The 198,901-nt window shown below is 44.2% G+C and carries 164 protein-coding genes, 1 tRNA gene and 2 pseudogenes; 72 read left to right on the forward strand and 95 right to left on the reverse strand.

Features of this window, described 5'->3' with window-relative positions; genetic code table 11:
- A pseudogene (locus tag ACTXGL_RS09205) lies at positions 1–570 on the forward strand (DNA polymerase III subunit gamma/tau); the annotation flags it as partial.
- A 229-nt stretch (positions 571–799) separates the two neighbouring features.
- A complete protein-coding gene (locus ACTXGL_RS09210; RefSeq protein ID WP_443526411.1) occupies positions 800–1,699 on the forward strand; it encodes a LysR family transcriptional regulator in 900 nt (299 codons plus the stop codon).
- 104 nt (positions 1,700–1,803) lie between these two features.
- Here ACTXGL_RS09210 and ACTXGL_RS09215 read toward each other — a convergent pair whose 3' ends face one another.
- Positions 1,804–2,985 carry an aspartate aminotransferase family protein gene (locus ACTXGL_RS09215; RefSeq protein ID WP_443526413.1) on the reverse strand — a complete coding sequence of 394 codons (1,182 nt, stop codon included), beginning with the start codon at positions 2,983–2,985 and terminating at the stop codon, positions 1,804–1,806.
- Between the two features lie 41 nt (positions 2,986–3,026).
- On the reverse strand, positions 3,027–3,218 hold the full coding sequence (locus ACTXGL_RS09220) for a DNA gyrase inhibitor YacG (protein WP_443526415.1): 192 nt from the start codon (positions 3,216–3,218) through the stop codon (positions 3,027–3,029).
- Positions 3,219–3,400: 182 nt separating this feature from the next.
- Between ACTXGL_RS09220 and ACTXGL_RS09225 the strand changes: the two genes are divergently transcribed.
- Positions 3,401–4,078, forward strand: a complete 678-nt coding sequence (locus tag ACTXGL_RS09225) for a DUF938 domain-containing protein (protein ID WP_319051720.1) — start codon at positions 3,401–3,403, stop codon at positions 4,076–4,078.
- Between the two features lie 127 nt (positions 4,079–4,205).
- On the opposite strand, the gene ACTXGL_RS09230 is transcribed toward ACTXGL_RS09225, so the two are convergent.
- Both ACTXGL_RS09230 and purD read right to left on the reverse strand, forming a co-directional pair.
- Complete coding sequence (locus ACTXGL_RS09230) at positions 4,206–5,597, reverse strand: ABC1 kinase family protein (RefSeq protein WP_443526416.1); 1,392 nt, start codon at positions 5,595–5,597, stop codon at positions 4,206–4,208.
- 306 nt (positions 5,598–5,903) lie between these two features.
- A complete protein-coding gene (gene purD, locus ACTXGL_RS09235; RefSeq protein WP_443526637.1) occupies positions 5,904–7,220 on the reverse strand; it encodes a phosphoribosylamine--glycine ligase in 1,317 nt (438 codons plus the stop codon).
- A gap of 470 nt (positions 7,221–7,690) precedes the next feature.
- Here purD and ACTXGL_RS09240 point away from each other — a divergent pair, with 470 nt between their 5' ends.
- Positions 7,691–12,535: an NAD-glutamate dehydrogenase gene (locus tag ACTXGL_RS09240; protein WP_443526418.1), complete on the forward strand. Its 4,845-nt coding sequence runs from the start codon at positions 7,691–7,693 to the stop codon at positions 12,533–12,535.
- Positions 12,536–12,710: 175 nt separating this feature from the next.
- On the opposite strand, the gene ACTXGL_RS09245 is transcribed toward ACTXGL_RS09240, so the two are convergent.
- The 6 genes from ACTXGL_RS09245 to ACTXGL_RS09270 all read right to left on the reverse strand — a co-directional run bounded on the left by ACTXGL_RS09245 (position 12,711) and on the right by ACTXGL_RS09270 (position 23,335).
- Positions 12,711–16,574 (reverse strand): AAA family ATPase, encoded by a 3,864-nt coding sequence (locus tag ACTXGL_RS09245; protein ID WP_443526420.1) that lies wholly within the window; start codon positions 16,572–16,574, stop codon positions 12,711–12,713.
- Between the two features lie 87 nt (positions 16,575–16,661).
- Complete coding sequence (locus ACTXGL_RS09250) at positions 16,662–18,239, reverse strand: exonuclease SbcCD subunit D C-terminal domain-containing protein (protein WP_443526421.1); 1,578 nt, start codon at positions 18,237–18,239, stop codon at positions 16,662–16,664.
- 175 nt (positions 18,240–18,414) lie between these two features.
- Positions 18,415–20,034: a siroheme synthase CysG gene (cysG, locus tag ACTXGL_RS09255; protein WP_443526422.1), complete on the reverse strand. Its 1,620-nt coding sequence runs from the start codon at positions 20,032–20,034 to the stop codon at positions 18,415–18,417.
- A 288-nt stretch (positions 20,035–20,322) separates the two neighbouring features.
- Positions 20,323–20,961, reverse strand: a complete 639-nt coding sequence (locus ACTXGL_RS09260) for a phosphoadenosine phosphosulfate reductase domain-containing protein (protein ID WP_443526424.1) — start codon at positions 20,959–20,961, stop codon at positions 20,323–20,325.
- A gap of 72 nt (positions 20,962–21,033) precedes the next feature.
- Positions 21,034–21,651, reverse strand: coding sequence for a DUF934 domain-containing protein (locus ACTXGL_RS09265; protein WP_443526426.1), 618 nt, complete (start codon positions 21,649–21,651; stop codon positions 21,034–21,036).
- A complete protein-coding gene (locus tag ACTXGL_RS09270) occupies positions 21,644–23,335 on the reverse strand; it encodes a nitrite/sulfite reductase (RefSeq protein ID WP_443526427.1) in 1,692 nt (563 codons plus the stop codon). Before ACTXGL_RS09270 ends, ACTXGL_RS09265 begins: the two co-directional genes overlap by 8 nt.
- Before the next feature lie 344 nt (positions 23,336–23,679).
- Here ACTXGL_RS09270 and sat point away from each other — a divergent pair, with 344 nt between their 5' ends.
- Positions 23,680–24,930, forward strand: coding sequence for a sulfate adenylyltransferase (sat, locus tag ACTXGL_RS09275; RefSeq protein WP_443526428.1), 1,251 nt, complete (start codon positions 23,680–23,682; stop codon positions 24,928–24,930).
- Between the two features lie 109 nt (positions 24,931–25,039).
- On the opposite strand, the gene ACTXGL_RS09280 is transcribed toward sat, so the two are convergent.
- Positions 25,040–25,561, reverse strand: a complete 522-nt coding sequence (locus ACTXGL_RS09280) for a hypothetical protein (RefSeq protein ID WP_443526430.1) — start codon at positions 25,559–25,561, stop codon at positions 25,040–25,042.
- A 440-nt stretch (positions 25,562–26,001) separates the two neighbouring features.
- Between ACTXGL_RS09280 and ACTXGL_RS09285 the strand changes: the two genes are divergently transcribed.
- From ACTXGL_RS09285 to ACTXGL_RS09305, 5 genes are all read left to right on the forward strand, one after another.
- Entirely contained in the window at positions 26,002–27,030 is a 1,029-nt protein-coding gene (locus tag ACTXGL_RS09285; protein WP_443526638.1) for a sulfate ABC transporter substrate-binding protein, read from the forward strand.
- A gap of 283 nt (positions 27,031–27,313) precedes the next feature.
- Entirely contained in the window at positions 27,314–28,408 is a 1,095-nt protein-coding gene (locus tag ACTXGL_RS09290) for a sulfate ABC transporter substrate-binding protein (protein ID WP_443526432.1), read from the forward strand.
- Positions 28,409–28,616: 208 nt separating this feature from the next.
- On the forward strand, positions 28,617–29,501 hold the full coding sequence (cysT, locus tag ACTXGL_RS09295) for a sulfate ABC transporter permease subunit CysT (protein WP_443526434.1): 885 nt from the start codon (positions 28,617–28,619) through the stop codon (positions 29,499–29,501).
- A gap of 1 nt (position 29,502) precedes the next feature.
- Positions 29,503–30,438, forward strand: a complete 936-nt coding sequence (cysW, locus tag ACTXGL_RS09300; RefSeq protein ID WP_443526436.1) for a sulfate ABC transporter permease subunit CysW — start codon at positions 29,503–29,505, stop codon at positions 30,436–30,438.
- A 110-nt stretch (positions 30,439–30,548) separates the two neighbouring features.
- On the forward strand, positions 30,549–31,271 hold the full coding sequence (locus ACTXGL_RS09305; protein WP_319051705.1) for a sulfate/molybdate ABC transporter ATP-binding protein: 723 nt from the start codon (positions 30,549–30,551) through the stop codon (positions 31,269–31,271).
- Positions 31,272–31,372: 101 nt separating this feature from the next.
- Here the strand turns inward: ACTXGL_RS09305 and ACTXGL_RS09310 are convergent, their stop codons facing one another.
- Positions 31,373–31,702 carry an ArsR/SmtB family transcription factor gene (locus ACTXGL_RS09310; protein WP_443526439.1) on the reverse strand — a complete coding sequence of 110 codons (330 nt, stop codon included), beginning with the start codon at positions 31,700–31,702 and terminating at the stop codon, positions 31,373–31,375.
- A 290-nt stretch (positions 31,703–31,992) separates the two neighbouring features.
- Between ACTXGL_RS09310 and ACTXGL_RS09315 the strand changes: the two genes are divergently transcribed.
- From ACTXGL_RS09315 to bfr (ACTXGL_RS09325), 3 genes are all read left to right on the forward strand, one after another.
- Entirely contained in the window at positions 31,993–32,184 is a 192-nt protein-coding gene (locus tag ACTXGL_RS09315; protein WP_319051702.1) for a (2Fe-2S)-binding protein, read from the forward strand.
- 377 nt (positions 32,185–32,561) lie between these two features.
- On the forward strand, positions 32,562–33,050 hold the full coding sequence (bfr, locus tag ACTXGL_RS09320; RefSeq protein ID WP_319051701.1) for a bacterioferritin: 489 nt from the start codon (positions 32,562–32,564) through the stop codon (positions 33,048–33,050).
- A 63-nt stretch (positions 33,051–33,113) separates the two neighbouring features.
- Entirely contained in the window at positions 33,114–33,596 is a 483-nt protein-coding gene (bfr, locus tag ACTXGL_RS09325) for a bacterioferritin (protein ID WP_443526441.1), read from the forward strand.
- A gap of 193 nt (positions 33,597–33,789) precedes the next feature.
- Here the strand turns inward: bfr (ACTXGL_RS09325) and ACTXGL_RS09330 are convergent, their stop codons facing one another.
- Positions 33,790–35,166, reverse strand: a complete 1,377-nt coding sequence (locus tag ACTXGL_RS09330; protein ID WP_443526443.1) for a DHA2 family efflux MFS transporter permease subunit — start codon at positions 35,164–35,166, stop codon at positions 33,790–33,792.
- Positions 35,167–35,550: 384 nt separating this feature from the next.
- Here ACTXGL_RS09330 and yghU point away from each other — a divergent pair, with 384 nt between their 5' ends.
- From yghU to uvrA, 5 genes are all read left to right on the forward strand, one after another.
- Positions 35,551–36,390 carry a glutathione-dependent disulfide-bond oxidoreductase gene (gene yghU, locus ACTXGL_RS09335; RefSeq protein WP_443526445.1) on the forward strand — a complete coding sequence of 280 codons (840 nt, stop codon included), beginning with the start codon at positions 35,551–35,553 and terminating at the stop codon, positions 36,388–36,390.
- 230 nt (positions 36,391–36,620) lie between these two features.
- The gene (locus ACTXGL_RS09340) at positions 36,621–37,898 is read left to right on the forward strand and encodes a DUF1176 domain-containing protein (protein ID WP_443526447.1); all 1,278 of its coding nucleotides are present in this window, start codon (positions 36,621–36,623) and stop codon (positions 37,896–37,898) included.
- A gap of 569 nt (positions 37,899–38,467) precedes the next feature.
- Positions 38,468–40,138, forward strand: coding sequence for a DEAD/DEAH box helicase (locus tag ACTXGL_RS09345; protein WP_443526449.1), 1,671 nt, complete (start codon positions 38,468–38,470; stop codon positions 40,136–40,138).
- A gap of 269 nt (positions 40,139–40,407) precedes the next feature.
- Positions 40,408–41,652, forward strand: coding sequence for a DUF819 family protein (locus ACTXGL_RS09350; RefSeq protein ID WP_443526450.1), 1,245 nt, complete (start codon positions 40,408–40,410; stop codon positions 41,650–41,652).
- Between the two features lie 245 nt (positions 41,653–41,897).
- Positions 41,898–44,465, forward strand: coding sequence for an excinuclease ABC subunit UvrA (gene uvrA, locus ACTXGL_RS09355; RefSeq protein WP_443526452.1), 2,568 nt, complete (start codon positions 41,898–41,900; stop codon positions 44,463–44,465).
- A 61-nt stretch (positions 44,466–44,526) separates the two neighbouring features.
- On the opposite strand, the gene ACTXGL_RS09360 is transcribed toward uvrA, so the two are convergent.
- The 4 genes and pseudogenes from ACTXGL_RS09360 to ACTXGL_RS09375 form a co-directional block, all read right to left on the reverse strand.
- On the reverse strand, positions 44,527–45,267 hold the full coding sequence (locus ACTXGL_RS09360; RefSeq protein ID WP_319051692.1) for a peptidase: 741 nt from the start codon (positions 45,265–45,267) through the stop codon (positions 44,527–44,529).
- Between the two features lie 41 nt (positions 45,268–45,308).
- Positions 45,309–46,094: a transglutaminase family protein gene (locus ACTXGL_RS09365; protein ID WP_443526454.1), complete on the reverse strand. Its 786-nt coding sequence runs from the start codon at positions 46,092–46,094 to the stop codon at positions 45,309–45,311.
- Between the two features lie 87 nt (positions 46,095–46,181).
- Complete coding sequence (locus tag ACTXGL_RS09370; protein WP_443526639.1) at positions 46,182–46,814, reverse strand: alpha-E domain-containing protein; 633 nt, start codon at positions 46,812–46,814, stop codon at positions 46,182–46,184.
- Positions 46,815–46,952: 138 nt separating this feature from the next.
- A pseudogene (locus ACTXGL_RS09375) lies at positions 46,953–48,449 on the reverse strand (circularly permuted type 2 ATP-grasp protein); the annotation flags it as partial.
- Positions 48,450–48,797: 348 nt separating this feature from the next.
- On the opposite strand from ACTXGL_RS09375, the gene ACTXGL_RS09380 reads away from it, so the two are divergent.
- The gene (locus tag ACTXGL_RS09380) at positions 48,798–49,394 is read left to right on the forward strand and encodes a GDSL-type esterase/lipase family protein (protein WP_443526455.1); all 597 of its coding nucleotides are present in this window, start codon (positions 48,798–48,800) and stop codon (positions 49,392–49,394) included.
- A gap of 176 nt (positions 49,395–49,570) precedes the next feature.
- On the opposite strand, the gene ACTXGL_RS09385 is transcribed toward ACTXGL_RS09380, so the two are convergent.
- Positions 49,571–50,665 carry a DUF2855 family protein gene (locus ACTXGL_RS09385; protein ID WP_443526457.1) on the reverse strand — a complete coding sequence of 365 codons (1,095 nt, stop codon included), beginning with the start codon at positions 50,663–50,665 and terminating at the stop codon, positions 49,571–49,573.
- A gap of 25 nt (positions 50,666–50,690) precedes the next feature.
- Positions 50,691–52,130 (reverse strand): NAD(P)-binding protein, encoded by a 1,440-nt coding sequence (locus ACTXGL_RS09390; RefSeq protein ID WP_443526459.1) that lies wholly within the window; start codon positions 52,128–52,130, stop codon positions 50,691–50,693.
- Positions 52,131–52,249: 119 nt separating this feature from the next.
- On the opposite strand from ACTXGL_RS09390, the gene ACTXGL_RS09395 reads away from it, so the two are divergent.
- From ACTXGL_RS09395 to ACTXGL_RS09410, 4 genes are all read left to right on the forward strand, one after another.
- Positions 52,250–52,819 (forward strand): TetR/AcrR family transcriptional regulator, encoded by a 570-nt coding sequence (locus ACTXGL_RS09395; RefSeq protein WP_319051687.1) that lies wholly within the window; start codon positions 52,250–52,252, stop codon positions 52,817–52,819.
- A gap of 151 nt (positions 52,820–52,970) precedes the next feature.
- Positions 52,971–54,368: a type II toxin-antitoxin system HipA family toxin gene (locus tag ACTXGL_RS09400; protein WP_443526460.1), complete on the forward strand. Its 1,398-nt coding sequence runs from the start codon at positions 52,971–52,973 to the stop codon at positions 54,366–54,368.
- 99 nt (positions 54,369–54,467) lie between these two features.
- Positions 54,468–54,821, forward strand: coding sequence for a helix-turn-helix transcriptional regulator (locus tag ACTXGL_RS09405; RefSeq protein WP_443526462.1), 354 nt, complete (start codon positions 54,468–54,470; stop codon positions 54,819–54,821).
- Between the two features lie 29 nt (positions 54,822–54,850).
- Complete coding sequence (locus ACTXGL_RS09410) at positions 54,851–55,603, forward strand: M90 family metallopeptidase (protein ID WP_443526463.1); 753 nt, start codon at positions 54,851–54,853, stop codon at positions 55,601–55,603.
- Between the two features lie 99 nt (positions 55,604–55,702).
- Here ACTXGL_RS09410 and ACTXGL_RS09415 read toward each other — a convergent pair whose 3' ends face one another.
- Positions 55,703–56,371 (reverse strand): hypothetical protein, encoded by a 669-nt coding sequence (locus tag ACTXGL_RS09415; RefSeq protein ID WP_443526464.1) that lies wholly within the window; start codon positions 56,369–56,371, stop codon positions 55,703–55,705.
- A gap of 195 nt (positions 56,372–56,566) precedes the next feature.
- Here ACTXGL_RS09415 and ACTXGL_RS09420 point away from each other — a divergent pair, with 195 nt between their 5' ends.
- Positions 56,567–57,049 carry a hypothetical protein gene (locus ACTXGL_RS09420; RefSeq protein WP_443526466.1) on the forward strand — a complete coding sequence of 161 codons (483 nt, stop codon included), beginning with the start codon at positions 56,567–56,569 and terminating at the stop codon, positions 57,047–57,049.
- Positions 57,050–57,492: 443 nt separating this feature from the next.
- On the opposite strand, the gene ACTXGL_RS09425 is transcribed toward ACTXGL_RS09420, so the two are convergent.
- A complete protein-coding gene (locus tag ACTXGL_RS09425) occupies positions 57,493–58,206 on the reverse strand; it encodes a DarT1-associated NADAR antitoxin family protein (protein WP_443526468.1) in 714 nt (237 codons plus the stop codon).
- Between the two features lie 768 nt (positions 58,207–58,974).
- Between ACTXGL_RS09425 and ACTXGL_RS09430 the strand changes: the two genes are divergently transcribed.
- The 3 genes from ACTXGL_RS09430 to ACTXGL_RS09440 all read left to right on the forward strand — a co-directional run bounded on the left by ACTXGL_RS09430 (position 58,975) and on the right by ACTXGL_RS09440 (position 63,580).
- Positions 58,975–60,240 (forward strand): tyrosine-type recombinase/integrase, encoded by a 1,266-nt coding sequence (locus tag ACTXGL_RS09430; protein ID WP_443526469.1) that lies wholly within the window; start codon positions 58,975–58,977, stop codon positions 60,238–60,240.
- A 246-nt stretch (positions 60,241–60,486) separates the two neighbouring features.
- Positions 60,487–63,267, forward strand: coding sequence for a phosphoenolpyruvate carboxylase (gene ppc / locus ACTXGL_RS09435; protein WP_443526471.1), 2,781 nt, complete (start codon positions 60,487–60,489; stop codon positions 63,265–63,267).
- 112 nt (positions 63,268–63,379) lie between these two features.
- Complete coding sequence (locus tag ACTXGL_RS09440; RefSeq protein ID WP_443526472.1) at positions 63,380–63,580, forward strand: spore coat protein U domain-containing protein; 201 nt, start codon at positions 63,380–63,382, stop codon at positions 63,578–63,580.
- 3 nt (positions 63,581–63,583) lie between these two features.
- Here the strand turns inward: ACTXGL_RS09440 and ACTXGL_RS09445 are convergent, their stop codons facing one another.
- Entirely contained in the window at positions 63,584–63,856 is a 273-nt protein-coding gene (locus tag ACTXGL_RS09445) for a hypothetical protein (protein WP_443526474.1), read from the reverse strand.
- A gap of 445 nt (positions 63,857–64,301) precedes the next feature.
- Positions 64,302–65,327: a hypothetical protein gene (locus tag ACTXGL_RS09450; protein WP_443526475.1), complete on the reverse strand. Its 1,026-nt coding sequence runs from the start codon at positions 65,325–65,327 to the stop codon at positions 64,302–64,304.
- Positions 65,328–65,564: 237 nt separating this feature from the next.
- Between ACTXGL_RS09450 and ACTXGL_RS09455 the strand changes: the two genes are divergently transcribed.
- The 13 genes from ACTXGL_RS09455 (at position 65,565) to ACTXGL_RS09515 (ending at position 81,329) form a co-directional block, all read left to right on the forward strand.
- Positions 65,565–66,596, forward strand: a complete 1,032-nt coding sequence (locus tag ACTXGL_RS09455) for a LysR family transcriptional regulator (protein ID WP_443526476.1) — start codon at positions 65,565–65,567, stop codon at positions 66,594–66,596.
- A 298-nt stretch (positions 66,597–66,894) separates the two neighbouring features.
- The gene (locus ACTXGL_RS09460; protein ID WP_443526477.1) at positions 66,895–68,181 is read left to right on the forward strand and encodes an NRAMP family divalent metal transporter; all 1,287 of its coding nucleotides are present in this window, start codon (positions 66,895–66,897) and stop codon (positions 68,179–68,181) included.
- A gap of 346 nt (positions 68,182–68,527) precedes the next feature.
- Positions 68,528–69,421: a methylisocitrate lyase gene (gene prpB / locus ACTXGL_RS09465; protein ID WP_319051673.1), complete on the forward strand. Its 894-nt coding sequence runs from the start codon at positions 68,528–68,530 to the stop codon at positions 69,419–69,421.
- Between the two features lie 107 nt (positions 69,422–69,528).
- On the forward strand, positions 69,529–70,173 hold the full coding sequence (locus tag ACTXGL_RS09470; protein ID WP_443526478.1) for a DUF2059 domain-containing protein: 645 nt from the start codon (positions 69,529–69,531) through the stop codon (positions 70,171–70,173).
- 108 nt (positions 70,174–70,281) lie between these two features.
- Positions 70,282–71,409, forward strand: coding sequence for a bifunctional 2-methylcitrate synthase/citrate synthase (gene prpC, locus ACTXGL_RS09475; protein ID WP_443526479.1), 1,128 nt, complete (start codon positions 70,282–70,284; stop codon positions 71,407–71,409).
- Positions 71,410–71,485: 76 nt separating this feature from the next.
- Positions 71,486–72,211, forward strand: a complete 726-nt coding sequence (locus tag ACTXGL_RS09480) for a hypothetical protein (protein ID WP_443526481.1) — start codon at positions 71,486–71,488, stop codon at positions 72,209–72,211.
- 29 nt (positions 72,212–72,240) lie between these two features.
- On the forward strand, positions 72,241–74,874 hold the full coding sequence (gene acnD, locus ACTXGL_RS09485) for a Fe/S-dependent 2-methylisocitrate dehydratase AcnD (protein ID WP_443526641.1): 2,634 nt from the start codon (positions 72,241–72,243) through the stop codon (positions 74,872–74,874).
- Between the two features lie 231 nt (positions 74,875–75,105).
- Positions 75,106–75,411, forward strand: a complete 306-nt coding sequence (locus ACTXGL_RS09490) for a type II toxin-antitoxin system Phd/YefM family antitoxin (protein WP_443526482.1) — start codon at positions 75,106–75,108, stop codon at positions 75,409–75,411.
- A gap of 35 nt (positions 75,412–75,446) precedes the next feature.
- The gene (locus ACTXGL_RS09495) at positions 75,447–75,707 is read left to right on the forward strand and encodes a Txe/YoeB family addiction module toxin (protein WP_443526484.1); all 261 of its coding nucleotides are present in this window, start codon (positions 75,447–75,449) and stop codon (positions 75,705–75,707) included.
- A gap of 80 nt (positions 75,708–75,787) precedes the next feature.
- Entirely contained in the window at positions 75,788–77,053 is a 1,266-nt protein-coding gene (prpF, locus tag ACTXGL_RS09500) for a 2-methylaconitate cis-trans isomerase PrpF (protein WP_443526486.1), read from the forward strand.
- Positions 77,054–77,091: 38 nt separating this feature from the next.
- Complete coding sequence (locus ACTXGL_RS09505; protein WP_443526488.1) at positions 77,092–78,945, forward strand: ABC transporter ATP-binding protein; 1,854 nt, start codon at positions 77,092–77,094, stop codon at positions 78,943–78,945.
- Between the two features lie 71 nt (positions 78,946–79,016).
- Positions 79,017–79,643, forward strand: coding sequence for a GNAT family N-acetyltransferase (locus tag ACTXGL_RS09510; RefSeq protein ID WP_443526489.1), 627 nt, complete (start codon positions 79,017–79,019; stop codon positions 79,641–79,643).
- A 144-nt stretch (positions 79,644–79,787) separates the two neighbouring features.
- Positions 79,788–81,329 carry a bifunctional 2-methylcitrate dehydratase/aconitate hydratase gene (locus tag ACTXGL_RS09515; protein ID WP_443526491.1) on the forward strand — a complete coding sequence of 514 codons (1,542 nt, stop codon included), beginning with the start codon at positions 79,788–79,790 and terminating at the stop codon, positions 81,327–81,329.
- 53 nt (positions 81,330–81,382) lie between these two features.
- Here the strand turns inward: ACTXGL_RS09515 and ACTXGL_RS09520 are convergent, their stop codons facing one another.
- Complete coding sequence (locus ACTXGL_RS09520; RefSeq protein ID WP_443526493.1) at positions 81,383–82,132, reverse strand: SDR family oxidoreductase; 750 nt, start codon at positions 82,130–82,132, stop codon at positions 81,383–81,385.
- A 158-nt stretch (positions 82,133–82,290) separates the two neighbouring features.
- Here ACTXGL_RS09520 and ACTXGL_RS09525 point away from each other — a divergent pair, with 158 nt between their 5' ends.
- The 3 genes from ACTXGL_RS09525 to ACTXGL_RS09535 all read left to right on the forward strand — a co-directional run bounded on the left by ACTXGL_RS09525 (position 82,291) and on the right by ACTXGL_RS09535 (position 86,614).
- Positions 82,291–83,667: a DUF2868 domain-containing protein gene (locus ACTXGL_RS09525; RefSeq protein ID WP_443526495.1), complete on the forward strand. Its 1,377-nt coding sequence runs from the start codon at positions 82,291–82,293 to the stop codon at positions 83,665–83,667.
- Between the two features lie 181 nt (positions 83,668–83,848).
- On the forward strand, positions 83,849–84,823 hold the full coding sequence (locus ACTXGL_RS09530; protein WP_443526496.1) for a sterol desaturase family protein: 975 nt from the start codon (positions 83,849–83,851) through the stop codon (positions 84,821–84,823).
- A gap of 114 nt (positions 84,824–84,937) precedes the next feature.
- On the forward strand, positions 84,938–86,614 hold the full coding sequence (locus ACTXGL_RS09535; RefSeq protein WP_443526497.1) for a DUF3482 domain-containing protein: 1,677 nt from the start codon (positions 84,938–84,940) through the stop codon (positions 86,612–86,614).
- A 48-nt stretch (positions 86,615–86,662) separates the two neighbouring features.
- Here the strand turns inward: ACTXGL_RS09535 and ACTXGL_RS09540 are convergent, their stop codons facing one another.
- From ACTXGL_RS09540 to ACTXGL_RS09550, 3 genes are all read right to left on the reverse strand, one after another.
- Positions 86,663–87,706, reverse strand: coding sequence for an ArsA family ATPase (locus ACTXGL_RS09540; RefSeq protein ID WP_319051659.1), 1,044 nt, complete (start codon positions 87,704–87,706; stop codon positions 86,663–86,665).
- A 52-nt stretch (positions 87,707–87,758) separates the two neighbouring features.
- A complete protein-coding gene (locus ACTXGL_RS09545; RefSeq protein WP_319051658.1) occupies positions 87,759–88,052 on the reverse strand; it encodes a cory-CC-star protein in 294 nt (97 codons plus the stop codon).
- A gap of 115 nt (positions 88,053–88,167) precedes the next feature.
- The gene (locus ACTXGL_RS09550) at positions 88,168–89,850 is read right to left on the reverse strand and encodes a carbon starvation CstA family protein (RefSeq protein WP_443526499.1); all 1,683 of its coding nucleotides are present in this window, start codon (positions 89,848–89,850) and stop codon (positions 88,168–88,170) included.
- Between the two features lie 298 nt (positions 89,851–90,148).
- Here ACTXGL_RS09550 and ACTXGL_RS09555 point away from each other — a divergent pair, with 298 nt between their 5' ends.
- Together ACTXGL_RS09555 and ACTXGL_RS09560 are read left to right on the forward strand one after the other, a co-directional pair.
- The gene (locus ACTXGL_RS09555) at positions 90,149–90,817 is read left to right on the forward strand and encodes a hypothetical protein (RefSeq protein WP_443526501.1); all 669 of its coding nucleotides are present in this window, start codon (positions 90,149–90,151) and stop codon (positions 90,815–90,817) included.
- Positions 90,818–90,919: 102 nt separating this feature from the next.
- A complete protein-coding gene (locus ACTXGL_RS09560; protein WP_319051655.1) occupies positions 90,920–91,483 on the forward strand; it encodes a hypoxanthine-guanine phosphoribosyltransferase in 564 nt (187 codons plus the stop codon).
- Positions 91,484–91,575: 92 nt separating this feature from the next.
- Here ACTXGL_RS09560 and recD read toward each other — a convergent pair whose 3' ends face one another.
- The 3 genes from recD to ACTXGL_RS09575 form a co-directional block, all read right to left on the reverse strand.
- The gene (gene recD, locus ACTXGL_RS09565; protein ID WP_443526503.1) at positions 91,576–93,768 is read right to left on the reverse strand and encodes an exodeoxyribonuclease V subunit alpha; all 2,193 of its coding nucleotides are present in this window, start codon (positions 93,766–93,768) and stop codon (positions 91,576–91,578) included.
- Positions 93,769–93,838: 70 nt separating this feature from the next.
- Positions 93,839–98,335: a UvrD-helicase domain-containing protein gene (locus tag ACTXGL_RS09570; RefSeq protein ID WP_443526504.1), complete on the reverse strand. Its 4,497-nt coding sequence runs from the start codon at positions 98,333–98,335 to the stop codon at positions 93,839–93,841.
- A 60-nt stretch (positions 98,336–98,395) separates the two neighbouring features.
- Complete coding sequence (locus tag ACTXGL_RS09575) at positions 98,396–102,922, reverse strand: exodeoxyribonuclease V subunit gamma (protein ID WP_443526505.1); 4,527 nt, start codon at positions 102,920–102,922, stop codon at positions 98,396–98,398.
- Positions 102,923–103,411: 489 nt separating this feature from the next.
- On the opposite strand from ACTXGL_RS09575, the gene ACTXGL_RS09580 reads away from it, so the two are divergent.
- The 5 genes from ACTXGL_RS09580 to ACTXGL_RS09600 all read left to right on the forward strand — a co-directional run bounded on the left by ACTXGL_RS09580 (position 103,412) and on the right by ACTXGL_RS09600 (position 107,201).
- Complete coding sequence (locus tag ACTXGL_RS09580; protein WP_443526507.1) at positions 103,412–103,939, forward strand: hypothetical protein; 528 nt, start codon at positions 103,412–103,414, stop codon at positions 103,937–103,939.
- A gap of 75 nt (positions 103,940–104,014) precedes the next feature.
- Positions 104,015–104,815, forward strand: a complete 801-nt coding sequence (locus ACTXGL_RS09585; protein WP_443526509.1) for a hypothetical protein — start codon at positions 104,015–104,017, stop codon at positions 104,813–104,815.
- Between the two features lie 68 nt (positions 104,816–104,883).
- Positions 104,884–104,959 (forward strand) — tRNA-Arg (locus ACTXGL_RS09590).
- Positions 104,960–105,125: 166 nt separating this feature from the next.
- The gene (locus ACTXGL_RS09595) at positions 105,126–106,337 is read left to right on the forward strand and encodes a tyrosine-type recombinase/integrase (RefSeq protein ID WP_443526511.1); all 1,212 of its coding nucleotides are present in this window, start codon (positions 105,126–105,128) and stop codon (positions 106,335–106,337) included.
- Between the two features lie 336 nt (positions 106,338–106,673).
- On the forward strand, positions 106,674–107,201 hold the full coding sequence (locus ACTXGL_RS09600; RefSeq protein WP_443526513.1) for a hypothetical protein: 528 nt from the start codon (positions 106,674–106,676) through the stop codon (positions 107,199–107,201).
- 279 nt (positions 107,202–107,480) lie between these two features.
- On the opposite strand, the gene ACTXGL_RS09605 is transcribed toward ACTXGL_RS09600, so the two are convergent.
- The 58 genes from ACTXGL_RS09605 to ACTXGL_RS09890 all read right to left on the reverse strand — a co-directional run bounded on the left by ACTXGL_RS09605 (position 107,481) and on the right by ACTXGL_RS09890 (position 168,810).
- Positions 107,481–108,059, reverse strand: coding sequence for a hypothetical protein (locus tag ACTXGL_RS09605; protein WP_443526514.1), 579 nt, complete (start codon positions 108,057–108,059; stop codon positions 107,481–107,483).
- Positions 108,059–114,916 carry a two-partner secretion domain-containing protein gene (locus ACTXGL_RS09610; protein ID WP_443526515.1) on the reverse strand — a complete coding sequence of 2,286 codons (6,858 nt, stop codon included), beginning with the start codon at positions 114,914–114,916 and terminating at the stop codon, positions 108,059–108,061. The genes ACTXGL_RS09605 and ACTXGL_RS09610 overlap by 1 nt, the downstream gene beginning before the upstream one ends.
- Before the next feature lie 271 nt (positions 114,917–115,187).
- Complete coding sequence (locus ACTXGL_RS09615) at positions 115,188–116,948, reverse strand: ShlB/FhaC/HecB family hemolysin secretion/activation protein (RefSeq protein WP_443526516.1); 1,761 nt, start codon at positions 116,946–116,948, stop codon at positions 115,188–115,190.
- 121 nt (positions 116,949–117,069) lie between these two features.
- Complete coding sequence (locus tag ACTXGL_RS09620) at positions 117,070–119,577, reverse strand: LPD1 domain-containing protein (protein WP_443526518.1); 2,508 nt, start codon at positions 119,575–119,577, stop codon at positions 117,070–117,072.
- Between the two features lie 210 nt (positions 119,578–119,787).
- Positions 119,788–121,098: a RelA/SpoT domain-containing protein gene (locus ACTXGL_RS09625; protein ID WP_443526520.1), complete on the reverse strand. Its 1,311-nt coding sequence runs from the start codon at positions 121,096–121,098 to the stop codon at positions 119,788–119,790.
- A gap of 218 nt (positions 121,099–121,316) precedes the next feature.
- A complete protein-coding gene (locus ACTXGL_RS09630) occupies positions 121,317–122,183 on the reverse strand; it encodes a glycoside hydrolase family 19 protein (RefSeq protein WP_443526521.1) in 867 nt (288 codons plus the stop codon).
- Positions 122,184–122,189: 6 nt separating this feature from the next.
- Positions 122,190–122,579: a hypothetical protein gene (locus ACTXGL_RS09635; RefSeq protein ID WP_443526523.1), complete on the reverse strand. Its 390-nt coding sequence runs from the start codon at positions 122,577–122,579 to the stop codon at positions 122,190–122,192.
- Positions 122,576–123,112, reverse strand: coding sequence for a hypothetical protein (locus ACTXGL_RS09640; RefSeq protein WP_443526525.1), 537 nt, complete (start codon positions 123,110–123,112; stop codon positions 122,576–122,578). The genes ACTXGL_RS09635 and ACTXGL_RS09640 overlap by 4 nt, the downstream gene beginning before the upstream one ends.
- A 38-nt stretch (positions 123,113–123,150) precedes the next feature.
- Positions 123,151–123,423 carry a hypothetical protein gene (locus tag ACTXGL_RS09645; RefSeq protein WP_443526526.1) on the reverse strand — a complete coding sequence of 91 codons (273 nt, stop codon included), beginning with the start codon at positions 123,421–123,423 and terminating at the stop codon, positions 123,151–123,153.
- Positions 123,350–124,087: a hypothetical protein gene (locus tag ACTXGL_RS09650; protein WP_443526527.1), complete on the reverse strand. Its 738-nt coding sequence runs from the start codon at positions 124,085–124,087 to the stop codon at positions 123,350–123,352. The genes ACTXGL_RS09645 and ACTXGL_RS09650 overlap by 74 nt, the downstream gene beginning before the upstream one ends.
- 2 nt (positions 124,088–124,089) lie before the next feature.
- Complete coding sequence (locus ACTXGL_RS09655) at positions 124,090–124,953, reverse strand: hypothetical protein (RefSeq protein ID WP_443526528.1); 864 nt, start codon at positions 124,951–124,953, stop codon at positions 124,090–124,092.
- Complete coding sequence (locus ACTXGL_RS09660; protein WP_443526530.1) at positions 124,953–129,176, reverse strand: defense against restriction DarA-related protein; 4,224 nt, start codon at positions 129,174–129,176, stop codon at positions 124,953–124,955. The genes ACTXGL_RS09655 and ACTXGL_RS09660 overlap by 1 nt, the downstream gene beginning before the upstream one ends.
- A gap of 81 nt (positions 129,177–129,257) precedes the next feature.
- On the reverse strand, positions 129,258–129,893 hold the full coding sequence (locus tag ACTXGL_RS09665) for a hypothetical protein (RefSeq protein ID WP_443526531.1): 636 nt from the start codon (positions 129,891–129,893) through the stop codon (positions 129,258–129,260).
- On the reverse strand, positions 129,880–131,481 hold the full coding sequence (locus ACTXGL_RS09670) for a hypothetical protein (protein WP_443526532.1): 1,602 nt from the start codon (positions 131,479–131,481) through the stop codon (positions 129,880–129,882). The genes ACTXGL_RS09665 and ACTXGL_RS09670 overlap by 14 nt, the downstream gene beginning before the upstream one ends.
- 16 nt (positions 131,482–131,497) lie before the next feature.
- On the reverse strand, positions 131,498–132,151 hold the full coding sequence (locus ACTXGL_RS09675; RefSeq protein ID WP_443526533.1) for a hypothetical protein: 654 nt from the start codon (positions 132,149–132,151) through the stop codon (positions 131,498–131,500).
- A complete protein-coding gene (locus ACTXGL_RS09680; protein WP_443526535.1) occupies positions 132,148–133,041 on the reverse strand; it encodes a hypothetical protein in 894 nt (297 codons plus the stop codon). Before ACTXGL_RS09680 ends, ACTXGL_RS09675 begins: the two co-directional genes overlap by 4 nt.
- A 24-nt stretch (positions 133,042–133,065) precedes the next feature.
- Entirely contained in the window at positions 133,066–133,230 is a 165-nt protein-coding gene (locus ACTXGL_RS09685; RefSeq protein WP_443526537.1) for a hypothetical protein, read from the reverse strand.
- An 18-nt stretch (positions 133,231–133,248) separates the two neighbouring features.
- Positions 133,249–133,740, reverse strand: coding sequence for a hypothetical protein (locus ACTXGL_RS09690; protein WP_443526538.1), 492 nt, complete (start codon positions 133,738–133,740; stop codon positions 133,249–133,251).
- Positions 133,741–133,749: 9 nt separating this feature from the next.
- The gene (locus tag ACTXGL_RS09695) at positions 133,750–134,370 is read right to left on the reverse strand and encodes a hypothetical protein (protein ID WP_443526540.1); all 621 of its coding nucleotides are present in this window, start codon (positions 134,368–134,370) and stop codon (positions 133,750–133,752) included.
- A 100-nt stretch (positions 134,371–134,470) separates the two neighbouring features.
- Positions 134,471–135,100 carry a hypothetical protein gene (locus tag ACTXGL_RS09700; protein ID WP_443526541.1) on the reverse strand — a complete coding sequence of 210 codons (630 nt, stop codon included), beginning with the start codon at positions 135,098–135,100 and terminating at the stop codon, positions 134,471–134,473.
- Positions 135,088–136,551, reverse strand: a complete 1,464-nt coding sequence (locus ACTXGL_RS09705) for a hypothetical protein (protein WP_443526543.1) — start codon at positions 136,549–136,551, stop codon at positions 135,088–135,090. Before ACTXGL_RS09705 ends, ACTXGL_RS09700 begins: the two co-directional genes overlap by 13 nt.
- The gene (locus tag ACTXGL_RS09710; protein ID WP_443526544.1) at positions 136,535–136,864 is read right to left on the reverse strand and encodes a hypothetical protein; all 330 of its coding nucleotides are present in this window, start codon (positions 136,862–136,864) and stop codon (positions 136,535–136,537) included. The genes ACTXGL_RS09705 and ACTXGL_RS09710 overlap by 17 nt, the downstream gene beginning before the upstream one ends.
- On the reverse strand, positions 136,861–137,280 hold the full coding sequence (locus ACTXGL_RS09715) for a hypothetical protein (RefSeq protein WP_443526545.1): 420 nt from the start codon (positions 137,278–137,280) through the stop codon (positions 136,861–136,863). The genes ACTXGL_RS09710 and ACTXGL_RS09715 overlap by 4 nt, the downstream gene beginning before the upstream one ends.
- A gap of 11 nt (positions 137,281–137,291) precedes the next feature.
- Positions 137,292–137,837 carry a defense against restriction DarA-related protein gene (locus tag ACTXGL_RS09720; RefSeq protein WP_443526546.1) on the reverse strand — a complete coding sequence of 182 codons (546 nt, stop codon included), beginning with the start codon at positions 137,835–137,837 and terminating at the stop codon, positions 137,292–137,294.
- 134 nt (positions 137,838–137,971) lie between these two features.
- On the reverse strand, positions 137,972–138,871 hold the full coding sequence (locus tag ACTXGL_RS09725; protein ID WP_443526547.1) for a hypothetical protein: 900 nt from the start codon (positions 138,869–138,871) through the stop codon (positions 137,972–137,974).
- A gap of 82 nt (positions 138,872–138,953) precedes the next feature.
- Entirely contained in the window at positions 138,954–140,342 is a 1,389-nt protein-coding gene (locus tag ACTXGL_RS09730) for a hypothetical protein (protein WP_443526549.1), read from the reverse strand.
- A gap of 83 nt (positions 140,343–140,425) precedes the next feature.
- Positions 140,426–141,154: a hypothetical protein gene (locus tag ACTXGL_RS09735; protein ID WP_443526550.1), complete on the reverse strand. Its 729-nt coding sequence runs from the start codon at positions 141,152–141,154 to the stop codon at positions 140,426–140,428.
- Positions 141,155–141,192: 38 nt separating this feature from the next.
- Entirely contained in the window at positions 141,193–141,549 is a 357-nt protein-coding gene (locus tag ACTXGL_RS09740) for a hypothetical protein (RefSeq protein WP_443526551.1), read from the reverse strand.
- A gap of 79 nt (positions 141,550–141,628) precedes the next feature.
- Positions 141,629–142,324, reverse strand: a complete 696-nt coding sequence (locus tag ACTXGL_RS09745; protein WP_443526553.1) for a hypothetical protein — start codon at positions 142,322–142,324, stop codon at positions 141,629–141,631.
- Positions 142,312–143,403 (reverse strand): BspA family leucine-rich repeat surface protein, encoded by a 1,092-nt coding sequence (locus ACTXGL_RS09750; protein ID WP_443526555.1) that lies wholly within the window; start codon positions 143,401–143,403, stop codon positions 142,312–142,314. Before ACTXGL_RS09750 ends, ACTXGL_RS09745 begins: the two co-directional genes overlap by 13 nt.
- Before the next feature lie 70 nt (positions 143,404–143,473).
- Positions 143,474–144,115 carry a hypothetical protein gene (locus ACTXGL_RS09755; RefSeq protein WP_443526557.1) on the reverse strand — a complete coding sequence of 214 codons (642 nt, stop codon included), beginning with the start codon at positions 144,113–144,115 and terminating at the stop codon, positions 143,474–143,476.
- A gap of 99 nt (positions 144,116–144,214) precedes the next feature.
- On the reverse strand, positions 144,215–146,029 hold the full coding sequence (locus ACTXGL_RS09760) for a hypothetical protein (protein ID WP_443526558.1): 1,815 nt from the start codon (positions 146,027–146,029) through the stop codon (positions 144,215–144,217).
- A 203-nt stretch (positions 146,030–146,232) separates the two neighbouring features.
- Entirely contained in the window at positions 146,233–146,451 is a 219-nt protein-coding gene (locus ACTXGL_RS09765) for a hypothetical protein (protein WP_443526559.1), read from the reverse strand.
- A gap of 12 nt (positions 146,452–146,463) precedes the next feature.
- Positions 146,464–146,883 carry a hypothetical protein gene (locus ACTXGL_RS09770; RefSeq protein WP_443526561.1) on the reverse strand — a complete coding sequence of 140 codons (420 nt, stop codon included), beginning with the start codon at positions 146,881–146,883 and terminating at the stop codon, positions 146,464–146,466.
- A 49-nt stretch (positions 146,884–146,932) separates the two neighbouring features.
- Positions 146,933–147,499, reverse strand: coding sequence for a hypothetical protein (locus ACTXGL_RS09775; protein ID WP_443526562.1), 567 nt, complete (start codon positions 147,497–147,499; stop codon positions 146,933–146,935).
- Positions 147,496–148,689: a hypothetical protein gene (locus ACTXGL_RS09780; RefSeq protein ID WP_443526564.1), complete on the reverse strand. Its 1,194-nt coding sequence runs from the start codon at positions 148,687–148,689 to the stop codon at positions 147,496–147,498. Before ACTXGL_RS09780 ends, ACTXGL_RS09775 begins: the two co-directional genes overlap by 4 nt.
- On the reverse strand, positions 148,682–148,975 hold the full coding sequence (locus ACTXGL_RS09785) for a hypothetical protein (protein ID WP_443526565.1): 294 nt from the start codon (positions 148,973–148,975) through the stop codon (positions 148,682–148,684). The genes ACTXGL_RS09780 and ACTXGL_RS09785 overlap by 8 nt, the downstream gene beginning before the upstream one ends.
- Before the next feature lie 14 nt (positions 148,976–148,989).
- Positions 148,990–149,562, reverse strand: coding sequence for a phage baseplate protein (locus ACTXGL_RS09790; protein ID WP_443526567.1), 573 nt, complete (start codon positions 149,560–149,562; stop codon positions 148,990–148,992).
- 24 nt (positions 149,563–149,586) lie between these two features.
- A complete protein-coding gene (locus tag ACTXGL_RS09795; protein ID WP_443526568.1) occupies positions 149,587–150,393 on the reverse strand; it encodes a hypothetical protein in 807 nt (268 codons plus the stop codon).
- A gap of 2 nt (positions 150,394–150,395) precedes the next feature.
- Positions 150,396–153,029 (reverse strand): phage tail protein, encoded by a 2,634-nt coding sequence (locus ACTXGL_RS09800; RefSeq protein ID WP_443526570.1) that lies wholly within the window; start codon positions 153,027–153,029, stop codon positions 150,396–150,398.
- A gap of 270 nt (positions 153,030–153,299) precedes the next feature.
- A complete protein-coding gene (locus ACTXGL_RS09805; protein WP_443526571.1) occupies positions 153,300–154,853 on the reverse strand; it encodes a hypothetical protein in 1,554 nt (517 codons plus the stop codon).
- Positions 154,854–154,864: 11 nt separating this feature from the next.
- Complete coding sequence (locus ACTXGL_RS09810) at positions 154,865–155,395, reverse strand: hypothetical protein (RefSeq protein ID WP_443526572.1); 531 nt, start codon at positions 155,393–155,395, stop codon at positions 154,865–154,867.
- Positions 155,392–156,294, reverse strand: coding sequence for a hypothetical protein (locus ACTXGL_RS09815; RefSeq protein ID WP_443526574.1), 903 nt, complete (start codon positions 156,292–156,294; stop codon positions 155,392–155,394). The genes ACTXGL_RS09810 and ACTXGL_RS09815 overlap by 4 nt, the downstream gene beginning before the upstream one ends.
- A gap of 9 nt (positions 156,295–156,303) precedes the next feature.
- Positions 156,304–156,723: an HIT family protein gene (locus ACTXGL_RS09820; RefSeq protein WP_443526575.1), complete on the reverse strand. Its 420-nt coding sequence runs from the start codon at positions 156,721–156,723 to the stop codon at positions 156,304–156,306.
- Positions 156,724–156,735: 12 nt separating this feature from the next.
- Positions 156,736–157,668, reverse strand: coding sequence for a hypothetical protein (locus tag ACTXGL_RS09825; protein ID WP_443526576.1), 933 nt, complete (start codon positions 157,666–157,668; stop codon positions 156,736–156,738).
- A gap of 83 nt (positions 157,669–157,751) precedes the next feature.
- On the reverse strand, positions 157,752–158,501 hold the full coding sequence (locus tag ACTXGL_RS09830) for a DNA-directed RNA polymerase subunit alpha C-terminal domain-containing protein (RefSeq protein ID WP_443526578.1): 750 nt from the start codon (positions 158,499–158,501) through the stop codon (positions 157,752–157,754).
- A gap of 50 nt (positions 158,502–158,551) precedes the next feature.
- Positions 158,552–159,253, reverse strand: coding sequence for a hypothetical protein (locus tag ACTXGL_RS09835; RefSeq protein WP_443526579.1), 702 nt, complete (start codon positions 159,251–159,253; stop codon positions 158,552–158,554).
- A 273-nt stretch (positions 159,254–159,526) separates the two neighbouring features.
- On the reverse strand, positions 159,527–160,030 hold the full coding sequence (locus ACTXGL_RS09840) for a hypothetical protein (RefSeq protein ID WP_443526580.1): 504 nt from the start codon (positions 160,028–160,030) through the stop codon (positions 159,527–159,529).
- 54 nt (positions 160,031–160,084) lie between these two features.
- Entirely contained in the window at positions 160,085–162,454 is a 2,370-nt protein-coding gene (locus ACTXGL_RS09845; protein WP_443526582.1) for a VgrG-related protein, read from the reverse strand.
- 299 nt (positions 162,455–162,753) lie between these two features.
- Positions 162,754–163,698, reverse strand: a complete 945-nt coding sequence (locus ACTXGL_RS09850; RefSeq protein ID WP_443526584.1) for a hypothetical protein — start codon at positions 163,696–163,698, stop codon at positions 162,754–162,756.
- Entirely contained in the window at positions 163,695–164,297 is a 603-nt protein-coding gene (locus ACTXGL_RS09855; protein ID WP_443526586.1) for a helix-turn-helix domain-containing protein, read from the reverse strand. The genes ACTXGL_RS09850 and ACTXGL_RS09855 overlap by 4 nt, the downstream gene beginning before the upstream one ends.
- Before the next feature lie 277 nt (positions 164,298–164,574).
- A complete protein-coding gene (locus ACTXGL_RS09860; RefSeq protein WP_443526588.1) occupies positions 164,575–165,051 on the reverse strand; it encodes a DUF1064 domain-containing protein in 477 nt (158 codons plus the stop codon).
- A gap of 40 nt (positions 165,052–165,091) precedes the next feature.
- A complete protein-coding gene (locus ACTXGL_RS09865) occupies positions 165,092–165,493 on the reverse strand; it encodes a hypothetical protein (RefSeq protein WP_443526590.1) in 402 nt (133 codons plus the stop codon).
- Positions 165,490–167,037, reverse strand: coding sequence for a YdaU family protein (locus tag ACTXGL_RS09870; RefSeq protein WP_443526591.1), 1,548 nt, complete (start codon positions 167,035–167,037; stop codon positions 165,490–165,492). The genes ACTXGL_RS09865 and ACTXGL_RS09870 overlap by 4 nt, the downstream gene beginning before the upstream one ends.
- Positions 167,037–167,765 (reverse strand): antA/AntB antirepressor family protein, encoded by a 729-nt coding sequence (locus ACTXGL_RS09875; protein WP_443526592.1) that lies wholly within the window; start codon positions 167,763–167,765, stop codon positions 167,037–167,039. Before ACTXGL_RS09875 ends, ACTXGL_RS09870 begins: the two co-directional genes overlap by 1 nt.
- Positions 167,766–167,837: 72 nt before the next feature.
- A complete protein-coding gene (locus ACTXGL_RS09880; RefSeq protein ID WP_443526594.1) occupies positions 167,838–168,074 on the reverse strand; it encodes a hypothetical protein in 237 nt (78 codons plus the stop codon).
- Positions 168,071–168,568, reverse strand: a complete 498-nt coding sequence (locus ACTXGL_RS09885; RefSeq protein ID WP_443526595.1) for a phage regulatory CII family protein — start codon at positions 168,566–168,568, stop codon at positions 168,071–168,073. The genes ACTXGL_RS09880 and ACTXGL_RS09885 overlap by 4 nt, the downstream gene beginning before the upstream one ends.
- 65 nt (positions 168,569–168,633) lie before the next feature.
- Entirely contained in the window at positions 168,634–168,810 is a 177-nt protein-coding gene (locus tag ACTXGL_RS09890; RefSeq protein WP_443526597.1) for a Cro/CI family transcriptional regulator, read from the reverse strand.
- A gap of 106 nt (positions 168,811–168,916) precedes the next feature.
- Here ACTXGL_RS09890 and ACTXGL_RS09895 point away from each other — a divergent pair, with 106 nt between their 5' ends.
- The 6 genes from ACTXGL_RS09895 (at position 168,917) to ACTXGL_RS09920 (ending at position 172,525) form a co-directional block, all read left to right on the forward strand.
- The gene (locus tag ACTXGL_RS09895; protein WP_443526599.1) at positions 168,917–169,561 is read left to right on the forward strand and encodes a LexA family protein; all 645 of its coding nucleotides are present in this window, start codon (positions 168,917–168,919) and stop codon (positions 169,559–169,561) included.
- Positions 169,562–169,661: 100 nt separating this feature from the next.
- Positions 169,662–170,009: a hypothetical protein gene (locus ACTXGL_RS09900; RefSeq protein ID WP_443526601.1), complete on the forward strand. Its 348-nt coding sequence runs from the start codon at positions 169,662–169,664 to the stop codon at positions 170,007–170,009.
- A 52-nt stretch (positions 170,010–170,061) separates the two neighbouring features.
- Complete coding sequence (locus tag ACTXGL_RS09905) at positions 170,062–170,346, forward strand: excalibur calcium-binding domain-containing protein (protein WP_443526602.1); 285 nt, start codon at positions 170,062–170,064, stop codon at positions 170,344–170,346.
- Positions 170,319–170,720 (forward strand): hypothetical protein, encoded by a 402-nt coding sequence (locus ACTXGL_RS09910; RefSeq protein ID WP_443526603.1) that lies wholly within the window; start codon positions 170,319–170,321, stop codon positions 170,718–170,720. Before ACTXGL_RS09905 ends, ACTXGL_RS09910 begins: the two co-directional genes overlap by 28 nt.
- A 75-nt stretch (positions 170,721–170,795) precedes the next feature.
- Positions 170,796–171,614, forward strand: coding sequence for a sensor histidine kinase (locus tag ACTXGL_RS09915; RefSeq protein WP_443526604.1), 819 nt, complete (start codon positions 170,796–170,798; stop codon positions 171,612–171,614).
- Positions 171,614–172,525: a response regulator gene (locus ACTXGL_RS09920; RefSeq protein ID WP_443526605.1), complete on the forward strand. Its 912-nt coding sequence runs from the start codon at positions 171,614–171,616 to the stop codon at positions 172,523–172,525. The genes ACTXGL_RS09915 and ACTXGL_RS09920 overlap by 1 nt, the downstream gene beginning before the upstream one ends.
- A 67-nt stretch (positions 172,526–172,592) precedes the next feature.
- Here ACTXGL_RS09920 and ACTXGL_RS09925 read toward each other — a convergent pair whose 3' ends face one another.
- Positions 172,593–172,766 (reverse strand): YdcA family protein, encoded by a 174-nt coding sequence (locus ACTXGL_RS09925; RefSeq protein WP_443526607.1) that lies wholly within the window; start codon positions 172,764–172,766, stop codon positions 172,593–172,595.
- A 333-nt stretch (positions 172,767–173,099) separates the two neighbouring features.
- Here ACTXGL_RS09925 and ACTXGL_RS09930 point away from each other — a divergent pair, with 333 nt between their 5' ends.
- From ACTXGL_RS09930 to ACTXGL_RS09945, 4 genes are all read left to right on the forward strand, one after another.
- Positions 173,100–173,378 (forward strand): hypothetical protein, encoded by a 279-nt coding sequence (locus ACTXGL_RS09930; protein WP_443526609.1) that lies wholly within the window; start codon positions 173,100–173,102, stop codon positions 173,376–173,378.
- Positions 173,375–174,043, forward strand: a complete 669-nt coding sequence (locus ACTXGL_RS09935) for a hypothetical protein (protein ID WP_443526610.1) — start codon at positions 173,375–173,377, stop codon at positions 174,041–174,043. The genes ACTXGL_RS09930 and ACTXGL_RS09935 overlap by 4 nt, the downstream gene beginning before the upstream one ends.
- Positions 174,044–174,188: 145 nt before the next feature.
- Positions 174,189–174,602 (forward strand): hypothetical protein, encoded by a 414-nt coding sequence (locus ACTXGL_RS09940; protein WP_443526612.1) that lies wholly within the window; start codon positions 174,189–174,191, stop codon positions 174,600–174,602.
- A gap of 104 nt (positions 174,603–174,706) precedes the next feature.
- Positions 174,707–174,898 (forward strand): hypothetical protein, encoded by a 192-nt coding sequence (locus ACTXGL_RS09945; RefSeq protein ID WP_394213772.1) that lies wholly within the window; start codon positions 174,707–174,709, stop codon positions 174,896–174,898.
- Positions 174,899–174,920: 22 nt separating this feature from the next.
- Here ACTXGL_RS09945 and ACTXGL_RS09950 read toward each other — a convergent pair whose 3' ends face one another.
- Complete coding sequence (locus tag ACTXGL_RS09950; RefSeq protein ID WP_443526613.1) at positions 174,921–177,437, reverse strand: S8 family peptidase; 2,517 nt, start codon at positions 177,435–177,437, stop codon at positions 174,921–174,923.
- Between the two features lie 11 nt (positions 177,438–177,448).
- On the reverse strand, positions 177,449–178,414 hold the full coding sequence (locus ACTXGL_RS09955; protein WP_443526615.1) for an AAA family ATPase: 966 nt from the start codon (positions 178,412–178,414) through the stop codon (positions 177,449–177,451).
- A gap of 856 nt (positions 178,415–179,270) precedes the next feature.
- Between ACTXGL_RS09955 and ACTXGL_RS09960 the strand changes: the two genes are divergently transcribed.
- Positions 179,271–180,167: a 3-hydroxyacyl-CoA dehydrogenase gene (locus ACTXGL_RS09960; protein WP_443526617.1), complete on the forward strand. Its 897-nt coding sequence runs from the start codon at positions 179,271–179,273 to the stop codon at positions 180,165–180,167.
- Between the two features lie 249 nt (positions 180,168–180,416).
- Here the strand turns inward: ACTXGL_RS09960 and ACTXGL_RS09965 are convergent, their stop codons facing one another.
- Complete coding sequence (locus ACTXGL_RS09965; protein WP_443526619.1) at positions 180,417–181,190, reverse strand: IclR family transcriptional regulator; 774 nt, start codon at positions 181,188–181,190, stop codon at positions 180,417–180,419.
- A gap of 241 nt (positions 181,191–181,431) precedes the next feature.
- On the opposite strand from ACTXGL_RS09965, the gene ACTXGL_RS09970 reads away from it, so the two are divergent.
- The 5 genes from ACTXGL_RS09970 (at position 181,432) to ACTXGL_RS09990 (ending at position 189,866) form a co-directional block, all read left to right on the forward strand.
- Positions 181,432–182,613, forward strand: a complete 1,182-nt coding sequence (locus ACTXGL_RS09970; RefSeq protein ID WP_443526621.1) for an iron-containing alcohol dehydrogenase — start codon at positions 181,432–181,434, stop codon at positions 182,611–182,613.
- 74 nt (positions 182,614–182,687) lie between these two features.
- Complete coding sequence (locus ACTXGL_RS09975) at positions 182,688–184,178, forward strand: CoA-acylating methylmalonate-semialdehyde dehydrogenase (protein ID WP_443526622.1); 1,491 nt, start codon at positions 182,688–182,690, stop codon at positions 184,176–184,178.
- A 216-nt stretch (positions 184,179–184,394) separates the two neighbouring features.
- The gene (locus ACTXGL_RS09980) at positions 184,395–186,902 is read left to right on the forward strand and encodes a CoA transferase (RefSeq protein ID WP_443526624.1); all 2,508 of its coding nucleotides are present in this window, start codon (positions 184,395–184,397) and stop codon (positions 186,900–186,902) included.
- Positions 186,903–186,998: 96 nt separating this feature from the next.
- Positions 186,999–188,642 (forward strand): BCCT family transporter, encoded by a 1,644-nt coding sequence (locus ACTXGL_RS09985; RefSeq protein WP_443526625.1) that lies wholly within the window; start codon positions 186,999–187,001, stop codon positions 188,640–188,642.
- A 402-nt stretch (positions 188,643–189,044) separates the two neighbouring features.
- On the forward strand, positions 189,045–189,866 hold the full coding sequence (locus ACTXGL_RS09990) for an alpha/beta fold hydrolase (protein ID WP_443526627.1): 822 nt from the start codon (positions 189,045–189,047) through the stop codon (positions 189,864–189,866).
- A gap of 202 nt (positions 189,867–190,068) precedes the next feature.
- On the opposite strand, the gene ACTXGL_RS09995 is transcribed toward ACTXGL_RS09990, so the two are convergent.
- Entirely contained in the window at positions 190,069–191,493 is a 1,425-nt protein-coding gene (locus ACTXGL_RS09995) for an aspartate ammonia-lyase (protein ID WP_443526628.1), read from the reverse strand.
- A 577-nt stretch (positions 191,494–192,070) separates the two neighbouring features.
- Positions 192,071–192,934, reverse strand: coding sequence for a LysR substrate-binding domain-containing protein (locus tag ACTXGL_RS10000; RefSeq protein ID WP_443526629.1), 864 nt, complete (start codon positions 192,932–192,934; stop codon positions 192,071–192,073).
- Between the two features lie 245 nt (positions 192,935–193,179).
- Between ACTXGL_RS10000 and pqqA the strand changes: the two genes are divergently transcribed.
- The 6 genes from pqqA (at position 193,180) to ACTXGL_RS10030 (ending at position 197,602) form a co-directional block, all read left to right on the forward strand.
- Complete coding sequence (gene pqqA, locus ACTXGL_RS10005; protein WP_075107140.1) at positions 193,180–193,254, forward strand: pyrroloquinoline quinone precursor peptide PqqA; 75 nt, start codon at positions 193,180–193,182, stop codon at positions 193,252–193,254.
- A gap of 79 nt (positions 193,255–193,333) precedes the next feature.
- Positions 193,334–194,245 (forward strand): pyrroloquinoline quinone biosynthesis protein PqqB, encoded by a 912-nt coding sequence (gene pqqB / locus ACTXGL_RS10010; RefSeq protein WP_443526630.1) that lies wholly within the window; start codon positions 193,334–193,336, stop codon positions 194,243–194,245.
- 42 nt (positions 194,246–194,287) lie between these two features.
- Entirely contained in the window at positions 194,288–195,046 is a 759-nt protein-coding gene (gene pqqC, locus ACTXGL_RS10015) for a pyrroloquinoline-quinone synthase PqqC (protein ID WP_443526631.1), read from the forward strand.
- The gene (pqqD, locus tag ACTXGL_RS10020; RefSeq protein ID WP_443526632.1) at positions 195,043–195,339 is read left to right on the forward strand and encodes a pyrroloquinoline quinone biosynthesis peptide chaperone PqqD; all 297 of its coding nucleotides are present in this window, start codon (positions 195,043–195,045) and stop codon (positions 195,337–195,339) included. Before pqqC ends, pqqD begins: the two co-directional genes overlap by 4 nt.
- Positions 195,336–196,547, forward strand: a complete 1,212-nt coding sequence (pqqE, locus tag ACTXGL_RS10025; protein ID WP_443526634.1) for a pyrroloquinoline quinone biosynthesis protein PqqE — start codon at positions 195,336–195,338, stop codon at positions 196,545–196,547. Before pqqD ends, pqqE begins: the two co-directional genes overlap by 4 nt.
- A 2-nt stretch (positions 196,548–196,549) precedes the next feature.
- Entirely contained in the window at positions 196,550–197,602 is a 1,053-nt protein-coding gene (locus tag ACTXGL_RS10030; protein WP_443526635.1) for a dipeptidase, read from the forward strand.
- A gap of 408 nt (positions 197,603–198,010) precedes the next feature.
- Here ACTXGL_RS10030 and ACTXGL_RS10035 read toward each other — a convergent pair.
- On the reverse strand, positions 198,011–198,901 hold an 891-nt coding region (locus tag ACTXGL_RS10035), incomplete at its 5' end, for a YadA-like family protein (protein WP_443526636.1).

Genomic DNA, 198,901 nt, shown 5'->3' on the forward strand with positions numbered 1-198,901 from the left:
CCTGAACCTGTTGTTGAGCCTGAACCTGTTGTTGAGCCTGAACCTGTTGTTGAGCCTGAACCTGTTGTTGAGCCTGAACCTGTTGTTGAGCCTGATGCAAATAATTCTCAGTTACTATTACCATCTGATGAAGACCCGCGCACTTTGTTACGCTGTGCGTCCCAAGAGCTGACAGGGGAGTGGAACTCGGAAAAATGGGATTACTGGCTGCAGACTGCTCGTGAAGCAGAAGTATTAGCTCAAGATGAGTTGGCACTTGCTCGTCAAGGCACAATGACAGGTCAATGTAATGGCAATGCAACGTTCTTGACTAGTGTGGACAGCAAGCATTTACAAGCGACTTTTCAGCAACTGGCTGCAAAGTTGCAACAGCAATTCACACAGGCACAGATTGATTTAAAAATCGATAATAGCATCATGCAAAGTGATGATAAAACACCAGAGCGTCGTCAACAAAAACGCTTAGAGCAAGCAAAAACGGTTGCTGAGACAAAATTGCTGAACACACCAGTGATGCAGTATTTGACGGAGCGGGGCGAGGGCAAAATGGGCAAGGTCCAACTGTATTAAGTTCTAAAAAACGGTTATTAAAACCATTTCAAATATGAATATGTTTTAAATACGGTTTTATATAAGATATCAAGGTGATGATACGCTATCGCCTTGATATTTTTGTTTTTACCGCAGCACAAATGGGCGCTCTTATATAAGAGAAAATATTTAGTAACGATAAGATAAATCAAAAGTCGTTATAATGATTAAGTTATATTAAAAACTGAAATGAAGTTTAGGTGAGAATATGTTGGATAATTTACGCGGTATGGCTGTGTTCGCCAGTGTGGTCGGACATGGTTCTTTTAGTGGCTCAGCTCGTGAGCTTGGTATTACCACCAGTGCAGTCAGTCAGCAGATTCGTTCACTAGAGAATGAGCTAGGTGTTGTTCTATTACACCGCTCAACTCGTAAGCTAAGCTTAACAGAAGCTGGTGAGAGCTTTTATGAGTCTGCAAAAGATGTGGTCAGTGCTGCTGAACAAGGTCGAATTAAAGTTAATCAGTTGCGTGATGAGCTCGCAGGCAGTTTACGTATATCGACGACGCCTGAGCTTGGTGTAAACCATATATTACCAGCGCTATCCACATGGATGGCGGCGCATGATGATCTTAGTGTCACCTATCTGGCAGACAATCACTATATCGATATGATTGATGAGCGTATCGATATTGCGATTCGTATGAGTCCATCGATCAATGATGCAAGCCTAAGTAGTCATCCGCTCACCGATGTACGTCAGTTGCTCGTGGCGTCGCCTCAATATCTACGTCACCACCCTAAGCTCAATACACCAAAAGAATTGGCCGACCATCAACTGATATCTATTGAAATCATGAAAGAGGCCAATCAGGTTGATATGATTCAAACAGAGACTGGTAAAAAAACACGTATCAAAATGAACTCGCGTATTTATACCAATAACGTCTTTATGGCCACGACTCTGGCAAAAGAAGGTCATGGCTTGATTAGAATGATGGAAATGGACATCAAAAAAGAGCTTGAGAGTGGAGAGCTAGTAGAAGTGTTAACTGGCTATCAACTGCCAAGCTTTGTTCTCTATGCGGTCACTCTAAACCGTGACCAACAACCTGCCAAAATCACTCGTTGTCTAGAAGTGTTAAAAAAATATTTCCATGCACATTAGAGCGGTTTGTTTTAGACAGTCGTATCATCAAATAAATAGCTAGAAAAAAGCCTATAGATAATGATATCTATAGGCTTTTTTGATTATATATATTCAAGCATTCCTTAGAATGAGGGTCTTAGTAGGTCAATCAAGCGCTCAGCAACTTGTGTGCTCTCATCGCGGCTCATATTAAGTGGTGGTAGCAAACGGACGACATGACCCCCCGTTACATTGAGGATTAGGTTTTGCTCATCACGCGCACGATCTACCAACTGGCTACAGTCCATATCTTCTGGTAGCGCAATACCGATCATCATACCAGCGCCGCGGCTACTCACACCATGTTGTCCTAATGCATTAACGAGGCTTTCACGAATGAACAAACCTTCAGTCACTGCATTTTCCATAATGTCACTATTGCTGAGTACATCGTACACGCTATGTACCACGCGACTGGCTAAAGGTGTGCCACCGTAAGTAGAGCCATGGCTGCCTGCACCAAACAAACCATTAGCACGGCCTCGTACCATACAAGCGCCGACTGGAAAGCCATTACCTAAGCCTTTAGCAGTCGTCAATACATCAGGACGAGCACTGCTATGCTGATAAGCAAAATATTTACCAGTACGGCCATTACCTGTTTGTACTTCATCGAGCATAAATAGCCAGTTGTGAGCATCACACTCTGCCTGTAACTCTTCTAAATAAGTGAAACCATTTGCCGCAGTATTTAGACCACCTTCACCTTGGATTGGCTCTACAAAAATGGCGCAAATATCCTGATGATCCAAAGCTGCCTGCTTAACTGCAGCAATATCACCAAATGGCGCACGGATAAAGTCTTCATCTAGCGTATAAAACCCTTCACGAGCCTTTGGGTTGGCAGTAGCTGATAGCGATAGTAATGTACGACCATGGAATGACTGCTCCATCACGATCACTTTTGGACGCGTAAAGCCTTGCTGATGCGCATACAGGCGTGCAATTTTTAGTGCAGCTTCGTTCGCTTCAGCACCGCTATTGGCAAAAAACACACTGTCCATTTGGGCGGCCGTACATAACGCCTCTCCCGCACGCTCTTGCCAGTCAATACCGAACAAGTTACTGGTATGAATCAAAGTAGACGCCTGCTGCTCAATCGCCTCTGTCACTTGTGGATGGCAGTGCCCGAGTCCGCATACCGCGATACCAGTTAGAGCATCTAGGTATGGCGTATCATCTTTGGTATAGAGCCAACTACCTGCACCACGTGTAAAACTAATAGGTTGACGGTTGTAAGTAGGCATGAGGTAGGTAGCAGACATGTAAGACATCCTTGATATAGTAAATTGAGTAAAATAGGGGGTTATAATTCGTCAGAGAAGGGCGTGGTTTCTGCAGGTAGCGTATAGTCTTCATTTGCCCAAGCCCCTAAATCGATGAGCTTACAGCGACTACTACAAAACGGCTTGTATTTATTGTCTTGCCAAGCAGTCTGAGTACTGCAGCGTGGGCAAGGGTAGGTTTTGGGCGTAGCATTGGAATTAGAGTCAGTCATAATAAAAGTGGGAGCATCCTTAATGTTATTAGTATCATTTACGCGCAGCCTTCTTCTATCATCATCTAAATTAGCATGCATTTTGAAGGACTGGTCATCACTATATTACTATTAAATTAGATTGGCTATATAATAGCATGGGGCCGAATAATGACAAAAGACAAATGCTTTAAGGATAATAAATGACAGACAATACTGAGCTCACTCATCAGCAAGCGCGAGCGTTTCAACCACAGAGACTCTCAGCACCGCGTGACTTTGTGATACCTAAAATCATCAACGAAAATTTGAGTGAAAAACCGCTGATACTAGAGATCGGAGCAGGGAAGGGCAAGCACGCGCTAAGCTTTGCAGCGCAGAATCCTGACAAGCATTTAATAGCGATTGAGCGCACCCGTAATAAATTTGAAGCTTTCTCAAAACAGACTACGCTACAGGCCTTATCAAACCTAGATGCGATTCATGCGGATGCTATTGCTTGGACCGTACATGCTATAAAGCCCAATAGCCTGTGCAAGATTTTTATTCTTTATCCTAACCCCGAACAGCAGAACCCCAATCAACAATGGCTAAATATGCCTTTTTTTGAATTTCTATTGTCTCGCTTGCAGGTAAATGGTGAGGTAGTAGTGGTCACCAATATTGAAGCATATATGGACAACGCAGAGTTTCAGGCAACTAAGGTATGGTGTCTTCCAAATTCTCGTTATCAAGTCCCCGCAGATAGTCAGCGTACTCACTTTGAAGTGAAGTATTTGGCACGGCAAGAAGTATGCTGGGAGTTGAATATCCGTAAGCCTAAATGGTATAAAACCAGATTTGATGATTGGCAAGCGACATCATTGTATGAAGGAAAATGACCTAAGTAACAGAAGAATGCTAGACACTAGATCGAATAAAAAATAGCCTAAGTAAATAAAAAAAGATAATAAACTGCTCCTAGAGAGCAGTCCAAAAAATCTCGAACTTAAAGACTAGAATTAACGACTATAGGTAGGGTTTAACCAAATTATTAGAATTGGTATAAGCGTCAAGAACTGTCAAAAGAGTATATGCGCCAATGAATTTGCGACTAATGAACATAAACTCTTTTGGCGGGAGATTGAATTCGAAGGATTGCATTGCGCGAGTGGCTTTGGTGGATAAGCGTGAGTGCAGTTTACTGTTAGCCCAAATATAACACTTTTCCCCATCCAAACATTCGCTAGGGATATCTTTGTTATTTTCAGGATCACTGAAAGGCTCTGTCGCCAGTAAAAATAACGATGCAATATCAGAGCGTACTTTGTCACTCATACTGTCGAAAAAGTCGTATCCTGTCATTGCAAGCATCATTGATTGATGATCGTGACGGTATCCTGCTCGTAGCAGTCCGCGGGCTATAGTTAATAAATGATTGTCGAACTGACGGATAGCGCCAAAATCTAGCAAAACAAGTTTATCGATGTCATCGCCTTCGCTGACGCGCACTAAATAATTGCCAAAGTTAGGGTCTGTCTGCATCTCGCCCCATACAAAAATCTCTTGCATCATGATTTCGATAGCAGCTTGACCGATTGCACTGCGGCGCTCATGAGGTAGTAACTGTAATTCATCAGAGACCACGGTAATACCTGGCTCATAAGACATACAAAGCAGGCGCTTTTTAGAGTAGGTACGGTTTATCTTCGGAACGATATAGCGCGGATCGTCACTTAAACGATCATAAAAGCGCTCTGTCGTTGCCGCCTCTGCCTCGTAATCAACCTCATGGTGGAGTAGGTCACGTATCTCCTCAAACCAAGCATCAAGTGCGCGTGTTTGAGGAACGATATTACTTACTTTTAGCAACTGCTTGAATAAAGCAAGGTCGGAGTTGATGGCATCAGCCACGCCTGGATATTGAATCTTTAGTACCACTTGTTCGCCTGTCGCCAGTACGGTAGCGCGATGAACTTGAGCAAGAGACGCTGTTCCAATAGGAATAGGGTCGACATCAAGCTCGCTTAGTTTTTCACCCAATAACTTATGCAATGTTTTTTCAATCGTAGGCCACGTCAACGTTGCGGTATCATCATTGAGCGTTTGTAAGGCACGTGTAATCTCTGGCGGCAGTATGTGCTCGCCATAGATTGCTAGCATTTGACCGATTTTGACGACTGAACCTTTTAGCTTGCCAAGCTCTGATGCCAGATAATTTGCCTGAGCTTCCATAAACGCTTGGTTACGTGCTGTACGTGCTTCTTTATTTAAAAACATGCCAGACACGCTATTGCCCGCCCAACGACGACCAATATTCAAGGAGGTTTTGGCAATCGACATTCGGCGATCAAACCCTGAGGTTTTTAGACTATCAATTGATTGCTTGTTGCTAGAAGGTTTAGACGTATCATTTGCCATAAATATAATCATTCATCCAGTTGCTATTGATTTGCGGGTTCGATACCCACAATACAAGGGAGATGTGATGCACGGGTATAAAATTGTACCATATAAAGCACATTGGGTTTATGAGCGTAGGCTGGCTGTTGATAGTTACTTTGTAAGCCGTGAGATGGTACGAGTATTATTACTGAGCGTTATACGGCGTACCAAAAATAAGACCTAGCATAAAGCTAGGTCGAATAATGCTGTAAAGTATACGCACCAATTTTGAAACGACAACGCAAGATGAGCGTTTAATGGCTCTTGATGGGTATAAGCTCGTTACGCATTTTCACGAGTGATGGCATGATGACCAATATCACGGCGATATTGTGCACCGTCAAAGCTAATGGCAGCAGTGACTGCTAGTGCTGCTTGCTGGGCTTCAGAGATATTGCTTGCTAAGGCAGTAATACATAATACACGACCACCATTAGTGACGATCTCATTTTCATTATTATCAGAAAACGCTGTACCTGCATGGAATACTTTGACAGCATTGTTGTTTGTCGAATCTAGTTCTGGCAAGCCTGCGATGACATCGCCCTTCGATGAGGTTTCAGGATAACCTTTTGAGGCAACAACGATACCCAAAGCAGGACGCTCATCCCATTTTGCTTCGCTAGGTAGTTGACCTGATAAACCTTGCGCGACCAAATCTACCATCGATGATTGCAGACGCATCAAGATAGGCTGCGTCTCTGGATCACCAAAACGGCAGTTGAATTCGATCACATATGGGTCGCCTGCTTGGTCAATCATAAGACCTGCATATAAAAATCCAGTATAGGGATGTCCTGCGTCTTTCATTGCATCAACAACTGGCTGAATGACGCGCTCAATAACTTTATTATGCACATCTGCGGTCACGACAGGCGCAGGGGAATACGCACCCATCCCGCCTGTATTCGGACCTGTGTCACCTTCAAAAGCACGCTTGTGATCTTGGCTGGTTGCCATGGGTAAGATATTTTCTCCATCGACCATACAAATAAAGCTGGCTTCTTCGCCTTGCAAGAACTGCTCGATCACCACACGGCTACCAGCATCCCCAAATTTGTTGTCCGCGAGCATATCATCGATTGCTTCGTGCGCTTGCTCGATGGTCTCAGCCACGATGACGCCTTTACCAGCGGCAAGTCCATCCGCTTTGATCACGATGGGTGCGCCTTGCTCATCGACATAGGCTTTAGCCGCAGTAGCCTCTGTAAACCCTTGATAAGCGGCTGTTGGGATATGGTTCTGCTCCATAAACTCTTTGGCAAAGGTTTTAGAACCTTCTAGTTGCGCGCAGTAAGCAGTAGGGCCCCATGCCTTAATACCAGCCTCGCGGCAGGCATCAACGATACCTGTAACCAAAGGTGCTTCTGGTCCAACAATAACCATATCAATACTATTATTTTGACAAAATTCGATGACAGCGGCATGCTCACTCGCATCAGCGTTCGCAGACGCTAAGACGACGTTTTGGCATTTAGGTTCAAGTGCACTGCCTGCATTGCCTGGAGCGACATAGACATTTTCGACATTGTCATCTTTTGCACACTGCCATGCCAGTGCGTGTTCGCGACCACCTGAGCCAATCACCAAAATATTCATCATACCGTTTGCCCTTAGCATTAAGTTAATAATGAGCTAGTCGTACGCTCGTAAATATGTCGACATATTCTAACAAAAAAACAGTCTTGATTACTATGAGTATCCACGTGCCAGCATTTAATCTTGAATATTACTGGCTGCGTCATCATTGTCTCATTAGCAAAGGTTATCGACATATCACTGATTCATGAAATGATGTTGTACGCTTTAGCTAACGCCGCAGGTGCGTTAAACTTCACTGTAATAGTAGGATTACATCCTGATTGCTACATATTTATAAAAATAAGAACGAAAAAGGAGAAAATCTGTAGAAGTTATAAAATAATAAGTCACGTGACTGGACACACTGCCATTATATTGCAATTTTTGACAACGATTCTGTGAAAAGAAATGTGCAATAAAAGCAGTTGATACGGATTGATAAACATAAATAAAGAGACAAACCAAATCTATAAAAAGGACGAAGGACAATGCCAAACTCCCTCAGTATCGCAAAAGAGCGCATTAGCCAGATAAGCGATATTGCTACCGGCTATGTACAAAAAGACAAATCACTATTTGATCATTTTATTCATAGCTACTATCAGCCGCTGCATCAAGAGACTGCAGAGGCGATTAGCAATGCTGACTTGGCGGGCATGGCGCTACATCATTTTACGTTGCTCAAAGCCTATGATTGCAGCAAGCCGCAGCTAGCCGTATTTAACCCATTGGCGGAAGAGCAACACTTTCATAGCTCACACACGGTGATTCAAATCGTCGCATATGATAGACCGTTCTTAGTCGATACCATCTTGATGAGCCTTGAGGCTGAAGGCATCGATGTGCACCGCACGTACAACATCATCGTTAGTGTTAAGCGTGATGATGACGGTCAGATTACCTATGTTGAAGGCGCACATGAAAGTGCAACCTCTCATTTATCATTGATTCACTGTGAAATCGCTTATCAAGATAATGAAGACTTGGATGCTCTACAGCAAATGCTGCTGTCTAAAATCGATACGCTTGATACGGTCGTTGGTGACTGGAAACAAATGCGTGCTCAGCTCAATGACATCAAAGCTGAGTTGTCTAACAAACCATTACCAGAAGTGTTTTATTCACAGCAAGAAATTCAAGCGTTCTTGGATTGGATATTAGATGACCACTTTATATTCTTAGGTTATCGCGAATATCGCTTAGAAGGTGGTCACGAAATCGAAGTAAGCGAACCGACCAATTTAGATCTGTTTGCCATTGGCAATAGTGGACTTGGTCTGTTACGCGGCTCTGAACAAGACAAGTTGTCAGAGAGCTTTAGTCAACTACCTAAAGGGCTAAAGCAGTTATTGACTGAACCGCGCGTATTGATGCTGTCCAAATCAAGTCGTGTATCACCGATCCATCGCTCGGTATATATGGACTTTTTGGGTATCCATAAATTTGATGATAATGGTAAGTTGGTTGGTGAGTATCGCTTTATCGGTCTGCTAACGTCACAAGCGTATCAGCTGACAGTTCAGCAAATTCCGCTATTGCGTGAAAAAGCTAATAAGATTATGGCTATGGCAGACTTGCCACGTGATGGTCATGCTCATCATAAGATGATGCATGTGATCAATACCTTGCCACGTGATGACTTGTTCCAGGCCAGCGTCGAAGAGCTGTACCCAATTGTCTCAGGTATTAGCCAATTACAAGATAAGAAAAGCCTACGTCTATTTAGCCGTATCGATCATTACCAGCGCTTTGTGTCGTGCCTAGTCTATATCCCGCGTGATAAGTTCAACACGGAGCTACGCATTAAGGTACAGAACGTCCTAAAAGATGCCTACAACGGCATGTCATCAGGGTTTACGACTGAATTTAATGAATCTGCGCATGCCCGCGTACATGTCCATGTGCGTACTGTGCCCGGTCAAGTGAATGACGTTAACATCGCGACACTTGAAGCCAAATTGTCAGCACTCATGCAGTCATGGGATGATAACTACCAAAAAATGCTACTCGACAATGTCGGTGAGCAACAAGCCAATGCATTAAGTCGTCGCTTTTTAGATTATATTCCCGCGGCATACCAAGAGCGTTTTGATGCGCGTACTGCCGTCGAGGATACCAAGCGTTTGGCTGGATTGACTACAGAGAACCCGATGCTTTGGCATTTATACCAGTCGACGGGCGATGCACGTAACCAACTTCACCTAAAGCTATACGGTCGCGAGCAGCCTGTTATCTTGTCTAAAGTATTACCAATACTTGAAAATTTTGGTGTGTCAGTTATCTCAGCACAAACTTATGAGTTTGATTTACCAGAGCAGCCTATCTGGATGCAAGAATACGAGCTGACGCTAGAGCATGTCGATACGGTCAATATGCAAGTCGTGCGTGGTCAGTTCGAAGACAGCCTCAAGCAAATCTGGGCGGGACGTGTTGAGAGCGATTCGTTCAATGAATTGGTCCTAACGACCAAGCTCGACACTTACGATGTCGTCGTATTACGTGCATTGTCTCGTTACATGCTACAAGCTCGTGCGCCATTCTCTAGTGCTTATATTCAGCAAACTGTCGTTAAAAACAGTGATATCAGTGTGGCATTGGGCAGCTTGTTTGATGCGCGCATGAATCCTGAATATAGTGATGAGACGCGCCAAGAAAAAACAGCGAAAATTCAAGAGCAAATTACTGCTGCACTAGCAGATGTCGATAGCCTAGACGAAGATCGTATCTTGCGCTGGTACTTGGATTTGATCAATGCGATGGTGCGTACTAACTTCTATCAAGTGGATAGCGATGGTCAGCGCAAAGATCGTTTGTCGTTTAAGTTCTTGGCCGCAGATATTCCAAACTTGCCAAAACCGAAGCCAATGTTTGAGATATTTGTCTACTCTCCGCGTGTCGAAGCCGTGCATTTGCGTGGCGGAAAAGTCGCCCGTGGTGGTCTGCGCTGGTCAGATCGTATGGAAGATTTCCGTACCGAAGTACTGGGTCTGGTCAAAGCACAAATGGTCAAAAACGCAGTGATTGTGCCTGTTGGTTCTAAAGGTGGCTTTATCGTCAAAACCAAAAGCATGGCCGATGGTCGTGAGGCGTTCCAAGCCGAAGGTATCGCCTGTTATCAGACATTCTTGCGTGGTATGCTTGATGTCACAGACAATATCGTTGATGGTACGATTGTCCCGCCAGCCAACACGGTACGCCATGATGAGGACGATCCATACTTAGTTGTTGCTGCGGACAAAGGCACTGCGACATTCTCTGATATCGCCAACGCGCTAGCAGCAGAGTACAACTTCTGGCTCGATGATGCCTTTGCATCAGGTGGGTCAGTAGGGTATGACCACAAAGCGATGGGTATCACGGCGCGTGGTGGTTGGGAGTCAGTCAAACGCCATTTCCGTATGCAAGGCAAAGATATTCAAAACCGTGATGATTTCACTGTGGTCGGTATTGGTGATATGAGCGGGGATGTATTTGGCAATGGCATGCTGCTATCAACGCATACTAAGCTGGTTGCTGCCTTTAACCATCTGCATATTTTTATTGATCCCAATCCAGATACTGCAGCCTCATATGCTGAGCGCGCACGCTTGTTTGAGTTGCCACGCTCATCATGGGAAGATTATGAAGCCTCATTGATCAGCCAAGGCGGCGGTATCTTCTCTCGCCAAGACAAAACCATCGTGATCAGTCCTGAGATGAAGTCTCTCTTTGAAATCAGTGCTGATACGTTAACCCCCAATGAGCTGATCAGTGCTTTACTCAAAGCGCCAGTGGACTTGCTATGGAATGGCGGTATTGGAACGTATGCAAAAAGCGTGAATGAGACACATGCAGATGTTGGTGATCGTGCCAATGATGTGCTGCGTGTGAATGGTAGTGAGCTTGGCGCCGCAGTCATTGGCGAAGGCGGCAACCTAGGCTTTACTCAGCAAGCCCGCATTGAATATGCCCAAAATGGTGGTCGTGTCTATACCGATGCGATTGATAACTCAGGCGGCGTTAACTGCTCGGATCATGAAGTTAATATCAAAATCCTACTGGGTAAAGTAGTTGAACAAGGTGATATGACGCTCAAACAGCGTAATGAGTTACTTGAGAGTATGACGGATACCGTAGCAGAACTGGTGTTACGTCAGAACTACTTGCAGCCACAAGCGATTGAGCTAAGTCATATCAGAGCCGCTGCTAATTTAAGTGATCATCAGCGCTTTATTCAGATGCTAGAGGGTGAAGGGCGTCTTGATCGTGCGATTGAGTATCTACCATCAGACGAAGAAATTACAAAACGTCAAAAAACAGATAGTGGACTGACCAATCCTGAGCTGGCAGTTGTCTTGGCATATGGCAAAATGTGGGTGTATGACAGCCTGTTATTGTCCGATCTTCCAGATGATCCATACTTCATTAATGAGCTACGTAAGTACTTCCCAGATGAGCTTGCCTCGCGTTTCTTTGATGAGATGACGGAACACCGCTTGCATCGTGAGATCATCAGTACTTACTTGACCAATAGCGTGGTCAACCGCTTAGGTATTGAGGCGCTATTCCGTCTATTTGAAGAAACTGATCAATCGTTGGCAGCCATCGTCCGAGGTTATGTGATCAGCCGCGATGTATTTAATGTATCGCGCGCTTGGAAGGCACTAGAAGCGCTAGATAATCAGGTAGATGCAACACTGCTGTTGAACCTTGAGCTGCGTTTACGTGATTCATTAGAGCGCGGTGTGGTCTGGTTTATCAATGCCTTTGGGCAAAATCTGCAAGTCGCTGATATGATTAGCCGCTTTAGTGACAGTGTTGAAAAACTGACCAAACCAAGTGGCTTTATCGAGCAGCAATTTGCTCAATATCTGCAAGAAGATACCAAGCATTTAATGCAAAAAGAGCTGTCTGATAACGATGCTACGCTATTTGCAATGCTACCGTATCATGTCGATGCGCTTGATGCTGCGTTGCTTGCTGAGCAATATGAGCGTCCTGTCGATGAGATCGCAACTTTGTATTTCGAAGCTTATCAAGTGTTGCAGTTAGATTGGATGATGGACAATATTGCCAATTTACCACAGCAAGACTACTGGGATCGCCGTGCACGTCATGCACTAGTCAATGAGCTGTCACGCAGCTTGCGCCTACTGATGGATGCAATACTATCAAAACCAGATGCCAAGCAAGCCTTTAGTGAGTGGAGAGCACAACACGTTGACCAACTGGCAGCGGTCACTACAGAAATGCAGAAGCTTGACGATATGTATAGTGACGATGCAGACGCTCAAATTGGTCTCTCAACACTATCCGTACTGATGAGTGAGCTGAGTGGCCTAGTAACTAAATAAGTAGTCACTAAGTAGTCACTAAGTAACTAGTCGCCAAATAATCAGCTACTAAGTAACGAGTAGCTGAATGATTAGCCACTAAACACAAAATAGCCGTATGTTCAAAAAAACCACCGAGCGCAATGTTCGGTGGTTTTTTATTTTTGCCTTATGAGACGCGTGCAATAACAAAACGTTAGCTCGCGATTCGCTGACAGCCTTGTCCTGTTATCTGACTGAATCCACCTGAGAGCTTTTCTACTTTGATTTGGGTCAAAATACGATCTTTTAATGCCTGCACATGGGATATCACGCCAATTAATTTCCCTTCTTGCTGCAAATTAGTCAGCGTATCCAGCGCAATATCTAAAGACTCTTCATCCAATGTCCCAAAGCCTTCATCCAAAAATAGCGAGTCCACGCGAATGTTTTGACTGGCCATCTGTGATAGTCCGAGTGCTAGAGCAAGACTAATAATAAAGCCTTCACCGCCTGATAGGTTTTTGGTGCTACGAATCTCGCCGCCTTGATAGTTGTCAATGACATTGAGCTCAAGTGGGCTGTCATCATCACGCGCTAGCAGATAGCGGTCACTCATTTTTTGCAGCTGAGTATTGGCATGATTAACCATGAGGTCAAAGGTCAAACCCTGTGCAAAGGTGCGATACTTTTTGCCATCGGATGAGCCAATCAATTTGTGTAGTTGTTGCCACACTTGCAGCTTATCCTTTTGAGCATTGATGGCCTCTATCTGTGCCTGTTGGGTGCTTTTCTTGTCCTCATTGTCTTTTAGTCGCTGACTAATAGCGCCAATTGCTTCAATGCGTTTATTAGACGCTTCTTGTGCTTGAGTATGCTGTTGAGTGAGTGTCTCTTTGTCATCTGTTGTCAGCGGGTTAGCTTGCTTATCTTCCAATGCTTTCTGTGTTTCTTTTAATAAAGACTGCGCTTGCTTTAGCGCATAATCAATACGTTCTTGCTGCTGCTTGAGCGTATTACGTTCATCAATGGGCAGGCGCGCATTCGCAAAATCCGTTTCATTGATGAAATTGGAGGCGGCAAGTATTGATTTAAAAGCGTCCTCTTGAGTATTGAGCGCACCTATTACGGTAGTCACTTGCTCAGTCACGTGAGATTGTTTGTTAAGCAATTGTTTAAGCTCAAGCTCAGAGTTATCGAGCTGCCGCTGTGCAGAGGTTTGCTCAATTTGCGCTTGTTCTAACGACTCACGCAAACGCTTTTCTTCTGCTTCAGGGTCTTTATCAGCAAAAACATCTTCTCTGTTCGTTTTTAGCTGTTCAAGCGTCTCTGTCTTTTCAGTCACGAGCTTAACCAGCTTATCAAGCTCCTGTTGGTTGTTATCCAACTGGGTTTGTTTGGTATCGATCTGTATGTCTAGACGACCTAGTGCTGTCGTCAGCGTGTGCTGCGTTTCTTTAGATTGATTGAATTCATCTCTTATACTGAGTAATGCTGCACGCTGCTGACGAAATGTATTGATATGCGTATGGCAATCCGCCTCACTTAGTATGAGCTGGTTATCAATACTATCCATCAGAGGGGATAAAGTGAGCTGCGAAGTACGTATCTGTGCTAGCGACTCTGACTGAAATCTGCCCGCAGTATATTTGGTTAACAACTGTACGATATCATTCTTGAGAATTACCAATTTGGAGAAGTTATCGTGAACCTCTTTGTTAATATTATCTATACTCGCGGACTTAATTTTGATATCCGTCTCAATCTCACTAATGTCGCTTGCCAGCTTATGCTGTTGTTGCGCTAGCACGCTTATGTCATCGCGTATGGTAGCAAGCTTCTCTCCAAGCGTTTCATAGTTGAGCAGAGTCTCTTTTAGGGACGCTCTACGTGCTACAAGTTGATGCTGAATACGCTCTAATAGAGGTAGTATATTTACCTGTGGCTCACGTTGCTGCAATGGCGGTATCGTTGCCGCGATAAATGGCGAGTAGCTTCCATCAAGCACCAAACGGATTGACTGATTGGTATCAGCCGCTAGTTTTTGTGCTTGATCTTGTAGCGATTTTTTCTGATCTTGCTGCTGCTCAAGCTGCTGCTGTTTGGTCGCCTGACTGATACGATGCGCAGATAATCGGTTTTCCAAATTGGATATGGTGGTGTCTAAATCTGTTATATGCTGCTGAATCTGCTCCGCTTCGGTATCTGACACAACGTGGGGATGATTTGTGCGATAAGGATGCTCAAGCGATCCACATAGGGGGCAGGGTTGACCGTCTTTTAAATCGGCAATGTGACTTTCTAGCGTGGCTACTTTTTGTAGTAGATACAGCTGTGTTTGTTTGTCTTGCCGCTTATCTTTAGCAGCGTGGATAGCAGACACTGTATCATCAATGATGTTAATCAATTCTACTAGCTCGTTTTTTATCACTGGTAGCGTGATATCTATGTTTTTGGTATGTGTACTAATCTCATTAAGCTGCTCCGCTTTCAGCCCCATTTGTTCAAGTTGACGACTGAGGTTATCGATCTGCTCTTGTTCATTCCGCATCTCAGATAAAGATTGTACTTCAGTTAAAGCGGTTTGTTCTTGTTGCAATGCTGTGGTCTTGGTTTGCAGCGATTGTTCTTCGATTACTTGCCTCTCTTGCTGTTCATGCAAGGTCTTAAGACGGCTTTGATACTGCTCTATATCGCTTTGCTGGCTAGTTTTGTTGATGTTTAGGTCAACATTGTCTTGTAGCAATGACTTTAGATGTTTGCAATAACTCTCAAAATTAGCAATATCGCTGTCAATGTCGCTAAGCTCGTTATTATTTGTGAGATAACCTTCTACCTCTACTAACTGAGTTTGATTATGTTCAGCTGACTTTTTATGATCGTTTATTTCTTGACGCAAATGCTGAGTGCTCATAGATAAAGCGTGTTGTCTTTGTTTAGTCTCTTCTAAAGCGTACCTATTCTGCGCAATGTCTGTATCCAATTTACGCGCCTTTGCAATATCGGGCAGAGTATCCCGTAATACGTTGCTAGCCGTTTGCACTCGGACTTGTACGGACTCTAGACGAGTGGTGGCTTGTTTTTGATGGTCTTTTTGCTGAGGTAATGTCTGATTTATCTGCTGCTGCTCATCTTGCAAGCGTTTTAGGTTGTCGCGGCTATGAGTCAGCTGGCTAAACTGACTATCAAGCTCCAACGCCATATTGGCGGCAGTTAAACGCTTGGCATTAGGGATGAAATCTTGCTGCGCTTGCTGGGCACTATCAAGATTGCGTTGATAGCTACTCAGTTTTTCTTTTGCTTCTGCAACACTATCTAGCCATTTAATTTTTTCTGCCAAATTTTGAATGTCTTGCTGCTGCGTATTTTGAACACTTTGAGATGACTGCAATTCGGCTCTTAATTGACTTTCTTCTACAGTATCTAAAAGTGCTAAGCCATCTAAACCGTATTGTAGCTTGTTGAGGATTTCTTCCTCAGTGCGTTTCTTATCATGGACATGTGCTGAGATAGTGGCATAAATATCAGTACCTGTAATTTTTTCTAAAATATCGGCGCGTTCATCGGCTTTTGCCTTCAAAAATGCTGAAAAACTGCCTTGAGCGAGCAATATGGAGCGAGTGAACTGCTGAAAATCCATCCGAGTCAGTTCAATGATTTTGTTTTTGGTATGTTTTAAGGTGCTTTCTAGCAGCTCGTCCTCTTTTGAGGGATCATCAACGTGTATCTGAGCGATTTCATGAGTTGCGTCTTGCAGATTGCCGTCCGCTTTATTGTAAGCACGGCGCTGTCCCCAGCGGCAACGGTACTGCTCGCCATTCAAATCAATCACGACTTCAGCGAAGCATTCCGCTGTTTGCCGCGTCATGACTTCATTACTACTTTTGCTAAAACTATTAATTCTTGGTGTCTCACCATATAGCGCCAAACAAATCGCATCCAATATGGTGGTCTTGCCAGCGCCAGTCTGTCCTGTGATAGCAAAGATACCTTCATTGATAAATGCTGTATCAGCAAAATCAATATGCCATTCACCTTTGAGAGAGTTGAGGTTTTTGAGTCTGAGTTCGATTAGGCGCATGGAGGTGTCTTATTATTAGTGATAGCAGCAGCTGCGAAAATTTAGAAAGATAGAAAATAGAAGTACGCTTATGATTTATCCCTTATATCATTCCGCCTGTTTGTCCTCATGACGTAGATTATAGAGTATCTGACCATAGGCATCGCGCAACGAGTCTTTTTGTGACTCAACCACATCATTTATCGTCAAGCAGCGCTCAAACACATCCATCTCATTTAAGTCTTGCAAGTTTTCAGAGGTTTGCTGTTGGTTAAGCACTTTATTATAAGTGCGGGTGTTTTTAATTTTTAGCACCTCACATGGCAAGCCATCTACCATCGCTTGTACTTGCTCACGTAAGTCACTCACAATCTCGTCACCCGTATAAACTACCTCTAACCAAACAGATTCAGCTGGAGTGAGCGATTTTATCGTTTGTGAGATTATAGGCAGGTCACCAGATATCTGCGCCAGCTGTTGGAATTTTGGAATGGGTAGGGAAACTACTTGCATCTGATTGCCCTCATTATGGTGCAGCATTTTATTGGCAGTGGTAGTCTTAGCAGGTATTGTTTGACTGCTTTGATCTTGCTGAGTAGAAGTGCCATTGGGAATCACTATTTTTTCTGCTTCTGTATCTTCTATTGGCTCGTCAAAACCAAACAAATCGTCCATGAACAGCTCTACTTGGCTAACTACTTTTTTAGCTGTTTTCTCTATTGGCTTTTCAATTTTTGCGGTTTGGACAGGAGCGTCTGTGCTGGCAAGCTGAGGGATAACGTTTAGACTTAAGCTGTCATTATCAAAAGATTCAGAATTTCCAAATTGTATAAGTAGCACTTGTTTTTGTTGCTTGGCCTCTCCAAAACCCATGGCGATAGGTGAACCTGAGTAACGAATACTCTCACGGCCACCAACGCGCTGCGGCACGTGCAAATGCCCAAGGGCGACATAATCAAAACCTTCATCAAACATATCAGCAGAGATTTTGCCAAGTGAGCCAACATAGAGATCACGCACGCCATCGTCGCCGGTTGTTTTGCCGCCTGCTGCAAATAGATGACCTGTGGCAATGATAGGGATATGCCGTTGATGAGTTTTTATTAATTCTGCCTGCTGTCCTTTTGCAATACTTGCTACTGCATCATAGTGGGCGCGAATACCTTTGATAACATTGGCATCTTTGCTATCTGCAGACTCGCCAGCGCTACTGCTACGTACATCACGATCACGCAGGTAGGGTACAGCGGCGATGATGCAATGAGGATTGTTATCATCATCACCTAAGACCAGTACTTCATCTTCTAAATCATCACAAGCTGTGCCTATCACATGGACGTTCAAAAATTTGAGTACATTGCTTGGCGCATCCAAAAACGTCGGTGAGTCATGATTGCCTGCGACAATGACCACATGCTGACAGCACGAGCGCGAGACCCTACCCAAAAACTCATAATATAGCGCTTGGGCTTTATTGCTGGGTGTCATGGTATCAAAGATGTCACCTGCGACAATCAATATATCTACTTGCTGTGTGCTAATGGTAACCTCTAGCCACTGTAAAAACGTCTCGAACTCTTCATAACGCAGACGACCATATAGACGTCGACCCAAGTGCCAATCAGACGTGTGCAATATTTTTAAAGGTTTAGTAGAGGTATATTTAGGAGCAATAGATGGAGGCATAGTTCGGCTTATTATTAAACGTCAGAATAGGGGTTAGGTAGCTTTCATTCTAGCAAGAATCGTTGGGATTTTCTCTGTTGCCAAAATAAAACCCTGCCAATAGATGATTGGCAGGGTTTTTTATAGTTATAAAGAAAAATCTTTTTGCTGATAAGCTTTACATAGTAAGGAAAGGCTAATCAATAATCAGTTGCTCGGGTCCATCCTCTTGCTGCATCGCGAGGTTTGCTACCATCGATAGTGCATGTGCTTGCTGGTCTATAGGCTGTTTAGTAGCTTCGCCTGTGACTCCTCCGCGCAGCCAATTCTTAGCCAAAGCATCACTATGTTGCTGATTTTGCAAGTTATACCAAGCCAAATCATGATGCAGACTAACCACATCTCCCATGATCAATAGGGCAGGCGTGGGCAGCTGAGCGTCCTCTTGTTTGGCAACAATCGTTGCAAGCGTACCTGTCAGTACTTGCTGATTGGGCATGCTGGCATTAGAGACGATGGCAATGGGAGTATCACTACTACGGCCAGCGTCAACTAAGCCTTCAGTCAAACGTGCCAGCGAATGCAAACCCATATAAAACACGACGGTTTCATCCGTATTCAAGAAATTTTTGAAGTTGCTGTTGGGTGCGCCAGCCTTCAAGAACCCTGTCACAAAACGCACGGATTGTGAATGATCACGGTGAGTTAAGGGAATACCAGCATAGCTAGCAGCGGCATTAGCTGCAGTAATACCCGGTACAACTTGATAGGGTATATTATGTGCTCGCAAGCTTTCGATCTCTTCGCCGCCACGTCCAAAGATAAAGGGGTCACCACCTTTTAAACGAACCACACGGCGACCTTCTTTGGCGCTATTGACCAACAACTCATTGATGCCAAGCTGAGCGACCGTATGGTTACTGCGTTTTTTACCGACAAATACTTTATCAGAATCACGGCGGCAAAGATCCAGCACTTGTGGCGATACCAAGGCATCATAATAGACAATATCTGCTTGCTGCATCAAACGCAGCGCTTTAAACGTCAATAGCTCCGGATCACCAGGACCTGCACCAACGATATAGACTTCACCCACGGGAGGTGTTTTTTTGTCTGAATCATCCGATAGCGTAGGCGTTGTATTTACTGGGGTATCAGAGTGGTTTTTATGATGAATAGCAGCGGCAGCACTGTCTAAATCAGCTTGTAATTGGGCAATAGCTTCCGTCTCGTTACCTGCAAACATGAGCTGACTGACCTGACCTTCAAACGCGCGCTCCCAAAACTGACGACGGCCAGTGAGCGTCGGTATTTTGGCTTTTACTTCACTGCGAAAATCACCAGCCAGCTTAGCCAATTTGCCATAACCTTGAGGGATTAAGGTTTCAAGGCGTGCTCGTAATAGCCGTGCCAATACCGGCGCTTTACCATTTGATGAAATCCCAATCACAATGGGGTTACGATCAATGATGGCTGGAAAGATAAAATCGCACAATGGCGGCGTATCGACCACATTGACTGGGATATTTAGCTCAGTTGCATCTGCGTGAATCTCATGGTTCAGCGTTTCATCGTCAGTCGCGGCAATAATCACGCGTGCACCTAACATATAGTGCTTATTATAGTTCTCGTAGATAAACTGGTGTTTATCATCCGTTAGCAAAGCTTGTAACTCATGGCTGATATCTGGCGCAAGAATCGTAATGCACGCGCCAGCGCGGCTGAGCAAGTCCGCTTTACGCAGTGCCACTTCGCCGCCGCCCACGATGAGCACTTTACGGCCTTCTAATTTAAAAAATAGCGGGAAGGTGTTCATAGCGTCACCATATATTTAATTGTTTATTATAAAGGGTGGAGAAGGTATAAGGAATGCCGTCATTATGAGGTATCACAGGCATACTCTCACCTAGTGAATTGGCATTAATATATTCGTTTTTGGGATATAAATTCATATTTTATCTAAAAACAGGAATAGCTGACAGTATAAGTAACTGATAAATTAAGGCAAAAAAACCCCGCTTGGTTCTCATAGAGCCAAGCGGGATTTTTTATTGATATAGCTGTAGCCATTGTTCAACAAACAATCGCTACAGCAAGCAGCTTACTATAGCTGAGTATGCAAACCACACTCACGGCTTTCTTCTACTTTCGTTGGGTCAAAGTAGTCATGCTCGTTTGGTAGGTTGTTATCTTCTAAGTAGACATCTAAGTCAGCATCTGTTTTTTCAAACAATGGGGCTACTTTTAATACACCGTCTTTTGACAAACTAAGCACGTCGAGACCTTGACGGAACTCAGTTTGGTCTTTACGAATCGCGTTAAACCAGACATCAGGCTTTAGCTCATCTAGTGCACGGCGGAATGGCTCAAGTTTAACTTGCTCAGTGAACTCGTCATGCTGAGGGTTATCGATACCTGGGATACCGTTCATGGTCGCGTCACGGTGGGCAGCCGTTTGTTTTGGGATATAGGTCACAACATTCAAATCAAGGTCACGGATCAATTTGTTAGCAAATTGATAGGTTGCATCTGTGTTGTAGCCTGAGTCTACCCACAATACTGTGATATCAGGACGCTGCTTAGCAACCAAATGCAAAATCGCTGACTCGTATGGACGGAAGTTGGTGGTGATAATTGGATTTTTTGCTTGAGTCAGTGCCCACTCAACGATTTGCTCAGGTGATTTACCTTGCAAGTCTTGGTTGGCTTGGTCAATATCTAGGTTTGGGTGTAGTTGGCTCATAATACGTTCCTTAATGGTTATTAATATAAAATTATCAGTGATGAATATAAAGTTTTGTAGTTAATACGACAACTATGCGACCGATGGCTCTGATGATGCAAACATCGGTAAATCCGAAGCACTTCGACCATCATAGCTGCTAGCAAGCGCTGTAAAGGCTTGCTCAATGCCAAATTTAGAATCAGCTTCTAGGTCATGCTCACTCAATACAAAGCTATCAACGCCCACACGTAACATATAAGCAATTTGATCACGGCCAAACGCACCAGCAACACGAATCTCACCTGTATAGCCGATTTGGCGCAGGGTGCGTGCAAAACTAAAGTGACGACCATCAGCGAACTTAGGCACATCAATAACAATCAATGCCTGCGCTGATAGTAATTCACTAATGCCTTCTAGTGCATCAGCATCTGTATCGGCGGTAACCCATAATCCAAGTCGGCTACTGTGCTGTACGATCAGCTCATAAACCTCTTTAATCAGACCACCAGCCTGCGCGCCTGACTCGTCTAATAGGTCAGTAAGCGGTACGATCACATCAGGCTTTTCTTGCTTTTGTAGTAGCTCAAGCAACGTGATATTAGTCGATACGATACTCTCAGGCAGATCATTCGTAGTGAGTACATGCCAGGTGTCTTGGCTACTAATGTCTACGCCATGATTGTCCAAAATATGATGATTAGCCATAGACCTTCTCCTTAAATGGATCAATACCAACGCGCTCAACCAATTGACCGAAACTCTCGACGTCATTGTCTGTGCTGGCACGTAAGTCCACGTACACATCAACGATCTGCTGTATGGTGCTGGCGACCTCAAGAGCAGGGACGGATTTGCCTAAGATTTTGCCAAGTTTGGCATCATCGCTAGAGTTACCGCCAAGACTGATCTGGTACCAATGTTCACCTTTTTTATCAACACCCAAGATACCGATATCGCCTGTATGATGATGCGCACAGGCATTGATACAGCCAGACATGTTCAGACGAATCTCACCTAAATCATACAGATAATCAAGATCATCGAATTGCTTTTCGATTTGCTCAGCGATGTTATGCGTCGTTGCATTGGCAAGCGAGCAATAATCCCAACCTGGGCAGACAATCATATCTGTTAGGGTATTGATGTTTGCGCGTGCTAAATGTAGGTCAGATAGCTGCTGCCATAACTCATAAAGATGGTTGGTCTGTACGTCAGCGAATACTAAGTTCTGTTGATACGTACCACGCAGCTCACCAAAGCTGTATTTATCAGACAAATCAGCTAGTGCATCCATTTGCGAGTCACTGACATCACCAGATGGTACGTATTTACCATCAACCAAGCCCGCTTTAAGCGAGATTACGACTGCACGATAACCTGCTACTTTATGCGCTACGGTGTTTTGGTTATACCAATTGGCAAAGTCTTTATCAGCGTTTAGTTGCTGTTGTAGCTCAGACTGTACTTGTAGTGCGTCGAACGATGCATAGTCAGGCTCACTAAAGAAACCAGTCGCTGTTGCAAAGTTCTCATCAGTCAAGGTAAGTGGGCCATCTTTGGTGTGGGCTTCCCATTCAGCATTGACCAATTTGGCAAACGCTGGACCGCCCATGCTTTCGACCAAAATTTTGATACGTGATCTGTATTTGCTGCCTTTGTCACGGCGGCCATGCAAGTTATAGACACGCAAGATAGCATCTAAATAGCTCAGCAAATGCTGACGTGGCAAGAATTTATTGATAACTTTACCAAGGACAGGAATACGTCCAAGACCGCCACCAACCAATACTTCAAAACCAATCTCACCGTCATCATTGGTTTTTACGTGTAAACCGACATCGTGTACTTGCGTTGCTGCGCGGTCATCATTGGTACCGATCACAGCAATCTTAAATTTACGCGGCAAAAAAGCAAACTCAGGGTGGAAGGTTGACCACTGACGAATAATCTCACAGTAAGGACGTGGGTCAGCAATCTCTTCTTTATGAATACCAGCGTACGGATCCGTTGTGGTATTACGGATACAGTTGCCTGAAGTTTGGATGGCATGCATCTGTACCGATGCCAATTCAGCTAGGATATCTGGCACGTCTTCTAGTTTTGGCCAGTTCAACTGAATATTGGTACGGGTCGTGAAGTGCCCATAGCCTTTGTCATACTTGCGAGTAATCTCAGCCAATTTTCGCAATTGATAGCTGGCAAGTAAGCCATAAGGAATGGCAATACGCAACATTGGCGCATAACGCTGGATGTAAAGGCCGTTTTGCAGTCGCAGTGGCAAAAACTGCTCTTCTGGCAGCTCACCTGCCAAAAATCGCTCAGTTTGGTCGCGAAACTGGGCAACTCGTTCCTCTACCAAAGTCTGGTCAGCGTAATTATATTGATACATGACGTAATCTCAGTTTTGTTTTTAATTTTAAAATCAGCGACGAAAATGATTTGCGTGTGTAATAGGTTTTATTGCCGGGTGCAATGCGCATAATTCAGCTATACATGATATAAGCTTGCACTCAGAATCATAAATTCCTTTCAGACATATCCATATCCAAACACAGCATAAATTTTCATAACGAAAGTTAGGTAGCCTATGCGTATCAAATTCAATGCCTGATGGTTATTACTCCTCTAACGACTATTACACTATTTTTTGCTAGCAGCTACCTATATAAGCGACACTTTACAGCAACTTATTTTCTTCGACCATTCTTTTATTTAAGAGGTTTTAAAAATTATATGACTCAAACTCAAGCTCCGACCCAGTCAAAACTCGTTCCGCCACATGGTAGTGACGTACTTAAACCTTTACTATTAAATGATGATGCACGTGCTCAAGCGTTAGAGCTTGCCAGCACATTGCCATCTATTACCCTCAGCTCACGTGAGCGCGGTGATTTGATCATGTTCGGTATCGGCGGCTTCACGCCACTAAATGGTTTTATGAATCAAGCGGACTGGCAGGGCGTGGTAGACAACATGCGCTTGCAAAGCGGCGAAAACGCAGGCTTGTTTTGGCCAATTCCTATCACGCTATCTGCGCCAACAGAGACTGCGGACAGTTTGAGTCAAGGTGACAAAGTAGCCTTAGTTGCTCAAGATGGCGAAGTCATGGGTATTTTGACAGTAGAAGAAACCTACACTATCGATAAAGAGCACGAGTGCCAGCAAGTATTTACAACTACCGATTCAGAGCATCCAGGTGTTCAGCAAGTACTGAATCAAGAAGCTGTCAATATTGCCGGTAGCGTTGAAGTATTGAGTGAAGGCGAGTTCCCAACACTATATCCAGAGATCTACAAAACGCCCGCAGAGACACGCGAAATTTTAGATGCTAAAGGCTGGAAGACAGTGGCGGCATTTCAAACGCGTAACCCAATGCACCGTTCACACGAATATCTGGCCAAGATTGCAATTGAGATCTGTGATGGTGTATTGATTCATTCATTACTAGGCGCGCTAAAGCCGGGCGATATCCCAGCAGAAGTCCGTCAAGAAGCCATCAAAACGCTAATCGATAATTACTTTAGACAAGATACTGTTATCCAAGCGGGTTATCCGTTAGACATGCGCTATGCCGGTCCACGCGAGGCGCTACTGCATGCGCTATTCCGTCAAAACTATGGCTGTAGCCACCTGATTGTCGGCCGTGACCATGCGGGTGTGGGTGATTACTATGGTGCGTTTGATGCACAAACGATTTTTGAACATGTTGGTAAAGATGACCTTATCACCCAACCACTAAAAATTGGCTGGACGTTCTGGTGTAATGCTTGTAATGCGATGGCCTCTGACAAGACTTGTCCGCACGATGCCTCTGAGCACGTTAAAGTCTCAGGTACTAAACTGCGTAAAGCACTATCAGAAGACATGGATGTGCCAGATAACTTTAGTCGTCCAGAAGTATTACAGATTTTGCGTGATTACTACGCCGGTATCGCTCGCGAAGAACGTGCTGAAGTTAAATTAACAGGGGCGTCTGCGGTATAACGACTGATCATCAGTATAAATAACGCGTACGAAACCAGTTATAAAAAAGGTGTCAGACTTATGGTCTGGCACCTTTTTTTCTACTATTTCCAAACACCAGCGCTGACTATTAGATCTCTAGACCTGCTGCCAACTTTTTATATTCTCCAGCAAGCGAGCCACCACCTGAGCAAAAATAGTTCAGTGCATACTTGTCTGTACTGTCGATGGTGAGAGTGTCATCTTTAAATTGAAAAAAGGCGGTGCTGTCATTTACCTGTGCCTGAAAAATCGTACCGTGAGCGGCATCTTGCCCCATGAGTATCGCCTTGCCATCGAAGTGACAAGTAGGTTTTTTGATATCGCTGCGTGAACGAACTTTAATATCAATCTGCTGATCACTCTCTGCTCGTACCTTTACGCCAACCCAGTCATAGCCTTGAGCACGTTTATCGTAGTCTGCAGAAGCATAATCCGCTGAAAGTTTGTCTGCAAAAACTTCATCTACTGAACTAATTACTGATTTGATAGTGCTTTGATTAGCGCTATTCATAGTAGGCGACATGTTGTTACAGCCTATTAAAGCCATAAGGGCAGAGGTGATCATCATGAGCCTACCAGCAGAATAAAAGCGACGGTACGAAAGAGTCATATAAATGCCTTTGGTCGAGTAAAAAGGTAAAGATTCAAATTACTAGGGTCTGAAAACCTTATCGTATACAAACAATGGTACCGATTACCCAAATTATAGTCTACTGAATAAACCTGCCAGCAGTGATGTACCTTTTTTTACTCCTCATGCTGTCAAACAAAGACTGACAGCACTTATGCCAACATCACTATTCGATAAGCGAATTCGTCACTAAGCGTTTGCTATTTATGCTGATAGCATAGCTTTCATCCTCCCCAAGACCCAAAAATAAAAACGTCCTCCAAAATAGTCATTCATAGTGAAAATTATTTTGGCACAAACGTTCTATTACCTTTACTGAGAATCTCATGCAAAAAACAACAAACATTCAGTTCGTGAGTGACCGTCGCCTATCCGCCAAGACTCTTGGTATCAGCAGTATCATTACTGCAGCGGCCATAATGACTGGGTGTAGCCCAACTGAAGCCACACAGAATGATGCCGTCGCAGCTGGCAATAACGACTCACAAGACGTTAGCCTGCTCAATGTCTCTTATGACGTATCTCGCGATTTTTATAGAGACTACAATGAGCTATTTCGTACTGATTATCTCAAATCCCATCCAGACAGCGAGGTAAAGGTCAACCAATCACATGGTGGCTCAAGTAAGCAAGCACTGTCCGTGGCCAATGGTTTGCAGGCTGATGTGGTGACTTTTAATCAAGAAACCGATATGAACTTATTGGTCGAGAGAGGCTTAGTCAGCACTGACTGGCAGCAAGCGTTACCCAATGGCGCTGTCCCTTATACCAGTACGATGGTGCTACTGGTTCGTACGGGCAATCCAAAAAACATTAAAGACTGGTCAGATTTGGCACGTAATGATGTCGAAGTCGTTATCCCTAACCCCAAGACCAGTGGCACGGCACGCTATGCGTTCTTAGGTGCTTATGGCTATGGGCTGCATCAATTTAAAGAAAAGAGCAGCGAAAACCCTACTAAAACTGATGGCTTTATCAAAAAGCTGCTAGCAAACGTAGTCACTTATGACAATGGCGCGCGTGCAGCAACTACCAGCTTCACTCAGCGCGGCCTAGGGGATGTGCTGATTACGACTGAAAACGAAGCGCATTTGACAGCCAAGCAGTTTGCCAAAGGTCAGGTCGATATCGTCTATCCAAGCTACTCTATTACCATCGCCAACCCAGTAGCAGTGGTCACGGCAGTGACTGAAAAATCAGGTAAGACGGCAGCGGCAAATGCTTATCTGAAAGGTTTATGGGACAAGCCTGCACAAGAGCTCATGGCAGAGATGTACATGCGCCCAAGTAACGAGCAAGTCCTAGCCACTCACAAGGATACATTACCTGATATCGAGACGTTTGATCCTGTGACGGTCTTTGGCTCATGGAACCAAATTATGGATGGATTTTTTGTCGATGGCGGCCGTTTTGATCAGCTGGCGAGCACCAAGACGAGCAGCAAGTAGCCGCTGATTATCTAATTTGTAGAACTGTCTATCTTGCCTATCATTACTAAGGTACATACAAGAAGGCATATGTAAGGCAGATCGCATTTGTGCCAGTAGCAACACTGTCCATTGCTAAACCAACAGTTATACATAACTCGTAGTGTGATAAATTATTGATATGTTTAGAATTGTCCGCTTGTTATTCCCTTTTGGCAATAACATACGCATATTCATCATTAAACATAATAAGATGGCACTGTTAGCATACTTGCATCACACAACAGACATCTTTGAGGTATTTATGACAGACGTAGCCGGTTATCAACAAAAAAGTAAAACTCTTAGTGCCTTAAGTATTGCTGGCGTTGCCTTGACACTTGGTCTGGCTGGCTGTAGCAATAGCGAGACGACTGATGCGGCTGCTAACGCTGATGGTACGGCAGCAGAAGGGCAGAGCATTGAGCTACTGAATGTCTCATACGATGTGGCACGTGACTTTTATAAAGACTACAACCCATTGTTTGTTGAGCACTATAAAGCTGAGAACCCAGACAGCGATATCTTAATTAAGCAATCGCATGGCGGCTCAAGCAAGCAAGCGTTGTCTGTTGCTAACGGCCTACAAGCAGATGTTGCTACTATGAACCAAGGCTCTGATATTGAGTTACTTGAGAAAAAAGGCTTGGTTGAGTCAGATTGGGAAAGCAAATTCCCAGACAATGCGGTTCCGTTCACCAGTACAATCGTATTTTTGGTACGTAAAGACAATCCAAAAAATATTCAAGACTGGGAAGACTTGACCCAAGACGGTATTGAGATCGTCATGGCCAATCCGAAGGTCACAGGTAACGGTCGTTATGCGTTCTTAGGTGCATATGGTTATGGTCTACATGCTTTTAATGAAGATGAAACAAAAGCTAAAGGCTACGTCAAAGACATGCTAAAAAATGTCAAAGTTTATGAGAATGGCGGACGTGCAGCAACGACGACTTTCGTACAGCGCGGTATCGGTGATGTTTTGGTCACTTTTGAAAACGAAGCAAACCTAGCAGCGACTGATTTCGGTGCTGGTCAAGTCGATATCGTGTATCCAAAATACTCAATCAAATCAGAGAGCCCTGTGGCTGTCGTGAAGACCGTAACAGATAAAAAGGGCACTACAGACGCTGCCAAAGCGTATCTTGATTACTTGTGGAGTGAGCCTGCTCAGCAGCTAGCAGCTGACCTATACTTGCGCCCTAGTGTCCAAAGCGTTCTTGAAAAAAATGGCGATAAACTGCCGCCAGTTGAAACTTTCCGTCCGAACGATGCCTTTGGCACATGGGACGAGATCATGAGCACGTACTTCAGCGATGGTGGTGTGTTTGACCAGCTAGCGATTAATGCACCGCAGTAATTGTTAGTCAATGATTTAGAGCCGCTACTGCGCTAGACATTGATTAGCTCGACAGTTAGTTATGAAGCACCCCATAAAGGACATGGTCGTACGCACTATGTCCTTTATATCATAAGCCGACCAATAATAATTTTTATAACAATAGTAATAATGGTCTTACGGTGAGCACCCTCGCTAAGTACCACCAGTTAGGCAATAGGACATCACTATGAGTGCAACATCTTCTTCTGCCAGTAAACCCGCCAATAAAAAGGGTTGGCTAACCCGTTTGCGTCAGCGCAATGTGCTACCTGGGTTTGGTCTGAGCATGGGTATAACTGTCTTTAGCTTGTCGTTATTGGTAGTCCTACCGTTTGCCATGATGGCCTATACCACAACCCAGATGGGGTGGACTGGGTTTTGGGATACCATTACTCAGCCGCAGGTCACTGCTGCTATCAAACTGAGCTTATGGATGTCGTTTTTGGCGATGCTGACCAACATGGTGTTTGGTACATTGGTCGCTTGGGTGCTGGTTCGCTATGAGTTTTGGGGAAAGTCACTCATCAATGCTTTGGTCGATCTTCCATTTGCGTTGCCAACGGCAGTAACAGGTATCTCACTGGCGACTCTATATGCGCCTAATGGCTTAATTGGTCAATGGTTTGCCAAGTTTGATATTCAGGTGGCCTTTACGCCAATAGGTATTTGGTTGGCACTGGTCGTCGTGAGCTTTCCCTTTATCGTTCGTGCCGTGCAGCCAGTACTCGCTGAGCTATCAGTCGAGTTTGAAGAAGCATCTGCGGTTTTGGGTGCCAATCGTCTCACGACATTTCGTAAAGTGATCTTGCCAGAGTTATTGCCTGCCTTGCTGATGGGTGCAGGTATGATGTTTGCTCGTGCGACTGGTGAGTATGGCTCGGTTATCTTTATCGCTGGCAACATACCGATGCAGTCTGAAATTTTGCCACTCATTATCATCAGTAAGCTTGAGCAGTTTGACATTCAAGGCGCCTCTGCGGTCGCACTATTTATGCTGCTCATATCGTTTATTATCTTGTTGACCATTAATATCATGCAGTGGAAACTGTCGCGCCGTGTAGGAGCTCGCTAATATGCAAATATCCAATAGCTACGACTACCAAAAAAACGCAGCGACTAAAGATTCCCCATGGATACGCCGCACCTTTATTGTTATTGCCGTGCTGTTTATGGTCTTGATGCTTGTGGTGCCATTATTGGCTGTGTTTTATGAAGCATTCAAAAATGGCTGGCAGTTATATCTTGCCTCATTGGTTGATCCTGAAGCATTGCAAGCCATCAAGCTTACGTTGATTACTGCCGCCATTGTGTTGCCGATCAATATGGTGATGGGTATTGCGATTGCATGGTTGGTCACACGCTACCAGTTCAAAGGCAAGCAGCTGGTGACCACACTGCTTGATTTACCGTTCTCAGTATCACCAGTTGTTGCCGGTTTGATGTTTGTGCTGCTATTCGGTCTGAACTCTACAATCGGTGGCTGGCTTGAGAGTATGGGCTTTCAGGTGATCTATGCCGTACCTGGTATCATTTTGGCGACACTATTTGTGACCTTTCCTTTTGTCGCACGGGAGTTGATACCGCTGATGCAAACCCAAGGCGACTCTGAGGAGCAAGCAGCGTTAACCTTAGGTGCGAGTGGTTGGCAGACTTTTTGGCATGTGACACTGCCTAATATCAAATGGGCACTGCTGTATGGTTTGATTTTGACCAATGCGCGTGCGATGGGTGAGTTTGGTGCTGTCAGCGTTGTATCTGGTCATATTCGCGGTGAGACCAACACCATGCCGCTATTGGTTGAGATTGCCTACAACGATTATAACTTTACTGCTGCGTTTGCTTTATCGAGCTTACTGGCCGCACTTGCCTTGATAACGCTATTGATTCAGCAAGTCATGACCAAAATGCAAGAACGTAAGTTTGCAAAGTCTGAGCGTTTAGCGAGTGCACCTGAGCTACCAGTAAGTGCCAATGCAACGACTGCAACAGCTGAGAGTGTTGATAAGTGATAAGTAACGCGATTCAACGATATCCAACTTGGCAGTGTTAATAGGACTGACATAGTAGCTACCCAGTACCTTGCTACGATACGACAAAAGACATAATAAGAGATACGATTATGAGCATTGAGATTCGCAACGTTAATAAAAAATTCGGTAACTTTACGGCTTTAGATAATATCAATATCACTGTACCGACTGGCAAGTTGACGACGCTATTAGGTCCTTCAGGCTGCGGTAAGACCACGTTGCTACGTATTATCGCAGGCTTAGAATATGCTGACTCTGGGCAGGTATTGTTTGATGAGTTAGATGTCACCAATACCCCTGTACAAAAGCGCCATATTGGTTTTATGTTTCAGCACTATGCGCTATTTCGCCATAAGAACATCGCAGACAATGTCGCCTTTGGTCTAACACTACTACCAAAAAATGAGCGACCTAGTAAAGCGGATATCAATAAGCGTGTGGCAGAGCTACTAGATCTGGTACAGCTCCCACAAGTGGCCAATGCTTATCCACATCAGTTATCAGGTGGTCAACGTCAGCGTATTGCACTAGCGCGCGCACTCGCTGTAAAGCCAAAGCTATTACTGCTTGATGAGCCATTTGGCGCGCTAGATGCCAAAGTACGTAAAGAGCTACGTACGTGGCTAAAAAACATCCATCATGAGCTCGGTATCACAAGCATCATGGTGACTCACGATCAGGAAGAAGCTCGCGCCGTATCAGATGAGATTGTGGTGATGAACCAAGGGCGAGTAGAGCAGGTAGGGACGTCAGAGGAGCTGATACATCAGCCAGCCAATGCGTTTATCAGTGACTTCTTAGATCTGACATAAGCAGCTGACGAGCCAATAAAAAAGCCTACTTATGTAGGCTTTTTTATTGGCTGCTCTCATCATCTTAGCTACAGTGAACTGAACCGTCGCCTTTATGATACTTAAGCAGGTTTTGACTCGTCTTTGTCGATATCACTTGGGGCAAGTTGATCATAAGTGATGTCTAAGATCTCTTGACACCACTCTGGTAAATCATCAGCGACCTCATACCACATCCATGTACCGTCACGTACACAGCTTAAGATACCTAATTTTTTCAAATGGTTCAAATGCCGCGATATCGTGGGCTGCGGCTGATCAAGCATGTCTACTAGATCGCCCACGCAACGTGTTTCTTTTTTGAAAAGAATTTGAAATATTTTTAGGCGTGTCGGATCAGATAAGACTTTAAACAAATCAATAGGTCGTATCGTAAAATTATTATCAGACATAGGAAAATTCCAATGGGCTTCGTTTATAGGGGTTCAATATAACAGCAGTCATCTACAAAATCGATTAAAAAATAAGCAAAATTACAGTTCATCGTTAATTCACTACCTTCGACAATATTCGGTTACATGCACGCTTATATCCACTTACATAAATAGATGAAAAAAGACATAGTAATACTGCTGCGACTAAAAAAAGATGTTAAATGTTATTGAAAATGATAATAGTTATCGTTATTATACTGCATATCGTGATTCATCGAATAAGTAGTGGTATTCAGAGGAGCCCGTTCATGTACGTATGTATCTGCAACAACGTAAAAGAAAAGCAAATCAAGGCAGCTATTGCATCTGGTGTCGATACCCTTGATGGTCTAAAAGACACTCTAGATGTGGCAACGTGCTGTGGATGCTGCGAGCCTATGGTTAATGACTACTTGGACGAGCATCATGCCAGTCTCGATGTTTTAGCATATGCGGTTTAAGTATATTTAGCGTAAGCTATTGTATTTCCAACATAAAAATATATATTCAATATATTGCATTTACTCTTTCATTATACATAAGGGGTAGGTTGCAAGCGTCCATATAACCTCTTTGATACACCGACCTACTTGCTACAGACTTGTATCAAGTATCCTGATTAGCAATTGTAGACAATTATAATTCTCAATTAGCATCTTATTCTTAGTTCACAACATTACATGCTATATAGCGCCTGTATGCTACTATATCTGTCTAAGATTGTAAGATGTTTTGTTGACTTTGCTCTTTACTGACCAGTTTACCAATCATGCTGTCCTTATATATTTAATTGTGAATATAAGGTGAAGTGCAAAAAATAAATAGAGGAGTACGCATTATGATAGGTAGCCAAAAAGTTATTGATTATTTGAATTTTTTGCTAGGCGGCGAGCTTGCCGCTCGTGACCAATATTTTATCCACTCAGAGATGTATGCTGAATGGCACTACGGCAAATTATATGATCGTATCCATCACGAAATGGATGATGAGACGCTGCACGCACAGGCGATTGTCCGCCGTATTTTGATGCTGAGCGGCACCCCTAAGATGACAGTCGATAAAATCAATATCGGTAGCACTGTTCCTGAGATGTTGCAGCTTGATTTAGATTTAGAGTACCAAGTACAGCAGCATTTAAAAGATGGCATCGCGCTTTGTGAAGCAGAGCATGACTATGTCACGCGTGAGATGTTGGTTGAGCAGCTAAAAGATACGGAAGAGGATCATGCACACTGGTTAGAGCAGCAGCTACGTTTGATTGATATGATTGGTCTGCCCAATTACCTACAAAGCCAAATGGCTGAGGTGACTCCTAATCTTGTCTGATATCATAATAGACATGAATAAAACACCATAGCATTTAGTATAAATATGAAAGGGAGAGAGGTAATGAGAGGGGATAAAGAAGTTATTCGCGCACTAAACAAAGTGCTTGGGCAGTCGTTGATTGCAATCAATCAGTATTTTTTGCACGCGCGTATCGCTCGTCACTGGGGATTAGAGGCGCTTAACGATTCACTCTATAAGCAATCTATTGCTGAGATGAAGTGGTCAGATGATTTGATTGCGCGTATTTTACTATTAGGTGGCCTGCCAAACTTACAAGAACTGGGTAAAGTGTTGGTTGGTGAAGATGTGCCAGAGGTCATCGATTGCAACCTGCGTTTAGAAAAGCAAAAATTTAGTATTATTACTGATGCCATCACTCTATGCGAGACAAAGTCTGATTATGTCTCTCGTCAACTACTGGTCACTTTGAAAGATGGTAACGAAGAATATCAGGACTGGTTAGAGACCCAAGAAGATCTGATTGAGAGTATTGGTGCAGAGCGCTATATCCAATCACAGATCAACGATGATGACGCGCCTTAGGTCATTATTATAGATAGGCGTAATATGAACTTGCCAGCGTACTATTGGTTTTGAGCCAGTGATACGCTGGCTTTTTTATGTGTGTACGCTTTGCCTTTAAAAGTAATGATGTCATCTATGACATGATTTTTGACAGCATTGTCTTTTAACGACCTTTAACGATGTGTATTTTTAGAACCGTTATCGTTAATATTCAATATAAGCCGCGACCGTCCTCAGGTTTTAGGCGCAAAAAGTATAACCCTGATAGTATCGTCAAGATCCCTAATATCCAGTAAGTGGTTTGGAAGGCGACTAGCGTATCCATTTGCAAGCGCTCACGCAGGATATTTAGTACCGCTGCCCCAAAAGCAATGCCGAAGCTAATAGCCAACTGCTGATTGACCGCCATCAAGCTATTCCCGCTACTGGTCTGCGCTCCTTGCAAATCACCGATTGTAATGGTGTTCATTGCACTGAACTGCATTGAGTTACAAGCGCCCATTATGGTTAGTATGGGTATAAACCACAACCACTGCGAGGCATCATTAAACTGCGCCAATACAATGATGAGAGAGCCCATAAATAAAGTGTTGTATACCAGAACCTTGCGATAGCTAAAACGCTGGATAATTTTGCTAACCCAAGGCTTAATACCGATAGCGCCAACAGCAATGGGGGCGAGCAACCACCCTGCCTGCGAGGGTGAATATTCAAACACCACCTGTAGCAGTAGCGGTAGCAAAAACGGCACAGCACTGATACCAAGGCGGGTGAATAGGTTACCAGTAATTCCAATACGAAAGGTGCGAATATCAAATAAACTCAAGGGAAACAGAGGCGTTGATCGTCGCTTGGCATGCCAGACATAGGCGCCCATCAATAAACTTGCACCCAAACCAAATAATAAGCCATAAAGTCCGCGCCCTGTATGTGAACCAAACTCGACGGCAAGCGTAAACCCACAAGCGGCAGCGGCAAACAGTAAAAACCCTGTCCAATCCAGACGCTTGGTATCTTCAAATAAAGCAGGCACCAGTTTTTTGCCCATGATAAACCCTGCTACCCCCATTGGTATGTTAATCAAAAATATCCAATGCCAGCTGGCATACTGCACGATATAGCCGCCCAGTACGGGTCCTACTAAGGGCGCGACCAACGCTGGTATGACCGCAAAGTTCATGACGGTGAGCAGCTTATTGCGTGGGTATGACTTCACCAATATCAAACGAGCAACGGGCGTCATCATCGCACCGCCAATACCTTGTATCACCCGTGAACCAATCAAAAAATCTAGGGTAGGCGAGGCGGCGCACAGTACTGAGCCAATACAGAAGATCACAATCGCTGATAAGAACACACGACGGGTGCCATATTTATCTGCTAAGAACCCGCTGATAGGAATAAAAATCGCTAATGTCAGTGCGTAACTGATGACTGCCCACTGCATCTTTAAGGGAGACTCACCCAATGCTTGCGCCATTTGCGGTAATGAGGTATTCAAGATAGTGGCGTCTAAAATTTGCATAAACAGCGCTACCGCCAGTACATAGGGTAGATATTTATCTTGTGTCGGGGTAAGCGTTAGCATGTCAATCCCATTAGGGGTCTGATTATGAAGTAGGAAAGATCGTAGGTTTGCGATCAGAGTGCGCCATACAAGCTGAGTAGTATAAGAAAGCCTGAATGATAATAAAAGTGACTCAAGGTAACGGAGGCGATAGCAGAGCCTGCTAATAGACTATGTGGCGCGCTATAGCATTTTCCATACGGTATCTATTAGTCGGCTAACGTCATGGTAGCCATGGAATCGCAACATTGATTACAAGATAGGACTTTAATGTCAGTAGAGGTTGTCGTTATAGTAAAGTCTTACCAGCCAGTCATATTATCGAGTGACTAAGAAGATAGTCACCAAACAATAAGAGCAAATACAAGCTGAATAATAACGAATAGTCATCACTAAGGATATTTTATGAGTACTGAAACAACTGACAATGTGCAAAATGACAAATACGTGCCACCTAAATTCTGGACACAAGATAAAGATAATGGTGGTAAGTTTGCTAGCATCAATCGCCCAACATCTGGAGCACGCTATGACAAAGAGCTACCGATAGGGGATGCGCCGCTACAACTATACTCCCTAAACACACCCAATGGTGTCAAAGTAAATATATTACTAGAGGAGCTGGCTGAAGCTGGTATTAGTGGCGCTGAGTACGATGCGTATAAAATTGATATCTCTCAAGGTGAGCAATTTGGCTCTGGCTTTGTGACGATAAACCCTAACTCAAAAATTCCAGCCTTGGTTGACCATTCTGCAGATACCGCGGGCGAGCCTATCGCACTTTTTGAGTCAGGTGCTATTTTGATGTACTTAGCAGAAAAGTTTGACAAATTCTTGCCTTTATCACCAGGCAAAGCGCGAGCAGATTGCCTATCTTGGATTATGTGGCAAATGGGTAGTGCGCCTTTCTTAGGGGGCGGCTTTGGACACTTCTATGCCTATGCACCAGAGCCATTAGAGTATCCAATCAATCGTTATACGATGGAGACTAAACGTCAGCTTGATGTATTAGATACTCATCTAAAAGACAACCAATACCTATGTGGCAATGACGAGGCTGACTACAATATAGCGGATATGATCGTGTGGGCATGGTATGGACAGTTGGTGCTCGGTAAGCTTTACGATGCAGCAGAGTTTTTACAAGTACAAGACTATAAGCATGTACAGCGCTGGGCTCATGCCATTGCTGAGCGCCCTGCCGTCAAACGTGCGATAGCATTGGAGCTAAAGCCAATCAACTAACCTAGACGTTGTAGGCTGTCTAAGTATCGTAGCAAGGCTGATAAGTGGTTCACTTATCAGCCTTTTTTGCTTTAATGCTGATTTATGGATATAAAGAGGGAGGTGTACTTTATTTTATGCTTACATAATGCTACATTAGAATAACAGATAGAAACATTGGTACGTTAAGATAGCGGTTTACTGTCGTAATGGACAGGTGTTTATACTTATTCGATTGATGGGTAATGACTATGAAGGACTATAACAACACGAACACAGGATCACTGCTGAGCTGTTCTGATCATTTGGGCGTCAATGGCTTGAGTGATGATAATGGGGTTTTTCACCGCATGGATGTAAAGGGACGAAATTGTGATGCTCATAACGTGGATAGTGACGGGCATTTGGAGTCTGATGCTAAAATAATAAAAAACGCCTCTGTCTCTCGCCCAAAAAACAAAATGCATTTACCCATGATTGCCGCTATCGGGGCTGCATTGTTCGGTACAGCGAGTGTGTCACATGCACACACCGAATTTACCAGTCAAGACTGGCAGGTGGTCTGTGACAATACCCGCACTTGCCGGCTGGCAGGGTATCAAGCAGAAAATAACAGCGAGTTCCCCGTATCTATATTGTTGACACGCCGTGCAGGGGCAGATGCCGGTGTGGATGGCAAGGTAAAACTTGGCGGCGCAAGAGACAGCTCTTCTAAAGCTTTAATGCAGTTGGGTAACCGTCATCGAATATCCCTATCTATCAATGACAGAAATTACGGTGAAACCAAGCCATACTCTACAGCGGCAGGTAACGCTGAGCTCACTCAAGCACAGGTGACAGCGCTCATCAATGCACTGCAGAGATCGAGTAAGATCACATTGACGCTGCGTAACTCACGCTGGGAGCTTTCAGACAAAGGCGCTAGTGCGGTCATGCTAAAAGCTGATGATGTCCAAGGACGAGTAGGCACGCCAAGCGCTTTTATCACTAGTGATGGCACAGCGAAGTCGAATAGCAGCGTACTACCCCCTAGAGCGGTACCAGTATTACGTTTTGTAGAGCCAAGTGGTAAAGCTGATTCGAGTAATGACAAAAAATTTGTCATGAAGTCTTCTCAATTAGCGTCATTAATGAAGAGCACGATGAAGGATGCAGATGGCGACTGCCCAAATCTATCGGACAAATCTCCTTGGCGTGTCAGTCGTTTGAATGGTTCACAATTGCTGGCACAGCATGATTGCTGGACAGCCGCTTATAACGCAGGTGGCGGTGCATGGGTCCTCAATGATAGCAAACCATATAAGCCGACATTGGTGACGACCAGCGCCACAAGCTATGACAAAGGTAAGCTGAGCTCAGTACAAAAAGGACGCGGTATCGGCGACTGTATGAGCAAAGTTGACTGGGTATGGACAGGACGCGCGTTTGAGAAAAGTCACGAGAGCACCACTGGACTTTGCCGACTTATCGATGCGGGCGGTGCTTGGCAGCTACCGACCTATGTCACTGATGTCAAAGTCGTCAGATAGTCATATATCGTATGAGATCAACTGTTTAATAGTCTCAATATTGATGATATGAAGCCTATTTACTCAGTATCTGAAGAAATAGGTACATATAATTTTTTATTGTGCTATACTGCGTCGCCACGTTAGTTCAGGCTATCGTGAATTATGAGATTGATAACATCGCCTGCGATTTTGGGTCTAGGATGACCATAAGTAATTGTTGCCGATGATTTTGTGTACTTAAATAACCTTTTTATAACAATATCCGTTATTTTTGACTCATATCTTATCTACTGCCCCATAAATAGGGTCTAGATTGGTTGCTGTTTGCCTTTATCTGCTTTGGACAAAGCATCGATAATGAGCGTATATCAAGCAAGGATAAGACACTCGGCACTACCACCAAAATACGTCAGACAGCACGAACGCATTTATTATAAAGACGCTAAGCTCTATTGGCTTGGTTTCTAGCTATCGATAATTTTATATTGTTCGGTAGTCAGTTAATAAGAGCAGCGTGGTGAACGGTTATCAGTGGTATGCATCAAGTTTGCTGAATTTACAGCAGCTTATACTTACCAAGGATTCTTATGACTGACATCTTATCTACAATTGCCGCTGAAAACGGTATCATCGAAAGCACTGACACGCCAAACACTACTACAAATACTGAAGCGGCTACTACTGACGCCACTGAAGAAAACAAAGTCACTTTTACTGATCTTGGCATTGCTAAGCCAATTCTTACTGCACTTGATCGCAGTGGCTATACCAATCCAACTCCTATTCAAGAACAAGCCATTCCTTTTGCACTAGCAGGTCGTGACCTTCTATTATCAGCGCAAACGGGTAGTGGTAAAACAGCCGCATTCGTTATTCCTGTACTCGATCGTTTGAGCCGTGCGACTAGCTTTGACAAGCTAACCAAAGCACTTATCCTAACGCCAACGCGTGAGCTTGCTCAGCAGGTACACGATAGCGTACGTACCTACTCTAAAGACATGCGCGGTTTGTTCTGTGTACCACTAGTTGGCGGCGCACCATACAACGGTCAGATCACTGCTTTGAAAAAAGGCGTTCAAGTTATCGTTGCAACTCCTGGTCGTCTACTTGATCATATCAATGCAGGTCGTGTTGACTTGTCAAACCTAGAAGTATTGGTACTTGATGAAGCGGATCGCATGCTAGACATGGGTTTTGCTGATGATATCAGCGACATCCTTCGTGCAGCGCCAACAGATCGTCAAACCATCATGTGTTCAGCGACTTGGGATGGCCCAGTAGGTAAAATCGCGGCAAGCTTCACTAAAAACCCTGAGCGTGTTTCTATCAAAGTAGAATCTGCACACATCGAAGAAAAAGTGTACTACTGTGATGATTTTGAACACAAAAACAAATTGCTTGATAAGATTGTTTGCCATAAAGATATGGAACAAATCATTATCTTTGCTGCGACCAAACGCAGTACTGAAAAACTGGCAAAACAGCTACAAGAAGCCGGTCATAAAGCAAGCTTCCTACATGGTGACTTGCCACAAAGTAAGCGTAACCGTATTGTTCAAGACTTGCGTAATGGTAAATGCAAAATCCTGGTAGCGACTGATGTTGCTGCTCGTGGTCTAGACGTACCAGCCATCTCGCACGTCATCAACTATGATTTACCACGTCAGACAGAAGATTACGTCCATCGTATCGGTCGTTGTGGTCGTGCTGGCCGTACTGGTGTCGCAATCAGCCTATGTAGCATGGATGATCGTCCACAGCTAAATGCCATCAACCGTTACTTAGATCGTAAGATGGAAGTATGTGTTATTGAAGGTATGGAGCCTAAGAAAACGTACGTACCTAGCGAAAACAAAGGTAAAGGTCGTGGCCGCGGCCGTGGTCGTTCTAACGGCGGTGGTGGTCAAGGTCGTGGTCGTTCAAGCGGTGGCTATGCTGGTAAATCTAGTGGCGGTGGTCAAGGCCGTGGTCGTTCAAGCGATAGTGCCTCAACTGGCCAACGTGCTAGTAACGACAGCGGTTATCAAGGTAAGCCACGTGACTCATCTGGCAAGCCAAATGAGCGTTCAGGCGGTAAGCCGTATCAAGGCAAGCGTACTGGTGGTCCTAGCCGTGGCGATAGCAATGGTGTTCCACGTGGTGAGCGCGCTGCAACAGGTCGCGGTCGTCCAAGCGGTAGCCAAGGTCGTCCAGCGGGTCGTTCTGACAGCCGTGGCCAAGGTCGCTCTAACGGCGGCAACCGTGGTAACAACTCGTAGTACTGTTATATTGAGCGATTGATATCATTGATCGCTTATATATAGTAATAAAAGGCCAGATACTTGTTATCTGGCTTTTTTGTGCGTGTCTGTTTTTTTATGTGGTCTTGCCATACTTTTAGGTACTTAGTGAGTGTTTTGGCTACTGTGGTTTTGCTATTTCAATCAAAGAGCATTCAGCAAATTAATCATTGATGGCTGCTTGCGCGAGTTTTTTGCCTTGTCTATACTGATTTACTTTTGTCTGTTGTCTGTCTTGGAGCACGTTGATGCCTGCCACCTCAAATCTAGCAATCGATAACTTGCCATTGGCCTTTGGTATAATCATGGCCATCATTGGTCTGGTTTTTTATACTCAGGGTCTACCGGGTAAGTTTTGGCGTCGGTTTTATGCGGTATTGCCTGGTATTGTGCTCTGCTGCTTTATCCCAGCAACCCTAAACAGCTTAGGGGTATTCGCTGACGGGGTTGGCGCGCAAATTTATGGGTTTACCGCCACTTATCTGTTGCCAGCCAGCTTGTTACTGATGACGCTATCTATGGATGTACCCAAAATATTGGGCTTAGGCTGGAAGGCCATTGCAATGTTCTTTGCCGCCAGTGTCGCTATTATCATCAGCGGACCTATCAGCTTAGGGATTGCCAAATGGGTGTCACCTGCCATGTTCACTGATGATACGCTATGGCGTGGGTTTTCTGCCGTGGCTGGAAGTTGGATCGGCGGCGCAGCTAACCAAGCGGCCATGAAGGAGCTGTTTGGGGTCAGTGATGACTTGTTTGGTATGATGATTTTGGTCGATGCTACCAACGCCTCATTGTGGCTACTCGCTATTTTGGTGATGGCAAAGCATAGTGCTAAGATTGATCGATTCTTAAGGGCGGATACCAGTAGTATTGATAAAGTCATTAAGGCCGTCGAGAGCTATGAGCGCGATCATGCCCGCCCAGCGACTATCAATGATTTGATGGTGATGTTTGGCTTATGTTTCGCCATGGTTGGGGTCGCACACTTTGCTGGCGGACAAATTGCTGCCTTCTTTGCACCATACAAATGGGCAGTGCAATACAGCTTTGCCAGTTCATTTTTTTGGATGGTAGTCATTATCACCTTGATAGGGGTGGCATTCTCGTTCACCAAAATTCGTCGCCTTGACCACGTAGGCGCATCCAAAGTAGGGACGGTATTCATCTTTGTGCTGATCGCTGCGATCGGTATGCAAATCAATCTGGCCGGTATCGTCTCTCAGTGGCGGTTATTGCTCATCGGCTTACTATGGATGAGTATCCACGTCGTGATTGTCTTTGCCGTCGCTAGACTCATTCGGGCGCCATTTTTTTTCTTAGCAGTTGGCTCCAATGCCAATACGGGCGGCGCATCCTCTGCGCCTATTGTTGCAACTGCGTTTCATCCGTCGCTTGCGCCCGTTGGTGTATTCTTGGGTATTTTGGGTTATGCCGTCGGGACGTTTGGCGGTTATATCAGTACCCAGTTGATGCGGTTGGTGGTGTCTTAACCTACAAGTCACTGTTATCCTAACTTTAGTACTAAATAAAACCCGCATCAATGCGGGTTTTTTATTATTAAACGCTTGAAGGTTTGAGTTATTGTTTTGTCTATCTATGCTATTGATACGTAAGCCCAGCCATGGTCTTGCATAGGTACGTGTTAGTATTTCTGCTAATCAAATAAAGATAACTAAGAATACAGACAGCTAAGCACGTTAAAAATAAATAACGACTTGATAGGAATAATAACGCTATGGCGAACCCAAAAAATATAGAAAAGACGGTCAATAAGACCAGCACAGTGAAAAATGCTCTATATAACCCCGATCAAGAAAATATTCAGGTTAGAGGTGCGCGCGTTCATAATCTACAAAATATTGATGTTGACTTACCGCGCAATGCACTGGTGGTCTTTACTGGTATATCAGGCTCAGGAAAATCATCATTGGCATTTGGTACATTGTTTGCCGAATCACAACGTCGCTATCTTGATTCGGTGTCGCCTTATGCCAGACGACTGATTGATCAGGTTGATGAGCCAGATGTTGATGCTATAGAAGGGTTGCCGCCAGCAGTCGCGTTGCAGCAGCAGCGAGGGACACCTTCGGTACGATCTTCTGTGGGTAGTGTGACGACGATATCGAATGGTTTGCGTATGCTGTACTCGCGTGCAGGGGATTATCCAGCAGAGCAAGAAATACTATATGCCGATGCTTTCTCGCCCAATACACCAGATGGTGCTTGTCCGACCTGCTCGGGGATTGGCCGTGTGTTTGAAGTTACCGAAGAATTATTGGTTCCAGACAACACCAAGACTATACGTGAACGTGCGATTGCGGCGTGGCCACCAGCATGGCAAGGGCAAAATCTTAGCCGTATATTGACCACACTAGGCTATGACATTGATAAACCATGGCATACATTACCGAAGAAAACGCGTGACTGGATTTTGTTCACGGACGAGACGCCAACAGTGCCTGTCTATCCTGAATACAATATCGAGCAAACACGGGAAGCGATTGAAAAGGGCGAAAAGCCAAACTACATGGGTACGTTCACCAGTGCCAAAAATTTTATATTACACTCCTTTGCCACTACCCAAAGCCCGCGTACCAAAAAACGTGTCTCGCAGTTTATGCAGATATCTGAGTGCCCAGAGTGCCACGGCAAAAAGCTAAAAAAAGAATCGTTAGCAGTAAAATTTGCAAGTCTCGATATCGGTGAGCTCTCACAGCTTACGCTTACAGATATGGCAAAAAAACTAGAGAAAACTGCACGTACCAAAATCGCTGATAACACTCCAAACCGCGAAAAGGCTATTGTCGCTCAGCGTATTGCTAGCGACATTCTCTCTCGTGTTGAAGCGTTGACAAGGCTCGGTCTGGGTTATCTCTCGCTTGAACGTACCACTCCGACACTCTCTCCTGGTGAGCTACAGCGCCTGCGGTTAGCCACTCAAATTCGCTCGCAGCTGTTCGGGGTCGTTTATGTCCTTGATGAGCCATCAGCTGGACTGCATCCTGCCGACACGCAAGCACTACTTGGTGCGTTAGATGAGCTGATTACTGCAGGTAATTCTGTGTTTGTCGTTGAGCATGATGTCAGTGTCATCAGACATGCTGATTGGGTGGTCGATGTCGGGCCAAAGGCGGGTACGCGCGGCGGCGAGATTGTCTATAGCGGTCCTGTAGAGGGGCTACGTGACGTCACGCAGTCGCATACGGGTCGATACCTCTTTGCCGATAAAACATTTAATGCTCAGTCAAAATCTAATACAAGGCAACCCTCAGCATGGCTTAAGCTTGCAAGTATCGAGCGAAACAACATAGCAGGTTTAGACGTTGAGTTTCCGCTTGGGGTGATGACGAGCGTCACAGGGGTGTCAGGATCGGGCAAATCAAGCCTCGTCAGCCAAGCGCTGGTTGATCTTATCAATGAAGCACTGGGACAAAAAACAATTACAGAGGCGCCAGTAGGTGAGGCCGATTTGCTTGAACAAGAGTTTGAATCAGTCACAGGCGGGGAGATTGTTGCTGGCATGGAGCATATACGCCGTCTTATCAACATCAATCAAAAAGCGATCGGACGGACGCCACGCTCGAACCTAGCAACCTATACAGGGCTGTTCGATAACGTACGCAAGATATTTACCGCAACCGAGCAAGCAAAAGCATGCGGTTATGATGCTGGCAGGTTTTCGTTTAATACGACCAAAGGACGCTGCCCAAACTGTGAAGGTTTAGGCTTTGTTAGTGTGGAGCTATTATTTCTACCAAGCGTCTATGCGCCTTGCCAAGTCTGTCATGGACAGCGCTATGATGACGAGACGCTTGCTATCACGTATCGAGACAAAAACATCGCTGAGGTATTAAACTTAACGGTTGAAGCCGCTCATGAGTTTTTTACTGATGAAGTGTCTATACTGCGTGCCCTAGATGCGTTGCTACAGGTTGGGCTTGGATATTTACGCTTAGGTCAGCCGGCTACTGAGCTATCAGGCGGTGAAGCCCAGCGAATTAAACTTGCTACCGAGCTGCAACGCACCCAGCGAGGTGATACCCTTTATATACTAGATGAGCCAACCACAGGACTACATCCTGCTGATGTGTCCATGCTGATGGCTCAGTTAAATGGTCTCGTCAATGCAGGCAACACAGTCATCATGGTTGAGCATGATATGCAGGTGGCTAGCAATAGCGACTGGATGATTGATATCGGACCGGGGGCTGGTGATGCAGGCGGGCTGATTGTCGCTCAAGGGACACCAGAAGAGGTAGCCCAATCAAAAGACAGTCGTACCGCACCGTTTTTGATGGTGTGATTTTATGGATATGACGACTGGTCTTTAAATTGGGTTTAAGGGCACGCCCTAGTAGAAAACACTACCCCCAATAACCATCAGGACATTTAGGCAGTTCAACCAAAGTGCGACGTAGCGCCTCTGACCATTGATGACGAATCGTATTAAAGTATTCATCATTCTCATCGATACGGCGGCCTACTGGTAAGGTTAAACTGTCATTGTCATAAAGCACAAAATCTATAGGCATACCTACTGACAAGTTTGATTGGATGGTTGAGTCGAATGAGAGCATCAAGGCGCGCGCTGCATGTCTCACATCTGTGTCGTAGCTGACAGAACGATCCAAAATAGGTTTACCATACTTGCTTTCACCCAACTGAAAAAACGGCGTGTCTTCTGTGGCTTTGATGCAATTGCCTTCAGGATAAATCAGGTATAGCTCAGGGGGCTGACCTTTGATTTGACCACCAAGCATAAATGAGCTGGTAAAAGCACCATCGCGACTAGAATTGGCGACTGATTTGGCATAGTTCATTTTTTCACGCATACATTCACCAACCATTTGCGCAGCATCAAACAAAGTGGCGACCGTATTAAGATTACTCTCAAGACGCTGATCAATGTCGTTTTGTAGTTTGTTGAATACCGCTTGCGATGTCGCTAAGCTACCAGCAGTTTGCAGCACCATGAAGCGCTCGCCTTCAATTCCGTATTGATACAGTTTTCTAAATGTCGATATGTGATCAACACCAGCATTAGTGCGCGTGTCACTGGCAAAAACCATACCGTCTTTTAGACGAATGGCAGCACAATAGGTCATAAGGTATCCTCAATAAATAAATGTAATAAAAATAGCAAACGCTATGATAGCTTTGTGACCAGTACAAGACTGTAAAGATTTTCGTAGCCGCCGCCCATTCGTACGCCGCGCACAGGTGCCGTGTCTAGATAATCTCGTCCAATAGCCACATACACGTGTGAGTTCGGCGTGAATGCCTGATTTGAGATATCAAAAGTATACCAATAACCCTCTAGCCACACCTCAGCCCACGCGTGACTCGCCATATGGTTTTCGGTATCGTCGTACAGATAACCGGACACATAGCGCGCTGGAATCTGTTGATCTCGTAGGACACTCAAAAATACATGCGTATGATCTTGGCACACACCTGCACCAATCGCAAAAGACTCTGCAGCAGTTGTGCCCACATGCGTGACATCTTTGACAAAAGGCATTTTCATGATGAGTGCATTTGCCATAGATTTTAGGCTGTCATGGGTAGGCGTTTTTAGATACGGCGCTGCAAATTCGCGCATTGCTTGTGAGCATTTAGTCAGCGGGGTTTGTACCGTAAATAGCAGGTAGGGGACATGATCCATGTCCTCCAAGCGTTCGGTTTCGGTGTTGATCTCAACGACACCAGATGCTTGCATCTGTAAGTTGTTATGTGCCTCGTTACGACTGAGCGTGAGCCAGTCATTACCAAAACCGTCCTTTTGGCTGGTTGCCACTTTAGGCAGCATGACATTCCATTTATGGATGGTTTGGTGCGGCATTTGCATAGGGGTCATGCGTATATACTGTACACTACGCTGCGCCAGCTCATCGTAATAATAGTTGGTTTGATGACTGATTTGAAGTTTCATGGCATTTTCCTTATAGCATCTTTCTATTTTTTGTTTATTTCGTATGTCTCAATAAGCAATTACTCTTAGTTATTGGCTAGACACCTTCTATACACCCTGACGCAGTATGAGGTTGAACTCCTTGCTAATCAGCTCAAAGTCACTAAATTTCTTCGATCGAATCATCTGGTTAGTCAAGCGGATAAGCTCACGCCAGCGTGTGTTCTCTGGTAATTGATTAATCCAGTACTTAAAGTCAAGACTGATCTCTATTGAGTCCTCCTGCAACAAGACGGCTCGCTCAAGCTGTTCAAAGTGACGCCCTAATTGCCAAAAACAAGTCACTGTCGGATTCTCTTGCTTCATCGCCGCATTACACGCATGTAGCTGCAAAGTCGCGGCGCGATAAGTACCAGCACTTGATAGACGCTTAATCAAGTTATAGAGCTCAGCCGTATCTTTACCAATGACACCTTTGGCTTCTTGTACATTGTCTTCAATCGACTGCACGATATTGGGAATGATGTTTTGTTCCAGATCAGACACCATTTGTACTTTCATGGCTCTAAGGGACTCTTCACTATCGGCATTGAACCCTAAGTGACTAATCAGATGTTTGACCTGAGATTTTTTGAGATCACCTTTGATGAGCTGTTTCATGACATCGTCATAGTGATAAAGGCGTTCGCTGTATCGACCTAGCCATATTAAATGACTGGCGGTAGAGAGTAGCAGTATCATAGGTGCATCGTCTAAACTCTCGTAACCTGCTTCCAAGGGTTGTACGCGATCATAGTAGTTTGCATGCCCTGAAACGTTGTTTGACGCATTGGCGTCGACTGATGATAAAGATGTACACTTGCCAGCTGGCTGAGTCTCTGAATGACTGTCATCGACAATCCAAGTGTCTTTGATACCGCCGCCTTGTGATGAGTTGACGACTAAAGAGCCCTCAACCATGGCCACGCGGGTCAATCCGCCCGGCACAATATCTACCGTGCCATCACCGTGACTGAGAATAAAGGGACGCAAGTCGATATGTCGCGGCGCGATACCGTCGCTTACAGCCGTAGGGTTGGTCGAGAGCGAGATGGTTGGCTGGGCAATGAAGCCGGCTGGGTTTTCAAGCAAGCGTACGCGATAGTCTTCGATTTCTTTTTTGGTTGAGGTTGGGCCAATGAGCATTCCGTAGCCACCTGAGCCTTGCGTTTCTTTTACCACCAGTTTGTCTAGGTTATCAAGCACGTACTTAAGATCGTCAGGTTTACGGCATTGGTAAGTTTCGATATTGGGTAAGATAGGCTCTTCATTCAAATAAAACTTGATCATATCTGGTACAAAGGGGTAGAGACTCTTATCGTCTGCCACGCCTGTACCTGGTGCATTTACGATAACCACGTTGCCAGCACGGTACGCACTCATCAATCCTGACACACCCAAGATAGAGTCAGACTGAAAGGCGAGCGGGTCAATATAGGGATCATCAATACGGCGATAGATCACATCGACCTGTACCTTACCTCGAATACCCTGCATATAGACTTTGCTGTCCTCAACGACCAGGTCATAGCCATGTACAAGTGGTACATTCATCTCATGTGCTAAGAAGGCATGCTCATAATAGGCACTGTTGAAACGTCCTGGGGTCAAAATGACGACTTGTGGATCATATTTGGAGGTTGAGCTGGCAAGACAGGCTTTAAGACGGCTAGGGTAGTCGCTAATACCCATAATAGGAGTATCAGCGAACATGTCGGACAGTAGTGTCTCTGATATGTTACGGCTTTCAAGCATATATGAGACACCTGATGGTGTACGCAAATTGTCCTCTAGAACACAAAACTTACCCGACTCGTCTCGAATCAAATCGATACCACTGATATGTGAGTAGATCGGTTTGTCGAGTTCAATACCCATCATCCATGGCTCATAGCAGCCACTGGCATACACATAGCTGGCAGGTACGATATCGGCTTTCATAATGGCTTGGTCATGGTAAATATCATGCAAAAAAGCATTCAGAGCGGTAATACGTTGCTTGCAGCCAGCCTCTATTTGTTTCCACTCACTCGCGGCAATAATACGCGGAATAATATCAAACGGAATCATACGTTCAATATTCTTGGCATCGCTATAGACCGTGAAGGTAACCCCTTTGCGGTAAAAGATGTTTTCTGCCTGTTCGTTTAGATAATTGAGGGCATCCATATTGATGTTATCAAGCCAATCACCAACGGCCTTTGCAACTGGACGATACTGACCTTCGCTTATTTGGAGTTCATCAAAGCTGGGTGCTTGTGAGGGGGTAGCATCTGCTGAATTTTGTGATTGGTTTTGCGCTTGCTCCGAAACATTATCCTTGTTTTTGTCTTTTATACTGGCGTCAGAGGTGGCTTTGGCTTTATTCGAGTTTTGCGTCTGACTTTGTTCTTTGGTTTGATCTTTTGAAGAGTCTTCTTGAGATTGACTCTGAGACTGGGATTGAGATGATTTTTTGTTCATAAGTACCTCACGTATCCTTGGTAAAGTTATACTTTATGACGACTACGCTGTCTGTGCTAAGCTAGGCAGCACTTGTATTTCGCCCAACAGGCAGTCTATCTCCTGTATGAACTATACAACGGTTACTGAGTAACATACAACAAGAGTTAAATAATAGGTTTTAGAAAATAACAGCTTGATGATGATAAATTTAATTTAATTGGTATAGAAACAGGAGCAGGCATGAAGCTACGGGGACGGTTTTCGCTGCTGGCGAGTATAGGACTCTCATTTGGTATCGGATTGACTGGGTGCAGTAGTGAACCACAGAACCAGGTATTGCCCGCTGGTAGTACGGTGATAGCGCTTGGGGACTCACTCACCTATGGCTATGGCGCTAGTACAGAGACAGCTTACCCTAGCGTGCTTGCTGACTTGAGCCAGTGGAAAGTGGTGAATGCAGGTGTCAACGGTGATACCTCTGCCGATGTGCTGGCTCGAGTAGAAGGTATCACCAAACAGTCCCCTGATTTGGTACTGCATACGACGCGTGCTAATATTGAGCGAACGGTTGATACCTTACACTCTGCAAATATTGATGTCGTCCTTATTGCTGAACCATACCTAAGTGCCAGTGCGTTATTTGGTAAAGTAAGTGACAATCCGTTGTATGAAGAGGTGGCTGATGAGAAGGACATACCGCTATACTCAGGCGGCTGGTCAGCAGTACTATCTGATGACACACTAAAATCCGATAGAATCCATGCCAATGCTACAGGGTATCGTCAGTTTGCAGAGGGGCTGCATGATTACTTACAAGAGGAAGGTTTGGCGCCTTGAGCTTGTTCAGCTCAGGTCTTGAAGTTATAGTCTCTAAAACATTAACTTGAGACTTCCCAATAAAGATCCAACACAAAAAAGCAGCGAGCGCAGCAATTGGCTCTCTGCTTTTTTATATAATGTTATTAGCAGCTAATTAGTTATTAGTAACGAATAAACAGGCACTTTGACGTATATTAATCTTCATCCTTCATGACAACCACCAAGCCTTTATCAGCATCTATCTTGCCATCACAGATATCTTGATAAGCACTCAATAGACCATCTACTCCGTCAAGCTCTTGAATGGTCAGCCATGAACTGGTCTTTGCCATACTCATCATAATATAGCGCATAGAGCGCTTATTGAACGCTTCAGGACCCCATTCTTTCATACGCTGCTGCACATGACTGGGTGCAAAGAACTGCTGACTACGCGCTTGAATGATGCCCTCAGAATGTCTCGGCTCATCCCAATGGGTAAGACCGACATTGCTGGTGTAACGCATGTTGTCGCCTAAGTGCTTATGTAGCCTACTGAGGATATCGGTATTGGCTGACATATCTACAATGACAGTAGGTTTGGTTGCATCAATTTGCTCAAGGGTGTCATAGCTAAGCACACTGTCATAAGCATCAATCGAATTGACAAAGTCTGTATGGCGGGTGGAAGTAAGGCCGACAACATGCGGGGCATCTGTGTCCTCGGCCAGACCGTACGCCAAACCTATACTGGTCTTGCTCGATGCACTGATGATAACGATCTGCTCTGCATCAAACCAATCATTACTTTTTAGCAAATCATATAAGCAAAATGAAGTTAGATGCAGTACAAAGAGCAGCATCCGCTGGTTATCATTGGCGCGATCATAACCTCGTTCGTGATTGACGCGCTGATATAAGTTATAACCAGGGGGTAGCTCGGCGCGGTGGGTGCTACCATCCATCAGATTGGTTTGCGTGACGCGTTTGGGCGTGATGATCAGCTCGTTCGCTGGCGGGAAATAACCGAATAGACGTTCACCAACAGGTAGGGCATCGCTACTAGACTCCACAACATCACCAAATCCCCATACTGGAATGATGCCCCATTTTTCAGGCTCGTCACCATTCGGCGGGAAAAACTGCCAATATCGCAGCTGATTACCCATGACAGCGTAAGTAATATTATTAGCCGTAAAGGCAAAGCGATCAACTTTGACACGTACTTCGCCCTCATTGAGGGTACATGCCGGCGTTTCCTGTAAACGTGCTTTAGAAAAATCTGATTTATTGGTTTGAAATTCTCGCATGTCTATCTCCTTGGTAACTATCTGTTTAGGCGTGGGTAGTATTAGTTTGACGCTCTGCATTGATTTGCATGACTTCACCCATCAGTTTGGACATATTGGCAGCAGCTTGTGGCATCGATTTTTTTAGACGCTGCAAGATAGCCAGCTCTTCAGGCGTTCTACTCTCACAGGGCTGTACCAACTTGGTAAAACCATCCAAGCGATTGTTCACCAACCATTCACGTAGTGCAGGCTCTTGTGACCAGCGCATCTGGTTTTGCATTTGTGCCACGATACCTACCAACCAGTCCGTGTCATGATTGGGTAGTGGTACCACGCGGCATAGATTATTTTTGATGGCGTCGTCATCATAACTGGCTTCAATGTGCGCGATAAATGCGGCACTAAATACAGGCTGGTAAGTACGCATGTTTTGTACGATGATGGTGTTATCCTGAAATACGGTATAGGTCTCTGTTACTGGTACCGCACGGGCAGAGCAATCAATATGCATAGTGTTGGTCGTCGTTGGGATATGCGTATCAGAAAAATGAATGGTGTCTTTATCTATGCGAGTGATGCGGCCCTTACGTATGATGTTTTTGACTCGGCGTAGCTGTTTTATCTCCTCACTACTGACGGTGGCACCATGGAACATTTTCGGTCGTACATTTGGATCGATGCGCATCAACACGCCACCTTGCTCTAAACGATCAAACAAATCGCTGATACTTTTAGCTTCAGCAATTGCCTCTGCTTGATTCGCCTGTGCCCCAATAGTATGCATAAAGAAGTCGCGTGATGGTTGGGTGTTTTTACGATCAATCAACCAAGCATCCCTAGGCATAATCCACGTGATCTGATCGGGATCAATTTGGTTTTCTAATAGCCATAACACCGCATCAATGCCTGTTTTGCCGCCACCAACCACCACATAAACATCGCATGGTTCAGTTAGGTTTGGTAAGTCGTTCAATGGACCAAACTTGACGCCATCAGCAATATCAAAACTTGGCGTGTGGGTTGCTGGCACGGAGGTTTTAAAGTAGGTACCATCGATGATTTTTTTATTGACCTTGACCTTGTGAGTAGTGCCTGACAGCAATGACGTAAAGTGACCGTCTCCTTGATACTCACACATAGGGAAGTACTGGACGCGCCCGCTAGGTAAAAAGGTATGCCGCATGACTTTATCGTAGTAAGACATGATCTCAGCGCCTGTCGCTAGCTCAGACAACCCTTTATTTAAGCCTATATTATCAAGGGTACCGCCGCACAGCTCGCGCGAACTGACGCCATAGAATGATGATGGCTGATGTAGTGTGACAAATGAATAGGCATCATTCCAATGACCGCCTGGCTTATGATGCTTATCAACGATAACGATATTGGCATCTGTCTCTGCTAGCAATACGTCAGCAAAAGCCATGCCGACTGCACCACTGCCTATAATTAGGTAGTCCGTTTCTAGTTGTTGAATACTCATCGCATCCTTGCTCCTAAGGTAATGATTCATCCATGATATTTAATAACAACTGTTTGTATATAACAGTGTTATATACTAAAATAACACTGTTATAATTGTCAAGACATAGTGAGAATCTAATGGACGCTAGAACTAAAATCCTAAATGCAGCCTCCCAACTGTTTTTGGAGGGTGGCGGGAGTGCTTTGAGTGTACGTGCTATCTCTAAGCGTGCAGGACTATCTACCATCGGCATATACAGTCATTTCCAAGGTAAGCAGGGCATATTAGATGCATTGTATATCGAGGGGTTTCATCTGGTACGTGAAGCCATGGATGTCATACCTGATGATGGCAGAGCCAGCAAAGCGCAAGTACTAGAGTCGTGCTTGGGGTATCTCAACGTGGCTGAAAAATATGAAGCGCATTACCGGCTAATTTTTGGAGAGTCTGATGCAGGCTATCAGCCATCAGAGGAAGCCATTGCTGCACGGGACAGCGCATTTGCAAAATTGGTACGAGTCGCAGGATCTTACTTATCCGAAGATACGAGTATGATAGAGCGTCAGCAAATCGCTCTAGACATATGGGCAATTGTGCACGGGTACGTCAGTATCAGTCATCATGTGGTATTTACTGATGGTTTGGACTTGGACTGGAAATCAATGGCGCTGCGTGTGGTTGAAGTACAGCTTGATTCGATAGGTTAGAAGAGGATGAATAAGGTAAAAAATAATACAGTTTTATGAGTAATATAACGCTCATAAATTTGTAAATTAGTATGATATGATAAATATATTACTCATAATCAATAAATTCTATATATAATGAGTAATATATTTATCATATATCTGAGTTGATATGACTGATTTATCACTAACCATACAAGCCTTTCTTGATGATAGCTGGCAAGACATTGCTAAGCTAATATTTAATGATGACAAAGAATTGATAGAGCTTATATATAGTGATGAGACGACAAGTCTGTCTCAAGATAATAAAGGCAGTGATAATTATAGCTATGAGCATTTTTTAGCTGATAATCACTTTGCCGTATCTATCAATTATCCTGTAGAACTATTTGGTACGACAATAACAGAGGGTTGGTTACCTGTCTTAGATGACATGATACCGGCTGGCGCTAGTCGCAGATATTGGATGCAACGTTTAGATTTAACGCGGCTATCAAAGACAGAGCAAGATTATGAGCTGCTCAGGCGTGCAACTATCGCACCGATAGGTCATTTGCGTATCAAAGAGGCTGTCCCTCTACCTACACAAGACGAGCAGCGTTTATTTACGCTGGCTGACATCACGGATCGCGACGTCAATTTTTTGGAGTATGCAAGCGAGCAGGGTGCCATGGCAGGCGGTGCAACGGGTGCTGGCGGTGAGGCCCCCAAGTTACTATTACGCTGGCGTGATGACGAAGCAATTTGGATTGATAATCAGCAACTGGCGGACAGCGAGGACAGGTACTATTTGGCCAAATACCCTCGAGGTCAGCGGACGAGTCTAGACTGTGACATCTTGCGTGCAGAGTATCATTATTATCATGAGTTGACGGCTATGGGGTTTAAGACGATTGATATTGATGGTATGAGGCTAATCGAAGGTGATAGGTATCCCTCATTGTGGTTGCCTCGTTTTGATATTCAGATAGGTCAGTCAGCTTCGCCTTATAAGCGCTTTGCGATGGAGTCTATTTATAGCATGCTGAAGAAGGGTGCTGGTGCTATGTTGGATCATTATGCAGTGATACATGAACTTATTGCAATTATTGAAAGCTCAAACATGGTGGATGAGGGCTTTTATTTTGATAAGCAAGCCTTTGTCATCGAATGGGTACAGCGCGATTTATTAAATATTGCTTTTGGCAACTCAGACAATCATGGACGTAATCATGCTTTTATGCGAGATGCAGATCAGATTTGGCTGACACCTATATACGACTTTGCACCGATGCGTGCAGACCCTGAAGGGATACCGCGCAGCATAAAATGGAAAACGGCAGATGCACGGTCACCTGATAAGCTTGAATCAGGAGGTCGCTATCGCTTTGATTTAATCGCTGAGCAGCTAGCAGACGTAGTACCGCCTGAAGTGTTATTAGGCGAGCTTAAAACCACAGCAGAAAAATTATTGAATTTAAAGACGCGCTTAGCTGCTAGGGGTGTGCCTGAGCGCATTCTATCCTTTCCAGCCATTGGTTTTGATTATTTACCCCAGAATTTAGAAGCATGGCGATTGCTGAATTAACATGACCTATATGAACTGTGTGACCTGCATAATTGAGAAACTCAAAGATCGACCGATAGAACAGACACTATCAGACGTATCGAAGATAAAGGTAGGATTATGAATTACCATAAAGATATTCATGAAGACAAGGCTTTACTCATCAATAACAACCAAAAACAGCGTGCATCAAAAAACGCGCTGCCGCTTGACAGTCATGCACGTAAGGTATTCAAAAACAACGTCGTCGAACAGTTACAAGACGGTATACTTACTCAAGGTGAAGCATTAAAGATATTGCGTGTACAAGTATTAAACGTACGCCAAGAGCAGTTTGCAACACTTGTAAAAGTATCGCGCAAGACGATATCAGATATAGAAAATGATAATGGCAACTATAGTGTGGATCTGCTTAATCAAGTTTTTCGCCCATTTGGCTTGCAAGTAGGCTTAGTACCAATAAAAAACAGATAATATATAACTTAAGAATAGGGGTAGCGACTATGTTTGGCATTATAAAAGACTGGCGTGAGCAGCGTATATTAGACAATAGTGAGTTCACTCATACTGATTGGGTGCAGGCTGCCAAACGTATCGTTATCTTAGATCGACTAAATGCTGATGAGAGGTCACATTTATTTGATTTAGCAACTTTATTCTTAGCTGACAAATCAATCACTGGTGCTCATGACTTTGAGATTACCGATGCTGTCAGACAGTCCATTGCACTACAAGCGTGTCTGCCGATCTTAAACCTAAGTCTTGAATGGTATGCTGGTTGGTCGTCTATTATCATTTATCCTGGCTCATATAAGAGTAGCAGTAGCACAGTAGATGAGTTCGGTATTGTCCATGAGGGTACCCAGCACCGTAGTGGGGAGGCATGGCTGCGCGGGCCTGTCATTCTCTCGTGGAAGGATGCCAAACATTCAGGCGAACGCGATGGGCACAATGTGGTTATTCATGAGTTTGTCCATAAACTCGATATGATGAATGGCCGTGCCAATGGTTTTCCACCGATGCAACCCGATATGGATCCTGCGCGATGGACAAAGATTATGAGCCGTGATTTTGAGGATTTTCAAACACATCGCAAGTCAGGTTTAGATCGCTATGGGGCGACTAATCCCGCGGAGTTTTTTGCGGTGCTTAGTGAGGTGTTTTTTGAAACCCCGCAAAAGCTGGTAGATGCTTATCCCGATATTTATGAGATTATGGTGAAGTTTTTTCGTCAAGAGCCTCTCGAGTCAAAATAGTAAAACATTCTTTCAAATGAATATATACTATTAAAAATCAGAAAAGGGTAGTGCGCTACGATAATTCTTCCTTAAGTTTGGTATCCACCTTTGAAGTCTTTAAGTCGTCCATTGATCGTTAATAACCGCAATGAGATAACGTTTGCCTTGATATTCGTCAAATACCAAGCGTAGTACACGCCAGTCCATGCCAGCGTATGCTTCAGTACCATTATAATAAAACTCTACAACCTCTGATTGTGGGTATATTTCTTTTAGGTTATTGATTGAATTACCATTATTGGTTGACTCGTTAACCCTAATGGCTACGTTATCGAACGTTTTACCATTCACCCATGTATCCAAATATGTAGGTAGTGTCGTGATGAGTAAATCGTCAGTGCCGTCTTTTTTGCCCCAAGTAAAGCGAATATTGGACTGACTCAAATACTGCTTATATTGCATGCGACTAAAGACTTTATCAGATTCAAGACGTACATAAGCATACATGGAAAAATGAACGCCACGTGTGGGATGAATGTCATTAGTAATCCTAGAAAAGTCCTTGTTTGCCAATGCAAGTTGTATGCGTAATGCTTGCTGTCTAAGGGTTTGTTGACTTATATCAGTACTGATAACTGTTGATGGGCTACTCATAGCCTGAGAGTTAGTAGTTTCGACGGGCTCAGCGGCAGACTGGCAACCAGTCGCAGTCAAAGTAGCTAATAACAAGCTACTACAGGCCAATGTTACAGGTTTTTTCTTATAAGAAGTGGTCAATATAGCCATAGAAACGGTCCTTGGCAATGAACGAATTAGTTCTACAAATCATCATAGAAACCGATAAAGGGAACAATATAAAAGCACTATGTAATCAAGATCTTGGTAAGTAAACCTGAATGATACGATATTACATCATAGTCCTAATATGGCTATGATGTAATAGACCGTAACACTTATAGGATAAAGCTTGTAGAGACTGACATGTCAACGTATAGAAAGCTAACATTGCTATCAATCATAGGACTGACAACCGTCGGTAGTGCTATAGCAGATGTAACACAAATAGATGACACAAAAGCCGCTATGAAAATCGCTGCCATCACCAAGATGTATAAACAAGACATCGATGACGAAGGTATGAGTAATCCTACCGTGTTACAGCAGTATGCTGATGATGATTTACAAGCAGCCATACAGCTCGAACAGGATTATTTTGATAAGCACCAAATGTCATGCAATGTGGATTATGATGTGTTGTGGAACTCTCAAGATCCTGACTATAGGCAGGATAAAAAGTTTTCAGTAACTGATAAAGGATTGGTTCACGTCAGCTTAGCGCAAGGTAGCGATATTTATTATGAGTTATCATGTGATGATAAGAATGCCAATTGCCAAGTTGCAGACGTGATCTTAAACAAAGATGGCGATACTTTGCGTAATCATTTGCTTGAAACTTGTCGCTAACAACGGACAAACTAATATTGAAAATACTGAGCCAAGATAAAACACACGGCAAAGAATATAAATTATATTATGACTAATTGCTATTCAGTCATTTACTAAAATCGTTGGTTTGTTTTCGCATAATGTATATTATGTTAAATGAGGTCTATAAAAAGATCGGGTTCATAGATTGTTTTCAGGTCTTTGTACATTAAGTACATGAAAACCAGAATAAGTTAAAACTATTCTATTACTTAAGTTGTCGCAAAATTTGCGACAACTGCTTTCTAAGTATTTAATAAGTGATCGCTATCATTACTATGAACTACCGAATCATCCTCGGTAGTCTCAGTTTCGCAAATGATATCTTGCGGAATGATTCAGATCTGGATTAGCACTATTGTCTGCAACCCAACCTTTATTTCAAACTATTTATTATTCTCAATTGAGCGCTAGCCTAGCGCTTAAACCCAACCTTCTTCTAACAGGTGCTCAGTATTGCTAACTTTGAACTCATTGCATAAGTCATAAAACGCCATTGGATCTTCAACATTACCGAGCAGCTCACGTTTATTTAGTGCCACAAACAGAGCCAGTGCGTAGGCTACATTATGAATAGATTTTGCAGGATTAAAAGTAATATCAGTAAAGGCTTGATATTGCATTACCTCTTCATGCAAATGAGGATTTTGCTTGAGCGCGTTCACATATAGCCAATCATAAAACGTCGTCAATGGCTCTACGCCCCATTCCATACCGAAGTAGTCGTAACCAGTGAGCTCTCCTGATGTCATCAATCGCTCATCTTTTCTGGCCTGTCTGGGTGCTACGGTCAACAAGTCTTCATAAGGACCACCATCTTCAAACACCATACTGGCTTGAAAGGCATTTTCGACACTATACTGCTTGCCATCATACTCATTAGTGATTTGTAGGCTAAATGGACTCAGCAGAAAACTCAGTTTATTGCCCGATTTACTGGACAGCTCCAGCACTTGTTTAAACCCATACTTTTTACGAATAACTTGATGCAAGTCATTGATCGTTTTTTTCTTTTGTCTACTCGCAAATCCCACATGCCGCTCAACTCTTACCATATCTGTTTTTACCAGATTATCACTGTTGACTTTGGGCATGAATACAGGTTTATGTTCTATAGCATTTTGTGTTGGTTCCATAGTAATTCACCTTAATATCAATAATCTTTTATAAGCGCTCTTTTATGCTCGACCTACTATACTCCTAACTGATTACTCTATTCTCTTACTCAGCGTTATCCGTTTTGGCTAATAACTCTTGGCAATCTAATGCCACTGCTTGGTCTGAAATAAAATATATCAAGTCAACGCTTGCGATGGCAGTTTATCTTATTCTTTGTTATTTATCCTACCCTATTTAAATATTATTGATATCTTCTATAGATTCGGCGTAAGTAATCCATAAAACACTCACTGCTATTTTTAGATCTCTGTAATTAATTATCTACCACTTGTAGAACTTATTCACTTTTAGGGTAAAAGATAAAAATATAGACCTCAAAATATACTCTCCTACTTGCATAGAACCGTACTACCACCCTGTTTATTATATTCTATGCAAGCAGAAGGCTACTGATTTAGTAAATAATCGTCTGTAACTCTTGCAAAATAAGGCGTTTGGCTTATTTTTTTATAAATTTATGTCTTTAAATAGTGGCTAAAAATGCTCTATAACTCAATTATTACATAGTCTACTGGATATATAGGTAAATATGGTAAAATTATCCCCAAGTGAACCTTGGGGATAATTAAACGTTGCAGACCTTGTAAAATAAGACATTTTTTATTTTTAGAACAAATAACAGTGTCCATATTGGTGTCCAATGACTATTTGTACATTTTTGAAGAATACTCTTCTTTGGTTATTAACCTTATGCAACTGCCCAATCAAATTTACGGATATACCTTATGGCTGTCGATCACATAAACGATATCAATAAGCTTGAATACCGAGACAAGGACTATTCAGTTAGTGTCTCAGGTGTGGCAGGCTTGAGCATTCGTGTCTACCCAAACGGCAAAAAAGAATACTACCTGCGTTACTCTCATCCGCATATCGAGGGCAAGCGCCCCAGAATGATGCTCGGTAAAGTTGAAGATATTGATTTATATGAGGTGAAGTACAAAGCCGAGACTATCCTCAACATGGTCGCCAAAGGCTCTGACCCTAAAGCTATTCAGCAAAAAGAACAAGTCAACAGATACACACACCTCAAAAATGCAACGTTTTCTGAGATTGCACAAGCATGGCGCGATCACAAGACAGCAGGTCGCCACCAAAATAAGTCTAAAAGATCCGCATTTAGTGACTCTACCCTTAAATTTTGGGATTTATGTCTAGGATATATGTGTAGCGAGATTGGTGATTTGAGAATGAACGATATCACCAGCGAGATGATACTTAGTGTGTGTGAGTCAATTCAAAATAATGACAATCAAGCCACCTTTGTTGGTGCGAGCACTCGTTTGTATACTGAAAAAGTGTTTTCATTCGCTGTTGCTCGAGGGTTGTGCGATAGAAATGTGGCGATTGATACCCGTGGTGAGCTTGCACCTGCCAATTCAGGCAATCACTTGCCTGCCATCACCAAACCAGATCAATTTGCGACGCTTCTAAAAGATATGTCTAAATTCAAAGGCGCAAGTAAAATCACGTTAGATGCTATGAACTTATTGCCTTATGTGTTTGTACGTAGTATCGATCTGCGCTCGATGCGCTGGGATGATATCGATTGGGATACTAATACATGGGCGTTCTCTCCGACCAAAGGCGAAGGACGCGATGACATGGTCTCGCACTTAGTTGTTCCCTTAGCCACGCAAGTGATTACGCGATTACGAAACATTCAGTCAATTACTGGGCATAAGGAATATGTATTTGCCTCGATGCGCGGTTCAAGCAATGCTTATATTAGTAAAGCGACGCTGGTGCAGATATTCCACCGTCTTGGATATAAAGACGTGCAATGTGCGCATGGATTTCGAGCATCTGCTAAAACTTTGCTTATGGAACAGCCTGAGCTACGCTATTCAGATATCGTCACAGAATTACAGCTGGGTCATCGTATCAAAGACACACATGGCGGGGCCTACAACAGACTCGATGAAATCGATACTAGGATACAGATGATGCAAGATTGGGCTGATTATATAGATGAGCTACGAGGTAAATAAATTGCAAGACAATCCTAGAACGTAATTAGGACAAACTTGTACCAAAACCAGTTAGATGTATGAAGAAAGTCAGAAAAAAACTAAGCCAAATATAAGCAATAGCATGATAATGGTCAACAAAACAAACAATTGACCATTAACATTAAGCAGGTCTCACCTATTTATGTTAAATTGCAAAAAACTATAGGATATTGCGCATAAGATAACCACAGTATTATATCCATTCATTTGAGAAGGAGTTTGAAGATGACGTTAGATAACAACGTATTACGTAAACGCACCAGCTTGTTGGGTTCATTATTAGGCGATGCTATTTCTCGCCAATCTGGTGAGCAGACGCTAGATACAATTGAGACGCTGCGCAAAGGCTTTATTCAACAGCGTCGTGAGCCAAATGAGGCACATAAACAGCAGCTTATCGACTTTATTGCTTCTTTGGATAATCAAACCTTAAAAAACGTCATACGCGGCTTTTCTATCTATTTTTTCCTAGCCAATCTAAGTGAAGAGAATTACTTGCGTGAGCAGCGTCATGCACAGCGTATGCAATCTGAGCAAAGCTGGGAAGGATCATTTCGTCGTACCTTACTTGAGTGTCGTGAGCGCAATATTGAGCCCGCTCAAATGCAAGAGCTGATTGTTCAGCTGAAATTTACACCTGTTTTTACGGCGCACCCTACCGAAGCGCGGCGCCGTACCACGATGAATATCTTACAAAGCCTATTTGCACATAGTGACGCCTTAAATAACGTGTCTGAAAACAGCTTCGCCTACGAGCAAGCCAAGGAGCAAACCGCGCAAACGATTGACTTGCTATGGTCTTCTGATGAAGTACGCACCCGTAAGCCATTGGTATATGATGAGATTAATAATGGTCTGCATTACTTCAATGCCAGCTTGTTCAATGCCATTCCTAAAGTATATCGTAATATCAAAAAAGCCATCGTTGATATTTATCCAGAGCTAACAGACTATCCGCTACCTGCCTTTATGAGCTTTGGTTCATGGATTGGAGGTGATAGGGATGGCAACCCTTTCGTGACTTTTGAGACCACAGAGCTTGCCGTATTGATGCATGCTGATACCGTGCTGCGTCACTATCAAGTGCTACTCAAAAAACTGCGCCGACAGCTGATTCATAGCGACACTATTGTCACCGTGTCTCCCCACGTATATGCCAAAATCAAAAGCTATGACGAGCTCGACCAGCGGGTGTTTGACTATAACCTAGATGACTATGGCAACGAGCCATATCGTCGATTGCTCTCTTTAATCCTCACTAAAGTCAATGCCACTAATCGCCGTATCCAAAGCAAAGGTACGGACATCGAGGCTGAAAAAGACGCCTATGCCAATCCAGAAGAGCTATTAGAAGACCTACGTATTATCCGCCAAAGTGTCACTACTCATGACAAAGCGCATGCAGATGGATTACTACTCGATATCATCCGCCTAGTAAAGACTTGCGGCTTCCATCTGGCAGCGCTCGACATCCGCCAAGAGTCGTCATACCATGGCGAAGTGATTGCCGATATTTTTGCCAGTGCATCAAACCTACCTGATTATCAAACCCTCAATGAGTCCGAACGCCAAGAATGGTTGACGCGTTTGCTAGAAAAACCCGGTACGCCGCTTATTTATACTGATAACCTGACAGACAAAACACGTGAGCAATTGTCATTGATGAATTCGGTCGCCACCCTACGCAAACTGGTGGGACAGGCTACTTTTGGTAGTTATGTGATCTCAATGACCAATAATGCCAGTCAGCTACTAGAGGTGTTGCTGCTCATGCGGTTTGCAGGCTTATGCAGAGTTGATGACGAAGGTCAGTTGTCCGCTGACTTGCCAGTGGCACCGTTGTTTGAGACCATCGAAGATCTTAAGAATATCGATAAAATCTTGCCTGCCGTGTTAGACAATCGACTGTATCGTGGTTTGCTACAAAGTGCCGATAACACACAAGAGATCATGCTAGGTTATTCGGACTCTTCAAAAGATGGCGGTATCATCACCTCTGCGTGGCAGTTGTATAGTGCCCAGCAGACCATTAATAGTATTGCTGAGAAATATGGCATCAAAACACGCTTGTTCCATGGTCGTGGTGGTTCAGTCAGCCGTGGCGGTGGATCAACGCACAAAGCCATTGCTGCACAGCCGGCTGGTACACTACATGGTCAGATTAAAGTGACTGAGCAAGGTGAAGTGCTCTATGCCAAGTATGCCAATACGGATACTGCTGTGTTTGAACTGACTATGGCTATCACAGGCACCCTCAAAGCCTGCTCGTCCAGATTCGTGGTGCAACCTCCTGAGTTATCAAATTATGAAGCGCTGTTTGCACGATTGGCAGATGCGGGCGAGCACCGTTACCGTAAACTGACCGATCATACCGAAGGGTTCTATCAGTTTTATTCAGAAGTGACTCCAGTACAAGAAATATCTTTATTAAATATTGGTTCACGTCCTGCTCATCGCAAAAAAGGCCTACCAAGTAAGACCACACTGCGAGCGATTCCTTGGGTGTTTGGTTGGTCGTTGGCACGCTTTACCCTACCTGCTTGGTATGGTGTCGGTAGTGCGCTAGATAGCGTTAAAGCTGATGAAGCTCTCATGAAAGAGATGAATAAGCACTGGCCGTTTTTTAATGTATTTATCAGTAATATTGAGATGGCGTTTACCAAAGCCAATATGAATATTGCACAGGCCTATAGCCAGTTATGTGAAGACGCTGCATTGCGTGAGCAAATAATGGGAGCGGTCATTGATGAACACGCCCTAACCTACTCAGGCTTAAACTCGTTATTAGATCAAGAGGCGCTCTTATCTAGCCAGCAAAATCTAGCTGCCTCTCTTCAATGGCGCGATGCTTACCTAGACCCCATCAACTATATACAGATTGAGCTATTAAAGCGTGCCAGACAGCAAGATACTGTGAGCAGTGAAGATTCTGACGACATTAACGTAGAGGATCCATTAATCCGTAGTATTAATGCACTAGCAGCGGGTTTACGCAATACTGGTTAAGAGCCGTTTTGGGACAAATAAAACACTTATACCAATTGAGGTTTCGTTCGCGAAGCCTCAATTTTTTTTAAAAGCCTTCAAAAACAGCTTGCTAGATCTCAGTAGTTTAGTGTTGAAGGTACCTTATCAGTTACGCCGTACTGCAGGTCCTAGTGGTGCCATATGGGGTAACGTAGCAAACGCGACTGGCAATGGCATCACTGGTAGTGGGACCGGTACGAGCACTTCTCAGGCAGTATACGTCACTGTCCCGAGTACGGATTTTATGCCCGATCAGTACACCGATACGGTAACCATTACCATCAACTATTGAGGCTCAATACTCACTATCACGGTATAAGGTTTTATCCGCTTCAGATCTAAAGCCTTCCGCGCTAATCGTAGGCGCGACACTATGTGGATTGGACTGCGCCTGTATGATTTCCTCTTCTTCACGGAACAGTATGTTTTGAGCTTCTTGTTTAAACTCATTATAGTTAATAATAGTGTCTGTTTCTCTAACGTCAGTTATGACATGGCTGGCTTGGATACCTAGGCTCTGGGTGTGTTCTGGGCTAGAAAACAAAGAGAGGTCATGGTTTGTAGTCAAACCAGTCCCCGAATTTGAGGTTTGAGAGAGGGTTGATGAGATGCGATAAGAGACAAATGCGGTCACGACTACAAAAATAAGAAAGACACTAGCTATGGTAAATACAGTGCTTCGTCGTTTACTGTTATTTGTAGGAGATAATGTGCTGGTAGGTCGATTTATACCTTTACTATCTGAATTTTTTAAGCTGTCCATAAGTAAGTACCAAATCAGTCCATACGATTGACGGTTTGCTAATCGCCTTATATGTATAATAATATGGTATTTTTGTTACATTGCAATGTCTTTTGGTACCAATGGGCAGGATCAGATGACCGATGGCACTAAAGTGTCAGTTTTTTACAGCGTTTTTAATAAATCTAGAAAATAGCGGTTAAATGGTGTCAGTTGCTAGATAGGATGTTGTGGGATGATGATAGATGCCAACACGATACTACATACTGAATTAATCGTTGGTCTCGCGATATAATGTGGTCTGTGACTCTTCCCTGAAATCCTCATAAGTGATGGCTGCCTCGGCCTCTGAGGTAGCCACATCGCTGGCAGGCTCTTCCTCTCCCTCATCGCTCACAGGTATGTTAGGTATGTTTTGTACATCATCCTCTAGATTGCTTTGTTGTACAACTGGTACTGGCTCGTCGTCAGAGCTGGGTTCTACAGTAGGTTGATTTTCAGCGTTAGCAGTAGTTGAATCAGGGTCTACAGCTGGCGTATCGGTTGCAACTGTTGCTTCTGTGCTATTGTCGAGACTACGATCGGCATCAGGTGTAGAGGTTGATAATACACCTGTAAATATAAGTGTGAGCACTATTATAGCGATTAGTAATGAACCAAATATCATACCAACGATGATAGGTTTTTTGCTACTTGTGACTGTATTCTCTGAGGGCGCTATCTCTTCGCTATGTGGTTCTGGCGAGATACCTTTAGTATCCAAAGCCTCGTCAGTTAATGTGCCAGATGCGATAGAAACGGAGTCTGCCTTGTCAACATCAGTAAAGTCTTTTTTCTCATTATTGTCTACATACTGATCATCCAAACTGGTATCGAGGCACTGGGTTTGCGTATGATCGTTCTTGCTCAGAGCACTGTCATTAACAGCCTTGTTCCTAGGCGCATCTGTACTCGGTCGACTGGTCTGCGACACTGCATTTTGATTCGAAAAATCAAAGGTAGCATTTGTTGTTTTGATATCTACTGGTTCTAAAACTCGCGCTTGATCGCTATTGTCTTCTTCAAAAAGTAGCAGCTCTGTCGCACTCAAAGGCTCAAAAGCAGGTAGCTTATCTGCTGTGTTCAGTGGTTTTGACTTATTCGTGTTACTTATGTTTTCATCATCTTCAGTGCTTTCAACACGGCTAATAAAACGCTCATAAATGTTGTTTTTGGTACGCTTACGCGATTTTTCTTGCACCAGTTTGGCCAACTCTTCATCAAAGTCAGTACCGATGTTCTTTTTGTCGTCGCTCATAGAATAACACCAAGCCAGTTCGTTCTACTGGCAGTAAATGACTGCTAAGATGAATGATAATTTTCTTGCTAAAATGTAACAGCACCATTAGTTCTCAATATAGTTGCTCACACTCCTATCTTCAAGCACAATTTGTTCGATATCACTAATATTTATGCGTATCATCTCAAATGATTGCACACACACCTATTCAGACAACACCTAATGAAGACTATATATCATGATAGGCTCAATAATATGGATTTAAAACAGCTTAATGCCTTTATTGCGGTCGCAGATTTACGTAGCTTTAGTGCTGCTGCTACAAAAACAGGGCTGTCGCAGCCAAGTTTGAGCCGTCTACTTAAGCAGCTAGAAACCGATATCGGTGTGGTGCTGATTGATCGCTACCATAGACCTCTGCATCTGACTGAAGCGGGCAGTTTCTTTTACGATAAGATAAGCACCATACTGACAGAAATCGAGACCGTGACCAGTATGACCCAGCGCTTATCCGCGCCAAGTACTGCGCTCAATATTGGGTTTGTGCCCTCGGTGCTATATGGTCTACTACCCGAAATCATCGCCAAGCTAAAGCAATCTAACCCTGATATCGAGGTTAATCTAAAAGATATTAGCTCATACCAGCAAATGGAGGCGCTCAAGTCTGGTGATATTGACGTGGGTTTTGGGCGTTTTGCGCATCAAGACCCTTGGATTCAGCAAATACTACTGCGTCATGAGCGCTATGTGGTCGCACTACCCAAATCGCATCCTCTTGCCTATGTAGAGGAGCAGCGGTTGATAGATCTGGCAAACAACCGCTTGATTTTATACCATCAAACGCACTTACCGATAGCAGCCACAGTAACGCCTTCGGCGCACGCTCGTAGTTATTCAGACAACACCCAATTAGATAAACCAATCAGAGCTGATGCCGGTGAGCAACTTGCATCTAATAAACCGATCACTGAACCTTTACTACATTTATTTGCACAGTACGGCATATCTCCATATATGACGACGACGGTAAGTGACTTGCAAGTAGCACTAGGTTTGGTCGCGGCTGGAGAAGGTATTACTTTGGTACCTGCCAGCCTAAAGACCGTACGTACCGAACAAATAAGCTATCAACGTTTGGTACACGAAAATGTCACCTCCCCTATCTACTTACATACCCTCAAAGACTTTGTTCACCCAAGTATCTCTAATTTATTGAGCGCCATCTATCAAGTATACGAGCAGCGAGGTATTACGTACCGACCGCAAAAGTTTGTCTCTCAAGCTTAAATGAGCAGATATCGGATAGATATTGTGTTATAAAGAACCGCTAAAAAATAATCACTCACTAATGCTTGATATTAGCGAGTGATTATGCTAACCAAAAATAATGACAATGCAAACAAATAGTAATAACTATCACTATTAATAAATAGAATAATCATTCTCCTGAAGCGTATTGGTGTGCTAAAGTCGATACAAGATTAATCGTTATAGAGAAAAAACTCATAAATCGATTGTCTACTGATCATTGGCAAGCTGACACAGGTAAGTGATAATTTGCCGTTTTAAACATTTAGAGGTATTCATGACCACACAACCACTCAATAACCCAAGTACCACTGACGATACGGCCACAGCACAGCAAGAAGGCTTTAGTTGGCGCATCTTTGGTCCAGGTATTTTAATGGCGACCGCTGCAATCGGTGGATCGCATCTGATTTCGTCAACACAGGCTGGTGCCATATATGGCTGGCAGCTTGCAATCATGATTGTTTTGGCCAATGTTTTTAAGTATCCGTTTTTTCGCTTTGCAACGGATTATGTCTACGATACTGGTGAGAGCTTGATTGCAGGCTACGCCAAACGCTCAAAGCTATATCTATGGGTGTATTTTATTCTCTCTATCCTATCAGCGGTCATTAGCACTGGTGCGGTCTCACTGATTGCGGCAGTAATTTTGGGCTTTATGCTACCCGCCTCCCTTGGACTATCGACGATGGCGTTGTCTCTCATCATCGTTGCGGTCTCTTGGTTCTTTTTGATAGCCGGTCACTATAAGCTACTCGATGGCGTCACCAAGTGGATTATGATTGCGCTTACGACAGCGACCATCGCGGCGGTTATCATTGCTGCTGGCAAGCCAACCGTAATGGCAGTAGATTTTGTTGCCGCCTCTCCTTGGAATTTGGCGACATTAGGCTTTATTGTAGCGCTGATGGGCTGGATGCCAGCACCGCTTGAATTTGCAGCGATCACTTCTATGTGGACTTCTGCCAAGGTGAAAGCAGATCACACGACACACAGCCAAGGCTTGTTAGATTTTAATGTGGGTTATGCGGTTTCAGCGGTTTTGGCGTTGTTTTTCTTATCATTAGGTGTATTTGTCCAGTATGGCTCAGGGCAAGAGATTGAATTGGTTGGCGGTGCGTATATCAACCAGCTGATTAATATGTATACCGCAACTATTGGTGAATGGTCGAGACTACTGGTGGCCTTTGTCGCCTTTATGTGTATGTTCGGCACGACTATTACCTGTGCTGATGGTTATGGACGCGCCAACGCTGAGTGCTGGCGTTTGCTTAAAGGTGAGAGTGAAATCAACAAAAAGCAGATCGCTTTTTGGACGACTTATGCTATCGGTGGCGGGCTCGTGATTATTACCTTCTTCACAGGGCAATTAGGCGCCATGCTTAAGTTTGCCATGATATCGGCATTTGTCTCTGCGCCTATCTTTGGTTGGTTGAATTACTCACTGGTCAAAAAACATAAGAAACTATCAGCAGGTATGAATGCACTATCTATCGCAGGTTTGGTATTCTTAGCAGGTTTTGCATTGTTGTTCTTAGCAAACCTAGCAGGTCTATTCTCTTAAACTAAGATTTATAGTCTGGCTCAAACAAAAGCCCTAATAGCTAAGCTATTAGGGCTTTTTTGATGGTTAACTCTCAAAAAAAGAAAATATAGGTCTAGTAATTGTAACTAAATGTAAAATGTACACTATTATTTAATACGGTTATTTGAGCAATATGAATACTTATTTTAGTGGAACATCGATATACACATAATGCTATTCATATTATGAATACTGTTAAATATTTTAATATGCATTTTTAGTTTAGATAATTAATAATTCTATCAGCAAGCTTTTTAGAGGTCAATAATTGGGTATAATCAGTTACAACAACGATAATACTTTCTCTATCTGCAAGGATACTAGCATGACAACTTCTTCAGCAGGCGCGCGCTTTCGCAGTGCTCTCACTCAAAAAAATGACAATAATCAACCATTACAAATCGCAGGTGCTATCAACGCTTATACAGCGATGATGGCTACCCAAGTCGGTCATCAAGCGTTGTATCTCTCTGGTGCTGGCGTGGCCAATGCTTCATTTGGTCTACCTGATCTTGGTATGACCAGTCTCGATAATGTATTAGAAGATGCTCGCCGTATCACTGACGCAGTCGATACACCGCTGCTGGTAGATATCGATACAGGCTTTGGTGGCGCGTTTAACATCGCTCAAACCATTAGAAAAATGGAAAAAGCAGGCGTCGCTGCTGTACATATCGAAGACCAAGTCGCTCAAAAGCGCTGTGGCCATCGCCCTAACAAAGAAATCGTGAGCATCTCAGAGATGGTAGATCGTCTAAAAGCAGCATTAGACGCCAAAACTGACCCTGATTTTGTAGTGATGGCTCGTACTGACGCCTTATCGGTAGAAGGGTTGGATGCTGCGGTTGAACGTGCTGTTGCGTTCCAAGAAGCGGGTGCAGATATGATTTTTGCAGAAGCGCTAACCGATATCGAGATGTATCATAAGTTTACTGATGTACTGGACATTCCTGTACTGGCCAACATGACAGAGTTTGGTCAGACAGATCTATACACCACTGACCAGTTGTATAGTGTGGGCGTCGAGATGGTGCTGTATCCGCTATCAGCCTTCCGCGCCATGAACAAAGCGGCACTGAACGTCTATCAGCATCTACTCAATGATGGCACACAAGACAAAGTCGTCGATACCATGCAGACTCGCATGGAGCTTTATGACTTCTTAAATTATCATGAGTTTGAGCAGACATTAGACAAGCTATTTGCTAGTAACAAGTAACAAGTAACAAGTAACTAGCGATTGGTTGTTATTAACACTGCGAAGATAAACTACCTCTGGGTGTTTTATCTTCTTAAAATTCGTATTCATTTACCTTTAGGTTATTTATGTCATTGCTTACTTCTCATACTGCTTTTAGAGCGTCACTACTCAGTAGTACGCTGGCTGCACTACTACTCATAACTGGCTGTGATAACACGCCAGAAACCGTCGATAACGTTGACACGACTACCAGTGAAGCGACCCAAGCTGTGCCATCAGATGCTGTCTCTCAAGACGACTTGGTCATGACGACAATTACGTTAGATACCGTTAACAGTCTACTGTTTGCGCCAATTATCAATAGTGGTGCGCTCAGTGAAGAGCAAGTCAGCTGCCTTGAATCGCGTGATAAGGACTTGGGTAAAGCCGAAGTTGATAGCTTTTATAGAGGTCAATTCACCGATGCAGAGTTAAAAGAGCTAGATAGCTTTTATACGTCGGACGTAGGTAAAAAGCTGCTTGCTTTTGGCAATGAGCAATTGCGCGTCATGAATGGCGAAGAAGTCGCAACCCCAATGGCTGACCCCACCCCAGAAGAAATGACTGAAATCCAGACATTTATGGAGTCGCCACTGGGTGTCAAGTATATGGAAATCAATAATGCAGAAGGCGAAGGCAGCGCGATGGAGGTCTTGAACGGCCCTATTGAAGCTGAGTTTAAGCGTTGTAATGTCGACTTAGACGGTCCACAGCCTGAACAGCCTGCATAACGCTCAACTGGCGCTATAGTCAGTCATTAACCAATAAATTTATCATCAGAAACATCGTTAGAAATACTGTTTTCACCCAAAAAAGCTACCCACAAAAGGAATGTAAACATGGCAGCACAAAAAGAACTTTCAGGCGCAGGTCTACGCGGACAAGTCGCTGGTAAAACCTCTCTATCTACCGTCGGCAAATCAGGCTCTGGTCTGACCTATCGCGGCTATGACGTATCAGAGCTAGCCGACAAGTGTATTTTTGAAGAAGTGGCGTACCTGCTGCTATACGGTAACTTGCCTACGCAAAGCGAGCTTGATGCCTATCAAGCCAAGCTAAAAAAACTACGCGGGCTACCACAAGCATTAAAAGATGTGCTTGAGCGCATTCCAAGCGACGCGCATCCAATGGATGTGCTACGTACTGGTTGCTCAATGCTCGGTAACCTTGAAACTGAGACTGACTTTACTCAGCAAAATGATCAAACTGACCGTATGCTGGCAGCGTTCCCGTCGATTATCAACTATTGGTATCGTTTTAGTCATGATAATGTGCGTATCGAGACTGATACAGATGACGCTACTATTGGTGGACACTTCCTGCATTTGCTCAAAGGCGAAAAGCCAAACGAGCTACATGAAAAAGTCATGAACGTCTCGCTTATCTTGTATGCAGAGCATGAGTTCAATGCGTCGACCTTTACTGCTCGTGTCTGCGCTTCAACTCTATCTGATATCCACTCTTGCATTACTGGTGCCATCGGCTCATTACGTGGTCCATTGCATGGCGGCGCGAATGAAGCAGCGATGGATATGATTGAAGGTTTTAGCTCACCTGATGAAGCTGAAGAAGAAATGATGGGCATGCTAGCACGTAAAGACAAAATCATGGGCTTTGGTCATGCGATCTATAGCGAGTCAGATCCACGTAACGTCGTGATTAAGGGTTGGGCTGAGAAGCTGGCTGCGGACGTTGGTGATGAAGTACTATATCCTGTATCAGTACGCTGTGAAGAAGTCATGTGGCGCGAGAAAAAACTGTTCTGTAATGCTGATTTCTTCCATGCTTCTGCCTATCACTTTATGGGCATCCCAACCAAGCTATTCACACCTATCTTTGTCTGCTCACGCTTGACTGGTTGGGCTGCTCACGTGTTTGAGCAACGTGCTAATAACCGTATCATTCGCCCAAGTGCAGAGTATACGGGTGAAGATCTGCGTCCAGTACCAGATATGAGTGCGCGTTAAGTGAAAGATAAATACGTTTTCATAAGTTGAGATAACCAGCTTATGAAAACACTATATTTTTATAGCTGAGTTTCAAATGAAAAATTTTAAAATTAGTATTGATAAATGTAGAGTTATCTTCCTTGATCTTGAGTTTTATGTGCCTGAATCTGGTCGAGATAAAGAAGGTCTATGCTATAACCCATGGGATAAAAAATGCAAATTCTTAGGTGGTTCATTTTTTGTAGCAAATCCCACTAAAGATTTTTCAGCTGAAATATCAGTAGGTTCTAAAGCCATACAATGCCTTTGGCTATGGGACTATAATTCTGAAAAAGAACTATTAACTGTGATATATGAGCTACTTAAAGAAGTCTACGGTTTGGCAAAAAAAGGTAACAATGGAAGAGTTTCTCCAATTCTATGTGGTATAGGTATAACGTCATCTGATGTACCTGTGTTATTTGATTTGTTTAAACGCTACAAGATAATGTCGAACTACGATGCTTTTCAATTCCAGAGTAGTTTCCGAATCATTGATATATCGCAATTAGCTATTGCGACTTTCAATAACAGTTCAAGCTTTGCGTATCCCAAGACAAAGCGACACATACTTAATAAATACCTGCCTGGTAAAAAATTTGAAAGTGGTAAAGCAGTTTGGGATCTTTACGAATCTAAAAAATTTGATGAAATAGAGTTTAGAGTTAGAGATGAAATTGTCTGTACTCATTTAAGTTACATTAGTATTCTCAATGATTATAAGAAATTTAAAAATCTTGAGAAAAATGCCAAAAAAAATAGCAAGGAAATTACGCCATGACTGATAGCAAACAATCTCTAGTTCAACCCATGAACGATAAATTCAAAAAGCCACTTCCCGATACTGACCTTTACTACTTCGATACCCGCGAAGCGGTCGAGAGTATCGAAGAAGGTGCTTATGACAAGCTACCATTCTGCTCAAAAGTATTGTGTGAAAACCTAGTACGCCGTTGCCCACCTGAGGATTTGACTGCAGCGCTAAAGCAGCATATCGAAGGCAAGCAAGATTTAGACTTTCCTTGGTATCCTGCCCGCGTGGTCTGTCATGATATCTTGGGTCAGACTGCTTTTGTTGATTTGGCAGGCTTGCGTGACGCCATCGCTGAGCAAGGTGGTGATCCGTCTAAAGTAAACCCTATTGTGCCAACTCAGCTTATTGTTGATCACTCTTTGGCCGTTGAGCATGCAGGCTTTGAAGAAGATGCATTTGAGAAAAACCGTGCGATTGAAGAGCGCCGCAACGATGACCGTTTTCACTTTATCAACTGGTGTCAGTATGCTTTTGACAATGTAAACGTCGTACCGCCTGGTAACGGCATCATGCATCAGATCAACCTAGAGAAAATGTCACCTGTCGTACAGGTTGTGCACAATAAAGCAGGTGAGGAAGTCGCGTTTGCCGATACGCTAGTTGGTACTGATAGTCACACGCCGATGGTCGACGCCCTAGGTGTGATCTCAATCGGTGTCGGCGGTCTAGAAGCTGAAAGCGTCATGCTAGGCAACCCATCATATATGCGTCTGCCTGATTATGTTGGTGTTAAATTAACAGGTAAATTACAAAAAGGCATTACCGGTACGGATTTGGTACTGGCGATGACTGAGTTCTTACGCGATGCAGGTGTGGTCTCTACTTATATTGAGTTCTTTGGTGAAGGTGCCCGTCAGCTGACCGTTGGTGACCGTGCCTCAATCTCTAATATGACACCTGAATATGGTGCCACTGCCGCGATGTTCTATATCGATGAGCAAACCACTGACTATCTACGACTGACTGGTCGCAGTGAAGAACAAATAAAATTGGTTGAACAGTATGCCAAGCAGACAGGTCTATGGGCTGACGGCATGGAAAAAGCGGAGTACGCACGTGTGCTTGAGTTTGATTTGTCGTCAGTAGGTCGTAATATGGCAGGCCCGTCGCGTCCACATGCCCGCGTATCAACTGATGATTTGGTTGCCAAAGGTATCGCCCATGCGCCCGATCAAAAACTACCAGAGCCAAAAGATGGTCTAATGCCAGATGGCGCAGTAATTATCGCTGCGATCACCAGCTGTACCAACACTTCAAACCCACGCAACATGGTTGCCGCAGGCTTAGTTGCTCGTAACGCCAATGCCAAAGGATTATTACGTAAACCTTGGGTGAAGTCATCCTTAGCACCTGGCTCAAAAACGGTCAAAATGTACCTAGAAGAAGCAGGTCTGATGCCAGAATTGCAAGAAATCGGCTTTGATGTGGTTGGCTTTGCTTGTACCACCTGTAATGGTATGAGCGGTGCGCTTGACCCTGATATCGAAAAAGAAATCATTGATAATGATTTATTTACCACGGCAGTGCTGTCGGGTAACCGTAACTTTGATGGTCGTATTCATCCATACGCCAAGCAAGCATTTTTGGCATCGCCACCACTGGTCATTGCGTATGCTATCGCAGGTAACATTCGTTTTGATATTGAAAAAGACTCATTGGGCAAAGATACGGATGGCAATGACGTCTATCTAAAAGACATCTGGTTCGATGATGATGAGGTCGATGCCATCGTTGCGGCGGCTGTTAAGCCTGAGCAGTTCAATTCTGTATATATTCCTATGTTTGATGAAGCCAAAAAAGACACGGGCAAGGCATTAAGCCCACTATACGACTGGCGCGAAATGACCACTTATATCCGCCGTCCGCCGTACTGGGAAGGCAAAATGGCTAAGAAAAACAAACTGACAGGCCTACGTCCACTTGCTGTCCTAGGTGATAATATTACAACCGATCATATGTCACCATCAAACGCCATTCTTGGCTCATCGGCAGCTGGCGAGTACTTAGACACCATGGGCTTGCCTGCTGAGGACTATAACTCGTACGCGACCCATCGCGGCGACCATTTAACCGCACAACGTGCCACCTTTGCCAATCCTAAGCTATTAAACGAGATGGTACGTGATGAAAGTGGTGAGGTTGTCCAAGGTTCACTGGCACGCGTCGAACCAGAAGGCCAAGTCATGCGCATGTGGGAAGCCATTGAAACCTACATGAACCGTGAGCAGCCGCTTATCATCATCGCAGGTGATGGCTATGGTCAAGGCTCAAGCCGCGATTGGGCTGCCAAAGGCGTTCGTCTTGCTGGCGTAGAGGCCGTCGTTGCTGAAGATTTTGAGCGTATTCATCGCCAAAACTTAGTCGGTATGGGCGCGCTACCGCTACAGTTCGAAGAAGGTACGACTCGCCATACGCTAAATATCGATGGTACAGAAACATTTGATGTTACGGGCGAAGTGTCTGCTGGCGGGCTGATGACTCTAGTGATTCATCGTGCCGATGGTAGTACCACTGAGACACCTATTATCTGCCGCTTAGATACGGCTGATGAAGTAAAAATGTACAATGCTGGTGGTATGCTACAACGTTTTGCTAAAGAGTTTATCGAAGGTACGATAGATATTGTCTAGCATTATCCTGTAGGTTTTAGCATGATGAATAGCAAGATATAAAAGTCGCCGATGTTGTATAACTTGTTTATATGACATCGGCTTTTATTTGCTTTCACGTTCTATACATTGGCTTCATATTAGGTAGTAGCTAAATTAGGTAGTAGCTAAATATTGAGTTTGCTTAATTAATGGCGTAATATGTACTATATATTGTACAAGTCATGCAGAATATCATGAAGGGAGTAAGCCATGAGAGTCGTTAGTTTTTCAGAAGCAAGAAAGCACCTAAAATCTGTCCTAGACACGGTAAACGATGATGCCAACGCTACTATCGTAACCCGCCGTGACGCTGATGATGCGGTTGTGATGTCGCTTGATTATTACAATAGCCTGATGGAAACCGTCTATCTACTCAAATCTCCTGCTAATGCGGCGCACTTAGCGGAATCTATTGCCCAATATAAAGCTGGCAAGACTGTCACGCGTGAGCTAATTGATACAGCAGAAAGCAGCGATGACAATGAGCATACGGATAGCGATATTGAAAATGCTTGAACTCAAAGACTTGAATCAACCCAAAGGGTCTAATAATGAGTGAGCAACTAGCTTGGACAGATGCTGCGTGGAAGGACTATCTGTACTGGCAAACCCAAGACAAAAAAACACTCAAACGTATTAACAAACTCATCACCGAATGTAAGCGTAATCCGTTTGAAGGTATTGGCAAACCTGAACCTCTAAAAGAGAACCTATCCGGATTTTGGTCAAGACGCATCGATAATGCCAATCGGTTGGTATACGCCGTCGATGACAACTATCTGGCGATTATCTCTTGTCGCTATCATTATTAACGAGTGCTCTTAGTCGTTCATACTTACTTGCTGATGACACCGCACCCAACCTTATAACAATATAAAAAGGACTTAATACAGTGGCTCAAACCAATTCTAAAATCAATCCTAAATCTAAGCCCTCTTTTGCCCCGCAATTATCAGTTCCGGCTACCTATATGCGAGGTGGTACCTCAAAAGGTACGTTTTTTAAATTGTCTGATCTACCTGAACGCTGCCAAGTTGCTGGTGAGTCACGTGATAACTTCTTATTGCGCATCATTGGTAGCCCCGACCCTTATGGTAAGCAAATCGATGGCTTGGGCAATGGTAGCTCTAGCACCTCAAAAACAGTTATTTTATCGGCCTCTGACAGACCAGATCACGATGTGAACTATCTGTTCGGACAGGTTAATATCGCAAAGCCTATGATTGATTGGGCAGGAAACTGTGGCAACTTAACCGCAGCCGTCGGTGCCTGTGCCATTAATATGGGTCTGGTAGATACTGACAAGATTGCTAATAGTATCGACGAAGATGCTGAAAGCAGCATTTGTGAAGTACGTATTTGGCAAGAGAATATCGGTAAAACGATTATTGCCCATGTGCCAGTGTATAAAGGTGCAAATGATAAGGTGCAAGTCCAAGAAACAGGTGACTTTGAATTAGACGGCGTGACCTTCCCAGCTGCTGAAGTAAAAATCGAGTTTATCGATCCTGTAGATGCCACCAGCGACATGTTCCCTACTGGTAACTTGGTCGATGACTTCGATGTAACGGACTGCGGTTTAAATACCGATAGCGTCCAAGCCACCTTCATTAGCGCGGGTATCCCAACCATCTTTATGAAAGCGGAAGATTTGGGCTTTACGGGTACTGAGTTGCAAGGTGAAATCAACAGAGATGGTGATCTACTTACTAAGCTTGAGAAAATCCGTGCCACAGGCGGCGTTGCGATGGGATTATTCAAAGACGTGAGCGAGGCACAGATCAGTCAACACATTCCTAAAATTGCTTGGGTGGGTGCAGCACAGAGCTATACGGCCTCTAGTAGTAAATCGGTCGATGCGGACGAGATTGATTTAGTCGTACGCGCCATGAGTATGGGTCAATTGCATCACGCCATGATGGGTACAGCAGCAGTCGCTATTGCCGCTGCCGCAACCACACAAGGCACACTCGTCAATCAAGCGGCAGGTGCTGGCGAGCTGACAGAGGTACGTTTTGGTCATCCATCAGGGACATTGCTCGTCGGTGGAAAAACAGAACAAGTCGACGGTCGCTGGCAAGCCAAAAAAGTGTCGATGAGTCGCTCAGCAAGGCGTATTATGATTGGTGAAGTTTTTGTACCAGCGGATGCATTTTAAGCGTAGCCATGGCTTATTTTAATTTACGATAGAGTTTTATGCCAACATCTCCCCAGCCACGCCGTGTGCAATTAGATAAAAAACCTCCCGTCGAGAAAAAAGAACGACGGGCGCTGCTGTGGGATATTCTAAAAAAACTGGCGGTATTTGCTAAACCTTATCGCTTGCTTATTATCGCTACCTTGGCGCTGACCGCATTAGGCTCCTTTACCGCGCAGGTCAACGCGTTTGTGCTGCGTTATACCGTCGATACCTTGACCGAGATTGCCACGCTTGCTGAGCCATGGCAGGCGGGTCTGCGTATGCTAGGGATTATTAGCGCGGTGTTATTGACTAAAGAGATACTGTCGATATTTATCTCTTTTGGTCAGCGTTTTTTTGGTGAAAAAATTCGCATCAATCTGTCGCGCGATTTATCACAGCGCATCATTGAGCGCATCCTGACCTATCGCATGGCTTTTTATACCAGCAGTGAGAATGACAGTGGTAAATTGCAAACCCGTATTGATTACGGGGTTAGCAGTTTAACCAGCCTGGTGCAAAACTTCTTTATCGATATGCTACCGCTATTTGCCAATGCAATTGTGGCACTTATCATCATGTTTTCCACCAATTTTTGGGTTGGTATGGTCGGTCTTATTATCATACCCATTTACTTCTTTATCAGCCAAAAGCAAGCACGTCGTCTGCAAGGGTTTCGTCGGCAGATGCGCGGGTTTCGAGAAGCCAAAAGTGGTTTGGTAATCTCCTTGATCAATTCGATCAGCGTCGTCAAATCTTTCGTTCGTGAGTCTATCGAAGCTGAGAAGCACTTAGCCATTCAAAAAGAAATGACGGATAATCAGCTGCGTATTCGCAGTATTGGTTTTGTTTATGACGCTATCAAAACCTTTATCGAGCAGATTGGCGTCGTGGTTATCATCCTTCTCACCGCTTATTTTGTCCTACAAGGTGAGATGACCATTGGCATGATTTTATTTCATGTCATGCTGTTTCAAAACGTCGCCGCCCCTATCCGTCAATTACACCGCATCTATGACCAGATAAATAATGCATTGACCTATGCCGAAGGTTTTTTTGATATTTTAGAAGACGATAAACAAGTCGAAAACATCGATGGCATCAGTAGTGAAAGCCTACAAGGTCATATTGAGCTTAAAAATGTTGATTTTACCTATCCGAATGGCACGCAAGCGCTAAAAAACGTCAGCTTCACCATCAAGCCAAATCGTATCACTGCATTAGTGGGTCTCTCTGGTGCTGGCAAAAGCACCATTATTAATCTGTTAGTCAAGTTCTACGCGCCAGACGCTGGCACGATATGTTTAGATGGGCATGATTTGGCCGACTGCGATACCCACGAGCTGCGTCAACGCATTGGGCTAGTACTACAGAGCAATCATATTTTTTCGGGTACGATTAGTGAAAACATCCGCTACGGCAATATGAATGCCAGCATTGAGGACATTATCATTGCGGCAAAAAAAGCCTCTATCCACGAGCAGATTATAGGGTTAGCTGATGGCTATGAGAGTACCGCCAAATCCTTATCAGGTGGTCAACAGCAGCGTATCGCGTTGGCAAGGATGTTTCTAAAAGACCCACCTATTGTGTTTTTGGACGAGCCGACCGCCAGCCTAGACGCTATCGCCAGTCAGCAGGTCAAAAAAAGCTTAGATCTCATCAAAAAGGACCGTACCGTCATCATGGTCTCACACAATATTGCTCAAATCATCGATGCCGATGATTTGGTCGTGATAGAAAATGGTGAAGTGGTCGAGATAGGAACTCACGAAGCGCTCTATGCCCAGCGCGGTAAGTATTTTGAGATCTTTAGCGCTATGTCTGATAGCCTAAACTTAGATAAGATTAGCCAAACCCTCAATGGTTAGGCATGGTGAATGCCTGTTTAAATCGTTATAATGCCCCTATTTTACCGCCTATTGCCAGAACCTAAACCATTATGAATTGTGAATTTTCTCTAAAAACCTTTGACGAGCTAACCTCAGTTGATCTTTATCATATTCTAAAAGCACGCTCGCAAGTTTTTGTTGTCGAACAAAACTGTGCCTATCAAGATATGGATGAGGTCGATTTCGATTGCTTGCACCTTATTGCCCATCAAAACGCAGCGTTAGTAGGCTATTGCCGCATCGTTCCGCCCGAATTCAACAAACTAAAATCAAATCTATCGGTTGCTGATCCTGCCATCAAAACCAACCACACTACTATGCCAGCTATTGGTAGAGTGCTCGTACTGTCCGAGCATAGAGGTGACGGTCTAGCACGGCAAATGATGACACAAGCGATTGCCCACTGCCGCAAAAAATATGGCAAAAAGCGCCCGATTATTATCTCGGCCCAGGTTTACTTGCTAAGTTTTTATGAGTCTTTGGGCTTTGTGCCCGAAGGCGAGCATTATCTCGAGGACAATATCGAGCATGTAAAAATGGTGCTATATGTCGCCAAGAAAAACAAAATCAAAAAAGAGAGCACGGACACCGCATCAACCACAACCAAAGTTTTGAGTTTTCTGTTATTTATTATAGCGGCGCTGTTTATCTTAGGGTTGCTATATCTCATGATTTAAACGGCAAGTAAGGTCTTAATTCTTAACACAATTCAAATTGGTTGTTCCATATTGAGTGTGCTACTTTTAAATGACGATGGCTTTAAAAGGATAACCAGAATCATTGGTTAATAAAGCGGCACACTCAAGGAAGAGGACACAACCATGTCAAATAATCATTCAAATACAGCCAATGCAAATACAAAAAATGCAACCGTAGAGAGCAATGTTCGTCCGGAATACGACGTCGAAATCCAAAAGATTGCCGATTATGTGCTTAATTATTCAATAGATGACGAATCATCGAACGCTGCTGAGGCATGGAGCACCGCGCGTTATTGCCTGATGGACACCATTGGCTGCGGTCTGCTGGCGCTGAGATTTCCTGAGTGTACCAAGCACTTAGGCCCTAATTGTTCCGACCAGATAACACCACATGGCGCGCGTGTTCCTGGTACTGCTTATCGGCTAGATCCAATCAAAGCCGCTTTTGATATCGGCTGTATCGTGCGCTGGCTTGACTACAATGACACGTGGCTCGCTGCTGAATGGGGCCATCCTTCCGATAATTTAGGTGGTATCTTGGCGGTCGCGGACTATATCAGTCAGAAAAACATCAGCCAAGGACAAGCGCCGCTCACAATGAAAACTGTGCTTGAGGCGATGATCATGGCGCATGAAATTCAAGGCGTACTCGCACTTGAAAACTCATTCAACCGTGTGGGGCTCGATCATGTGTTTTTGGTCAAACTGGCTTCAACTGCGGTGGTTGCCAAACTCTACCAGTTACCCCGTGAGCGCATCATGGCAGCTATCTCACAAGCCCTCGTTGATGGTCAGGCACTGCGTACCTATCGCCATGCCCCCAATGCTGGCAGCCGCAAATCATGGGCAGCCGGTGACGCTACCAGTCGTGCAGTACGCCTAGTAGATATCACCGCGCGTGGCGAGATGGGTATCCCCGGCGCATTGACCGCATCGCAGTGGGGGTTTTATGATGTGCTATTTAGCCATACCAATCAGAATCTGGCCACAAAGCCGGAAGACGAGCGACGTTTTACCTTTCAGCGTGATTTTGGCAGTTACGTGATGGAAAATATTTTATTCAAAATAAGCTTCCCTGCTGAATTTCACGCCCAGACCGCTTGTGAAGCAGCGGTCATTTTGCATCCACATGTCAAAGGTCGAGTGGATGATATCGAAAAAATCGTTTTGACCACGCATGACTCTGCGATTCGTATCATCTCAAAAGAAGGCGCGCTTGATAACCCAGCGGATCGCGATCATTGCTTACAGTATATGGTAGCCGTGCCACTGTTGACGGGTGATCTAATGGCAGAGCACTATGAGGACGACTATCACGAGGAGCATCTATCCATCGATGAGCTGCGCGGCAAAATGGTAGTAGAAGAAAATGTACAGTACTCAAAGGACTATCATGATCCTAGTAAGCGCTCTATCGCCAATGCCATTCAAATATTTTTTGCAGATGGTAGCAGCACAGAAAAAGTTGCCATTGAATATCCCATCGGTCATAAGCGCCGCCGCGCCGAAGGCATTCCTGTATTAGAGGCAAAGTTCCGTGCCAGTCTGGCAACCCGCTTTGTCGACAGCCGTTGTCAGCAGATCATTGAATTGTGTGACGATCAAGAAAGACTAGAACAAACACCGGTAAATGAGTTTATGGACTTATTCATGGCTTACTAATTACGACTGATTAACGGCGCATCTTTTATGGTCTTATTTAGCTAATATAACTGCTACCAAGGTATGGACTCTCCCGCCCAATCGACAAAACTACCTGATTGAGCAGCTGTCATACCTGATAGCACATCTAACAAGCACTTCGCGCTATATGCTGGCGAGAACAGATGTCCTTCAGCGACATTGCCTTGGAACGGCGCGGAGAGCTGAGTATCAACAGTGCCTGGTTGCATGACAACCACGCACACTTCTTTTAGTGACCTGCCCCATTCGATACTTAGATTTTTCATACCCATATTGAGCGCCGCCTTACTCATTCTATAGCTATACCAACCGCCGAGCTGATTGTCAGTAATACTGCCAACACGGGCCGATATGGTCGCAAAAATCGCTGGATGCTCAGCACTACGTTCAGCTTTGGCGAACAATGGCTTGATGTGCTTGGCGATGAGCAACCCGGCTAACGCATTGATTTGCATATTTTGCAAAAAAAACTCGGTATCCATTTGTCGCAGCGCTTTCTCTGGCTGCGCGGTATCTGTATGCAATAACCCCACGCAGTTGATGACCCAATCTATATGACCGACTGTCTGTTTGATGGTATCAGCCGCTTTTTCGATGCTGTCCTCATCGCTGATATCCATCGGTAGCCAGTGCAGGTTTTCTGTTTCGATATCAGGTTCAGTGCGATGATAAGTGGCAAATATTTGTACACCATGGCTGTTATTGGCTTGCACCAGCTGCTGGATCATAGCTTGACCAATACCGCCTGTACCACCGATAATCAGGTAAATTTTGTCATTCATATGATACTTTTCCTTGTTTATAAGTCTTTATTTATTTTGGCTGATTTTATGAGGGTTTGCTATAGTCAATATACGCTACAATAATTGCTAGCGATTAAACCGACGTTTTGTTGTATCTTATTTTTATATTGATGTTTTTATACGGATATCAGCGCCTTATGCTATCACCTCAAGACCAATTGACCGAACTAGTACGTGCCTTAGAGAGCGATCAGCATGTGTTTGCTACTGACCCGTTACTTATCACTGAAAAACTACAGGGTGAGGATGGCACACCTATCCAAAAATTGCACAGACGTGCATCTCGTATCGATAGCAATGGGGCGCTCGCTCGGGTACTTGGTAAAATTGATGGTCGCATAAAAGGCATTATGATTGTCATGAGTGTGGTGTGGTGCCTATCAGGGTTTTTGGGATTGTTTACCCTCTTGCAGTCCAACGTCGTGAATTTCTTTTATGTACTGGTCTGCTTGCTTGGGTTCCACACTATTATGCTTGGCGGTTGGCTGGTCATGACACTCATCAACCGAGACCAACAAGCGCCCAGTTGGTTTGCCAGCTTTGTCAGTCCAAGCTACCTCATACGTGGTAAGGACGATGTGACCAAGGCGGCAGTCGATCTGTATGAGCGACAATTGCAGCATAGCGGTATGCGCTGGTATCTGGGTAGATTCAGCCATCAGTTGTGGCTTGCAACGCTGACGGGTATGCTGCTTGCGATTATATTTTTGTTGATTGTGCGCCAGTATAGCTTTAGCTGGGAGTCGACTTTGCTCTCTGATCAGGCACTAGTAAGCTTGACTCAAATACTCGGCTGGTTGCCAAGTATGGTTGGGTTCGATGTGCCAGACAGTACCGCCATTGCCCAAAGCCGCCTTGTGACAGACGCCATGCCATTGTCTGTTGCACGGCAATGGGCAGGCTTACTAGTGGGTAGCTTGCTTATGTACGGCATTGTGCCGCGCGCAATCGCATGGGCATTTTGTGCCTTGATGTTCCGCCGCAAAAAAATGCGCTTAGACATCAAGCAGCCGTGTTATCAAAAGATAATCAATTTTTGGCAGCGCCATGTGGTTGATGCCGATGACTTTACAGAAGCGTCAGTACCTATCGCACCCAAAGCGGCGGTGAGTGCTGGCAAGAAACTGGTTGCCCTACTCGAATACCCCTCAGATCAGCAAACATGGTGGCAGTCAGGTCTTGAAAAATCAGAAAGCATTGAGAATTTCGGTATTGTGGATGACCGTGAGGACATGGCACGTCTCAAAGACTACTTGGATGAGCATCCAGTACAAGTACTACTGGGTATTCATAGCAAGGCATTGCCTGACCGTGGTACGCTACGTAAGCTTGACCAAATCGCCGCTCATGCAACAGATGGACTGATTGTACAGCTACTCAGTGACACTCAACCACTTACTGATACTGATTTGACACCTAACGATGCCCCAATAGACAAACAAGCCGTTCGCTATCAGCAGTGGCAAACCGCACTCTCTGCGCGAAAAATTGGTTTAGTTGACGTTAATTATTAGACTATGGACTCTTTTAGAGTCGTATTTTTAAGGGACTTTTTAAGCGACAATTGTCATCGTAACTAAAACAACATAACACAAGTATGATAGATCAATGGTTGTATCTCTCATGACCCGCTAAAAATTAGCGATAAAGGTCATTGAGTTAACAAGGATGTTTTATAGTGGCTAGGAGCCCGATATGGCAGCAGACAATACTCTCTTGACGCTCGGTCAGTATGGTCAGGTATTAGACGATTACAAAGAGGCACTAAACCAAAGCATACTAGCGGCCTCCCCCGAGTCATGGCAGCCGATGCTGGCAAGTATCTTACCTGCACACTGGCAAGAATGGTTATTGCCGCTGGCAGGCGGCCCTTTCTTCTTACTGTTTTTGGCGGAGTGGTTCTATCAGTCTAGGCGTGGTAACGGTAAGCACTTTAGCTGGCGCCGTGCGATGACCAATTTTAGTTTGGGTGGTTCCTACTTGGGGTTTGAGCTGATTGTCCAAGCACTGATCGTGCTACCTATTTGCCTGTGGTTGTATCAATATCGATTGTTTACCATCGAGGTGACATGGCTGACAGCCATCCCTATATTTGTCGCTGTTGAATTTAGCTACTATTGGTTTCACCGTGCATCACACCGTATGAATTGGTTTTGGTCAGCGCATGTCGTACATCACTCAGATGATAATATGAACTTATCGACTGCTATGCGCCAGAGTCTGCTGTACTCAGTAACGGGCTGGTGGGTGTTCTTTGTTCCACTGATGCTGCTAGGCGTGCATCCTGTCTGGGTATTTTTCTTTTATGCGCTAGATCTGATCTATCAGTTCTTTATCCATACCGAAGCGGTTGGGAAATTCCCAAAATGGATTGAATATATTTTTGACACACCATCCAATCACCGCGCCCATCATGGCACCAACAACGAATATATTGACCAAAACTACGGCGGCGTCCTTATTATTTTTGACCGTTGGTTTGGTACTTATGTAGAAGAAGACATAAGCAATAATCCCGTCAGATATGGTGCAGTTGGTGAGGATAGCCATGACAATATTATTAGTCTGATATTTGGGGTCTTTTACCGCATGTGGCAGCGGTTTTTTCGTGCTAAAGGGTTTAAGAAAAAACTCAAAGTGCTACTACGCCCGCCTAGCGCAATCTCATAGGTTATTTATAACGGCGATGTATCGAAGCAATAGTACGTATGCATAACCAACACTCAACCAGATTTTTTTACTATATATGGCTATTTTAGTCATCAATAATGATAAGACGCAATTATGAATAATGATAATAAAAAAGATAATCACGAAAACCATAAGCCTGTTGGTCTCTTTGCAGATAAGGCGTTGCCTAGTGACACGGATAACAACGTCAGTCTCAATAATAAACCCAATAGCTTGCAAGCGGCAATCGATCAGCCGAAGCTAACTGATGACAATCAACCGGTATCAAATGAATCAGCAGCGCCAACTGCAACCAAAAACATAACAAAGACAACCATCGCCAGTGGCGATGCACTAAAATTAGCAGTGGTTGGTCATACCAATACCGGTAAAACGTCCATACTGCGCACCTTACTGCGTGACGTGTATTTTGGTGAGGTCAAAAACGAAGCAGCAACCACACGCCATGTAGAACAAGCAAGCCTGACAGACAGTAAAACGGGGGAGATACTGGTAGCATTGTACGACACGCCAGGTCTAGAGGATGCATCAGGACTGATGGACTGGTTGGAGGACAATACCGCCAGTCGCCGTGATGGTATTGAGCGTTTGCAGCAATTTTTGGCTGCCGATGTTGCTCAAGGTGCAGACAGCTATGACTTGTCCTATGATTATAGCCAAGAAGCCAAGGTGATTCGTCAGCTGCTAGCAAGTGATATGGCCATATATGTGGTAGATGCGCGCGAGCCTGTATTGGGTAAATATAAAGACGAGCTGGCTATTTTATCTTGGGCGGCTATTCCTGTCATGCCCGTTTTTAATTTTACTGACAGTCAGGATGCCAATATCGATGACTGGCAGACCATGCTGGCAAGACGCAATCTACATATCTCTACACGTTTTGATTCCGTTGCGTTTGAGTTTGAGGACGAGATGCGTTTATGGACCAATCTTGCTACCATGCTCACCCACTCTGAGATGCTTGAGCAATTGATGCAGCGCCGGACTGAGGACTGGGCACAGCTGTATGATGAAGCCAATATCATCATTGCGGATTTTTTATTGAATGTCGCTGCATTCGTACGTGAGATCAATGAAGATGATGACCCGATGCCTATATTGGCACAAATGCAAGAAGCGGTCAGACAAAGTGAGCGTGCGATGCAGCACAACCTTCTTAATCTTTATAAATTCTATGATAATGCTGTGGCGGCAACCCCACTTGAACTGCAAGCCTACCAACAAGACCCATTCGATCCTGAATTGCTCAAAAGCTATGGTATCCGCACCACGTCTGGTGCCGCAGCGGGTGCGCTACTGGGGTTGGGTATTGATGCAGCGGCGCTTGGCACGACATTGGGTTTAGGTGCTGCAATTGGCGGTATCGCAGGCGGGTTACTGTCTAATACCAGTAGTATTGCTGATAGAATCACAGGAGTAAAACGCTTATATATCGATCCTGCGACATTGACATTGCTTGCTACGCGAGCGATAGACTTACTCACTGCCTTGCGTCATCGCGGTCATGCTGCGACAGACGCCACTCAACTGTTATACAAAGGCGAAAAAGATAGCCTTGAGACATCATTAAATAATGATGACGATAATGAAGAGGTTCAATCTATTACCGTATGGCCCACACACAAATTGCCAAGCGAGCTAAAAAAAGCTCGCGGCAAACCGCAATGGTCATCGCTTAGCAGTGGCAAGTCCGAACAAGCGCAGTTGCTACGTACAGACATGGCATGGTCGCTGTCAGGTAAGCTACAATCATATAAGCGCGAATCGTAACCATATACAGTAAGCAAAACCTAATAGGGCTACATTAGTTTTGTGCCGCTAGTTTTTTGCCTCCAATAAAGCACTTAATGCCTCGGTGCCGCGTACGTCTGTTTGCTGTAGATAAATCGGATACAAGGGATACTTGGAAAAATTCTTTTCAATATCCTGCATTAACTGCTGTTGGCGCTCTGCACGGCGGCGCCAAAACTCATCCGATTGAGTGAGCGTTATCAGCTGGTTAATAACTATCGCTGCTGGTGTGAGCTTACTCTCTTCTAGTTGCTCAATAGCTCGCTTAGTCTCTGCCAATGGCAGAACATCCGCAGTCATAACCAATACAATTGCGGTTTGGGTGCGGTCATGTAGTAGTAACCCTGCCTGTCGAAATAATTGCTTGCGCTTCTCTAATACCGATACCGCTTGCTCCCAGCGATCAGTTTTTTTTGCTGCAAATGGATTTGGCACTTCTTTTGTAAGGGAGTCGGTTTGATGGCTCTTTTGATTACTTTTCTGATTATGACTGTCCAAATGCGTCGCCACTGAGCGCAGTTTGGCTTGTCTACGCTGCTGCGCTAGTAGACCATCTGTCCATGCTCCCATCATCTCTGGTAGTACCAATAATCTTAAGGTATGTCCCGTAGGTGCAGTATCAAAGATAATATGTTCATAACCTGCACTCGCGGCTGCAACCAAATGCTGACACATTGATTCAAGCATCGCTGCTTCCTGGGCACCAGGTGCTGACTTTGATAGTCTCAAATGCTCACGAATTTTGGGCATCATATCTGGATTGGCATAGGACTTAATCGTATGTTCAACTTGGGCAAAGTGCTCGTCAACGATAATATCAGGGTCTAGCTCGATGGCATCTAGGTAGGGAGAGATGACTGTTTTCTCGTTCTTTAAACGGGTATTTAGGACATCACCCAAACTGTGTGCAGGATCGGTTGAAACAATTAAGGTTTTTTGCTGTTGGCTTGCGTAATAGCTGGCAAGTGCAGCCGCAGTGGTGGTTTTTCCTACACCGCCCTTGCCTCCGATAAATATAATCGGCTGTGTCGTTAGCTGTTCTACGAATCCATGTAAGTGATGTAATGCCATATCTCTATCTCATTTTTCAAACTGTTTTTATTTTTCTCTAGCTACCAAACCCCTAGCAACAACCAACATGATCAAATGGACATCTATCCATGCCCATACGCGTATGCCACTCATGAAAGTTCTCTAAAAACAATGGCTGCAACTCTAACGTATAAAAGCTGGCGGGATTATCGATGCCCAAACTCTCAGCAAACATGAGTAGCATAAAAAAATCCTCCTCATCACGGGCAGCTCGTGCCATTGTCTGTCGATAAGGCGCATGATAAAACTCATTTAGACCAGCAGCAAACCGTTGCCACCATGGTTGGGCGCTTTTGGTGTCTGCTAAAATATTTTTATTTTCCATAATACACTCACCCCTTTTCTTATTTATTGTTATCTATCATGCCTATATGATACAAAAAACGCCAGCAATTGCTGCTAGCGTTTTTGTTTGGTAAACATGTTAGACAGCTAAGAGCTTAAACCTCTCCGCCTTTACCTTTATGTATTGACCACTCTTTACGTAGTACGGATAGACTCTCGAACGTCACTAAGACTGTAGCGATCAAGATAATGATATCCATGATGATCAGCAGCCAATTTCCATCTGTGAAGAAGGTTTTTAACTGAATCAGTAGTGCAAAGACAGTCATGACCAACAGGAATGATAACGGCGCTAAGGTGTACCAAACTGGCTTGCCTTTGCGTAGCAAAATGACCGTTACAATCATTAAGGTCAATGCTGCCATGAGCTGGTTAGTTGTACCAAATAATGGCCAAATAATCATACCACCAGCACCATCAATACCACCAGCACCAAAGGCTAATAGCAAACAGCTGCCAACAGCAAGTAACGTTGCCACGACGCTTTTATTCAGTATTGGTAAATTATAAAACTCGCCAAACTCTTGGAAAATATAACGTTGTAAGCGTACGCCAGTATCCATGGTGGTACCTGCAAACAATGCTGCCATAACTGTAAGCATCGTCTGTGATAACACCATATCGATACCAACACCAGCATTCAAAATAGTCGCACCGCCATCAATAAAGGCACCGATAGAACCATCACCAAATTTTTGATAGACCGCTTGCCAATCTCCAAGTGTCGCAAAGCCTGCTGTTGCTGCTAAAATTGCGCCAAGCGCCAACATGCCCTCGCCTAATGCGCCAAAATAACCAACAAAACGCGCGTCTTCTTCTTTATCAATCTGCTTAGATGTCGTCCCTGTCGCAACCAGACCGTGGAACCCAGATATCGCACCACAAGCAATGGTCACAAACAATAGCGGCATAAGTGAGGGTGTATCAACGGGCAATGTTGTATTTATTGCTGGTGCCACGATGTCTGGCGTACCAATAAAAATAGCAGCATATAACAGAATCAAACCGACAAACAACTGCAATCCGTTGATGTAATCACGAGGCTGAAGCAGCATCCATACAGGTAGCAACGAGGCGATAGCTGCATAGCTGAACAAAATAATAATCCAAACCGCATTATCAGGCAGTCCAAAGACCGTCTCAGGCAATACAATCGGGAACATAGGGCCAAGATAGATAAGGCCATATAGTGCACTAACACCAATGATAGATACCCAAACGAGATTCATCTTGTAGCGATAAATACACTGGCCAATGATAAGCGCAACTACCAAGGCTCCCCAAACTGGCAGTACAGCAGATGGGGTTTTGATCATCATGTTTGCAATAGCCACACCAAATACGGCATTAACCATCAGCAATAGCAAGAAAATCACAACCATCATCAGACTACGGACACGCGTGCCCATGACAGTACCAGCAATAGAGCCAATCGATTGACCTCTGTTGCGCATACTTGCCCAAATGGCTGACATATCATGTACACCAGCCATAAAAATGGTGCCAAATACTACCCAAATAACGGCAGGTACCCAGCCCCAAATAACAGCAATCGCAGGACCGATAATCGGTGCAGCACCTGCCACCGATGTAAAGTGATGTCCCCAAAGCACATACTTGTTGGTGGGGACATAATCGACCCCATCTTTCATAGTGTGTGCTGGCGTGGGACGGCTGTTATCCAATGCCAATATCTTAGTAGCAATGAATTTTGAGTAAAACACGTAGCCGCACAGCATGGCAGCAACGCCAAATAGAAGTACAATAGCACTATTCATCTCATCTCTCCCTAGACAAGTAGTAGGTAGCCGTATAAGTTCAAGCTTTTTAAATCAAAATATAAAAAATATGCTAAATTAGTGTGCGGTGAGTGACTCATCTCACCCATAATCGGATAAATCGTAGGAACGTTGAAAGACAAATATCAGTACAATCTTGCATTTTACAATTAGAGCACGTCACTAAGTAGCATATAGTGTTGTGAGTCTTTATTTAAAATTCTGGTTGAATAGTAACCGATTTCACGACAAATGTAACGTATGTAAGAGATGAAAAACAACAAATAAAGGAAGCGCAATGGCACATTATTTTGGATTCCACCCTTCAGATAAATTAAAAGCATTAATTAGTGAGGCCGAACAAGTCGTTGCTTCAGATGAACACGTGGAATATTATCCTTACCGCGATGCGCTTACACACCAGACCGCTCGTGACTTGACGGACAATTTATTGATTGGTTTGGTAGAGATTATTCCAAACCCTGAGCGTCAAGCATCTATGCGTAAAATCGTCGGAACGATTGAGAGTACTACCGACACCCTACTTAATATCTTATTGGGTAAAGAAAATAACGAAGAGGTATTACCGAGCTTTCATTTTTTGAGAGATCATGCGACATTTATCGATAATGAAGGTGCCAAACGGGTAGGCTTCAAGCTGTCTGAAGCAAATGCAAGAACCATCGTCGAAGGGTTTGCTGCTATCACACCGGAGCACGTCGATAGAGCCAAGTTCAAGACAGCACTAGAAACGATGAACGACGCCACACTAACTCATTTTGTGACTCGCTATGCCGAAACGCTAAAGCTCGGTATGATCAAGCGTAAGTCAGTACCAGTTGCGAAATCGGCAATTGATAAGGGTATGAATATGGCCCTCAATAAGCTATTACCCGACTTACCCAATGACTCGCTTAACCGTTTAGCGAATTATTACCGCCCATTTATTGTAGAAAAGCCAGAATAACCCTAAAAGTTAGATTAATTTTGTCCTAAACGCTTTATGACGTTGGGCAAATTCACTAAAATTTGCTAAAATAAGCGGCACTTTTTACCAAAGGCGCACCCGATGACCCAAATCAGTAACCAAGAAATCGAAAAAACATTACGCAACTCAGAGTGCCTTATCAGCAGTATCGAAGTAGCCGCTGCTTATGAGCGCCTAGCCGCTCAGCTCAATCTACACTACGCTGGTCTGAACCCAATTGTAATGGTTGTTATGAATGGCGGATTGATTCCAGCTGGCCAGTTACTTACCCACCTGACGTTCTATCATCGTATGCACTATATCCATGCGACGCGTTATCGTGACAACGAAGGTACTAATGACCTTGACTGGAAGTTCAAGCCTGACGTGAGCATTGAGGGCGAGCACGTATTGTTGATTGATGATATTTTTGACGAAGGTATTACCCTAAAAGCCGTTGTCGAAGAGCTAAGCAAAGAAAAACCGTTATCACTTGAGTGCTGTGTACTATTAAACAAAGAACACGAGCGTAAAGTTGCAGATTTTGACGTTGATTTTGTAGGTATTAACGTGGCTGATCGTTATGTGTATGGCTGCGGTATGGATTTCCACGGTTACTTGCGTCACCTACCAGGTATTTATGCCATCAAAGAAGATAAAGTGTAATCCTTGTATTCTTTGAAATGTGTCAATCATAAAAAAGCATCCAACTTGGATGCTTTTTTATTGTACGAAAAACAGAATAAATACTACAATAGCTAAAACTGCAAGGCTAAACCAGTATGACGCTCCGTTGGTGTCTTAACTGTTATTTCAAAAGCATGTTTGGTGCTATATATCGTCACCTTTTTCTTGGCACGCGTGACTGCTGTATAAATAAGCTCTTTGCTCAGTAATCTAGTATGGCTGTTGTCAAAAGTAATTGCCACATGATCAAACTCAGACCCCTGTGACTTATGGATAGTCATTGCATATGCTGTAGCAATTAGTTCCTCATTCAGTAAGTTGACCGCAATCCCTTGCGTCTTATTTTCAAAAAACACCTCTAACCGGCTCTTATCATCTGAGGTTTGTAAACAAAACCCAATATCACCATTAAATAGTCCTAACTCATAATTGTTCTGTAGCACCATGATTGGGCGACCATGAAACCATGTGTTTTGACCGAGTGGTAGTTTTAGCTCAGTCAGATGCCACTGGGTAAGATAATTATTAATATAATGATCGCCCCATTCTCCACTATGACCAGCACTCAAAATTCTAAATTCGTTGAAGGTTTCTGTTAGTGATGCGACTGTAGTTTTTACCGAATGTGGTACAGATTTTTCTACCGGGACTTCTAAAAGACTCTCTACTTTTCTTAGATAGTTTTTATAACTCTCTGTTACTTTCAAAACATTTTTTTCATTGCTTAGGCTATTTACTAGTTTGTTACCTTTAGAGTCTTCTGTCTGGATCGTATTTATATGTTGAAAGTTCAATGCGTTATCATTTTTTAGGAGTTGCCAAATTGCTTTTGTGTCTGCTTTTGTATTGTTGATTTCGTAAGCTAATCTTCCGATACCTGAATCGGCACTAAATCGGCGACTTTCAGTTAACTCCGCATGTATAGGTTGTAGTAATGGAATGCGGCACAGGTCTGCCAATACTGCTCCTGCATCGACTGCTGCTAGTTGATTGGCGTCTCCTAATAATATAAGTCTTGCGCCTGGTTTTACCGCACTGACAAGATAATTTGCAAGCTCAACCCCTAACATTGATGCCTCGTCAACGATAATGATATCTTCGCCCAGTGGATTATCAGCACCATAGCGTGGACTACCCGTTCGACCAATACCTAATAAACGATGAATCGTTTTCGCTTCTTGCAATTGCAGCTTTACATCTGCTGCATCTAGAGCCACTTGTAGAGACTCTTGCATACGCTGCGCTGCTTTCCCAGTTGGTGCTGCTAACGCTAAGCTGGCACTATCTGTACTAAATATAATATTCTCTTCAGTACCCCTACCCTCTGAAGCCTGTTGTAGTGCGATCACTAGTTGAGCCACAGTATATGTCTTGCCCGTGCCTGGGCCACCGGTAATAATACTAAACGCGTTATTGTTAGCGACATTAATCGCCTTTATCTGATTTTCGTGAAGACTTTCAGGTATTGTTATTTGTAGAGGGCTTACTTGTTGATTCAAAATATTGTTGATATTTTTTGCTAAATTAAATTCAGCCTGCCACGCACGATGAAGCCAAAAAGTTATAGACCTTCCTGCACTTTTGTTGCAGATTTCTTTGTATATAATTGGTTTATTTTTTTTGCTTAGGCTATTTTTATTATTATTGCTACTAGTTTCAACTTTTTCGAACAAAGCATGAACATTAATTAAATGCATGAAAGAAACTAAATCCATATCTCTTAGTACTTGATATAGCATAGCAATCGTATCAAAACGCTTGTTTAGCATGTCCTTTTCATGGTTACTGAGCGAGAGCTGTGTCCAAAGCTGATCTCGCTTACTAAATAAAGTATCTAATAAATCAAACAAGGACATTTCGGCGCCAGCGTCATCACTTGGCTGTACATCATCTATCAGAACAAAAAGCGGCATAGCTAGCATTTCCAATAACTGTTGCTGCCAGCCATATAGCGTGACTACTTCATGGTTAATTTGACCTTGTAACGGTACTTCATGCTCAATAGCGGTGACAGTCAATACAGTATGCCCCTCCTCTAAATGAGTTGCTAGTATCATAAATAAAGCAGTAAATAAGTAGCTGTCTTCTAACTTATCGGTTGGATCATCGGTTAGGCTGCTACCAGTATCAGCTTCTATATCTATCGCTTGATACGCTGAGTAGGTTTGCCCGCGACGCAGTAGAATATAGTCACTAATAGTATTGGCCCAGCTTTGTTGTAGGCCAACCGTCGCTTTGCTTTTGTTGTTGCTCTTGTTACTCATGATATGTCTCTGTGATGATCTGGTGAATCAATATAATGTTTTTGGGTATCAAATCGTTGTACAGAGCCCACTAGTCAGGCATGCCAAACAGCGCATCCAACCCCTTAATAAAATCAATTGGAATATCCCAAATAACGAGCCCATAGCGACCGTTGTAGGGTGATTCGCTCGTTTCATTAGCCGCTTGCGATACGGTAGCAGCTGCTTGACCGTTGGGGTTATATACCCCTCGTAGGAAGATATACTCTACCGCTCCCAAATACTTGTCCTCATTACCCGCATAATCAGCGATTCTCATTGAAAGGAATCGATGTAATGCTACTTGGTAAATCGCTGCTTGTAGCCAGTAGCCTGCTTTAGACATGGCTTTTTTGAGTGTACTTTCATTATAATCGCTTAGGCTATTTCCTAAATAATTACTCTTATAATCGACTACGTAATACTTGCCAGCATGTTCATAAACCAAGTCAATCTCACCGCGCAAGTAACGATACAAGTGCGTTCTATTTTGCGGCACGAGATTGACATGTTTGTCTGTGTCATCCGGTAGATACTGTTGAAACAGTTTACTGATATCCTCTGCTTTAAAGCGCTCTGACAGTCCCATATTGAATTCTAACTCGGCAAAACGCTGTCCTGCATCCAGAGCACATAAGGGTTGATTGGACGCCAATAAGGGGGTATTTAGTACCTCTTCAATCCAAGCAATCAACGCCTCGTGCTTCGTTGTATCTATTGCGTCAGCGTTAAGTGAGACAGCACTCTCTTCTCGGTTGCCTTGTGCTCTACGGCTTTGATATTCAGCACTACTATACACCAGCGGTAGCTGATAACTACTGATAGCTCTATCGATCACGCCAGACCACTGCAATTTGTTATTAAAGTCAATTTTTTCGAATATCTCATGCAAAAACGTACCTGCATTAGCGCCTTTTATGAAGGTAAAGCGAATATCGTCTTCAGACTTGAGACTCATCTCATCAATTTTGTCGAGAGACGCATTACTATTAAGGCTACTATTAGGATAAGACTCAGCCAATCCAGCAGTGTCTGCCATATCAATATCTATCGCATCATCAATACGCTCATCTACGACAGCCATTGCTTGCGTTGATTCATCTAGCTGACGAGCTAACGCCGTAAAGCTGGTCTTAGCCCAACCATAAAAATAGCTCGTTTTCATGACATCAGTGAAGGCGGCATACTCAATAGTTTCTGTCGTGGGTGCGATGGTAAGCTTGGTATCTGTTGACTTTACTGTTTTAGCATAATGACTATTATAAAACTCATTGATATTATGCCCTCTAAGCATGCCTATCGTGCCTTTTAGCCTGTCAGGTAATTCAAATTTTGCGTCTGGAGAGTCAAACCAATAAAATACTGGTTTTAGCTCAAACCCTGCTTTATTGCTAGGATCTCGCAACACTACATAGAGCTGTTCGCTAGCCCGCGTAAATGCCACATATCCAAGCCGGCGCAGCTCATCAAAACCTTCATTTGTCTCGATATCAGTGAAGTAAGCTTCTTTAGTGGCAGACCCTTGTAACGCAGAAAAACGGCGCTGATTACCTATTGACTGATCTTCTGTGGATTGCTGTACTAACGCTGAAGGCGATTGCTGAGCGTTATACAGGTACAGACCATACTCTTCTTTGTTGCCTGATTTCCTACTGGCGTCTCCCATACCCAGTACATAGACTATCGGAAACTCCAGTCCTTTTGACTTATGAATAGTCATCAGCTGCACGCCAGACTCTGTCGGTAGCGGATACTGCTTCGCCCAATCACTATTGGGTGCGGTCTCTATGTGCTGTCTAAACCAAGCTAATAGCTCATGCTCACCCATGCCTAAGCCATACTGTGCCAATACATCCATCACATGGCGTAAATCCATGATATGTCGATCACCTTCTGGATGAGCGGCTAGAACTTGCCAAACGCCTTGTGACTGTATCGGGCTTCTATCCAATAAATAGTGCAGCGCTGACAATATACCAAAATGCTGCCAACGCTGTGCCCCTTCCTTCAAATAAGTAATAAAATCCTGATAGCTCTTTTTATATTCTATGTTTCGAACATCGCTACTATTTGGATTGATACTATTAAGTCTGTCATCACTCTCAACCACACCTGATTCATGATCCGTCATCATAGCTTGAACATCTTTGATGCTCAGTCCGTACAGATGGCTGGTCAACACTCGATTAATCATGTCATGACGATACGGGTATAGCATGGCACTAAGTAGCGCTGCGATATCTTCTGCCATGATCGTTTCAAAGATGCTGACGTCGCTGGTGGTCAAGGTTGGCACGCCCAGTTTGACTAGCTCATCTTCAACCTGTTTTAGGTCTTTTTTGGTACGGGCTAGCACCCCAATATCACTGGGCTGAATCGGCTGATCGTTTAATGTCTGACCACTACTGAGCAAGCTAGCAATATGACGTGCGGTGATTTCATACTCATCATAGTCAAGCTCGCTATCTTTTTCATTAGGCAAGTGTAGTACACTCACTGGCTGAGTAGAGAGTACCTCTGTCATCAAACCACTATCTTTTGCGTCTGAATTCTTAAACCAAGACAATTCACTCTGCTTTTTTGCGGCTTTGCTGTGCTGATAATAAATACCACTACCTAGCTGCGCCAGCTTGTTCTCAGCAATTGTTGCTGTAGGTATACCAAACCAGCAGTTGAGGGCATTAATCAAACTGAGAGTGGAGCGCCGGTTAGTGTTGAGCGTCCAAATGGTACTTTTGTCAAACTGCGCTTTCATATAATTATAGTTGGTCACGTCACCGCCACGAAACCCGTAGATCGCCTGCTTTGGGTCACCAACCAGTAGCAAAAACTCATGGTTGGATTTTTTGGTGGTGGATTGCTTGTCATTATCCGACTGTTTGCGTTTACTCTTTGGCAAGTAAATACTTTCAATCATAATGGCCTGCTCGCCATTGATGTCTTGCGACTCATCAATTAATGCAATGGGGTAATGATGACGTATATAACGCGCCAGCTTATCGCCTTGTCGACCTGTTAATGCTTGGTTTAAGCGCACCATTTGTAGACTAAATGTGGTCTCTCCTCGCTCCTCTAAAATCACTGGCAGTCTATTGCGTACCGCAAGCACGATATGACGATTAAGATTGGCTAAAACCAATAAGATATGCTGATTTAACCCTTCAATCATATCTAAAAGCACCATCAACTTACTGATGGTCTCTAGCTCAAAGAGGGATTGATGCTCTTTTTCTCTATTCTTATTGAAATTCTTAATTTTGCCATCTTCATTTGGATATCTGGCATCCTGCAACGACGTTAAGATCTTATTTTCACGTTCATTCAAATAGCTGTTAAATATCAGCTGATATTGGACTACTTTTTGATGAACATCGACAAGAGCATCAAAATGATTGGTTAAATTAGAGTTTCCACGAAATCCTTGAGATTTTCTGTAATCAGGGCTTAGGTAAGGTTGGATATCTGCTAAATCTAACTGGGTAAACTCATAAATAAATTTCTCATACGTAGTGAAATCAAAACCTTGCTCTAGCGTTATCTCATCAATCGGCGCAGAAATAAAATTAAGCGAGCGAGAAACGAATTTTTTATGATCACCTACTGCTGTCAGCTTACCCTGCTGGTCCATAAGCGCATATAGTTTGGGCTGCTCATGATACAAACGGCTTTGAAACTGACGCAGCTCATCGTGAATAATACTGTCCGTAACCTGCTCGATACTACTGTCTTCGATAATCGCCATGCCTTGCTGATAACCCGTTTCGCTACTGTACTCGATCAGCCACTTTTGCGCCAAGCTATCGAGCGTCCCGACGAATAGCTTATCTAACGTCGTTAATACTAATGCAGTGCGCCGAATCGCCTCTGCCATAGGATAGCTATACACATGATCAAGCAAATAACCGACCAAGTGCAGATTCACGGGATCTTGCATGATGCCATCTAGGCGTACATGTTCGGCTTGCTCTATTAACCACTCTTCACGCTGTTTTTTGACTTGTGCGCGCTTTTCTCTAGCCATCTGCTTATCATGGCTAGCATCCTGATTAAACTCATCAACATCTATTTCGGTATTTGATTCGACGCTTGAATCATTGCTTTCCGACTTACCCTTGTTATTATTGTTATCGTTACTGTCAGGCAGCACCTGCAATAGGTTGGGATATAATTTATCTTTATTATTGGTATCTGCACTCAGGTTGTTGACCCACTGTAATAGCTGATAGAACTCTACCAGACGGTCGTGGATGCGCTGACGCATTTCGGCGGCGGCAGCTCGAGTAAAGGTTGTGGCGATGATTTGCTCTGGCGCACGCCGCGCTTCAATCAATAGTCGTAGCACAATGCCAGTCAGCGTCCACGTTTTTCCTGTCCCCGCTGAGGCTTCGATAAGATGCCGACCCGTTAATGCAACAGCAACCGCTGGCGCTATTTCTTCTTTTTCTTCAGCTATAGCCCCTGAGTCACCCAAAACATCTGAATGATCATCAAATAAATTTGGTTGTACAGAAGGTTCAATAATATCGGCTGTATCAGTAAAATCTGTCATATAAGCGCATACTTTTAATTATTATTAATGAGATCAAAAGAATAAAAAAGACACTAAGCACTAGCTATCCAATCCTTTTAGTGCCGTAAGCATCGGCGCATACAACGGCTGCGCCAAGGTGGTTAATGATGCTGATAATGCTCTAAAGGCATCTTGATCACGCAGTACATATTGCCAAATGGCATGCTGAGAGCAAGTGTCGTATACCATGTCTGAGTGATAGCCCGGTCTTAGCCAATCTGAGAAGTCGGCTCGTTTTGGCCAATAGCTGTCGTTTTCATTATCATCTTCTTGCGATTTGGAGCACTTAGCCAGATAATTGAGCGCATACTCAGGCAATAATGTCATGGGAACTTGGCCCGATAGGTTGCCAAAAATCGTCCACTTTATCAGTTCTATCACTGCATCTTCATAGACGATGGGGCTTAGTTTAAATGCGATGAAATCTTTATAGGCACTTACCTGTGAGCTGGGTTTATTAAAGCGCCAAATACTCACGCCGTCATCTAAAGCTATCTGCTCAGCAGTGGTCCGTCTGGCAACCTGCCAATATAAATGCGACAGCCAAAATTTGAGTAAGTGTTTTGGACTGGCAGAATTGGGCAGTATATTCAACCACTGCTTGGGTGATTGCTCAGCATAGGCCGTCGCTGTCTCAATAGCAGCGCTACCATTATGAGTATCTATGGAGACTGATAATGCTAGTGGTTGTGACTGTAGATCTAATTGTGACTTTGATATCGGCACTACCCCTTTAATCTTAAGCTTTTCGGGTAATAGCTTGCACGTTATCTCGTTATCAGTACCATTCAAGATCGTTGGCAGCGCCACCTGAATAGGATGTTCAGCGGTGGGCGTTAGTAACTGTAGGCCTGTAGTATTGTCTGCTACGCCTTCACTTAGCAGGCTACTATCAACAAATCCATTAGCAATTAATTGCTCTTCAAACTCTATGCACTGCTGCTGCAGCTTTTGTTGTTGGTTAGGTAGGGTGGTTTGGCGTGCTACCCCTGCTGGTATGATTTTTTGATACATCAAGGTTGAGATATCTTGCGGAGCAGTATTGTCAGTACGCTTATCAGCCGCCAGCTTATTGATTAAATATTCTTTGATTTGATAAGTCGTTAAGCTGTCCAAAAATAGCGGTTCCTGATGTGCTAATGCATCCTCACCTTGTACCACATGTACCTTTTGGGTACGCAAAAAAGCTTTGGCGGGATGACGTACTTGATATATCAACATACCTTCAACATCGATCTCACCGATGTTGAATACGCTATCAGATACTGCTTGGATAAGCGCTGCTCTATTCATACTGTTAGTATCGCTATTGCCTAAAAGTGTCTCTAGACCCAGCATATCAGCCAATGTAGACATGGTTTGGTCATCTACCTGTCCAAGCTGACCCATACTACGACCAAGCAGCTTAGCTATTGACTCATACTGCGCTTTTGTAGGTAGGCCAATCAGTTGTGGATAATCGCTAGATCTTCTTTTCTGCAGTGTCTCAAACACTGCTTGCCACAGTGGCGCAGGCGGAAATTGTTTTTTCTGAGCCAGTTTGGTTTTGCGCATGGCTTTATTTAGCAACCTATCTAGCTCATCGGCTGCTGCAGTATCAGGGTTACTATCGCTAATATTATGAGACGTATTGCTTGGATCAGCATTGACATTAGACGCATCAGTCTTTCGCTCAGAAACTCCTTCAATATCTACTTCAAACAAACTCTTATGAAAAGGCAGGGCTGGATGCTCAGTAACCAGCCACTGCTTGATGAGCTTTGGTAGATAACGTTTAAGGCTTTCTGTCGTTGGATCGACATCCTCAGACAACGTCTCAAGTGAGTTCACCTGCCACTGTACCTCACCTTGTAAAAACTGTAGCAACTCACTCACTGGGTTGGCAGGTAGGTGTTCATGGGTATCGGTCAAGCTTTGACCATTGTAGAACATCCAGCATGCACTGCGAGCGCATAGCAGGGCATCCAAAAACGCCCCATTGTCGTCATCTTCGCTGACTCGATCACCGCGACGTGAATTGGTTGCTTTCATCAAATCATACCGGTTGTCACGATCACGTCCAGGGAACTCAGAGAGATCCATATTGAGCATCACCACCAGTTCAAAAGGCACGTTTCTGAGCGCCCCAAACCGTCCAAAAGTAATCACTCCAGTAGGCTCCGCACTGACCTGCTGACTCTCAAGCTCAGCTTCGATACTGTCTAGCATAAAGCTCAGCTTTAGTGGCAACTGCTCAACGCCTGCCAGCTTTTGCTCCACTTCTCTGTTGTCAATATCACCACTAGAGTACTGTCTGTAGTGACGATTGGCACGTAAGCTTGATTTAAAACCATTCATCGCATTGTAGATGGCACGCATGGTACGCGTCTGATCGACATCGCCAAAGTAGCGGTGGATCACTTGGGTCTCAATCTGATCTAACCAATCTTCTGCCTTCATTTTTTGTGTATGATCATCACGCCTTGCCACTAAGCCTGTATAGATACGGCAAAGCGCCTCTACAATCATGGCGTCATTTAGGCTGACCTGCGCCAGTGGCAAGCTCATCTCGGGCACAGTAGTATTTGGCCACTCACCCTCCTCTAAAGGGTACAAGCAGTCACTAAGACTCGCTTCTGGCATCACAAGGCCTAAAGTCAATCTGTCTAATGCTTGAGCAAAACTAAAGCGATAATCATAGTCGTTAATATCTAGAGTTTGTTTCAGATGCCATTCATCAAAACCACGGACAAAGCCTGCTTCTAGCAGCAGATCGCAGCCACGGCTCATCTGTTCACGGGTTAATCCAAAACTCTCGAATAAGGGCGGCAGCATCAGCCAGTCTAAAACCTCGGCCGCCTCAAAACGGGCACTATGACTGCCGAGCAGCTTATAAAACCCAATAATCGCTTCCCACAACTGACGAATATCAGCATCGACAACACCCGTCACCTTCGCAGGCAAGGTTAAGCCATCTTGACCCTTGCCACTAACAAAAATAGAGCCAATCAGCGCATGATGACGCTCAACATCTGGCAATAACACCACGATATCTGATATATGGCGTTTTTTCTCACCAGTTTTAATAGGTTCATTGAGCCAACGGCCAATCATAATACGTAGTACTTCAAGCTGACGCTGCAAATTATGACAGGAGTGAATGCTTAGGCTATTGTCTTGAGCAGAGATTGCCCACAAACGATCCTTTTCAAAACGCTTGTTTTCTAGTACGTCATCGTCATACCATGGCGACTCTGGCTCAGCGCTCAACACTATTTGCTCATTTACGGCTTGAGAAACTTTTGTTGCCGCAGCTTGTTGGGTCGATTGCTCGTCAAGCATCAATACGTCATTTTGCAAACGTCGCAATAAACTTGGGCTATTTTGTATGGATTGAGAGCAACCAAAATCAGCCATGCTGTGCTCACTTTCATCACTGATACGGCTCAGATTATCATCAAAACTGTCGTGCCACTCTACTAAATCATCTTGATATTGCTCGTTACCTGATAAATTGGCAAGCATGGCAAAAGTATCACGAGACTGCTTGCCCAGACGTGACAGTAAGCTATGTCCATAATCACGTAAAAATACGCTTTCAGGGTTAATGATTTGCTGGCGCTGTAGCCAAGACTTATCAACAATATCCGCCCAGAATAGCTTAGAAGGATTATAATGTAATAGTGTGATCTTCATATATTTGGACAACTGCTGCAAAAAATCGAGCTCGGTTTGCGGCAGTTGCTGAATAGTAAAAATACGCAATACTTTGGGCAACTGAGCACGCTCATTCGCGTTATTATTTTCCAGAGCTGACCAAAAAGTGTTTTCAATGCTTACGCGGTGTTGATGCACGTCGGCAAACAGATGCGACCATAAGAATCGCTGCGCTGCCTCAAGCTCCACATAATGCACCACCAACCACTCCGGCGTCCCCCGTGCGTACTGATCAAAGCGTAGTGATAACGCATCTTTATCTGCTATCAATGCGTCTACATTGAGTGGCGTATTATGTGACCATAGCGCAAGCCAGTCCTCACGGTGGGTCAAGTAGCGATTAAACACTCTTGCCAAATCACTTGCCAGCTGCCAAATACGGGCGTCTTGTTGTGCCTTATCTTGTTGCGCATTGTCTTGTTGTACGCCCTCTTGCGTCGTTGCTACTTGCGGGTCATCAATCAAGGATGCCAATAGCGGATGTACTGGGTGTGTGTCATCCTTAACAATTGACTCTTGATAGTAAGTGAGATAACCAAACAGACGCCACTGCATCACCGTTGGTGACAACACAGCAACTTCAGGTACATTCAACGTAGCCGCTTCAGGATCTGCTTCTAACAAATAGGCATTGTGCCGGGTGAGCACATCTTGCATGAGTGTCCATTGATACTGACCCCAAAACTTGGTACGCACCAACGTACTAATCCCCGCGCGGCTGGCAATCGTTTTGTCCAACCAATCACCCAATACCATCGAGGGCACAATAACAATAAAGGGCTCAAAAACATGCTGGCTTTTTGACTGGTATTGTTCAAGTAGTTGATCGACAAGGTTTTCGGTACGGTGCGACTGAATGATGGTAAACATAGACAATAATCTGATTAAAGTAGGCGTAGAATATGAATGTTAAGAAAGGCTGTTTATTGTGACTGACAGACTAAAACATACTAGTAAAAGCCTCATGTCAGTAATCAGCCACTGCATGGACAGCGCTGAAAACAACACTCATCAATGCATGTTTGGTAGTCGTTACGGCATGGCATTTCTGCTAGTATATAGGTCGTTATGCTGGTCACAATGAGCAAAAGTCATTATATATATGACCCAAGCGCATTGGTAACGATAGTAATAGATATTGAGAAGATAAAAAATCACTCTATTTATCAGTGTGCCATTGATGGTTATCGTTTGCTAGTATAAATACCAATATTGTAATACCTTGCGACATCTATTGTCGCATTGATCATAAACATAGTTGTAAGTGTTTTGACTATGAAAAGATGAAGGGCGTGGCTTTTTCAAATCAGCTGTTACACCCTATATTAAAACGACACTTTTACGGGGTTATTGAATATTATGCCATTACGTCCTATTGATGCTATTTTTGTCCATCCTAAGCAGCGTTTGTACGTTGTTTATTATCGTGGTGGGCTTTGGTGCCTACCACGTATGAAAATCGATGACAGATCATGGCAAAACAGGCGCCCGTATGTTGATGACAGTCGCTCACTATATCTTAGTATTCACCAAGCTATTAGCGACCCTATACTGGCACAAAAACTACGCACATTAGATTTACCTGCTGCAGTGCGTGGTAGCACGTTATCGCGTTTTGAGTTGTGGTGGGAGACACATGGCTTTAAATGGTTAAAAGACAGACTGACAGCGGGACAATCACCATTAGCAGCTCATCAAGCAATGGGCTTTGAAAGACCGACTGCTAATAAGTTTATTGATGCAAGCGTTCAACCCTCTAATTTCAATACCAATGACAGTTATAGCAATAAAAACGATGAATCGTTAGAATCATCTGCCATAGAAAAGGACGTGTTTGCGGATATGTTGGCAGAGCTAACTGATGAAGTCATGGATCACAAGCTTTAAAGAAACGCTATATCATATATAGTGACTGATACAACTTTTAAGACGAACCCATTAATAGATAGAGAGCAGTAATATATGAAAGACTACAAACTGCTACTGGTTGGACTAATTTCCCTGCTAGTAGCAATTTTTATCGCTCTCTTTACTTGGTTGTGGACCAGTAATTACAAAAATACAGACCCGCTGCCTATCATAACCAGTGAGACGCAACCTGCACCTGCCGCAAACGAAGAAAGCACGGACACCTCCCCTGATAGTACGCTTTCTATTCGTGCAGAACAAAGCCTACAAGTACCGATAGATGACGTTATTGTAAGCTTTGAGTCTCGCTATCCTCATATACAAGTTTTGGCGAATTATATTCCTGCTAATACGTTACTAACGATATCGAACGACGAACGCTCTGATCTTATCTCTGATACAGATATTATTATTGCCAATAACGAGCTGTCCAAAGAGCGTCTCTCGCCCCTACAAGACAAGCTAAAGGCCACTCAACATAGTAGTAATCAAAATCAAACAGGTGCTAATTCGGTCAATAGCAATACGGATAACGATAAGGCTGATAAGGCTGACATTACTGCCAATAGCACCAACAAAGAAGCACGCACGCTAACCTCTTTCAATTATGCTCTAAAAGATGATCAAGCACTTGAAGGTGTGGTTTTGACCGATAATCCTGTTGCCGTTAGTTTCCGTAACTTTTTACTCTCAAGTGCTGGTCAAACTATATTAGAAAAATACGAGTACTATAATATCAATGGCTATGAGAACAGTGTAAATGACTTATTTGAACCATCTTCGCAGGCGAACAAGGCATCCGGTAATAACCCAGTAAATGTCGCTGATGCGCTTGGTAATAGCGAATCGCAATAAATTATTTGTATTTACCTTTTTGCTGATTGCTTTTGTTACTGCTTTTTTCTACAATGTCACTCCATAATGCGCCTATAGCTCAACAGGATAGAGCAGTTGCCTCCTAAGCGATCGATCCGAGTTCGAGTCTTGGTGGGCGCACCACATGAATACACTAAAAAACCCCTTAACTCCCCACAAACGAGGCTTTCAGGGGTTTTTTATTGTCCAAAACTTACCTTATATACCCATAATTACCCCTTGCTTACTGTAATTTTTACAGTATTCTATACAGTATGAGCGCAAAAATACTGTAGAGGATACTGTAAAAATGGCAAAAACCGTCAAACCCCTTACCAATACTCAAGTCGATAAGGCCAAGCCTTTGGACAAACCCTATACCTTAACGGATGGCGGTGGTCTTTATTTACATATTAGCAAGGCCGGCACAAAAGCATGGCGCATTGACTATACGACACCTATCACAAGAAAACGTGTCACAGTAACACTAGGTCAATACCCAGAGATCACTTTAGCAGCTGCAAGACAGATGCGGACTGATATTAAGTATCATCTCGCTAACGGTGATGATCCACGCGATGTCAAAAGAGAGGAAGAGCGTAAGCAATTGCTTGAGTCTAAAAATACGTTTGCTGCTATTGGTGAAGAGTATATGAGCCGTAAGACTCATATCGCCCCCTCTACTATCAAAAATAACTATAGGCAGCTGAAACGGCTAAATGCATACCTTGGTAGCATGCCTATAACTGATATCAAGCCAATGGATGTATTAGAAGCATGTAGATCGGCTGAAGCACAAGGGCTTATTGAGACAGCGATAAAGATGCGTACGATGGCAGGACAAGTATTTAGGTATGCTGTGCAGACTGGACGCTGTGAGCGTGATATTACGCAAGATTTATTGGGTGCATTAAAGACACCAGTCGTACAACATCATGCTACTATCTTAGATACGGATGAGCTTGGTAGATTGCTTAACGATATTGATGAATATCAAGGGTCATTTGAAGTTAGGATCGCTATCAAGCTAATGCCTATGCTTTTCGTAAGGGCTGGCGAGCTACGTTACGCTCTCTGGGATGACTTTGATCTTGATGAAGGCACCTGGACTTTTACGCCAAGAAAAACTCAACGCAGAACTGGCCTATCTCTTATCGTTCCACTTCCTACGCAAGCCATTGCTTTAATACGTGAATTGTCCTTACACGCCCGTAGCCAGTACCTATTCCCAGCTATTCATACGACTGTCCAGCCAATGTCAGAAAACACGATGAATCAAGCTTTGAAGCGGCTTGGCTACAGTGGATCAAAACAGACAGTACATGGGTTTAGAGCCACAGCAAGGACTTTGATTGTAGAGAAGCTAGGTTTTCCTGAAGCATTGGTAGAGCAGCAGCTCGCTCATCGCGTAAGAGACATGCATGGCAGAGCCTATAATCGTACTGTGTTCTTACCAGAGCGCAAAATGATGATGCAGGCATGGGCTGATTACTTAGATGAATTGAAAGCAACTACTGGTTAATAATTGTTACTGCTGTAAAGAAAGAATAATTTGTTATTTAGTTTCTGAGTTAAAAAATTCTGTTATAAGTGGTTCCATTATAGTGGTCTATTAATAGGCTTGAAAGTTGAAGCAATGAGTTCCGCTGGGGTATACCCAAAAATCTCAATAATAATAGTTATTAAACAGTCTCAAAGTACATCACGCGCTAGCTATCGTGATAATTTTTAATAAAAATATCGCTGATTGAAAGATAAAGAGATAAACTATAAACGTTGTAATTCCACCAACGAATGTTTTTAAACAGCGATGAAAGACAACGACTATTAATTGAACCAATTCAATAGAGGATAAGCGATGAAATGGACTGTATTGGTATGTATGCTACCGTTGTTGACTGCTTGCATGAGCATGAAAAATGTAAAAGAATTACCAGCCGAGCTAATTTATCAGCCGCCAGTATCAGACGCAACTGCAACCATCATGGGTAAAATGGAACCACGACATACCAGACTCGTTGGTGATCGTATCGCTTATATCATGGAGATTGATGGTAAGCGTGTACCTAAAGATAAAAAAGAGGCTTACAGCGATACTTGGGATAGTGTCTATCCGATTACAACGGGTGAACATACATTGACCGTCACTTATCGTATGGCTGGACACTATACTCTGCCTACCAAACTTACGTTTGATGCCAAAGCAAACACTAACTATCAGCTGGACTTCGCTACTGATATTGGTACTGCATGGTTTAGTAAAGACAGCTATGTCGATTTTTGGATCAAAGACAAAGCGACAGAAAAACCCGTGACCGAGGTAGTACGAACTGCGCCACCACCTGAGCCGAGGGTTGTTTCTTATCCTGTTATTATTAGTAATTGATAATTTACTTCCATACTTATTCAAGTAATTTTTTTCATGAAAAAGAGAAGGCTGGAAGTAATATGCAGCCTTCTCTTAGTGATTATGATTTAATAAGCTCTGGATCTATAGATTCTAAATAACTACCGTTCTCTTCATAATTTATTAAATTAGAATAACTTATTGTAGGTAGCGGTCTCTTAGTTTAGGATATAAAAAAAGCTACAATATATTAAGTATCATAGCTTTCCTCTCAAATAAATATTAGGTTATAGGTTAATACACTAAATAAAAAGGACATTACGCAACAGGAATATAGATCAGATTACCCTCAAAATAAGGATCTATCCCGTCAGGCTTTGCAAGCGTTGTATCATCAGAATTATCATTAAGTCCATGTGACATAATAAGTCCAGAGCCGTTCTCAAACTCAAACAACACCCCTCGCTCGCTTGGTAAGTCCAGTATTTTAGAGTAAGTCTCAGAAGTCTCTTTGATAATGGTCACTGATTTGACTACTTGATTGAGATAAATACTCCACTCATCATAATCTTTAGCATAAAAAGGAATGGCGTCTTCATCCTCTTCTTGCAACCAGTCATGATGCTCACCATTTTCGTTTCTTTCTACCCACATGTGGACTGTGTTTTGGCTAGGATTACTAGATCCACCAATGACCAATCCATCTTCAAAATAGAATAAAAAAGGCCCTAGTGAACAACAAAAAAAGTCTTTGGGATCCATATAGTAATCTTCAATAAGCTCCTTTTCAGATACATAATTAAACCTAACAATATTGATAAGTTTGCGTCCAACCAAACTTGCCAATAAGCCTGTTAGATTGCTAGGTATGTCCACATCATAAATTGAGGTCGCCATTATCTTTTCTCCGCTATTTTGATTAATGCATTTAACATAGCAATATTCTTATTTGAAGGTTTTTGTTTAGTATAAACTTTTATTGGATCAGCAATAACAACACTGTGATCTTTACCAATTAAAAACTGTAAGTCATCAATTTTTATCTTCTCCTTCACCATTTTGTCTCTGATTAACTTTAACTGGCGCGCGCTCTGAGCATTTAACAAGCTAGTATCTACATTAGCTATTAACTCAACTCCATTTTTCTTGTTATTATATGCAACGATATCTTTTGACCCTTGCGCATAGCGATCCATTATCATCGCAGGTGCGCCATCATGAGTGGTGATTCTAGCGTTGACTACTGGAAAGCCTAGGTCTTTAAGCTGTTGTAGCTTAGCTGCTTCGTCTTGGAGGGCTGACAGTGGCTTACCAGACTTTAGCTTACCGATGACTGTTTTTTCGTCTATGGCATAGACGATCTTGTTGCCACCCGTCCCGATAACGTTGGCTTGTTTGCCCTTCACTATGATAGATGCTAAGTCACAACATTTCGCATTATGAACCCAAACACCCATCTCACCGATATGATAAGTGCTGAAATCTTGTACTTCAAAGTTATAAACTGTATCGGTTTTTTCTAAAGACATTTGACTTACTACGGTGGCTGTCGCTCTTCCATGCTTATCTAACAGCTTCATTCCAGCTTCTAGGATAGATGCTTTACGCCAGCCTTCACCGTCAATCCAAAATGGATGCTCTTCCGTTGTGTTAATGGTTTCTTCTAAGCCATTATTGTGCTTTATTTTAACTTCGTAAATAGGCGCATTAGGCGTGACTTTGGTAGCAATGACAGGGCGATAGTCATATTTGTCACCAAACTCTTCTCTCGACCAAACCAGTTCGCCACGGTTAATGGTTTCGATTGGTTTTAAACCTTGAATAGTATGGATTAACGTGCCAGCGGCGAAACAGTAATCTCCACCACAGATTTGCGCAGGCTTTGAAGCCCCGTTATTACTAGCAGGTTTTACATTTGCTTCAAATGCTTCGGTTAGTAATCTAGCTTTCGCGCCACCAAAGGCTTCTCGCAATATTAATAACTTGTCTGTATCGTTGTCAGCTCTTTGATAAGCCTCTAATGCTCCTACTGGCCATAAGACTATACCTACAGTTGCCGCTATAAGCCTTGCTTCAAGATCACTAAAAATAGGTTTGTTTAGCTCGCCGTTCGCTTTCGCGACTCTAATGTCTGACATTCCATTATTTATAACCGCAATATCGGAACCCTGAGCTGCATCATTGACATCCAACCCATACAACGCTGCTACTGAAGCAGTAATCAGTTTTGTTGTGTTAAGAATAAACGGTTTATCTGCATCAGGAACAAAACTGATGACGTCATTATCATCGTTGATCATATACTGGCGTTTAGACTCAGCCATATAGCTACCAATAGCTTCTCCCAATGCCGAACCCATTGCTCTTGAGCTACAATCTTTACTCGTTACTTGCCCTGCTATGCAGCCTGCCATACCATGAACAATACTTCTAGATAGACCATCCACAAACTTAATATCTGAGAAATTAAAATCACCAATTTGTCCAGCAACTTCTGCAGCCCCTATATCTACAAAAGCGTTTATCAAATTGTTTTTTAGTGCGTCTTGAAAACTAGTACCACTAATAGCTGACTCAATAGCTGCATTGCTTGTACTTTTAGCAACGCCTTGAATAAGTTCATTAGCGAAATCACTATTAGTCATGTTCGGAATATTTAGATTAGCAGTCAATCCAGCTGTCAATGCAGCCGTTGCCATATTGCGTATAGTATCACTACTCGCCATATCTTTTAGCGTTTTACTAATGTCGCCTTTGTTATTAATCAGTGTAATAACCGCTTGCGTCTGCAAAGCAATACCAGCAGCATTAGTAGCTACCATGGATGCGGTAAGGCCACTACCTGCTGGACCTGCTGCGATAGTAATAGCAATAGCGATCAATGCCGCCGCCCCTGGCGTCAATCCCTCTTGCGTATAGTCCCAATTCTTCTGAATCAGATCAACTTGTACCCAGTTGATATCATTGGTCTTATCTAGCGTCGCTAAATACTCATATCCTGGCTGTTTAGACAAATCAAGCGCGATCTTACCCAGCTCAGCTGAACTCTTTTGAATATTCGTTTTGGCTTTATTATTAGCGTCAACAGTAACATCAACGGGCACAGCTACTGTCACACCATTAGGTGAGGTAATGGTTGGTACTTGATTAAACTTAGGCAACGAGGCCGTGGTCACCACACTGCCTTGGTCTACCGTCTTCATCCAAACGGTACTTTCTTTTTCTTGGTTATGCGTGGTGGTGACTTGCTCCTGAACGATTTCTAATATTAACTTGGCGTCTGCTTCTGCATATTTACCAAAGCCGACTTGAATGTCATCACTATTTGACGTGTTAAAGACAGTGCCTTGTAAGACAGTATCGCCACCTGACTTGGTATACGCTTTGCCCCCAACCAACTCTGCTGGCAACTGCGTGATCTCTTGTCTGGTATCGTTGGTATGGTCTTTGTTATAGCGAATACCTAACCAGCTGGATTTTTTCTTGATATCAGTTTCACTAAACTGACGATCCTCGATTTTCCAAAATCCAAGTTCTCTGCCAGCCGTCGCCTTGATACCACCTTCAGGACTGGCATGTAGCTCTGAGCCATAAATGTTGATATCGCTTTCTGCTTTTAAATGGATGTTATTGGCACTGATATCTGTAGTCACAGCGTTACTATTATCTGTAACCTTAGTCGTAGTTTTAACTTTCTTTTTACCATACCAAGTTCGCGATGTAGTTCTTTTTTGTGACCCATCTATAAAGGCGACTTGTGACGCTTCTAAATTTATATCACCCCGAGCAGCATCAATACGCACATTACCGCCAGTAGACTGAATATCGACACTGTTTAGGACGACAGCATTGTTGTCATAAAATCCATCTGATTTGGTGTTTAATGGACGGTTGCCCTTTGCTGCGATCTTGATATCACCTTTTGCGGTCAGTTTGGGCTGATTGATCAGTTGATGATAAGAGTAGTTCGGCCCTGTGACTTTGCCATCTTCAAAATCTCCTTGCTGATAGATGTCTGCAAGTCCTGTGATAACGATGCTGTCATAATTCGTACCAACTGTGTTGCCATTTTCATCTAGTCGGTCTGTAGGTGCCAGATTGCCTTCGGCAAAGATACTGATACCGCTATTATTGCTGGTAATGTCAGCACCTTCAATGAGCACGCCTTGCTTGGCTGCAATCTTAATGTCTTTACCACCTGTCAATGAGACGGCTTTATGTTCAAAGCCTGTTGATGCTTTTTCAGAATTATTCAGTATAAAAGTTAGATTTTTTAAATGTTCATTTAAGGTAGAAATTTTGTTCCTATCTTGCAATGCTCTTTTATATGCTGAATAATTAATTATCCGTTCTCTTTCTTTTTTCATACTATCAAGAACGCGGTAATTTGGGTTATTACGATTATTTTCGTAAGGTATCTGTCTAGAAAGGTACTGCTCTCTTTTTATTAATGCTATACCAGTAGAATAGGTTGCTAGTTCAGTTTCAACTTCTAGTAACTGTACCTTGATCGGCTCAGAGTTATAAGGGGATACATAGTTACTAAAACTGTTTTTAACCCCTTTCAACTCAACACTACCATCAGTAGCAGTGATGTTGATACCAGCCGTAGGGACTGACTTTCCATCGACTAAGGCTACATTACTTCCACTAAATCCTGTTTGGGAGATTAGATCACTGCCTTCAATCAATACTTCTTTACCGCTTAGATTGATATCACCACCAGCAGTCAGCTTGACTACCTGCTCAGAGTCCAGACCTTGGGTACCCGCATATCCTTTTAGATATAGCTGACCCTCACGTGAGGCTAACCTGATATCAGCTCTTTCATTTATATTCAAAACTCTAGGATCAATCTTTAAGTCATCTTTACTAGTGATGATGAGATCATGATATAGCGTATTGACTGCTGTACCATCAGGAAGTTTTTCTAAATTATTAGCTAGCCTATTGATACCTGTATCACCGATCTTGATATTGTCACTAAAAGTGATACCAGCGTCTGAGTTGATAATAACCGCGCCACCTATAAAGTCAGTGTTTTGATGCGCTTGATCAGAGCTACTATTGATAGAAAGAGTTTCGTCCGCCTGTAGGACTGTCTCACCCGCACTATGGAACAGCTCGCTACCAGTCCACTGCATTCCATCATCGATATAACCACCAATGAATGTACTGCTATAATTATTTCCGCGCTGACCATTGGTTATTAGCTGATCACGGCTGTCTAACGATAAGTGTTTATCAGAGTCGAGAGTACTGTTATTGACTCTCATTAAGTTACCTGAGCGCAAACTAGTACTATTTGCTGAGGCAGTCTTACTATTGATAACGTTGAGATGATTGGCAGCATCGATTATCAAGCCATTACTTTCCTTGCTATCAGCGAGTAAATCGGCATTTAAAAGATTGATGTCTCCATCACCATACTGGTTAGGACCACCAAGTTGTTCGGCCTCGGTTTTGGCTATACTGGTCTTTAAGATAATTCCTTGAGCTTTGATATCACTATCAGTCAGATCCAAACCTTCATCACTGTTAATAAGAATAGTGCCTGATGTCGTTAAGTTGCTTGCTGTGATAGACGTTTTACCTTTAGCGCTGATGCTGGCATTGCTGACTTGATCGCTGTTCTTTGATGTGGCGGTCAGTTTATTGATATTGAGATCTTTACCTGATTCAATAGCGATATTGTCTGTGGTCAGTTGACTGCCTGAGATACTGACATTATCAGTTGAAGCCAGTATGGTAGTTTTAGCATCTGTGGTGAGGTTACTAGCAGTGAGCTTACCTTCATTGGCCAAGACGGCTACCGCGCCGCTGTCACTATTGATTTGACTATTGCTAATGACGGAATCCCTACCATCAGTACGTACGATGACGCCATCTTTACCTCGTATATTACTTGTGTAGATAAGGGCACGATCGCCTTCAATATTGAGACTTTTTTCGACATTGATGGGTTGGTTGTTTCTGACGTAAGCCAATCCACCTGCTTTAATATTGGCATTACCTTTTGCTTCAATACCGCCACTACCATCAATACTTAAAACGTTGCCTGCCGTGATATTGAGGTTGTCTGCCTCAACAATACGACTACCAGAGGTTAAGTAAACATTGTTCAATGAGTTAATATTAAGGTCTTTGTCAGATGAAATATTGCTTTTGTTTTTGATATACAGATGACTTGCCGCCTGAGAATTGATATTTACATTATCTAAACCTTTGATTTGACTATTATCAATAATCATGGTGCTTTTGGAATATAAATTTAGCGGTGCACCGTTAGCATTTAAGAGGCTGCTACCCATCACCTGTGAGGATCTATTAGCATTGACTGTGAGACCGCCACTAGAGACCACCTTACTTTTATCACTAATCTTGGTATCATATCCTGAACTGATATAGATATTAGAATTATCAGAAGCGTTGTAGTTACGAATATCAGAGCCATTACTGATATTGACATGCACTTTGGCATCTAGACTTAAGATGTCAGGCGTATACTTTGCTCGACCAGCATTATCGTATTTTCTAACAATACCATCGTTAATATCAATATTTCTATCAGCGTTAATATCGATCATACCGCGTGTTGCAACAATACCACTATGCGCAATATTACCTTGACTACCAGTAGCATTGATACCTATATAACTGTCATACGCGGTGTTTTTTAATTCTCCAGAGTTTTCAATTTTACCTGTGTTATCTAAAATGACTTGTCGTGCACCTTGAATTTTGCCTGCGTTTCTCACACCGAGACCACTTTCTGTACCGATAAGGTTGATAGAGTTGGCATAGATACCGCCAAGGGTACTGACATCGACCGCAAACGTCGGACGAGTTCCTGTTCCTGTAATCTTGGCCGCTGCGCCCGTATCATAGTCGACCGTATTACTACCACTAGCTACACTAATATCTTGATTGGCATGAATCTGACCATTGATTGTTACAGCCCTTGTTAAGACATCCACATAGTTGGCTTGGTTTTTGTTTTTGTTTTTGCCATCATACAGATCACCGCCGAGCGCATTGCCTGTTGCTGCATTATCAAACTGAATTTGACCTTGCTTGACATCAAAGCCAGTCAGGTTACCCGCACTATCAATATTGGGCGTACCTGTGGTCAGTGTCGCGCGATTGGCATTGATAAAGCCACCGCCTTGCACTTGCAGTCCAGAAGGACTCGCGATAATAATATCGGCTCGCTGACCTGCGACCTCAATATTACCTTTTAGCGTCGCTGGGGCACTACTGCGCACTTCATTTAAAATGGTATTGGCAACGCCTTGTGCAAGATATTGGTTACCCGCAATACTGCCCGCTAAGTGTGTATGGGCAGACCCAATACTGTTATTGAGGACAGCTCCGTTACTACCGATATCAAACTGGTTATAGGTATTATGAGATAAACCTTTACTATTGGGAGTGCGGATATTAACAATTGGCGTACCGTTAGCTGATCGTAATAGTGCGGCGCGCTGCGCGACTGAAATGTTACTGGCAGTATTTTGTATTTGAGTGTTTGCGGCTTGCACTTGGGTATAGACCATGCTTTGGCAACATAAGACAGCAAGCACCAAGCGATGATATGAGAAGGATTTGTCAGACTGATGACCTGATGTAGCAACGGTTTTGCGACTGCGATTGTCGCTCCCTGCGGCCTTAGTTTTGCTCTTCGCCGCTTCGCTAACCACCATCATCATGCCACGGGCTTTATTAAATACCACTCTATAACATTGCTTATTCATTTCATAATCACTCTTGAAAGTTAAGAATTGTAACTAAAAGGTAAGTGATTGTAATTATAAACTATTGTAAAGGGTAGCATTTTTCTTAGGAAAACAGCAGAAGAGACTAAGACTAATAAAAAATGGATGATATATAATTTTCAGGTGCTAAACGGAATAAATATAATGATGATCGGTAGTTATGTAGTATGGTGGTGTAGGCTCTAATACCATGCAGTTCTCTAGAGCCGAAAAAAAACTGCACAATATTAGGATTTAGCCATCAATTAAATTAATTATAGACCGTCACTCTAAACCCTCCGACCGTATCTTTATCAAATGAATCGGGAGCTTGTAAGCTTTTGCCTACAAAACCGTCTATGCTGATATTGCTTGCATAGAGCCTAGCGCCAAGGCTTGAGCTGAGCAGATATTTCCCTGCTAAGAATTGCGTACTATCACCATCGACCCAGCCTTGATCTACAGTGACATAGGGCATAAGCGTCATCTGATTCGGTAGCGGTAGTATGCGCGCAATCTCTTGCTGTAATAACATTCCTTTCTCACCTGATAGACTTTGTTCTTCACTTGATCCTTTGAGGGTGTAACGTCCACCAATACTGAACCTGTCTTGGGGTATTAAAATATCAGGACTATATTGACCGCGCCATTGCAGATTATATTGATAAGAGGCATCAGAGATATAAAAAGGGCTTCTGAGGTTTAATTGCGCCTCCAATATACTGGGCTGTGATTCCGCTTCACTGATAAAGCTCTCAGGTGCTGCTATTGCTGAGAAAGCACCCGTGCCTCTTTGGTATTGCATACTGACATTAAACTCACCTAAGCTGGTTTGGCGTTGATGAGTGACACCCGCTTTCCAACCTGAAAATCGACGTCGTTGTACTTCAATCTCGATGTCATCAAAGAAGTTTTTTGAATTACCGTGGTAACCACCTATGGTAGCAATCGTCTTAGACTCACTATCTCTATGGATGATTCTTTGCACATCAATAGCGCTATTATCGGACCTGCCTTTGTAGATAATATCTTCATTCAGTCCTGCTAAGGTTTGATCGAAACCATAATCACTATGTGTTAGTTGTAGTTGCCAGTTCTTATAGGGGTAGCGGTAGTTCGCATAGATACTTTCATTATTAGAGGCACTATCTACGTTATTCCAAGGATCAATCGTATGGGTGTAAGATAGATTAAGAACATCGTTTGATGCTAGTGGTCTATCGATGGTGGCGCTAACCGTCCCTTGATACTGACCCGTATCTTTATTTCCAGAGTCATCAATACCAAGCTGCCACTGTATACGATTAGCACGCTTTTGAGTCACAACGAGATCACTACTGCCATACTGCTCATTGTCAGCCGCGTTGATGCTTGGAATAATATCAATCGTCGTGCTATGTGATTGCGGTAATCTAAAGTTCTCTAGACTGGTTTCAATATCTCTTAAATTGATAACATCGCCTTTGTCTAACACAAGGGCGTTGCTAACATTAACCTTTGGATGACTGTCTTCACCGCGCCATACGTTGTCAAGTCGACCAGGTGTAATGCTAATCTCAAGCGTACCACTGGTTAAGTCTTGGGCAAGTAAACTCGCTTGAGTGGTAATAAACCCTTGCTCGATTAGCTCATTCTGTACATTACGCAACGCATAATTCAGACCTTGCTGACCAATGCATTTACCTAGTATAGATCCCTGCCCGTATTTTATAGGCCCTAAGATAGTGGCAAACTGTCTTTTGAGAGCAGATTCATCAGGCAGTTGTAAATTAACTTGATAGATATTAAAACAAGGACTTTCACCAAGCGGTGGCTGTTTCAAGCTAGTATCTGGCGTTGGTTCACTTAGACTGACAAATGGTTTAGAGGTTTTATACTCTAAATTATCAAGGCGCTGTTGATATTGATTGTATTGCTGCTGCTCTATCTGATTTAGATCAGCTTGAGCATAGACGTGACAGGTAAGACCACCTAGGCTACATAATTGGATACTGGTTATCAAAACAGGTTTTAGATGATTCGCAAATGACATGATTGTGTCTATCATAAAAATAAAAAAACAATTGTATATTATCTACAATTGTTTTTTAAGAATTTTTAGATAAATCACTATCTTACTTATGTTTTTATATTTATAAATAATTTACTATCCATTAATCAAATAACTGCCGTGAGTGTATATCTCTATAGTTATCATCAAAGAAGACACTAGACGAACCGAAGATAGCATCCATCATGGCTTGGTCAGCACTAGCGTTCTCAAAGATTTTCTCGCTTTTAATCACCTCAAACAAGCTCTCAAAGGCCAAATTAATTTTCCTACGTTCTTCGCCTTCAGGATAAGCCTGATGATAGCCGCCGTATAGCGCATTATCTGCCCCATAGCTTAAATAATCATTACGTCTGTTCTTGTCTTTGAGATTATCTTCTAAGAATGCTTGGAACGCACGTGCGGCCATTTCGTGTGTTGTTGACCAGTAAGGCTTTGAACGCTCAGCATCAAGCTTCTTAGAATTGGCATAAAATTCTGATATAAGCTCACCGGTTCTCAAAACAATCGGTTCCCCTATTTTATCTTGGTTAAAAAACGCAACGGCAACCTTGCGCCATTGGTTATGATTTTTTCTACGTTTAGACCTATGTGGCGATCCAAGTTTTGCATCAACAATATCTACTGCTTCTTTAGCATCCTTAGCTTCAAATATCAGTTTAGCCAGGCGCGTACTATTTTCTTTGATATTAAGTAGCGCAAGCTCTACATCCTTATCAGTAATTCTAAATACTTCAGGTGCTCTAACATCGCCATTCTTCATGGCCTCTTGTAGCTTAGCAAAAGCTACTGACAGATTGATTGATTTCTCGGCTACCGTCATAGGATCAATACTTAAATACTTGCCAGCGCCAGTCGCACCATCTACGCCTAACACTTCGCCCAAGATATTGTCGATCGCATGGAACCACTCATGGCCCAGTGAGCCACCACCTTTCATTTTAGTAATATTGATGACACGCTGGACCGGTTCATAATGCGCCAAAGCTCCTTTAGTACCACGGGCACCTAAAGCCAGTGCCAGCCTGCCACCAAAAGCCAAGGACTTAGGATCAATTCCCACAATGTCTGACAGGTCCATCATAGCGGCTGCCGCATTCTCAACGTGAAATTTAGCACTGGTTTTATCCTTCAGCACCCAATTACCTGACTGAATATCGCGAAAGCCAAACGTATCTTTTAATTCTTCAGTAGAGTTGATGGTGACCGGGTCACCGCCAACACGCTCAATACTTTCAGCGACAATCAACTCAAAAGTGCTCTTTCTCTTACCCTTATGCTTGCCTTGCTCATCTGATGGACCTTTATCAGGCTTAATAGTTAATTCCCAGTCATTGTATTTACCTTTAATGGCCCTATTGGCATGTTTGATAAAGGCGTCTGACTGCAGCTCTACAATATTCCAGAATCTTTCTCCTAGTGATATCCATGCTAAGGTTGATAGAGGGTCAACCAGTGCCACTAACTTGTTGGCCAGAGCGATTCGTTCAACGTCGTCCACAAGCTCTTTGTACTTATCAATATCTTCACTAACGACAACCGGCGCTATATCTCTTGCAAATCTTTTGTTGAATTCAATATTAGGATATTTCTCAGCAAGCCAGCTTCTCATTGACGTTTGCCGTGCATAGTAGCTACCACGTCTGCGAGCAGCCCTAAAGCTACCACCCACATATTCTACAAAACCTTGCTCCTTGGCAGTATCGTTAGGCACATCCAAGGTTTCTAGTGCAAGCTTTTCAGCCGCCTTGTATTCGCTCTCAAACTCAAAAGACCTATTTTCGATAAACTGTCTTTGCTCTGTTACTTTAATAACTGCTTGATTATATTGGCCCTCATCCAATGCACTAATAGTGTGACCAGACATTTCGCTGGCAATAGCTTTGAGCTCAGCAATCAGGTCCCTGGTACCAATAATATTTTTATTCTCAGTGAGGCGTGATTTTAGCGTATTGATACCGTTAACATAGGCCCTACGAGCCAGCGCCTTCTGATCAATAATTGGAATAGCGTTAAAATGCGCAGCAAGTCTTAGCTTATTTTCAGTACGGCCGCCAATAACTCGGCGCCCTGATGTGCTATTTTGCAAGAAACCCATTACATCCCAATAAGGCTCAGGTGCCACAGATGCTAAAACCTTTTGAATAAGATAGGCGGTACCGGCTTCCACGTTTTGATCTTTTAACGCCTGATAGTCCACACTCCCCATAATGTTAGATTTTTTAATCACATCTTCAGCAACTAAAGCATCAGCTTCGATTTCATCCCATTCAATATCAGTAGCTTTAACAGTAATGCCGTCTTTGGCCAAATCTTTAATACGGCTACTGGCACGTTCTTTGTGCGACCCTGCGATATAGCCGGTATCGGCATAACGATAATTCTCATCGTTTGGATTGTCACTGTAATCGTCATCACCCGTATTATTCAATTCGTAAACAGTAGCAGCTTGCTGGACCTCTTTTAACGTTAGGGGGCTTATTGCACCGATATCCTTCAATATGTCAGTGAGCTTTTTTGCGGCTATTAAGCGCGCCTTTATGTCTGTGGCCGCTTGCAAGCTGGCAAGTGCTGTCTGCAGTCGTTTTAATTGAGCGAGTTTTTGTTTCATAACCATGGGTCCAGTTGATCGTGTTTAGATGATCAATTATGGCAAACAAAAAAAGTATGCTTTTTATAGTGTTCCAATAAAAAACCCTATCCGTAGATAGGGTTCTTGAGATTCTTACTATTCGATTTTTTTGAATTAGTTCGTGAACGATAGAAGAGAAGATCAACTTTGAAACACCGTGCATCAACCCAACTAATCTTGTTCTTTTGATTAATCTTCATCATTATTTTCTTTATTATCTAAAATATCGTCATCGTCATTCTTTTCATTACCTAAAGCTCGTCTTATAGCCTCTGCTTGACTAAAAACCGAATCAGGATATGGGTTTTTTATTAATGCCTGATTGGCTATTTCACTAAATCTAACAGCTATTGAACCAGAATCTAAAGCTCGACTTATAGCCTCCGCTTGGCTAAAAATTGAATTAGGGTATAGGTCTTTTATCAATGCTTGATCAACTATTTCACTAAACCTGGCAGCTATTGAACCAGAGCCTAAAGCACGGCTCATGGTCTCCATTTGATTGAAATATTTAGTTTGATCAAAACCTTCAAAACTTCGCTGAGGCTGGGTCGACTTAAGTATCTTAGATAAACGTAATATGTGATCAATATTTTGGAATGTCTTAATAGATGTATCATTAATAGCTACGGATGACTTCGCATTTTCCGCATCTTCTACATGACCCTCAATTTTTGAAGTATCTTCGACTAAATCAAATAATGTATTCTTATTTTCCAAGATTGCAATACTCTCAGGTTTGGTAGCCTCTAACCCAGTAAAGTAAACATACGACTGTGAAGCATGCTCTTCACAACCACTTATCTGTCCGTTTAATATGGACATTTTCCTAAGTAATTCTGGATCATCTTCATTATCGGGATAACGTATATGATGGTCGATTTCACCCCAAGCCTCGTCCAAAATACTACGGACTTGTAGCTCGACCTTACAGCCAGTGTGTTTCTCTCCTTGCAACGTATAATGAGTAGACCTATAGCGAGATTCCTTCTTCTCTAATTTGTAGTTATAGATTACTTCCCCATCTTTCTTTACTGAAGAATCTTTCGGAAAAAAGGTAAGATCATCATCACTAGCATGGTAAATTGTAATAGTATTATCTGGACAAACATGCAGCTTCTTAAAAATATATTCGTCTACTAAAGACCAGTGAGCTTTAAAGATGAATATTGCTCTCAATCCAATTAGGTCAGTTACGATTTCTTTGTAATTACTTACGTCAATATTCGCATATTTAGGGTTATTATCAGGCTTTTTCTTTTTCCGTATGATTTTATGAACCAAGTGAATGGGATCTTTGGCACGCCATTTAACAGAATTTACTTCTGAACAATGATTCAAAATACGTGCGAAATGCTCAGCCTGCTGCTCCATAAGACTTCTATTTTGTAAGTAATCCGTATAAATGTTATAGAGAGTATTCACACTTATATCAGCCTCATCTAAATCTGATGCTTTTAGCTTCAACTCAAAAATCATTTGATCTTCATTTTGGATCATTTACGTTTCCTTTATCTTGAGAATTATTTTCCAACCAATGTTGAGCTACGCTATAACATATAGTATGTTGTAACGCTAAGTCAAACTTCTATACGCCAGTCAAAATATGGTACCTAAAAAGCTGGTAACTTTCGCATTGTGCTAACAAAAAACCCCATCAATAATGATGGGGTTTTATCAAATCTATTAACTACTATTTGAACCTTAAACAAATATTATTATAGATATCGCAGACACTTTTCTAATGTCTGACAAAAGTGCTCATAGCCATTTAGTCCACCATTGACAGTCTCACGGACAATGCGAGCGCCATAATTCATCTTATAGTCTTTGGTTTCAATACCCTTTGAAGTCAGCGTATTTAGTGTATAACCATCATCATACGTATTGATTTTTTCAGCTTTGGCATTGCAGCCGTTTAACTGCCAAAAAGCCATTGCTGCTTTTACTGCGTTTTCTAAATCTTCAATATGCTTTGGGTTATCGCCAAACGGAATACCTGTCATGTTCTGCAAGATATAGTAGTTACTACGGAACGTGTTTTGAATGATACCGCCACCGCGATAATCCCAACCGTCGTTGGTACCAGGACGATTGCCATAACGCCCACCATACAGATAATTGGCAGTGACCACCTGCCCTTTCGCCAATAATTTTTTAGCCGCTGCAATAGAGGCAATGCGAGTGCTAAAAACCTGGCGCAATCGACCTGCTGTATAAGCAAAACTTTCACGCTTAGCATTAAAGCCGTTGGACTCAACAATGCAGTTTGAAAGAAAAGAACACATTTGCTTTTTAGTCAAAATGTCATACTGCGGTGCGTACTTTAAAATAAGTGGAATCGCTTCAGCATTGACGCCAGGATAAACCTTACGCAGGTTCGCCAATGTGAGATTGTATGGTCTGTTCTCTGTTGATACGGCATGTATTACGCCTAAGCGCTCAATGAGCTCATCGCGAAATGCTGCGTCTTCCATTGCCTTATTGGTAGTATCAACAAGCAGTTGTGTCAGCATACTGGTACCTGATACGTGCTCACGCAATTTGGCAAAGATATCGGTATCGGTGACTGTGGTAGTAGTCATAAAGTATTACTCCTGTGTGGGTTCGGTTTTGCCGCGCATGATATTAAGCTGTTCTTTTAGCAGCTCGTTTTCAGCGGATAATATCCTTGTTTTGATTGATAAAGATCGATTGCGCTTGGTCGCACGGTGTAAAACAAAAGCCACAATCAGCATCATAAAGACCATGATTACCCGTGCTAAAGCACTCTGATAAGAGGGCTCAAATATTGTGCTGCCCCAGTCCGCCCAAATGAGCATGAGCCACGACAGTACGCCCAGCGCCAATATGGTTGATATTGACTTTTGGACCGTGCAAGTGTTTTTACTCATCAGTAGGTAAACGCATACGGTAATACCAATAAATGGGGCAATGAGATTGATCAAGCGCCAGTCAAATAGTGCGTATAGGTAGCTCACTTGTCATCCTCCTTTAAAATCCACGCAGCCAATAACCTAAGGCGGCTCATTGCCATTGTTTTGATACCGTTAAGGGTAAAGGTAGTAAATATTTTTCTTAGACCATCCCAGAGCTCAGTACTACGGATAGCCTCGCCAAGATTGAAGATCAGTAACGTGCCTGCAAACCCTGAACATAGACCTGTAAACATCAGCATCGCCATTGTTGGACTCGATACAAACGTAGGTAAAATAATAAATGCGCCAATCAACCCCGCTAGAAATCCCATCACAAGATTCATAAATTTTTGGGTATAAGACAAACGTGCCTCTTTCATTACATCCACGTATAAAGATGCGACCGATCCAATGGCGGCTAGTACTACGGTCAAGATAAAGAACACCCAAATGGGTAGGTTTAGGTATAAGAACAAATGCGTCTGACCGAGCTCACGGGCGAAAACCTCGCCACCTGCGCCGACAGCAGCCACATTCGCGCCGTTACCCACAATATTTGCCAGCGCAATTTTTGCGGTGGCGACTTTGTGGCTCATGCCGTGTCACTCCTTTTACTATGCTAAATTTTATATATTTATCGTCTTGCTGAATTGGTCGTAACAACTGCATTTAAACGATCAATAACCCCTGCCTTGTAAATACGCTCGTTTTCAATGGTTTTTGATACGCGCTCAAAGCTGGGCGAGTCTCGATACAGTTTTATAAAAGACAATCCTAGTTTAAGGGCTTCGGGCAAGCTCATTTTGCCGTGTTCCACCATGGTAAAAGCATCTTCAAGCAAGGCACTCTGCAAGTCTTGCGGCTGCCCCTGATAAATGGCCAAGGGTGTGAAATCGTGACGGCTCAATAGTGCCGTCACCTCCTGTTTTTATTACTGTTAAGCCTTTATTGTCGCTACCTAATCTGACAAAGTGCGCCAGCTGGCTTGCGCCATTGCTATAAGCATCGACAAGATCGTTAAATTTACTGGTTGCTGATAGCTCGCTAATAAACGCAAAACGACCTTGGATAATGTCGTTTATCTCGTTATCGCTCATAGTCGGTAGTATCGGTTCCCACACAACATCGTCGCCGCCAATAACGCTTGCTAAATTACCGCTAAGCTGGCACGCCATTTGTCCGATAAGCCAGTCTGCCACGTTCTCGCAAATACCCTCTAAAACAACAACGTGAGCGCCGCGTAAATGATTGATTATCAACTCGCCCACCTGTACTTCATTTGGTACGTCCGACTGTATCGTGAGCATCATGTATTCATCGTTCGCGCCAATATTGCCAGCGTTGTACTCATGATCAGTGGTGGCTTGATGGTTTAGCAGTATGTAGTAACGCTCTTGCGCGGTTAATCGACCTGCCAGCGCTACATCACCGCTTAAGTGGCCAATTAAGGCACTTAAGCGCTTTTCGTTAAAGTCGGACGGTATGTGCGCAATATCTATTGCATCGCCAATACTGAGATCAGGCAAGCTCACGCTTTCATTTAATAATTTAATGGTTAGTGTTGTGGTCATAACTAGCGCCTTGTGTTAATGATATTTTGTGCATCCCATGCGGTTAACGATAAGAAGACGACCTGCACCCTAACGGCAATGCGGTTGCCGTCTTTGGTCATAGGGGCTGTGATCGGTGCTGATACGCTCTCAACGACCATGGGGTTATAGGTTTTGCCGCCGTATTGAAGTTGTACCAATGGGGGGATAATTGAGGGAAACATAGCTTCTGAAAACCCATCTTTTATACCGCCAACCAAAAGCGATTGTTTTGATAGCTCGGCGGCTGAAGACCATACTTGTAATTGCTGCAATGCGTCTTCTACTTCTGCTTGTGCGTTCGCCCATGCTTGAAAAAACAACGTGCCAGTGATACGAATTGAGCTAGCAGACGTGAAGATCTGACGGCTGTTTAACTTTGTGAAGTTTGAGCGCCCCAGTAAGCCTTGCAACTTGCCCTCGGACTCACTCAGCATGTCGCCTACGCCTGTTAACTCGTTGGCTGCTGCTACCCCCTCACTTAATAAAGCCCCTGCTCCTATAGGGTCGCTGGTCGTAGAAAATAGACTGTAATAAGCGGCGTTGATCTGTCCTGACTGAATCATACCCATCAGGTTAGGCAAGCGCCCCTCGGGATTCGATGACTCAAAAGGCGTGCTGTACTGGCTTTCAATCGAAAAATCGGCATCTTCAAAAATTGATTCAAGCGTGGGCTGGCTTGCATCAACGCTATACGTTTGCTGACCTTGGCCGCCCTCAAAATTACTCTCAACAACTGGTCTAATCTTTACAACAAGGTTTTTGTTTAAGCCTTTTTCGCGCCAAACGCTGCCTAACGTTTTACCGTTAGGCTTTTGGCTTTTGTTGTTGGCTGGTGCGTCCAGCATTACGCGCCAGCCATGTCGGTAAGGGCTTTCATGCTGATAGCAACTATTTTTTGCTGCAAGGTGGTACTGATTGCCTCTAGCTTGGCGCTAAGCTCGGCATCATCCTCAACCTGATCTACCAAGTCGATTAACTCGTCAGTGTCGGCGGTCATGGGGTCAAAATCGGCGGCGCTCATTTGCTGCTCGATCTCGTTAATGCGCTTAGCGGCGGTGCTTTCTACTGGCTCAGGTTCCGCTACTGGTTCGGTTGCTGGTGTTGTCTCAGGCTCATCATGCGTGTCTGTTGTGCTCATATCGTCATCTACCTGTATGTCTAGCGCGTCTGCAAGCGCTGATTGATATTCGTTGGTGTTATCAGTGAATACGTGCTTGATCGTGGTGATAACCTCAGTATCGCTAGCGCCTTTTAATATCTTACATTCGCCATACGCATCGATCTCAGCACGCAAGTAAACGCCGCCCTTTTCGATCTGAACGGTGATACCGTAAGTTGGGTTAGATTTACTGTCTAAGCCGTCAAACATTGAGTCTTGATAAGCGGTGTTGGTAAAGTCACCGACCACGGCATCAGCGCCAAGTGAGATCGCCGCGTCCACAGTCTTACAAACGGAATCGGCAAAATTTAGCGTCTGATTTTCAAAAAGGCCGCTGTCAATATGAAATAAGTGGCTATGCTCTGGTTTTTCATCGTAGTCGTCTTGCATACCAACCTGAATATCACCATCGCCAATACCTAGAATGTTTAGCTTGTCTTTGTTACGGTCTAAAAACATTTGCGGGTATTCGCTGCTGTCGATCTCGTCGTATTCGTCATAATCAGCTTCGGCTTGCAAGTCCTCAGCGATTAGCTTTTCAATGCCTTTGAACGCGGGATATGTGGCCAATAGGTCTGCTACGCCGTCAAAGAATGTAGGATTGCTGTTTCTATAGGCGCGAGTTTGGGCGTTGTCAGGGTAAACGATAAAACCGCCGTCCGATTGCATGGCTGCTGACCAATGATCTTTTTTGGTATTATCCATGTAGGCGATATAGTTGCCGTCTTGATCGCGCTCTACTGGCGGGTAGTTCTTGCTAGCATCATCAGCGCTAAAAAACTCTTTACCCTCTTTTAGTTTCATAGACGCATTATTTGCTTTGACCACCTCAAGCTGTTTGAGAACGCTGGCATCGTCAGGATAGTTACCGCCGCTAAAGTTCTCGCCTTTTACATGGTACTTGCCAGCCTGTTCGGTTACGGTGGCCAATACGCGACCACGGCCATTAACATAGACTGAAATGGTTTTTTCTGCTTCATCGCCGCTTTCTTCATTATCAAAATACTGCGGGTAACCGTCTTGATTTGCTTCAATAGCAAAATCCATTCTATCTATATCAGTAGTGCGAATCCTTACTAGCACTGGCTGCTTGTAAGCCTCGACCTGTTCAGCGCTAAACCCAAATTCATTAGCATTCTCAACAAGCCATGCGCGATAGTTTTCGGCATCGCCATTGTCGTATGCCAGCTTTACGGCCATAGCTCTACCGTTGCCACTTTCAACAATTAAATCATCGCCCACGATAGGTGCACCGTTCCCCACTCGGTCTGTTTGGCCTAGTTTTTCGGGTTGAAGTTTTTTAGCATTAGCCTTGATCGCCTCAACGGATTTTTTATCGCTACGATCACGCGGCTGTAGTGCTTGTGGAAAATCAGGATTGGCAACACCTGCCGCATCATGCGATACGATTAGTTTTTTTGCTTCTACTAGCGCAAAATTACTGCTGATCTTAGTGCCTTTGACTGTCGTTGACTTGTTGACGCTGCCTTTGGTTACTTTGTCATCCGTGGTAGTGTCGCTGGCAAGGTCTAAATCTTCATCAAAGAAAATATTTAAGATGAGATCGCTAGCTGCTGCATCATTTGTTGATAATTTGTCAAACTGGTTGACATTTTCATCATCATCTTGATAAGATTTATTTAAGCCTTGGTAATGGCTGGGATCGGAGAGCCGATCAAACGATTCGTTTGAGACAGCATCCCCTAGAGCTGCCAAGGCTTCTTTTTTGTTTATTCCAATATCATAAAGCGCTTCGCCTTTATCTGTTTTCTCAAGCACCACTCTTGCATCTCTAGCGATACCGTCGACTTCTACCGATACCGTCAAAACATAGTAACCATATATATTCGGGGCTTTGTCTTTGTACGCTTCGGTGTAGCTGTAATACTTACCTTTTTTGATCATTTCAGGAATCGCGACAACCAGCTGTAATTTATCGCGGAATGTATGATTTGCTTTTGCAATATGCTTACCACCACGGCGCTTCAAGGCCACATCGCTATCAATCGCTTGGCAAAAAACCACCTTATCTTTTAGGTTTTCATCAAAATAAGCCATTGCATTGTTTTTGGCGGTTTTGAAGTCCACGCCTTCGCTCACGTCTATCTCTTGACCTGTGATAGAGATTGTCGCGTCCTCATTGCTGTTATCATCTTTTTTTGATCCCACCAAAGTTAACTCGGTACTTAATATTTGCGCCAAACGCTCGCGGCGCTTAGTGATTTCAATGGTTGTTTGGCCAGCTAATCTCTCATTGTCCATGATTGACTGAGCAATGCCGATCAAATCTTGCTTACCTACGCGATAAGCAATCAAGAGCTGCTCGTAAGCAGGCATTTTGGCCGCTGCCAGTGCGTCAGCCAGTCTCAAAAACTGCTCTTTAGGTAGCGCTTGGACAGACTCTATGGTCATATCCCATTCTTTGAAACGCTTGCTGGACTTAGACAAACTGCTGATAATCGCTTCCATTTCGTTGTACTTGTCGGCCTCGCTTTTGGCTGCGACCTGTTCATCGGTAAGCTGCGCGTCAGGATTAAAAATAAGCTGGCTTATGGGCGCTCTCATTGAGCCGCCGTCATCAATAAAGATTCCCGTAGTTCCATCAGGTGAATAGCTTTTGAATATGCCACGGCTGATCTCGCCGTACTCACCCATCCATATAACCGCATCACCCTCTGAAAAAGCGCCGCCCTTTGGCTTCTCAGGCTCAGGCGGTTTTTCGCTTTCATCCTTACGCTCTTGCATGGCCATATCGATTTTTTTGTTTAAGTCCATAATGTCGATATCTAACATGCTGATCGTAGACTTTCTATCAGCGACCGTCTGTTCTGCGTCCAATAGCTCTTGCTCAACCTTGGCTTTACGTGCTTGCGCGGCTTTAAAGCGTTTAGAGTTCTTAGCTGCCAGTCGCATGATGCGGCGTGCCAGCGCGGGTAGCTGCACGTTCTCGCCGTGTTTTGGTGACAAAGCGGCGGTTACGTCACGCTTGTTTAACATCCATTTCCACGACACCATGTAATCGGTTGGTAGTAGTTTTGACGACGACTCTAGCGGCTTATGGAACCAAATAGACAGCTTTTGGCCGTCCGATAAATCAAAGACAAACGCAATGTTAATCACACCTTGGCGCTTAAATTCTTTAGTTTGCGTGACGTTAGTTACAGATAGATCGTCGTTGCTCAGGTCGCTAAGCGCCTTGAACAAACGGTCTTTTAGCAGTGGTAGACGGCTTTTAGTGTCCATCAACGCATCAAACTCTGCTTCCTCCGCGTCCATTTCAAAAAGCGCGTCTGCCAAGACAAAATCAGCAACAAGCTCGTGGCGGGTATCGGCGCGGGTAAGGTCAAGGTACAAATTGCGATCTTTACCACCATGACTGACTAGGCTATCGTTATGATCCCATTCAACGCTGTCAAACGTGACGCGCTCGGACTCAACGACCAATTCAGGCGCGGTAATTACTGGTAGATAGCTTTTGTTTTGTGATGGGTTATTCATTAGTTTGTTGATAGCGTCAATCGACCATGCGTGATCTTGATCGATACCGTCAAACTGCATGGCGTTATTGGCGATTAGTTTGCAATGAGTGCCGCCCAAGCCGTCTAGCTGGGTCTTGGCGACCTGTAGGGCGTGGTTGCTGTCCATCGCGCCGCCAATGGCCATGCTGTCGATATAGGTATTTATTGAGTCAAAAACATTTACAACGTGCCAGCTGTCGTCAGCACTACCAACGGCGCTGTCAAAGCTCACGCTGTCAAAGCCTGTGCTGTCCGCTAGTACCGCTGGGATATCACGATAGCGCCCAGTAATGCGGCCAGTCTCATAACGACTGTACCGACTGAGCGATTGACCGTTGGGGGTTGTAATGTGGTGGGTGCTGTGCGCTTTATTCTGTGTGGTGTATGCCATTTCGCCGTACCTATGAGTAATTAATAAGATACGGTTATTCTGACAAGTTTTGAGGTAGGCACTTTAGGGGTGTTCCGTGGGTTAGCGCTCGAAAATTAACGGCCGCATTTTTTGAAAGGTGATTGATTCTTTTACAACCTCACTTCTACCAGTCGCGCCAGTCTCAGCACGACCGCTTTTGGCCGCCACAATCCAAGATCGTGTGACGGCTGGCGGGTCATGCGGTTTTTTATGGTTGATCAAGCCAATGGTTAACTTAAAACAATAATCCTTTGGTACATTGACCGTACCATCTTTATTGAACGCCAAGTCGTAGCACGCTCTGAACGACTTAAATATCTCGCCTGTACTGGTTTCAATAAAGGTCATGTCCATTTCATCGGCGGTCTTTTGCGTTAGATAGCTGGCGGGTAACGCGCCAGCATAAAACGATTCCGCATCAGCGCTACCTAGTGACAAGTCAGCCTCGGTCACAAGGTAACTTAAGGTCTGATCAGTAAACCACGGTATGCCGCCGCCAATACCGTAGATATCTTCGATCGTCACGACATACATACACTGTAACAAAATCTCATGCGCTCTAACTTCGCCATACATTTTTCTAAGATCCTGTATTGGCAAGTAGCTCTTAGCGGCGTTGATAGCGCTATTGGCATAGCTATTGGCGATGCGGGTAGCGTTTTTGGCTACGTTGTCAAAAAAGTTAGTCTTCATCATCAAAGTCCAATTCGTCGGGTAGCTCGTCGTCTTGCGGCGGCGCGGGTTGTCCATCAGGCATCATCATGTGATCACCCTCGGCTGGTGGCGGCGTGGTAATAGAAATAGCGATCTTCTCAGCCATGGCCACGTCATAACCCATTTCGTCTTCTAGGATTAATTGCGTGGTTTCTTTGTCCAAGCCTAGCTCTTTGATCATTTGTATGGCTTGCGTCTGAATGGTTGTTGTGTTGGCGCGGTTCTGCTTGTTGTTTAGCGCTTGTGAGGCTGCCGCGTTTTGGTCGCTGTAGAAGTCAAACTGCCATGGGTACTCTTTAGAATCAAAGTGCTCTCCGTACTTGATGCCCCAATGAATACTCATTAAGTGATTAAGCGCATCAATGATTGCCTGACGTATTAACATAGATCTATTCATGATCTGTGCTGACGTGTGGAACGCCGCCCCATCGCCTAAACCACCCGCCAGCATGTCAGCCCACCCCATCAGTGCGAGATCAATACCAAGGCCACCCGCTAAGCGTCTTAGGTTGATCATTAACGTACCCTCGTTAAGCGGTGCTTGGCGCTGTGAGATATCGCCCACTGACTGCAAGATCTGCTTATCGCCCCATTGCGGCATAACGTGATAGCTTGTACCGTACAACGCCTCGCCGCCCTTGAACGCGTCTTCTACCTGTCCGCGATAGTTGCTAAGCATTTTGGTAAGCCCCTCTTTATACTTTTTAGCTTGCGCTGGGGGCATACCCTCCATGTTGATCGTTAAAAAGGCTTGCTTTACGCTGTCTGCAATCTGTTGGTTATTGAGTCCAGCACGGCTAATGGTCACGTCCTGCCACGGTTCCTCGATTGGGTATAGGAATGAGCCGCCAACCTCGCTTGGTAAAATCGGGTTGTCATAGCGGTTGTTATAGATCAGTGTTTTTTCATCTTGCCAAACTTGTAGCGCCATTTGCGGTACGTTGGTAATGCGCGGCATTTTTACCCGCAGCATTTGCATCGGTGTTAGCTTGGCGATTGAGCGCTCAAAGTCTTCTTCTTCTAACGCATGAAAACCGATAGTATCCCCCGCTTGCTCAAACGGCATGATTAGTGGCGGCGCGGTGTGTCGGTTATTCATCAAGCCAACAACGCCTTTGCGCTCGTCGGTATAGATACGCGCATAACTGTCACCAAAACCGATCGCCTGACGTGCCAGCGGGAATATATGACGATTGATAATCTCGGTCATGTGACGTGATTCACGGTCTACCTTGTCGCGTAACTCTTTGGCGCGGCGGCCTTTGCCTCTAATGCGATCATGCGGGGTTATAAAGATCATATCCCCTGTCGTTTCGTGGCCACCCAGCGCGGCGGTGGCGTGTAAACTTAACGCCTCTGCGATCTGTGGGTCTTTTTGCATGATCTCCCACATGGTGTAGATCTGCTGGCGGGTGCGAGGTATTTTTTCTTTGTTGTAAAACGTGCCAAGCTCAAATTGGTTTATGGCATCGTATTGATGATTTGCATCATGAATACTCAATGGTGTGCGTGCGTGTCTCGTTTTGCGGTCGGTTATAAGCATACCCGCCATTCTGTTAAAAATTTTCATATTACCGCCTGATTAATTAGTTGGGTGTACTGGTGTCGCTGCCGCCTTCTTTTACGCCGCTGTGATAGTGGTATCTCACTGAAATGTTGCCAGCGGTCATATCAACCGTTGAGTGCACGCTGCCGTTAATGGTCTGATTGCCGTATGACACGCTGTTGCCGTTGATGGTTTGGCCACCATTGATCAGCTGATTGCCTGTCATAAAGTAATTACCAACTTGGTTGATATCGCCTTTTGCGTTTGTCTCAGCATTGATATTTAGCTCACTGGCATTGATGGTCACGGTATCGGCATCAAGGTTTATTTTGCTGGCTTTTAAGTCGATAAAATCTTTAGCGCTTAGCGTTATGCTGGTACGCGCCAATAGCTCGATATTCTCTTGACGTATGCGGCGCACGTCTACGGTTGCGCGGCCTTGTCCGTGACGGCGGTAAAACACCACCACTGGCATTGATACATCACCTTGCTCAAAAAACACCCATACATCAGCCCCCGCCAATAGCTCACGCTCGGTGTCCAAGTCGTCATCGCCAATAGGGTACGCCAGCATTGCGGTGATACCGTCTGCCACGCCGTCTGTGAGGCCAGCAATAGAGACTTTGGCGGTACGGTTAACCTTGTCATAGCTCACAAGTTTAGCGGGGTGCATATAAGGGGATATAAAGCTCATTGTTTGGTGTCCTCGACCTGTGCCAGCCATGCTTTTGTTGCCGCGACTGATTGGCCGCCTAACGCGCCTGATTCGTATTTGTGAACACCAGTAAGTGTGACCAATAATTGACCATCAATCGTTATGGCCGCGCCAGCGTCCAAGCGCTCGTCCAGCTGGCGCGTTATTGTGGCTTTGGTGATCAAAATGCGGCGTAGGTTCTGTAGTTCGCGGGTATCGGCGCGGGGATAGTATTGTATTGAGCGCTCAGCTTTTGCCGTGCCTAAAATGTCTGATCCATTGTCATCGATCGATAGGTAGTTAACGTTGCCGTGCCTGACCTCGTTTGGGTTGTCTACCCACTGAACCGCGCTTTTGTCAAAAAGGATAGCGTCACCGTTCGTAAGCTCGTTTAGGCGTATAACAGATAGGCCGCTTTCGGTATTGCATACCACGGCGGCTTCTCGCTGCAATGCCAGTGCAATCGGTACGGTTGGTAGCTGTCCTTTTAGGCATGTAAAGCTGGCAAGTTTGATATCACGCGTTATTCTCACTTTTGCGCCAAGCGCTCGGTAAACTTCGTTAAAACTGGTGTTTTCCAAGTGCACAGCCTTATTGGTCACGCCAAGCAACGCTTCACAGCCAGCAAGAACGGCGATCACATGGATAGCAGCAACGCGGCGGCCAGCCTTAACCGACTGCTCGTTGATCACTTGTGACTTAATAATTACCAACGGCACGCCTTTTGGTGTGGTCATCTTGCGATTAATGGTAAATAAATCACGCAATCTATCATCAGCCTTTACCACAAGCTCCAACGTCACTGGTACTGGTACAAGGTCGGTTCGATAGATTGCGCTGATTAGATTACCACCGCCAATTTGACTACCATCTTCTAATTGAATATTCACGCGTTTGTCTCAATAAATGGTTGGTTAGGGTGTGGCCGCCAGTCGATCGGCGGCCACGGTATCGCTTACAACCAAGTCGAACCACAGCTTGTCATAAGTGGCTCTATCGTTAACCGATTGCACCTCACATTGACCGTCTGATATCTTTGTCCAAGTGGCTGTAATTATTGCTGTAGTGGCATCTGTCATAACTGCTCCATGATTTCTTTATAAGTGCCACAACCAAGGGCTAGTGTTGGGATAGCGCGGGTCATCATCGGGTATCTCAATGCTAAACGGCTGGAATTGGAACGCCTCTTTTTGCATAACCCTTACGGCTTCGTCGTACAACTGGCGTGCTTCACTTGACGACATGCCAGCGGGTTGAACGCCTAAATTTTGCGCCCCCTCCATTCGCCGCGCCTGTACTAGATCGCAATGAGCGCGGATAACTGGCTCAACAATAAGCCAGTCGTCCACACCTAAAACGGTATTGTTATCAACGACCAATAGCGGCTTATCGCATGATTGATCGCTTTTGGGGCAATGCTGCAACTCGCCTGACCACCCCGCATACTTTTTAGTATTAATAACAAACACCTTGATAACGTCACTGAGCAATAAAGAATATCCAGTCGTTAAAAGTTCATCATACAAATCATTGGCTGCATCTTCGATCGTGCCAATAACGTGATTTACGTCTGTATCGTTAACGCTCATGAGGCCACCTTAACCAAAAATGGTAACGTCATTTGAAGAAAATGTAGGTGTTAAGCCGCCAAGGGCGCTTAGTGCGCTGTTTAGGGTGTCAGCGAAAACGTCCGTACCTGTTGAGCCAAGTTTGCTTGCATCGCCAAAATAGTTGTAGCGACATGCTGCCTGTACCTGCAAGATTTGGCTGCGGCTGGCCGCATCAATCTCACCGCCGCCGTCAGCAAATGTGATCGCGCAATCGATAAGCTCATATTCGCGCTCGCCTTTGATGGTGTCGCCGTCATCAACAAAGCCGTCATAAATGCGTACCAGTGGAATAACGCCGTCATGAATATTAACGAGATCATCAGCAAATCGTGAGATCGCGCCGCTTTCGGTTTCAATAAACGTCCATTGGCTCTCAAAGTTGGTTTTACGCGTGCCAGCGGCGTGTGCTTGTAGGCCGCGTGCTAAATCTACATCGGCGGGGTCATGGTGGCTTGAGATCGGGCGCTGGAAGTTCTGTAGCAGCATATATAGGTCTTCGTAACCATCAATGACCAATACCGCATTACACGCCAGCATAGCCGCGCCTAGCGACTTCATCGTGTTGTATTGCTTGCGGTAGGCTGCAAGACTGGGGGTTTTTGTTTTCATGAAAAAATAGCCTTATCAATGAATGAGTGATAAAGCTATTTTGACAAGTTATTAGGCGGGGCTTTTAGGGGTGTTCCATCGATCGCGTTGCGATCTAAGGTTAGTAAGGTGAAAAATTGGCTATTTGGTGCAACGTGCCAGCGGCGGCCACGGTTAACCCTGTGTCCTCGGTGCTCAGGCTAACGGCGATCTCAGGCACAACTTGCCACGGTACAAGGCGAGTCATTGTTGGGGCAAGCTCTGAAAGCTCAGCAATATTTACTGACGCATCGATCTTGATACGCACGCGGCTGGTTAAAAACAGCCCATCGGCGCTCGTTTCTCTGACGTGGTTTGGGTAGCTGTCAGCTAGCGCTTTTGAGTGCCATAATTGTTTGACCTCGCTTTGGTTCGGGTACAGCATGTCTAAAACAAATTGCAAAAACCCTAACCCGCGCTCACTGGCCATAGACTCCCAGTTTGCATAAATAATGCTCATTAGCTTGTCGCTTAAGCCGTCATCATTGCGCCGTAGCACTGCAAGGCCGTTTAGCTTGGTAAAGCGCTCAACAACGGTACGACCACCCTGCCAAGGCACGCCGTAGTTGTAAATATCATTCAGCTGGTCGATCATCTGATCTTGAATGGTGGCAACAAACACGCCAGCCATAGCGCGTTCTAATTCATTGGCTGCGCTGCTATTCAAAATCGGTGACAAAAAATCGCTGGCTGTTAGGCTTACATCGTCCATATCGCGTTACCACTGTCTGCTGTTCGGGTTAGGTTAATGGTGATACTGTCGCTATTCAAAAACGCCCATTCATGCGGTTTCACTGGGTTAGCGCTCACGTCTTCGCTGCTCACGGTAAAGTCACTAATGCGATCTTGAAACGCTGATATATCAGTACGCAAGCGCGTTGCAATCTCTAGCTGATTGAACCCATCGGCGTTATGGTGGATTGCGGCAAGCGAACCTTTGCCGTAACCGATCAATAGCAACTCTTTAATCTGTGTGCGTACCGCGTCCATATCGTGCACGGCGGCCAAACGCCCTGTAATGGTTATGTTGTATGGTCGCTCGACCACAGATCTAACCCTAACGCGCCCATCTAACAAACTGTCGGCGCGTGCGACTAATTGCTTGATATCGGTGATCAGCTGGGCTTCTTCGCTGGAACCGTCATTTTTAGCCACGATCGCAAGGTTTAAGTGATTGATGCTATCCAATGACGCGCCATAGTATTTTTCATGCGTGGCTTCATTCCATATCGCCATGTAATCAAAGCGGCTCATAAAGTGCTGCATGATCAAAAAGGTAAAATTACCCATAAAAACCGCGTTACGGTCGTACATTGATGGAAAACTGGCCAACAACCTAAGTTGATTGATAGTCAATGGGTTAGCGCCAGCGCGGATCATATCGCCAGCTTTGAAATATAGGTTTAGCTTGCTTTCATCGCTGGTATTGATCTCACTGAGCGCCGCTTGCCCTAGACTGGCGGTATCGACCTCACCGTAACTCTGTGTCAATGCAAACTCGTAAACCTCACCCGCCTGTACGGTCTTGCCAGCGCGATCACTCGCCCCAAAAATAACGTTGATCTTAACGAGATCATCGCTTTGCAAGGTATAGGATGGCGCGTCTATTGCGGCGTTCATGAATTTAGGCGCGTGCTGGTAGATCTCACCAGTAGTCGTATTGGTAACGCCAATGCCTGAAAAGTACGCGCCGTCTGTGGTTGATAGCGACACGGTATAAAACGGCTCATTTACTGGTACGGTCATGCTGACGCGGTTGATAATGCTCTGCTCAACTAAAACGGTTTTAACCTCACCCGCCCCCAGCGTGAGTGAGGCAAGCAAGCGCCATTGTCGCCCTGTACCGTCCTCGATCAGTCGGCCTTGCGACATATTTAAGGTGCTTTGGGCGTTGTTTTCAACGGTTAAAAGGTGCTGGCAAGGTGTGGCCGTTGGTAGCACGCCTTTGTTGATTGCGTCAGCAATAATGGTGCGGTTTTTTGACTTAATAAACGGCTCAATCGCGTTCACATCGTTATCACGTTTTAGGAATAACGCCACCTCAACGATGGACGTTAACATGGCGCGAACGGTTGGATCGCCAGCACGCCAGCGCTCGGCCACCTCGGGGTAATCGTTAATGTTGCTGTTTATGCTTTCTAGTATATTATTGCGCTCGAACATTGTAGTAGTCCTGATCTACGGTTTCTGTTGTTGACTCGCCAAGCTCGATATCAATACCGCCTACGCTTAGGTAGATATATAACTTGTCATAGCCAGCGGTGGCCGTGTTAATACTAAGCTGACTATCACTAAGCTGGTTTAATAGCGGAATATCACGGCGTAACTGCGCTAAAAAACCATCGGCGTTATCGGTGCTAAGCTCACGCAATAGCATAGTGCGCACGTCTGCACCGTAACTTTGGCCAAAATAACCATTTGGCGGCGTGGCCAGCCAGTGATCAATCATGTCTTTTATTTTTGGGGCATCAATCATGGCCAACCCTGCATGTCTTGGTTTGTTTTAATAGGTCGCTTACGTGCTGCATCATCGATCGCGGCCAACTGAGCAAACGGACTGTGTGCCACAAAAACAAGCATCATTAGCAGCCATAACAGCCCCACACCCATAACTCCCAGTATCGCCAGTAAGCCTACCCCGCCAGCGCCCCACGTTTGCGTCTGCACCATCAAGGCGTAAAAGCGCCATAGTAAAAACAAGTAGAACGCGGCAAGCGGCACGGCAACACTGGTTGCACCCTTGGCTGATTTGGTTAGCGCCACACCTAATGTGGTACTGCTCATCATGTCACCCAGCGCTTTAATGCGTGCCTTACAATCGAAAAATAAGAAGATAAGGATCATCCACGCCGCGCCAGTTAAAAAAGCGTCTACTATGTAGCTGTTTTGCATGGTGTCACCTATTATTTATTGGATTCTTTGATCTTGGCCAACTGCTCTGTTAACTCGGCCTTTTCGGTGGATTTGTTTTGAATAATAACGTCCAGTTCTTTGATCTCGTCAAGCAAGGCGTTACGTTGCTGGGCTTTATTCATTGGTCGATTAGCGCTACCGCCGCCACTTTTAGCGGGGGTTTTACGCACTTTCATCTTGGCACGCTTGGTATCAAATTTCTTTTGCCCTGTCTTGATCATGGTTGCCAGTGCATCGACTGAGGCATTAAACGATTCGTCATAACCGTTATCAAAATCGCCTGATAGCGGAACCATCTTACCGTTAACATCGATACGGAAAATGTCGTATTTTTCGCCGTCATCAACCAAGCGTAAATAGATCTTTACCGTTTGGCCATTCTCTAGCGCCATGCTGACTGGGCGAACGCTTGCGCCTGATATACGCTTTACCTTTTCAATGGCGGTGTCTACTACCTTTTGCTTTGTGCTGTACGCCAGTCGTTTTGAGAAGTCGGCAACCAATTTGGTCTTTTTTGTGATCTCGGATAGTTTCATGTGCCACCTGTATAAAATGAATGTTAGTGTTTATCTCTCTATTGTAGGTGGATAGCTTGGCGGGTCGTTGGCGGTGTTCCAATAAAAAAACCGCCCCATAATGAGGCGGTTTTTTCGTTGCTAGCAAGTCGTTATTAAGAGTTAAAATAACGTGATGAACCCGCATTTTGTAAGGCTTTTAAACGGTTTTTATTACCTTTGTAAATATTCATTTTCATGCCCTTATTGAACGATTTTATTTGCTTCATAATCGCTCTGCCTGTACCCGCTTTTTTACGTGCTTTTTTAAGCGCGGCTTTTTGGCCAGCCTTAAGCAATGGCTTACCACCGATACGCTTGTTGATAGTCACTTTCTTACCGTTACGGATCGCTTTAACCGCTTTGTAGGTCAGCGTTTTACCGTTGACTTTTTTCACCGTCTTTTTGCCAACGCGTAATTTTTTACCAGCGGCGTCAAACTGCGGCTGTTGGCCGTCCATGCTGTCAAACGCGCCTGATTCCTCGGCATCGTCTACGTCTTCATCGCTATAAGCGAACGCGGCCACAAACACATCAAAATCATCACCATCATCAGGCATGTTCTCTAGTACCGTTTCGGCGGCGGCAAGCGCTGCGGCGTCTGCCACTTCAACGTCATCATCAAACATATCATCGATCACTGAGTCTTCAACGCCAAGGGTAGATAACGCGTCGGCAACGTGGGCTGAAAATACGTTTTTAACGTCTTGATCGATACCCTCGATATCTTCGTCGTCATCATCGACAAACGCTTCAAGCATTAGCGCGTCTAATACTTCGCTTGGCAAGATATCTTCGTCGTCATAGTCGGCTTCTGATAGCGTGGCGGCAAGCATAAAGGACACAGATAGTGCCTGAATACGCATTTGACTGGTTGCGACCATAGCCATACGTTCACTGATTGGATCAGCGCCCAACTTGTCGGCGGCATCTTTTGGGTTTAGCGCGTCAAACTGGGCTTGTTGGCGCTCATGGTTACGATCGCGGCGGCGTTGGCTCATCATTGGGTTTAACATAATTATTCCTTAAAAAAATAGGTGTTTACACTGTGGTTGGTACTGATCGCTAACGCTGGCGTGCTGGCGATCAGCGGGGTTATTACTTCGTTACTGTGGTTTCTAAAAATGCTTGGCGTGCGCAACCTTGCGGACGGCGGCTAAACTTGATATCTGCCTTGCTGAACGGATCATCAGCGCGTGGCGTGATACTGAGCGCGTAATAACGGCCGCCAAGCTCCGACGAGCGCACCAATAAGCCTTTACCGCTATCATCAACAACGCACGCGTCTAAAAAGCGCTCACACTCACTGGTCGCATCTTTAATAAAGCTGCTCATACCCTTTAGTAAATGCTTTTTGGTGATACCGATCACGACATTGGCGGTATAAGTCTCAATCTCGGACGAGTTGATCAAGCGTAAGGCGCTTGTCTTGCTGTTGTACTGGGTTAGCGCATCGCCATAGATAAAGCGGTCGCCGCCCTCAAAGCGTTCATTGATGACCACGTTCACGCCAGCGCTGGCAAGGGCGTTTTGCGCTTCTTCGTCAAGCGTTAAGCCGCTGATCTTTTCCATATCACGGAATGATACTGGGAAGTCGTAACCCGCAATCGGGCGATAGATCGGCGGGATACCTGCGGCGTTACTGGCGGCATTGCGAATCAATAGTTGTGCGAGGTAGTCACCAACACAAGGTCGCCATTTTTTACGCGCCAGTACGGTTGTTGCGGTGCTAGGGCGTGACTTGTTAGGGTTCCAAAACACCCAAAAACGATGGTCGTTAATGCTTAGCGTTTCAGTCAGTGCGACCGCTGATTGCCAGTCGGTAATATTGCCAATATCAAGCAATACGTGACAGTTGATCTTACCCATAACCTCTGCCAGCGCTTCAATATTAGGTAGGCTTGCCACCTCACAACACACTAGATAGCGTGGACGGTCGCGCATGTCTAGCAATGCGTTTTTGATCTCTTTTGGCGTAAGATCGGTTACGGTGCTGGCTGGTACGGCCAACTCAACTTCTTTGGTTCTAAACGCCCCAAGCTCATTTAACGCGCCCATGGCATCAAGCGCCGTCATGATCGCGGCGGCATCGTTTGCGCTATAACTGGTATTGACCGACTCGAAAAAGTCGTAATTGCTATCTAGTGCGCCGTAAAAGTCTAGCTTACCTGTGATATAGCTAAAATCGTCGGCGTGCTGTTCCTCTAACGCTTCAACGCCGCCACCAGTGTATAAACGTCCTTTTAACTCCGTTAATACGCTGCCGTCGATCTTGTCGCTAAAACTGATCTTAAAAACAAGGTTGTTTAGGGGATCTTCACTGGGTGCAAAAGTCTTTTCATCGACCGCCACAACTTTTGCCACAACGTTTGAGTCAAACGCGTATTGTGTGACAAGCTCAACGCTTGCCAGCGCTGCGGGGTTGGGTGACTCCGTAAGCGTCATAGAAGACGCTAGAATACTTAAATAAAGGGTCTGAGCGCTCATAATAAATTGCCTATACTGTGTTGGTATTCAATCAGTATAGGCAAGGTTTGATTTGTGCTTTTAGGGGTGTTCCATGGCCAATATTAGCGCGGCAAGCCCACTTCTGCTTCGGGAAATGAAAAAACCATAGAACACTCTGATAGAAATTCAACATAATCACCATCAGCATGATACGTGGCGGGTGCTAAGCCTTTTTCATTTAAAGCGCCGTTGGTATTAGTCAGTCGCGCCTTTACAAGATCAAAGATATCTTTTCTAGGAAAGTCAAGGCCGCCCCATGGGTCAAGCTCTGCCATGTCATCGTCCGTGCAAGGCATCACCCTTAGCGTGGCTGGCGCGTTATTGATTGTAAGTCCTATGCCGCCACCTGACGCTTGGTTGAGAAGATCCTGTAGCTCGTCAAACGGCGTTGTTCTGATCGCCTCTACCCACTGCTCAGGGGTGTACATTTCACTAATGGGAGTGCTGCTAGCAAAAAAATCTCTCATTAACTCTTGAGTAAAGCAAGCGAGGCTGTTTGTGCTTTGGTTTGGGTAGTCGCTATAAGCGTTAGGACTTAACAGCACCCCCATAATAGCGGGTTCTGCTTCGGGGCTATTAAGATTAATTATAGGGAGATACTGCCCCCAGCCCTCATTGATAAAACCATCGCTAGGTAGAAAAAAGCCATTTAGCAATGTCAAAATAGCCGCGTCCTCAAAGTCTGCGTCTGGCATCTGATCGACAATATCACGAAAATAAGTATCTGAAAAACTGATTAAGAATGGTGCACCATCATTTATCTGTACCTTGGTACATGCGGCATAAAACATAAATTACCTCTTGTTTATTAGTCGTTAAATATAATAATTTAGGTGTTTGAAAGAATAGCGATATTTGGATCAGGATTGCCTAACGATAAATCAAGATAGCTATACCTTGTTGGCTCAACGATTGTGCCGCCACCTGTACGCAATATATTTACCTCGCTAATACCGCGCTTGAACGCGTCCTCAACGACTAAGTAATTAGGGTTTGTGGGGTCGCGGCCAAGTAACGCTTGATAATTACTGGCTGTGACCTTGAACGGCTTATCCATACGGCCGCGCTTAAACTTGCCAATGACCACGCCGTTAGCTAACGCTGGCAAACTGGCTGTCTCCGTCTTATCGATAACGCCTTGATACTGGATACCAGCCGCGCTACCTAGTGTTTTACTCTCGATCATAATTAATCCTATTAAAAAGCCTATACTGTTTTTATAGTATAGGCTCTGTTGTACTAAGGGCTTTTAGCGTGTTCCGTTATCATGCTACGTTTAATAACTCTTGATGAATACCATATTGAGATTTAAAAAATATCGTATCTAAAAATGGGTCATACCATGCTGGCGCGTAATTGTCTGCATCAAGCGTTGGTGAGTGGTGCGGTAGCATTTCTACTATCGAATCAAACATATCAACGTGCCTTTGCACACCTTCCACAAAAAGCGAGTCTATATCGCTTTCGCTGCATCGATGGATCTCTAGGGTTATGGGTTCCACATAAACGGTTATTTGATATGTTGAATTTTGACTGTTGATCTCAGTATCAATAAGCTGTTGCAAGTCGTTAAGATCAGTAGCAGCGACTAGATCGCTAAACCCAAAAGGTGTAAACACAGACTTTAGATTGCTTAGCATTAATCTAAATTCCTGCTCATTGTAGGCCGTCAACGATTGCGGGTGTTCGATACCAAAAAGAGAACCGATCATAAACCCGCTTTCATCAGGTGGTGCGCTTAAATCACCCATGCCGCCTAAGCCACCAAACGGATCAGGCATATCAGGCATAAGGATTTTCCACCCATCAAGCCCTGTAAAAAAACGCTTTAGCAGACGCATAGCTGATAATTGTTCGTTGCTGGATATTGGCGCTTCGTTATAATCAAGATCGACAAAATTTTGAATCTCGAATGGTTGATTGTTAATTCGTGTTTTTAAACAAGCTGCTATGACAGCCATAAACCCTCTCCTGTATTGTTTGACTCTCCAACCAATAGACCGTCTACTGGCGTTACTGGGGTTACTCGAATATAGCTGTTAGGTGCTCTTGGTTGCTGGCTTGGTAGTGGTAGATCAGCAACATAATCGGTTCGACCGTTCTCACCGCGTGGACAAGTGCCCCACACTGGACGAGGTAACACCCATGCGTCAGCGCCTTTATCAAAATATTCAGCACCAAACGGTAGATTAGGTGTGCACCAATTAGACAGATCTTGGTTGAACATGCCAGCCTGTTGCAACATGCTATTCATATTAATCACATGGCTTACGTCCCACATGCTAATGTCTTGATTGAATAAGTTTGCTCGAAAAAAAAGATAGCTAATATCAATTAATTCTGGTGGTATATATTCAGGTACGGTTAGTAGTGTGTTTGGCAATCCAGTTGTGAAACTGGGTATTTTTGACGAAAATTGACTGATAACAACTTTAGCTAATGGGTCGCTGGTTGTCTCAGTATGGTTGCCGTCGTAAGATATATCAACATAAACGGCTGTCGCATCAAGCTCAAAATTCTTAACCTCAGTTGCGGCGATCTTTAGATACATATCAACACCGCCGTCGTAAATATCCACCTCAATACCATTAGCGGTAAAACCTGTTGAATCAGCGATAACTTCGCCTGACTCCGTAAGCGACCAGTCACCCACTGGATCTTCTATATAAATATATACTGGATATTCGCTAGATGAGTTCTCGTAGCTCTCAACGCTAAAAATAACGGTTCCTGTGTTAACTGGAATCGCTGGCTTGGCTGCCCCGCTTGCGCTGCTGCCAGTGCGCAATACGCTAAGCTGACTAATACCGCGCTTGAACGCGTCTTCTACCGCTAAATAGCTCGGATTAGACGGATCGCGGCCTAATAACGCCTGATAGGTGCTCGGCGTAACTTTGAACGGTTTGTCCATGCGGCCACGTTTGAATTTACCAGTAACAACCCCATTGGCCAATGACGGTAAACTGCTTGTCTCCGTCTTATCGATAACGCCTTGATACTGGATACCAGCCGCGCTACCTAACGTTTTACTCTCGATCATAATAAACCCCTTATGATGTTAAAAAATAGCGATCGAAATTGCTTACGATCGCCACCAACGCGCCAATACTTTAGTTGTTCACGCGTAGCTTATTACCGCGTGTGTGGTTGTACTGCTTCACGTTACGCAAGATCTGACCTTTATCAGCTGAGGCCGTAGGGTAAATCTTAGTTGTTTTCTTAGCGGGAACCAGCGTACCAGTCGCCGTTTCAAAAAAAGGGAACGAACCAGTATTGAAAACGGCCACATGATCTGCTTCTGCCGTACCAGCTGGCGCGGCGTTCAAAGCTCTAAACATTCTTTGTTGTCGTTCTCTAGGGTTTATTCGTTGAGGGCGACTTGCTGCTTCGTCTGCTTCGTCAGCTGGCGCGTCTTGTGGTGCTGGCTCTGCTTCATCAGCTGGCGTATCGGTCGGCTCGTCTTGCGGTGCTGGCTGCTCGTCTGCTTCGTCAGCTGGCGCGTCTTGTGGCTCAGGTTGTGGCTCTGACTGTTCGCCGTTCGCTTCGGCAAGCGCGGCTTCAAAATCAAAGTTACGATGATCGAGCAAACGCCATGTAAGCTCTGACTTATTATCAGCGCTTAGGTAATCTACTTCGGCTTCGGTCAATAGATCTTCTAGCTGATCAACCGTATATTTTTTATATACGCGCTTGAACTCTGTTAGCTGCTCTAGCTGCTCTAGGTTTTCAGGTAATGCTTTTACGTCTGACATATTGGTAGTCCTTGGGTAGTGGTTAAAATTATGATTAAAAAAAGCCTTGCTGCCACTTATGACAGCAAGGCTTTTAGTGGCTAAACCTGTGCTTACTTATTAAAGCGCTGGCAAGTTGATCATTTCAATCAACATGCACTGGTTGCGATAGCGTGGAACTGGGTTTACTTCGCCAGCCATACGGCTATAAATGGCCACGTCTTTTTCAAACGCGTTAGCATTAGACGCTAGTACCATCGGCGGTACTGCGGTAAAGCCTACGAACGGCGCTTGTGCTGGCGTGATAGCGCGTGGCACTAACAAAGCGTGTGCGGTTGTGGTGTCGTTTTCTTCGTCAAAAACGCCCATGCTTGTTGGCACGTAATAAACGTTTGCACCGTTGTTTTTAAGGCGGCCAATACGGTAGACCGAATACTGATCACCAAACGGTACGCCTGTTGATTCGTAGTTTTGGCCACCCATGCCTGAGAAGAACGCCGCGCCGCGATCTGATACATAAAGATCGTAACCTGCGATCGCCATATTGATAGAACGAGATAAGCGAGTACGCGCCAGCCCCAACGTGATATTGATGTTAGAGAACGCATCAGGTAGGTTGGTTGGTGATACGCCTGTCTTGTTAAAGTCGAACGTAATCACGCGGCCATTTTTAGGATCTTGGTTAGACATACACATATTAAACGCGGTGCGCAATAAGCGGCCTGTCTGCTCAAAGTAGTAACGTTGCATAGCGATTGTTTGCGCCGCGCCGTACCAGTTGATACCAAGCTCATTAGATAGCTGGGTGATTGCATCGATTGACGCGGTTGAACGTGAACGGTGCGGGTGTGCATAGATAGAACGGTGTAAGAACTCCATATCTACCGATGGTTCGCGCAAAATGCTGTTACCGTTGCTGTCTTTACGCTCGTAGTCAAAGATCAATTCGACGGTTACGTCGTAGTCTTCAGGATCAACGCCGTTTGCTGTGTCAAAATTAACGGTAACGGTGTTGGCATCAAGATCAGCAACGGCGGTTGTTACGATATAAGTATCTGAACCGATCTCTACTGGGTCTAGCGGCTGTAACACACTGCGGCCACCGTTGGTTGGGTGATCACGATGTTTGTCATTGGCAATCTCAATGCCTTTTACCATAACGGTAACGCGACCGCCTAAGAACGGCGCTGTAGATGAGTCTTTATCCACCACAAATTTGATTGTTTTATCGGTGTGCTTGTGTGCTGTGTAGGCCACATGCGATTCAAGAGAGAACGTGCCAGCGGCCGTCTTTTCCATAGCTAATGTATGACGGTTTTCAAGGTATGGCATACCCGCTTTGTCGCCGTCCATCAATTCGCCGCGAGTCATAACGCCCATGTCTAAACCTGCAACCGCTGTGCCGTAAACGATTGGCAATTCGTTACTACCCATTGGGTTAGGTAGCATTGATAGTAGCGGTAGTGAGTTAGAGATACCGTAGGCAATAATCACCTGTGTTGCGGCTGGCACGATTGATAGCGCCTCATGATGACCAAGTGTTAAGCTATCAAACGCATATTCAGCGCCAGCGTCTTGCTTCTCACCACCACCAAACGGCGCGGCCGCTGTGGTCAATGCTGCTGCAAGCGCATATTCTGACGGCATTTCACCACCGTTACGGCGCTTAAATTCGATAATACCGTCTTCTAAACCATCAAATACCGCTTGCTGGCCGTCTTCCATGTATTTACTGTTTAAAATACGTTGTAGCGACTCAGGTAATTCACTCATAGCCACATCACGGCCTTTGCTGTGACTTGCCAGCATTGAGTCAAACGCGGCAACCTGATCGCCGTTGTTATGTTGGTCGCCCAAAAAACGCATAAGGCGGCGCGTTGCTTGCACCTCTTTATGTGCTGCTGAGTCGAATTGTGCTGCTTGCTTCTTATCCATGGGATTAATCCTATATGGTCGGTTGGATAGTGATAGAACGTCTAAACTGATAGGATTAATATTAATAGGCTTTCAAATGGGCGTTTTAGGGGTGTTCCAAACGCAAAAAAGCCGCTTGTTAGGCGGCTTTTTTATAAATAGACTTGATGGGTTTTAACCCTTGGCTTTCGCTTTCATATCACGCTGCATGTAAAAACTTATGTTCATTGCGCTATCTCCATACTAAGACGCATGTAACTAACCTCACCTTTATCTTTCACAACCCCGCACATTTCTTTATAGTAGTCTTTTGCACTTTCTATACTATGGAACATCATAGCTTTTTTATAATCAGCGGTAGTTGCGTTATATCCTGACCATAGCCAGCTTGTATCTGCTTTCAACAAGGCGCTGCCAATTTTTATTACGATTGCGTCATTCATACCATTACTCCATTAATCCATAGTTGGTGGCGTGAATCCAACAACACCTCTAAGCGCTTGCCAGCCTTTACCGTCTTTGAATTTTACGCGTGTTGGAATGTTGTTAGGTTTAAACATGGCTGGCGCGACCATTAAATACCCTGCATAATTAAAGCGCTTAACCCATCCATGATAACAATAACCCAGTAAAAAGCTCTTAACGATACTATCCAGTGGTACAGTGCTCATAACGCAACCGTCCAAGTCGTCAAGATGCAAGGCGCGATCATAAGCGCTGCGCCAGTCGTTTTTGCTAAAACCTGCCAAGTCTTCTCTATCGGCATAATTGCGCTGCACTTCATCCCACAACGTATCAAAAACACCCCAACACTTATGCTTTTTGATCTTTTTATTGGCGGGAACCAGCTTGCCAACTTCGATATAGTTAATCATGGCCAACCATCCTATCTTATTGTTTCACCTCTATTATAACCAAGTATCCTTACTCATAGGGCGTGGCAACGTCCTTGATCTTAGCTTCATCAAACGCATCAAGATAATCAAGATCGAACCGCTGCGACAATGCGTATCGCTTGCCAGCGCTGGCAAGCATTGCTTGCGCCATGATGCCTGTAACCTCGTGGTACTCCTTATGACCATTCAACATAAAACAAAGAAGATCGCCTTTTTTCGGTTCCCAGTTTGGCATATTTTTTAAGCGTTCATCGCCCTCTAATTCGATATCGTAAGGCTCAACCAGTACGATTGATGACATTTCCTCGGGCAAGACAAAACCGCCAGTATCGTGAAACGCGCCGCCTAAGCTATCGAGCATTAACACCATTGCATGACCTAATGGCTCATAATCGATCGCGTGCTCGTCGCTATTGCTTACCGTACCAAGTCCTGACCATGTATCGCTGGCGCGGTCGTCTGTGCTGTTACCGACTGGTACAACCACACGTCTAAAAGCGAATGTCGGTATCACTGACTGACTGCGCAAGGTGATAATGCGATTGGTTAAGCGCTGGCCATTGGTTACTAGCTCGTTTTCTATCCGTAAGCTCATTTATTGCCCCATTTTTTCTGATAGTTGTTAATCTCGGTTTGATAGATCTCTTTAAAATTGGCTGGCACGTTCTTTTTACCCATCTGCCCTTTGGCGTACTGGTAGCTGGCGCGTTCGGCTTGCGTGGGTTGGTGGGGCGACTTGGTTTGCTGGCGCTTCTGCTCAGCCTTGATTTGCTTCTCAGCGGCGGTAACGGCTTGCTTAATCCGCTTACTCCAATGCAAACGGCCGTTCCAGTTGTTAAGCGCCTCGGTTTGCTTCATGGCTTCACGTTCTAGCGTCTTGGCTGGCCTACGGTGCGACTTCACTTGGTTGCTGGCCTTGGCTATGTCTTCACGCGCATAATCTTTGATCTTGGCGATCATGTGCGCACTGGTGACGTACTTCATGACACGTAAGGCATGTTTGCAAGCCACGCCAGTTAATTTAGGGTTACGTGTTGAGGGGTAACGGTTCTCGTCAATGCCGTAATTATACTTACCAACGGTGGCCACATACCTGTACCAGTAGCGATGACGACCGCAATCACAGTCAAAGCGAATTTTGCCGTCAATAACCGCATTTTTAACGTCAACAACGGTTGGCGCTTTGGTGCGACCTAGCAGCAAGTTTGGATAGTCGAGCAACTGTACCGTGACATAGTGGTGCGTGTCCTTACTACCGATACCCGCGTTCGTGACAAAATGAATCACGTTACCCTTGCGCTTAAACACGCTGGCAAGGTGGATCTGAGTATTAGCACGCTTGATATCTTCTACGCGGGATTGGTTGATCACTTGCTGGGGCGTGATACCGCCTAAGAACTTGTTTGAGGCCGCTTTGACATTGGCAAGATAGGCATCAAGTATCGCGGCGTTAAGCGTCTTTTTTAACTCGCGGTTGCGCTTGGTATCGCCTAGTGTAAATTCCAATAACTCGCCAGCACTAATGCCAGCGCGGTTTTTGGCTGTTTTAACCAATGACTGTAGTTTTTTGGTCGTCAGGCGTTCGCCGTGCTCGATATCCTGTAGCACGTCCTTAAAATATTGTTTTTGGCGGCTGGCGTGCTTGCGCTGCTGACCAACGGTTTTACCTATCTGTGTTCGCCAGCGTCTAAGCTCGTCAAGCGTCATGCCGTTAAGCTGTCGATCTTGATAGCTGGTGCTGTCTTCACGATCAGGGCTTAAAAAGTCCTCGGGGTAATCATCCATTGATGCTATCCCCTGTACTCATGTGCTCACGCTTAAGCTGTGCTAAGTTTGCTGGCAAGGGTAAAAAGATTGTACGGCGCGGCAACGGTTCCCCTATGCGGTTCGTGCCAGCGCATAGCATTACAATATCTGCATTATCGCGGTTCCCATAGGCACGGTAAGCAATCAAGCTGGGGTCGTGCACTTCGTCCGTGCCAATATCCCACACGATCAGCTTATCGGTACGCGATCGGCGTACCAGTAAGTCAACGTGTGTTCTAACGGCGTTTAGGTAGATATTTTGCATAAAAGATCGCCTTATTAAGCTGTGCGCAGCCAATGACCAACAACGCGTGACGGCTGTATGTTGTTGTGAGGTTCATCGCCGCCTACCTCTTTCATGATCTCATCGCCTGAAAAGTTGATAGTGCTGAACTCGCCTTTGACGCTTGAATCTACATCAACTGGGTTTTGTAAATCACCATCAGGGTTGGTTTGCAACATCATTGGGTGTTTATGACTTGCCATTTCCTCTTTGGTCAGTTGGTGCTTATTTTCACCAAACTCATTACCCATGGTTTTGTAGTCGTCAGGGTCGCTTGACTTGGTGGAAAAACCCACAAGCGTTCTACCCTCCGCGTATCGTTCCCACTCCCCATAGCCATGATGCGCTGCTACGGCGGCGGCGTTGGCGTGGTTTATAGTGGTGGTGTAAATATCATTCACCTTGATTGGTTCTAGCTTCTCAATCAATTCACGCAACCATAGTACATTCTCACCCAGCTGGCGGGTTGCTTGGTTGGCGTTACCGCCGTCACCGCCTAAAATTGGCTCGTTTATGTCAACTTGATTTATATCAGGGTTCCAACGCGGGGTTAGGGATAAATTACTCATTTTTTTGTCCTTGATTGATATTGGTTACTGGTAGCTGGCGCTGCCGTCGTAGTTATGTTTGCCGTCGTAGAAGTATCTATAAGGTAATATTCGTTCCCATATATGCGTTGTGTGCAATTTATACATAGACGGTTGTTGTTGTACTGCCTCGGTCGTCATACCCTCTTGCCCTAACGTAAAGCCGCCCACCTCAACAAACTTGTCACTACCATCTGAGCCAACGATAATTTTGCCTTTAACGCGCCGCCAGTAAGTCTCTACCCCTAAAAGCTCGTCAAACAACGGCTTTGGGTTTATATCACTGTGGCTAAAGTACAAGTAACCGATAGGGATAGCGGTATCAAGCAAGTGCTGCATTTGCGGTATGTCTAAATACTGGCCATGTGGGTTATGTGTGCTTAAGTGCCCCTCCATGATCGCCAGTGGCTTGTTATGATTGTTATTGGCTACCGACACGCCAGCGACTTCGCTGTCATCGAGCAACATACCAAACGAGGCCATAAGGCTTTGGGTTGGGCTTACGGCAAAAAATGGCGCTGCATTTGAACTGGCGATAGCGAATAACACGCCGTCATCAGTGATCACGCCCACCTCAAACACAGATTGATTGCTACTAACAAAAACCTCGGCGCTAAACCGTAGTACGTTGCTGATTGTCTCAACGCCCCCGCTAATGATCGCGTATCGCGCCGCTTCACTTACAAGCTGGGTTTCATCACCAGTGCTGGCATGTCTGCCTGTACCGATCGCCAAGTGAGACAATACAGCGCCCCCGCTGGCAAGTGCTTGCTTGCCAGCGTTGGTTACTTTAAATATGATAGCGTCAGCCATGATTAACGCCCCTTGGTTGTGCCAGCTGAATAGTTGGTGATCGTTACCTCACCCTCTTTAATGAATCCAGCAAGGCCACCTTGCGCCGCTGGCGTGCGGAATACGCTTAACTCGGCCGTATCTGCTTTAGCGATTCGCAATTCGTTATAACCGCTGGTGTCATTTGTTGCTATTGCTACATATTCAGGTATCACCGATCCTGCTTGACCTGCTTCACCAACATCACCGCCGTTACCGCCTTTCACATCGTTGTAAAAATCCAGCTCAGTAGTGTATGTATCGTTATAAAAATTTGAGCCATTATCTGTTGCGCCTGAGCCGTACCACTCGTTAAGCTGCGCTCTACTAGCGGGTTTTTTGGTGATAGCCCTTGTAAAGCGCCATTTCTTGCCGTCCGATAGCTGATAATTGTCGGTATACATTTGAGTTTCAAAAGGCGAATCCCACACGTTCGCACCACCGCGACCGCCTGTCAGCAAATCACCGTCTTTTGCCTCATAACTCATCATAAACTCACCTTGTCGCTTTATTTCAGCCAAGGTGACATTTTCTGACCTGTTGCCATACTCTGCAATGCCGTTAAACAATGAGTAGTCATCACCGCCCATATCAGGTATTGGCAGATTAATCTTGTCGAAAAAATCGGCGCGGTACGCTTGCTCGTTCGATACAGTGCCCCACGGTTTCCTCACAACATGGTCTATATGATCGTCACTAGGTACATGGCCGCCGCTTGGTGTTTGTACCGTACTATCTCGCCAGTCAATCCTAACGGCATAAGTACCATCCTCTTTTACGATAGGGTCACTATTTGGATAATTTGGCGCACCTTGCCATAAATTAGCGGAAACACTAGCTGACATAACAACATCATTAACCCCTAGCGCTGGATAATAGTCGCTAATATCGATGTTATGGCGCTGATTAAAGGCTTTAACGCCTGTGTAGTTATAAGTTGCGCTACCAAGTGGTGCACCGCCGCCCACGCCAGCCTCAACCACGCCATAAAACATAAATTGATACTTATAATCAGTATCGCCGTAAGACGGCAATGTAGAACTCTTATTGACCATAAACCCGCTACTACCGCCACCACCGCCACCGCCGCCAGCGATTAATCCGTAATTCTCAACCGTAATTTCGCCTTTTATAGCCGTACCACCATCACCACCTGCTACAGCGGGGATGAGTCGGCGCTCTCTATTAGCGTAGTCGCTGTATGTGCTGATCGGTAATGGTGATTCATTGTCATCAATCGATCTTGCGCTACGCCCCGCATCACCGCCGCGCCCTAAAATGCGTCCGTGGTTCTCAACGACTGGCTGTGATTCAGCTGGCCAGTTTGCACCCTCTGTTATGGCTGGCGTGTCGGTATTGGGCGCGATAATGTCCACGCCCTCATCTACGATAAAGCGCACCTTATCGGTTGCCGTAGGGTAGCTACCGCTTTGTTGCTTGTAATACTCGTCAAGCTGTAGGCCGCTAGTGGTACTTTGGGTGATATGGACGATCGATTCAGTATTACCAAGATCATTGATCGGTACATTGATCGATAGGCTGGCTGGTGCGCCTATGGTTAGCCGTACATGCTTTTGGGATTCGTCGGCGTTGTCATCAGGCGTGGTGATAAAGTCGATATACGCTATGCCATTTCTTAAGATAGCTGTGCCGCTTTCGGACTTATCAGGCGCGGTTATGTCATTGCTACCGCTGTTTAACGCGCCCTCTTTTACCGTCCAGTTAAGAATCTGACCATCAGGCACGTTATTTGCCGTCACCGAAAAACGCACCGCCCCGCCCTCGGTGATCGATGTTTTATCGGCGGTCACATTCCACACAGTCTCGATCACGTCATCAGGGTTGTAACGCTCAAAAATGTTTTTAGTGTAAAGCGGGTAAACGTTCGGACGCTCGTTATTGACTGCGGGGGTTGTCATACCCTTTTGACCTAAAACCAAGCCCACGTCCTTGATATAGTCGTCGCTTGGATCTGTACCTACGATGATCTTACCCGCCAGCCTACGCCAAGCGGTATCGATGCCTAGCAGCTGGTCGAACTCAGGTTTTGGGTTGGCTGTGCTGTTGGTGTGGTGTAAGTAACCGACTGGGAACATAACATCAAGTAAAAGCTGAAAGCGGCTTAACGGCACGTACTGCGGGTGTGGATCGGTTGCCGCCAAGTGGTTTTGCATAACAGCGGTTGCTAAGCTGGCGTTAGGGTCTACGTTGACTGTGACGCTACCTGTATCGATATCGGTTATCGTTATACCAAACGCGACCACAAACGCAATGTTAGGGTAAAGCGTGACAAGTGGGTCTGCACTCGATGCGGCCACCGCAAACAAAACGCCTGTCTTGGTAAATACGCCCATTTCATACACTGGCGTCACTTCGTCCGTGTGCATGGTGCTGGTAAAGCGTAAGGTATCGCCTACCACCTCGCCTGACACGATATCACTGCGACCGACTTCATTAGCCAGTGAGACTTCACCGCCTGACGGTGTGTACCCGCTACTACCAACGGCAACATGGGTTAGATCGATAAGTATTTTTGTATCATCGCCGCTGGCTTGTAGCGCCGCTTGCTTGCCAGCACTGGTGATCTTAAGAACAATGGGTGTTGTGCTTGCCGTCATAATTATTATTCGCTATTCAATTAATGAGTATGAATAATTTTACCGCGTGCCAGCTGGCGTGCTGGGCTGTGTTCCATCGCTTTTATTAGGGTCATGTGACGGTCATGTGACGGTCACGGCGGGTTTTTTTTGCTTGTGGCTTCGTCTTTATCCAACAAACAACCGTTTAGTTATTTATCAATCCTGCAGAATTTATTTAAGACTTAAGTTATTGATATATATACAAACGCGTTTTTGGCCAAAAAAAATAGAATAAAACTAATGTTTGCTTTATCCCATAAGCTCAGCTAATTCGTCCAAGTCCTCCCATTGCTGCTTGTCCTTGTCACTGCCTTTGAAACCGACCTTGTTTGCTGGCGTGTAATTGATGTTCTCCATAAAGGCGAACGCGAATGTATCGGCAATATCGGGTGAGGTGATACCGTCTTTTAGCATGTCCTTTTTACTGGTAATGCCCCAGCGTGATTTTTCATCAAAGAAGTACGGCAAGCGGCTCATTTGCGTTTCAAGGTTAGTTATTGTTTGGTGCATACGGCGCACTTTTGGCGCAATACTGAATATGCCACGCTCAACGGTTTTTGCCATGGTCACATAGGCGTGAGCACGTTTGTTGAAGTAAAGCGTTTTTAGGTTGTTGTTAAAACAAGGCACGCCCCAGTTTACCGTTTCAAAATACAAGCCCTCGGCCTTAAGTGACTGGCATAACCCCATGCCAGCGCCCATAGGATCGATAACAATGGTCGCGCCAGCATATTCGGCAACGGTGGCATAGATCTTGGCTTTCAACTCGTTAATATTGGCGCGGTTGCTAAATAGCGGTATATCGATCAAGTGCGCATGGCGCTCAATGCGGCCTTGGTAGTCTTTATCGACCACCTTAAACACACTAATCACGCTGCTATCACGGCCAACGTCACCGCCAACGTCCACAGTTATGATATAGCCGTACTCGTCGTCCTCCGTGACCACTGGCTTGCGCTTAAGCATTTGTGTTATTTCTGAGCGCGTCAGTAAGAATTTACCCTTTAGCTCGGGGAACTTGCCACGTATGCGAATCATATAACCCGCATGATCACGGCTGCCATACTGGTATAGCGCCTCGATCAGCTTGGATTCACTCACCAGCGGGGATAACTCGCCGTTAAATTCTAACGATATCCAAACGCCGCCGTTTGTGTAGCTTAGTTTGTGGTGGGTGTCATAGAAAAAGCCAGTGTTAGTCGCTGGCTGGCTCGTCAGTACGGCTCTGTTGTTTTCATGGGTCAGTGCACCGATAGCGACCTCCATCACCGCATCATCGATACCGCAAGCCTCGTCAGCCCACACCATGTAGTGATCACCATGCTGGCCAGCAATGTTGGTCGGTTGATGTTTAGGCGCGGTCTTGGCGAAAACGAACCACGTATCTTTAAAACCTTTGATGTAGATCTTCTCTGCCAGTACCACGACAAAATCAGCAAGCCAGCCCAGCGCGGGGTTGTTGCGTAAACGCTGAATACAAATATTAATCTCTTTCCAAACGACCGTCCTTAGCTGGCCAATTTGCGGCGCGGTAAAAAGCATGACCGATTCAGGGTAAAAAAGTAAGTGCCATAGCGCAATGATGCCAGCGCTACGTGATTTACCTGTACCGTGACCTGACGCAACGGACGTGCGACTACTTGGAATTTGGATAGACTCAAAAAGCAATTCCTGCTGCGGGGTTACGGCCTGACCTGCTTCGATCGTCATGTCTAACGCTTCAACCGCAAAACGTGTTATGTCATAGCGGTATCGGTCGCACACTTCTAGCCATTCAGGTAGCTCTAATAAACTATCAACCATACCGCCACCGCCTAAATGCTAAACGGCATCATGTCGAACTCGTCGTCCTGCGCCTCGCCCTGTTCGGCTTCGGGCTGGCGGGTCATGACATAACCACCGTGTGCTGATCTTGCCGCCCATACTGCCAGTAATACCGCAATATGGCCGTTATTAATCCCCATGCTGTCAAAGTCGAGCGCCTTGCCGCGTTCATCAACCTTACGCGTCTGAATAACCTGTTTGGGGTCGTAGCGCTGCACCTCGCTACTGAGCACCAACAAGCCAGCGGCTTGTACGGCTTTATAAGCAGACATAACCGCTTGCATCTGCTCTTTTTCGTTGAACGCCAAGCCCCAGTGGTTAAAAACACTTGGCGTGTCGGTAACAACGATCGTGTCGCCCTTGGCTGTCGGTTGGTCGCGCCACTCAGCCTCTTTACTGATCAAGATCTTGCCGCTGTCAGTAAGGGTAACGGCTAAAATGCGTATGGCTTCGCCGTCATAGGTAGCGGCGCGTGCGTCGATATAAACGGCGTTTGGATTGGCGGGTTTTTTATCGCTCATGGTGTGTCGTCCTTAATATCGTATTGATTGATCTCACCAGTAATCGGATCGGCGGTTACGCGGGTGTGTCGGTTCGCTTTACGCTCGATCACGTCCGCTTCGATCACAAAGCTGTTTAGCTTCTCAGGTGGGTCACGGTGGCCGCCTACTGGTGGCAAGTGTGGCGGTATGCTGCCGTCAGGTTCGCCAGTATCGGTAATGTCATCGTCATAGCCGCCCAAGCCCACCACGTTTGGCTCAACGCCTACCACAACGCAATCAATCGTCACGGCGTGCACTGTCTCAATGCTTACTTCTGCCTTATCAGGGTATAGGCTGTTTTCTACCACTCTAAAATCCCATTGATCACTAATGATCGACTCGCCAGCAAAACCCAATTCATAATTAACCTTGAAACTGCGCTTGGCTTCGTGCTTCCAAAAACTGACAAGCTGGTTAGTAATTGATGACGCGGCGTGAGGGTCAGGCGCAAAAAAGGCAATTTGGCATCGATAACCCACGGCCGCTGTTCTCGCCTGTACGACACGCTGTAGCGGGTCGGTTGGGATCACCACGTTTTGCCACGTTGAGGAACCAATAACGACTTCTCGTTCAGGCGACGACTCAATAGCACTGATTGCCGTCACCATGACTGGTAGATTGACTGACGTACCTGAATTGGTCGTGTCACCCATCGCCTCGGCGTTCTCGTTCTCTTGTACCGCCTTTAGCATTTTTTCAACATCATCAACCATGCTACCTTTGGCCACGATGATAGCGCCCTCAATGCGGCGCGTTTTCCAGTCTCTAATGGACTTTTGGCCAGCTGGCGTGCACCATTGACGAAAATCCCTTAGTTTTAATCCCCATGCGTTCTGTATTGATTCTAGCGGGGATAACAAACGGCTAACCTTGTTCAAAATAATCTCCTAAGTGCGTCTGAAAATGGTTGGTCGGTCGGTAAATTCTGAGCGTGCTTGTACTGCCTCGCTGGTATTCCAAATCGTTATCGTGTCATCGCCCTTGAAACGCGGCACAATGTGGACGTGCAAATGAAAAACCGTCTGATCTGCGTCAGCACCTTTATTCACGATTAAGTTGTAGTTATCCAAGCCAAGATCTTTAGCGATCGTGGCGGCCAGCTCGAACGTTGCGCCAGTAATTTCAGGCGCGGCGCTGGCATCGTCAACGTGTGGCACTGGTATAACCACCAAGTGCCCCCGCGTTATAGGGTTAAGCGGCGTAAAAGACAGAAAATCAACGCCTCTCAAGTGGTGCTCTCTTATATCGCCAGCCTGTATTTTTGAGTGATCACAAAACACACAGCCAGCCTTATAGTGCTTACTCATACAACCCCCTAATTAGCGACCTTTAAAAATGCGGGTGCGTTCGCGGCGCTGCTGTCTCTTTTGATTGGCATCAGCTTTCTTACTATCGCTTGCCGTGCGTAGGTCGGCATCGCTTGTGCCCTGTGCGTTGAAACTATCCCACTGTGCCACGGCTTCATCAAACGACACTGACGGACAAATCAGGCCGTCATAAACCTCTAGTTTGCGATCGTGGCGGCGCTGGCGTAGGCGCTCCAACTTCTCTCGGCGGCTGATCTGCTCGTCCTGCGATCGCATTAACTCATTTTGGTAATGGCTGATCATGGTGTCGGCGTTATTGGCGGTCACTATGCTGTCGTACTGGTGCAAAATAGCGGCTTCAAGTGCTGATTTGTGGCTGGCTTGCTGCGGGGTTAAGCCGTCCATGCTGTCAAAAGCCATTTCAGCTTCATCTTCATCAAGCCAAAACAAGCTATCGAACATGCCATTGCCACGGTTGGTGTTGTAGTTTGGCTGTCGCACATAGTCGAACCCATAAAAACCTGTGATATCAAACTTGCCAGCTGCGCCGCGCTTACGCATAACAGCGCTGCTAAACCCGCCAGCCTTGCTCGTATAAAGTTTCTGTGAGTATTTACCAGTATCGGTATCTAAAAACTCATGTCTTGATGTGACATTGCCGTCACTGTCGGCGCTTAGCTCGATTGTGCGTAGGGCTGGCTCGATACGGATATTTTCGCCAGTTTTAGGGTTCACCCAAACATCAGGCGGGTTCATGCCAAAACGTGCGCGTATCTCATGGCCGTAGTAACCGTATAGATCGCCGCTGGCAACAAGCTCTTGTGTGTCAGGCGCGTTAATACGCTCGATCATCGATCGAATGTTCATGTCTGATCGATCAACGCCAACATGCTTGCGGTCACGGTCTGCTAGGTTGTAGGTAATTGGCTCTGTTCTTTTTGACATAAAAAATGCCCCTTAAATAAACGTAGTGAATACGTCTAGTTTAAGGGGCTTGCGGGGGCTGGCTGGTGGGGTGTTCCTATTGGCTATTGTGATCTAAAGTGCTTAATATCGCCCTCTGTCATGCTTAACGATAAACCAAGGTCACTTAACCTCGATTCAATCTCTTTCAAGCTACCTTTGCCCAACTGATTAATACCTATGACCTCGATAGGGTCTAAGCTAACCAACTCACCTATGGTTTTAACGCCAGCGGCTAACAGACAATTTGTAGTCCTAACCGTCATTTCTAAATCTTTAACCAGTCTCGTAAATATATCGTCTTTGTCTAGCGTTTGGCTTCCTGCGCCGCCCTCGATCTCGTCAATAACTAAATCGTGCTCGTAACCGCCCTTTAACCAAAATAGCGTATTGATAAAGCTGGCGGGGATAGGGGCTTCATCGTTTAGGCGCGTGATCTTGCCAGCCAATACCAAGTGCCCTACCGCTGCTTGCCAAATTCGCCAGTAAGTAACGCTGGTATTGCTGGTGGCGAACGTAAAGTCTGATAAATACTCAAAAAATGGTAGTAACAAGCGATCCTCGGCGGCTGGTCGCGGGTTACTTAGGTTGAATCTAGCTATGTCACGATTCAGCTGCTCTAGCAATAGGTTGTAATGCGAGGCCACCATAAATACCGACATATCATACGAATCAGCTGGCTTGCGGCGGCGGCTCTCATAATCGGCAATGACGCGCTTGTCTTGCTCAACGTTAGGCAAGTCTGCAAACTCGGTCATATTCAAGCCCATAGCGCGGCGCTGGGCGATTAAAAGTAATACTTTGTCGTTCTGCATAGGGTTTATCCTTAAGATAGCGTGAGCGCCAGTTAAGGCGCTCGTTTGGTTTATTCGTGGTCGTTAAAAACTGGCTTTATATCAAGATTGTCAGCGTATGTATTAGCAAAACCGTTATTGTCCATTAACAATACATATAGATGAAATAAATCATCGATTGTTTTTACTTCATCCAGCGCCAAATCATCGATAATCTCTTGCAAATACTCAGCGTAACTTGCCTTATCAAAATCACTTTCATAAAGCGCGTTTATTTTTAGCAATCTTGCATCAGTACCGCCAAGATCGCTTAGCTCAAGCTGAGTGCTAGGTAAAGAATGATCGCCATGATAGTAAGACTGGCCGTTTTGGTAAACCGCGTCCAGCCCCATTACTTGATTGTAAACATCAAGGTTGTGGCGCACATACTCGCTCATATTGCTTGATGAATGTTTTTGGCTATTGTGATAGTTATGATCAAAATCAGTAGTTTTCTTTAGGTTAGCCATTTTTTCTTTCTTGATAGCCGTCAAGTGCGCGTTCATTGGTATCTCCACTTTCGCCAAATCGCTCATAAAATCGTTGTTTTCGTGGTCATCCCACGCGCTATCTATCGTAAGGCTTTTAGCAACCCTTACGCCTGACGTTCTATCTATAATTTCATACGATTGGTTGTTGTTGATATAAAAAGATCCAACCCTAAAAGTTAAATCTAGCTCAGCTGCTCTTTTTCTTAATTGCTTTAGTTTTTCCGCTTTAGTGTAAGAAGACATTTTAATACCTCATAGCAATGGCTGGCGTGCCAGCATAAATAAGCCGCAATCGACTCGATAAGTTGAATATTAGACGTAATTTTACGTCATGTCAACCAAACAAGTGATTTATTATAAGTACACCTAATTACCGTATATAAACACTTAAAGATAAAATAAGCTCGTTTTATATAAAATAATTTGACGTAATATTACATTTTAACGGCTTATCACCTGCCAGCAAAAAGCCCCCGCTATTTCTAACGAGGGCTTTTTAAATGTCCGAACGATCTGCTATTTTTCGCCGCGCTTCTTAAACTCGTTTGATACCTCAACGGCCATGGCTGTTAATTGCTCAACGGTGCGGCCATTGGTTAATGCTTCATAACTGGCATTGCCTTTCAAACAATGCTGGCTTGTCTTCTTATCGATAGACTGAGCATAGGCATAGATCTCACGTTCAGTGTATAAGCGCATAGCGTTTAGCTGGCTTGTCTTGATCAAGTCCACCCTTGCTTGGTTCCGTGACTCAATGAAACTGTCAACGACCGTGCTAATTGGCTGGTTGGTTGATACCGACACGCTGGCCAAGCGCATAAACCGACTACCCAGCATTTGCTTCGCCTTTTCATACGGTATGGCTTTTAGCGGGTAAAGATCTTCTACTGCGATATCCATGTAAGCGGCGCACATCAAGTTATCGTTTTTTGATAGGTCGGCCGCCTGTACTTGACTGATCATAGCCATGCCAGCCAACAACCCAATGCTGGCACGTTTTAAAACTGTCTGTAACTGCATAATTAACCCCTATGTAACAAGTTTGTTGATTGTAGCACCGCCTATACTGCCACGTCACCCCCACTGGCGCTGTTGACCTAAACCGCCAGTAATAGCATGAGCCAAGCTACGATCTGATACGTTTTGATTAATGCCGTCATTACTACTCTGTATCATGATCGGCTTGTCAGCGCCGCCGCTATCGACGCGCTGTTTAATTTTTGGCATGTTAGGCACGCTGAGCATAGGCGAGGTAGGAAAGTTTGCGGGGGCATAACCAAGATCCTTGCCAGCTGGCTTGCTTGCATCAAAAATCATAGGTGTGTTGTCGCTAAAGTTACCGCTAACGCCAGCGGCGCTCTTATCGGGTGTCATCTTGCCAAGCTGAACACCAAGCGCACTACTGTTGTTTTTAGCCTTGCTTGCCAGCGAACCCTCAACCTCCTTACTCTCAGGCTGTTTTTGTGTGACGGCATCTTTGACCACGTTCTTAACGTCCGATACCTTAGCAATGGCCAATACGTCTGCCTGTTCGCTCTTGATGCGGTTACGCACACCATCCCTTACGTTTGCGTTGCTGCTTTTAAAGTCACTATCGACATAACGCGCCTTGTCTGCATAAAGCGCTTTTAACACAGCCTCGTTGTCGGTCATATCAACGCCTGATTCTGATACCCGCTTAAACCGTGACTTATGGTTAGCGCCGTATTGCGTTGAATGTGAATAGATCGCCTCCTGAATACCGCGATTACTGGTGTCAAAGCCGTAACCCTCTGCGATCTTTTTGGCTGGCATGTAATGCGTTCGGGTAATGTAGTCCTTTTGCGACTTCTCAAACTCGTCACTTCGTCGGCTGGCCACGTCTTTATAACGCTTGTTAAAAGCAGCTGAGCCAGCAGACAGCCCCGCAAACTCCCCCGCAAACTTCTTACCCTCGGGGCTTTTTAGATAAGCGGCCATAGTGCCAGTTTTTGACGATAGTTGGTGTGTACCGTAAGACACGCCGCCGTGATCCCCAGCGCCAGTAGATACCGTATCAACGCCGCGACCGCCTGACTCGTACTTCTCGGACACTGAGCCAAGATCTGCCAGTCCAAGCGCTTCACTAAGCCCAGCCCCAGTAGATGATACCGCATCACCAATGTCGGACGCTTTTTTATCCAGCCACGCGCTCATTTTACCCGCCAGGGCGTCCATACGATCAAAAAACGGCTTAATACCGTTATCCCATGTATCGCTCATTTTTGCTGGCAAGTTGTAGGCTGTGATCGCACTTGTCCAACTCTCAATGTATGGTGAGGCAACCCCGCCAAGCCATTCGCCGCCCTCACTACCAAGCCAACCACCAACGACTGCGCCAACCACTGTGCCGACGACTGGCACGACTGATCCAGCGATTGCACCAGCGATTGCACCAGCGCCAGCGCCAGCCAGTTTACCCACACCCTCCGACTTGCCTTGATGATCGAGGTTATCCCAGTCCATCGCAAGCCCGGCTGTACCAGCCAGCGCCCCAATAACGCCCAACCCCTTTAGGCCACCCATACTTTTGAATAGCTTTTTAAGGCCGCCGCCACGACCACTGCCGCCAAGTAAGCCGCCAAGCAACCCACCGCCAGCGCCGCCGCGCTGTTTTCTAATGGCTTTTAAGATCTTGTCTAGTAGCTTCTCGTTCTCGTTGTTGTGGCGATCTTGATCATTTGGCAACGGTTCCCGCCGCTTCATAGCCTTTAGTTTTGATAGGCTAAATTTAGCGCCGCGTGTTGCCAGCTTGCCAGCACGACCAAGCGGGGATAGAAGATCTTTTGCTTCTCTAAAACTGTCTACCAGCGGGTCAATGCCAGTGGTATCACTACGACCTACACCCAGTGAGCCAAAACCGCCGTTTTTACCCGCCGTACTCGATCTTGAGTCGCCACCCCCAATGAAACGACCGTTCGCGTCACGTTCGCGTCCTGACACGTCTGTATTACCGTTAGAAGTACGCGTTCGGCTGTTGGCGTTAGCACTATCACGGCTGATCGGTATCGCATCATCACTCGCTTGGTTCCCGCCTTGGTTGCGTCCAGCGCTGCGGGTTTGGCTGCCAATATTTTGAGTGCTGCTATTTGATTGTGTCTCACGACCTGACTGCGCACGCTGTGTGCTGCTTGGTGCACGTCTTGTTACGCTGGCGGGTTCACCAGTAATGCGGGTTTGACTGGACGAGGTTCGGCTTCTTTCGGTGCGGTCACGGTTGTTATTGACGCGGGTTTGACTGTTGGCTTGATAGACTGACGCTTTGACCGCCCTTGTTAGCTCGGTCATGCGCGTATTAGCGATCTGATTTTGGCTCTTTAAAATTTGGATAATCTCTTGCGTGTCGTCGTGTACGCGGTCGATCCCCTCATTCATTTTATTAACGCCAACGATAAAGCCGCCAGCATCGTAGTTTAGGTATGTCATGATCTATGCCTTATTTGATAATTCAGTCATTAGATTATGGCATTGCTAAGCGATACGGCGGCCTTGGTGTTCCTTTGTTTCCCAGCTTAGGGGTATTTCTAGCATTTACCCCCTAAAATGTCATTTTACTAGGTAAAGTGTGTTTCCTGCGGGTAAAGGTAGAAGTAAGGACGCATTGCCCCCTGTTTGCCCTAAAAGCCTTTGCTGTATTATAATTACCTTATTAATTGGTAGCCGCTTGATATTTCTGTTAAGCGGCTTTTTAACGTCTGTAATCGACTTAAGCTGGCGTGCCAGCATTAATCAACGCTCGTATAATCGATATCATCGATATCATCGTCGGCGCTGCACTCGTTGCCCTCGTCATCAAGGCCAAAATCGGCGCTTGCCTCCGCGTTTTTAATGCGCTGTAAACGTTCGTGCAATTCAGGCTGCAAACGTTCGCGTGCTTCGCGCTCTTTTTGATCAATATCACCCAATGCGGCCAATGCCCCTCGGCGGCGGTCTTGATCTGATTGTTTGAAGTCGTCCGCTGTGATACCGCATAACGGCATTTCAACTTCTGATATGGTCTTAAGCGCCATAGCCAAGCTGGTTGTAGTCTCAGTTAAGGACTTGCTTAGCACCATGGCTCTCTGTAGGTTCTGTGACGCGGCTTCAACCTCGGCTATCGGTCCCTTTTTATCGTTCTCGCCTATCTCAAAATTAGCGCCGTACTCACCTGCCAGCGCTTCACATTCTACCCTTGCCGCTTCCTCGGCAAGATCAGGTATGCTTAGCGTTATGCCTAATGCTTGCTCGAAAAGATCGCCTAAATTGGTAAACCTACGTCTAGTCTTAGCAATAATAGCAGCACGACCTTTAGCATCGATCACTACATTGTCGGCTATTTCGCTAATCCTGCTTCCTGTTGCTTCCGCTTCCCTCTCTAAATGAGTGTTTTGTGCTTTACTAGTTTTTGAAGGAATCAAAGTATTATTTTCCGATTCCTGCTTCCTAGATTGCTTGCTTCCTGCGTCCTCCTCCTCTATTTTGAGGCTGTTTTTAGGCGATTTAACAAGGCTTTGCTTCGTCCATGCTTCCTTTTTTCGCCTTTTGCTTACCGAACCGCTAGACTTTGGTGCACTGCTTCCATAGGTCGTTTGTAGCTGATCCAGTAATTCTCGATCGGTGATTTGAGGTGTGTGTTCCCATATCAGTTTGGCCGCCGCCCATATCTCGTCTTTTGAATACTGATCACTCATGGCGCAACCCCCAAAACCATGTCATCTTCTATCATAGATGGTTTAGGTAGCGGTATGCTGTACTGGTAGTGACGGTCACGATCCTTTAGCAAACGGTGGCGGTCTTCACGATCAACACGCTCAGTAATCTGCATCATTTGCGTATCAATAGCTTGCGCTTGCCGTGCCTGTTTCACCTCTATTGACCTGACAACACGCATCACAGTACTAGCGGCCACGACTGCCTCAACGCTGGCGCTATCGGCCTTATGATCCTCTCTGACGATACTACATAGACGTTTGGAAGCATCTAATAGCGCGGCATGGTCATTTTTACAGATCGACTTCACATGACTAACGATCACGTCAGCCACATTGCCTGTTAACATTTCAATAAGTGCGTGTGATTGGTTAACAACGTGATTCACGGTACCCGCCAACATATCGATTTCAGGTTCTGTCGATAGACCACATATATAATCTAATGATTGGCCGTAAAGGTCCTGAAAGATAAGAAGGTCAATAAGCGTTAAATCTTTTTTGCCGTTCTCAATCTCACTAATACGATTTCGGTTGTTCGAGACACCCCACACAGCTTGCATGACCTCAGTTTGAGACATACCGGCGTTACGCCGCGCCGCTGCTAAATTTAGTCCTATCGTGACATTAATGTTTTTAATATCACGCCTTGTATATCCTGATCGTTTAGCCACTGTTCCCCCTGAGCGTCATAAGTTGCAAAATACTGGCAATGTTCATATAATTAAGATGCTTAGCTACTCAGAACAAACTATGTACTCAAAAGCGTCAATGCTTCCAACATTGGCGCTTTTTATTGTCTAATTCTCATCAAGTTTTTTTACATGGACCTTAATTGCAAGGTTAGTATCAACCTCCTCACAACCTACCGTCCTTTAGATGGGTCCGATCAGTTTCGTATATTTCGATACCGTATTTTTCTTTCATGTGCTTACTTTTATTGATGTAATCCTGCGTACGCGTGCCCTTAAAATCTTCTACCACTTCACAGTCGGTCCTGGTATCGATATAAACAAAATCGGCTTTATAGGTCACCGCTCTAATTGCCTTGCCAGCCTCGTTTCTGCTTTTGGGAATGAGCTCATAAGGCACTTGTAAGCGTAAGTCTTTAATCCTACCGGCGCGCTCTTTGAGCTTTAAAAAGATATAACGCTCACTTTCACCTTTGCTATGAAACTTAATACCATCAACGATTGTCTTCACGTTGCCATACTTACTTTTTTTGGTCCCTGGCTTGGTTGTCCATAGCTCAGATACTTTGTGCGCATTGATCTTACCCACACTGGTAGAAGCTATATCTTTCCAGCTGATACCGCGTTTTTTAGCCAAAACCATATTCTCCTCTAATTGGTTTGTCGTTAGTTTTTATGCCCTTTCATTCTTCTATTACCGCCCAGCCAGCCTCATCACTAACAAACGCAGCAAAGTCACTGGCATTCATTTCATAAAAGTTGGTCAGCTCAACCCTATCTGCAAGAATCCATGCTTTATTAGCCACACGTATGATGTCTTCAAAAGTTAGCGGCTCTGGCTGCTCAAACAACAATGTGTCGTTAATTACTGTTGGCCATAAGTGTTCTGGCAATGTTGCGCGTGGCAAGCTTACTTTTACAAAAGCAACAAAATAGCGGTCTGGATGATTCTTTTTATATTCAATATCAGCCAGCTCTTTCTCTGTCTTTTGCTTGTCTAGCCAGCGCTCAAACTTCCAAGCGCCGCGCCCTACTTCTATTTTTTCTGCCTGGTTCATAGATAGCTTGTGGTCCGATGTGCTCATACTGCCTCTTTCATATCTTCCAACAACCTGTCATAAGCTGTTACTCGAGCTTCACCAGGTTGAACATATCTGTCTACATAAGCCTCAGTCTCAAGATTGGTCATACCAGGCAAAGGCATACGCTTACATCCATTTAAAAATAGTGGCATGTCGTCATTGGCCTTAGCAGTCTCATGGCTTGGATGGTAAATAGGAGGCAAATCACTATCAAAGTCTGAAGCGTTTTTGGCAGTGGTACCGGTCCAGTCTTCGTTATCTGTGGTAAAGCGGCCTTTGGCCTTTTCCTGACGTGCTTGAGTTATCGACTGTTTATTGATTTCATCCATTAACCATTTGCGCAATTTGGCTTTACGATTTGATTCAGTGACTAGCGGTTTACCCTTGATTGCCTGCTCGGCATGATGGGCTTTAAAGTCGTCGATGTGTATCGTGTATTCTGTACCTGTGAAGCTCATTTGCTTACCAGCCATCAATAGCATGTCTTGCATTTCTTTGTAGCTGGGCGCTTGCCAGTTCTCAATGTCACCCGAATGCTGACTACGTATCTGTTCAGCTTGGACTGGTACCTGAGCATTTAAGCGCTTTTGCTCTGCCAGCCTCATGTCTTCTTCTGTTTGCTGAGTCAGCTCAAAACTGTCCTCAAAAGAATCACTAACAGTCACCGGGCTTGTGTGTTTGCCCTCACTCACTTGGTTATTGGTTGATGGTTTATGGTTAGTGGTTTCTGGTTCTTGGTTATGTGATGAATTTTGCTCGTTCGCTCTGTTCGTGATTTCGTTCGCTCGTTCGCTTTGCTGTTCGCCCATTCGTTCGTCATTATTTATATTGGCGTTCGCTTTCGCGTTCGTCCGTTCGTCTTCTTGCATGTCTGTTAATGCGTCACCGTTAAAATGTTTACCGTATAAAGCTCTAAGCGTTGCTATAGCTGTCTTTAGCGTGACAGACTCGCCAGCAGTTTTAAGCTTTTCAACCATATATTTGCGTTCGCGTTTGCTTCGCTCACGTGCACTTAGTTGTTCGCTTTCGCGTTCGTCCTGATGTTCGTCATCGTTCGTGATAGCGTTCGCTTTTGCGTTCGTCCGTTCGTGATGGCGTTCGCCCTCGTTCGCTTTGGCGTTCGCTCTGTTCGTGATTCGTGTGTGTTCGTCATGGCCAAACTTTTCAATATAGGCAACGCGAATATTAGTTACGCCCGCATTGGCGGCGACAGTCTCGCCAGCATCTGATAACCGCTTGATCATTTCTTTGGTCGCACCTGATATGGCTTTGTAGTGATAGCTACTAATGATCTTGTCCCATTCTGAACACTTATATAACTTGCCAGCCTTCTTGAACTTATCTTTGAGGACAAAAGTTAGCGCTGCTTTTTCTTCATCATTGGTGGCACGTACACGACGCTGTAGCAGTGCCATATCGCCGCCATCAATAGGCTGTTCCTGCAATAGATACAGTGATCGCAAGTCAAAATAGATACTGCGCTCAGTGCGCGTCATGTGTAGCGTGCTGCTATCCCAGTCGCTAAAGTTGTGTGCGATATAGTGCATTACACTGCCTCCTTCCCGCTTACCAGCTTCATTTGCTCTGATATTAAGTCAATGATGTAAATCTGGCCTGCTTGGGTGATCAGATTACGATCGCGGCCTTGATTGGTCAGCTTCATCTGTCCATAGCTTTTCTGAAGAAACCAATGGTTAAATACTTTCTTTGGTAACCGCCGCTTGTCATACACACCAAGGTCAATCAATTTCACATTTAGCGCTTGAGCCGACATATTTAGTTTTTTGGCCACATCAGATATCGTGACAAGGACACTGCTTGCGGCAACGGTGTCATGAAAATCAATTTTTGGTTGGCTAATCTGTAGTTGATGCTCTAATGCTGTTTTCTCTTTTACAGCTTGCAAGTGGGCTTCTAATGCTTCGATATAGTTCTGAGGCAATGCGACTGCCGGCTGCTGTGTGATTGAGGGTGACATGCGCCGCTCACACTCTAAAAAATAGTTTCTAACTCGCTCGCCCATTTCAGTCTTAACCTGCATGGCCAGCTTTTTTGCAAATTCGATAGAAAGTAGATAATTTTGCGTTTTGTTGCCGTTCACCCATTGGGTGAACCCTTGGTAATCGGTCCCTTTGATGGCAAACGCATTACTGTCTATATTGCGTGCATGCCATTTGGCCCAATGAGCTGTATTGAGCCCCAATGACCGATAAAGCTCTTTGGCATCTACGACATGCTTCAGCTCTTTGTGTTGTTGTAGCTTTGGTAGCTTCATGGCATAATCTCCTTTGTATTAAGTTTTATGTAAGACGCAAAACCCCGATCAGGTGCGACTGATTGGGGTTTTTTATTGCACAAATCTGAAGATAATGATCAAGAGGATGCAAGCAACAAAGCCTGAAAGAAATGTGGCGTAAACGAACGCATCGGCAATCTTTTTGGCTTGGCTTTCTTTTTGATTGATCAGCGTCATTTGGTCACGATGTTTTTGTTCGTTTTCTCGCTTTTGTTGCAATGCTTCGATATATGCCTGCATCCATAAAAAGTCTTTGTCTTCGAAACTCATCTGAGAAAGAGGCTTCACTGGTTACCATCCTTTACTTTTTCAGCTCCCCAGCGTGCAACGATGTGCGGGTTGTCGCTGGCGTGCTTTTCGTCAACGTGCTGACCAAGGGCTTGCAGTTCAGACAATGCTGTTTGAATCTTCGCCTTTAGTGCGACGCGTTGATCACAGCTGATCTGGCCGTCTTCAAGTGCTTGGTGCAGCTCAGTCATAACATCGCCTTGGCAGGCAGACGCGGACAGTGCAGTCATGATGAGATCATCTTTTTTGGTAGCGCTACTGACTTCGCAGTACACGCCACCTAGACGATGGGCCATGGCTTGTATGATGCTGTGATCACCAGTGAACTCCATAATAGCGAGTGCTTCATCTAGTCTCAGATGGTGAGTATCGCAATTAGGATTAACTTTGCTGTTCAGTACATTGCTAGACATACCCATGCGTGCGGCAATTGCGGTTGATCCGCCATGCTGAGTGTTGTGCACTGTCTTGTGTGCTGCGTCTATTGCGTCCATCGTGTTGCACCTGTCTATAAAAACGTTTTGTTGAGCCCTATATTTTTGTATCTTTTAATATAGGGTTAGGCTGGTTCTAGTTGCTGCTCTTGTCTCTGAATAATTTCTTCGATTTGATATTTACGCAGTTCAGGAATTTTTTCATCGTTCCATTGAGAAACAGCAGAATGTTTAATGCCAAGCATACGAGCAAGTTCATTGACAGAGCCGTCAGCAATTTTGAGCGCGTCATCTTTAGTCACAATAGTTACCTCGGTTGTTGATAAAGTAAGTTAAGTTACCTATTAAAGCATAGAAAACTTACCTTATCAAGTGGTAAGATAACTTACCTATAAGAAAGGAAAAAATATGGATACTTTGGGACAGCGAATATTAAAACTGAGAAAAGAAAAAAAGCTTGCACGTGATGCACTTGGTACAAAAATAGGTGTCTCGAAGACATCAATAAAGAATTGGGAGGATGATGAAAATCCACCAAAACTTGCGCATCTTCAAGCAATGGCTAACTACTTTGGTTGCAGTGTTGAGTATTTAACTCATGGCACAGGCAATGGTGATAACTTTAAAAAGATCCAAGAAAAACCAATTAGGCGTGCGCCAGTATTGAACTTTGTCCAAGCAGGATCTTTTTGCGAATATCATGACGATGCAATATCAGACGAATCTGAGCCAGTTATAGGTAACGCTGGCGTCAACGTGTATTGGATAAGACTGGAAGGCAATAGCATGGAGCCTGATTTTGAATCTGGGGAGCTAGTGCTGATTGATCCAGACATTCAGCCAAACCCTGCTGACTATGTTATTGCTTTACGTAAAGATGAGAAAGCCGTAACTTTTAAAAAATGGCGTCCTCGTGGTTTTGACGAAGCTACTGGTGAGGAATATTCTCAACTAATTCCTTCGAATCCAGACTTTCCTATTATTGATAGTCGCTTTACTCCTTTTTCAATTTGTGGCGTAGCAGTTCAGCGGAATCAGGTATTGAGAAAATAGTGAAGCCATTCGAATATTATTGGATATACCACTTTATTAAATACGCTACAATAGTCGACAAAATGCCATTAGGTTGGTGTGTGTATCGTGAGGCGTTTGATTGGGATTAGCAATACTTTGGGGTGTTACTATTCTTCTCGATAACAACCCTATACTTTTGATTCTTTATACATTGTTTGTAGGTTATACAGCTGGCAGCAACTCTAAAAGCATTAAATCGATGTGTAGTAGCATGGTCGATGCCGACCAACGCGATGAAGCGACTAGAGATATGATTTACGATTTAGAGTACGAACTTAAAACTGAGATTGAGAACAAAGCAAATGAGGTGAAAGCGGAAATTAAAGAGTATTTGAGCTTGAACTATCCCGATCGAAATAATTTAGGATCAGCGATAATCGACATCAGAGATGAAATTGGTCTTCCCAAAAAACGATTTTTCGATTAGATATATTTAATACCTGAATAATTCACAGAAGAGAACTTCATCTATGAAAAAAATGATACTAGCTACAGCACTCTCTATTTTTTCCCTGTCGCCCAATGCCGCTGTCACTACAATAGACAATCCATTTCAAAGCAATACAGTTCTGAAGGAATCTATCGAAGTGGATCATCCTCTATTCGCTAAAGGATCTGGTGGTGCTCAATGCAAAGGCTTACCTAGTACCTGCGGCCAAATGGCTAATTGTGAGCAAGCTAAGCAGGCACTGGAGTGTGGTAACAAACGACTAGATAGAGACAAAGACGGAGTACCATGCGAGTCAATATGTCCAGGTGGTTAGTCATTTCAACAGCTCTATCAGTAGCTGCATGCTCTCCTACTCAAGATGATAGTTACGCTAGTCAATTTGTTTCTGGTGGTGTCACAGTGCACGAAGCATTCTGGCCCGCTGATCATGATACGCCCTATCCGTTCACTGCAGATGGCGAGATATCATGTGTCTATTATCCAGATTTTGGCATTGAGGTATATTTTCAACCTTTCGGCTATATCGAAGACTATTCTATTGGCACACCACTTAACAAGGCAGCTGTAGAATCTCTGAAGAAAGACGGCATGATCCCAAACGTGCCTTATAGCATTAAGAAGGGGGCTGACTTGAGTGAGGCTAGAGAGGTTGGGTCGAAGGCGTGTGATGAGCAGCGGGTAAGTTAAACAACATAAGAGCAGATCAATTAAAAGTAATATTTAAGCTACTTATAGCTGATTTGAGATTTCTGGGGAAAATAAATGCCTAAAAATAAGCACAGAAAGACAAGAAAAAAAGTAACTAATATGCCTTTTCCAACTGCACAGCAAAAGGCTGATCGTCAACAAGAGCAAATCGATCAGCTGCAGGACAGAATTGATGGGCATGGTAAGAATATTGATGCAATATGTGAAAGTCACGCTTTACAGATCTCACTGTTAAGTAACTTTGCCAGACATGATTTAAAAAACTACATACATTCTATCGATGGTATTGTTAGCACCTATAGTGCTGAAGATATTGGAAAAGAGCAGCTACAATCAATAAAATTAAATATCAACTTAATGCGCGAAACTCTGGATAATTTTTCAAAATTAGTGGTGCATAACGATGCTAATACTTGTGATTTAGATGAGCTGATACAAGCTATCGCAATACTAAATAGAGATTCCTTTGCAGAATTTGATATAGATTTTATGATCGACAATGAGATTGATCAGAGCATTGTATTCCAAATACCATTCACGTCTATGCTGCAGTTGCTCAATAATTTAATAATGAATGCCACAAAGGCTCTAAAGTCGACCAATAATGATAGAAAAATTGTATTGCAAGCCACCAAAGATGATAGTAGTCTGACCATAAGAGTCTTTGATAACGGCTCTGATATAAGCGATAGCACTAGGAAAAGACTATTTGAGTTCGGTTTCTCTACAACTGGCGGTTCTGGTATTGGTCTTTACCATGCCCGCTATTTATGTGAAATGTACAATGGCTCTATTACTTATCAAGACTTACCCTATGAAAACCTAAAAAAATGCTTTGTAATAACTTTGCCTTTAATTAAGGATGAAAAGTAGTGAAAAAAACGATATTAATCATAGATGATGAAAAAGACCAAGTTGATAACCTTAGTAGGTATCTAGGTGCTAACTTGCCTTCTGACTATCATACTATTAAAGCTCACGAAGAAGCTGATATTATTGAAAAAGTTGATAATGCATACTACTCGCTTGTTGTTTTAGATCTACGCATGGATGATTATGAAATTGATGGTGTAAAAATAGCCAATAAAATTATAGAAACTAATTCATTTGCCAAAATTCTAATTACCTCTGCTTTTACAGCTGAATTCTATCAAGCGTTAAAGCCCTTGCTTTTATCGGGAAAGGTTATTGATACAGTAGATAAAACCAGCTTTACTGAGTTTGCGGAGCAAGTAAAAAACTCTATTGAAACCTATCACGATAAGTTATTTGCTTCTAATGATAGCATCCAAAATGCTTTATTAGAGAGCTATGCAGAATGTAAGAATACCGAACATAACTATCAGAAAGGCGTGAAATTTGAGAACTTTGTTAGCCTACTCTTTAACAATATAGGTTTTGATAAAATCATAAAACGTAATATCGATAAATCGAGAAACGAAGTTGATCTAATTATCAGAAATGATATTGATGATAAGTTCTTGGAAAAATTTGGCAAATATTTTCTTATAGAATGTAAGAATATGCCAGTAACTAATGTAGACAAGAATATGTTTATCGTATTCAAAAACAAGCTTGAAAATACAGCCAGCTTATCTGAATTTGGAATTATTGCTACTACAGGTAATTTCACGAGCACTGCATATATAGAGGCAGTAAGAGAGTCTGGCAAGGATAAAAAAATTGTATTTCTTACTAACCTTCACTTTGAAAGACTGATTGCCTCCATTGATAGGTTGGAGACATTCAAGTCTTTTATAGATGAGCAGGTAAAAGATAATTAATATGAGTCTCTGACCTATAAAACCCACCATCTGGTGGGTTTGTTATTGCCTTTCAACCAATCCGAACCTAGCTACAAACTTTCTTAGACTGGCTAATCTTGCCATTCTTACAAACAAACCTACCATCTTTGCAATGCGATACACCGCCCATACTCTTAGAACAAGGATAGTTCTGAGCATTCGCCTGTACTACTGGCGCCATCATTAATATAGATACGAAAAGCGCTGAAAATAGCTTCATAGAAATAGCCTCAGTAGGTAGATAACGTAAGTTTAGAATGTATCACTGCTCTATTCTATTGGCAACTATTATCTTACTTATGTTCGTTTTTATAAATAATTAATTATGATTCTGTAGCCCGCCTTGAGCGGGGCTTTTCTGTGCTTGTATATATTAAAGTAATAAAAATTACTTTCTTTCTTGACATAAAAAGTAAGTTAAGTTACCTTAAGTACATGGCGACGGAGAGAACTAGTCATAATTATCTAGTGGCACCAAATTTTAGACAATAAAAAGCCCTGAACATCCGACCAAGAACGCAGGGCTTTTAACTCAACAAAGAGTGAACAGATTATGGCACAACATCTAGCACTACTCAACCAGATAAAGTCAGGCGGTGCACATATCGCTGCAGGACTGGCGGTAGGTATGTCTCTCGCCATGGTTGGCAACATCACTGGCTGCAACAGCTACCTGCTCAACCAAGCTGAACAAGACGTAGCGACATCAACGCTTGAGCCGCGCATGAGCTCAAGTGATAGTCCTGAATTAATAGAGTTCAGAAAGCAGAACGCTTACGCCAATCAAAAACTAGCTGAAATGCGCTTATATGCTACTGGAGGCAGCCAATGAACTTACACATCAAACTAAACCTAAACTCAGTGCGTAAATTTCCTGATGGTACGTTTGGGGCTCAGGTGATCACATCGGATGCTGATGATAATCACGCGTTCTATGCATGCAAAGTTAGGCGCATTGCTCCATATGAGATAGAGCTTGATCGCAGTAATATACATGAATTCATCGCTGGCCGCTGGCAGACTGCCACTGTCAATGATGCGTTGGCCAAAAAACTGACAGGTTCAATGCGTAGCTTTATATCATCATATGCTCACCTATTTACTAAAGACGTCTCTGAAGGCAGAGACGGTAAACAGTTTGGTATGTGGACTGATGCAGTTGTCGCTATCGCTGATAGCGGTGGCAAGCATAAATTAAAAATAGGCGACAAGATATTCGTATCTAGAGATACTATCTCTCTTTTAGCTAATGGCCAAAATACAATCGAGTACCGTCTAATCGGTGACTCATTACGTATTCTTAGCCTCAACTTAGCTGATAACCCATGCCTGGCCAAACGTCTAAATAAGCAGTTTGATGTTGCTAAGAAAAAATACATGGCTGGCAGAAACAGTAGACCGATTGGTGGCATGTCTTGGGCAGCAAATCAAAATGATCGTAAAGAGTTTGGCAAATCTCGGTATAACCACCGCGAACTTCAACGTGATAGAGCTTAGAGAGTTAGTAAATACCTATCTCAATCTCTTTTATCAAAGGTGCATCTCTGCTCTCAATGTAAAGAAAAAATAATCCAATAACTAATGATACAAACCGCTTAGTAACGATAAGATAAAGACTGAAAATAGGTATTAGGAGTTAATCATGAATCATAGTAGAAGAAAATCAATAGATGAAACTTACACTGCGAATGTACGCTGTGAAAAAATGATACCTATCTATATGTGCTTAGCCGACACGCTTAGCAAAGACTTAACAGACGCTATACTTGGTTGTAGTGACGTTTGTAACTTACTTCAACTACCTAATGATATAGAAGGTGATGACTGTATTGCTGAAGAGCTGCAGCGTAACGATAAAGTTGGTTACCTCGCACAATTTGCCACCCCTACCCCTCATAACTTTTCATCTGATGGTAGTGTTTGCTTTAGCGATTGGGGATTGTGTCAGACTAAATGGTTTTATGCTGATGATATTGGGAATCTTGAGAGCGCAGCGATCAGTTGGGCCCACACACACTTTGAAGAATGCAAGGCTAGAGCGACCAGTTACGGATAAAGAATAGCTAATTGTTATACCGCATGACTTGAAGAAGCGACATGTAAGCCTTTCTTCAGTTGGGATAATTGATTGTAAGAGTATTGAAGACAAAGGAGATTGAAATGATAGGTAGGTATTACACCACAGGCGACATCAAAGAAATATTTGGCTGGGAATCTAATACAACCATTCATCGCAAGCGTGATGCCGGATTTTTACCGCCACCTGATCTTGAAGGACGGCCCAATAAATGGTTAAAGGTTAAGATCGATGCGCTAGTAAACGATACCAACAAAGACAAAAATGACGCCTAATTGCGTCATTTAAATGAACAACTTATATACTTACTTGGATTGGTACTACATTGCCTACGTGAGTATTTATTTTATTTTCAACTTCAGAATAAATATCAATATCATTATCATCTACCTCAAGTGTCACTAATAACGAATAATTTACTGATTTGGAGCATCTTTCTTTGTCTTTATTAAGTTTCCACCACCCTGTTACAGGCTTGACTACGATCGTAGAAGTCTCTGCAAGATCAGCTGCAGTTCCTTCCCAGTAATCTTTGTGTATGCACCCGTTGCCCTGTAATGAGTTCCCAAAGAACCAACCATGATCAAATTTATGCTCGGTATAGTTTTCACTTCTTCGATCACTTCTGTTATTACTTTCAATGAAATCTTGTCTTGGTTGCCCAGGTTTACACAGATTAAAAGAAAGTCCATGAGATCTATAAACATATTTGCTTTTTATATTTGATACTCGCGGATTGGGTTCAATAAAATAAGACAAAGTAATTGTCATTTTTACTGTAGAGTCTAAAGGCAATTGGCTGAGAACTTGCTTTGGCCATGGCAGGTCATGAATATTGAATTCGTTAAGATTAAAACTATTATCATCGACTGGCTTTATAGAGGACTCAATAATCAGACTCAACCTATTATTTTTACTATTAATCGCTTTTTCTAAATTGGGTATCCCATACCCACATACGCTAAGTATATTTTTTTTATATTCCTTAAGTACAGTCTTCTGAGGATGACTCTGAGCTAATCTATTTAGCTCATCAAGAATAGGCTGAGACCATTCAGCTGAATGAATTATCAGACCTCGAATAGTTTCAGCAGTCGCCATAGGGTAAGCAGCCGTTATTTTTGCTGCCATGTACGAAGCTTCCGCAGTAGCTGCGCTCGTATCAGTATGTGAACCAAATACGTTGCCTTGAGTTTTACCAGAAGCTGTTAACAGAGCTAAATCTTCGTGAAAATCAATAACACCATTATCGATAATTCTATTCCCCCCTTCGCACAGTATTTCTGGTTTGAAAGGGGAGCCATCCCATTCCCAATCATGAGAACTTGATGTTGTAGGATTGATATCGCCTAATGCTGAACAGATTGTTGGGTTAACAAGATTGGTGACATTATAAAGCTTAGTACAACTTCCTACAGTGATAGCATTCCATGCTTGAGCAGGGTTCTGAATTTTAGCGGTTCTTGCATTTGTCCAATAGTCCTTTTGAACATTAGAAGCATTTCCTGCTGAGACAACAAAGACATCAGTAGATAGCTCTGAATTCTGATAGCAAAAAGTATCTATAGCTGCAGACCATGATGTGGGATACCCTTCACATTCGCATTCATTATCTGTAACTGCTAGACTATATACTCTTTTACTGTTAGGCCTCTCAATTACCAGGTTGCTTATTGTCCCTAGCATTACGTCACCATAAAGCCTTTTAGGGTTAACTCCTCGAGGCGGCAAGATTCTTCCCGACTCAATTTCATGAGTAACTTCTATTGCATGTGTACCAACTAAATCATCTAGAATATTTGCACCAAAAGCAGCTACACCGGCCTGAAAAGAGCCATGATAATGCTGTAGTGGGGAAATTGAACTGTCACTATAATCATCCCAGTTTGGATCCCATGATGTACTATAGCTTGCATTGCATACCTTACTAAGCAGACGGTTATTATAGTTAACACCAGTATCAAGTATGCTGACGAATATTTGGTCTTCACTACAGTTCATATTTATACGTTGATTAAAATCCTCTGTAAATAAATGTTGGGACGGCATATCCATGTCAATAAAGACATTAGGAGACTCTGACGATCTTCTTAATTCAACTACGTTTGGGTAATCAGCTATTAAACTTTCAAGCCTTTCCCTTGTAGATTCAACTTTAAATACTGTAACGGTGGGCAAAGAAAGTGAGGATATATAAGGCGTACTTTCGTATAAGTAGTCGTTGAGTACTAATTGAAATTCTTCTTTTATACTTTCATTACGAAAAGTCATCCATAATTCACAGCAGATAATATCATTTGATCCAGATGGTAATAAAGATAAATCATCAGTCCAGAGGTCTTCTAAGGTTGATGCTCTGATCAAGGAAATATTATTCAGCATTGGGAGATTTTTAGGATTCCCATTTTTAGTATCCTCATTAATAAATTTTTGGATACTTCTACTGAATTTTTCTTGGTTCTTTTGAGTCGTGTAAAACGTTAGAACTTGGCTATCACCTTCTAATTTTAGTGTTTTGAGTTCAAAATACCTGTTATCAAATTTGTCGACACTAAGCTCTTCATTCTTGTCGCTTACAATACTTAAAAAAACACCTTTATCACTGCTCAAAGGAAGAACCTGAGTCTGTGTATCACTCCTATCAATTGCTGCCTTTGTTTCAATTACTCTTAAGGACTCTGTCAATCGAGTCAGTAATTCATTGCCATGTCTAGTCCTATCTTTAGCAGGAAGACGATATCTAGGACCCCCTCCATGAGGATGATATGAATATGTTTCTTTTGCATTGTAAAATAGATGAGCTTTATTAATCATTCAGATACTCTTTAGAATCTTGTTTTATTACTTAAAGATCTTAGCAGAAACTTCTCATCTACAACTTTATTATTATTCAATACAGCTTCTTTGGCAGCATCATCACAGGCTTTGGAAATTTCAGCATAACTTAAACCTCTTGCTTTATCATAGACCTCCGACCAGTCCTTTAACTTGAAGTTGAAAAGTGTAAACTTATTTTTAATAACACACCTTATTTCCTCCTGATCTGGTAAACCGAACTCTATAATATCGTCAAAACGGCGAAAAAGTGCTTTATCTAAAGAATCAATATTATTTGTAGCTGCAATAACTATACTATCTGACTGCTCTTCTTCAAAGAAGACTAAAAAGGAATTTAAAACCCTTTTTATTTCGCCTATATCGTTTCCCTGCTCTCTAGAAGAGCCAATTGAATCAAATTCATCAAAAAGATAAACTGCTGTATTGCTAGAAATAAAATTGAAGATAGATCTTAATTTTGCTGCTGTTTCACCCATATATTTACTCATCAAACCATCGAGTAAAATTGCATAAAAAGGTATATTCAATTCAGTAGCCAGCATAGCTGCAGACATAGTCTTCCCAGTTCCTGGAAGGCCATGGAAGAGTAATTTTCTACGCGGGGTCAGACCAAACTCTCTGAGACTAGAAATATTACTATGTTCAGTGATCACTCTATCCAACTGTACCTGAACTGTTGGAGAAAAAACTATCTCGTTCTTTCTGACCGAAGTAAACTTCAGCTGAAGACTTCCATCCAACTCATCTTTAACAGAAAGGTTCAACCCATTCTTATCAAAATTTTTTTGAATTGGTGAACCTTTATCAATGATAGACTTTAGTTCTTTAGCGAGCTTGTGGTGACCAGATCTGGCCTCATTAGCAGCAATTTGTAGAGAAATTGACTGGAATCGGCCAGTATCATTTTGGTAATGAGCCCTCACTAGGTTTTTGATTTGCTCAGCGGTTGCCATTTTAAAATCTCAAAAGTGCTAGTAATTTAGATATAAAATTATATCAAAATACTATGTAAATGGCTTGTAAATTATAGGTATTAAAAAAAATCTTATAGATGAAAACGGAGTTTCATGTTGAGTAATCATTGATTCAGGTATGACACTAATGTTACTAGCTTAATCAGATACCAGTTATCTGATCTCGAAGGACGGCCTAATAAATGGTTAAAGGTTAAGATCGATGCGTTAGTAAACGATACCAACAAAGACAAAAATGACGCCTAATTGCGTCATTTTTTGTTTATACAGTATAATACACAGTACCCATAAAAATATATTTTATTAAAATAAATAAAATCATATACTTATATTATTATTTCGAGTCTTGGTGGGCGCACCAATCATAGTACTTAGACATAATCTTATCTCAGCCTGTTTTATCTCGCTCATATTCTATGGTTCTCTTTGTTGACTGCCTATCACTACCCAACAGTACTAATGCCCACTCTTTTATCACCATTAATTTGGTAGCGAATCACTAATACATGGCTTAATACCCATACCACCCTTTTCCCTCCTCCATAACTTTATTAATAGTTTTTTGATATCGATAGTCATTAAAAATATCGTTACGATATCAATCACTACAAAAAAATAAGTCATAAAAATTATAATATTAAAAGTAAGCTGTTGAATTTTTTGACAATATAAAAGTCAAGATAAGTTCGCATATTGGGTACTTAACTAGTAATACTTTCGGTACACTGATAAAAATTAAGGTTGAATAATCGCGCAAAACAATCTAATAATAGGTTTGTAGGTTCTAGACATTTATCTAGCAACTTATATCCACTATTTTTAGGAAATGACTACAATGACGTATAAGAATGTAACTGTCGCGGGAAGCGGCGTCCTAGGCTACCAAATCGCTTTTCAAGCCGCGTTTCATGGTTTTAATGTCAGTGTTTATGACATCAATGACGAGGTATTAGAAAAGGCAAAATCAAAATTTCAATTGATGTGCAAGGCTTTTCGAAAAGACTTGAGGGCAACCCAGGAGCAGTTAGATAAAGCCTTTGACAATCTGAGCTATACTTCAGACTTAGCTGAAGCGGTCAAAGATGCTGATCTCATGATTGAAGCCATTCCAGAAATCCCCAAGATCAAAATCGAATTTTATGAAAAGCTAGCCAAGCTCGCCCCAGAGAAAACCATATTTGCCACCAATACTTCAACCTTGCTTCCTAGCCATTTTGCAGAATCAACAGGGCGCCCTGCCCAGTTTTTAGCGCTTCATTTTGCCAATAAAATTTGGATGCACAATGTCGCTGAAATCATGGGACATCCTGGCACAGACCCTCAAGTATTTGATGATGTTGTTGCTTTTGCTACTGCCATTGGTATGGTGGCAACGCCGCTGGATAAAGAGCAGCCTGGCTATATTATGAATAGTTTGTTAGCGCCTTTTATAGATGCAGCTTTGCAATTGGTGGCAAAAGAGGTTGCCGATCCGCATACGATAGATAAGACGTGGATGATAGTCACTGGCGCGCCGTCAGGTCCATTTGCCATATTGGACACTATCGGTATCAACACTGCCTACAACATCACCAAAATATCTGCTGAAGCCACTCAAAACCCGGTAAGGTTCAAGGCTGCTAAGTATTTAAAAGAGCAATTGATTGATCAAAACAAGCTAGGGTCTGCAACTGGTGAAGGATTCTACACTTATCCAAACCCTGCCTTTATGAATCCTGATTTTTTGAAATGATAAATGTTATAAAATCTGTTAAATAAAGCGGTCACCCCACCAGTTATCACTTAGTAGATTAGTAGCTTGGTAGATTAGTAGAGCTGCACTGATGACTATTTGAAAAACAAAGAACCTTTGTAGATTAAATACTACAAGGGTTCTTTGTTGTCTATATTTTGAGTGGTACTTTTTTAAAGCATCGAAGCTCGCTACTCTGTTTCATCAACTACCGATGCCATCAGCCACTCGATTCTATCAACTGCTGATCTATTCATAATTCTGGTTAAAGATAACAGACAATTCACTCGCGGCCTCTTGCATCAACGGCAAATAGCTGAGTAATTCATCCATACTTTTTCTGACGGTTGGACCATGAGTAAATAGCGTAGCAAATGCTTGCTGCTCACCATTGGGAATCATAACCGCACAGGCGACCATTCCTGGAATAAACTCTTCATTATCTATACCCACCTTGGTCTCACGTGTCTTTACAATTGTCTGCATGAGTTGCTTTTTATCCGTTTGGGTATGGGTTGTGAGCGCATGTATCGACATCTTTTCAATGATACGCTCACACTTGTCATCTGACAGCTGTGCCAGTAGTAACTTGCCACTGGCACTGGCCCACACGGGTACATGCGTACCGGAAGGTAGAAATATCTGTAGTGGCCAGTCTGACATGACGCGATCAACATACACCACATCTAAGTCTTGCAAAATCGCAATACCAACTGTCTCTCCTATCTTCGCTGATAGCTCATTTAGTATTGCCAACCGCTCATTCTTAAAATCACTGTTCTGCAACAAATTCATAGCAAGCTTGTACGTGCGCTTTCCGCAAGTGACTTTTCCTGGCAAGTCTAATTGAATAAACCCAAGACCCTGCAATTGATCCAGTAATCGATACATACTGGGTACCGGCACCTCCAAGGTTTCTGACAAATCACTGACACTCATTGGTCTTTGAGAGCTTGCCAGCACCTCTACAATCTGCAAAACACGTTCAACACTCGATCCTTTCTTCTTTTTAGTCTCACTCATTAATTACTCCAAACCTGTAGCTGACGCTCAGCAAATAAATTTATTCATTATAGCGATAAAATTTATGCTTTTGCGTCTTGTCATTATAAACATATTCTGTTAACTTTCACATAACGATAAAATATTTATCGTTATGTGAAAGTTAGTTGTTAGGTATACATTATTTTGTCAGCAGCTCATATGACCAATAAACAACTTAGCAAGCTGATAATGGAAGTCATTCATACAAGGATTAGTAATTATGTCGCACAGTATCCTTCTGCCAAGGACCATGGAGATTGGACGCGATGCTTGCCAAAAGCTACCGCAGATATTAAAGAGTTTGGGTATCAAAAAACCCCTGATTATCACTGACGATATGATGGTCAAACTTGGCTATGTCGATAATATCCAACACATTTTAGAAGAAGCGAAAATCAGTGCTGATGTGTTTTCGGACACCGTTCCAGAACCTACTGAGATGTCTATCAGCGCATGTGTCTCACAAGTCAAAGCGCAAGACTATGATGGTCTTATTGCACTAGGCGGCGGTAGCCCTATCGATAGCGCCAAAGCTATCTCAATACTGGGTAAGTTTGGCGGGGTCATGCGTGACTATAAGTTTCCTCGTCAAGTCGATGAAACTGGTTTACCTATCATCGCTATCCCAACAACTGCTGGTACAGGTTCAGAAGTCACTCGATTTACCATCATCACTGATGATGAGAACAACGAAAAACTGTTGTGCGTGGGTATGGGATTCATGCCTATAGCAGCGATTATCGACTATACCCTAACGCTTAGCGTACCGCCGCGCACTACTGCAGATACAGGCATTGACGCGATGACTCATGCCATCGAAGCGTATATCAGTCCCAAACGAAATGCCTATAGCGATCAGCAAGCATTGGCGGCGCTGCGTCTGATTGGACCCAATATCCAAACGGCTTATCATGACGGCAAAGATGACACGGCCCGCGAGACCATGATGCTCGGCTCTACCTTGGCTGGTATCGCTTTTTGCAACTCTTCAGTTGCGCTCGTACATGGTATGAGCCGTCCGATCGGTGCGTTTTTCCATGTGCCACATGGTCTATCGAACGCCATGCTACTGCCAACGATTACCGAATTTGGTATCTCAAGTGCGCCCGACCGCTATGCTGACTGCGCACGTGCATTAGGCGTCGCTGACTCTAGTGATACAGATGATGACGCCAACACCCGTTTAATCGACTTTCTCAAAAACTTAAACAAAGAATTGCATGTGCCCACATTGGCAGAGTTTGGTGTGCAGCGAGCCGACTTTGACAAGCTCGTCAATACCATGTGCGAGCAAGCATTTGCATCGGGCTCACCCAATAACAACCCACGCATACCCAATTTAGAAGAAATGATTCAGCTTTATACCATGCTGTGGGATGACAGCAGCACAGATCACGCCTAGCACTCTGTGATACCAACATTACACCCATTTACTATCGACCACCCAATAACACACCTGTTTAAAGGACATAAACTATGCAAACTATCGGACACTTCATCAACGGTAGCTTAGTCAACAATGACAGCCAAACTCAAGACGTCTACAACCCTTCAACGGGCGATGTCAGCAAAAAAGTTGCGTTAGGTGGTGCAAAAACCATCGGCGAAGCGGTCGCTGCCGCCAAGGCTGCCTTTCCAGCGTGGAGCAAAACGTCGCCACTAAAACGTGCGCGCGTGATGTTCAAGTTCAAAGCATTGCTCGAGCAAAATGCAGATGAGATTTGCCGCCTAATCGGTGAAGAGCATGGCAAAATCGTCCATGATGCAGCAGGCGAGCTACAACGCGGTATTGAGAACGTCGAATATGCGTGCGGCGCACCTGAATTACTAAAAGGAGAACACAGCCGTAATGTCAGTACCGATATAGACTCTTGGAGTGAATTTCACCCCTTAGGTGTTGTCGCTGGTATCACACCATTTAACTTCCCTGCGATGGTGCCCCTGTGGATGTTCCCGATGGCGATCGTTTGTGGTAATACCTTTATCCTAAAGCCCTCTGAGCGCGACCCAAGCGCAACGCTATTTATTGCGCAGCTACTACATGAAGCAGGGCTTCCAGAAGGCGTCATCAACGTCGTCAATGGTGGCAAAGAAGCGGTTGATGCTATTTTGCATCATCCAGATGTCAAAGCAGTCAGCTTTGTCGGCTCTACCCCTATCGCTGAATACATCTATACGACCGCAGCGGCACAAGGCAAACGCTGCCAAGCCTTAGGCGGTGCAAAAAACCATGCGATCGTGATGCCAGATGCGGACTTGGATAATGTCGTGACCTCATTACTTGGTGCTGCTTTTGGCTCATCAGGTGAGCGCTGTATGGCGTTGTCTGTCGCTGTGGCTGTCGGTGATGAAACCGCGGATAAGATGATTGCCGCTCTACAGCCAGCTATCGAAGCGCTAAAGTTTGGCGTCCATTCAGAGAAGAATAACGACTTTGGCCCTGTCATTACCAAGGCACATAAATCTAAAGTCGTAGAGCATATCAAGAGTGCTGCTGATCAAGGTGCCACCTTAGTTGCAGATGGCTCTGATGTTCAACCAGAAGGTTATGAAGCTGGGTTCTTCGTTGGTCCAACCCTGATTGATCATGTCACAAAAGACATGGACAGCTACAAGTCTGAAATTTTTGGTCCAGTATTGCAAGTCATGCGTGTACAGACTATGGCCGAGGCTATACAACTGATCAATGACCATGAATACGGTAATGGTACATGTATCTACACCCGCGATGGTGAAGCGGCACGTCACTTTATCGACAATATTGAAGTTGGCATGGTCGGTATCAATATCCCGCTACCTGTACCCGTGGCATCACAAAGCTTTGGTGGCTGGAAACGCTCATTATTTGGTGACTTGGCCATGTACGGACCAGACGGCGTGAGATTTTTTACTCGACGCAAAACCGTCACTCAGCGCTGGCCGAGCACGGCAGTGAGAGATGAAAAGCAATTCTCCATGCCCACTTAATCCTATTATCTCTCAAGAGCATCACCTCACCGTTGCTCTCAAAAACATTAAATAGTATGTCAAAAACTGGTGCTTGCGTCTTACCCACATTAACCGTGGATAGATAGCGAGCACTCTGACTGTGTCAGTTTGATGGTCTCTAGTATATCGGCTATCAAACCCCATGACGTTCTGACTTTTTGTAGTAACACCATAATATTCTAAGGATAGATAACTATGCGAGAAACTTTTGAATTACCCCTCGTAGGTGTCAAAATCATCGATTTTGGTCAATATATTGCAGATCCTGCTGTTGGCATGATGCTTGGCGATCTCGGCGCTACCGTAGTTCATATAGACCCGCCGTCAGGTCCAAAATGGCACAGCCCGGCTAATGCCGTATTAAACCGCAATAAATTAATGCTAAAAATCGACCTTAAGACTGCTGAGGGAGTAGCGCAGGCTGAAGCGTTGATCTTGGAAAGTGACATTGTGATTGAAGGCTTTCGTCCTGGAAAAATGGCAGAGATGGGACTCGATTTGGTAGCACTGCGCAAAAAACGTCCACAGCTGATTGCCTTATCGATTCCTGGATTTGCCTCAAACGACGAACATCGCCGTGAGCTTCGTGCTTATGAGAGTATCATTTCAGCAAGCTCAGGGGTATTTACTGACATGGGTCTCAATCGCGTACTCATGGGTATCAACCCGTCATTTTCTCCGCTACCGCTGCCTTCTGCTTATGGTGCCATGCTGGCAGGTTCTGCCGTTGTCTTTGCTCTACAAGCTCGTGAAAACACAGGTCTTGGCGACGCTATTGAGGTTCCGCTTGCAGCGGCTGTTATGGAAGGCCTTTGCTACAATTCGATAGAAATCGAGGACTTACCTGAGCGTTATTTGACTCAGCGTGAGGTTGAGATTCAGCGCCGCCGTGTCGAAGGTATTCCAATGAACATGGGCTATGAAGAGCTACAAGAATTGCTAGATCCTTTTTATCGCAGCTATATGTGCAAAGATGGGCGCATGTTTTACGTGGTATGCCCTAGCCACAAACATCATGCAAAGCGTTGCCTAGAAGTTTTAGGGTTATACGATGAGTTAGTTGAGGAAGGGTTAACTGAAGAGGAGGATACTTATGTCCCTTCTAGTCAATGGCATTCTGATACCTCGCTTGGTGTTTATCCAATGCCAAAATACTGGGCAGATCATATTGCTGAAAAAATGAAAGGCGCATTCTTGAAACGCACCTCAAAAGAGTGGCAAAAGATCTTTGGGAAACGCGGTATACCTGGCGCGCCCCAACGTTGGCTACAAGAGTGGATCCATGATGATCATGCCGAAACAACAGGACTGATGATCGAAGTCGAGGACCCCACTTATGGCAAGATGATTCAACCAGGTCCAATTGTGTGGCTTGAAGAGTGCGGCGAACAAATGCTGCAACCCAAACCACCGAAGCTTGTAGATTTTGATGAGGCCTTTAAAAAACTAAAGAGCATCAAAACCAAGCTGCCTTCAGTAAAGGAGACTGATGAGACCTATGGCTGGCTAGACGGTATCAAAGTGCTCGATCTGTGTAATGTAATTGCTGGACCGCATTCAGCAGCTTACTTGGCACGGTTTGGTGCAGAAGTCATCAAGCTCGATCCTGCGTCACCACTATACGACAGTTGGAACACCGTTATTTACGGTATGTCTCAAATGGTAGGCAAGCAGTCGATACTTGCTGATATTCGTTATGGACAAGGACGGGAAGTATTCGAACAACTGGTTCGTTCAGCCGATGTCATTGTTTGGAATGCAACAGACACACAAATCAAAAAAATGGGCTTGGATACTGAGGGTTTAAAAGCATTAAACCCTGAGGCGATCTTCTGCAAGCTAGATTGTTTCAGTGGCGTTCGCAAAGGTCCATGCAGTGACTTCATTGGTTATGACGATGTCGTGCAGGCGTCTACTGGCATTATGTTACGCTGCGGCGGCGCTATGGATACGCCTGAAGAACATGCGCATGTCGGTACTATCGATGTTATGTGCGGTTTTGGCGGTGCAATGAGCATTGGCGTAGCACTCTATCAAAAGTATCGTACAGGCCAAATTGGGCGTGGTCGTACCTCATTAGTCGCAAACAGCGCGTTGTTGCAAATCCCATACTGCTACGACTTTGAAAAACGGGGTTTGTTCGAAGAACCCTCAGGCCGAGAGACCAACGGTTACGATGAATTGACGCGTTTTTACTACACCTCTTCGGGGAACTATTTGCTACTGAACGCTTATGAAGGCGACGTCGAAAACTTTGAGAAAGTCGAAGGTTTAGAAGGTTTTAGTCAGCTCGACAAAGACGATCGCGCGGCCTTCTTATCTAACATTTTCCAAAAAGCACCTGCTCATGATTGGATAGAACGCTTACAAGCGGCTGATATTGCGGCGGTCATTTGTGCAGATATCAATGCGTTGCGTGCCGAATACAGTCACCCGGCAGACAACACGCCAGGCACTGATCGTGGTAGTTACTCTTTCTCAATTTATGAAGACCATCCAAGTGGTCATAGAGTCACGCAGCTTGACCCCTATGCCATTCGCCCATCTGACAGCAAGATATATGCGCTTTCTAGACCTGAAAAGTTCGGAAAATCAACCCGTCAAATCATGCTAGATCTTGGCTATAGTGAGGCAGACATTGAGACGGGTATCGCCAGTGGCAGTTTGAGTGACAGTTGGGGTGATGAGTTTTTACCAAGTTAAATCAAAATTTAGCTCAAAAAAAAGCACCAAGTGATCCAAAGGATTGTGGAACTTGGTGTTCACTTAAGCAAAGAGATATCATCTAAAGGATTAGTCATGAGATATAAAAACAAACCCCCTTTAACCAAACTGCCAATAAAAGTCGCAACCAAAGGCTTTTATGAAGGGTTTAACAAAGACGTTACCATCACCGCTAAAATATTACTTGGCCTACTCATTGTTTGGGCTGTCATATCTCCTGAAAACTCGATGACCGTATTGGGTTCGATCAATAGTTTTTTACTCAACCACTTCTCGACATGGTACATCTTAGCCGTCGCTTTTTTCTTGATTTTAGCGATGCTTTTGGCATTTATTCCGCGCTATGGCAAGCTGATTTTAGGAGATTCAGGTGACACGCCTGAGTTCTCTAATTTTTCATGGTTTTCTATGATCTTCGGCGCAGGTATTGGCGTGGGTATGTTGACCTTTGCGACCGCAGAGCCCATGTATCACTTTGCCAATAACCCCGAAGTCATCAAAGGCATAGCAACTGGTTATGATGCTGATAATGTGCGATACGCCTACAAGTGGGCTTTTCTACATTGGGGCTTTAGTGCTTGGATTTGCTATTCCTTAGTCGGTCTATCGATGGCGTATTTTTCTTTTCGGCGCAAATTACCGCTTACTATCCGTTCAGGACTTGCGCCGTTATTTGGCAAAAGACTCTCCGGCAGGCTTGGTGATGCAATCGATATTGTCGCCGTTATTGCGACTATTTTGGGCGTGGCTCAGACACTAGGATTTGGGGTTGAGCAGTTTGTGTCTAGTATGCACCGTGTCGGTATGGGCGATTGGTTAATCAACACTGATGGAAAGTCGTCAGCAGCAGCGATTATCGTTGCGCTGGTTGTTATCGTTGGTGTTGCCACGCTCTCAGCACTTTCTGGTCTCGGCAAAGGGGTTAAATGGCTATCCAACCTCAACATGGGTTTAAGCGTTATTCTCTTTGCATTTTTCTTAATCTTTGGTTCAACATTCTTCGGCTTACAGTCCTTTTTCGTCGGTTTGTTTGACTATGTTGTCGCGTTGCCTGAATTGCTCGTGACTGTTTGGCAGCCAGATGGTACCCCTGTTGGCGAAACGCTTGCTACTTGGCAAAAGGACTGGTCAGTGTTTTATTGGGCGTGGTGGATTGCTTTTGGTCCCTTTGTTGGTGTTTTCTTTGCCCGTATCTCACGGGGTCGCAGTATTCGCGCTTATCTACTTGGTACGGTCGTTCTCCCCGCGCTCATGTGTTTTATTTGGTTTTCGATTGTGGGCGGTACCGCGATTGATTTAACGCTAGGTGGTACGGATGCTATTTCAAGCGTAGGACAGGAATCTCAATTGCTAGCCATGCTCGATGTCATGCTCTCGCCAACTGCTGCTTGGGCGATGGCTTTGTTGGTTTTAGTGTTACTCCTAACCTATCTAGTGACCACATTAGATTCAGCTATTTTAGTCATCAATACGATCAACTCAGGCGGTAACGAAGGTCCAAAAGGTCGTCCACATATTATCTTTTGGGGCGTCATACTGGCATTGGTTGTTGGTGTGCTCCTGATCAGTGGCGGCTTAGGGGCGATCAAAACCGCAATGGTTATTGGTGCCCTGCCCTTTAGTTTCGTTATGGTGCTGATGGGCATAGCGCTTATAAAAGCCATTCTCTACGACACCAGTCACGATAACGTGAGCGACATAAAGTCAGTCGATGAATAATAATGCTAAAGCGCATCATGTGATACTGCAAATCGCCTCAATGTTTCTATCTTGAGGCAACTTGATTGATCGTTCAACAAATCAATAACGGTTGACGTACAAACCCATAACGGCGAAGGCCATAATATTTTTAGCATTAATGTATTATGGATTTCGTCAGGTTGGTTTGTCTTACGTCAACAAGGTAGCTCTTGATAAAATCATGCTGTCCTATATTTTTGCCACCTCACGCTCTTGTGATTTCAGCAATATTACTGTTTGGCAAGACTGATGGGTTTGGTGTTCTATTGAGATGGAATAGTTGATCGAGTATAGAGAATAATAGTGAGATAAGACCATACACTTCCTGAATAATCACTTTACAAAACCACGATTACTGATATTCATCTTTAGGAGAATGATATGAGCACTAATATAACAAGAAACAGTACATATATTGATGGGCATGAAATTTCATTTTTGGAGCAAGGTTCTGGTAGTCCAGTTATCTTGCTACATGGTATTCCAACCAACAGCCTTATGTGGCGCAATATCATTCCACAGCTTGCCAAAACACATCGTGTCATCGCCCCTGACCTTCTCAATTACGGGGAATCTGCGAAATCAAAACATGCAGACGTGTCTATCAATGCTCAAAGCAGCATGGTGGTAAAACTCATGGATGCGCTAGGTGCGCGTCAAGCGGATGTTATTGGGCATGATATTGGTGGAGGGGTTGCTCAACTGATAGCAGTCAATCATCCAGAAAAAGTTCGCAAGCTTGTATTGATCGATAGTATTTGTTTTGATTCATGGCCTATCCCAGATTTTGAGCCGCTACAAGAGTCTGGCGCTGAATCAGACATGAGTCTAGAGGACTTTGTTAGTATGATGCAGGGTTTTATGCCAAAAGGCGTAGAAGATAAAAGCGTCATGACTGATGAGCTAATTGAGACTTACGTTAAGCCTTGGTCAACTGAGGATGGTAAGCAAGCATTTTTCCGCAATCTGAGACGGTTAAACAAAGAATATACTCAGGCCATTACTGACGAGCTGCGCAATCTACCTCATCAGACCTTGATACTGTGGGGTGATCAAGACCCTTTTCAAAAACCAAAATATGCGCCAAAATTAGAAGAGGCCATTCCAAATGCTCAGCTCATCTGGATCAATGACGTTGGTCATTGGCTGATTGATGAAAAACCAACTGAGATTGGTGAACACGTTATTCAATTCCTTGGCTAACGTATGAGCGGTAAATAAATATACTACCCTACCCGACAGAGCGCTGTACCAAATAGTAATGACATTATACTATTTGATACAGCGCTCTGTTATATGGCTTACTGTTTCCGATATGGCTATTTTCGGCATTGCTTTTTATCGTTAGAAAACCGTTATCAATACGGTCTTTTACTGATATTACCTATTATCGATATTGTCTGTTTTATAGGCTACTCACCATAGTATCAGGCGATAAAATAGCGGCTAACGCCTCATCACTGAGTAGTTTTTCTTGTTTGACCAATTCCGCCACACCTGAACCACTCAGCAATGCATGTCCTGCAATACGACTGGCATTTTCATAGCCAATATGCGGCACTAGTGCAGTGACAATACCGATACTGTTTTCGACATGCTGTGCGCAGCGCGTTTCATTTGCCGTAATCCCTTGAATACAGCGCTCATCCAACATACGAATCGATTTTTCCAATATACGTGTGTTGTTGAGGAGGTTATAAACGATTAGCGGCTCCATTGCATTTAACTGCAACTGACCTGCTTCTGCGGCCATAGTGATCGTCATATCTGTCCCCATAACCTGAAATGCCGCTTGATTCATGGCCTCAGGGATCACAGGATTGACTTTACCTGGCATAATGGATGAGCCAGGCTGCATGGCTGGTAGATTAATCTCTCCAAGTCCTGTACGCGGTCCACTCGATAGCAATCGCAAATCATTGCTCAACTTAGACAACTTGATAGACAAGCGTTTGAGTGTGCCAGAAAACGCCACAAACGCACCCATATCCGCACTCGCTGCAATGAGGTCTTCAGCTGTCTTTACAGGTAGATCGCTGATCGCAGCTAACTCATCAATCGCTACCGCAGCATAACCCTTTGGTGCATTGATACCCGTTCCAATAGCGGTGCCTCCTAAATTCAGCTCACACAGCTGCAGGCAAGCCTGTTCGATTTGTGCGATTTCGCTACCGATATCACTAGCCAAGGCACGGAACTCTTGACCCAATGTCATCGGCACAGCATCTTGTAATTGCGTACGCCCCATCTTTAGAACACTACTGAACGCTTCTGCTTTATCCATTAAACTGCGCTTTAAATTAATGATCGTATCCTTTAGAGGCGCTGCTGCAAATACAATAGCCAAACGCGCGGCACTAGGATAGACGTCATTAGTAGACTGCGAGCGGTTGACATCATTATTGGGATGTAGGTACTCATATTGACCGTACTTCAGCCCCATTTTTGCAAGTCCAATGTTAGCAATCACTTCGTTGGCATTCATGTTTGTGGACGTGCCTGCCCCGCCTTGTATCAAATCAACAATGAACTGCTCATGGTACTTACCATCGATGATGTCTGTGCATGCATCGGTGATAGCGCTAAGCTTAGCATCGCTCAGCAAGTCATAATGGTGATTGGTTTTGGCAGCCGCTGACTTAACCATAGCCAGCGCTCGTATCAACTCAGGAAAATGACTGATTGGCACTCCTGTGATATTAAAATTCTGATACGCTCGCTGCGTTTGAATACCATACAAAGCAGTAGCAGGTATAGCTTGTTTGCCAAGTAAGTCTTTTTCAATACGGGTAGGTGTTTGGTCGTTGCTCAGACGTTCAGTATGGCTCATATATTCGTTCTTCTTAGAAATGATTCAAATAGAAAAGGTGGCAATGTAGAAAAGTCACAGTGCGGTTGTTGGCGGTTGTTATATGCTGATTATTTGACAGCTGACTGGTACCAGTTGCTAAGCATAAGGGGCTAGACAAGCATGAATATACTCAGCGCCATGCGCTATAGCCGTTAAATCTACAACCAATCAACAAGTACTCTCAATCAAATAAAGCAGAGCCATCGTAACGAAGAAGATGCCACAAGAAAAACGTAAACATTCTGCTCTCAGCCCCAAAATTTTTGGTGCTCGTTGATATAGGTAGCAAATAAGGTTGCCCTACAAAGAGAACCATCTGATTTACAACTGCTTTGAGAGATACTTTTTGGAGGAATAAAGCGTGGGAAATATAAGGCACATAACAAATAGAAAAAGAGTGTTTAGGCGCTTTTATTTATAGAAATAAGCGTTTTATGATTCGGGCATAGCAAATGGAATAATACTGTGGGGATAATAACTACAAAGACATTGATTGCAACGAGACTATTTATAGAAACTCCGGTTATCACGAGACTAGTTATATAAAAACTGGTTATCACAGACCCAATACTTGCTTTAAAGCAGCGATTTGTGGTTGCTGACGGTCTACATAACGATAGGCAAGCACCACCTCTCGAACCAGACTATTATCACCCAAATGATGAATCTGGACTGGTGCCGTACTCCTGATCCACAGCCCAGCATATGGAATCAGCGCCACACCCAAACCAGACTCAACCATTCTGACAATGGCATCGAGATCATTGATCTCCATAATGGTGTTTACCTTGATGTCTTGCTGCTTAAAAAACTTGCTCAATTTTGCCCCAGAAGAAGACTGCAAGCTGTAATGAATAAAAGGATGTTGCTCAAAGGTTTGTTTTAGGCTATGAAAAGGCCATTTCTTAGGCGTGATCAGTACATAAGGCTCAGTCATAATAGACTGAGTAACGATGTCTTTGGGCAAGGTAAAAGCCGGCTGTATCGTAATGGCAGCGTCGATACTCCCTACTGCCAGTTTTTCAAACAACTCTATAGAACGCCCTGGGATGATCTCTGTCTGCATTAGCGGCGCCAATATCGTAATGGCTTTTAGTGCCTCTGGCAAAATACCAACTTGAACTGAGTTGATCGCACCAATTCTAAGCTGACCATAATAGCTGGCAATATCTGTGTCTGAAGGCGACTGCATGGTTGCATAGAGCTGCAATATCTCTTTAGCGGTTGGTAGTACCCGTGCTCCTTGCGGATTAAGCGTGACAGCACGAGCAGAGCGAGTAAAGAGCGCCAAACCCAGCGTATCCTCCAGACTTTTTATCTGCGCACTCACAGCGGACTGGGTAAGATTGATGTGCCGAGCAGCCGCTGCAAAACTGTCCAATTCGCAAACTGCAACAAAGGTTTTAAGCTCTCTTATCATTGGTGTCACCGCATGTAGTGTTGATATTTGCTTCAGGCTTTTTTTAGGCTCTACAGCTATTATCACCTCTGTACAAAGGCAATAGCAATTGAAGTTAGCGTATAAATGAATACTTCGTTAAGTAGTATAAGCTAACGCTTCATTAACATCTAACAAATTGACAGCAAGGGTTGGCTTATACTACCATTGAAAACTCACTTTATTAATCTTACCTATCACATGTAAGATCATTTCGGAGTAACCTCATGCAGTGGACTAAACCAGCTTTTCAAGACATCCGTATCGGTTTCGAAATCACTATGTATTTTGAAGCACGCTAAAAACTCATAAACCTGAATACATTAAAAGCCCTAGATGATTAGGGCTTTTACTTTTTTAGCAATTTGGAAATATTGATCTATGTATATTCACGTTTTAGGCTCAGCAGCGGGCGGCGGCTTTCCGCAGTGGAACTGTAATTGCGAAAACTGCCACGGTGTGCGTCAAGATACCATCGACGCAAAGACCCGTACCCAATCCTCAATCGCCATATCAGAAAATGGCACCGATTGGATTTTATTTAACGCATCCCCTGATATTCGCCAGCAGCTATTTGACTTTAAAGCCGCTCAGCCAGCCCGTCATTTAAGAGACACAGGCATCACTGATGTGGTACTGATGGACAGCCAGCTTGACCATACCACAGGTCTGTTGACCTTACGTGAAGGCTGTCCCATCTCTGTATGGTGTACGGATATGGTGCATGAAGATCTCAGCACAGGATTTCCACTGTTTAACATGTTAAAGCACTGGAACGGCGGTCTCCAATACAATCAAATCGACCCAAAACAAAGCTTTCAAATTGACGGTTATAGCAATCTAGAGCTAACACCTTTGGTCATCAGAAGTTCAGCGCCACCTTACTCACCGCATCGTAACGACCCTCATGATGGCGACAACATTGCACTGATTGTGAAAGATTTAAAAACACAAAAGCAGCTGTTCTATGCGCCAGGCCTAGGCAAAATTGATGATGAAGTGATGCAAATCATGAAAGCGTCTGATTGCGTGATGATTGACGGCACGCTATGGACAGACAACGAGATGCAAGAACGCGGCGTTGGCACTAAAACGGGCCAAGACATGGGGCATTTGCACATCAGTGGTAATGATGGCTCGCTACATTATTTAGATCAGCTAGATAATGCTCGTAAGGTGCTCATTCATATCAACAACACCAACCCGATATTAAATGAACAATCTGAACAAGCGGCGACATTAAAACAGCACGGTGTTGAAGTGGCCTTTGATGGTATGCAGATAGAGCTTTAAGATAAACGGTAAGATAAAGACAGCAATCGCAAGGTAAAAATAATGCAAGAACAAACCGCAGCACTTAGCCCAGAAGCGTTTGAACAAGCGATTATGGCAAAAGGTCAGTATTATCATATTCGCCATCCTTTTCATATCATGATGCATGAAGGGCGCGCGACGCAGCAACAAATCCAAGCGTGGGTCGCCAATCGGTTTTATTACCAAATCAATATCCCGCTAAAAGACGCGGCGATTATGGCGAACTGCCCTGATCAGCGCGTGCGTCAAGAGTGGATCCAGCGCATGATTGATCAAGATGGCGTTTATCCTGATGGCGGCGGGCGCGAAGCGTGGCTTGGTCTAGCGGAAGCGGTTGGACTGACGCGTGAGCAGGTGATTTCGGAAGAATTGGTTTTGCCCGGTGTGCGTTTTGCTGTTGATGCTTATGTGAACTTTGCACGCCGTACGTCATGGCGTGAGGCGGCGAGTAGCTCACTGACCGAGCTGTTTGCGCCGCAGATTCACCAATCGCGTCTAGAGTCTTGGCCCAAGCACTATCCTTGGATCAAAGAAGAAGGCTATACCTATTTTCGCTCGCGCCTCAGCCAAGCTCGCCGCGATGTTGAGCATGGTCTGACCATTACCCTTGATTCATTCAAGACGGCTGAGCAGCAAGAACGCATGCTTGAAATATTACAATTTAAACTCGATATTTTGTGGACGATCTTGGATGCCTTGAGCCTCGCCTATGTGCATGACCAAGCGCCTTATCAAAGCGTCACTACTGAGAATGTCTGGCATAAAGGATTGTTCAAATGAGTATACCTGCTAGTTTACCTGAGCTGGATCAATCTCTGGTTCCCACATGGCGTCATGGCTATCGCTTCCAGTTTGAGCCAGCGCAAGACGCTTATGTCCTGCTCTACCCTGAGGGAATGATAAAACTTAATGATAGCGCCAGTATCATTGGACAACATATTGATGGCACGGCATCGGTTGCTGATATTATCAAAAAGGTGAAAGCGATGTTTGGCGATGTCCCTGAAATCGAGCAAGATATCATTGAATATATGTTGGTTGCCCAGCGCGAACATTGGATTGATTTAGTATGACTGCATCCGTCGGACTGCCGCTATGGTTACTCGCTGAGCTGACCTATCGCTGCCCCTTACAATGCCCGTATTGCTCCAACCCTATTGATTATGCTCAGTATAAAGACGAGCTGACAACAAAAGAGTGGTTTGATGTGTTTGATCAGGCGCGGCAAATGGGCGCGGTACAGCTGGGGTTTTCTGGCGGTGAGCCACTGGTACGTCAAGACTTAGAAGAAATGGTCGCTTATGCGCATCAGAAAGGTTTTTATACCAATCTTATCACTTCAGGTATGGGACTGACTGAAGCACGCATCGCCAGTCTAAAAGAAGCAGGCTTACAGCATATTCAGATCAGCTTCCAAGCCAGTGATCCGACAGTAAATAACCTCTTAGCAGGTTCAAAACATGCCTTTGAGCAAAAGTATGAGATGTCACGTCTGGTTAAACAGTACGACTATCCGATGGTGCTTAACTTTGTCATTCATCGACAAAACATCGATCAGATTGACCAGATTATTGATCTCTGTTTAGAGCTAGAGGCCGATACGGTTGAATTGGCTATTTGTCAGTTTTATGGTTGGGCATTTGAAAACATCGAAGGTTTACTACCGACCAAAGCGCAAGTGGTTCACGCCGAACGCATTACCAACGAATATCGCCAAAAAATCGAAGCACGTGGTATCAAATGCAAACTGATCTTTGTGGTGCCTGATTATTACGAAGAGCGACCAAAACCTTGTATGGATGGCTGGGGCAAGATTTTCTTAACAGTAGCACCAGACGGCACTGCCCTACCGTGTCATGCTGCCAGACAGTTGCCCATGTCCTTTCCCAATATCAGGCAGACACCATTAAAAGATATCTGGTATGACTCAGACAGCTTCAATCAGTATCGCGGTGATGACTGGATGCCTGAGATGTGCCAAAGCTGCCCCGATAAAGAGCGCGATTATGGCGGCTGCCGTTGCCAAGCGTTTATGCTGACAGGCGATGCCAAAAACGCCGATCCTGTGTGCGGCAAATCGCCATATCACTACCTGATAGAGGAAGCACGTATCAATAGCGAGACGCCCGTGCCTTTTGAGGAATTACGGTTTCGCAATCCTAAAAACTCTAAACGATTAAGTAGCAAACAGTTGAGTAGTCACCGAACCAACGAAATACAAGCCAATAAAGCACAAACGAGTCAAGAGCAACTGATTCCCACGCGCACGGTCACGGATTAATGATGAATAACCAGCCCATAATTTTTGACGGTCATAATGATCTATTAACTCGTCTATGGCTAAGCTCGGCTGACGATCCCGTACATGATTTTATTTATGGTACGCTACCGGGGCATTTGGATCTAGCGCGCTGCCGACAAGCAGGATGGATGGGCGGCTTGTTTTCTATTTTTTTACCGCCCTACGCTTATGTGAAAAACAACCACCCTGATAAGTTAGCCAACCCGTCAAACTCAGACTTCACTCCGCAAGAAATCGTTGATATTTGCTGCGCGCAATTAGAATTTGCTCAGCAATTACAAGATCGATCTGATGGTCAGATTCAGATCTGTACGTCTCTAAATCAAATTCGAGCCTGTCAGCAGAACCAGCAACTGGCTATCGTTTTGCATCTTGAAGGCGCTGAGTTTTTAGCTATCCAACCTGATCTGCTAGATGTATTCTATGAGGCAGGCCTTAGAAGTATTGGCCCGCTGTGGAATAGAAAAAGTCTGTTTGGTGATGGTTTAAATGCGTCTTTTCCGCACTCTCCAAATACAGGCTCTGGTCTAACTCGCGAAGGCAAAGATCTTGTTTTGGCGTGCCGTGATCAGCATATGCTGATTGATGTGTCCCATATGAATGAACGCGCGTTTTGGGATACGCTAGAGATTGCGGATCAGCTCATTGTTGCAACCCACTCCAATGCGCACGCCTTATGTCCGCAAGCAAGAAACCTGACTGATCAACAACTGGCTGCCATCAAGCAAAATGGCGGTCTAGTTGGGGTGAACTTCGATGTGGCATTCTTGCGTGCGGATGGGCAGCGAGATACGCAGACCTCCCTTGATGTCATTGTCGATCATCTTGCTTACTTGATTGACCATTTGGGCGAAGATCATGTTGGCTTTGGCTCTGATTTTGATGGTTGTCTATTGCCGGATGAATTGTCTGATATCAGTCAAATCGCCAAACTGATTGAGCGGATGCAGCAGCGGCACTTCTCTGATGCGCTTATTGAAAAAATCACGTCAAAGAACTGGTTTGCTGTGTTAGATAAGATATGGAAGGAGTAAGCTAGATGAGTTTTACGAAAAAAGGTAGCAGTAGGACTAGATAGCAAATATTTTTCAGTAAATAGTAATATAGTTAAGAGCGATGTAAAAACACTCAATATTGTTATCTAAAACGTTTTTAAGACAGCCATAAAGGGAGTCTATCTATAAGCATCAATTCCCTAGAAGCCTATAATTGACTACTTGTAAAAACTAGTACATATCTAAGATGAAATAATGGCTATCAGAACAAAGTAGGCGGCACTTGATGGTTAGTATCTACACGAATGAAAAAGACTGAGTCCTACAAATTGTAGAACTCAGTCTTTGAAGTAAAATAGCACACTCCAATTAAGCTTAACCGTCATTATGTATTTTACATAATTAATTGCTAAGCTCTATGCTAGCTCTAATCAATGGAAATAACTATTAATTAATAAGGAAAGAAACCCCTAAATTACCACCTTGTTCATCGCTGTTGCCACCGAAAGCACTATTGAACCCAAATTTACCATCTACTGTTGTGTAGTTAACGCCTAGCGCGTAACCAGTTTCACCCGACCAGGTGCCACCTGCTAAACCAACACTGAACTTACCTGGTACAGTTGAATATTTAAGACCAGCAAATGCTAATGATGAGGCTAACCCTTTGTTTTGACGATCTTCTAATGAGTTAATCTCACGATCTGTATAGCCAAATGCTGCAGCTTGACTTTGGAATAATTGACCACCGTTCACAGCGTCGGTTGATGACGCAGAGACTTCGCCCGCTGCTACATTCCTTACAACATTATTGCCCATACTAACTGTAGCACCTCTACTAGCAATAAGTGACTCTGACACTTCTAGCGTTTGTGTACTAATGTCATCAGGTCTAAAAGTATTTGTTAGAACCAATTCATTAGCAGTCACACTACCTGCTACTGATAAATTACCTGTAGTACTGATGTCACCAGTATTAACAATACCATTAGTGGTCGTGGTACCTGTTGCTGTCAAGTTGGTAGCAGTCAAACTGTCCGTATTGATAGCGCCTGTGTTAGCAATGCCATTCGTCGTTGTTTGACCGGCAACACTTAATGTATTCCCTAGTATAGCTGCACCAGTATTCGTTAGTGTGCCTGTGTTGGTAATGTCACCATCGTTCGCCAAAAGACCTGTATTATCAAGACCATTTGTAGTGATGGTACCTGTTGCTGTCAGGTTGGCCGTAGTCAAACTGTCCGTACTGATAGCGCCTGTGTTGTCTAAACCATTAGTACTAGATTGACCAGCTACGCTCAATGTATCTTCTAAGGTTGTTGCGCCTGTGTTGGTCAG

Origin of the sequence: Psychrobacter sp. T6-6 (assembly GCF_052258185.1) — a bacterium.
Lineage (GTDB): Bacteria > Pseudomonadota > Gammaproteobacteria > Pseudomonadales > Moraxellaceae > Psychrobacter.

What these genes read in the sequence shown, in the direction of transcription:
- ACTXGL_RS09210 (WP_443526411.1), top strand. Translation starts at nt 800, where the DNA reads ATGTTGGATAATTTACGCGGTATGGCTGTGTTCGCCAGTGTGGTCGGA.
- ACTXGL_RS09215 (WP_443526413.1), bottom strand. Translation starts at nt 2,985, where the DNA reads ATGTCTGCTACCTACCTCATGCCTACTTACAACCGTCAACCTATTAGT.
- ACTXGL_RS09220 (WP_443526415.1), bottom strand. Translation starts at nt 3,218, where the DNA reads ATGACTGACTCTAATTCCAATGCTACGCCCAAAACCTACCCTTGCCCA.
- ACTXGL_RS09225 (WP_319051720.1), top strand. Translation starts at nt 3,401, where the DNA reads ATGACAGACAATACTGAGCTCACTCATCAGCAAGCGCGAGCGTTTCAA.
- ACTXGL_RS09230 (WP_443526416.1), bottom strand. Translation starts at nt 5,597, where the DNA reads ATGGCAAATGATACGTCTAAACCTTCTAGCAACAAGCAATCAATTGAT.
- purD (WP_443526637.1), bottom strand. Translation starts at nt 7,220, where the DNA reads ATGAATATTTTGGTGATTGGCTCAGGTGGTCGCGAACACGCACTGGCA.
- ACTXGL_RS09240 (WP_443526418.1), top strand. Translation starts at nt 7,691, where the DNA reads ATGCCAAACTCCCTCAGTATCGCAAAAGAGCGCATTAGCCAGATAAGC.
- ACTXGL_RS09245 (WP_443526420.1), bottom strand. Translation starts at nt 16,574, where the DNA reads ATGCGCCTAATCGAACTCAGACTCAAAAACCTCAACTCTCTCAAAGGT.
- ACTXGL_RS09250 (WP_443526421.1), bottom strand. Translation starts at nt 18,239, where the DNA reads ATGCCTCCATCTATTGCTCCTAAATATACCTCTACTAAACCTTTAAAA.
- cysG (WP_443526422.1), bottom strand. Translation starts at nt 20,034, where the DNA reads ATGAACACCTTCCCGCTATTTTTTAAATTAGAAGGCCGTAAAGTGCTC.
- ACTXGL_RS09260 (WP_443526424.1), bottom strand. Translation starts at nt 20,961, where the DNA reads ATGAGCCAACTACACCCAAACCTAGATATTGACCAAGCCAACCAAGAC.
- ACTXGL_RS09265 (WP_443526426.1), bottom strand. Translation starts at nt 21,651, where the DNA reads ATGGCTAATCATCATATTTTGGACAATCATGGCGTAGACATTAGTAGC.
- ACTXGL_RS09270 (WP_443526427.1), bottom strand. Translation starts at nt 23,335, where the DNA reads ATGTATCAATATAATTACGCTGACCAGACTTTGGTAGAGGAACGAGTT.
- sat (WP_443526428.1), top strand. Translation starts at nt 23,680, where the DNA reads ATGACTCAAACTCAAGCTCCGACCCAGTCAAAACTCGTTCCGCCACAT.
- ACTXGL_RS09280 (WP_443526430.1), bottom strand. Translation starts at nt 25,561, where the DNA reads ATGACTCTTTCGTACCGTCGCTTTTATTCTGCTGGTAGGCTCATGATG.
- ACTXGL_RS09285 (WP_443526638.1), top strand. Translation starts at nt 26,002, where the DNA reads ATGACTGGGTGTAGCCCAACTGAAGCCACACAGAATGATGCCGTCGCA.
- ACTXGL_RS09290 (WP_443526432.1), top strand. Translation starts at nt 27,314, where the DNA reads ATGACAGACGTAGCCGGTTATCAACAAAAAAGTAAAACTCTTAGTGCC.
- cysT (WP_443526434.1), top strand. Translation starts at nt 28,617, where the DNA reads ATGAGTGCAACATCTTCTTCTGCCAGTAAACCCGCCAATAAAAAGGGT.
- cysW (WP_443526436.1), top strand. Translation starts at nt 29,503, where the DNA reads ATGCAAATATCCAATAGCTACGACTACCAAAAAAACGCAGCGACTAAA.
- ACTXGL_RS09305 (WP_319051705.1), top strand. Translation starts at nt 30,549, where the DNA reads ATGAGCATTGAGATTCGCAACGTTAATAAAAAATTCGGTAACTTTACG.
- ACTXGL_RS09310 (WP_443526439.1), bottom strand. Translation starts at nt 31,702, where the DNA reads ATGTCTGATAATAATTTTACGATACGACCTATTGATTTGTTTAAAGTC.
- ACTXGL_RS09315 (WP_319051702.1), top strand. Translation starts at nt 31,993, where the DNA reads ATGTACGTATGTATCTGCAACAACGTAAAAGAAAAGCAAATCAAGGCA.
- bfr (WP_319051701.1), top strand. Translation starts at nt 32,562, where the DNA reads ATGATAGGTAGCCAAAAAGTTATTGATTATTTGAATTTTTTGCTAGGC.
- bfr (WP_443526441.1), top strand. Translation starts at nt 33,114, where the DNA reads ATGAGAGGGGATAAAGAAGTTATTCGCGCACTAAACAAAGTGCTTGGG.
- ACTXGL_RS09330 (WP_443526443.1), bottom strand. Translation starts at nt 35,166, where the DNA reads ATGCTAACGCTTACCCCGACACAAGATAAATATCTACCCTATGTACTG.
- yghU (WP_443526445.1), top strand. Translation starts at nt 35,551, where the DNA reads ATGAGTACTGAAACAACTGACAATGTGCAAAATGACAAATACGTGCCA.
- ACTXGL_RS09340 (WP_443526447.1), top strand. Translation starts at nt 36,621, where the DNA reads ATGAAGGACTATAACAACACGAACACAGGATCACTGCTGAGCTGTTCT.
- ACTXGL_RS09345 (WP_443526449.1), top strand. Translation starts at nt 38,468, where the DNA reads ATGACTGACATCTTATCTACAATTGCCGCTGAAAACGGTATCATCGAA.
- ACTXGL_RS09350 (WP_443526450.1), top strand. Translation starts at nt 40,408, where the DNA reads ATGCCTGCCACCTCAAATCTAGCAATCGATAACTTGCCATTGGCCTTT.
- uvrA (WP_443526452.1), top strand. Translation starts at nt 41,898, where the DNA reads ATGGCGAACCCAAAAAATATAGAAAAGACGGTCAATAAGACCAGCACA.
- ACTXGL_RS09360 (WP_319051692.1), bottom strand. Translation starts at nt 45,267, where the DNA reads ATGACCTATTGTGCTGCCATTCGTCTAAAAGACGGTATGGTTTTTGCC.
- ACTXGL_RS09365 (WP_443526454.1), bottom strand. Translation starts at nt 46,094, where the DNA reads ATGAAACTTCAAATCAGTCATCAAACCAACTATTATTACGATGAGCTG.
- ACTXGL_RS09370 (WP_443526639.1), bottom strand. Translation starts at nt 46,814, where the DNA reads ATGATACTGCTACTCTCTACCGCCAGTCATTTAATATGGCTAGGTCGA.
- ACTXGL_RS09380 (WP_443526455.1), top strand. Translation starts at nt 48,798, where the DNA reads ATGAAGCTACGGGGACGGTTTTCGCTGCTGGCGAGTATAGGACTCTCA.
- ACTXGL_RS09385 (WP_443526457.1), bottom strand. Translation starts at nt 50,665, where the DNA reads ATGCGAGAATTTCAAACCAATAAATCAGATTTTTCTAAAGCACGTTTA.
- ACTXGL_RS09390 (WP_443526459.1), bottom strand. Translation starts at nt 52,130, where the DNA reads ATGAGTATTCAACAACTAGAAACGGACTACCTAATTATAGGCAGTGGT.
- ACTXGL_RS09395 (WP_319051687.1), top strand. Translation starts at nt 52,250, where the DNA reads ATGGACGCTAGAACTAAAATCCTAAATGCAGCCTCCCAACTGTTTTTG.
- ACTXGL_RS09400 (WP_443526460.1), top strand. Translation starts at nt 52,971, where the DNA reads ATGACTGATTTATCACTAACCATACAAGCCTTTCTTGATGATAGCTGG.
- ACTXGL_RS09405 (WP_443526462.1), top strand. Translation starts at nt 54,468, where the DNA reads ATGAATTACCATAAAGATATTCATGAAGACAAGGCTTTACTCATCAAT.
- ACTXGL_RS09410 (WP_443526463.1), top strand. Translation starts at nt 54,851, where the DNA reads ATGTTTGGCATTATAAAAGACTGGCGTGAGCAGCGTATATTAGACAAT.
- ACTXGL_RS09415 (WP_443526464.1), bottom strand. Translation starts at nt 56,371, where the DNA reads ATGGCTATATTGACCACTTCTTATAAGAAAAAACCTGTAACATTGGCC.
- ACTXGL_RS09420 (WP_443526466.1), top strand. Translation starts at nt 56,567, where the DNA reads ATGTCAACGTATAGAAAGCTAACATTGCTATCAATCATAGGACTGACA.
- ACTXGL_RS09425 (WP_443526468.1), bottom strand. Translation starts at nt 58,206, where the DNA reads ATGGAACCAACACAAAATGCTATAGAACATAAACCTGTATTCATGCCC.
- ACTXGL_RS09430 (WP_443526469.1), top strand. Translation starts at nt 58,975, where the DNA reads ATGGCTGTCGATCACATAAACGATATCAATAAGCTTGAATACCGAGAC.
- ppc (WP_443526471.1), top strand. Translation starts at nt 60,487, where the DNA reads ATGACGTTAGATAACAACGTATTACGTAAACGCACCAGCTTGTTGGGT.
- ACTXGL_RS09450 (WP_443526475.1), bottom strand. Translation starts at nt 65,327, where the DNA reads ATGAGCGACGACAAAAAGAACATCGGTACTGACTTTGATGAAGAGTTG.
- ACTXGL_RS09455 (WP_443526476.1), top strand. Translation starts at nt 65,565, where the DNA reads ATGGATTTAAAACAGCTTAATGCCTTTATTGCGGTCGCAGATTTACGT.
- ACTXGL_RS09460 (WP_443526477.1), top strand. Translation starts at nt 66,895, where the DNA reads ATGACCACACAACCACTCAATAACCCAAGTACCACTGACGATACGGCC.
- prpB (WP_319051673.1), top strand. Translation starts at nt 68,528, where the DNA reads ATGACAACTTCTTCAGCAGGCGCGCGCTTTCGCAGTGCTCTCACTCAA.
- ACTXGL_RS09470 (WP_443526478.1), top strand. Translation starts at nt 69,529, where the DNA reads ATGTCATTGCTTACTTCTCATACTGCTTTTAGAGCGTCACTACTCAGT.
- prpC (WP_443526479.1), top strand. Translation starts at nt 70,282, where the DNA reads ATGGCAGCACAAAAAGAACTTTCAGGCGCAGGTCTACGCGGACAAGTC.
- ACTXGL_RS09480 (WP_443526481.1), top strand. Translation starts at nt 71,486, where the DNA reads ATGAAAAATTTTAAAATTAGTATTGATAAATGTAGAGTTATCTTCCTT.
- acnD (WP_443526641.1), top strand. Translation starts at nt 72,241, where the DNA reads ATGAACGATAAATTCAAAAAGCCACTTCCCGATACTGACCTTTACTAC.
- ACTXGL_RS09490 (WP_443526482.1), top strand. Translation starts at nt 75,106, where the DNA reads ATGAGAGTCGTTAGTTTTTCAGAAGCAAGAAAGCACCTAAAATCTGTC.
- ACTXGL_RS09495 (WP_443526484.1), top strand. Translation starts at nt 75,447, where the DNA reads ATGAGTGAGCAACTAGCTTGGACAGATGCTGCGTGGAAGGACTATCTG.
- ACTXGL_RS09505 (WP_443526488.1), top strand. Translation starts at nt 77,092, where the DNA reads ATGCCAACATCTCCCCAGCCACGCCGTGTGCAATTAGATAAAAAACCT.
- ACTXGL_RS09510 (WP_443526489.1), top strand. Translation starts at nt 79,017, where the DNA reads ATGAATTGTGAATTTTCTCTAAAAACCTTTGACGAGCTAACCTCAGTT.
- ACTXGL_RS09515 (WP_443526491.1), top strand. Translation starts at nt 79,788, where the DNA reads ATGTCAAATAATCATTCAAATACAGCCAATGCAAATACAAAAAATGCA.
- ACTXGL_RS09520 (WP_443526493.1), bottom strand. Translation starts at nt 82,132, where the DNA reads ATGAATGACAAAATTTACCTGATTATCGGTGGTACAGGCGGTATTGGT.
- ACTXGL_RS09525 (WP_443526495.1), top strand. Translation starts at nt 82,291, where the DNA reads ATGCTATCACCTCAAGACCAATTGACCGAACTAGTACGTGCCTTAGAG.
- ACTXGL_RS09530 (WP_443526496.1), top strand. Translation starts at nt 83,849, where the DNA reads ATGGCAGCAGACAATACTCTCTTGACGCTCGGTCAGTATGGTCAGGTA.
- ACTXGL_RS09535 (WP_443526497.1), top strand. Translation starts at nt 84,938, where the DNA reads ATGAATAATGATAATAAAAAAGATAATCACGAAAACCATAAGCCTGTT.
- ACTXGL_RS09540 (WP_319051659.1), bottom strand. Translation starts at nt 87,706, where the DNA reads ATGGCATTACATCACTTACATGGATTCGTAGAACAGCTAACGACACAG.
- ACTXGL_RS09545 (WP_319051658.1), bottom strand. Translation starts at nt 88,052, where the DNA reads ATGGAAAATAAAAATATTTTAGCAGACACCAAAAGCGCCCAACCATGG.
- ACTXGL_RS09550 (WP_443526499.1), bottom strand. Translation starts at nt 89,850, where the DNA reads ATGAATAGTGCTATTGTACTTCTATTTGGCGTTGCTGCCATGCTGTGC.
- ACTXGL_RS09555 (WP_443526501.1), top strand. Translation starts at nt 90,149, where the DNA reads ATGGCACATTATTTTGGATTCCACCCTTCAGATAAATTAAAAGCATTA.
- ACTXGL_RS09560 (WP_319051655.1), top strand. Translation starts at nt 90,920, where the DNA reads ATGACCCAAATCAGTAACCAAGAAATCGAAAAAACATTACGCAACTCA.
- recD (WP_443526503.1), bottom strand. Translation starts at nt 93,768, where the DNA reads ATGAGTAACAAGAGCAACAACAAAAGCAAAGCGACGGTTGGCCTACAA.
- ACTXGL_RS09570 (WP_443526504.1), bottom strand. Translation starts at nt 98,335, where the DNA reads ATGACAGATTTTACTGATACAGCCGATATTATTGAACCTTCTGTACAA.
- ACTXGL_RS09575 (WP_443526505.1), bottom strand. Translation starts at nt 102,922, where the DNA reads ATGTTTACCATCATTCAGTCGCACCGTACCGAAAACCTTGTCGATCAA.
- ACTXGL_RS09580 (WP_443526507.1), top strand. Translation starts at nt 103,412, where the DNA reads ATGCCATTACGTCCTATTGATGCTATTTTTGTCCATCCTAAGCAGCGT.
- ACTXGL_RS09585 (WP_443526509.1), top strand. Translation starts at nt 104,015, where the DNA reads ATGAAAGACTACAAACTGCTACTGGTTGGACTAATTTCCCTGCTAGTA.
- ACTXGL_RS09595 (WP_443526511.1), top strand. Translation starts at nt 105,126, where the DNA reads ATGGCAAAAACCGTCAAACCCCTTACCAATACTCAAGTCGATAAGGCC.
- ACTXGL_RS09600 (WP_443526513.1), top strand. Translation starts at nt 106,674, where the DNA reads ATGAAATGGACTGTATTGGTATGTATGCTACCGTTGTTGACTGCTTGC.
- ACTXGL_RS09605 (WP_443526514.1), bottom strand. Translation starts at nt 108,059, where the DNA reads ATGGCGACCTCAATTTATGATGTGGACATACCTAGCAATCTAACAGGC.
- ACTXGL_RS09610 (WP_443526515.1), bottom strand. Translation starts at nt 114,916, where the DNA reads ATGAATAAGCAATGTTATAGAGTGGTATTTAATAAAGCCCGTGGCATG.
- ACTXGL_RS09615 (WP_443526516.1), bottom strand. Translation starts at nt 116,948, where the DNA reads ATGTCATTTGCGAATCATCTAAAACCTGTTTTGATAACCAGTATCCAA.
- ACTXGL_RS09620 (WP_443526518.1), bottom strand. Translation starts at nt 119,577, where the DNA reads ATGAAACAAAAACTCGCTCAATTAAAACGACTGCAGACAGCACTTGCC.
- ACTXGL_RS09625 (WP_443526520.1), bottom strand. Translation starts at nt 121,098, where the DNA reads ATGATCCAAAATGAAGATCAAATGATTTTTGAGTTGAAGCTAAAAGCA.
- ACTXGL_RS09630 (WP_443526521.1), bottom strand. Translation starts at nt 122,183, where the DNA reads ATGACTACTACCACAGTCACCGATACCGATATCTTTGCCAAATTGCGT.
- ACTXGL_RS09640 (WP_443526525.1), bottom strand. Translation starts at nt 123,112, where the DNA reads ATGAGCCACAAAGTCGCCACCGCAAAAATTGCGCTGGCAAATATTGTG.
- ACTXGL_RS09650 (WP_443526527.1), bottom strand. Translation starts at nt 124,087, where the DNA reads ATGACCACAACACTAACCATTAAATTATTAAATGAAAGCGTGAGCTTG.
- ACTXGL_RS09655 (WP_443526528.1), bottom strand. Translation starts at nt 124,953, where the DNA reads ATGCTGGACGCACCAGCCAACAACAAAAGCCAAAAGCCTAACGGTAAA.
- ACTXGL_RS09660 (WP_443526530.1), bottom strand. Translation starts at nt 129,176, where the DNA reads ATGGCATACACCACACAGAATAAAGCGCACAGCACCCACCACATTACA.
- ACTXGL_RS09665 (WP_443526531.1), bottom strand. Translation starts at nt 129,893, where the DNA reads ATGATGAAGACTAACTTTTTTGACAACGTAGCCAAAAACGCTACCCGC.
- ACTXGL_RS09670 (WP_443526532.1), bottom strand. Translation starts at nt 131,481, where the DNA reads ATGAAAATTTTTAACAGAATGGCGGGTATGCTTATAACCGACCGCAAA.
- ACTXGL_RS09675 (WP_443526533.1), bottom strand. Translation starts at nt 132,151, where the DNA reads ATGAGCTTTATATCCCCTTATATGCACCCCGCTAAACTTGTGAGCTAT.
- ACTXGL_RS09685 (WP_443526537.1), bottom strand. Translation starts at nt 133,230, where the DNA reads ATGACAGATGCCACTACAGCAATAATTACAGCCACTTGGACAAAGATA.
- ACTXGL_RS09690 (WP_443526538.1), bottom strand. Translation starts at nt 133,740, where the DNA reads ATGAGCGTTAACGATACAGACGTAAATCACGTTATTGGCACGATCGAA.
- ACTXGL_RS09695 (WP_443526540.1), bottom strand. Translation starts at nt 134,370, where the DNA reads ATGAAAACAAAAACCCCCAGTCTTGCAGCCTACCGCAAGCAATACAAC.
- ACTXGL_RS09700 (WP_443526541.1), bottom strand. Translation starts at nt 135,100, where the DNA reads ATGGACGATGTAAGCCTAACAGCCAGCGATTTTTTGTCACCGATTTTG.
- ACTXGL_RS09705 (WP_443526543.1), bottom strand. Translation starts at nt 136,551, where the DNA reads ATGTTCGAGCGCAATAATATACTAGAAAGCATAAACAGCAACATTAAC.
- ACTXGL_RS09710 (WP_443526544.1), bottom strand. Translation starts at nt 136,864, where the DNA reads ATGATTGATGCCCCAAAAATAAAAGACATGATTGATCACTGGCTGGCC.
- ACTXGL_RS09715 (WP_443526545.1), bottom strand. Translation starts at nt 137,280, where the DNA reads ATGCAAAACAGCTACATAGTAGACGCTTTTTTAACTGGCGCGGCGTGG.
- ACTXGL_RS09720 (WP_443526546.1), bottom strand. Translation starts at nt 137,837, where the DNA reads ATGAAACTATCCGAGATCACAAAAAAGACCAAATTGGTTGCCGACTTC.
- ACTXGL_RS09725 (WP_443526547.1), bottom strand. Translation starts at nt 138,871, where the DNA reads ATGTTAAACCCAATGATGAGCCAACGCCGCCGCGATCGTAACCATGAG.
- ACTXGL_RS09730 (WP_443526549.1), bottom strand. Translation starts at nt 140,342, where the DNA reads ATGAGCGCTCAGACCCTTTATTTAAGTATTCTAGCGTCTTCTATGACG.
- ACTXGL_RS09735 (WP_443526550.1), bottom strand. Translation starts at nt 141,154, where the DNA reads ATGTTTTATGCCGCATGTACCAAGGTACAGATAAATGATGGTGCACCA.
- ACTXGL_RS09740 (WP_443526551.1), bottom strand. Translation starts at nt 141,549, where the DNA reads ATGATCGAGAGTAAAACACTAGGTAGCGCGGCTGGTATCCAGTATCAA.
- ACTXGL_RS09745 (WP_443526553.1), bottom strand. Translation starts at nt 142,324, where the DNA reads ATGGCTGTCATAGCAGCTTGTTTAAAAACACGAATTAACAATCAACCA.
- ACTXGL_RS09750 (WP_443526555.1), bottom strand. Translation starts at nt 143,403, where the DNA reads ATGATCGAGAGTAAAACGTTAGGTAGCGCGGCTGGTATCCAGTATCAA.
- ACTXGL_RS09755 (WP_443526557.1), bottom strand. Translation starts at nt 144,115, where the DNA reads ATGTCAGACGTAAAAGCATTACCTGAAAACCTAGAGCAGCTAGAGCAG.
- ACTXGL_RS09760 (WP_443526558.1), bottom strand. Translation starts at nt 146,029, where the DNA reads ATGGATAAGAAGCAAGCAGCACAATTCGACTCAGCAGCACATAAAGAG.
- ACTXGL_RS09765 (WP_443526559.1), bottom strand. Translation starts at nt 146,451, where the DNA reads ATGAATGACGCAATCGTAATAAAAATTGGCAGCGCCTTGTTGAAAGCA.
- ACTXGL_RS09770 (WP_443526561.1), bottom strand. Translation starts at nt 146,883, where the DNA reads ATGATTAACTATATCGAAGTTGGCAAGCTGGTTCCCGCCAATAAAAAG.
- ACTXGL_RS09775 (WP_443526562.1), bottom strand. Translation starts at nt 147,499, where the DNA reads ATGAGCTTACGGATAGAAAACGAGCTAGTAACCAATGGCCAGCGCTTA.
- ACTXGL_RS09780 (WP_443526564.1), bottom strand. Translation starts at nt 148,689, where the DNA reads ATGGATGATTACCCCGAGGACTTTTTAAGCCCTGATCGTGAAGACAGC.
- ACTXGL_RS09785 (WP_443526565.1), bottom strand. Translation starts at nt 148,975, where the DNA reads ATGCAAAATATCTACCTAAACGCCGTTAGAACACACGTTGACTTACTG.
- ACTXGL_RS09790 (WP_443526567.1), bottom strand. Translation starts at nt 149,562, where the DNA reads ATGAGTAATTTATCCCTAACCCCGCGTTGGAACCCTGATATAAATCAA.
- ACTXGL_RS09795 (WP_443526568.1), bottom strand. Translation starts at nt 150,393, where the DNA reads ATGGCTGACGCTATCATATTTAAAGTAACCAACGCTGGCAAGCAAGCA.
- ACTXGL_RS09800 (WP_443526570.1), bottom strand. Translation starts at nt 153,029, where the DNA reads ATGACGGCAAGCACAACACCCATTGTTCTTAAGATCACCAGTGCTGGC.
- ACTXGL_RS09805 (WP_443526571.1), bottom strand. Translation starts at nt 154,853, where the DNA reads ATGGTTGATAGTTTATTAGAGCTACCTGAATGGCTAGAAGTGTGCGAC.
- ACTXGL_RS09810 (WP_443526572.1), bottom strand. Translation starts at nt 155,395, where the DNA reads ATGAGCGATAAAAAACCCGCCAATCCAAACGCCGTTTATATCGACGCA.
- ACTXGL_RS09820 (WP_443526575.1), bottom strand. Translation starts at nt 156,723, where the DNA reads ATGAGTAAGCACTATAAGGCTGGCTGTGTGTTTTGTGATCACTCAAAA.
- ACTXGL_RS09825 (WP_443526576.1), bottom strand. Translation starts at nt 157,668, where the DNA reads ATGTCAAAAAGAACAGAGCCAATTACCTACAACCTAGCAGACCGTGAC.
- ACTXGL_RS09830 (WP_443526578.1), bottom strand. Translation starts at nt 158,501, where the DNA reads ATGCAGAACGACAAAGTATTACTTTTAATCGCCCAGCGCCGCGCTATG.
- ACTXGL_RS09835 (WP_443526579.1), bottom strand. Translation starts at nt 159,253, where the DNA reads ATGTCTTCTTACACTAAAGCGGAAAAACTAAAGCAATTAAGAAAAAGA.
- ACTXGL_RS09840 (WP_443526580.1), bottom strand. Translation starts at nt 160,030, where the DNA reads ATGCAGTTACAGACAGTTTTAAAACGTGCCAGCATTGGGTTGTTGGCT.
- ACTXGL_RS09845 (WP_443526582.1), bottom strand. Translation starts at nt 162,454, where the DNA reads ATGACATACCTAAACTACGATGCTGGCGGCTTTATCGTTGGCGTTAAT.
- ACTXGL_RS09850 (WP_443526584.1), bottom strand. Translation starts at nt 163,698, where the DNA reads ATGAGTGATCAGTATTCAAAAGACGAGATATGGGCGGCGGCCAAACTG.
- ACTXGL_RS09855 (WP_443526586.1), bottom strand. Translation starts at nt 164,297, where the DNA reads ATGTCTCAAACTGAGGTCATGCAAGCTGTGTGGGGTGTCTCGAACAAC.
- ACTXGL_RS09860 (WP_443526588.1), bottom strand. Translation starts at nt 165,051, where the DNA reads ATGGTTTTGGCTAAAAAACGCGGTATCAGCTGGAAAGATATAGCTTCT.
- ACTXGL_RS09865 (WP_443526590.1), bottom strand. Translation starts at nt 165,493, where the DNA reads ATGAGCACATCGGACCACAAGCTATCTATGAACCAGGCAGAAAAAATA.
- ACTXGL_RS09870 (WP_443526591.1), bottom strand. Translation starts at nt 167,037, where the DNA reads ATGCACTATATCGCACACAACTTTAGCGACTGGGATAGCAGCACGCTA.
- ACTXGL_RS09875 (WP_443526592.1), bottom strand. Translation starts at nt 167,765, where the DNA reads ATGAAGCTACCAAAGCTACAACAACACAAAGAGCTGAAGCATGTCGTA.
- ACTXGL_RS09885 (WP_443526595.1), bottom strand. Translation starts at nt 168,568, where the DNA reads ATGGACGCAATAGACGCAGCACACAAGACAGTGCACAACACTCAGCAT.
- ACTXGL_RS09895 (WP_443526599.1), top strand. Translation starts at nt 168,917, where the DNA reads ATGGATACTTTGGGACAGCGAATATTAAAACTGAGAAAAGAAAAAAAG.
- ACTXGL_RS09905 (WP_443526602.1), top strand. Translation starts at nt 170,062, where the DNA reads ATGATACTAGCTACAGCACTCTCTATTTTTTCCCTGTCGCCCAATGCC.
- ACTXGL_RS09910 (WP_443526603.1), top strand. Translation starts at nt 170,319, where the DNA reads ATGCGAGTCAATATGTCCAGGTGGTTAGTCATTTCAACAGCTCTATCA.
- ACTXGL_RS09915 (WP_443526604.1), top strand. Translation starts at nt 170,796, where the DNA reads ATGCCTAAAAATAAGCACAGAAAGACAAGAAAAAAAGTAACTAATATG.
- ACTXGL_RS09925 (WP_443526607.1), bottom strand. Translation starts at nt 172,766, where the DNA reads ATGAAGCTATTTTCAGCGCTTTTCGTATCTATATTAATGATGGCGCCA.
- ACTXGL_RS09930 (WP_443526609.1), top strand. Translation starts at nt 173,100, where the DNA reads ATGGCACAACATCTAGCACTACTCAACCAGATAAAGTCAGGCGGTGCA.
- ACTXGL_RS09935 (WP_443526610.1), top strand. Translation starts at nt 173,375, where the DNA reads ATGAACTTACACATCAAACTAAACCTAAACTCAGTGCGTAAATTTCCT.
- ACTXGL_RS09940 (WP_443526612.1), top strand. Translation starts at nt 174,189, where the DNA reads ATGAATCATAGTAGAAGAAAATCAATAGATGAAACTTACACTGCGAAT.
- ACTXGL_RS09945 (WP_394213772.1), top strand. Translation starts at nt 174,707, where the DNA reads ATGATAGGTAGGTATTACACCACAGGCGACATCAAAGAAATATTTGGC.
- ACTXGL_RS09950 (WP_443526613.1), bottom strand. Translation starts at nt 177,437, where the DNA reads ATGATTAATAAAGCTCATCTATTTTACAATGCAAAAGAAACATATTCA.
- ACTXGL_RS09955 (WP_443526615.1), bottom strand. Translation starts at nt 178,414, where the DNA reads ATGGCAACCGCTGAGCAAATCAAAAACCTAGTGAGGGCTCATTACCAA.
- ACTXGL_RS09960 (WP_443526617.1), top strand. Translation starts at nt 179,271, where the DNA reads ATGACGTATAAGAATGTAACTGTCGCGGGAAGCGGCGTCCTAGGCTAC.
- ACTXGL_RS09965 (WP_443526619.1), bottom strand. Translation starts at nt 181,190, where the DNA reads ATGAGTGAGACTAAAAAGAAGAAAGGATCGAGTGTTGAACGTGTTTTG.
- ACTXGL_RS09970 (WP_443526621.1), top strand. Translation starts at nt 181,432, where the DNA reads ATGTCGCACAGTATCCTTCTGCCAAGGACCATGGAGATTGGACGCGAT.
- ACTXGL_RS09975 (WP_443526622.1), top strand. Translation starts at nt 182,688, where the DNA reads ATGCAAACTATCGGACACTTCATCAACGGTAGCTTAGTCAACAATGAC.
- ACTXGL_RS09980 (WP_443526624.1), top strand. Translation starts at nt 184,395, where the DNA reads ATGCGAGAAACTTTTGAATTACCCCTCGTAGGTGTCAAAATCATCGAT.
- ACTXGL_RS09985 (WP_443526625.1), top strand. Translation starts at nt 186,999, where the DNA reads ATGAGATATAAAAACAAACCCCCTTTAACCAAACTGCCAATAAAAGTC.
- ACTXGL_RS09990 (WP_443526627.1), top strand. Translation starts at nt 189,045, where the DNA reads ATGAGCACTAATATAACAAGAAACAGTACATATATTGATGGGCATGAA.
- ACTXGL_RS09995 (WP_443526628.1), bottom strand. Translation starts at nt 191,493, where the DNA reads ATGAGCCATACTGAACGTCTGAGCAACGACCAAACACCTACCCGTATT.
- ACTXGL_RS10000 (WP_443526629.1), bottom strand. Translation starts at nt 192,934, where the DNA reads ATGATAAGAGAGCTTAAAACCTTTGTTGCAGTTTGCGAATTGGACAGT.
- pqqB (WP_443526630.1), top strand. Translation starts at nt 193,334, where the DNA reads ATGTATATTCACGTTTTAGGCTCAGCAGCGGGCGGCGGCTTTCCGCAG.
- pqqC (WP_443526631.1), top strand. Translation starts at nt 194,288, where the DNA reads ATGCAAGAACAAACCGCAGCACTTAGCCCAGAAGCGTTTGAACAAGCG.
- pqqD (WP_443526632.1), top strand. Translation starts at nt 195,043, where the DNA reads ATGAGTATACCTGCTAGTTTACCTGAGCTGGATCAATCTCTGGTTCCC.
- pqqE (WP_443526634.1), top strand. Translation starts at nt 195,336, where the DNA reads ATGACTGCATCCGTCGGACTGCCGCTATGGTTACTCGCTGAGCTGACC.
- ACTXGL_RS10030 (WP_443526635.1), top strand. Translation starts at nt 196,550, where the DNA reads ATGAATAACCAGCCCATAATTTTTGACGGTCATAATGATCTATTAACT.